At 69.1% G+C, this 164457-nt stretch carries 151 protein-coding genes and 1 tRNA gene; 72 read left to right on the top strand and 80 right to left on the bottom strand.

The window, feature by feature from the left end:
- Both BLQ14_RS06765 and BLQ14_RS06760 read left to right on the top strand, forming a co-directional pair.
- A partial coding sequence (locus BLQ14_RS06765) for an IS5 family transposase (RefSeq protein ID WP_143004466.1) occupies positions 1 to 404 on the top strand: 404 nt, incomplete at its 5' end.
- A gap of 196 nt (positions 405 to 600) precedes the next feature.
- Positions 601 to 1767 (top strand): M20 aminoacylase family protein, encoded by a 1167-nt coding sequence (locus BLQ14_RS06760; RefSeq protein ID WP_092499417.1) that lies wholly within the window; start codon positions 601 to 603, stop codon positions 1765 to 1767.
- A 133-nt stretch (positions 1768 to 1900) separates the two neighbouring features.
- On the opposite strand, the gene eno is transcribed toward BLQ14_RS06760, so the two are convergent.
- The 12 genes from eno to BLQ14_RS06700 all read right to left on the bottom strand — a co-directional run bounded on the left by eno (position 1901) and on the right by BLQ14_RS06700 (position 13656).
- Positions 1901 to 3178 carry a phosphopyruvate hydratase gene (eno, locus tag BLQ14_RS06755; protein WP_092499415.1) on the bottom strand — a complete coding sequence of 426 codons (1278 nt, stop codon included), beginning with the start codon at positions 3176 to 3178 and terminating at the stop codon, positions 1901 to 1903.
- Entirely contained in the window at positions 3175 to 3603 is a 429-nt protein-coding gene (locus BLQ14_RS06750) for a Fur family transcriptional regulator (RefSeq protein ID WP_092499413.1), read from the bottom strand. The genes eno and BLQ14_RS06750 overlap by 4 nt, the downstream gene beginning before the upstream one ends.
- A 126-nt stretch (positions 3604 to 3729) precedes the next feature.
- Positions 3730 to 5181, bottom strand: coding sequence for a protein adenylyltransferase SelO (locus tag BLQ14_RS06745; protein ID WP_092499411.1), 1452 nt, complete (start codon positions 5179 to 5181; stop codon positions 3730 to 3732).
- 51 nt (positions 5182 to 5232) lie between these two features.
- The gene (locus BLQ14_RS06740; RefSeq protein WP_092499409.1) at positions 5233 to 6168 is read right to left on the bottom strand and encodes a nucleoside hydrolase; all 936 of its coding nucleotides are present in this window, start codon (positions 6166 to 6168) and stop codon (positions 5233 to 5235) included.
- 121 nt (positions 6169 to 6289) lie between these two features.
- The gene (locus BLQ14_RS06735) at positions 6290 to 6514 is read right to left on the bottom strand and encodes a hypothetical protein (RefSeq protein ID WP_092499407.1); all 225 of its coding nucleotides are present in this window, start codon (positions 6512 to 6514) and stop codon (positions 6290 to 6292) included.
- A gap of 56 nt (positions 6515 to 6570) precedes the next feature.
- Positions 6571 to 7239 carry an SMC-Scp complex subunit ScpB gene (scpB, locus tag BLQ14_RS06730; protein WP_092499405.1) on the bottom strand — a complete coding sequence of 223 codons (669 nt, stop codon included), beginning with the start codon at positions 7237 to 7239 and terminating at the stop codon, positions 6571 to 6573.
- Entirely contained in the window at positions 7236 to 8033 is a 798-nt protein-coding gene (locus BLQ14_RS06725; RefSeq protein ID WP_245656968.1) for a segregation and condensation protein A, read from the bottom strand. Before BLQ14_RS06725 ends, scpB begins: the two co-directional genes overlap by 4 nt.
- A complete protein-coding gene (locus BLQ14_RS06720) occupies positions 8030 to 9037 on the bottom strand; it encodes a glycoside hydrolase family 3 N-terminal domain-containing protein (RefSeq protein WP_092499403.1) in 1008 nt (335 codons plus the stop codon). Before BLQ14_RS06720 ends, BLQ14_RS06725 begins: the two co-directional genes overlap by 4 nt.
- Before the next feature lies 1 nt (position 9038).
- Positions 9039 to 10082: an SPOR domain-containing protein gene (locus BLQ14_RS06715; RefSeq protein WP_092499401.1), complete on the bottom strand. Its 1044-nt coding sequence runs from the start codon at positions 10080 to 10082 to the stop codon at positions 9039 to 9041.
- Positions 10082 to 10468 carry a hypothetical protein gene (locus BLQ14_RS06710; RefSeq protein ID WP_143004465.1) on the bottom strand — a complete coding sequence of 129 codons (387 nt, stop codon included), beginning with the start codon at positions 10466 to 10468 and terminating at the stop codon, positions 10082 to 10084. Before BLQ14_RS06710 ends, BLQ14_RS06715 begins: the two co-directional genes overlap by 1 nt.
- Positions 10469 to 10671: 203 nt before the next feature.
- Complete coding sequence (gene argS / locus BLQ14_RS06705) at positions 10672 to 12396, bottom strand: arginine--tRNA ligase (RefSeq protein WP_092499397.1); 1725 nt, start codon at positions 12394 to 12396, stop codon at positions 10672 to 10674.
- A gap of 81 nt (positions 12397 to 12477) precedes the next feature.
- Positions 12478 to 13656: a deoxyguanosinetriphosphate triphosphohydrolase gene (locus tag BLQ14_RS06700; RefSeq protein ID WP_092499394.1), complete on the bottom strand. Its 1179-nt coding sequence runs from the start codon at positions 13654 to 13656 to the stop codon at positions 12478 to 12480.
- A gap of 108 nt (positions 13657 to 13764) precedes the next feature.
- Between BLQ14_RS06700 and BLQ14_RS06695 the strand changes: the two genes are divergently transcribed.
- The 4 genes from BLQ14_RS06695 to BLQ14_RS06680 all read left to right on the top strand — a co-directional run bounded on the left by BLQ14_RS06695 (position 13765) and on the right by BLQ14_RS06680 (position 18461).
- Positions 13765 to 14091 carry a HesB/IscA family protein gene (locus BLQ14_RS06695; protein ID WP_092499518.1) on the top strand — a complete coding sequence of 109 codons (327 nt, stop codon included), beginning with the start codon at positions 13765 to 13767 and terminating at the stop codon, positions 14089 to 14091.
- A gap of 177 nt (positions 14092 to 14268) precedes the next feature.
- Entirely contained in the window at positions 14269 to 15561 is a 1293-nt protein-coding gene (serS, locus tag BLQ14_RS06690) for a serine--tRNA ligase (RefSeq protein WP_092499392.1), read from the top strand.
- 124 nt (positions 15562 to 15685) lie between these two features.
- Positions 15686 to 17485, top strand: a complete 1800-nt coding sequence (locus tag BLQ14_RS06685) for an FkbM family methyltransferase (protein WP_170068398.1) — start codon at positions 15686 to 15688, stop codon at positions 17483 to 17485.
- An 82-nt stretch (positions 17486 to 17567) separates the two neighbouring features.
- Complete coding sequence (locus tag BLQ14_RS06680; protein WP_092499388.1) at positions 17568 to 18461, top strand: FkbM family methyltransferase; 894 nt, start codon at positions 17568 to 17570, stop codon at positions 18459 to 18461.
- A gap of 74 nt (positions 18462 to 18535) precedes the next feature.
- On the opposite strand, the gene BLQ14_RS06675 is transcribed toward BLQ14_RS06680, so the two are convergent.
- The 11 genes from BLQ14_RS06675 to BLQ14_RS06625 form a co-directional block, all read right to left on the bottom strand.
- The gene (locus BLQ14_RS06675) at positions 18536 to 19891 is read right to left on the bottom strand and encodes a cytochrome P450 (protein WP_092499386.1); all 1356 of its coding nucleotides are present in this window, start codon (positions 19889 to 19891) and stop codon (positions 18536 to 18538) included.
- Positions 19888 to 21129 carry a hypothetical protein gene (locus tag BLQ14_RS06670; protein ID WP_092499384.1) on the bottom strand — a complete coding sequence of 414 codons (1242 nt, stop codon included), beginning with the start codon at positions 21127 to 21129 and terminating at the stop codon, positions 19888 to 19890. Before BLQ14_RS06670 ends, BLQ14_RS06675 begins: the two co-directional genes overlap by 4 nt.
- 71 nt (positions 21130 to 21200) lie before the next feature.
- Positions 21201 to 21956, bottom strand: coding sequence for a cytochrome c biogenesis CcdA family protein (locus BLQ14_RS06665; RefSeq protein WP_092499383.1), 756 nt, complete (start codon positions 21954 to 21956; stop codon positions 21201 to 21203).
- A 108-nt stretch (positions 21957 to 22064) separates the two neighbouring features.
- A complete protein-coding gene (locus tag BLQ14_RS06660) occupies positions 22065 to 24863 on the bottom strand; it encodes an Rne/Rng family ribonuclease (protein WP_092499381.1) in 2799 nt (932 codons plus the stop codon).
- A 423-nt stretch (positions 24864 to 25286) separates the two neighbouring features.
- Complete coding sequence (locus BLQ14_RS06655; protein WP_092499379.1) at positions 25287 to 26612, bottom strand: cytochrome-c peroxidase; 1326 nt, start codon at positions 26610 to 26612, stop codon at positions 25287 to 25289.
- A complete protein-coding gene (gene mgrA, locus BLQ14_RS06650) occupies positions 26609 to 27658 on the bottom strand; it encodes an L-glyceraldehyde 3-phosphate reductase (protein ID WP_092499377.1) in 1050 nt (349 codons plus the stop codon). The genes BLQ14_RS06655 and mgrA overlap by 4 nt, the downstream gene beginning before the upstream one ends.
- 13 nt (positions 27659 to 27671) lie before the next feature.
- Positions 27672 to 28361, bottom strand: coding sequence for a D-lyxose/D-mannose family sugar isomerase (locus BLQ14_RS06645; protein ID WP_092499375.1), 690 nt, complete (start codon positions 28359 to 28361; stop codon positions 27672 to 27674).
- A 148-nt stretch (positions 28362 to 28509) separates the two neighbouring features.
- Positions 28510 to 29277 carry an SDR family NAD(P)-dependent oxidoreductase gene (locus tag BLQ14_RS06640; protein ID WP_092499373.1) on the bottom strand — a complete coding sequence of 256 codons (768 nt, stop codon included), beginning with the start codon at positions 29275 to 29277 and terminating at the stop codon, positions 28510 to 28512.
- A 33-nt stretch (positions 29278 to 29310) separates the two neighbouring features.
- On the bottom strand, positions 29311 to 30183 hold the full coding sequence (locus BLQ14_RS06635; protein WP_092499371.1) for a dimethyl sulfoxide reductase anchor subunit family protein: 873 nt from the start codon (positions 30181 to 30183) through the stop codon (positions 29311 to 29313).
- Positions 30183 to 30929 (bottom strand): 4Fe-4S dicluster domain-containing protein, encoded by a 747-nt coding sequence (locus tag BLQ14_RS06630; protein WP_092499368.1) that lies wholly within the window; start codon positions 30927 to 30929, stop codon positions 30183 to 30185. The genes BLQ14_RS06635 and BLQ14_RS06630 overlap by 1 nt, the downstream gene beginning before the upstream one ends.
- The gene (locus tag BLQ14_RS06625) at positions 30926 to 33748 is read right to left on the bottom strand and encodes a molybdopterin-dependent oxidoreductase (protein ID WP_092499366.1); all 2823 of its coding nucleotides are present in this window, start codon (positions 33746 to 33748) and stop codon (positions 30926 to 30928) included. Before BLQ14_RS06625 ends, BLQ14_RS06630 begins: the two co-directional genes overlap by 4 nt.
- Positions 33749 to 33996: 248 nt before the next feature.
- On the opposite strand from BLQ14_RS06625, the gene BLQ14_RS06620 reads away from it, so the two are divergent.
- Positions 33997 to 35604: an alpha-amylase family glycosyl hydrolase gene (locus tag BLQ14_RS06620; RefSeq protein ID WP_092499364.1), complete on the top strand. Its 1608-nt coding sequence runs from the start codon at positions 33997 to 33999 to the stop codon at positions 35602 to 35604.
- 41 nt (positions 35605 to 35645) lie between these two features.
- Here BLQ14_RS06620 and BLQ14_RS06615 read toward each other — a convergent pair whose 3' ends face one another.
- The 5 genes from BLQ14_RS06615 to BLQ14_RS06595 all read right to left on the bottom strand — a co-directional run bounded on the left by BLQ14_RS06615 (position 35646) and on the right by BLQ14_RS06595 (position 41581).
- The gene (locus BLQ14_RS06615; RefSeq protein ID WP_170068399.1) at positions 35646 to 36527 is read right to left on the bottom strand and encodes a FliM/FliN family flagellar motor C-terminal domain-containing protein; all 882 of its coding nucleotides are present in this window, start codon (positions 36525 to 36527) and stop codon (positions 35646 to 35648) included.
- A gap of 178 nt (positions 36528 to 36705) precedes the next feature.
- Positions 36706 to 39396 (bottom strand): ATP-binding protein, encoded by a 2691-nt coding sequence (locus tag BLQ14_RS06610; protein WP_092499360.1) that lies wholly within the window; start codon positions 39394 to 39396, stop codon positions 36706 to 36708.
- A complete protein-coding gene (locus BLQ14_RS06605; RefSeq protein WP_092499358.1) occupies positions 39393 to 39695 on the bottom strand; it encodes a hypothetical protein in 303 nt (100 codons plus the stop codon). The genes BLQ14_RS06610 and BLQ14_RS06605 overlap by 4 nt, the downstream gene beginning before the upstream one ends.
- On the bottom strand, positions 39692 to 40060 hold the full coding sequence (locus tag BLQ14_RS06600) for a response regulator transcription factor (protein WP_092499356.1): 369 nt from the start codon (positions 40058 to 40060) through the stop codon (positions 39692 to 39694). Before BLQ14_RS06600 ends, BLQ14_RS06605 begins: the two co-directional genes overlap by 4 nt.
- Positions 40061 to 40201: 141 nt before the next feature.
- A complete protein-coding gene (locus BLQ14_RS06595; protein WP_092499354.1) occupies positions 40202 to 41581 on the bottom strand; it encodes a helix-turn-helix domain-containing protein in 1380 nt (459 codons plus the stop codon).
- A 230-nt stretch (positions 41582 to 41811) separates the two neighbouring features.
- Between BLQ14_RS06595 and BLQ14_RS06590 the strand changes: the two genes are divergently transcribed.
- The 6 genes from BLQ14_RS06590 to acs all read left to right on the top strand — a co-directional run bounded on the left by BLQ14_RS06590 (position 41812) and on the right by acs (position 49140).
- Complete coding sequence (locus tag BLQ14_RS06590; protein ID WP_092499352.1) at positions 41812 to 43155, top strand: substrate-binding protein; 1344 nt, start codon at positions 41812 to 41814, stop codon at positions 43153 to 43155.
- A 131-nt stretch (positions 43156 to 43286) separates the two neighbouring features.
- On the top strand, positions 43287 to 44318 hold the full coding sequence (locus BLQ14_RS06585) for a branched-chain amino acid ABC transporter permease (RefSeq protein WP_092499350.1): 1032 nt from the start codon (positions 43287 to 43289) through the stop codon (positions 44316 to 44318).
- 5 nt (positions 44319 to 44323) lie between these two features.
- Complete coding sequence (locus BLQ14_RS06580; RefSeq protein WP_092499348.1) at positions 44324 to 45562, top strand: branched-chain amino acid ABC transporter permease; 1239 nt, start codon at positions 44324 to 44326, stop codon at positions 45560 to 45562.
- Between the two features lie 15 nt (positions 45563 to 45577).
- Positions 45578 to 46333 carry an ABC transporter ATP-binding protein gene (locus BLQ14_RS06575; protein WP_092499346.1) on the top strand — a complete coding sequence of 252 codons (756 nt, stop codon included), beginning with the start codon at positions 45578 to 45580 and terminating at the stop codon, positions 46331 to 46333.
- A gap of 5 nt (positions 46334 to 46338) precedes the next feature.
- Positions 46339 to 47118 carry an ABC transporter ATP-binding protein gene (locus BLQ14_RS06570; protein WP_092499516.1) on the top strand — a complete coding sequence of 260 codons (780 nt, stop codon included), beginning with the start codon at positions 46339 to 46341 and terminating at the stop codon, positions 47116 to 47118.
- 66 nt (positions 47119 to 47184) lie between these two features.
- Positions 47185 to 49140 (top strand): acetate--CoA ligase, encoded by a 1956-nt coding sequence (gene acs, locus BLQ14_RS06565; protein WP_176759530.1) that lies wholly within the window; start codon positions 47185 to 47187, stop codon positions 49138 to 49140.
- Between the two features lie 1023 nt (positions 49141 to 50163).
- Here the strand turns inward: acs and BLQ14_RS06560 are convergent.
- Complete coding sequence (locus BLQ14_RS06560) at positions 50164 to 51363, bottom strand: ROK family transcriptional regulator (protein WP_092499512.1); 1200 nt, start codon at positions 51361 to 51363, stop codon at positions 50164 to 50166.
- Positions 51364 to 51564: 201 nt separating this feature from the next.
- On the opposite strand from BLQ14_RS06560, the gene BLQ14_RS06555 reads away from it, so the two are divergent.
- From BLQ14_RS06555 to BLQ14_RS06545, 3 genes are all read left to right on the top strand, one after another.
- Positions 51565 to 52578: a sugar ABC transporter substrate-binding protein gene (locus tag BLQ14_RS06555; protein ID WP_092499344.1), complete on the top strand. Its 1014-nt coding sequence runs from the start codon at positions 51565 to 51567 to the stop codon at positions 52576 to 52578.
- A 127-nt stretch (positions 52579 to 52705) separates the two neighbouring features.
- Positions 52706 to 53788 carry an ABC transporter permease gene (locus BLQ14_RS06550; RefSeq protein WP_092499342.1) on the top strand — a complete coding sequence of 361 codons (1083 nt, stop codon included), beginning with the start codon at positions 52706 to 52708 and terminating at the stop codon, positions 53786 to 53788.
- Positions 53785 to 54570, top strand: coding sequence for an ATP-binding cassette domain-containing protein (locus BLQ14_RS06545; protein ID WP_092499340.1), 786 nt, complete (start codon positions 53785 to 53787; stop codon positions 54568 to 54570). Before BLQ14_RS06550 ends, BLQ14_RS06545 begins: the two co-directional genes overlap by 4 nt.
- 42 nt (positions 54571 to 54612) lie before the next feature.
- Here BLQ14_RS06545 and BLQ14_RS06540 read toward each other — a convergent pair whose 3' ends face one another.
- The 3 genes from BLQ14_RS06540 to BLQ14_RS06530 are packed head-to-tail and all read right to left on the bottom strand — an operon-like array spanning position 54613 to position 57698.
- Entirely contained in the window at positions 54613 to 54969 is a 357-nt protein-coding gene (locus BLQ14_RS06540; protein ID WP_092499338.1) for a hypothetical protein, read from the bottom strand.
- 17 nt (positions 54970 to 54986) lie between these two features.
- Positions 54987 to 57227, bottom strand: coding sequence for a xanthine dehydrogenase family protein molybdopterin-binding subunit (locus BLQ14_RS06535; protein ID WP_092499336.1), 2241 nt, complete (start codon positions 57225 to 57227; stop codon positions 54987 to 54989).
- Positions 57228 to 57230: 3 nt separating this feature from the next.
- The gene (locus tag BLQ14_RS06530; protein ID WP_092499334.1) at positions 57231 to 57698 is read right to left on the bottom strand and encodes a (2Fe-2S)-binding protein; all 468 of its coding nucleotides are present in this window, start codon (positions 57696 to 57698) and stop codon (positions 57231 to 57233) included.
- A gap of 186 nt (positions 57699 to 57884) precedes the next feature.
- Here BLQ14_RS06530 and BLQ14_RS06525 point away from each other — a divergent pair, with 186 nt between their 5' ends.
- Both BLQ14_RS06525 and BLQ14_RS06520 read left to right on the top strand, forming a co-directional pair.
- Positions 57885 to 58844 (top strand): aminotransferase class IV, encoded by a 960-nt coding sequence (locus tag BLQ14_RS06525; protein WP_092499332.1) that lies wholly within the window; start codon positions 57885 to 57887, stop codon positions 58842 to 58844.
- A 127-nt stretch (positions 58845 to 58971) separates the two neighbouring features.
- A complete protein-coding gene (locus tag BLQ14_RS06520) occupies positions 58972 to 59229 on the top strand; it encodes a DUF6455 family protein (protein WP_092499330.1) in 258 nt (85 codons plus the stop codon).
- Positions 59230 to 59330: 101 nt separating this feature from the next.
- Here BLQ14_RS06520 and parE read toward each other — a convergent pair whose 3' ends face one another.
- The 5 genes from parE to BLQ14_RS06495 form a co-directional block, all read right to left on the bottom strand.
- Complete coding sequence (parE, locus tag BLQ14_RS06515) at positions 59331 to 61295, bottom strand: DNA topoisomerase IV subunit B (RefSeq protein WP_092499328.1); 1965 nt, start codon at positions 61293 to 61295, stop codon at positions 59331 to 59333.
- Positions 61296 to 61434: 139 nt separating this feature from the next.
- Positions 61435 to 61881, bottom strand: a complete 447-nt coding sequence (locus BLQ14_RS06510) for a c-type cytochrome (protein ID WP_092499327.1) — start codon at positions 61879 to 61881, stop codon at positions 61435 to 61437.
- A 66-nt stretch (positions 61882 to 61947) separates the two neighbouring features.
- Positions 61948 to 62634 carry an ABC transporter ATP-binding protein gene (locus BLQ14_RS06505; protein WP_092499325.1) on the bottom strand — a complete coding sequence of 229 codons (687 nt, stop codon included), beginning with the start codon at positions 62632 to 62634 and terminating at the stop codon, positions 61948 to 61950.
- On the bottom strand, positions 62627 to 63877 hold the full coding sequence (locus tag BLQ14_RS06500; protein ID WP_170068419.1) for a lipoprotein-releasing ABC transporter permease subunit: 1251 nt from the start codon (positions 63875 to 63877) through the stop codon (positions 62627 to 62629). Before BLQ14_RS06500 ends, BLQ14_RS06505 begins: the two co-directional genes overlap by 8 nt.
- Before the next feature lie 98 nt (positions 63878 to 63975).
- The gene (locus BLQ14_RS06495) at positions 63976 to 64926 is read right to left on the bottom strand and encodes a Hint domain-containing protein (protein WP_092499321.1); all 951 of its coding nucleotides are present in this window, start codon (positions 64924 to 64926) and stop codon (positions 63976 to 63978) included.
- A gap of 199 nt (positions 64927 to 65125) precedes the next feature.
- Here BLQ14_RS06495 and BLQ14_RS06490 point away from each other — a divergent pair, with 199 nt between their 5' ends.
- Complete coding sequence (locus BLQ14_RS06490; protein ID WP_092499319.1) at positions 65126 to 65491, top strand: diacylglycerol kinase; 366 nt, start codon at positions 65126 to 65128, stop codon at positions 65489 to 65491.
- A 2-nt stretch (positions 65492 to 65493) separates the two neighbouring features.
- On the opposite strand, the gene proS is transcribed toward BLQ14_RS06490, so the two are convergent.
- Entirely contained in the window at positions 65494 to 66861 is a 1368-nt protein-coding gene (gene proS / locus BLQ14_RS06485; RefSeq protein ID WP_092499317.1) for a proline--tRNA ligase, read from the bottom strand.
- A gap of 158 nt (positions 66862 to 67019) precedes the next feature.
- Between proS and BLQ14_RS06480 the strand changes: the two genes are divergently transcribed.
- From BLQ14_RS06480 to BLQ14_RS06465, 4 genes are all read left to right on the top strand, one after another.
- Positions 67020 to 68087, top strand: a complete 1068-nt coding sequence (locus BLQ14_RS06480; RefSeq protein WP_092499315.1) for an AI-2E family transporter — start codon at positions 67020 to 67022, stop codon at positions 68085 to 68087.
- A 75-nt stretch (positions 68088 to 68162) separates the two neighbouring features.
- A complete protein-coding gene (locus BLQ14_RS06475; protein WP_092499313.1) occupies positions 68163 to 68852 on the top strand; it encodes a P-loop NTPase family protein in 690 nt (229 codons plus the stop codon).
- A complete protein-coding gene (locus BLQ14_RS06470) occupies positions 68849 to 71083 on the top strand; it encodes an RNA degradosome polyphosphate kinase (RefSeq protein ID WP_092499311.1) in 2235 nt (744 codons plus the stop codon). Before BLQ14_RS06475 ends, BLQ14_RS06470 begins: the two co-directional genes overlap by 4 nt.
- Before the next feature lie 96 nt (positions 71084 to 71179).
- Positions 71180 to 72745 carry a Ppx/GppA family phosphatase gene (locus BLQ14_RS06465; protein ID WP_092499309.1) on the top strand — a complete coding sequence of 522 codons (1566 nt, stop codon included), beginning with the start codon at positions 71180 to 71182 and terminating at the stop codon, positions 72743 to 72745.
- Positions 72746 to 72800: 55 nt separating this feature from the next.
- Here the strand turns inward: BLQ14_RS06465 and BLQ14_RS06460 are convergent, their stop codons facing one another.
- The 3 genes from BLQ14_RS06460 to BLQ14_RS06450 form a co-directional block, all read right to left on the bottom strand.
- Entirely contained in the window at positions 72801 to 73106 is a 306-nt protein-coding gene (locus BLQ14_RS06460) for a hypothetical protein (RefSeq protein WP_092499307.1), read from the bottom strand.
- A gap of 66 nt (positions 73107 to 73172) precedes the next feature.
- Complete coding sequence (locus BLQ14_RS06455) at positions 73173 to 74840, bottom strand: ABC transporter permease (RefSeq protein WP_092499305.1); 1668 nt, start codon at positions 74838 to 74840, stop codon at positions 73173 to 73175.
- Between the two features lie 137 nt (positions 74841 to 74977).
- Positions 74978 to 75253: a DUF2312 domain-containing protein gene (locus tag BLQ14_RS06450; RefSeq protein WP_092499303.1), complete on the bottom strand. Its 276-nt coding sequence runs from the start codon at positions 75251 to 75253 to the stop codon at positions 74978 to 74980.
- Between the two features lie 202 nt (positions 75254 to 75455).
- On the opposite strand from BLQ14_RS06450, the gene BLQ14_RS06445 reads away from it, so the two are divergent.
- Positions 75456 to 75671, top strand: coding sequence for a hypothetical protein (locus tag BLQ14_RS06445; RefSeq protein WP_092499301.1), 216 nt, complete (start codon positions 75456 to 75458; stop codon positions 75669 to 75671).
- Between the two features lie 6 nt (positions 75672 to 75677).
- On the opposite strand, the gene BLQ14_RS06440 is transcribed toward BLQ14_RS06445, so the two are convergent.
- The 3 genes from BLQ14_RS06440 to BLQ14_RS06430 form a co-directional block, all read right to left on the bottom strand.
- Entirely contained in the window at positions 75678 to 77744 is a 2067-nt protein-coding gene (locus tag BLQ14_RS06440) for an enoyl-CoA hydratase/isomerase family protein (protein WP_143004464.1), read from the bottom strand.
- Positions 77745 to 77870: 126 nt separating this feature from the next.
- Positions 77871 to 78083 carry a hypothetical protein gene (locus tag BLQ14_RS06435; RefSeq protein WP_092499297.1) on the bottom strand — a complete coding sequence of 71 codons (213 nt, stop codon included), beginning with the start codon at positions 78081 to 78083 and terminating at the stop codon, positions 77871 to 77873.
- A gap of 49 nt (positions 78084 to 78132) precedes the next feature.
- Positions 78133 to 78468: a TraR/DksA family transcriptional regulator gene (locus tag BLQ14_RS06430; protein ID WP_092499295.1), complete on the bottom strand. Its 336-nt coding sequence runs from the start codon at positions 78466 to 78468 to the stop codon at positions 78133 to 78135.
- A gap of 263 nt (positions 78469 to 78731) precedes the next feature.
- Here BLQ14_RS06430 and xth point away from each other — a divergent pair, with 263 nt between their 5' ends.
- Positions 78732 to 79511, top strand: a complete 780-nt coding sequence (gene xth, locus BLQ14_RS06425) for an exodeoxyribonuclease III (RefSeq protein WP_092499293.1) — start codon at positions 78732 to 78734, stop codon at positions 79509 to 79511.
- A gap of 7 nt (positions 79512 to 79518) precedes the next feature.
- Here the strand turns inward: xth and BLQ14_RS06420 are convergent, their stop codons facing one another.
- A complete protein-coding gene (locus BLQ14_RS06420) occupies positions 79519 to 79977 on the bottom strand; it encodes a DNA polymerase III subunit chi (RefSeq protein WP_092499291.1) in 459 nt (152 codons plus the stop codon).
- Between the two features lie 12 nt (positions 79978 to 79989).
- Positions 79990 to 81459, bottom strand: coding sequence for a leucyl aminopeptidase (locus BLQ14_RS06415; RefSeq protein WP_092499510.1), 1470 nt, complete (start codon positions 81457 to 81459; stop codon positions 79990 to 79992).
- Positions 81460 to 81644: 185 nt separating this feature from the next.
- Here BLQ14_RS06415 and BLQ14_RS06410 point away from each other — a divergent pair, with 185 nt between their 5' ends.
- From BLQ14_RS06410 to rsmA, 4 genes are all read left to right on the top strand, one after another.
- Positions 81645 to 83777: an LPS-assembly protein LptD gene (locus BLQ14_RS06410; protein WP_092499289.1), complete on the top strand. Its 2133-nt coding sequence runs from the start codon at positions 81645 to 81647 to the stop codon at positions 83775 to 83777.
- A gap of 58 nt (positions 83778 to 83835) precedes the next feature.
- A complete protein-coding gene (locus BLQ14_RS06405; protein WP_092499287.1) occupies positions 83836 to 85122 on the top strand; it encodes a peptidylprolyl isomerase in 1287 nt (428 codons plus the stop codon).
- 5 nt (positions 85123 to 85127) lie between these two features.
- Complete coding sequence (gene pdxA / locus BLQ14_RS06400) at positions 85128 to 86120, top strand: 4-hydroxythreonine-4-phosphate dehydrogenase PdxA (RefSeq protein WP_092499508.1); 993 nt, start codon at positions 85128 to 85130, stop codon at positions 86118 to 86120.
- Positions 86121 to 86238: 118 nt separating this feature from the next.
- Entirely contained in the window at positions 86239 to 87084 is an 846-nt protein-coding gene (gene rsmA / locus BLQ14_RS06395) for a 16S rRNA (adenine(1518)-N(6)/adenine(1519)-N(6))-dimethyltransferase RsmA (protein WP_092499285.1), read from the top strand.
- A 7-nt stretch (positions 87085 to 87091) separates the two neighbouring features.
- On the opposite strand, the gene BLQ14_RS06390 is transcribed toward rsmA, so the two are convergent.
- From BLQ14_RS06390 to prfA, 3 genes are all read right to left on the bottom strand, one after another.
- Positions 87092 to 87781 (bottom strand): DUF4167 domain-containing protein, encoded by a 690-nt coding sequence (locus BLQ14_RS06390; protein WP_092499283.1) that lies wholly within the window; start codon positions 87779 to 87781, stop codon positions 87092 to 87094.
- A 258-nt stretch (positions 87782 to 88039) separates the two neighbouring features.
- The gene (gene prmC, locus BLQ14_RS06385; protein ID WP_092499506.1) at positions 88040 to 88873 is read right to left on the bottom strand and encodes a peptide chain release factor N(5)-glutamine methyltransferase; all 834 of its coding nucleotides are present in this window, start codon (positions 88871 to 88873) and stop codon (positions 88040 to 88042) included.
- Positions 88874 to 88878: 5 nt separating this feature from the next.
- Positions 88879 to 89940, bottom strand: a complete 1062-nt coding sequence (prfA, locus tag BLQ14_RS06380; protein WP_092499504.1) for a peptide chain release factor 1 — start codon at positions 89938 to 89940, stop codon at positions 88879 to 88881.
- Positions 89941 to 90028: 88 nt separating this feature from the next.
- Between prfA and BLQ14_RS06375 the strand changes: the two genes are divergently transcribed.
- On the top strand, positions 90029 to 90331 hold the full coding sequence (locus tag BLQ14_RS06375) for a hypothetical protein (RefSeq protein ID WP_143004463.1): 303 nt from the start codon (positions 90029 to 90031) through the stop codon (positions 90329 to 90331).
- Between the two features lie 59 nt (positions 90332 to 90390).
- Here BLQ14_RS06375 and BLQ14_RS06370 read toward each other — a convergent pair whose 3' ends face one another.
- From BLQ14_RS06370 to lpxA, 3 genes are read right to left on the bottom strand one after another with little or no spacing between them, the layout of a single operon-like run.
- Positions 90391 to 91347, bottom strand: coding sequence for an NAD-dependent epimerase/dehydratase family protein (locus BLQ14_RS06370; protein WP_170068400.1), 957 nt, complete (start codon positions 91345 to 91347; stop codon positions 90391 to 90393).
- A gap of 13 nt (positions 91348 to 91360) precedes the next feature.
- Positions 91361 to 92395 carry a UDP-3-O-(3-hydroxymyristoyl)glucosamine N-acyltransferase gene (gene lpxD, locus BLQ14_RS06365; RefSeq protein ID WP_092499278.1) on the bottom strand — a complete coding sequence of 345 codons (1035 nt, stop codon included), beginning with the start codon at positions 92393 to 92395 and terminating at the stop codon, positions 91361 to 91363.
- 5 nt (positions 92396 to 92400) lie between these two features.
- Complete coding sequence (gene lpxA, locus BLQ14_RS06360; RefSeq protein ID WP_092499276.1) at positions 92401 to 93225, bottom strand: acyl-ACP--UDP-N-acetylglucosamine O-acyltransferase; 825 nt, start codon at positions 93223 to 93225, stop codon at positions 92401 to 92403.
- A gap of 360 nt (positions 93226 to 93585) precedes the next feature.
- On the opposite strand from lpxA, the gene BLQ14_RS06355 reads away from it, so the two are divergent.
- Both BLQ14_RS06355 and BLQ14_RS06350 read left to right on the top strand, forming a co-directional pair.
- Positions 93586 to 94977 (top strand): aminotransferase family protein, encoded by a 1392-nt coding sequence (locus BLQ14_RS06355; RefSeq protein WP_092499502.1) that lies wholly within the window; start codon positions 93586 to 93588, stop codon positions 94975 to 94977.
- 156 nt (positions 94978 to 95133) lie between these two features.
- Positions 95134 to 96360, top strand: coding sequence for an MFS transporter (locus BLQ14_RS06350; protein ID WP_092499274.1), 1227 nt, complete (start codon positions 95134 to 95136; stop codon positions 96358 to 96360).
- Between the two features lie 5 nt (positions 96361 to 96365).
- On the opposite strand, the gene BLQ14_RS06345 is transcribed toward BLQ14_RS06350, so the two are convergent.
- Positions 96366 to 97130, bottom strand: coding sequence for a squalene/phytoene synthase family protein (locus BLQ14_RS06345; RefSeq protein ID WP_092499272.1), 765 nt, complete (start codon positions 97128 to 97130; stop codon positions 96366 to 96368).
- A gap of 97 nt (positions 97131 to 97227) precedes the next feature.
- On the bottom strand, positions 97228 to 98406 hold the full coding sequence (locus tag BLQ14_RS06340; protein WP_092499270.1) for a pyridoxal phosphate-dependent aminotransferase: 1179 nt from the start codon (positions 98404 to 98406) through the stop codon (positions 97228 to 97230).
- 234 nt (positions 98407 to 98640) lie between these two features.
- Between BLQ14_RS06340 and cysS the strand changes: the two genes are divergently transcribed.
- The 3 genes from cysS to BLQ14_RS06325 all read left to right on the top strand — a co-directional run bounded on the left by cysS (position 98641) and on the right by BLQ14_RS06325 (position 103125).
- The gene (cysS, locus tag BLQ14_RS06335) at positions 98641 to 100029 is read left to right on the top strand and encodes a cysteine--tRNA ligase (RefSeq protein WP_092499268.1); all 1389 of its coding nucleotides are present in this window, start codon (positions 98641 to 98643) and stop codon (positions 100027 to 100029) included.
- On the top strand, positions 100026 to 101657 hold the full coding sequence (gene cimA, locus BLQ14_RS06330) for a citramalate synthase (protein WP_092499266.1): 1632 nt from the start codon (positions 100026 to 100028) through the stop codon (positions 101655 to 101657). Before cysS ends, cimA begins: the two co-directional genes overlap by 4 nt.
- Before the next feature lie 82 nt (positions 101658 to 101739).
- Entirely contained in the window at positions 101740 to 103125 is a 1386-nt protein-coding gene (locus BLQ14_RS06325) for a pyridoxal phosphate-dependent decarboxylase family protein (RefSeq protein WP_092499264.1), read from the top strand.
- Positions 103126 to 103128: 3 nt separating this feature from the next.
- Here the strand turns inward: BLQ14_RS06325 and BLQ14_RS06320 are convergent, their stop codons facing one another.
- Both BLQ14_RS06320 and BLQ14_RS06315 read right to left on the bottom strand, forming a co-directional pair.
- Positions 103129 to 104964, bottom strand: a complete 1836-nt coding sequence (locus BLQ14_RS06320) for an ABC-F family ATP-binding cassette domain-containing protein (RefSeq protein ID WP_092499262.1) — start codon at positions 104962 to 104964, stop codon at positions 103129 to 103131.
- A 32-nt stretch (positions 104965 to 104996) separates the two neighbouring features.
- Positions 104997 to 105746, bottom strand: a complete 750-nt coding sequence (locus BLQ14_RS06315; RefSeq protein ID WP_092499260.1) for a GNAT family N-acetyltransferase — start codon at positions 105744 to 105746, stop codon at positions 104997 to 104999.
- Positions 105747 to 105926: 180 nt separating this feature from the next.
- Here BLQ14_RS06315 and msrB point away from each other — a divergent pair, with 180 nt between their 5' ends.
- Positions 105927 to 106331 (top strand): peptide-methionine (R)-S-oxide reductase MsrB, encoded by a 405-nt coding sequence (msrB, locus tag BLQ14_RS06310; protein ID WP_092499258.1) that lies wholly within the window; start codon positions 105927 to 105929, stop codon positions 106329 to 106331.
- A 10-nt stretch (positions 106332 to 106341) separates the two neighbouring features.
- On the opposite strand, the gene BLQ14_RS06305 is transcribed toward msrB, so the two are convergent.
- Positions 106342 to 106827 carry an outer membrane protein assembly factor BamE gene (locus BLQ14_RS06305; protein ID WP_092499256.1) on the bottom strand — a complete coding sequence of 162 codons (486 nt, stop codon included), beginning with the start codon at positions 106825 to 106827 and terminating at the stop codon, positions 106342 to 106344.
- 79 nt (positions 106828 to 106906) lie between these two features.
- Here BLQ14_RS06305 and BLQ14_RS06300 point away from each other — a divergent pair, with 79 nt between their 5' ends.
- From BLQ14_RS06300 to tpiA, 9 genes are all read left to right on the top strand, one after another.
- Positions 106907 to 107482, top strand: coding sequence for a YceD family protein (locus tag BLQ14_RS06300; protein ID WP_092499254.1), 576 nt, complete (start codon positions 106907 to 106909; stop codon positions 107480 to 107482).
- Between the two features lie 202 nt (positions 107483 to 107684).
- Positions 107685 to 107894 (top strand): 50S ribosomal protein L32, encoded by a 210-nt coding sequence (gene rpmF, locus BLQ14_RS06295; RefSeq protein WP_092499252.1) that lies wholly within the window; start codon positions 107685 to 107687, stop codon positions 107892 to 107894.
- Between the two features lie 25 nt (positions 107895 to 107919).
- The gene (gene plsX, locus BLQ14_RS06290; protein ID WP_092499250.1) at positions 107920 to 109026 is read left to right on the top strand and encodes a phosphate acyltransferase PlsX; all 1107 of its coding nucleotides are present in this window, start codon (positions 107920 to 107922) and stop codon (positions 109024 to 109026) included.
- On the top strand, positions 109023 to 109994 hold the full coding sequence (locus tag BLQ14_RS06285) for a beta-ketoacyl-ACP synthase III (protein WP_092499248.1): 972 nt from the start codon (positions 109023 to 109025) through the stop codon (positions 109992 to 109994). The genes plsX and BLQ14_RS06285 overlap by 4 nt, the downstream gene beginning before the upstream one ends.
- Positions 109995 to 110123: 129 nt before the next feature.
- Positions 110124 to 110429 carry an integration host factor subunit alpha gene (ihfA, locus tag BLQ14_RS06280; RefSeq protein WP_092499246.1) on the top strand — a complete coding sequence of 102 codons (306 nt, stop codon included), beginning with the start codon at positions 110124 to 110126 and terminating at the stop codon, positions 110427 to 110429.
- A gap of 9 nt (positions 110430 to 110438) precedes the next feature.
- Positions 110439 to 111467 (top strand): MerR family transcriptional regulator, encoded by a 1029-nt coding sequence (locus tag BLQ14_RS15510; RefSeq protein WP_245656964.1) that lies wholly within the window; start codon positions 110439 to 110441, stop codon positions 111465 to 111467.
- Between the two features lie 72 nt (positions 111468 to 111539).
- Positions 111540 to 111617, top strand: a tRNA-Pro gene (locus BLQ14_RS06270).
- 22 nt (positions 111618 to 111639) lie between these two features.
- Entirely contained in the window at positions 111640 to 112728 is a 1089-nt protein-coding gene (locus tag BLQ14_RS06265; RefSeq protein WP_092499244.1) for a 2'-deoxycytidine 5'-triphosphate deaminase, read from the top strand.
- A gap of 80 nt (positions 112729 to 112808) precedes the next feature.
- Complete coding sequence (tpiA, locus tag BLQ14_RS06260) at positions 112809 to 113561, top strand: triose-phosphate isomerase (protein WP_092499242.1); 753 nt, start codon at positions 112809 to 112811, stop codon at positions 113559 to 113561.
- A gap of 4 nt (positions 113562 to 113565) precedes the next feature.
- Here the strand turns inward: tpiA and BLQ14_RS06255 are convergent, their stop codons facing one another.
- Complete coding sequence (locus BLQ14_RS06255; protein ID WP_092499240.1) at positions 113566 to 114768, bottom strand: FAD-dependent monooxygenase; 1203 nt, start codon at positions 114766 to 114768, stop codon at positions 113566 to 113568.
- Positions 114769 to 114836: 68 nt separating this feature from the next.
- The gene (gene dksA, locus BLQ14_RS06250; protein ID WP_092499500.1) at positions 114837 to 115259 is read right to left on the bottom strand and encodes an RNA polymerase-binding protein DksA; all 423 of its coding nucleotides are present in this window, start codon (positions 115257 to 115259) and stop codon (positions 114837 to 114839) included.
- A 185-nt stretch (positions 115260 to 115444) separates the two neighbouring features.
- On the opposite strand from dksA, the gene BLQ14_RS06245 reads away from it, so the two are divergent.
- The 7 genes from BLQ14_RS06245 to BLQ14_RS06220 all read left to right on the top strand — a co-directional run bounded on the left by BLQ14_RS06245 (position 115445) and on the right by BLQ14_RS06220 (position 120679).
- Positions 115445 to 116284: an AAA family ATPase gene (locus BLQ14_RS06245; protein ID WP_092499237.1), complete on the top strand. Its 840-nt coding sequence runs from the start codon at positions 115445 to 115447 to the stop codon at positions 116282 to 116284.
- A 329-nt stretch (positions 116285 to 116613) separates the two neighbouring features.
- The gene (locus tag BLQ14_RS06240; protein WP_092499235.1) at positions 116614 to 117990 is read left to right on the top strand and encodes a DUF2927 domain-containing protein; all 1377 of its coding nucleotides are present in this window, start codon (positions 116614 to 116616) and stop codon (positions 117988 to 117990) included.
- Positions 117987 to 118154: a hypothetical protein gene (locus BLQ14_RS15370; protein ID WP_170068401.1), complete on the top strand. Its 168-nt coding sequence runs from the start codon at positions 117987 to 117989 to the stop codon at positions 118152 to 118154. Before BLQ14_RS06240 ends, BLQ14_RS15370 begins: the two co-directional genes overlap by 4 nt.
- Before the next feature lie 31 nt (positions 118155 to 118185).
- Entirely contained in the window at positions 118186 to 119373 is a 1188-nt protein-coding gene (locus BLQ14_RS06235) for a vWA domain-containing protein (RefSeq protein ID WP_092499234.1), read from the top strand.
- A 4-nt stretch (positions 119374 to 119377) separates the two neighbouring features.
- Positions 119378 to 119752, top strand: a complete 375-nt coding sequence (locus BLQ14_RS06230) for a hypothetical protein (RefSeq protein ID WP_143004462.1) — start codon at positions 119378 to 119380, stop codon at positions 119750 to 119752.
- Complete coding sequence (locus BLQ14_RS06225; RefSeq protein ID WP_092499230.1) at positions 119749 to 120360, top strand: DedA family protein; 612 nt, start codon at positions 119749 to 119751, stop codon at positions 120358 to 120360. The genes BLQ14_RS06230 and BLQ14_RS06225 overlap by 4 nt, the downstream gene beginning before the upstream one ends.
- 136 nt (positions 120361 to 120496) lie before the next feature.
- A complete protein-coding gene (locus BLQ14_RS06220; protein ID WP_092499228.1) occupies positions 120497 to 120679 on the top strand; it encodes a hypothetical protein in 183 nt (60 codons plus the stop codon).
- Here BLQ14_RS06220 and BLQ14_RS06215 read toward each other — a convergent pair.
- Positions 120669 to 121544, bottom strand: a complete 876-nt coding sequence (locus tag BLQ14_RS06215) for a LysR family transcriptional regulator (protein ID WP_092499226.1) — start codon at positions 121542 to 121544, stop codon at positions 120669 to 120671. The two genes, BLQ14_RS06220 and BLQ14_RS06215, sit on opposite strands and share 11 nt — an antisense overlap.
- A 145-nt stretch (positions 121545 to 121689) precedes the next feature.
- On the opposite strand from BLQ14_RS06215, the gene BLQ14_RS06210 reads away from it, so the two are divergent.
- Positions 121690 to 122160, top strand: coding sequence for a c-type cytochrome (locus BLQ14_RS06210; protein ID WP_092499225.1), 471 nt, complete (start codon positions 121690 to 121692; stop codon positions 122158 to 122160).
- A 76-nt stretch (positions 122161 to 122236) separates the two neighbouring features.
- Positions 122237 to 123139 carry a cytochrome c gene (locus BLQ14_RS06205; protein ID WP_092499224.1) on the top strand — a complete coding sequence of 301 codons (903 nt, stop codon included), beginning with the start codon at positions 122237 to 122239 and terminating at the stop codon, positions 123137 to 123139.
- Positions 123140 to 123161: 22 nt separating this feature from the next.
- Here BLQ14_RS06205 and lipA read toward each other — a convergent pair whose 3' ends face one another.
- Both lipA and BLQ14_RS06195 read right to left on the bottom strand, forming a co-directional pair.
- Positions 123162 to 124112: a lipoyl synthase gene (lipA, locus tag BLQ14_RS06200; RefSeq protein WP_092499222.1), complete on the bottom strand. Its 951-nt coding sequence runs from the start codon at positions 124110 to 124112 to the stop codon at positions 123162 to 123164.
- A complete protein-coding gene (locus tag BLQ14_RS06195) occupies positions 124105 to 125163 on the bottom strand; it encodes a hydrogen peroxide-inducible genes activator (RefSeq protein WP_092499221.1) in 1059 nt (352 codons plus the stop codon). The genes lipA and BLQ14_RS06195 overlap by 8 nt, the downstream gene beginning before the upstream one ends.
- A gap of 165 nt (positions 125164 to 125328) precedes the next feature.
- Here BLQ14_RS06195 and katG point away from each other — a divergent pair, with 165 nt between their 5' ends.
- A complete protein-coding gene (gene katG, locus BLQ14_RS06190; protein ID WP_092499219.1) occupies positions 125329 to 127530 on the top strand; it encodes a catalase/peroxidase HPI in 2202 nt (733 codons plus the stop codon).
- 67 nt (positions 127531 to 127597) lie between these two features.
- Here katG and BLQ14_RS06185 read toward each other — a convergent pair whose 3' ends face one another.
- The gene (locus BLQ14_RS06185) at positions 127598 to 128434 is read right to left on the bottom strand and encodes a metallophosphoesterase family protein (RefSeq protein ID WP_092499217.1); all 837 of its coding nucleotides are present in this window, start codon (positions 128432 to 128434) and stop codon (positions 127598 to 127600) included.
- Positions 128435 to 128507: 73 nt separating this feature from the next.
- Between BLQ14_RS06185 and BLQ14_RS06180 the strand changes: the two genes are divergently transcribed.
- The 6 genes from BLQ14_RS06180 (at position 128508) to BLQ14_RS06155 (ending at position 134088) form a co-directional block, all read left to right on the top strand.
- Positions 128508 to 129824 (top strand): HlyC/CorC family transporter, encoded by a 1317-nt coding sequence (locus BLQ14_RS06180; RefSeq protein WP_425412085.1) that lies wholly within the window; start codon positions 128508 to 128510, stop codon positions 129822 to 129824.
- A 96-nt stretch (positions 129825 to 129920) separates the two neighbouring features.
- On the top strand, positions 129921 to 130586 hold the full coding sequence (locus BLQ14_RS06175) for an HAD-IA family hydrolase (RefSeq protein ID WP_092499215.1): 666 nt from the start codon (positions 129921 to 129923) through the stop codon (positions 130584 to 130586).
- Positions 130583 to 131935 (top strand): aminotransferase class III-fold pyridoxal phosphate-dependent enzyme, encoded by a 1353-nt coding sequence (locus BLQ14_RS06170; RefSeq protein WP_092499214.1) that lies wholly within the window; start codon positions 130583 to 130585, stop codon positions 131933 to 131935. Before BLQ14_RS06175 ends, BLQ14_RS06170 begins: the two co-directional genes overlap by 4 nt.
- A gap of 87 nt (positions 131936 to 132022) precedes the next feature.
- The gene (locus tag BLQ14_RS06165) at positions 132023 to 132220 is read left to right on the top strand and encodes a heavy-metal-associated domain-containing protein (protein ID WP_092499213.1); all 198 of its coding nucleotides are present in this window, start codon (positions 132023 to 132025) and stop codon (positions 132218 to 132220) included.
- A 28-nt stretch (positions 132221 to 132248) separates the two neighbouring features.
- The gene (locus BLQ14_RS06160) at positions 132249 to 132698 is read left to right on the top strand and encodes a c-type cytochrome (RefSeq protein ID WP_092499209.1); all 450 of its coding nucleotides are present in this window, start codon (positions 132249 to 132251) and stop codon (positions 132696 to 132698) included.
- Positions 132685 to 134088 carry a multicopper oxidase family protein gene (locus BLQ14_RS06155; RefSeq protein WP_092499207.1) on the top strand — a complete coding sequence of 468 codons (1404 nt, stop codon included), beginning with the start codon at positions 132685 to 132687 and terminating at the stop codon, positions 134086 to 134088. The genes BLQ14_RS06160 and BLQ14_RS06155 overlap by 14 nt, the downstream gene beginning before the upstream one ends.
- A gap of 3 nt (positions 134089 to 134091) precedes the next feature.
- On the opposite strand, the gene BLQ14_RS06150 is transcribed toward BLQ14_RS06155, so the two are convergent.
- Together BLQ14_RS06150 and BLQ14_RS06145 are read right to left on the bottom strand one after the other, a co-directional pair.
- The gene (locus BLQ14_RS06150; protein WP_092499206.1) at positions 134092 to 135894 is read right to left on the bottom strand and encodes a gamma-glutamyltransferase family protein; all 1803 of its coding nucleotides are present in this window, start codon (positions 135892 to 135894) and stop codon (positions 134092 to 134094) included.
- A 22-nt stretch (positions 135895 to 135916) separates the two neighbouring features.
- Positions 135917 to 137542: a 5-guanidino-2-oxopentanoate decarboxylase gene (locus BLQ14_RS06145; protein WP_092499205.1), complete on the bottom strand. Its 1626-nt coding sequence runs from the start codon at positions 137540 to 137542 to the stop codon at positions 135917 to 135919.
- 222 nt (positions 137543 to 137764) lie between these two features.
- On the opposite strand from BLQ14_RS06145, the gene BLQ14_RS06140 reads away from it, so the two are divergent.
- The gene (locus tag BLQ14_RS06140; protein WP_092499203.1) at positions 137765 to 138901 is read left to right on the top strand and encodes a hypothetical protein; all 1137 of its coding nucleotides are present in this window, start codon (positions 137765 to 137767) and stop codon (positions 138899 to 138901) included.
- A gap of 87 nt (positions 138902 to 138988) precedes the next feature.
- Positions 138989 to 139906 (top strand): hypothetical protein, encoded by a 918-nt coding sequence (locus BLQ14_RS06135; protein WP_092499202.1) that lies wholly within the window; start codon positions 138989 to 138991, stop codon positions 139904 to 139906.
- Positions 139907 to 139933: 27 nt separating this feature from the next.
- On the opposite strand, the gene BLQ14_RS06130 is transcribed toward BLQ14_RS06135, so the two are convergent.
- Positions 139934 to 140722 (bottom strand): heme-dependent oxidative N-demethylase family protein, encoded by a 789-nt coding sequence (locus BLQ14_RS06130; protein ID WP_092499201.1) that lies wholly within the window; start codon positions 140720 to 140722, stop codon positions 139934 to 139936.
- An 89-nt stretch (positions 140723 to 140811) separates the two neighbouring features.
- The gene (locus BLQ14_RS06125) at positions 140812 to 141375 is read right to left on the bottom strand and encodes a L,D-transpeptidase (RefSeq protein ID WP_092499200.1); all 564 of its coding nucleotides are present in this window, start codon (positions 141373 to 141375) and stop codon (positions 140812 to 140814) included.
- A 391-nt stretch (positions 141376 to 141766) separates the two neighbouring features.
- Between BLQ14_RS06125 and BLQ14_RS06120 the strand changes: the two genes are divergently transcribed.
- Together BLQ14_RS06120 and iolB are read left to right on the top strand one after the other, a co-directional pair.
- Positions 141767 to 142000 (top strand): hypothetical protein, encoded by a 234-nt coding sequence (locus tag BLQ14_RS06120; protein ID WP_092499199.1) that lies wholly within the window; start codon positions 141767 to 141769, stop codon positions 141998 to 142000.
- Positions 141997 to 142806 carry a 5-deoxy-glucuronate isomerase gene (gene iolB, locus BLQ14_RS06115; RefSeq protein ID WP_092499193.1) on the top strand — a complete coding sequence of 270 codons (810 nt, stop codon included), beginning with the start codon at positions 141997 to 141999 and terminating at the stop codon, positions 142804 to 142806. The genes BLQ14_RS06120 and iolB overlap by 4 nt, the downstream gene beginning before the upstream one ends.
- An 85-nt stretch (positions 142807 to 142891) precedes the next feature.
- Here the strand turns inward: iolB and murC are convergent, their stop codons facing one another.
- The 3 genes from murC to BLQ14_RS06100 are packed head-to-tail and all read right to left on the bottom strand — an operon-like array spanning position 142892 to position 146643.
- Positions 142892 to 144313 (bottom strand): UDP-N-acetylmuramate--L-alanine ligase, encoded by a 1422-nt coding sequence (gene murC / locus BLQ14_RS06110; protein ID WP_092499498.1) that lies wholly within the window; start codon positions 144311 to 144313, stop codon positions 142892 to 142894.
- A gap of 28 nt (positions 144314 to 144341) precedes the next feature.
- The gene (murG, locus tag BLQ14_RS06105) at positions 144342 to 145472 is read right to left on the bottom strand and encodes an undecaprenyldiphospho-muramoylpentapeptide beta-N-acetylglucosaminyltransferase (RefSeq protein WP_245656962.1); all 1131 of its coding nucleotides are present in this window, start codon (positions 145470 to 145472) and stop codon (positions 144342 to 144344) included.
- Between the two features lie 4 nt (positions 145473 to 145476).
- On the bottom strand, positions 145477 to 146643 hold the full coding sequence (locus BLQ14_RS06100) for a peptidoglycan glycosyltransferase FtsW (protein ID WP_092499188.1): 1167 nt from the start codon (positions 146641 to 146643) through the stop codon (positions 145477 to 145479).
- 248 nt (positions 146644 to 146891) lie between these two features.
- On the opposite strand from BLQ14_RS06100, the gene BLQ14_RS06095 reads away from it, so the two are divergent.
- From BLQ14_RS06095 to BLQ14_RS06075, 5 genes are read left to right on the top strand one after another with little or no spacing between them, the layout of a single operon-like run.
- Positions 146892 to 147416, top strand: a complete 525-nt coding sequence (locus BLQ14_RS06095) for a fasciclin domain-containing protein (RefSeq protein WP_425412087.1) — start codon at positions 146892 to 146894, stop codon at positions 147414 to 147416.
- Between the two features lie 17 nt (positions 147417 to 147433).
- The gene (locus tag BLQ14_RS06090) at positions 147434 to 148960 is read left to right on the top strand and encodes an FAD-binding domain-containing protein (RefSeq protein WP_245656961.1); all 1527 of its coding nucleotides are present in this window, start codon (positions 147434 to 147436) and stop codon (positions 148958 to 148960) included.
- A gap of 2 nt (positions 148961 to 148962) precedes the next feature.
- Positions 148963 to 149115, top strand: a complete 153-nt coding sequence (locus BLQ14_RS06085; RefSeq protein ID WP_425412084.1) for a DUF2256 domain-containing protein — start codon at positions 148963 to 148965, stop codon at positions 149113 to 149115.
- Entirely contained in the window at positions 149112 to 149777 is a 666-nt protein-coding gene (locus BLQ14_RS06080) for an SDR family NAD(P)-dependent oxidoreductase (RefSeq protein WP_092499185.1), read from the top strand. Before BLQ14_RS06085 ends, BLQ14_RS06080 begins: the two co-directional genes overlap by 4 nt.
- A complete protein-coding gene (locus tag BLQ14_RS06075; RefSeq protein ID WP_092499184.1) occupies positions 149771 to 151303 on the top strand; it encodes a cryptochrome/photolyase family protein in 1533 nt (510 codons plus the stop codon). The genes BLQ14_RS06080 and BLQ14_RS06075 overlap by 7 nt, the downstream gene beginning before the upstream one ends.
- A gap of 3 nt (positions 151304 to 151306) precedes the next feature.
- Here BLQ14_RS06075 and BLQ14_RS06070 read toward each other — a convergent pair whose 3' ends face one another.
- A complete protein-coding gene (locus tag BLQ14_RS06070) occupies positions 151307 to 151732 on the bottom strand; it encodes a DUF3429 domain-containing protein (protein WP_092499182.1) in 426 nt (141 codons plus the stop codon).
- Positions 151729 to 152280, bottom strand: a complete 552-nt coding sequence (locus tag BLQ14_RS06065) for a glutathione peroxidase (protein WP_211295349.1) — start codon at positions 152278 to 152280, stop codon at positions 151729 to 151731. Before BLQ14_RS06065 ends, BLQ14_RS06070 begins: the two co-directional genes overlap by 4 nt.
- Before the next feature lie 318 nt (positions 152281 to 152598).
- Between BLQ14_RS06065 and BLQ14_RS06060 the strand changes: the two genes are divergently transcribed.
- Positions 152599 to 153702 (top strand): Hint domain-containing protein, encoded by a 1104-nt coding sequence (locus BLQ14_RS06060; protein WP_170068402.1) that lies wholly within the window; start codon positions 152599 to 152601, stop codon positions 153700 to 153702.
- Between the two features lie 154 nt (positions 153703 to 153856).
- Here BLQ14_RS06060 and murD read toward each other — a convergent pair whose 3' ends face one another.
- The 8 genes from murD to mraZ form a co-directional block, all read right to left on the bottom strand.
- Entirely contained in the window at positions 153857 to 155284 is a 1428-nt protein-coding gene (murD, locus tag BLQ14_RS06055) for a UDP-N-acetylmuramoyl-L-alanine--D-glutamate ligase (RefSeq protein WP_092499179.1), read from the bottom strand.
- 4 nt (positions 155285 to 155288) lie between these two features.
- Positions 155289 to 156374 carry a phospho-N-acetylmuramoyl-pentapeptide-transferase gene (mraY, locus tag BLQ14_RS06050; RefSeq protein ID WP_092499177.1) on the bottom strand — a complete coding sequence of 362 codons (1086 nt, stop codon included), beginning with the start codon at positions 156372 to 156374 and terminating at the stop codon, positions 155289 to 155291.
- On the bottom strand, positions 156374 to 157864 hold the full coding sequence (locus BLQ14_RS06045) for a UDP-N-acetylmuramoyl-tripeptide--D-alanyl-D-alanine ligase (protein ID WP_245656960.1): 1491 nt from the start codon (positions 157862 to 157864) through the stop codon (positions 156374 to 156376). The genes mraY and BLQ14_RS06045 overlap by 1 nt, the downstream gene beginning before the upstream one ends.
- The gene (locus BLQ14_RS06040; RefSeq protein ID WP_092499488.1) at positions 157861 to 159363 is read right to left on the bottom strand and encodes a UDP-N-acetylmuramoyl-L-alanyl-D-glutamate--2,6-diaminopimelate ligase; all 1503 of its coding nucleotides are present in this window, start codon (positions 159361 to 159363) and stop codon (positions 157861 to 157863) included. Before BLQ14_RS06040 ends, BLQ14_RS06045 begins: the two co-directional genes overlap by 4 nt.
- Positions 159364 to 159528: 165 nt before the next feature.
- Positions 159529 to 161340 (bottom strand): peptidoglycan D,D-transpeptidase FtsI family protein, encoded by a 1812-nt coding sequence (locus tag BLQ14_RS06035; RefSeq protein ID WP_092499176.1) that lies wholly within the window; start codon positions 161338 to 161340, stop codon positions 159529 to 159531.
- Positions 161341 to 161353: 13 nt separating this feature from the next.
- Entirely contained in the window at positions 161354 to 161704 is a 351-nt protein-coding gene (gene ftsL / locus BLQ14_RS06030) for a cell division protein FtsL (RefSeq protein WP_092499175.1), read from the bottom strand.
- Complete coding sequence (gene rsmH / locus BLQ14_RS06025) at positions 161704 to 162750, bottom strand: 16S rRNA (cytosine(1402)-N(4))-methyltransferase RsmH (RefSeq protein ID WP_092499174.1); 1047 nt, start codon at positions 162748 to 162750, stop codon at positions 161704 to 161706. Before rsmH ends, ftsL begins: the two co-directional genes overlap by 1 nt.
- Positions 162751 to 162754: 4 nt before the next feature.
- Positions 162755 to 163282, bottom strand: coding sequence for a division/cell wall cluster transcriptional repressor MraZ (mraZ, locus tag BLQ14_RS06020; protein ID WP_092499168.1), 528 nt, complete (start codon positions 163280 to 163282; stop codon positions 162755 to 162757).
- 858 nt (positions 163283 to 164140) lie between these two features.
- Here mraZ and BLQ14_RS06015 point away from each other — a divergent pair.
- Positions 164141 to 164368, top strand: a complete 228-nt coding sequence (locus BLQ14_RS06015; protein ID WP_092499166.1) for a DUF1127 domain-containing protein — start codon at positions 164141 to 164143, stop codon at positions 164366 to 164368.
- Positions 164369 to 164457 lie beyond the last annotated feature (89 nt).

Raw genomic sequence — 164457 nt, 5'->3', positions numbered from 1 at the left:
CGACAAAGATCCACGCCGTCGTGAACGGGAGCGGCCTGCCAGTGAGACTCCTGCTCACGCCCGGACAGGCCTCCGACAAGACCACCGCGCCCGAGCTTGTCGGCCCCCTTGGCCTCACCGGAGATGTCGTCGGCGACAGGGGCTACTTCGGACAGGCCGTGATCGCGGCCATCGAGGCGTCGGGCGCCACCGCCCACATCCCCAGCCAGTCCAACGTCCGCGTGGTCAGGACCGTCGACCGAGACCTCTACCGCGAACGCAACAAGGTCGAACGGTTCTTCAATCGTCTCAAGCACTTCCGCGGCATCGCAACGCGATACTTCAAAACCGCAACAAACTTCCTCGCCGCACTTCACCTCGCTTGCTCAAGGCTCTGGATCAGACATTATGAGTCCACGACCTAGGGGCGACGGGGATTGCGCAGGCGCCACGGCGGCGCCCGCCGCGCTGAACGCACCGGCGCCGGCCGCAAGCCCACCCGTGAGCGTGCCCGTGAAAGTGCCCGTCGGTGTGCCCTTGAGCATGTTCCTGTTGCCCGCTTGCGCTCGGTGCGGGTTTCGCACAGGCTGCGCGCGAAGAACGATGCCGAGGAGGCCCCCGATGCCAATCAAGAACCGTTTTGCAGAGCTGCTCCCCGAGATCACCGAATGGCGCCATGACATCCACGCCCATCCCGAGCTTCTCTTCGACACGCACCGCACCGCCGCACTGGTGGCTGAGAAACTGAGGGAATTCGGCTGCGACGAGGTGGTGACCGGAATCGCCAAGAACGGCGTTGTGGGCGTGATCCGCGGGCGGACGAACCGCTCGGGCCGGACCATCGGGCTCAGGGCCGACATGGACGCGCTGCCGATCAATGAGGAGACAGGGGTGGAATATGCCTCGCAGACACCCGGCGTGATGCATGCCTGCGGCCATGACGGGCATACGGCGATGCTCCTTGGGGCGGCGAAGTATCTGGCCGAGACGCGCAATTTCGACGGCACCGCGGTGGTCATCTTCCAGCCCGCCGAGGAAGGCGGCGGCGGCGGCAAGGTGATGTGCGACGAGGGGCTGATGGAGCGCTTCGGCATCGACGAGGTCTATGGCATGCACAACTGGCCCGGCCGGCCGGTGGGCAGCTTCGCCATCCGCCCCGGCCCCTTCTTCGCCGCCGCCGACCAGTTCGAGATCGAGATCGAGGGCAAGGGCGGCCATGCCGCCAAGCCGCACGAGGCGGTGGATTCCACCGTGGTCGCCGCGCATGTGGTGATCGCGCTGCAGACGATCGCGAGCCGCAATGTGGACCCGGTGAAGCAGGTTGTGGTGTCGGTGACGAGTTTCGAGACCTCTTCGACCACGCACAACGTCATCCCGCAGAAGGTGCTCCTGAAGGGCACGGTGCGCACGCTCGATGCGGAGGTGCGCGATCTGGCCGAGGCGCGGCTGAAGGCGCTGGCGGAGGGCACGGCCGCCGCCTTCGGAGCGGTGGCGCGGGTCAACTACATGCGCGGCTATCCGGTGATGGTGAACTCGGAAGCCGAGACGGCGTTTGCCGCCGAGGTGGCGCGCAAGGTTTCGGGCGACTGCGAGGAGGCGCCGCTGGTGATGGGCGGCGAGGATTTCGCCTACATGCTCGAGAAGCGGCCGGGCGCCTACATCCTCGTCGGCAATGGCGACACCGCGTCGGTGCACCATCCCAGGTACAACTTCAATGACGAGGTGATCCCGGCGGGCTGCTCGTGGTTCGCCGAGATCGTGGAGTCGCGTCTGCCGGTCTCGGGCTGAGGCCCGCGGGGAGGTGCGGCCGGGGCATCGAGCCCCGCCCGCCCCTGCCTCCGGCAGGGGTATTTGAACCAGGATGATGTGGAACGGGCCGGGCACACGCCTGTCGCGGAGCCCGGCCCCGGCCGCAGATGGCTCAGCCGCGCAGGATCGAGCGGCCAGCGTATTCGGCGGTCTCGCCCAGCGCTTCCTCGATGCGCAGGAGCTGGTTGTACTTCGCCAGCCGGTCGGAGCGGGCCATGGAACCGGTCTTGATCTGCCCGCAGTTGGTGGCCACGGCGAGATCGGCGATGGTGGCATCCTCGGTCTCGCCCGAGCGGTGACTCATCACCGAAGTGTAGCGCGCGCGATGGGCCATCTCGACCGCGCGCAGCGTCTCGGAGAGCGTGCCGATCTGGTTGACCTTGACCAGCAGCGAATTGGCGCAGCCCGCCTCGATGCCGCGCTTCAGGCGCTCGGGATTGGTGACGAAGAGGTCGTCGCCCACGAGCTGGACGCGCGCGCCGAGCGTCCGGGTCAGGGCCTTCCAGCCCTCCCAGTCATCCTCGGCCATGCCGTCCTCGATGGAGATGATGGGATAGTCCGAGACGAGCGCCTCGAGATAGGCGACCATTTCGTCGGCGCTCAGCTCGCGCCCCTCGCCCGCCAGCACGTAGCGCCCGTCGCGGTAGAACTCGGTCGCGGCGCAATCGAGCGCGAGGAAGATGTCTTCACCGGCGCGGTAGCCGGCGCGCTCGATGGCGCGCAGGATGAAGTCGAGTGCCGCGCGGGTGGAGGCGAGATTGGGGGCGAAGCCGCCCTCGTCGCCGATGCCGGTGGAGAGCCCCTCGGCGGCGAGCTCCTTCTTGAGCGTGTGGAACACCTCCGCGCCCATGCGCACGGCCTCCGCCAGCGAGGGCGCGGCCACCGGCATGATCATGAATTCCTGAAAGTCGATGGGGTTGTCGGCGTGTTCGCCGCCGTTGATGATGTTCATCATCGGCACCGGCAGCACGCGCGCGGCGGTGCCGCCGACATAACGGTAAAGCGGCTGGCCGCAGAACTCGGCCGCCGCCTTGGCGCAGGCGAGCGAGACGCCGAGAATCGCGTTCGCGCCGAGCCGGGCCTTGTTGGGCGTGCCGTCGAGCTCGATCAGCGCGGCGTCAATCTCCTCCTGTTCGGTGACGTCGGTGCCGACGAGCGCCTCGGCAATCTCGCCATTGACGGCCGCCACCGCCTCAAGCACGCCCTTTCCGCCGTAGCGCGCGGGGTCGCCATCGCGCTTTTCCACCGCCTCATGGGCGCCCGTCGAGGCCCCGGAGGGCACCGCCGCACGCCCCATGGTGCCGTCTTCAAGAGTGACTTCCACCTCCACGGTGGGGTTGCCGCGGCTGTCGAGGATCTCGCGTCCGTGGATGTCGATGATCGTGCTCATTGTTCCTCGTCCCTTTCCTGGTCGATGGGCACGCCATAGAGCTCCAACCGATGGCCCTTGAGCCGGTAGCCGAGCTTTCTGGCGATGCGTTCCTGCAGTTTCTCGATCTCGGGATCGACGAATTCGATCACCTTGCCGGTGGTCAGATCGATCAGGTGATCGTGGTGTTCGCGCTCGGCATCCTCGTAGCGCGCCCGCCCGTCGCCGAACTCGTGCTTCTCCAGAATGCCCTGTTCCTCGAAGAGCTTGACAGTGCGGTACACGGTGGCAAGCGAGATGCGCGGATCGACGGCCGTGACCCGGGCGTAAAGCTCCTCGACATCCGGGTGATCGTGCGCCTCCTCCAGCACCCGGGCGATCACCCGGCGCTGTTCGGTCAGGCGAAGCCCGCGGGCCTCGCAACGGGCAAGGATGCCGTCGGACATGGGGCGCGTCTTCCCGCTTCGATCTCGGGCCGCCTTCTAGCGCGGTTGCCGCAGCGCGGAAACCGCAAATTTGGCCAACTGCGGGTGCCGCGCCGGCGGCTGCGGCCGCGCGTGGCGGCTCCCCGGTCAGGTGCCGCAGAAGGTCTGGCGCACTTCCTCCCCGGGCGCGGGCGCGCGGCGCAGATCGTCGAATTCGGGCGCGGGGTCGGACGGCGCCCGCAGCGCCCGGGCAAGCCGCTCGAAGGGGGCGAGATCGCCGCCAAGTGCAGCCTGAATGACCTCTTCCACACGATGGTTGCGCGGGATGATGGCCGGGCTCGCCGCCCGCATCCGCGCCCGCGCCGCCGCTTCGTCAACGCCCTCCGCCGCAAGACGCGCGCGCCATCGCGCCTGCCAGTCGGCAAGACCCTCGATGTGGCCGAGCTCCACCGCCTCCCGCCCCTCGGCAAGGGCGCGAAAGGCGTTGGTGAAGTCAGCCTGCGCCCGCGCCATGAGCCCAAGCAGCTCCTCGACCAGCGCGGCGTCCTCCTCGCGCGCCTCGATCCCCAGCTTTGCCCCGAAGCGCCTGAGCCAGGCCGCGCGCCACAGCGGGCCGAACCGGTGCACCACCTCCGTCGCCTCGGCAATGGCGCGGTCGATGTCTCCGCCCGTCTCCTCTTCGGCGATGAGCGGCAGAAGGCAAGAGGCGAGCTGCGCGAGGTTCCAGGCCGCAATGCCGGGCTGGCGGTCGTAGGCGTAGCGCCCGAAGCTGTCGATGGAAGAGAAGACCTTGCCCGGATCATAGCCGTCCATGAAGGCACAGGGGCCATAGTCGATGGTCTCCCCGGCCACGCTCATGTTGTCGGTGTTCATCACCCCGTGGATGAAACCCACGCTCATCCATGCCGCGACAAGCTCGGCCTGACGCGCCACCACCTCGGTCAGAAGCCCGATCGCACCGGAGGCCTCAGGGTAATGGCGCGCGATGACGTGGCCGGTGAGAAGCCTCAGCGCCTCGATGTCGCCGCGGGCGGCGAAATACTGGAAGGTGCCGACGCGCACATGGCTCGAGGCGACCCGCACCAGCACCGCGCCGGGAAACGCCGTCTCGCGCCAGACGGTCTCGCCGGTGGCCACCGCCGCAAGCGCGCGCGTGGTCGGAATGCCCATCGCCGCCATGGCCTCGGAGACGAGGTATTCGCGCAGCACCGGCCCGAGCCAGGCGCGCCCGTCCCCGCCCCGCGAGAACGGTGTGCGGCCTGCGCCCTTGAGCTGGATGTCTCGGCGCCGCCGATGCGAGTCGATCACCTCGCCGAGAAGAATCGCCCGCCCGTCGCCAAGCTGCGGCACCCAGCCGCCAAACTGATGCCCCGCATAGGCCTGGGCCAGCGGCTCGGCGCCCTCGGGCACGCGGTTGCCGGCCAGAACCTCCACCCCTTCGGGACGCGCAAGCGCCGCCGGGTCGAGCCCCAGCTCGCGTGCAAGCGCCTCGTTGAGCGCCAGAAGCCGCGGCGCGCGCACCGGCGTCGGATCGAGCCGGGCGAAGAAGCGCTCCGGCAGCCGGGCATAGGAATTGTCGAAGGCAAACCGCAGTGTCATGGCGCGCTCCCTGCCCGACAATCTGGGGCGCCGCCGCCCCCGCGGCAAGGCTCAGAGCCGCGCCAGACGCTCGGTGAGCAGGCCAAAGAAGCCGTCGGCGTCGATGTCGCCCATGAAGGTGGCGTTGGGTGCCCGATCCGTCACCCCCCACCAGTCGGCCACGGTCATGCCGCGAGTGAGATCGGAAAGAGTCTCGATCTCGACGTTCACGAACCGCCCCGAGAAGAGCTCGGGCCGCAAAAGCCAGGCGATCACCGTCGGGTCATGCAGGGGCGCCCCTTCCCAGCCGTATTTGGAAAGGTCATAGCGCTCGAAGAAGTCGGTCCAGCCGGCAACCGCCTCCCCCACCCGCGTGCCGAGCGCCCGAAAGGCATCAAGCCGGGCGCGCGTGACCAGCGCCTTGTGGGTAACATCGAGCGGCATCACCGTAAGCCTGACACCCGCTCCAAAGACGATCTTCGCCGCCTCCGGGTCGACGTAGATGTTGAACTCGGCCGCGGGGGTCACGTTGCCGACCTGAAAATATGCCCCACCCATCAGCACGACCTCGCCGACGCGCTCCACGATGTCGGGGGCACGCTCGAAGGCGGTGGCGAGATTGGTCAGCGGCCCGAGGGCGCAGAGCGTGACCGTCCCCGCCGGCTCACGCCGGAGCGTGTCGATGATGAAGTCGACCGCGTGACGGGCGCGCAGCGGCATCCGCGGCTCGGGCAGGGGATGGCCGTCAAGCCCGGTCTTGCCGTGCACATATTCCGCCGTCACGAGGCTTCGGGCCATCGGCCGGTCGCAGCCGGCGAATACCGCGATGTCGGGCCTGCCGGCCAGCTCGCAGACGATGCGCGCATTGCGCGCCGTCAGCTCAAGCGGCACGTTTCCCGCCACCGCGGTGATCCCCAGAACCTCGAGCTCGGGGCTTGCCAGCGCCAGCAGGATCGCAACCGCATCGTCCTGCCCCGGATCGGTATCGATGATGATCTTGCGTGTCATTGCTGCCCCCATGCTCCGTCACCGCGTGCGGCGGACGGTCCTGTGCCCTTTCCGTCTCCATCATCCTGGTGCAAATACCCCCGCCGGAGGCACCGCGCGCAAGCGCGGCCCGGTCCCGGGCTCAGAAACGGCCGATCCGGCGGACAAGCCGCATCGCCTGCCTCGCCCGGCGCGCTGTCTCACGCCCGGCTTTCGCCTGCTCGGCCTCGCCCGCGCCTGACGAACGCGCAGCGCCCTTTGCGCGGCTGCGGCGCGCGGCAATATCGACGCCTGCCGCCACACCTCTTGAAACAAGGCGCCGCAGCAGCGACCGGACCACCATGTTGACGATGGAATTGAGATTCATTGCGCGCCCTCCGGATGTGGCCTCACAGCTTCTGCGGGGAATATGGCAGATTTGCGTCAGTCGTCGAACATCTCGCCCTGCCCCGGTGCCGCGCCATCCTCTTCCTCCTCCGCCTGACCGCCGGGCAGGGGGCGGCTGTCGAGCAGCCCTGCGGCGCGCAGCTCCTTCAGGCCGGGCAGATCCCGCGTGCTCTCCAGACCGAAATGGTCAAGAAACGCCTCGGTGACCACGAAGGTCACCGGCCGGCCGGGTGTCATCCGCCGCCGGCCCAGCCGGATCCATTCAAGCTCGAGAAGCTGGTCGATCGTGCCCCGGCTCACCGAGACGCCGCGGATCTCCTCGATCTCGGCGCGGGTGACCGGCTGGTGATAGGCGATGATCGCCAGCGTCTCGATGGCGGCGCGCGAAAGCTTGCGCGTCTCCACCACCTCGTGGCTCATCAGAAACCCCAGATCGGGCGCGGTGCGAAAGGCCCAGCGCTCGCCGACACGCACCAGCCGCACCCCGCGCCCCTCGTAGCGCCGGCGCAGATGCTGCAAGGCCTCGGCCGCGTCCGAGCCCATCGGCATGCGCGCCTCGAGCTCGGCCACCGACAGCGGCTCGGCCGAGGCGAAGAGCATCGCCTCCACCATGCGCTCCTGCTCGGCCATGGGCGGCGCCTGAAAAAGCCCCGGTTCGCCGGCGCCCGCCCGCCCCTTCTCGCGGTCGTTCCTCTCCTCGCTCATTGCCTCTCGCCCCTGCGGCGGATCTCGATCGGCGCGAAGGTCTCCTCCTGTCGCAGCTCCACCGCGCCCTGACGCGCAAGCTCGAGCGCTGCGGCGAAGGTTGCCGCCGTGGCCGAACGCCGGCGTACCGGATCACCGCGCCATTCGGGCGGCAGGAAGCTCGAGAGCCGCCGCCAGTCGCCGGCATAGCCGATCAGCGGGCGCAGTGCCTCGAGCGCCTCCTGCATGGTCAGGACATCCTCCCGCTCCATCGCATAGGGACGAAACTCGTCCCTGGTGCGCACGCGGGCATAGGCCTGCATCAGATCCAGAAGCGTGGCGGTGTAGCGCACGCGGCGCTTCATCGTCACCTCTTCGGGCACGCCGCGGGCGAAGAAGTCGCGCCCGAGCCTGTCCCGCCCCATCAGCCGCGCCGCCGCATCGCGCATCGCCTGCAACCGCTCGAGCTGAAAGGCCAGATGCGCCGCCAGCTCCTCCCCCGTCGGCCCCTCCTCGGTCGGGTCCGGGGGCAAGAGCAGCCGCGACTTCAGGAATGCCAGCCACGCCGCCATGACGAGGTAGTCGGCGGCAAGCTCGATCCTGAGCGCTCGCGCCCGCTCCACGAAGGCAAGATACTGCTCGGCGAGCTGCAGCACCGAGATGCGGCGCAGGTCCACCTTCTGGGTGCGCGAAAGCGTGAGCAGCACGTCAAGCGGGCCCTCATAGCCGTCCACATCGACGATGAGGGCCTCGGCCGCACGGCGGGCGGCAACCGCATCCTCCCCTTCCGGCATCGTGACCGGCTCGTCGCTCATCGCTCCTCCTCCAGCGCGGCCAGCGCCGCCCGCGCTTCGGCCACCGCCTCCGGCGGCAGCGGCGAGGGGCGCGCGGCAAGCGCCGCATCGGCACGATCGAGCGCCGCGCCTTCGAGCGCGCCGGCCGCGGCGGCGACCGCTTCCATCTCGGCCATCTCGCCGTTGCAGTGCAGAACCAGATCGCAGCCTGCCGCCCGCGCGGCGGCCGCACGCGCGCCCACCCCGCCCGTCAGCGCCTGCATCGAGATGTCATCGCTCATCAGCAGCCCGCGAAACCCGATCTCCCCGCGGATCGCACCGATTACCCGTTCCGACAGCGTGGCCGGACGCGCCGCGTCGAGCGCAGTGTAGACGACATGGGCGGTCATGCCCAAGGGCAGCGCGGCAAGACGGGCAAAAGGCAGGAAGTCGCTCGCCCGCAGCTCGGCCAGCGGCGCCGTGACCACCGGCGGCTCGAGGTGGCTGTCCACCCGCGCCCTGCCATGGCCGGGGACATGCTTGACCACCGGAAGCGCCCCGCCGGCCAAGGTCCCCTCGGCGACGGCGCGGGCACGTTCGGCCACCGCCTCCGCCGTCTCGCCATAGCAGCGGTTGCGCAACACGGGGTGCGTGTCGGACAGCGCAACATCTGCCAGGGGCACGCAATTGACGTCGATGCCGCAGGCCCTGATCTCCGCGGCGATGAGAAGCGCCCTGAGCCCCAGCCCCCGCGCCGCACGATCGGGCCCGAGCCGGGCGGCGTGATCGAGCGCAGGCGGCCACTCCCGCCAGTGCGGCGCGCCGAGCCGCGCCACCCGACCGCCTTCCTGATCGATCAGAACCGGCGCCTCGCGCCCCACCGCTGCGCGCAGCTCCGCCGTCAGCGCGCGGATCTGATCGGGCGTCTCGAGATTGCGGGAGAACAGGATGAAGCCCCACGGCTGGCTCTCGGCGAAGAAGGCGCGCTCGGAGGCTGTCAGGCGCGGGCCCGCGCAACCGCAGATGAAGGCGCCCGGCCCCGCCATCTCAGCGCAGAACCACCGGGATGCAGTTTGCTCCCTGAGCCACCAGCACCGCACAGAACCGACGCGCGTCGGAGAGATCCTCGAACCCCTCCGCGCGCAGACGCCAGAACCGCTTTCCACCCGATTCCGCCTCCTGCACCACGCGCCGCTTCACGGCAAAGAAGTCGGCAAAGCGCGCGGCCAGCGCCCGCCATTCCTGCCGCGCCGTCTCGGCACTGGCAAAGGCGCCAAGCTGCACGAGCGCGGTGCCCGGCGCCAGATCGGCGAGCGGAACCTCGATGTCATCGACACCCGCCAGCTGCCGGGCGATGGCCTCGGCAAGCGCGTCGGCCGCAAGCTCGGGCTCCGGTCGGGGCAGCGGACGGAGCGACCGGCGCAGCCCCCGACCCGTTGCCGCAACCTCGCCCGGATCCGCCCCCTCGAATTGCGAACGCGCCTCTCCATCGGCCGACACAAGCGCCGCCACGCGCGCCTCTCCCGGCCCGGCCTGCCCGTCTCCGGCCTCATCGGCGGAACCGGGCGCGGATGTCTCCACCTGCATCTCCTCTCCGCGCGCCGGAGGCAGCCCCCTATCAGCCGATCCATCGAATGGCTCCACAGGCGAGGCGACCTCAGCACTCTCCACGCCCTTCCCCGGCGGCAACGCGAACATGGTCGAGCTTTCCGGCATGTCGCGGGCACGCTCGCGCAGGGCGATCACCCGGCGCAGCTGCGCCCCCGGCAGATCCTCCGCTGCGAGGGTGATCGGCGGCGGTGCCAGCACCAGGCGGTCGGCCGGGCGCGCCACCGTGCCCTCTGCGGCCACCGCGTTCACGGCGAGGCCCAGAAAATCGGCCCGGCGCCCGCCCGGATCCGCGGGACTGATCCGCATGGGCCCTTCAGGCGCGCGGATCACCGGCACGCCTGACACATCCCGCATGACGATCTGATACCCCCAGCCGGCCATGCCGAAGAGAAGGCTCAACGAGACGAGCCCACCGAGCCAGGTGAGCACGCCACCCCCCGAACTTCTCCCCGCCTGCCGCCTCGGAGCGCCCGCATCCATCAGGCCGCGCGCTCCCCTGCCAGCAACAGGCGCAACCCTGTCCAGTCTTCGCCGAGCGCGCTCAGCGGGCGCGGAGCCGGCCGCGGCGAGCGGCTTACCGCTCCGCGCTCACGCGCCGGGGGCTCGGCAAGACGCGGGCCGGCCTCGCGCGCCCCCGGCAGCGGTGACGCGCCTGCCGCCGTGCCCACCGCCGCCGGCAAGGCCTGCGTCACCGGAGCGCGCTCGGGCGCGCTGCGCGCCACAGGAGCGGTCTCCTTCTTGACGGGAGCCGCTCCGGCTCCGACCAGCGCGATCACCACCGGGACACGCGAGATGTCCCGCGTGAGGGTCTCGGCCACGAAGCGGACCGGTACGCTAACGAAGGCAATGAGGAGACCGACGGCCACGATTGCCTCAACGCCCGCCCGCACGCGGGCGCGCAACGAGGGCTGCGCTGACTGCCGATGTTCTTCCGTCTGCCGCCGGACTGCCGCCGGCTTCGCACTGCTCGCTGCCATCTCCGCCTCGCCGCCGCCCCCTCGCGCGCCGGTCGCTGCGGTGCGCCACGGGCGGCCTGGTCTGCCTCACCGCCCGCATGCCGGCGCCTTGGTCAGCGCATCTCTTCCACGGGCGTCACGCCAAGAATACCAAGACCGGTGGAAATAACAACGCCAACGGCGCGGGCGAGCGGAATCTTCGCCGCCGAGGCCGCCGCGTCATCTTCCTGCACAAAGCGCAGCTCCGGCCGGTCATTGCCGCGGTTCCACAGCGCATGGAAGGCCGAGGCCAGATCGTAGAGATAGAAGGCGATCCGGTGCGGCTCATGCCCGCGCGCGGCGATCTCCACGAGCCGCGGCCATTCGGCGATCTTGCGCGCCACGGCAAACTCGGCCTCGTCCTCGAGCGCCGGCGCGCCGTTCACGTCGATCCCCAGCGCCTCGGCCTTGCGCATCACCGAGCGCACCCGGGCATGAGCATATTGCACATAGAACACCGGGTTGTCGCGCGACTGCTCCAGCACCTTGTCGAAGTCGAAATCGAGCGGCGCGTCGTTCTTGCGCGTGAGCATCACGAAGCGGGTGACATCGGGACCCACCTGATCGACCACATCGCGCAGGGTGACGAAATTGCCCGCGCGCTTCGACATCTTGTAGGGCGCGCCGCCCTTGAACAGCCGCACGAGCTGGATGAGCTTGATGTCAAGCGGCACCTTGCCGTCGGAAAGCGCCGCCACCGCCGCCTTCATGCGCTTGACATAACCGCCGTGATCGGCGCCCCAGACATCGATCAGCGCGTCGAAGCCGCGCTCGATCTTGTCGAGGTGATAGGCGATGTCGGGGGCGAAATAGGTCCAGCTGCCGTCGGACTTCTGGATCGGCCGGTCAACATCGTCGCCAAAGGCGGTGGAGCGGAACAGAAGCTGCTCGCGCGGCTCCCAGTCCTCGGGCATCTTGCCCTTGGGCGGCTCCAGCACGCCTCGGTAAATCAGCCCCTTCTCCTCGAGACGCGCGATCGCCGCCTCGATCCTGCCCGAGCCGTAAAGCGAGCGCTCGGAAAAATAGACATCCATCCGCACCCCGAGGGCGGCGAGATCGGCGCGGATCATCTCCATCATCCGCTCGGTGGCGAACGCGCGCACCTCCTCGAGCCACTCGGACTCGGGCCGGTCGAGAAGGCTCTCGCCGTACTTTTCCTTCAGCGCCTGCCCCACCGGCACCAGATAGTCGCCGGGATAGAGCCCCTCGGCGATCTCGGGCTCGAGCCCGCAAGCCTCGCGGTAGCGCTCATAGGCCGAGCGCGCCAGAACATCGACCTGCGCGCCGCCGTCGTTGATGTAATACTCCCGTGTCACCTCATGGCCGGAGAAGTCCAGAAGGCTCGCCAGCGCATCGCCGAACACCGCCCCGCGCGTGTGCCCCACATGCAAGGGCCCGGTCGGGTTGGCGGAGACATACTCGACGTTCACGCGCACGCCCCGGCCCATCTCGGAGCGGCCAAAGTCATTGCCCCGCGCAATCGCCGCCGCAACCACCTCGGCCCAGACCGAGGGGGCAAGCCGCAGGTTCAGAAAGCCCGGCCCCGCCACCTCGGCCGAGGCGATGCGGGGATCATCGCCAAGGCGCTCGGCAAGCGCGGCGGCAATCTCGCGCGGCTTGCGCCCGGCGGGCTTGGCCAGCACCATCGCCGCGTTGGTGGCCATGTCGCCATGGGCCGGGTCACGGGGCGGCTCCACGGCAACATTCGAAAAGTCGAGCCCCGCGGGCAGTTCGCCCTCCGCAACCAGCCGCTCGAGCCGGTCGAGAACAAGCGCGTGAATGTCGGAAAACAGGTTCATGCCAGTGCCTCCGGGTGGGAGCCGCGTCATATCACTTCGCGCGCGACGGTCAACGGCGGCGGGGTCGCGGCAAGATGCAAATCACCTTGGCGAAAATACCCCCGCCGGAGGCGACACGCCGCCCGACACGAGCCGGGCGTGTTCCTGAAGAGCGAAACGGTCGGTCATGCCGGCGATGTAGTCGCAGACGATGCGCGCAAGCCGCAGCTCGTCTCCCCCCGCGGCGGCCACATCCTTGCGCCATTGCTTCGGCAGATGCTCGGGATGGGCGAGATAGAGCGCAAAGAGCTCCTCCACCACGCGCGTCACATGCGCGCGCATCTCCACCACCCCGGGCGCGCGGTACATCCGGTGGAACAGAAACTCACGGATCACGGAAATGTCGGCAGCAAGAGCGGGGGAGAACCCCACGATGGGCCGGCCGGCATGGCGGATGTCCTCAACGCTCACCGGGGCAAGCTCGGCAAGCGCGCGCCGCGCCTCGCCGATCACATCCTCGACGAGGATGCCGAAGAAGCGCCGCAGCGCCTCATGGCGGCGCCGGTAGTAGTTGAGGCCGGGCCAGAGCCGGTCAACCTCGGCGAAACAGTCGCACAGGATGGGAAGCTCGGCGAGTTCGTCGGTGGAGAAGAGCTCGGCTCTCAGCCCGTCGTGCAGGTCGTGGCTGTTGTAGGCGATGTCATCGGAGATCGCCGCCACCTGCGCCTCGGCGCTCGCATGGGTGTGAAGCTCGAGATCGTGGACGGCGTTGTATTCGGCCAGCGCCCAGGGGATCTCGCCGGTGACGGGGCCGTTGTGCTTGGCGATGCCCTCGAGTGTCTCCCAGGTCAGGTTGAGCCCGTCGAAGGCGGCATAGTGGCGCTCGAGATGGGTGACGATGCGGATCGCCTGGGCGTTGTGATCAAAACCGCCATAGGGCGCCATGAGCCGCTGCAGCGCCTCCTCGCCGGTGTGGCCGAAAGGCGGGTGACCAAGGTCATGGGCGAGCGCCACCGCCTCGGTCAGATCCTGGTCGAGCTCGAGCACCCGGGCGATGGTGCGCGCCACCTGCGCCACCTCAAGCGTGTGCGTCAGGCGGGTGCGGTAATAGTCGCCCTCATGCTCGATGAAGACCTGGGTCTTGTGCTTGAGCCGGCGGAAGGCGGAGGAATGGATGATCCGGTCGCGGTCGCGCTGGAAGGCGGTGCGGAAGCTGCTCTCGGGCTCGGGGTGAAGCCGCCCGCGGCTTCTGGCCGGGTCGCAGGCATAGGGTGCTCGCATCGGCCGCCGCCTCCTGTCACTGCCTTGTCGCCGTGTTCGGGGCTTCATATATTCCGGCCCGCGCCAATGCGAAATGGCTAGCTTGCAATGCCGGAGTGAGAGATGGAGCTGACCCTGCCTCCCAAGGTGACCGAGCGCGCCTTCGCACGGCTGGCCGAGATCGGTGCCGCGGCCCAGGGAAAGGCCCTGCGCGTGGCAGTCGAAGGCGGTGGCTGCTCGGGGTTTCAGTATCTCATCGAGCTCGACGAGCCGGCAGAGGATGACCTCGTGCTCGAAGGGGCGGGCGGCGAGCGGGTGGTGGTTGACCCGGTGTCGCTGCCGTTTCTGGCCGACGCCACCATCGACTTTGCCGACGAGCTCATCGGCGCGCGTTTCGTCATCGACAATCCCAACGCCACCGCAAGCTGCGGCTGCGGGACGTCGTTCTCGATCTGACGCGGACAGGCGGGCTCGGGTGGGGTGACGGCGCGCCCCCGGGGCGCGCCGTGCCTTCGGCAAGGGTATTTGACCCAGGGTGATGGATGGGAGCACGCGCCCTCTGCCGCGCGTTGACGCCTTGCCTGCCTTCTGGCACATCCGCGCGGAACAATATTGTTTCGTGAGGCGCGCCCCATGCATGACATCCGCTTCATCCGCGAGCACCCTGAGGAGTTCGACGCCGCGCTCGCCCGCCGCGGGCTGCCGCCGCAGTCGCCGGCGATCCTGGCGCTCGACGCGGAGCGGCGGGCGAAGATCACGGAGGCCGAGAGGCTCCTCGCCGAGCGCAACGCCGCCTCCAAGGAGATCGGTGCCGCCAAGGCGCGTGGCGATGAGGCGGAGTTCGAGCGGCTGCGCGCGCTTGTCGCCGCCCGCAAGGAGGAGATCGCGCAGCTCGAGGAGGAGGCCAAGGCGCTCGACCAGCGGCTGCGCGACATGCTCGCCGAGCTGCCGAACCTGCCGGCGCCGGATGTGCCGGACGGGGCCGACGAGAACGACAATGTCGAGATCCGCCGCTGGGGCGAGCCGCGCGCCTTCGACTTCGAGCCGAAGGAGCATTTCGAGATTCCGGCCGCGCAGCAGGGGCTCGACTTCGAGACCGCGGCCAAGCTCTCGGGCGCGCGCTTTGTGGTGATGTCGGGGGCGATCGCCCGCGTGCACCGCGCGCTCGCGCAGTTCATGCTGGAGACGCACATCGCCGAGCATGGCCTCACCGAGACATGGACGCCGGTTCTGGTGCGCGAGGAGATGATGTTCGGCACCGGGCAGCTGCCCAAGTTCGGCGAGGACAGCTACCAGACGCGCGACGGCTGGTGGCTCATCCCCACCGCCGAGGTGACGCTGACCAACATCGTCAACGGCTGCATCGTCGAGGAAGGCTATCTGCCGCGCCGCTATGTCGCCCATACCCAGTGCTTCCGCTCCGAGGCGGGCTCGGCGGGCAAGGACGTGCGCGGCATGTTGCGCCAGCACCAGTTCGAGAAGGTGGAGATGGTCTCGATCACCCACCCCGAGGAAAGCGACGCCGAGCACCAGCGCATGACCCGCTGCGCGGAGGTCGTTCTCGAAAAGCTCGGCCTGCCCTATCGCACGGTGATCCTGTGCACCGGCGACATGGGCTTTTCCGCCCGCCGCACCCATGACATCGAGGTCTGGCTGCCCGGCCAGGGCAAATACCGCGAGATCAGCTCGGTCTCCACCTGCGGCGACTTCCAGGCGCGGCGGATGAACGCGCGCTTCCGCCCCGCGGGCGGCGGCAAGCCCGAATATGTGCACACGCTCAATGGCTCGGGCCTTGCCGTGGGGCGCACGCTGATCGCGGTGCTGGAGAACGGCCAGGAAGCCGACGGCTCGGTCACCCTGCCCGAGGCGCTCGCACCCTTCTTGGGCGGCGCGCGGCGCATCACGTCCGAGGGCGAGCTCGCCTGAGCCGCGTTGCGCGAATACGCCATCGCGCACGGTTCGCCGCAGCCGGGTGTTGACCGGGGCCGCGCGGGTGCGGATAGTCTGCCCGGCAAGGGGAGAGAAGAACATGGCCCCGTCATCGAGCAGTATGCCCAGAGAGGCACCGGCCACGCCGCAAGCGGCCTGCCCCCCCTATGAGGAGGTCATCAGCTGCCGCGGCATCGACATCCCGTTCGTGCCCTCGATCATCACCCCGAAGATCGAGCGGCCGATGCGCAAGGGCCGCTACGAGTCGGGCGAATGCGCGCTTCTTGAGGACATCCTGCGCGAGGACGACCGCGTACTCGATCTTGGCGCGGGCGTCGGGCTTGCCAGCGCAATTGCCGCGCGTACGGCATCCGCCGGCCACGTTACCGCGGTCGAAGCGAATCCCGGGCTCATCGGCCTCATCGGCGAGACCTGGGCGCTCAATGGCGTGACCAACGCCACGCTCCTCAACGCCGTGGTGAGCGGCGGAAAAAGGAAGAGCAAGGCGAAATTCTACCTGCGCCGCGATTTCTGGGCCTCCTCGATGGAGCCCGACTCGCGCCCCTACGAAGACGTGGCCGAGGTCGGGACCATCCCCATCACGCGGCTGATGAAGGAGGCCCGGCCCACAGTCATCTGCTGCGACATCGAGGGCGGCGAGCTCGGCCTGTTTGACGAGGTCGATCTCTCCGGCGTGCGGCAGGTGGTGATGGAGCTCCACCCGAAGGTCTATGGCGAGGAGGGCGCGGCGCGCGTGCGGGCGGCTCTCGAGAAGGCCGGGCTGAAGGCAGTGCCGCAGAAGAAACCCTCCTCGGTGGTCGTCTTTGCGCGCGAGGGCGCCGAAGCTTGGGCGCTCGCCCCGTCCGCGACGCCGCCCTCACCCCCGCACAGGCCTGCCAGGCCCGCCCTGCGGAGGGCAGCAACTGAGCCCTGGCCGCCGCGCAATCCGCGCATCCTTCTGGCCACCTGCATGAAGGACGAGGGCCCCTTCATCCTCGAATGGCTCGCCTGGCACAAGGCGATCGGGGTGACGGATGTGGTCGTCTACACCAACGATTGCAGCGACGGCACCGACCGCATCCTCGACCGGCTGCAGGAGATGGGCGAACTCACTCACCTGCCCAACCCGGCCCTTGCCACGGGTGCGACCAACTTCCAGCCGGTGGCGCTGGCTTACACGGAGCATCTGCGCGCCTTCCGCGAGGCGGATTTCTTCATCTCCTCGGACGTGGATGAGTTCTTCAACATCCGCGTGGGCGAAGGCCGCTTTGCCGATCTCTTTGCGGCCGTCGACCGCTTCGACGTGATGTCAGTGAGCGAGATCAACCACGGCTGCAACCGGCGGGAGCATTTCGAGCCCGGCTGGGTCACCGAGCAGTTTCCCGGGCATGCCTCCGAGATGCCGGGCCGTCGTCGCGCGCACGTCGGCGTGAAGTCGATCGTGCGCCTGTCGCCCGCGGTCAGGAAGATTCGCAATCATCGCCCCGACCTTGACCCCGACTGGCCCGATCCGGTCTGGCTCGACGGCTCGGGCAGGCCCATCCGCGACTTTCTGGAAGACCCCGAAAAAAACGGCTGCGACTGCCGGGGCCGCTACGGCCTCGTCTCGCTCGAGCACTTCGCGCTGCGCTCGCTTGACAGCTATCTCATCAAGATGTTCCGCGGCGATGTGGTGGTGAAGGGCAAGCGGGTGGGCCAGCGCTACTGGCGCCAGCGCAACTGGAATGCCGAAACCACCTCCGACCTCTCGCGCGGCATCCGCCTTGCGCGCGATTATCACCGCCGCTTCGAGGAAGACCACGAGCTGATGGCATTGCACCGCGCCGCCTGCGACGCGCACCTTGCCCGTGCCGAGGCCCTGATGGAATTGCCGGAGTTCCGCGAGCGCCGCGCGTGGGCGCTGCGCGAAGCCTGGCGCTGAAGGCCGCCCCGGGCAACGGAATTTGCCACGACGCCCGGCTTTCGCTAGGCTGGAACAAAACGACAAAGAGGCAGGCAGCAAGATGCGCGATACGTCCATTGCGGGGCTCGAGCCCCGCGCCTATGACATTCTCCTCGAGGAATTTTCGCTTTCACACCCCACGCGCATCGTCGATGTGGGCGCAAATCCCCTGAGCCCGCCCCCCTATGCCGAGCTGCTCGCGCGCGGGGCCTGCCATGTCTACGGCTTCGAACCGCAGCCGGCGGCGCTGGAGGAGTTGCAATCCACCGCTTCGGCCTTCGAGACCTACTTCCCCCATGCCGTCGGCCGCGGAGGGTACGCCCAGCTCAACATCTGCGCCGACAGCGGGCTGACCTCCCTCTACGAGCCCGACACCGCCGCCATCCGCTTTCTTGGCCGCTCGAAGCGCAACATCCGGGTGGTCGAGCGCGTGCGGCTCAAGACCGTCACCCTCGACGAGATTGACGAGATCGAGGGCTTCGAGCTCCTCAAGATCGACATCCAGGGCGGCGAGGTGGACGTGTTCCGCGGCGCGCGCCGCAAGCTCTGCCGCTCCTTGGCAGTGATCCCCGAGGTTCGCTTCTTCCCACTCTACCGGGGCGAGCCCATGCTCGGCGGGGTCGATGAGGAGCTGCGCCTGCAGGGCTTCGTCCTGCACAAGTTTCTCTTCACCAAGCAGAAGGTCATCCCCTCCTCGCAGATCGGCCGGCTGAGGCGCTCCGTCCACCGCAACCAGCTCATCGACGGAGACGCCGTTTACATCCGCAACCTCGGCGCGCCCGAAAGCTTCGGCTCCGAGGAGTTGATGCACCTCGCCATCCTCGCGGCGGCGGTGTTCGAGAGCCACGATCTGGTGCTCTACCTCCTTGACGAGCTTGTCCGCCGCAAGGAGGTGCCCGAAGACCTGCCCGCGGCCTATGTCGACCGCCTCCCTCCCGAGCTCCGGCGCGACTGAAACGCGCACCCAAGCCCCCATCACCCTGGTGCAAATACCCTCGCCGAAGGCACGCCGCGCAAGCGGCGTCCGGCTCAACGCCGCTCAAGCCTCAGACGGATGCCGTCGCGGGCGCGCACGGTGAGATAGGCCACCGGCACCGGCTCCTCACCTTCCACCGTCTCGAAGCGGAAGGCGCGCGCGAGCATCGCCAGCATGAGCGGCCCCTCGATCATGGCAAAACCCGCACCCGTGCACACGCGCGGGCCCGCCGAGAATGGCATGTAGGCCTGGCGCAGGCAGGCCCGGCCGTTCTCGCCGGCAAAGCGGTCGGGGTCGAATTCGTCAGGCCGCTCCCACAGCCGCTCGTGCCGGTGCAGATGCCACGGGCTCAACACCACCTGCGCGCCGGGGGGCACGTCGCGGCCCCGGAAATCCTCGGGGCAGGTTGTCTCGCGCACCATCATCGGCACCGGCGGGTAGAGCCTCAGCGTCTCGCGAAAGACGTCGCGGGCAAATTTCAGGCCGGCGATGTCCGACATTACGGGCCGCTCGGGAAGCGCCGCCGCCTCTTCGGCCAGCCGCTCCTGCACCTTGGGAAAGAGCGCCAGCATGTAAAGAGCCCAGGCGAGCGCCGAGGCCGAGGTCTCGTGCCCGGCCAGAAAGAAGATCGCCACCTGATCGACCATCTCGGCGGGGCTGAAGGTCTCGCCCGTCTCGGGGTCGGCGGTGGTCATGATCTTGGTGGCCAGATCATCGGGCGCGCGGCCGGCGGCGATCTCTGCGGCGCGCTCTTCCGTCAGCCGGGTGATCAGCGCCCGGATCGCGCGCGCGGTGGCGCGGGTGCGGCGCCGGTGCCCGCGTGGAAACCAGCGCGGCAGAGGCAGGAAGGCGGCGAGATTCAGGATCGGCTGGCTGCGCTGATAGGCGCGGAACTGATGGAAGACCTCGCGCGCGATCTCGTGCTCGATGGGGATGGAGAACAGCGTGCGGAAGATCACATCCGCCGCCGCGTGGCTCATCTCCTCCTCCACCTCGACCACCCCGCCCGCGCGCGCGCCGAGCCGCGCCACCGCCGCCTCGGCCGCGGCCAGCATCGCCGGGAAGGTATCCTTCAGCCGCCCGCCCTCGAAGGCGGGATCGATGATGCGCCGCTGGCGCTGCCACTCCGCGCCGTTGGTCAGGAACACCGAATTGCCCAGAAGCGGGCGCAGCCCCTCGCTCACGCGTCCCGATTTGGGAAAGTCCATCGGCCGCTCGCGCAGCACGAGGCGCAGGAGCGCGGGGTCATTGACGAGATAGGAGCGGAAGAAGGGCGTGCGGAACTCGGCCATCCAGGCGCGGTACAGCCGGGCGGGCTGGGCCGAGAGGATGTCGGCGCGGAAAAGGCGGAGGTATTTCAGGAGCGAGACGCGCTCCTCGGCGCGCGGGGCGGGCTTTGGCGGGATCATGCGGCCATCGAGGTGTAGCGGGAGACGGCTCGGGTGATGCGGCTTCGTGACGGCTGGCGGCCGGCAAAGCGCGCGGCAAGGGTGAGCGGGCCCGCGGTGATGCGGAAATAGTCGTAGTCGCCCGGCCGGTCGAAGGCGCAGAGATACTGGAAGTGCAGCCGGAAGAAGCGCCAGCGCAGGCGCTTCCACGTCTCGGGCCTGAGCGTCTTCGTGAAGGCCGCCGAGATGACCAGCGGCCAGCGCTGGTCGGCCGGCGCCACGCCCGAGACGGCGACCGGGTCACAGAGCGCGAAAGTGCAGCCATCGCCGGGCGCGCTGACATCGACCCAAGCGATCTCCTCGCGCCGGGAGAGGAAGTTGAGATCGCGCCTGAGCCGCTCGGCCTTCGGCAGGAAGGACATCATCGGCACCACCTGCCCCAGTGTTAGAAGGCTGAGCGCCGGGCCACCCACAGGCACGCGGCCCGATCGGATCAGATCGGCCACCAGAGAGATCGCCAGATGCGCCCCCGAGGAATGCCCCACCACCAGCACCTCGTCGGTCTCCGGGTCGGCGAGCGCCTCGGCCACCGCATCGGCAAATTCGGCAAGCCGCGCCTCGAGCGCGGGCGGGTTCGCCCCGCCCCAGCGCGCGGCGAAGGCGTAGTCGTGCATCAGGTAATAGGCGTAAAGCCTGTTGTCGTGGCGGCGGAACCAGACGAGCACCGCCCAGATCACCGCCAGCGCGGCCAGCGCGCCGAGGAGCGGGTGGACGAGCACGGCCACGGTCCAGCCGATGCCTGCCCCGAGGCCCAGCGCCAGCAGAAGCTGCGCGAGCAGCATCGCCACGGGGTAGAAGGCGGCGATCACCGGCCCCTTCCTCAGCCGCACGAGGCGCGAGAGGGCGCCCGAGGCGATGTAGGTCCAGGCGGTGCGGGCAAGCTGGGCATAGGTGCCGGGAATGCCCGCTTCCATCGACTCGCGCACGATGTCGGCCCAGTAGAGCACCTCGACATCGGCCGTGACATGCGCGCCCTCGATCGCGGCTTCCACATGCCAGCCGTAGCGCCCCCCGCCCTGCCGGGCACTCAGCGCGATCTCGTAGCCCGAGATTGCCGCCTGCCTTCTGGCTTCCTTGCGGTAGAGCTCGCGGTATCGGCGCGGATGGATCGGGTCAAAGCCCGGCACATAGAACACCCGCCGCCGCGCCACCTGCGCGCGCGGGGCTTTGCTCACGGCTCTTCGTGCGGCAACGCCCATGCCCTCGCCGTCTCTCGCCTGCCTCGCCTCTCGGCCAGACTAGCAGGCAATTCCGGCGAAACTTTGCCCGCTCAGCCGATCGCCGACAAGGCCGGGAAGGTCTCGAGAAGCCAGAAGGAGAAGGCCGAGAACTGCCCCGTCAGCATCATCAGCCCGACCGTCCAGAGCAGAAGCCCCATGATCTTCTCGATCCGGTCCATGTGCCGCTTCATCCACGCCATGAGCCCCGTGAGGCGCGGAAAGAAGGCCGCGACGAGCAGGAAGGGCACGCCGAGCCCCAGCGCATAGGTGCCGAGCAGCACCGTGCCCCGCGAGAGGCTCGCCTCCGTGGCGGCAAGCGAGAGGATCGCGCCAAGCTGCGGGCCGATGCAGGGCGTCCAGCCGAAGGCGAAGGCAAGGCCGAGAAGATAGGCGCCGATGGCCGAGCCGCCGCGATCGCCCGCTTCCATCCTGAGCTCGCGGTCGAGGAGCGAGATGCGGAAGACGCCGATGAAATGCGCGCCGAAGACCATCACCACGAGGCCGGCGGCGATGTTGAACCACTCCTGGTTTTGCAGAAAGAAACGGCCGAAGGCCGACGCCGTGAAGCCGAGGAAGAGGAACACCGTCGAGAGGCCGAGCACGAAGAAGAGCGCCGACAGGAGCACCCGGTTGCGCGCGCCGCGCCCCCCACCCTGCATCTGGGAGATGCTGATGCCGCTCATGTAGGCCAGATAGGGCGGCACGATGGGAAGGACGCACGGGCTGATGAAGGACAGAAAGCCCGCCACCAGCGCCACCAGCATCGCCGGGATCAGCGCCGCATCGACGATCTCGATTCCGAACATGAAATGTCTTCTCCGCCCTGCCCTCGGCCCCGACGCCCGACCTATCTAGGCATAAAACGACCGCCCGTCACGGCGACGGGCGGTCACATGTCTGTGGGGCCGGCAGACTCAGCGCCCCCCGAGCGACCACCACCCCCGCCGGCGCGGCCGCTTCTCGGCCTCGGGGGCCGAAGGCGGAGCCTCTTCAGCCACATCCCCGGCTGCAACCGGCTGGACGGTCGCGGGCTCGGCCGTGGGCGCCTCGGATTCGGCCCTTTCCGCTACGGCTTCGACGCGGTCTTGGGCTTTCTCTGCCGCAGCTGCAGCGGCGGCGGGCGCGGCGGGCTCAGGCGCCTCAGTCGCGACTGCGGCCACCTGCGCTTCGGCATCGGCTGGCGCCGGTGCGGCGGCTTCCTCGACGGGCTGGGAGGACTCTGATTCCTCCTCAGGCGCCGCAGATGCCTCGACCGGCTCGGCAGTCTCCGCCGCTTCCGCCTTGCTCTTGCGGCTGCGTGCGCGCCTGCGCTTGGGTTTCTCCGCAGCCGGCACCTCCGGCGCGTCTGCCGCGGGGGCCTCGCCCTTCGCTTCCGCTTCCGTCTCGGCCGCGGCCACCTCGGCGACGGCCTCGGTCGCAACCGCCTCGGAGGCCGGCTCCACAGCCTCGCCCGTTTCCGGCTGCTCAAGCTCTGCCTTCTTCCTGCGGCTGCGCGTGCGCTTGCGCTTGGGCTTTTCCTCGGCCTCTTCGGCCGGGGCCTGCGCCTCTGCCTCCGGGGCCGCCGCGATCACCGCCTCCTCTGCAGGCTTTTCCGCCTCGCCCTGGGCGGCCTCGGCAACCTCCGCCTCCGCAGCCTCGTCCTTACCGGCTTCGGACTCCTGGGCTTCGGTCACCTGCGCCTCGGCGGCCTGCGCCTCGCCCCCGCCGCCGCGCTTGCGGCGCCGACGACGGCGCTTCTTCTTGCCGCCCTGCTGCGCCTGCTGCGCGTCCTGTCCGGCCTCGCTGTCGACCGTCTCGGCCTCCTCGAGCTCGGGCATCAGCGATGCATCGACCGAGACCACCGGCTTTTGCGGCTCCGGCAGCGCGCGGGTGGAGGTCTTGAACTTCTCCATCGAGAACTCGGGCGGGATCAGGAAGGGGTCGGCCTCGATCCTGACCGCAAGCCCATAGCGCTCCTCGATGCGGGCGATGTGCTCGCGCTTGTTGTTGACGAGATAGTTCACGATCGCCACCGGCGCCTTGATCAGCACCTCCGCCGAGCGGCGGCGCACACCCTCCTCCTCGATCTGACGCAGGATCGAGAGCGCAAGGCTGTCGTCGGAGCGGATGAGCCCCGTGCCATGGCAGGCCGGGCAGGGCTGGGTGGAGGCCTCGAGCATGCCCGGACGGAGCCGTTGGCGGCTCATCTCCAGAAGCCCGAAGGCCGAGATCCGGCCCACCTGGATGCGTGCGCGATCGGTCTTGAGCTTTTCCTTGAAGCGCTTCTCGACGGCGGCGTTGTTCTTGCGCTCCTCCATGTCGATGAAGTCGATCACGATGAGCCCGGCCAGGTCGCGCAACCTGAGCTGGCGGGCGATTTCTTCCGCCGCCTCGAGGTTGGTCTGAAGCGCCGTCTCCTCGATCGAGCCCTTCTTCGTGGCGCGGCCCGAGTTGACGTCGATGGCCACCAGTGCCTCGGTCACCCCGATGACGATGTAGCCCCCCGAGGGAAGCTGCACGACCGGGTTGAACATCGAGGCGAGGTAGCTCTCGACCCCGTAGCGGGCGAAGAGCGGCATCGGGTCGTCGTAGAGCTTCACGTTCTTGGCGTGGGACGGCATGATCATCTTCATGAAGTCCTTGGCCGTCCGGTAGCCCTTCTCGCCCTCGACGAGCACCTCCTCGATCTCCCGGCTGTAGAGATCGCGGATCGCCCGCTTGATGAGATCGCCCTCTTCGTAGATCTTCGCCGGAGCCCGCGACTTCAGGGTGAGCTCGCGGATCTGCTCCCACAGCCGCTTGAGATACTCGTAGTCGCGCTTGATCTCCGCCTTGGTGCGCTTGGCGCCGGCAGTGCGGATGATCAGCCCCGCACCCTTCGGCACATCAAGTTCCGCCGCTATCTGCTTGAGTCTCTTGCGATCCGCTGCGTTGGTGATCTTGCGGCTGATGCCGCCGCCGCGGGCGGTATTGGGCATGAGCACGCAGTAGCGCCCCGGCAGGCTGAGATAGGTGGTCAGTGCCGCGCCCTTGTTGCCGCGCTCCTCCTTGACCACCTGCACCAGCATGATCTGCCGGACCTTGATGACCTCCTGGATCTTGTAGCGGCGGGGCCGCACCCGGCGCGGCTGGCGGATCTCCTCCTGAACGTCCTCCTCGGCGACCGATTCGACCTCGGGGTCGGTCTCGGCCGCGTGTTCGGCGGCCACATACGGCTTCGCCTCGCCTTCCTCAGCCAGGCCGTCATCGGGCTGCGGCGCGTCCGCCTCGCCTTCCTCTTCGGTGTCGAGCACCTCCATGCCCGGAATCTCGGCGCTGGCAAGCTCGGCGGTCTCGACGGCGTCCTGACCGGCCTCGACCTTCTTTGCGCGGCTGCGCGAACGGCTGCGCGAGCGGGACCGGCGGGCGCGCGGCTTTTCCTCGGCCTCGTCCTCTTCGGCCTCGGCCAGCCGTTCCTCCTCTTCCAGAAGCGCTTTCCGGTCGGCCACCGGGATCTGGTAGTAGTCCGGGTGGATCTCCGAGAAAGCCAGGAAGCCATGGCGGTTGCCGCCATAGTCGACGAAAGCCGCCTGCAACGAGGGCTCGACCCGCGTTACCTTGGCGAGATAGATGTTGCCGGCGATCTGCCGGCGGTTTTCCGACTCGAAGTCGAATTCCTCGACCCTGTTTCCGTCCACCACCACGACGCGAGTTTCCTCCGCGTGGGTGGCGTCAATGAGCATCTTCTTGGCCATGCTGTCTCTCGCCATCCATGACGGCGCCGCTGCCCCGGCAGGGCAAGGCGCGATGGATGGAGTCCGTCCTGGGCAATTCGGGGCGCGCGCGTGCCAGCGGGAGCCGGTCCCGGCCCGAAGCTGACAATCCTGCGCGTCGCACGCCTCATCGCATCTCTACCTTGGCACAGCGCTCGGGCGCTGCACCCCTCTCACCCGGCCGCGATTGAAATGCGCTCCGGGACTGTCACCGGCCCCTTTGGGCCGCTTTCCGTCCTGTTCCGATGTTTCCGGCCGTTGTCGGCCGTGGGGACACCAAAACAGCGAAATTCCCATGGACACGCACGCATTTCGCGATATGCGCGCCCTTGCGCCACAACATAAGGGCGTTCACGCGGCGATTACAATGGGCAAAATGCGCATGCCCCGCACCGCTTTGCCCGCTCAACGCTCCACCGGCAGCCCGCTCGGAACACCGGCGGGAATGCCGAGCCTGCCTCCAAGCACCACCGGATCCTCAAGCGCCGCGAGGAAGGCGAGCAAGTCGTCAACGGCCGCCGGGGAAAGCCGCACGGCAGGCTGGCGCGACGCGGCGGCGCTGATGCGGGCCAGCTCGGCGGGATCGTCGAGAGCGCGCCAATCCTGCGCGCCGGGCAGTTCAGGCAAAACCGCCTGAGCGCGGTCATAGCGCGCGGGAGCATTCGCCGGGTCAAGGTGCGCCTTGAGAAAGGCGCGCAGATCGCGATAGGCGCCATCATGGCCGTAGGGACCGGTCCGCGTGGCGTTGCGCAGGCTCGGGGTGCGGAAGGCATAGGCATCTTCGGGCCGGCCCGTCACCCTCAGCCGGCCCTCGTCGCGGGCGTGGGTCTCGAAGCGCGCGGCCTTGCCGGGGCCGATCTGCGGCACGCCCATGGCGTGAAACTCGTGATCGGTCTGGAACTTGCCGGAGTGACAGCGCGCGCAACCCGCCTCCCCGTAGAACAGCTCCATGCCCCGCCGCGCGGCGGGCGCAAGCTCCCCTTCCCCGCGCAGGAAGGCGTCAAAGGGGCTGTCATCGGAGCGCCACTCGAAGGCGATGAAGGCGGCGATGGCATTGGCGATGTCGGTGAAGGCGATGCCGCGCGCAGCGGTCTCGGGCATGGCGGCGGCGAACATCTCGCGATAGGCCGGGATCGCCGCCACCCGCCCCGCGATCCTCTCCCACGCGCCGCCGGGGCCGGTGATGCGCCCCTGGCGCACCAGCTTCGAGACATCGTTCTCGCCATAGTGGCCGGCCATCTCGTCCTGGCTGAGGACGGGGAACATCGTCTGCGCCGCAAGGACGCCGGAGAAGCCCAGCGTCATGTCCTCGTCGAGCGGCGTGCGGATCCCGCCCGGCCGGGCCGCGTCGGCCTCGATGCGGCCGTCGTGAAAGAGGCGGGTGAATTCGCGCGCGCCGAGATTGAAGAGCGCGGTGGAGTTGCGGGGGATGCGCTGCTCGGGGAGGTTCGCGGGGTCAGGCCTGCGCGCGGGCCCAAGCCCGATGCCGCCCTCCCCGATGCCGAGTGACAGCCCGTCGGAGGTGGCAAAGCGCGGGTGGTGGCAGGTGGCGCAGGAGATGTTGCGGTTGCCCGAAAGGATCGGGTCGTAGAAGAGGAGCTGGCCGAGCCGCGCCTCATCCATGTTCACGGACAGGTAGTCGGCGTCGGTCACCGGGGCGGGCAGCTCCCCTGCCCCGGCGATGGGCGCGAGCACGAGCAGCGCGGCAAGAATCGCGGCAAGGCGCTTCATCGGATCCGTTCGGGCCCTTCCAGTTCTGCCGAGCGGGCCCAGATGTTGATCGACTCATCGGTGGCGAGGGCATCGATCTCGGCAAGCTCCTCGGCGCTGAAGTCGAGGTTGGCGATGGCGCCGGCGCAGTCGATCACCTGTTCGGGCCGCGAGGCACCGATGAGCGCGCTTGTCACCCGCCCGTCACGCAGCGCCCAGGCAATGGCCATCTGGGCAAGCGTCTGCCCCCGGCGGCGGGCGATGGCGTCAAGCGCGCGGATCTTCTCGAGGGCGCGATCAGTGAGCCATTCGGGCCTGAGCGCGCCGCCGCGGGCCGCGCGGCTGTCCTCGGGGATGCCGGAGAGATACTTCGAGGTCAGCATGCCCTGGGCAAGCGGGCTGAAGACGATGCAACCCATGCCAAGCTCCTCGAGCGTGTCGAGAAGGCCGTCGCGCTCGATCCAGCGGTTGAGCATCGAATAGCTCGGCTGATGGATGAGGCAGGGCGTGCCAAGCTCCTTCAAAATCGCCACCGCCTCGCGGGTGCGCCGCGAGTTGTAGCTGGAGATGCCCACATAGAGCGCACGGCCCGAGCGCACGATATGGTCGAGCGCGCCCATGGTCTCTTCGAGCGGCGTGGCGGGGTCGAAGCGGTGGGAATAGAAGATGTCCACGTAATCGAGCCCCATGCGCCTCAGCGAGGCGTCGCAGGAGGCGATCAGATACTTGCGGCTTCCCCACTCGCCGTAAGGGCCCGGCCACATCCGGTAGCCTGCTTTCGAGGAGATGACGAGCTCGTCGCGCAGGCCGCGGAAGTCGGTGCGCAGGATCTCTCCAAACGCTTCCTCGGCCGAGCCCGGCGGCGGGCCGTAGTTGTTGGCGAGATCGAAGTGGGTGATGCCGTGATCGAAGGCGGTGCGACAGATGACGCGCTTGGTCTCATGCGGCGTTGTCTCGCCGAAATTGTGCCACAGCCCCAGCGAGATCACCGGCAGATCGAGCCCCGAGCGGCCGGTGCGGCGGTATTTCATGGCGTCGTAGCGGTCGGAGGCCGGCTGGTAGCTCATCGGTGTCCTCGTGTCACCCAAGCCAGCGGTCATAGTCGCTGACCAGAAGATGGATGGGCGGCTCGTCCTCCTCGATCTCGGAGAAGCGGCCGATCGGGTCGCGGAAGATGTTGTCGGTGAGATCGTCGTTGACGTTGGAGACCTCGCCGATCAGCACCGGCCCGCCCTCCCCCCAGAAGGCATGCCACGTGTCGGGCTCGAGGGTGACGCTCTCGCCGGGCGAAAGCGCCAGATGCTCGCCGCCCTTCAGCACCCGCTCGCTGCCGTCGCAGAAGACGCGCACCGGCGCGGTCTCGTCGATCGAGCCGTCCTCGGCGCGGTGGAAAAGTTCGAGCACCAGCGTCGCGCCGCCGCGGTTGATGATGTCCTCGGTCTTGAGCACGTGCCGGTGCATGGGGCTGATCTGGTGCTCGCGCGAGATCATGATCTTCTCGGCATAGAGCATGCCCATGCCGCGGGCGATGTTCGCCTTTACCCCGTTGCGGACGGTGAAGAGGGTGAGGCCAAGCTCGGCGAAGCGGCCCTGCCCGTAATCGGTGATGTCCCAGCCGAGGCGGTGGTCGCGGATGCGCGCGCTATCGCGGCCCGCGCGGGCGGCGAGCTCGTCGGGGCTCCAGAAGGCGAAGGGAGGCAGAAGGAAGCCATGGGCGCGGATGAAATCCGCGGCCTCGCGGATGATCTCGTTGACTTCGGAGCGTTTCATGAAACGTGCCCTTCAGGGGAAAGCGGGTTTTCCGGCCCAGACTATCGGCCGGCGCGCAGGCCGCAAGGGGTGGCAGGGGGCGCTGCCCCCTCTGCCGCTCCGCGGCATTCACCCCCGGGGTATTGCCACCCAGGGTGAGAGAGGGGCGCTATCTGGGTGCCATGCGGATGGCGCCATCGAGCCGGATGACGGAGCCGTTCAGCATCGGGTTGCGGACGATCTCGAGCGCGAGCTCGGCGAATTCAGCGGGGTCGCCGAGACGGCGGGGGAAGGGCACCTGCTGGCCGAGGCTCACCTGCACCTCCTGCGGCAGACCGGCGAGAAGCGGCGTGAGGAAGATGCCGGGCGCGATGGTCATCACCCGGATGCCCTTGTCGGCAAGGTCGCGCGCCATCGGCAGCGTCATGCCGACGATGCCGCTCTTGGAGGTGGCATAGGCCACCTGGCCGATCTGCCCCTCGAAGGCGGCGACCGAGGCGGTGTGAACGATGACGCCGCGCTCGCCATCCTCGTTCAGGGGATCGAGCGCGCTCATCAGCGCCGCAGACTGGCTTGCCGCCCAGAAGCTGCCGAGAAGGTTGACGCGGATCACCTTCTCGAAAAGCGCCGGATCATGCGGCGCGCCGCGCGAGACGGTCTTGGCCGCAGGCCCGATGCCGGCGCAGTTGACGTGGATGCGGGGGGCGCCATTGGCCTCGGCGGCGGCGGAAAGTGCCGCGGCGATGCTTTCGGGGTCAGTGACATCGGTGCGGATGAAGCGCGCGCCGATGGCCTCGGCGGTGGCCTCGCCGGTCTCCGCGTCGAGATCGAGAATGGTGACGGGCGCGCCCGCCCGCGCCAGCGCCGCCGCGGTGGCCTTGCCAAGCCCGCTTGCGCCTCCCGTGACCACCGCGGGCGTGTCCTTGCCGATCTGCATCGCTTGCCTCTCCCTCTTGCCTGCGGGCGCGGCTCAGCGCCCGTAATAGAGCCCGACCACGTGCCGCGCCTCGGCGAAGAACAGCCAGCGCGAGGCCAGCGTGCCGAGAAGATGCACGGCCGCGGCCAGCGCCGTCGCCGCCGGGGCCGCCCCGAAGGCAAGGAGAATTGCCAAAGGCAGCGCCACGGCGCCGAGGAAGGCGAGCACGCGCAGCTTCATGGCATGGCGGCGGCCGATACGGAAGACCATCTCGTGCAGAAGGTAGTTGCCGCCCGAATGCGGCGGCTCGAGAAGCCGCACCCGGCCGATGCGGCCGAGCCCCGTTGCCGTGCCCATGTCGTGGCCGGCGGCGGCGAAGCGGCTGTCGCCGAGCATCCAGTGCGCGAGCTGGATGAGGCCAAGGGCGAGGAGAAGCCAGATCGCGGCCTCGGACTGGCCGGCGAGGATCGCGCCGCCCGTCACGGCGTAGGCAAGAAACAGAAGCGGCGTCAGCGGCGTGTTCCAGCGCGGCACGGTCCTGAGCTGGGTGTAGATCATCGCGGTAGAGAAGACGGTGAGAATGGAGAGGATGCTGCCCGCGAGACCAAGCGCTGCCCAGTTCTCGCCATAGAAGATGCGACCGATGGCATAAGGGGCGATGACGAGGAGCGTTGCCACCGAAAGCACCGCCTCGCGCGAGAGCCAGCTCGAGCGCCACTGGCTGAACGCCTTGATCGCGTTCTTCGGGTTGGCGAGGTGGAAGGCGGAAGCGAAAAGCCCTGTAACCGCAAGGCCGTAGCCCATGAAGTAGAACCAGAAGGCGGGCCAACCGGTCACCGGCGGCCGGCCGGTGCCAAGCCAGGCGAAGAGGCCGAAGCCCGCCCCCGAGAGCGTGGTGAAGAGGATGACGGAAACGGCGGGATGCATCAGAGCGCCTCCAGTGCCCGGTCAAGCCAGCCGAGAAAGCCCGAGGGGCGGGCGCTGTCTTCGGCGGCGTTCTCGAGACTGCCTTTCACCGCCCGGTCGCGCGGGCGCGGCGGCAGATAGCGGTTGACGGGCCGCGTGCCGCATTCGGGCATCAGCTCCATGCCGCCGCGTTCGGCCACCAGCCGCGAGACGGCGCTGTCGGGGTCGCCAAGGTCGCCGAAATGGCGCGCGCCGGCGGGGCAGGAGCGCACGCAGGCGGGCACGCGGTCTTCCTCGGGCAGGTTCTCGTTGTAGATGCGGTCGATGCAGAGCGTGCATTTCTTCATCACGCCCGCGGCGAGGTCGAGCTCGCGCGCGCCATAGGGGCAGGCCCAGGCGCACAGGCCGCAGCCCATGCAGTCATCCTCGTTGACGAGCACGATGCCGTCCTCGGCGCGCTTGAAGCTTGCGCCGGTGGGGCAGACGGTGACGCAGGGGGCATCCTCGCAGTGCAGGCAGGAGCGGGGAAAATGCACCACCTGCGCCGCGCCTCCCTCCTCGGGCGTGACTTCGTAGCTGTGCACGCGGTTGAGGAAGGTGCCCTGCGGATCGGGGCCGTAGGCGTCGAAGTCCGACAAGGGCGCGTTGTCGGCCGAGACGGTGTTCCAGCCCTTGCAGGAGATCACGCAGGCATGGCAGCCGACGCAGGTGTCGAGATCGATCACGAGGCCGAGCTTCCTTTCGGTGCTGCGCGGCAGGTCGGTCATTTGAACGCCTCCCCGAAACGGACGATACCCGGCCCCCGGCCAACCGGCGAGGCGATTTCGGGGAAGACGGGCTCGGCCTCCTCGCCCCGCGGCGCCTTTTCGATCGCCACGCGCAGGTCGAACCAGGCCGCCTGCCCGGTGACCGGATCGGAATTGGCCCAGCGCATGCCGTCCCCGCGCGGAGGCAGAAGTTCGCCGATCAAATGGTTGATAATAAATCCCTTTACAGCTTCGGGCGCATCGGGGTGAAGCGCCCAGGTGCCGCGGCGCTTGCCGATGGCGTTCCAGGTCCACATGGTCTTGCCGTTGAGCGCATCCATCCGCCCCACCGGCACCTTGATGCGCCCGTGCGCGGAGGTGACCCAGGCCCAGTCGCCCTCCTCGAAGCCCTTTTCCTCCCAGATCTCGGCGGGCAGGTAGAGCTTGTGGGCATTGGTGATCTGCCTCAGCCAGGCATTCTGGCTGCCCCAGCTGTGATACATGTGCATCGGCCGCTGGGTGAGCGCGTGGTAGGGGAAGGCCTCCTCGTCCACGAGCTCCTCTTCGAAGGGCGGATACCAGTCGGGGATCGGCGTGAAGGCGGTGCGGATGCGCGCGCGCAGATGCTCGGGCGGCTGGATCGGCCCGTGGCCCTCGGCGGCGCGCTGGAAGCGGCGCAGGGGTTCGGAATAGAGGTTGAAGACGTAAGGCTGGGCGCTGTCATAGAGCCCGATCTTCACCGCCCATTCCTGATAGGCGGCGTTCCAGGGCTTGTAGAAGCGCGCCTCCTCGGGGATGTGCGCGATCCAGAAGCCGCCGTTCTCGATGTAGCGCTCGAGCTGATCGGGGTTGGGCGCGCCCCTGCCCTGCCCCGAGCCGTCGGGGTTGCGCCAGCCCGCCAAGGGGCCGACGCCGGGGCGGCGTTCGTGGTTGACGATGTAATCGGCATAGTCGCGGTATTTCGGACTGCCATCGGCGTTGACGAAACCGGGCAGGCCCAGCCGTGCGCCAAGCTCGACGAGCACGGTCTGGAAGCCCTTCACGTTCCGGTCCGGCTCCACCACTGGCCAGCGGATCGCATCGGCGGCGGCATCGGCCTCGCAGATCGGCCGGTCGAGAAGCGAGATGCAGTCGTGGCGCTCCAGATAGGTCGTGTCGGGCAGCACGAGGTCGGCATAGGCGACCATCTCGGAGGAATAGGCGTCGGAATAGATGATGCGCGGGATGACATATTCGCCATCATCGCCGCGGTCGGTGAGCATGGCGATGGTCTCGGCGGTGTTCATCGACGAGTTCCACGCCATGTTGGCCATGTAGAGAAACAGCGTGTCGATCGGGTAGGGATCGCCCGCATGGGCATTGGCGATGACCATGTGCATCAGCCCGTGCACCGAGAGCGGGTGCTCCCAGGTGAAAGCCTTGTCGATCCTGAGCGGGCGGCCGTCCTCGCCGACAAGCAGATGCTCAGGCCCCAGCGGATAGCCCAGATGCGGCCCGTCAAGCGGTTTGCCGGGCGCGGCGTGGCCGTGCGGGCGCGGATGCGCCTCCGGCGGCTTGGGGTATGGCGGCTTGAAGCGGAAGCCCCCCGGCACCTCGACCGAGCCCAGGAGGATCTGCAGGATGTGCAAGGCGCGGGCCGTCTGGAAGCCGTTGGAATGGGCCGAGATGCCGCGCATGGCGTGAAAGCTCACCGGCCGGCCGATCATCTTCTCGTGCCGCTCGCCCTTCCAGTCCGTCCAGGGCCGGTCGAGCGCGATCTCTTCCTCGAAGGCCACGCGGGCGAGCTCGGCGGCGAGGGCGCGGATGCGCGCGGCGTCAATTCCGCAGCGCTCGGCCACTGCCGCGGGGCTGTACTTGTCTGAGAGGTAGCGCTCGGCCAGAAGCGTCAGCGCAGCCCGGTGCCGCGCGCCATCGTGGGTGAGGTCGGCCGCGAGGTCGGGCCGGATGCCGCGCGTGTCGTAGGGTACCAGCCTTCCCGTCCGCCGGTCGCGCACCAGAGCGTGCCCGTCTTCGCCGCGCAGAAACAACCCCTCGGCCTCATGGCCCGACTCGACATTCACGAGGAAGGGCGCGTTGGTGTAGCGGGCGAGATAGTCGAGATCGATCCTGCCGGCGCGCAGGAGCTCGTGGATGAGCGCGCCGATGAAGAGCCCGTCCGTGCCCGGCGTGATGCCGAACCATTCGTCAGCCACGGCATTGTAGCCCGAGCGGATGGGGTTGACCCCGATCACCTTGGCGCCGCGCGCCTTGAGCTGGCCGATGCCGATCTTGATCGGGTTCGAGTCATGGTCCTCGGCGACGCCGAACAGCACGAGGAGCTTGGTGCGCTCCCAGTCCGGCTGACCGAATTCCCAGAACGCCCCGCCCAGCGTGTAGATGCCGGCCGCGGCCATGTTGACCGAGCAGAAGCCGCCATGGGCGGCGTAGTTGGGCGTGCCGAAAGCCTGCGCCCAGTAGCCGGTGAAGGACTGGGACTGGTCGCGGCCGGTGAAGAAGGCGAGCTTCTCGGGCGCGTTCTCGCGCAGCGGCTTCAGCCAGCCCGTGGCGATTTCATAGGCCTCGTCCCAGGAGATCTCCTCGAACTCCCCCGAGCCGCGGGGGCCCACCCGCTTGAGCGGCGCGCGCAGCCGCGCCGGCGAGAGATGCTGCATGATCCCCGCCGAGCCCTTGGCGCAGAGGACGCCGCGGTTGACCGGGTGGTCGCGGTTGCCTTCGATGTATTTGACCTGCCCGTTCTGCATATGCACGTTGATCCCGCAGCGGCAGGCGCACATGTAGCAGGTGGTGCGCCGCACCTCGTCAGAGACTGGCGGCGATGGCCGCGGTTCCGGTCGTGCCATGTTGTGCTGTTCTCCCTCGCCCTCCCGATGTGGGATATGTCCCCTTCCTCCGGCCAATGCCAAGGATTTTTTTCCGCTCCTCAGGGACCGGCCGCCGGGGGCGCCGCCCCCGGACCCCCGGGGTATTTGTGCCAGGATGATGATGCCATGCGTGGCACCGGGCCGGGCGCATGCGCCCTTGTTCGGCGGTGCCGGCGCGTCCTAGATGGGTGCAGCGCCACCTGGCGCGCGATCGGGAGGGACGGGCGATGGCCGAATGGTGGCGCGGCGCGGTGATCTACCAGATCTACCCGCGCAGCTTTCAGGACGATTCCGGGGACGGCGTGGGCGATCTGCGCGGAATCACGCGCCGGCTTGTCCATGTCTCAAGACTCGGAGCGGACGCGATCTGGCTCTCGCCGGTGTTCCGCTCGCCGATGAAGGACATGGGCTATGACGTGTCCGACTACCTCGACATCGACCCGGTCTTTGGCACGCTTGCCGATTTCGACGCGCTCGTGGCACGCGCCCATGAGCTGGGGCTCAAGGTGATCATCGATCAGGTGCTCTCCCATTCCTCGGACGAGCACCCCTGGTTCGCCGAAAGCCGCAAGTCGCGCACCGGCCCCAAGGCCGACTGGTACGTCTGGGCCGATCCGCGCCCCGACGGCGGCGCGCCCAACAACTGGTTGTCGGTCTTCGGCGGGCCCGCCTGGGAGTGGGAGCCGATGCGGCGGCAGTACTATCTGCACAATTTTCTCGCCGCGCAGCCGGACCTGAACTTTCACAACCCGGACGTGCGCGCCGCGCTCCTTGACACCGTGCGCTTCTGGCTTGAGCGCGGAGTCGACGGATTTCGCCTCGATACCGTGAATTACTACTTTCATGACAAGGAGTTGCGGGACAATCCTCCATTGCCGTGCAAGGAGCGGCTGCCGCCGGTCAACCCCTATGCCATGCAGGATCATCTCTACGACAAGTCACGACCGGAGACCCTTGCCTTCCTGAGCGAGCTTCGCGCGCTGACCGACCGCTACGGGGCGCGCGCGATGGTGGGCGAGGTTGGCGACGAAACGCGCGCGCTCGAACTCATGGCCGCCTATACGGCCGGTCGCGCGCGGCTGCACATGGCCTATTCCTTCGAGATGCTTGGCGATGACTTCTCGCCTGCGCATTTCCGGCGAACGATCGAGGGCTTCTTCGCCGCCGCCCCCGACGGCTGGCCGTCGTGGAGCTTCTCCAACCACGACGTGGCCCGCCATGTCGGCCGCTGGGCGCGGCACGGGGCCGATCAGGACCGGCTGGCGAAGCTTTCCATCGCGCTTCTGGCGAGCTTTCCCGGCACGATCGGCATCTACCAGGGCGAGGAGCTGGGGCTCGCCGACACCGAGCTTTCCTATGACGAGCTGACCGACCCTGTGGGCCTTCGGTTCTGGCCCGAGAACAAGGGCCGCGACGGTTGCCGCACGCCGATGCCATGGGAGGCGCGGGCGCCGAATGCCGGCTTCTCCCATGCCACGCCCTGGCTGCCCGTCAAGCCGCCGCAGGCAGCGCGCGCGGTCGACGTGCAGGAGGCCGATCCAAACTCGGTGCTCCACGCCTACCGGCAGATTCTGGCCTTCAGGCGCCGGCACCCGGCCCTGCGCAGCGGCGGATTCGACTTTCTCGATCTCCCCGATCCGCTTCTGGGCCTGACCCGCAGGACGCAGGACGACGTGGTGACAGGGGTCTTCAACCTCTCACCCGCGCCGCACCGCCTGCCCCTCCCCCGCGCCCTGCGCGAGTCGGAGCGGATCGGCCCGGCGCAGGCGGCGCGGCTCGATGGCGGGGCAATCGAGCTCGGCCCGAACGGCTTCGTGTTCCTGCGACACGGCTGAAGCGGCTCCCGCCGCGTCGGCGCCGCCGGGAGGGAGGGCGCTCACGCCCCGCTCTCGCCCTTATCGGATCCGGGCAGCCGGGCCGACGCGCCCGCGGCCGACCAGCCGCCACGGGCGCCGGCGGGGTCGCCGGGCGCGGCGGGGAGCAGGCGCACCGCCTTGCGCTCCCCGACCCGGCCGAGCCGAACCGCCGCGACCGGCGCGCCATCGGCCCCGACCAGTTCCACCGCATCGAGGCGGGCCCCGTCGAGCGGCAGCACCTCGCCCTCGGTCAGCGCCTCGACGCGGGCGAGCGGCAGCGACAGGCGCGCCAGCACCGCCTCGAGGCGCACGGTGCCGTCGCACACCGCGCGCTCGAAGGCGGGGCGCCAGTCCCGCTCCTCGCAGGGGCGCCCCTCGGCCGGCGGATCAGGTGGCGGCAGCACCAGAACGATGCGGCCGGCGCGCGCTCCGCGGCCGGCGTCGAGGGACAGGTCGTGCAGGTGGTGGGCGCGTTCGCGCAGGCAGAGGCTGGCGCTGCGCGCATCTGCCCTCAGCGCGCCCATGGACAGGCCGGCGAACTCCGAGGCCTCCGCGAGCCCCTCGCCGAGCACGGCCGTCAGCTGAAGGGCGCCGTTCACGAGACCGGACGCCATCGCCGCATCGGTGGTCGTGGCACGGCGTTCGGGTGCTTCGCCCGGCTGCACCGCGCCCACGGTCGCCGCCTCGACCACCGCGGCAAGCAGCTGGGGGCAGAACGCCACCAGCCCTCGGCGGCCGTCCGCCGCCTCGAGCATGGCGATCAGTCCTGCCGATGGCAGGCGCTCGACAAGCGCCTCGGGCAGCAGGCGTGCGCTGCCAAGGCCGGTGACGGCAAGTTCAATACCGAACTCGCGCAGCGCAGCCTGGGCAAAGGCAAGTTCGAGCGCGCGCAGAAGGCTCATGCCTCCCGCCCTGGCACGGGTCGCGCCCTGCCCTCCCGCGGCGCGGAGCTTCCGCCGCAGGACCGATGCCGTCTCCCCGGCTGCTTGCGTTGCCGCGCCTGCATCCTCCATGGGCGCAGCCTGCCACCCAGAGGTTACGGCTTTCTTGCCGCCGGATCGTCTCGCCCGCCCAAGGCCGTCATGCCGCTTCCGCCACCGGCAGGCGCGGGAGGCGCACCCTGAAGGCGGCCCCGCCCTGCCCCGGCAGGTAGGCCACCGAGCCGCCGAGACGGGCCATGATCTCGCGGCAGATGGCAAGCCCCAGCCCCGCGCCACCCGCCCGCGCATTGTCCGACAGGCGGGAGAACTTCTCGAAGATCACCGCCTGATCGGCCTCGGCAATGCCGCGGCCATTGTCGATGAAGTCCACCACCACCTCGCCGCCGCGCAAGGAAACCTCGATGCGCAGCTCCGGCTCATCGGCTTCGCAGTATTTCCGTGCATTGGAGATGATGTTGATGAACACCTGCGCCAGGCGGTCGGGGTCGCTTTCGACCTCCACCGCCTCGGTGGCGTGGTCGCGCCGGATGGCGAGCCGCTTCGCCCCGCCCTCGGTGCCGGCCAGCACCGCCCTGTCGAGCACCTCGCGCAGGGTGAAGCGCTGGCGGCTCAGCGTCACCCGCCCCGCCTCGAGCACGCTGAGGTCAAGAAGATCGTCGAGAAGGCGGGTGAGGCGGATCGTCTCCTCGTGGATGATGGAGGAGAAATGGCGCACCTCCTCGGGGCTCAGATCCTCGCCACCCATCAGGATTTCCGAAAAGGCGCGAATCGAGGTCATCGGCGTTCTCAGCTCGTGGCTGATCTGGCTGAGGAAGGCATCCTTCTGAATCGACAGCTGGGTGAGCTTGGCGTTGGCCTCGCGCAGCTGACGGGCGGTGCGCTCGAGCTCGGCCGATTTGGCTTCGAGCTGGGAGGAATACTCCATCATCTGCGCCGTCTCGTCGGCGACCGCCATCAGATCCTGCACCGAGACCGCCGCACCGCCCACGATCTGCGCCACCATTGCATGCGCCGTGGCCGCGCCCACCGAGCCTGCAAGCTCGCGCTCGAGCCGCTCGACGAAGGCGGGCGTGACATCGGGCAGAAAACCCGCCTTTCCCTGCTCGCGCGCCACGGACTGGAAGAGCTCCTGCGCCTCGGCCGCACCGAGGATGCGCTGGGCCATGATCATCAGATCCTCCGCCTGCGCCGCCGAGCGGCTCCAGCCCTGGGCGGAGGCCGAATGCTCGAAGACGTTGACGAACTGCGCGCCCTGCAGCCGCTCGAGCGGCGAGGGAAAGCTCGCCAGCGACACCGCGACGAAGGCGGCTGTGTTGAGCGCCATCGACCACAGCACCGCATGCACCAGCGGATCGAGCCCCTCGAGCCCGAAGAGCGCGCGCGGACGCAGCCAGCCAAGCCCCCAGGGGCCTTCGGCAAACACCCGCGCCGAGAGCACCGCGCCCTCGCCGAAGCTCGGCAGGAACATCGTCCAGCCCCAGACGGAAAAGCCCACGACGAGCCCCACAAGCGCGCCCTTGCGCGTGGCACCGCGCCAGAACAGCCCGCCGATCAGCGCCGGCAGCACCTGCGCCACGCCGGTGAAGGAGATCAGCCCGATCGCCGCGAGCGCCGCGCCGGAGCCCGAGAAGTGATAGTAGAGATAGCCAAAGCCCAGAACGGCGGCGATGGAGATGCGGCGCGCGCTCAGCACCACCTGCCGCACATCGCCCGACATCGAGGCCCCGCCCTCCCTCAGCCACAGCCAGATCGGCATGACGATGTGGTTGGAGACCATGGTGGAGAGCGCAATCGCCGCGACAATCACCATCGAAGTGGCGGAGGAGAAACCGCCGAGGAAGGAGAGCATGGCGAGGTTTTCCTCCCCGAGCGCAAGCGGGATGGTCAGCACATAGAGGTCGGGGTTGCCGCCGGCCTCGGGCATGGCGAGGCCGACCACCGCGATGGGCAGCACGAAAAGGCTCATCGCCGCCAGATAGAGCGGAAAGGCCCATGAGGCGGTGGCGACGTGGCGCTCGTCCACATTTTCCACGACCATCACCTGGAACATCCGCGGCAGGGTCAGGAAGGCCGCGGCGGCAAGAAAGATCAGCGTCGCCCAGCGGCCGCCCTCGATCTGCCAGGCGGAGACGGGCGAGGCCTCGATGCGCGCCATGATCTCGGCCGGCCCGCCGGCCACGCCCCAGACGACGAAGACGCCCACCGCGAGAAGCGCCACGAGCTTCACCACCGCCTCGAGCGCGATCGCGGTGACGATACCATAGTGACGTTCGTTGACGTCGAGCGAGCGGGTGCCGAAGAGGATGGTGAAGGCGGCCAGCCCAATGGCGACATAGAGCGCGGTGGTATCAAGGCTCACATCGCTGAGCGCACCCGGCCGGTCGGCGGCGAAGACGGCAAAGCTGTCGGAGACGGACTGCAGCTGCAGCGCGATGTAGGGCGTGGTGCCGACCACGGCCATCAGCGTGACCACCCCGCCAAGCGCGGCGGATTTTCCATAGCGGGAGGAGATGAGGTCGGCGATGGAGGTGATGCGCTGGCTGCGGCCGATGCGCACGAGCTTGCGCACGATCCACCACCAGCCGACCATCACGAGCGTGGGGCCGAGATAGATGGTGACGAACTCGAGCCCGGAGCGCGCGGCATAACCAACGGCGCCGTAGAAGGTCCATGCGGTGCAGTAGATCGACAGCGACAGCGTGTAGATCACCGGCGCGCGCAGCCAGCCGAGCCGTCCCGCGTCGGCCCGGCGCTGGGCAATGAAGGCCACGCCGAAGAGCAGGATCACGTAGGCAAGGCAGACAGCGACGAGCAGGTTGAAGGAGATCATGCGCCATCCTCCCCCGCATCCCGCGCCGCCGGGTCCTCGGCAGAGGCCTCGCCGCGGCCCTCCTCCAGCTGGAGCACGCGCGACAGCGGGCGTGACATGGCCCAGGCAAGGGCGATGAGCACGCCCCAGGCACTGAAGAGATAGATCATCCCTTTCGCGGTGGAGCTCCCCTCCCGCCAGATCAACGGCAGCAGGAACAGGAAAACCCCCAGAAACGGCAGGACGCGCGCGGCATCGGTGAGACGTCGCCGCCGGTAGCTGCCCCGCTCGAGAAACAACGGTGCGCGCGGCGGTTTCATGCTCCGACGAGCTCCCTGACGGCTGCCAGCACCTCGGCGTTCGAGAAGGGCTTGGTCATGAAACGCGTCACTCCCAGCCGCTCGGCCAGCTCCCGGTCGCGCTCCTGGCCGCGGGCCGTGAGCATCAGCACCGGCAAGCCAACGTTGGCCGGGTCGGCGCGCAACGCGCGCAGGATGTCGAAACCGGAAAGCCCCGGCAGCATCACATCGAGAATGACGAGGTCAGGCGCGCTGTCGGCGATCGCCCGTAGCGCGGTGGCGCCGTCCGAATGCGTCCGCACCTCCCATCCGTCGCGTGACAGGATGAAGCTGACCGCCTGGATGATGTTCGGCTCATCCTCGATCAACAGAACCCGTCTGCCCATCGGCAGTCTCCTCCCTGCTGCCGTGCCTTTCGCCCGTGCCCGCCCGCGCAGCCCGCGCCGCCGTGGCTTGCGTTGGCATCGCGCGCTCCAAGGCCTCCCGCATCCCGGGCGCGGGCAGGCTAGCGCGCGCGTCAACTCCCGTCAAAGCGGCGCATCCCTGGCGGGCCCCAGCAGTGAAGGCTCGCGGCGCGCCGGACAGCCTTCGCGCGGACAGATCCGGCAACTCGTGCCGACCGGCCGCAATGGCAGGGCCTCGGACCCGGCCCCGGCCTCGCGCGAGGCGCGCTCGGGCAGCACCAGCATCGTGCTTTCGAACAGCGGCGGCAGATCGAGGCGCGGCGGCGCGACGGGCTGGCTGATTGCCCAGACCGCGAAGCGCGGTCCCGGCGCGCCGGGAAACTCGAGCCGCGCATGCACCGGGCTCATCGGGCGGCTGAGTGCCTCGAACAGCGGCCAGAGCGGACAGGCGGCCCCGAACCGGGGCGGGGTGAAGCCCTCGACCGCGCGCGCCTGCAGGAGCGTGCCAGAGGCATCGGCAACCGCCAGCCCGACCGGCCCGAGTCGGCCGCCCGGAACCTCCGTGTCCTCGGGCAGTGTGGCCAGACGGCGCATGACCAGGGCGGGATCAGCCTCAAGCCGGGCGGTCAGTGCCGGCAGGTCAGGTCCGATCTCGGCCAGCGAGGAAGCAAGGCGCGGCAACGGAAGCGCCTCGGCATCGCGGCGGTACCGCTCGAGATGGGCGCGCGCGAGCGCCCGAGCCGATGGCGACAGCTCCGAGCCGTCAAGCAACGCCTCGGCCAGCGCCCCGGCCTCGTCGGCCGCCGCCCCCTCGATCTCGGGAAGATGATGGCCGCGCGCCTCCAGCCAGGCGCCAAGCTCGTCCTGGGGCGAGGCGCCCGCGCGCCCCGAGGTGCCGCCCGCGCGGTCAAGCCAGTCGGCAAGCCCGCGCGCCGCTTCGGCAAGGCGCGCGCTGTCTTCGACCAGATTGCGCTGGAAGCGCTCCCGCCACTCCGGCTCGATATCGGGCGTCTCGGCAAGAATCTGCGCCGTTGCCCGCAGCGCCGAGGCGGTGTCGAGAACGTCGTGCATCGCCGTCGACAGAAACGGGTCGTGGTTGAGCCGGTCGGAGAGCAGCTCGACGGTGCGTTCGAGCTCGTCCAGCCGCCGCGCCTGATGGGCGATGAGCTCCGCCCAGCCCCGGAAGCGTCCTGCGAATTCCTCCACCCTGCCGGTTTCGGCCGCGGTTTCGGGAGGGCTCGCGCTCCGCGCCGCCGCATCAGCCGCCGCAAGCAGCGACTCGACCAGCGCCGGGCCGGCGGCCTCGGTGAGCGCGGCGGGCTCGACCCCGAGCGCCGCGGCGATGTCGATCAGCAGCTTGCCGCCGATTCTGCGCCGATTGTGTTCAATGAGGTTGAGATAGGACGCCGAAATCCCGACCCGCCGGGCAAGCTCTGCCTGGCGCAGGCCAAGGTCACTGCGCCGCGCGCGAATGCGGCTGCCGGTCAGCGCCTCCCCATGCATGCCGAAACTCCTTTGCCGCCAATGACTTCCGTTGCGTCAGCTCGTGATTCTGAAAAGGCATTTACAAACGAACGCTCCTGTTTGTGCATTTCTTGACAAAAAAATTGTTTCTTTCAAGCACCTTCTTGCGCCATTTTCCTATCCGCGAGAATAATTCTCGCACCCTGTAAAGGGACCGTGGCGTCATTGGAGGAGCCGGCGCCACGGATGTTCACTCGGGAGGAAAACGAATGTCCAACTCCAAGTTCACCCGGCGCGGCGTGCTGCGCACCGGTGCGGCCACCGGCGCGGGCCTGGCGCTGCCGACGATCTTCACTTCGTCCGCCGCGGCCTTCACCAACGAGCCCAAGGGGCCGAATGTGGTCTTCGGCTTCAACGTGCCCCAGACCGGCCCCTATGCCGAGGAAGGGCTTGACGAGCTGCGCGCCCAGCAGCTCGCGGTGGAGCACATCAACGGCGAAGGCGACGGCGGCGCGCTCAACACCTTCAGCTCCAAGGCGCTGCAGGGCAACGGGCTTCTGGGCAAGAAGGTGACCTACGTCACCGGCGACACCCAGACCAAGTCGGACGCCGCCCGCGCCTCCGCGAAGTCGATGATCGAGAAGGACGGCGCCATCATGATCAACGGCGGCTCGTCCTCGGGCGTTGCCGTGGCCGTGCAGGCGCTCTGCCAGGAGGCGGGCGTGATCTTCATGGCCGGCCTGACCCATGCCAACGACACCACCGGCAAGGACAAGCGGCGCCACGGCTTCCGTCACTTCTTCAACGCCTACATGTCGGGTGCCGCGCTCGCGCCGGTGCTGGCCAAGGCCTATGGCACCGACCGCCGCGCCTACCATCTGACCGCCGACTACAACTGGGGCTGGACGCAGGAGGCCTCGATCAAGGCCGCGACCGAGGCGCTCGGCTGGGAGACGGTGGCCACCGTGCGCACGCCGCTGACGGCCACGGACTTCTCGTCCTACCTCGCCCCGGTTCTGAACTCGGGCGCCGACGTGCTGGTGCTCAACCACTACGGCGGCAACATGGTCAACTCGCTGACCCAGGCCGTGCAGTTCGGCATGCGCGACAAGATCGTGAACGGCAAGCAGTTCGAGATCGTCGTGCCGCTCTACTCGGAGCTGATGGCCGAAGGTGCGGGCTCGGCCGTGCAGGGCGTCTACGGCTCGATGAACTGGAACTGGCAGCTTTCGGACGAGGGCACCAAGGCCTTCGTCAAGTCCTTCGGCGAGAAGTACGGCCGGCCGCCGTCGAACTCGGCGCAGACCTGCTATGCACAGGTCATCCTCTATGCCGACGCCGTGGCGCGCGCGGGTTCCTTCCACCCCTGCGCCGTGATCGAGGCGCTGGAGGGCTTCGAGTTCGACGGGCTCGGCAACGGCCCGACGCTCTACCGTGCCGACGATCACCAGTGCTTCAAGGACGTGCTCGTGGTGAAGGGCAAGGAAAACCCGAAGAACCAGTACGACATCCTCGAGATCGTGGAGAAGACCCCGGTCGAGCAGGTGTGGTACGAGCCCGATCACCCGATGTTCGCGGGAGGGGAGCTTGGCCCCTGCAACCCGGGCGAGTAACACGCACGTGACACCGGGCGGGCAGTCACGTCGGCTGCCCGCCCCTTTTCGCCGCCGCAAGCGGCAGCCTCGCAGACGGCGGATGTCAGCCACGCGGCTCGGTTCTGCCGATCACTGCAAGGGTGGGGACCATGGACGCAATCATCCTGCAAACCCTCAACGGGCTCGACAAGGGCTCGGCCTATGCGCTGATCGCGCTGGGTCTGACGATCATCTTCGGCACGCTCGGGGTGGTGAACTTCGCCCACGGCGCGCTGTTCATGCTGGGCGCCTTCTGCGCGGTGGTCTTCAACCGCCTTCTGTCGCTGAGCTACATCACCATTGACCCGACCCAGACCGACTTTCTCGGCAATCCGCTGAAGGTCGAGACGCCCTATGTGATCGGCTGGTTCGGCCCCGAGGCCGGACAGGCGATCATCGACTGGTCGGTGCCTCTGTCGATCCTCCTGGTGATCCCGGTGATGGGCCTCCTGGGTCTGGCGATGGAGCGCGGGCTGATCCGCTACTTCTACCGCCGGCCGCACGCCGACCAGATCCTCGTGACCTTCGGCCTTGCGATCGTGCTGCAGGAGATCGTCAAGTATTTCTTCGGCGCCAACCCCATTCCCACCCCCGCCCCGCCAGCGATGGCCGGCGGCGCCGATGTGGGCATGCTGCTCGGCTTTCCCGAAAACGCCATCGTCTATCCGGTCTGGCGGCTGTTCTACACCTTCTTCGCCGCGGTGGTGATCGCGGCCGTCTTCGGCTTTTTGCAGTTCACCACCTTCGGCATGGTGGTGCGCGCGGGCATGGCCGACCGCGAGACGGTGCAGCTTCTGGGCATCGACATCAACCGCCGCTTCGCGGTCATGTTCGCCATCGCCGCCATCGTGGCGGGGCTCGCGGGCGCGATGTATGCCCCCATCAACTCGCCCAACTACCACATGGGCATGGATTTTCTGGTGCTGAGCTTCGTGGTCGTCGTGGTCGGCGGCATGGGCAGCCTGCCCGGCGCGGTGGCTGCGGGTTTCCTGCTCGGCATTCTCGAGGCCTATGCCTCGCTTGACGCGGTCAAGCAGATCCTGCCCTCGATCGACCAGATCATCATCTACATTGTCGCCATCGTCATCCTGCTCACGCGTCCGCGCGGGCTGATGGGCCGCAAGGGCGTCATGGAGGAGTGAGGCCCATGCTGGGACTTAACAGACAGGACACGGCGCTTCTGATCATCGTTGCGGTGCTGACGCTCTTGGCGCCGTTCATCCTCAACCCCTTCCCCGAGGGCTCGGGGCTGGCGACGCTGAACGCCGGATACCCGGACCTGATGCAGCGCTTCGTCATCTACGGGATCTTCGCCATCGGCTTCAACATCCTCTTCGGGCTGACGGGCTATCTCAGCTTCGGGCACGCCGCCTTCCTCGGCGTCGGTTCCTACGCCGCGGTGTGGATGTTCAAGCTCATCGGCATGCAGGTGATCCCGGCGGTGCTGTTTTCGATGGCGATCTCGGCGATCCTGGCGCTCGGCATCGGCTATGTCTCGCTGCGCCGGTCGGGCATCTACTTCTCGATCCTGACGCTCGCCTTCGCGCAGATGTGCTACAACCTCGCCTATTCGGTGCTGGGCAACCCCAACTCGCGCTTCAACCTCACGAACGGCGAGACCGGCCTGCAGCTCACGCTCGACGACCCGCGCATCCTCGGCGTGCAGCGCACGCCCGACGGCGGCATCCCGGTGCCCAACTTCTTCGGCATCGAGATGCGCGACAGCTATGACCTGCATCTGGGCGACTGGGTGTTCACCTTCTCCGGCGGCTACTACTTTGCCGCGGCGGTGATGCTGATTGCCTTCTACATCGCCATCCGCATCTTCCGCTCGCCCTTCGGGCTGATGCTGCGCGGGGTGAAGTCGAACCAGACGCGCCTTTACTACACCGGCATCAACGCGCGCCCCTACACGCTGGCGGCCTTCGTGATCTCGGGCACCTATGCCGGGCTTGCCGGCGGGCTTCTGGCCTGCATGGATCCGCTCGCGGGCGCCGAACGGATGCAGTGGACGGCGTCGGGCGAGGTGGTGCTGATGACCATTCTCGGCGGTGCCGGGACGCTGATCGGCCCGGTGCTCGGCGCGGGCTTCATCAAGTACTTCGAGAACATCTTCTCGAAAATCAACGACAACGTGCTGCACGGCTGGTTCGCCTTCCTGCCCGACGGCCTGGAAGACTTCATGGTCACGCTCGTCCATCCCTTCGTCGGGAAGGGCTGGCACCTGACGCTCGGCATCCTGTTCATGCTGGTGGTGATCTTCCTGCCCGGCGGGCTGGTGGAGGGCGGCCAGCGCATCCTCGGGCTGTTCCGCCGCCGCAAGGCGCCGCCGCCGGGGCCGGACCCCGAGCATCACCCCAAGCCCACGCCGCATGTGGCCGAGTGAGGAAGGAGACGGACAATGGGCATTCTCGAAGTCAAGAACGTCTCCAAGAGCTTCGGCGGTCTGAAGGCGCTGCGCGATGTCAACCTCTCGGTCGCCGAGCACAGCGTGCATGCCATCATCGGGCCAAACGGGGCGGGCAAGTCGACGCTTCTCAACGTGCTCGTCGGCAAGCTCGTGCCCGACACGGGCTCGGTGATGTTCGATGGCCAGTCGCTCTTGGGGCGCAAGCCCTATGAGATCAACCAGATGGGGATTTCCCGGGTGTTCCAGACACCCGAGATCTTCGGCGATCTCACCGTCATCGAGAACGTCATGATCCCCTGCTTCGCCAAGCGCGATGGCGTCTTCCGCATGCACGCCTTCGAGACGGTGGAGAACGAGGCGGAGATTGTCGCGCAGGCCGAAGCGGCGCTGGCCGATGTCGGCATGCTCGAGAGGCGCGACATGCATGCCGCGGCGCTCAGCCGCGGCGACAAGCGGCGGCTCGAGCTTGCCATGTGTCTGGTGCAGGAGCCGCGCCTGCTGCTTCTCGACGAGCCGACTGCCGGCATGGCGCGGGCCGACACCAACCGGACCATCGAGCTCCTGCGCCAGATCCACGCCAAGCGCGACATCACCATGGTGATCATCGAGCACGACATGCATGTGGTGTTCAGCCTCGCCCAGCGCATCACCGTTCTGGCGCAGGGCGCGCCGCTCGTCGAGGACACGCCCGAAAACATCAAGGGCCATCCGAAGGTCCGTGAAGCCTATCTTGGGGAGGCCGCCTGATGACGATGATCGAGGAAACCCGCTCGGGCAAGTTCCAGCGGCCGGATTTCTCCAGGCACGCCAACATGGCCGAAACCGCGCCGGCGTTTCTCAGCGTGTGGGATGTGCATGCCTACTACGGCGAGAGCTACATCGTGCAGGGCGTGAGCTTCAACGTGCACGAGGGCGAAATCCTCGCCCTTCTGGGGCGCAACGGGGCAGGCAAGACCTCCACGTTGCGCGCCATCGCCCGCACTGGCAGCCCGCAGGTGACCCATGGCGAGATCTGGCTCGATCACCAGCCGCTGCACCGCATGTCCGCCCATGAGGCTGCGCGGGCCGGACTGCAGCTCGTGCCCGAGGACCGGCGCATCATTCCCGGCCTGACGGTCGAGGAGAACATCCAGCTGGCGCAGATAGCCCCGCCCATCGGCTGGTCGCTGGAGCGCATCTACGAGCTGTTCCCCCGTCTCGGAGAGCGGCGCAAGCAGGAGGGCGTGACGCTCTCTGGCGGCGAGCAGCAGATGCTGGCGATTGCCCGGGCGCTGGCGCGCGACATCAAGGTGCTTCTGCTCGACGAGCCCTACGAGGGGCTTGCGCCGGTGATCGTGGACGAGATCGAGCGCACGCTGAAGGTCATCAAGGAACAGGGCATCACCACGGTGATCGTGGAGCAAAACGCCATCCGCGCCTTGATGCTTGCCGACCGCGCCGTGATCCTCGACACCGGCAACGTGGTGTTCGACGGGTCCGCGCAGGAGGTTCTGGACAACGAGGCGCTTCGCGCCGAATACCTCGCCATCTGAAGTCGCATCGCGGCGCCCGGCTTGCCCAGTCACGCCGGCGCCGCCGGGACAGGAGGACATTGCGACATGATCGAGCACATGGATGAAATCTACCCCCCCTCGCCCGAGTTCGTGGCCCAGGCGAAGGTGGACGCGAAGAAATACGAGGAATGGTATGCCGCTTCTGTCGCCGACCCCGAGGCGTTCTGGGGCGAGCATGGCAAACGGCTCGACTGGATCAAGCCCTACACCAAGGTGAAGAACACCACCTTCGCCTATCCCGACGTCTCGATCAAATGGTTCGAGGACGGGGTGCTGAACGCCGCGGCCAACTGCATCGACCGGCATCTCGAGAAGCGCGGCGATCAGACCGCGATCATCTGGGAGCCTGACGACCCGAACGCCGAGGCCCGTCACATCACCTATCGCGAGCTGCACGAAGAGGTGTGCAAGTTCGCCAATGTGCTCAAGGGGCTCGGCATCGGCAAGGGCGACCGGGTGGTCATCTACCTGCCGATGATCCCCGAGGCGGCCTACGCGATGCTGGCCTGCGCGCGCATCGGCGCGATCCATTCGGTGGTCTTTGCCGGCTTCAGCCCCGAGGCGCTCGGCAGCCGCATCGACGATTGCGGCGCCAAGCTCGTCATCACCGCCGACGAGGCCCCGCGCGGCGGGCGCATCACGCCGCTCAAGGCCAACGCGGACGAGGCGCGCAAGCATCACGGCGATCATGTGAAGTGCCTCGTCGTCGAGCGCACCGGCGCCGATGTGCCGATGGTCGAGGGGCAGGACTTTTCCTATTCGAAGCTGAGGGCAGAGGCTTCGGCCGAGTGCCCGCCGGAGCCGATGGGGGCGGAGGATCCGCTCTTCATCCTCTACACCTCGGGCTCCACGGGCAAGCCGAAGGGCGTGCTGCACACCACGGGCGGCTATCTCGTCTATGCCTCGATGACCCACGAGTACACCTTCGACTATCACGACGGTGACATCTTCTGGTGCACCGCCGATGTCGGCTGGGTGACGGGTCACAGCTACATCGTCTATGGCCCGCTTGCGAACGGCGCCACGACGCTGATGTTCGAGGGCGTGCCCACCTACCCCGACGCCGGCCGCTTCTGGGCGGTGATCGACAAGCACAAGGTCAACCAGTTCTACACCGCGCCCACCGCCATTCGCGCGCTGATGGGCAAGGGGCTGGAATATGTCGAGCCTTATGACCTCTCGTCTCTGAAGGTGCTGGGCACGGTGGGCGAGCCGATCAACCCCGAGGCCTGGATCTGGTATCACAAGCATATCGGCAAGGAGCGCTGCCCGATTGTCGACACCTGGTGGCAGACCGAAACCGGTGGGCACATGATCACCCCGCTGCCGGGCGCCATCCCGACGAAGCCCGGCTCGGCGACAAAACCCTTCTTCGGCGTCCAGCCGGTGGTGCTGGATCCGCAGACGGGTGAGGAGATCACCTCCATCGAGGCCGAGGGCGTGCTGTGCATCAAGGACAGCTGGCCGGGGCAGATGCGCACCGTCTTCGGCGACCACAAGCGCTTCGTCGAGACCTATTTCTCGCAGTACAAAGGCTACTACTTCTCCGGTGACGGCTGCCGGCGCGATGCCGACGGCTACTACTGGATCACCGGCCGCGTGGACGACGTGCTGAACGTCTCCGGCCACCGCATGGGCACCGCCGAGATCGAATCAGCGCTCGTGGCCCATCCGAAGGTTGCCGAGGCGGCGGTGGTGGGCTTCCCGCACCCCGTCAAGGGCCAGGGCATCTACTGCTACGTCACGCTCATGGCGGGCGAGGAATACACCGACGAGCTGCGCGAGGAGCTCAGGCAGTGGGTGCGCAAGGAAATCGGGCCCATCGCCACGCCGGACTACATCCAGTGGGCGCCGGGGCTGCCCAAGACGCGCTCGGGCAAGATCATGCGCCGCATCCTGCGCAAGATCGCCGAGAACGACTTCTCCAACCTCGGCGACACCTCGACGCTGGCCGACCCTTCGGTGGTCGAGGAGCTCATCCAGAACCGCATGAACCGCTGATGCGGCACCGCGCCCGCCCCGCGACAGGCCGGGGCGGGCGCCACGCCCGCCGCAGTCTCCGCCTTCTCCGCCTTTTTCTAAAATCGCGCAGGTTTCGCCGCGCGCCTTAACCCTGTCGCAATCTCCGGGCGTCAGTCTGGACGCGAGCTCGCGCGGGAGCCATTCGTGATGGCTCCAGGCCGCAGCCTCAACCGATGTGTCCAGAATGGAGACGGCTCATGCATTGCACGCGCCCCGCAAGCGTCCACCCGCCTCTGCAATCGCCCTGCCGCGGCGCCGGCTCGAGGGACGTGCCGCATCCCGCGACTCGCTGAAAGCGCACGAAAGGCGAGGCCTGGTGCCCCGGCGCACTGCTCTTCGCACAGACCACCGTCACGTGTCGCCCGGATGCCCTGCCCCCCGCCCGGAAAATCCGCCAGGACCATCGCACCGGCGCAGCGAGGTGCAAGAACGTGCCGCTTCGATCAAGACCGCATGAAGGCTGGCGCTGCGGGCCGCCCCCCCCTGGCAGAACGCAAGTCGGGCCCTCGATGATCCGGCGAGGTTTCTTCGCTCGTCTGAACGACAGACGGAACGTCCCCAAAGGCCATCCACGCAAGCCGTTGAACGGAGACGGCGCGCACGCCGCCGGAAGGCGGACCCGGGGGCATGGCGGCCGGCAAAAGCCGGGACGGCGGCAAAGCCGCCCGCCGCCGCGGGGCGTTTCGGGGTCGGGGCCACGCCGTGCGCCGCTGAGTTGCGGGCGACAGGCTGAGAAACGCGCGGCCTGGCTACCGGGAGGGGCAGGAATGCGCCACATCGCCAACTGGCGCGCGGGCGCTTCCGGGCGCTTAGCTGCCCCCGGCGCAGAGCCGCGGATTGCCACCGGGCCGCGGCGCCGGAATTCCAGCCGCTCGGACCGGAGAAACGCTCGAGCCGGGCTTGGTGACGAACGGCCTGCGCCACGGTTTCCCATGACGCGAACTGCCCGAAGCGCTTCGAGACACCCGCGCCATTCCGGTTGGGCATGCGCCCGGCAGCGCCTCAGCGAAAGGCGAATGCCGCGTTGGTGTCCAGCAGAAACTGCCGCAGCACCGGCGCAGCCGCCGCACCGATCCCGCGCGCATTCTCGCCCACCGCTCCCGCCTCGATGCGTGGCGCGATAAGCCCGCGCATGTCCTGATGCACGATGTAGCGCCGCACCCGGGCCACCAGCTCCTCGCGCACGTCCTCCGGAAAGGCTCCGTCGATGAGCACCGCCTCGAAGTCGATCACCGAGCATACCGACAGCGCCGCCTTGGCCAGTTCCTGCGCCGTCTGGCCGATCCACGGCTCGACATGCCGCGTGATCGCGCTCCAGTCCTGCGGCTTGTGCCAGAGGATCGCCGGATCGATTCCAACCTCGATCAGCCGCCGCTCGAGCACGTGCAGCGAGGCGACATCGATGAGCTGCTGGCTCTCGCCCTGCGGGCCGGTGGTGCGCAACGCGCCGAGTGCCCCCGCATTGCCGCGGTTTCCTTCGTAGACCGAGCCGTTGAGCACCACCCCTCCCCCGGTGAAGGAGCCGATGAAGAAGTAGGCATAGTCCCGGAACTCGGCACCGCGGCCGAACAAATGCTCGGCGTGGGCGGCGGCGGTTGCGTCGTTGACCATGAACACCGGCAGATCGGTGAATGCCCGCACCTCGGCAGGAAAGTCGATGTCCTTCCAGGACCGGAACTCGCGGGCGCTGTCGCCGGAGAGCTGGTTCCAGCGCCACATCTCGAAGGGGATCCCTACACCGATTCCCGCGATCCTCGCCTGCCCGCCAGCCGGAACCTCCCGGCGCATCGCCTCAAGTCCGTCACGCAGGAAGGCGAAAACCGTTCTGGGCAGCGAGACCGCGTAGGTCGTCTGGATCTGCCAGCGCACATGACCGCGAAAGTCGAGCAGCAGCAGATCCGCCGAGCGCCGCCCCACCCTGAGCCCCAGCGACATCACCCCGTCGGGATTGAGTTGCATCGGGATCGAGGGCTTGCCGACCTTGCCGCGCACCGGCTCGCCCCGCGAGACGAGCCCGTCGCGCTCAAGCTCGCGCAGGATGATCGAGACGGTCTGCGGGCTCAGGCCGGTCAGGCGGGCGATGTCGCTGCCGGGCCGCGCGCCCTTGCGCAGCAGCAGGGACAGGATCAGCCGTTCGTTATGGTCGCGAATGCGACTCTGGTTCGCGCCGCCGGCGGGTATCCTGCCTTCGTCCCCATCCATGATCCGCACCATAGGCGCCTCCTCCGCCTGCCGCAAACATGGCAGGCTCAATAAATAAATCAAGTTGATTTAAATATTGACAGGGAGCCACGAATCGGGCCTTTTCAGCGTGACCTGCAGCAGAGGAGGCGGCAGGTACGGCGGGCCGAAGGCTGCCCGCCGTGTGCGGACAGCAAAGCGCATCACTCAAGGGAGGACGCAATGAAAGGACTTCTCGCCACCACCGCGCTGGTTCTCGCGGGAACCGCGACCATGGCCATGGCCGAAACCAAGGCCTGCCTGATCACCAAGACCGACACCAACCCCTTTTTCGTCAAGATGAAGGAGGGCGCCACCGCCAAGGCGCAGGAGCTCGGCATCGAGCTGATGACCTTCGCCGGCAAGATCGACGGTGACGTCGAAAGCCAGGTCGCCGCGGTCGAATCCTGCATCGCCGCGGGCGCGAAGGGCATTCTCATCACCCCCTCCGACAGCCGCGCGCTGGCGCCGGTGGTCACCGAGGCGCGTGAGAACGGGCTTCTGGTCATCGCCCTCGACACGCCCTTCGAGCCCGCCGACGTGGCCGATGCCACCTTCGCCACCGACAATTTCCGCGCCGGCGAGCTGATCGGCATGTGGGCGCGCGCCAAGCTCGGCGACGAGGCGGCAAACGCGCGCATCGCGCTGCTTGATCTCAACCCCTCGGAGGTGTCGGTGGACTATCTGCGTGACGGTGGCTTCCTGCACGGCTTCGGCATCGACATCAAGGATCCGACCGACATCGGCGACGAGGACGATCCGCGCATCGTCGGCCACGACGTGACCAACGGCAACGAAGAGGGCGGCCGCAAGGCGATGGAGAACCTCCTGCAGATCGACCCCAACATCAACGTCGTCTATACCATCAACGAGCCCGCCGCCGCCGGCGCCTGGGAGGCGCTCAAGGCCGCCGGCAAGAGCGCCGATGACGTGATCATCGTCTCGGTCGACGGCGGCTGCCCGGGCGTGCGCAACGTCGCCGAGGGCATCATCGACGCCACCGCCCAGCAGTACCCGCTGCGCATGGCCGCGCTGGGCGTCGAAGCCATCGCCAGGTGGGCCGAGGACGGCAGCAAGCCCGCCCCCACCCCGGGCAAGGACTTCTTCGACACCGGCGTGGCGCTCGTGACCGATCAGCCGGTGGAGGGCGTGCCCTCGATCTCGAGCGAGGAAGGCCTCAAGCTCTGCTGGGGCTGACAGGCCGGCAGCAGCACGGCAGCGGGGCGCCCGGCGGGGCGCCCCGCGCGCCGGAAAATCCATCCCGACACCGCGTCCTTGACCCGGTCCGACCTCCCGGCCAACCTTGCCGGTAAAGGAGAGCCGCATGAACGACGTCGCCGATCGCTCCCCCGGCGCCACCGAGGCCGAGGCAGGCCTCGCCGGAGCCGCGAGCGCGGTTGCCGAATTTCAGCCACGGCGCCGCACGCTTCTCGACCATATCCAGCACGTCTTGCACAACAACCCCACGCTTGTGCCGGTGATCGTGCTGGCGCTGAGCCTCGTCGCCTTCGGCATCATCGCCGGCGAGAGGTTCTTCTCGCCCTTCAACCTCAGCCTCATCATGCAGCAGGTGTCGATCATCGGCATGCTGGCCGCGGCCCAGAGCCTGATCATCCTTACCGCCGGCATCGATCTTTCGGTGGCGGCGATCATGGTGCTGATGTCGGTCGTCATGGGCAATCTCGCGGTCAACATGGGCGTGCCGACGCCCATCGCCATCGTTGCCGGTTTTGCCGGCGGGGCTGCGGCGGGGCTCCTGAACGGCGTGCTCATCACCCGCGTCAAGCTGCCGCCCTTCATCACCACGCTCGGCACCTGGAACGTGTTCTTCGCGCTCAACCTCTGGCTTTCCGGCGCGCAGTCGATCCGCAGCCAGGACATCGACGAGAAGGCACCGCTCTTGAAGTTCTTCGGCGAGTCGATCCAGCTCGGGGGCGCCAAGATCACCTTCGGCGTGATCCTGATGGTGCTTATGTTCCTGGCGCTGTGGTACATGCTCAACCACACCGCATGGGGCCGGCATGTCTATGCCGTGGGCGACGATCCGGAGGCGGCGGAGCTTTCGGGCATCCGCACCGAACGCGTGCTGCTGTCGGTCTATACCCTCGCGGGGTTCCTCTGTGCCCTGGCCGGCTGGGCCGCGATCGGCCGGGTCGGCTCGATCTCGCCGCAGTCTTTCTATGAAGGGAACCTGCAGTCGATCACGGCCGTGGTCATTGGCGGCATCTCGCTTTTCGGCGGGCGCGGCTCGATTCTCGGAGCGCTCTTCGGGGCCTTGATCGTGGGCGTGTTCCAGTCGGGCCTCAGGATCGCCGGCGTGGATGTGCTCTGGCAGGTCTTCGCCATCGGCTGGCTCATCATCATCGCGGTCGCCATCGACCAGTGGATCCGGAGGGTTTCGGCATGAGCACGAAAGACGTCCCCCTCGTTCAGGCCCGGGGCCTTGTGAAGCGCTTCGGCCACGTGGTCGCCATCGACCACTCCGACTTCGAACTGCGCCACGGCGAGATCCTCGCCGTCATCGGCGACAACGGCGCGGGCAAGTCCTCGATCGTCAAGGCGATCTGCGGAGCGCTGCAGCCCGACGAGGGCGAGATCCTGATCGAGGGCAAACCGGTGCATTTCTCCTCGCCGATCGAGGCGCGCGAGATGGGCATCGAGATCGTCTATCAGACGCTGGCGCTCTCGCCCGCGCTCTCGATCGCCGACAACATGTTCACCGGCCGCGAGCTCCGTCGTCCCGGCTTTCTGGGTAAGTGGCTGCGCATGCTGGACAAACCGGCGATGGAGCGGTTCGCGCGCGAGAAGCTCAACGAGCTCGGGCTGATGACCGTGCAATCGATCCGCCAGCCCGTCGAGACGCTCTCGGGCGGCCAGCGCCAGGGCGTGGCCGTGGCCCGCGCGGCCGCCTTCGCCACCAAGTTCATCATCATGGACGAACCGACGGCGGCGCTCGGGGTGAAGGAAAGCCGACGGGTGCTGGAGCTGATCAAGGACGTGCGCGCGCGGGGCATTGCCATCGTGCTGATCAGCCACAACATGCCGCATGTCTTCGAAGTGGCCGACCGGATCCACATCCATCGTCTCGGCCGGCGGCTCTGCACCATCGACCCCAAGGACTACACCATGTCCGATGCGGTGGCGTTCATGACCGGCGCCAAGACGCCCGAGGTGGCGGACGCCGCCTGACGCGCCGTACTGCGGCGCCCCGCCGCCGGCCCGCCGCGCGCGTCAGCCCCTGCGGCGGGCGCGCGGCGGGGGATCGCGCCAAAGCGTGACGAAGAGCACCGCCAGCGCCAGCCCCTCGAGCACGAGGACCGCCCTTGCAAGGCTCGCAATGAGCCCGCTGCCGCCCCCGGCCCACGCGGCTGCCACGACGATGGCGCCAAGAAGCGTCAGGAAGGAGACCCAGGCAACGAGGCGGCGCCCGCCCATCAGCGCCCAGCCGAGGGCCAGAAGCACAAGCCCCCAAAGAGCGGCCGGCACGCCAAGGCGCTCGAAGGCGAGCACGATGAGGGGCAGATGCAGCGCGGCGGCCAGGAACATCAGCACAGCGGCGGCCTGAAGGCGGCGGCGGGATCGGGTCATGGTCGGCGTCTCCCCGGTCAGACGAACGTCACGTGCCGGCCCAGCGGCAATTCGCGGATGCGCTTGCCCGTGGCCGCGAAGATGGCATTGGCCAGCGCAGGCGCGGCCGGGGGCACCGGCGGCTCGCCGATGCCGCGGACCCTGCCCTGCCCCTCGAGCACGCGCACGAAGATCTCCGGGCACTGGTTCAGCCGCATGGCTTCATGATCGTGGTAGTTCCGCTGCTCGGCCATGCCGTCGGAATAGGTGATCTCCGCGTTCATGGCGTGGCCGAGGCCGAAGACAACCCCGCCCTGGATGAGGTTCTCGATATTGCCGGGATCAACCACGCGGCCTACATCGGCCGCCACCCAGACGCGACTGATGCGGATGCCGTCGGGGGTATCCTTGACCTCGACGACCTCGGCCACCGGCACGCCGAAACTCTCCACGAAGGCCACGCCGCGGCCAACCCCGGGTGAGAGGCTCTCTCCCCAGTTCGACAGCTGGGCCACCGCCTCGAGCACCTTCCGGGCCGGGCCGGGCCGCATCAGGCGGATGCGCTCGGCCATCGGGTCGGCACCGGCGGCGTGGATGAGCTCGTCAAGAAAGCAGTCGAAGAAGAAGCCCGCCCCGGCCGCGCCCACGGACCGCCAGGAGGAAACCGGCGCAAGCTCGGGCGCGCGATAGCCGCGCACACGGAAGTTGGGAATGTCATACGGGTTGTTCCAGGCTCCGGCGACGATCTGCGCGTCGGGGCCGGGCACCGCAAGGCCGGCCCGCCCCATCTGCGAGGCGGTCACCGAAGGCGCGGCGATGGCGAGGTCGAGCGCCTCCACGCGTCCCTCGCGCACCACACCCCTCCCCCGCCCCATGGCGATGTGGCGCGGAAAGTCCTGGGCGAAATCCTCCTCGCGCGAATAGGTGAGCTTGATCGGCGTGCCCGGTTTGCGCGCCGCAATCATCGCCGCCTGGCGCACGAATTCGAATTCGAGCCGGTGCCCGAAACTGCCGCCGATGAACTGGTTGTGCAGGATCACCTGTTCGGGCCCGTGCCCGGTGATCGCCGCCACGTGCCGCTGCAGCATCCGCGGAATCTGGTGCCCGGTCCACACCTCCACGGCCTCTTCCGTCACGAGGACGGTCGCGTTCAGGGGCTCGAGCGGGGCGTGCGCGACGTAAGGCGAACGGTACTCGGCCGAAATCACCGCGCCATCCGCAAGCGCCGCCTCCACCTCGCCCTCATCGCGCCAGACCCGGTCCAGGCGGTCTTCGGTGAAGGAGCCCGCCAGCACCTCCCAATGGCCCGCCTGCTCGGGCGGATAGGGCGCCGCGCCCCATTCGCAGATCACCGCCTCCGCCGCGCGCATCGCCGTCCAGGTGTCGGTGGCGAGCGCGGCAATGCCGCCCGGCAGCTCGATGACATCCGACACGCCCGGCATGGCCAGGGCCGGCGCGGGGTCGAAGCCCTTCAGCGCCCCGCCCTTGCGCGGGTTCATGCGCACCGCCGCATGGATCATGCCGGGCAGGCTCACGTCGATCCCGTAGCGCTGGGTTCCGGTGCATTTGGCGACCATGTCGAGACGGGGCTGCGGCTTTCCGATCAGCCGCCACTGCGCGGGCGGGCGCAGGGGGACATCCGTCACCGGCGTGATCTTCGCCGCATCGGCGGCAAGCGCGGTGTAGGGCACGCGCGCGCCGTCGGGCAGGATGACCGCGCCCGCGCCGGTGCGCAGATCGTCCGGGTGCACGCCGTGGCGTGCCGCCGCGGCCCGCTTGAGCGTCTCGCGCGCCACGGCCCCGGCGCGGCGAAGCTTGTCGAAACTGTCGGGTACGGCCGTCGAGCCGCCGGTGATCTGCAGCCCCATCAGCTTGGCCGCCGCGCCCATCAGCGCGCGCATCGCCTCCGCCGGAAGGCTCTCGTCGGTGGACATGAACGGCACGCCCTCCTCGGCCAGCGCGGTATTCCAGTAGGCCTTCGCTGGCTGCCCGAAATCGATGCTGAACTGGCCCGGCTCGAGATCCATCTCTTCGGCGATCAGCATCGCCTGCATCTGCGCCGCCCCCTGCCCGAAATCCGCGTGCGGGGTGATGAGCCGAATCTCGTCGGGCGTCACCAGAACCCACGGGTTGAAGGCGGCCCCATCCGCACCGGCGAACTCCTCGAGCGGATTTTCGGCAGGCCTGCTTACCGCCCAGCTTCCGAAGGCGACGCCGCCACCGACGGCGAGCGAGCCGATGAGGACGGAGCGGCGGGTCAGCCGGCGCAGCGTTCCCATCGTTCAGCCCTCCCGCATGGCCTGCGCCGCCCTGCGCACTGCGGCGCGGATGCGCGGATAGGTGCCGCAGCGGCAGAGATTGCCGGCGAGCGCGGCGTCGATCTCGGCATCGCTCGGGGCGGGATTTTCGGCCAGCAGCGCGGCGGCCTGCATGATCTGCCCCGACTGGCAATAGCCGCATTGCGCCACCTGCGCCGCGATCCATGCCGCCTGGACCGGATGCGGCGCCTCGGGCGTGCCGAGCCCTTCGATGGTGACGACCTCCGCCCCCTCGAGTGCGTCCGCCGTGACCTGGCAGGAGCGCACCGCCGCGCCATCAAGATGCACGGTGCAGGCCCCGCAGGCGGCGACACCGCAGCCATACTTGGTGCCCGTGAGCCCGAGATGATCCCGCAGGATCCACAGAAGTGGCATGTCCGGGGCGGTCTCCACCTCGCGCACGGCGCCATTGACCGAGAATCTGACCTTCATCGCGACATCCTGAACAGGCTGCTGGCAGCTTAGCCCACTTCGGCCAGGGAAAAAGCGCGGGATCGATGCCGCGCGGGCAAACGTCGCGTCACATGGCCCGGGCCGGCCCGGGCGGGCCCATGCGCCGCGCCCCCTTGCCAACCGGGGGCGCAGGCGGCCAGATGGCGCCGTGCGAGAGGAGACGCCATGACCGACACCCACCGCCCCACCACCCATGACGCGGAGCACGACCCGCGCAACGACCATATCCTCATTCACGTCAACGGCCGCCTCGTGCCCAAGGATAAGGCCGTGGTGTCGGTCTATGATTCCGGCTTCATGCTGGGCGACGGCATGTGGGAGGGGATGCGGCTGCATGATGGCGTCTGGGTGTTCTTCGACGAGCACATGGACCGGCTCTTTGACGCCTGCCGTGCGGTCTCCATCGACATCGGCAAGACCCGCGAGGAACTTCGCGCGATCCTCGACGAGACAGCCGCGGCCAACGGCATGGTCACCGACGCCCACGCACGGCTGATGATCACGAGGGGGCGCAAGGCCAAGCCCTTTCAGCACCCCTCGCTCTCGCGCTGGGGGCCGACCATCGTGGCGATCGTCGAGCACTCGCGCCCCTCGGCGGCGGTCAAGGCGCGCGGGGTGCGGCTGGCGACGGTGCCCCAAGTGCGAGGGTTGCCGAATTCGCAGGATCCCAAGCTCAACAGCCACTCCAAGCTCAACTGCGTCATCGCCTGCCTGCAGGCCGAGGCCGCGGGCGCCGACGAGGCGCTGATGCTTGACCCGCACGGTTTCGTGAACACCACCAACGCCTGCAACTTCTTCATCGTCCGGCGGGGCGAACTGTGGACCTCGACCGGCGACTACTGCATGAACGGCATCACCCGCGCCAAGGTGATCGAACTGGCGCGGAAAAACGGCATTCCCGTGTTCCAGAAGAACTTCTCGCTCTACGAGACCTACGGCGCCGAAGAGGCTTTTCTGACCGGCAGTTTCGGCGGCATCACCCCCGTTGCCGCCATTGACGGCAAGCCGATCGGCAAGGGCGAGGGCGCCGGGCCCCTTACAAGCCGCCTTGCGCGCCTTTACGAGGAGCTCGTCGCGGCCCACGTCGCCGCGCGGAAAGCCGTGCACGGGCCTGGGAGCCGATAAACCGGGCCGAAGACGGCCTGCGCCGGTGCGCCGTGCGCCCCAAGCGCAATCGCCACGCCATTTGACATGGATCAAGCAAATCCGGCCCGATTTCGGGTTTCATTGCAAATGCAATGGAGGGTTTGCCATGTCACTGATGTCAATTCTCGACCGTCACGCCGGGCTTTCGATGCGCATGGCCGAGACGGTGGGCGCCGATGTGGTTCAGGCCGCAGTTGAAGGGCGCATCCCCGAGACGGCGATCCGCACCATGGTGCTGACCTGCAGCCGCTGCCGGGCCGTGGGCAGCTGCATGGACTGGCTGGACGAACATGCCGCCGGCGCGGAAGAGGCGCCCGACTACTGCCTCAACCGCACATTCCTGGAGCGTGCCAGGGACTCCTGAACGCGCGGCTCCGGCGCCGCCGCGCGTAATGGTGCCAAGCATCGGCCCGGTTGCAGGGCCCGGCGCCGGTCGGACGTCTCGCCTGCAGTCGGCGGTGCGGGCTAGACGTCCAGCTCCTCCACGAAACGCGCGTTCTCCTGGATGTACTGGAAGCGCAGCTCGGGCTTCTTGCCCATGAGCCGCTCGACAAGGTCGCTCGTCTCGCCCGGCGCGTCCTCGTCGATGGTCACGCGGATCAGCCGGCGGCTGGACGGGTCCATCGTCGTCTCCTTGAGATCCTTGGCGTCCATCTCGCCAAGCCCCTTGAAGCGCGAGACCTCGATCTTGCCCTTGCCGCCGAGCCCCCTGGCAAGCCAGGCATCGCGCTCGGCCTCGTCGAGCGCGTAGACGCGCTTGGCCCCCTGGGTGAGCCGGAAGAGCGGCGGGCAGGCGAGGTAGAGGTGGCCGCGGTCGATGAGCGGGCGCATCTGGGTGAAGAAGAAGGTCATCAGAAGCGAGGCGATGTGCGCCCCGTCCACATCGGCGTCGGTCATGATGATGACCTTCTCGTAGCGCAGATCGTCGATGTTGAACTTCGTGCCCATGCCCACGCCAAGCGCCTGGCAAAGATCGGCAATCTCCTGGTTCTGGCCAAGCTTCGAGGAAGCCGCGCCGAGAACGTTGAGGATCTTGCCCCTCAGCGGCAACAGCGCCTGGGTGCGCCGGTCGCGCGCCATCTTCGCCGACCCGCCCGCCGAATCGCCCTCGACGATGAAGATCTCGGTGCCCTCGCGCGAGTTTGCCGTGCAGTCCACCAGCTTGCCCGGCAGGCGCAGCTTGCGCGTGGCCGACTTGCGCGCCGTCTCCTTCTCGGCGCGGCGGCGCATCCGCTCCTCGGCGCGCAGCACCAGAAAGTCGAGAATGGCGCCGGCCGATTTCGGGTCCGCCGTCAGCCAGTGGTCGAAATGGTCGCGCACCGCGCCTTCCACGAGCTTCGCCGCCTCGGCCGTGGCCAGCCGGTCCTTGGTCTGGCCCACGAATTCCGGCTCGCGGATGAAGCAGGAGACAAGCGCGCAGCCGCCCGAGACGAGATCTTCGCGGGTGATCTGCGCCGCCTTGCGGTTGCCGGCAAGCTCGCCGTAGGCGCGGATGCCCTTCAGGATCGCCGCCCAGAAGCCCTGCTCATGGGTGCCGCCTTCAGGGGTGGGAATGGTGTTGCAGTAGGAGTGGATGAAGCCATCGCGCGAGGGCGTCCAGTTGATCGCCCATTCCACGCGGCCCGGCGTGCCGAAACGCTCCTCGAAATCGACCCGGCCGGCGAAGGGGCGCTCGGAATAGGTGGAGGCGCCGTCGAGCTGCTCGGCCAGATAGTCGGCAAGCCCGCCGGGGAAGTGAAAGCGCGCCTCAAGCGGTGTCTGGCCGTCATCGATCTCCGAGCGCCAGCGAATCTCCACGCCCGAGAAGAGATAGGCCTTGGAGCGCGCCATGCGGAAGAGCCGCGCGGGCTTCAGCCGGTGGTGGCCGAAGATCTCCGCATCGGGGTGGAAGGTAACGGTGGTGCCGCGTCGGTTGGGCACGGGGCCGAGCGCCTGCACAGGCCCCAAGGGCAGGCCGCGCGAGAATTCCTGCGCGAAAAGCTCGCGGCCCCGCGCCACCTCCACGCGCAGCCGGTCGGAGAGCGCGTTGACCACGCTCACCCCCACCCCGTGCAGGCCGCCCGAGGTCTGATAGGCCTTGCCCGAGAACTTGCCGCCCGCGTGCAGCGTGCACAGGATCACCTCGAGCGCCGACTTGTCGGGAAACTTCGGGTGCGGGTCCACCGGGATGCCCCGGCCGTTGTCGCGCACGGTGACGGACCCGTCGGCGTGCAGCTCCACCTCGATGCGGCTGGCATGGCCGGCCACCGCCTCGTCCATCGCGTTGTCAAGTACCTCGGCCACAAGGTGGTGCAGCGCTCGCTCGTCGGTGCCGCCGATATACATGCCCGGGCGCTTGCGCACAGGCTCAAGCCCCTCGAGCACCTCGATGGCGGAGGCGTCGTAGGCGTCGGCGCCGGGATTGGAGGAAAGAAGATCGTCTGCGGGCATGGTCTGCTCGGTGCCTCATCTGCTTGGGGGCATTTCACCACATCAGGCGCTGCGCGCGCAAGCAAGGCCGTCGGCCATGCCCGGCCCGCCCGCCAGACACCGCCTCAGCGCCGGCCGCGTCGCGCCCCGGGGTAGGCCGTCACTCACGCTCCTGGATCGATTTCAGCCACAGGGCGATGTCAAGGATATCACCGCGGGTCTGCAAAACGCCGTCCTCCGGCGTGTCGAGAACCGCGCTCCCCCCGCCCAGGATCTGTCCGTAGACGAGCATCGGCCCGCCATGCCCGCGCAGCTCGGCGCGCCCGTCGATGATGCGGACCACCTCGACCAGCGGAAACTCACCACCGCGCCGCGCGGCGATGCGCGTCAGGTCGGCCACGGGGACGTTGAGAAGCGGCGCAAGCGGGCCGTCGCCGCGCGCGCTCTCGCCGTGGCAGGCGGCGCAATGGTTGAGGAAGAGCGCGTGCCCCCGCTCAAGCCGCGCGGCCTCATCCTCCGCGCCGCGCGCGGCCTGCGGCTGCGCCAGCGTCGCCACCCAGAGCGCCGCGGCAGCTCCTGCCGCCAGAATCCTCGCCAGATCGGGCATTGCCTTCTCCTGACAGCTCGCCTGTCTCCATCATTACCGCCACAACGACGGGCGCGTTGACCGAGATCAAGCCGCCTCCACCACCCGGCCGTGATCGAGGCGCACGGTGCGGTCCATCCGCGCGGCGAGATCAAGGTTGTGGGTGGCGATGAGCGCGGCAAGCCCCGTCTCGCGCACGAGCTCCATCAGCACGGCAAAGACCCGCTCGGAGGTGTCGGGGTCGAGGTTGCCGGTGGGCTCGTCGGCGAGAAGCAGCCGCGGCGCGTTGGCGAGCGCCCGGCAGAAGGCCACCCGCTGCTGCTCGCCGCCCGAAAGCGCCGCCGGTCGGTGATCGGCGCGCGCGGCGAGCCCCACCCGGGCGAGAAGCGCGCGCGCCCGCTCGCCCGCCGCCTTCGGCGCCACGCCATTGGCGAGCTGCGGCAGCACGATGTTCTCGAGCGCAGTGAACTCGGGCAGGAGGTGGTGGAACTGGTATATGAACCCCACCTCGCGGCGGCGCGCGATGGTGCGCCGGCGGTCGGAGCGGCTCTGCATCGCCTCGCCGCCGATCACCACCTCGCCCGCATCCGGCGTGTCGAGAAGCCCGGCGATGTGCAGAAGCGTGGACTTGCCCGCCCCCGATGGGGCGACCAGCGCCACCGCCTCGCCCGGCGCCACCTCCAGATCGGCGCCGCGCAGCACGATCACCTCGCCCGGCGTGCCGCGCAGGTAACCCTTCTCGATGCCCGAGAGCCTCAGCGCCGCCTCACTCATAGCGCAGCGCCTCGACAGGGTTCATTCGCGCCGCCCGGCGGGCGGGAAAGATGGTGACGATGAAGCTCAGCCCCAGCGACAGTGCCACCGCCGAGATCACGTCCCCCAGCTGGAGCTTCGCCGGCAGGTTGTAGATGCCGCGAATGGACGGATCCCACACCCCGCCGCCGGCGAGATAGTTCACCGCCGAGAAGATCGGGTCGATGTAGATGGCGAAGAGACAGCCGAGGATCACGCCCGCAATGGTGCCGACCACACCAACGAGCGCGCCGCACAGGAAGAAGACCCGCAGCACGGAGCCCTCGGTGAGCCCGATGGTACGCAGGATGCCGATGTCCCGGCCCTTGTTCTTCACCAGCATGATCAGGCCGGAGATGATGTTCATCGCCGCGATCAGCACGAGGACGGACATGATGACGAACATCACGTTGTCCTCCACATCGAGCGCGCGCAGAAAGGCACCGGCGCTGTCGCGCCATGTCCAGATCAGATAGCCGGGACCGGCGGCGGCGGCGAGCGCGCGGGTGTAGTCGTCAACCCGCTCGGGCTCGGCCAGCATCACCTCGATCTCGTCGGCCGCCCCCTCCTTGTTGAAGAAGCTCTGCGCCTCGGCAAAGGGCATGTAGACGCGGGTGCGGTCGATGTCATAGCGCCCGGCGGTGAAGATGTAGACCACCTCATAGGCCTTCACCCGCGGGCTGGTGCCCAGGGGCGTGCGCACGCCGTTGGGCGAGATCAGGCGGATGCGGTCCCCCACCCTTGCGCCAAGCTCGCGCGCCACGCCAGAGCCGATGGCGATGCCCTCCTCGAAGCGGGCGAGATCGCCCTCGGCCTGCGCCTCCGCGCCGGCCACGCGCGGGATGCCGCGCAGGTCATCGAGGCGGATGCCGAACACTTCGACCCCGGCGTTGCGCGAGCGCAGGTTCGCCATCACCTGCCCGCGGATGAGCGGCGCGGTGCGGGTGACGCCCTCCACTTCGGCCAGACGCGCGGCAAGGGCGTCATACTCCTCGATGGTTCGGGTGGTGCGGCCGCCCTCCGCCACCCTCAGTTCGGAGTAGACGGTGACATGGGCGTTGGCGCCAAGGATCGTGTCGACGAACTCGGCGCGAAAGCCCGCCCGCACCGACAGCGTGGCAATCAGCGCAAACACCGCGAGCGTGATGCCGATGAGGCTGATCCACGTCATCACGCTGACGCCCCCTTCGGCGCGCCGCGCGCGCAGGTAGCGCCAGGCGATCATCCACTCATAGGGCGCGAAGGGGGTGGTGCGGGTCTGCTCGGCCACGGCTTTCCTGCCTTCCGGATCAGGCCGGAAAGTGGGGCCAAGGGCGGGCGAGGTCAAGCCGCGGCGCGCGCCGCCCCCTCGGCCAGAACCACCGCCTCGCGCACCGTCAGGATCCTCCGCGCCGGCATCCACACGCCGTGAACGCCGCCGCGGCGCCGGAACAGCTCGGGAAAGAGCACCGCCAGCTCGCCGGCGATGGCGCGGTCATGGCTCAGCGTGAACTCGCCGGGGTAGAAGCTTTCGCTCGGCACCCCTTCGGCGAAGATGATCTCGTGGCGGTCGAAGAGAAGATGCACATACTCCACCTCTTCGCAGGGCGCGACATGGACGCGGTCGCCATCGACAAGCCCGCGCGCGGGCGCCAGCACCTCCGCCTCGCCGAAATGGAGCTCCGCCCGCCAGCCCGTCACCAGCATCCGGTGCTGGGGCGAGACGCGCAGCTCACGCGCGTTGCCGATGGCACCGGGGGCAAAACGGATCGGCGCGAGGTCACCGCGCCCGGCTACCTTGCGCCGCCCGATCCAGCGAACCGGCTGCGGCCCGTGATCGAGGGTGACCACCAGGTCGCCCACCTCAAGCTCCTCCACCGGCCGTTCGCCGCCCGGCACGGCGATGCGCGTGCCGGCGGTGAAGCAGATGACGAGCTCCATCTGCTGGTTTTGGACAGGCTGGCTCGTCGTCACATAGGTCGAGGAGACGAAGGTGGCATCTTTGAGCGTGGAGCCGTCGGTGGGAGAAAACAGCCTTCGCCCGTCATTCAGGTAGAAGGTGACGCCGGTAATCGTGTCCTGCGTACCGTCGGGGTACTCGACGGTGACCGTGTCGCCAACCCAGGCATGGGAAAAACGGACCCCATCGATAGTGTCTCTCGAGCCGGGATCCAGCTCGCCATCGCCGTTGCGGTCGCGAGCGACAAGGTCGATTGCCTCAAGCGGCGTCCCCGGATCCGGCGGATAGGCCGGATCAATCTCATAGAAATTGTCTACCCAGCTGTAAGCGGGCATGGCGCTGCTCGTTCTCTGCCTCTGTCGCCGGGGTCTTGGCGCCCACGGTCGCTCAATTTGCAATCGTAACGCAAAATCCCGTCATCAGAAAGCATTCTCTGCCGAAAAGGCTGACGAACTGCACTGGCCGCGCCGTCTTGCGCCGAGAGTGGCACCGCGGCAGGCTTGGCCACGGAGCCGGGCGGCGGGAGAGGGAAGGATGATCAACGGGTTCTTCAGGCGCCTGAAATGGCGCGTGCTCTGGAGCCTCGCGGGCTGGCGCGATGCCTGGGCCAATGAGCACTCCTTCCGCAGCTGGGTCTGGGCCAATGGCGTCTCGGCGCTCGCGGCCTTCATCCTGCCGCTGACGATGGGCGAGCGCGCGCTCATCCTCTCCCTCGGCGTCGTGGTGCTTGCGGTGGAACTCATCAACACCGCCATCGAGCGCGCGGTGGACCGCATCTCGACAGAGGAGCACGACCTCGCCCGCCGCGCCAAGGATGCAGGCTCCGCCGGCGTCGCGGTGGCCGCGCTCGCCGCGGGGGTTGCCTGGGTGGTGGTGCTCTGGCGGCTGGGGCTCGGCTGAGCTCAGAGCCAGGCCGCGTCGGGCTCGGCGCGGCGCGGGCCGAAGCGCGCGGTGAGGCGGGCGACCGCCTCTTGCGGTTTCAGCTCCTCGCTCGCGCCCGTGCGCCGCTCGGTCAGCTCCACCACCCCGGCCTTGAGCCCGCGCGGGCCGACCGTCAGCCGCCAGGGCAGACCGATCAGATCCATCGTGGCGAACTTGGCGCCGGCGCGCTCGTCGGTGTCGTCATAGAGCACCTCGACCCCGGCGGCCTGCAACTGGGCGTAAAGCTGCTCGCAGGCCGCGTCGGTGCCCGCATCCCCCTGGCGCAGGTTGACCAGCCCGACCTGGAACGGCGCCACCTCCTCGGGCCAGAGGATGCCGCGCTCGTCATGGAAGGCTTCGATGATCGCTCCCGCCAGCCGCGAGACGCCGATGCCATGCGAGCCCATGTGCAGATGGACGCGCTCGCCCTTCTCGTTGACGACCGTCGCCCCCATCGGCTCGGAATACTTGGTGCCGAAATAGAAGATCTGCCCCACCTCGATGCCGCGCGACTGCCGGCGGCGCTCGGGCGGCACCTCGGCCTCGAAGACGGCCGGGTCGTGCGTCTCGTCGGTGCGGGCGTAGGGGGTGGTGAACTCGGCGCAGATCGCCGCCACCTGCTCGCGGTCGTTGTAGTCCACCTCGCGGTTGCCAAGGCGCAGGTCGGTGATGGCCGCGTCGTAGAACACCTCCGACTCGCCCGTGTCGGCCAGCACCAGGAACTCGTGCGTGTTGTCGCCGCCGATGGGGCCGGAGGCCGCGCGCATCGGGATCGCCTGCAGCCCCATCCGCTCATAGGTGCGGATGTAGCTGACCATGTGGCGGTTGTAGGCGTGCAGCGCGTCCTCGCGGGTGAGGTCGAAGTTGTAGCCGTCCTTCATGTAGAACTCGCGGCCCCGCATCACCCCGAAGCGCGGCCGGATCTCGTCGCGGAACTTCCACTGGATGTGGTAGAGCGTCAGCGGCAGATCGCGGTAGCTCGTCACATGGGCGCGCACGATGTCGGTGATGAGCTCCTCGTTGGTGGGGCCATAGAGCATCTCGCGCCCGTGGCGGTCCTTGATGCGCAGCATTTCCTCGCCGTAGTCGTCGTAGCGGCCCGACTCGCGCCACAGATCGGCCGATTGCAGCGTCGGCATCAGCATCGGGATGTGACCGGCGCGGATCTGCTCCTCGTGCACGATGCGCTCGATCTTCTTGAGCACCCTGAAGCCCAGCGGCAGCCAGGAATAGATGCCCGCCGAGGCCTGGCGGATCATGCCCGCGCGCAGCATCAGCCGGTGGCTGGCAATCTGCGCATCGGCAGGGGTTTCCTTCAGCACCGGCAGGAAGTAGCGGGACAGGCGCATTGCAGGCTCTCCGGCGAATGGGATTGACGTGTCAGCGGGTCGGCTGCCCCTCTACCCCGTCCGCCCCCGCCTTCGCAAGGTGCCGGCGCACGCGCGCGCCCTTGCAACGGGCGGGCGGCTGGGCGACACCTGAAGCGCGCGAGCAGCGAGGAACGGACATGGCAATGCCGGTGGAAAAGCAGCTGAAGTACTGGGGTATCGCAGCGGCGGTGGCCGGCTTTCTTCTGTGGTACCTCGGCGACGTGATCCTGCCTTTCGTGCTGGGCGGCGCCATCGCCTACTGCCTCGATCCGATCGCCGACGCGCTCGAGCGGCTGGGCTTCTCTCGCGCGCTCGCCACCGCGACGATCACGCTCTTTGCGGTGCTGATCTTCGTGCTGCTCGCGCTTCTGGTCATCCCCACCCTCATCAACCAGGCCACCGCACTTGCCCAGTCGGCACCGGATCTCTTTCGAAATCTTCAGGCCTTCCTGAGCGACCGTTTTCCGCAGCTCTTCGACGAGAGCTCGACCGTGCGCCAGTCGCTCATCGCCGTGGGCGACACGGTCAAGGCCAAGGGGGGCGATCTCCTGAATACGGTGCTGAGCTCGGCGCTCAGCGTCATCAACGTGATCCTGCTGATCTTCATCGTGCCGGTCGTGGCCTTCTACCTGCTCCTCGACTGGGACAGGATGGTCGCCGAGATCGACGAGCTGTTGCCGCGCGACCATGCCCCGGTGATCCGGCGCCTCGCGCGCGAGATCGATGCCACGCTCGCCTCCTTCATCCGCGGCCAGGGCACCGTGATGCTCGTCCTCGGGGCCTTCTATGCCACGGCGCTGATGATCGCCGGGCTGCGCTTCGGTCTGGTGATCGGGGTGACGGCGGGGCTGTTGTCCTTCATCCCCTATGTCGGTGCGATCGTCGGCGGCGGGCTTGCCATCGGGCTCGCCCTCTACCAGTTCTGGGGTGACTGGATGATGATCGCGGTGGTCGCCGGTATCTTTTTCGCCGGCCAGATGCTCGAGGGCAATGTTCTCACCCCCAAGCTCGTCGGCGGCAGCGTGGGGCTGCACCCGGTGTGGCTCTTGCTGGCTCTGTCGGTCTTCGGCTCGCTCTTCGGCTTTGTCGGCATGCTGGTGGCGGTGCCCGTCTCGGCCGCGCTCGGCGTGCTCGCGCGATTTGCAGTGGAGAAATACAAGGAAGGACCGCTCTATCGCAGCTCCGGCGCGGCCGAAAAGAAATGACCGTGACCCGCTTTCATGCCTGCACCGTTTCACCGCGCCGCCCTCGCTCGATCTCTCGAGGACACCGCTGACAAGATGACCCGCCAGTTGCCCCTTCCGCTTCCAAGCAGGACCTCGCTCGGCCGCGGCGACTTCTTCGTCTCGGCGGCCAATGCCGAGGCGCTCGCAGCGCTGGACGGCTGGCGCGACTGGCCCGATGCGCGTCTCGCGCTTGTCGGCCCCGAGGGCGCGGGCAAGTCGCACCTCGTGGCGGTCTGGGCGCAGGAGACGGGCGCGCGGGTGCTCGCATGGGAGGCGCTCGACACGGCCGCCATCGCCGGCGAGATCGGCGAAAGCCGGCCGATCGCGCTCGAGGATGCCGACCGCCTCGCCGGTGACGCCGAAGGCGAGAGGGCCCTTTTTCACCTGCTCAACCTCTGCCGCGAGGCGCGCCGGCCGCTTCTTCTCACCGCCCGGCGCGCGCCGGCACACTGGCCCGCCACCCTGCCCGATCTGGCCAGCCGCCTGCAGGCGATGAGTGTTGCCCGCCTGGCCCCGCCCGATGACGCGCTTCTCGCCGCCGTACTTGTCAAGCTCTTCGCCGATCGCCAGATCAGGGTCGGCCCCGAGCTTGTCACCTGGCTCGCCCGGCGCATCGACCGCTCCTTCGCCGCCGCCCAGGCGGCGGTTGCCGCGCTTGATGCCGTCGCGCTGGCCGAAAAGCGGCCGGTGACGCGGGCGCTTGCCGCGCGGGTTCTGCAGACAAACGGACAGGAGAGCGCATGAGCATCACCGCATCCGCCGAAGCCGGCTGCCCGCAGCCCGCGCCGACGACCGACGGCACATGGCTCGCCGATTTCCTGCGTTGCCCGTTCCCCGAGCCGGTGGAACTGCCCCCCGAGGAGATCGCCGGGCCCAAGCGCTTCTTCAACCGCGAGCTCAGCTGGCTCGGCTTCAACTGGCGGGTGCTGGAGGAGGCCGAAAACCCGCGCGTGCCGCTTCTCGAGCGGGTGCGGTTTCTCTCCATCTCCGCCTCCAACCTCGATGAGTTCTACACCGTGCGCGTGGCCGGCCTGCGCGAGCTTGCCCATTCGGGCAACACCACCCCCTCGATCGACGGTCTGACGCCTGCCGAGCAGCTGCGCCTTGTCGGCGCCGAGGCGCGGCGACTGATGAACGCCCAGCAGGACACACTGCGCGCGCTCAAGGCGGAGATGGAGACGAAAGGAATCCACATCCTCACCCGCGAGGGCTTGACCGACGAGGACCGCGCTCGGCTCGACAGCTATTTTCTCGACAACGTCTTTCCGGTGCTCTCGCCGCTCGCCATCGATCCCGCCCATCCCTTCCCCTTCATCCCCAACGGCGGCTTCTCGCTGGCGCTCGAGCTCGAGCGGCGCGCGGGCGGGCGCGAGCTGAAGGCGCTTCTGCCCATCCCCCAGCAGATCGCCCGCTTCGTGCGTCTGCCGGCCCCGCCTGGCGAGGCGCGCTTTCTGCCGCTCGAGGAGCTGGTGCTGTTGAAGATCTCGAGCCTCTTTCCGGGCTACCGCCTGATCGGTCATTGCGCGTTCCGGGTTCTGCGCGACTCCGACCTCGAGGTCGAGGAGGAGGCCGAGGATCTGGTGCGCGAGTTCGAGGTGGCGCTGAAGCGGCGCCGGCGCGGCGAGGTGATCCGCCTGAAGCTCTCGGCGGGCGCGCCGCCGGCGCTGCGGACGCTCATCATGCGCGAGCTTCACGTCACCGAGGAGGAGGTGGTGGAGATCGACGGGCTGATCGGCATCGCCGATCTCAAGGAGCTGGTGCTCGACGAGCGGCCCGATCTTCTCTGGCCCTCCTTCACCCCGCGCATCCCCGAGCGCGTGCAGGACCATGACGGCGACATGTTCGCCGCCATCCGCCAGAAGGACATGCTGCTGCATCACCCCTATGAGAGCTTCGAGATGGTGGTGCGCTTTCTCGAGCAGGCGGCGCGCGACCCGGACGTGGTGGCGATCAAGCAGACGCTCTACCGCACGTCCCGGGACAGCCCGATCGTCAAGGCGCTCTGCGATGCGGCCGAGGAAGGCAAGTCGGTGACCGCCGTAATCGAGCTCAAGGCGCGCTTCGACGAGGCCGCGAACATCCGCCAGTCACGCCGGCTCGAACGCGCGGGCGCGCATGTGGTCTACGGCTTCATCCAGTACAAGACCCACGCCAAGATCTCCGCGGTGGTGCGGCGCGAGGGCGACCGGCTCGTCACCTACTCCCATTTCGGCACCGGCAACTACCACCCGATCACCGCGCGCATCTACACCGATCTGAGCCTGTTCACCTGCGACCCCGCGCTCGGGCGCGATGCCACGCGGGTGTTCAACTACGTCTCCGGCTACGCCCAGCCCGAGTACCTCGAAAACCTCGCCATCTCGCCGATCAACCTCAAATCCACCCTGCTCGAGCGCATCCGTCAGGAGGCCGAGCACGCCGAGGCCGGCCGCCCGGCGGCCATCTGGGCGAAGATGAACGCGCTCATCGAGGCCGATGTGATCGACGCGCTCTATGACGCGAGCCAGAGAGGGGTGAAGATCAGCCTCGTGGTGCGCGGCATCTGCGGGCTGAGGCCCGGCATCAAGGGGCTGAGCGAGAACATCCGGGTGAAATCGATCGTCGGCCGCTTCCTCGAGCACTCGCGCATCGTCTGCTTCGGCAACGGCTACGGGCTGCCGGCGAAGAAGGCGCGCGTCTACATCTCCTCGGCCGACTGGATGGACCGCAACCTCAACCGCCGGGTGGAGACGCTGGTTGAGTGCACGAACGACACGGTGAAGGCGCAGATCATGCGCCAGATCATGGCTGCCAACCTTGCCGATGTGGCGCAAAGCTGGGTGATGGCGCCTGACGGCCGCTTTCACCGCGCCAAGGTGGCGCCGGGCACGCGCCCCTTCTCCTGCCACCGCTTCTTCATGGAAAACCCCTCGCTTTCGGGCCGGGGCAGCGCCGGGGCGGGGGACGTGCCCGAACTGACGCATTCGGACGACTGACAGGCGTGACAGCGGCGCCGCGGCATACCGCGCGATTGACGCAGGCGCGCCACTGCGGCAAGGCTTGAGAACGACCGCGCCCAACGGGACAGGCACATGGACGGAAGCGACTCCTCGCCCTCGGCAGCCCAGAGTGCGCAGGGCTTCTTCGAGCGGCCGATCTTCGCCGATCCCGAGGCGCGCAAGCTGCGCCGGGTGGGCGTGGTCGATGTCGGCTCGAACTCGGTGCGGCTCGTCGTCTTTGACGGTGCCGCGCGCTCGCCGGCCTATTTCTTCAACGAAAAGGTCATGGCCGGGCTTGGCGCGGGGCTGAAGGAGACCGGCCGGCTCAACCCCGATGGCCGCCGCCGCGCTCTCTCCGCGCTCCTGCGCTTCCAGCGCATCGGCGAAGGCCTCGGGATCACGCCGCTCACCGCCGTGGCCACGGCGGCGGTGCGCGAGGCGGCCGACGGGCCCGAGTTCGTGGAGGAGGTCAGGGCCAGAACGGGCATGGAGGTGCATGTCATCGACGGGCAGGAAGAGGCGCGCTTCTCCGCCCAGGGCGTGCTGCTGGGCTGGCCCGACGCCGAAGGGCTGGTGTGCGATCTCGGGGGCTCATCGATGGAACTGGCCGAAGTCGGCGCCGGCCGGGTGGGCCGGCGTGTCTCCACCGACCTCGGACCGCTCACGCTCAAGGGGCTCAAGGGCGGGCGCAAGGCGCGGCGGCAGATGATCAGGGGCACGCTGAAGGAACTTGCCGCGGCGTTCGGCACCGGGCACAAGCGCATTTTCCTTGTCGGCGGTTCATGGCGGGCGATCGCCCGCATCGACATGGAGCGTCGCGGCTATCCGCTCAAGGTGCTCCACGAATACCGGATGAAGCGCAAGTCGGCGCGCGCCACCATCCACTTCATCGCCGATCACAGCGTCGACGAGCTCAGAGCCATGACCGGCATCGGCGAGGCGCGCATGTCGCTGGTGCCGATCGCGGCCGAGGTGCTCTCGGGCATCGTGGAGGTGCTGGGTCCGAAGGACATCGCCATCTCGAGCTACGGCATCCGCGAGGGGCTTCTCTATGAGCAGATGCCCGAGCGCATCCGCCGGCGCGACCCGCTGATCGAGGCCGCGCGTTTCGCCGAATACAAGGACGCGCGCCAACCCGGCTTCGGCCGTGCCCTGCACCGCTTCATCCTGCCCATCTTCCGCGCCGCCCGGCCCGAGCGCGCCCGGCTCATCCGCGCCGCCTGTCACCTCCATGACGTTACGTGGCGGGCGCACCCAGACTACCGCCACGAAGCCTGCTTCGACTATGTCACCCGCGCCAATCTCGCCGCGCTCGACCATCGCGAGCGGGTGTTTCTGGGACTGGCGCTTCTGCACCGCTACAAGAACAGCCGCGCCGAGTCGCGGCTGACGCCGCTTCTGAAGCTTCTCGACGAGGACGAGATTCGCGAGGCCGAGGTGCTGGGCAAGGCCATGCGCTTCGGCGCCATGCTGGCGGTCGACAACCCCGACAAGATGGGCAGCCTTGCCTGGTATCCGAAGAAGAGGCTGCTGGAGTTGCGCCTCACGCCCCATGCCACCGACCTGTTCGGCGAGGTGGCCCAGGCGCGCTTCGCCTCGCTCGCAGCATCGCTGAAGGCCCGCACCGAGGTCAGGGTGCAGGCCGGCAAGTCCGCCTGACACGCGCGCCCGCCGGGCCTCGCCCGGCCTCTCGCCCGACTTCAGGCCCCGGCACTCAGAGCTCGATTTCCTCGCCGTCCGGCGCGACCTCCGCTGGCGGCTCGGGCGGGCGCTTGCGGCGAATGATGATGTCGCCGTTCGGCAGGATCTCGGGCGCCTCATATGCATCGAGATTCTGAAGGATCTGCTCGAGCTCCCTGAGCTTGGGCTCCATTTCCTCCATCAGCCCGCGCAGGATGAGCCGCGTCGCCTCTCGCAGAAGGCTGAAGCCTTCCTCCAGTTCCTCCGCGCCCTCGCCCGCCCGTGCAGGAGAAGCCGCAAGCCCCGCGGCGAGCACCGCGGTGATCACCATGTGTCTCATGCCGCCCAATCTAGAGCGCGGAGCGTTCGCAGGAAAGGCAGCGCTCCTGTCCCGTCGTTGTCGGCCCTACCGCCCCCGCGCCATGAGCATCACCGCGAGAAGACCCACGGCAATGACGAGCAGCGCCGCCGGGGCCGCCTGACCGATCTGCTCGAGCGATGCCTTCTCATGCACACGGGTGGCAAGGGTGTTGTAGTTGAAGGGCCGCAAGAGCAGCGTGGCGGGCAGCTCCTTGACGCAGTCCACGAAGACCAGAAGCAGCGCCGTTGCCACCGAACCGCGGATGAGCGGCACATGGATCTCCCGAAGCGCCCCTCCGGCCGTGCGCCCGAGCGAGCGCGCCGCCAGTGGCAGGTTCGGCGCGACACGTTCCAGCGCCGCATCGGTCGCGCCCTCGGCGATGGCGAAGAAGCGCACGACATAGGCGAGCACGATCGCGAAGGCCGAGCCGGTCAGAATCAGGCCGACGTCGTGCCCGGTGACGGAGAGGATCACGTCCGCGAGCCAGTTGTCGAACCGCGCGAGGGGAATGAGGATGCCCACCCCGAGCACCGCGCCCGGAGCCGCATAGCCGAGCGTGGTGAGCGGCAGAAGGAGCCTTGGCAGGCGGCGGCCGGACTGGCGCACGCCATAGACCATGAACAGCGCCGCCAGAACGCAGATCACCGCCGCCGCGCCCCCCGTGATCAGGGTATGGGCGAACGCCCGCGCAAGCCCGGGATCCACCCAGTAGCCGGGATTGTTGAGGGCATGCCAAAGGATGACGCCACCCGGCAGCACGAAGCCGAGCAGGAAAGGAAAGGCGCAGGCCGCCGTCGCCAGCCATGCCGCCCCTCCCGCGAGCGGTATCGGCGAAATGGGCCGGGCGTTGCGCGATATCTCGTGAAAGCGGCTGCGGCGGCGGCTGAACTTCTCGAGCGCCATCAGAACGAGGATGATCCCGAGCATCACCGAGGCAATCTGGGCCGCCCCGCCCGCATTCCCCGACTGCAGCCAGACGGAGAAGATGCCCGTGGTCAGCGTCTGGACGGCGAAATAGTCGACAGTGCCGAAGTCGGCGACCGTCTCCATCATCACGATCGCCACCCCCGCCGCGACCGCCGGCCGCGCGAGCGGCAACCCCACGCGCAGAAACCGGCGCCACGGTCCGGCGCCAAGGGCGCGCGCCACCTCATGCGCCCCGCCCGACTGCTCCTGAAAGGCGGCCCGGGCGAGAAGGAAGACGTAAGGGAACAGCGCCGCGGAGAGCACCACGATCGCGCCCAGCCGCGAGCGGATTTCCGGAAACCAGTACTCGCGCGCGCTCTGCCAGCCGAAGAGCGCGCGCATCCCCGTCTGGACGGGCCCGGCATACTCGAGGAAGTCGACGAGCGCATAGGCGCCGACATAGGCCGGAATTGCCAGCGGGAAGAGCAGCGCACGGGCAAGGAATCCGCGGCACGGGAAATCGTACATGGTCACGAGCCACGCCGTGCCGGTACCCACCGCCGCGGTGATTGCCCCCACCGCACCCGCGAGGATGACCGTGTTCGAAAAATACCGCGGCAGCGTGGTGGAAACGAGATGCGGCCAGATGTTCTCGGTCGGGTTGAACGCCAGCCAGACCACCGAGACGATGGGCATCAGCACCACCGCCGCAATCAGCAGCGCCCCGAGCGACCAGGGATCGACCCGAAACCTGCCAGCGCGCGCGGGGCGCGGGGCGCCGCTATCCTGAGCGAAATTCTCGGCCATGGCTCAGCGCTATCGCCTTGAGCGCCGGCTGTCCAGTGCTGGCGGACACAGCCGGCGCGCAAGGGGGGCAGGGGGGCAGAGCCGTGGCAGGCCGCGCGTCGGCGTCGCACGCGCAGGTGCGCATCGCGCGTAGCCGGTCACATGCCCAGCGCCTGCTTGTACATCTCGAGCACCGCCTCCTCTTCGGCGATCTCGTCGCGGTCGCGCTTTCTGAGCGCGATGACCTTGCGCATGATCTTGGTGTCATACCCGCGCGCCTTGGCCTCGGCCATCACTTCCTTCTGCGCGTCGGCGATGTCCTTCTTCTCCGCCTCGAGACGCTCGTAGCGTTCGATGAAGGCGCGCAGCTCGTCCGCGGCGACGCGATAGCTCGACGGGGTGTCAGGGGTATCGTCCCTTGGAGTGTCGGTCATGTCTGGCCTGCTCGATGGATGCTTCGTACCACCCCGCGTAGCTAGCCGAGTGACCGGCCGCCGGCAAGCACACACGCGCCCGCAGGCGGTGGCGGCCGGCCCGGTTGCGGCGGGGCGCCATCCGCGCTAGGGGCGGAGAGGCGCTGCCGGGATCCGCCTCCGGTCAGCACTGCCACCGGCCACCGCAAGGGAGGGCGCGCTCATGGAGAGTCTCATCTGGATCGGCACCGCGGTCACGCTGGCAGGGGTGGTGGCGCTGATCGCCTGTGTCGTCACGGTGGCGCGCGCGAAGGCCCGCAGACTGGACGACGCCGCACTGAAGGCGGCGCTCCAGCGCATCATCCCCCTCAATCTCGGGGCGCTGCTGCTCTCGGCCGTCGGCCTGATGCTTGTCGTGCTGGGAATACTGCTCGGCTGAACCGGTCTATTCCGGCAGGTCGGACGAGACGAGCTCCCGATCGGTCACCTCAGCCGGGTGCAGGCCGCGCTTGAAGAGCTCGAGCCACAGCGGTGCGGGATCCCAGATTTCGGGGTCGTCGCCGGCGTAGGTCACGAGGCGCTTGCGTGCCGTCACAACGCCCATGAGCTCCGCCGTCATCATCGGCCCACCGCGCCAGCGGGGATAACCCAGGGCATGGACGGCGACGAGGTCGATGTCGGCGGCGGCGCGGGCCACGCCGCCGGCGATGAGCCGGGCGCCGCAGTTGGCCATGGCAAGCTCCACCCGCATCAGCGCGTCGTCAGGCCGGATGTGAGGCACCAGTTCACCCCGCTCGGCGCGCAGCCCACGCAGAAGCTCGCTCAGGCGCGCATCCTCCGACACCCCGCCGTCGGGCGCATGCAGATAGAAGCCCCGCCCGCTTTCCCGTCCCTTTCGCCCGACGTCGCGCAGGCGACGGACAAGGGGCAGCGGCGGGCGACCGGGCGCCGCCCGCGTCAACCTGCGCGCGGCGCGATCGAGGCCTTCGGCATCCATTGCCTCGAAAGGACCCTGCGCAAACCCCGCCTCGCGCAAGGCCCGGTCAACCTCGGCCGGGCCAAGCCCGGCCTCCACCAGCCAGCCCGCCGCCCGCTCCATCGCCACCCGCAATGCCTCGGAAATCGCCCCGCCGCGCGCGATCACGGGCATGAGCGCAAGAGCACGCATCGCGGCGGCCGCTTCCGCACCGCCATCCGCGCCGGCATCCGCGGGCGTGACGAGCTCGGCGAGCCTCCCGCGCCGGCCAAGCCTCAGACCGGTGACCCCGCCCGCAACAGGCCCCGCCGCCGCGCGGAGCGCGTCAAGCTCGTCTCCCTCGGAGACCAGCGCCAGAACCGGAACCGACGAGGGCACACGCGGCGCGAGCGCGCCGAGCCGGGCGCCGCGGGCCGCCGCATCGCCCGTGCCCGCCTCGATGACCGCGTCGGTCAGTGCAAGCGCGCCAGGATCGAGCGTGAAGGACAGCGTGCCCGAAGCCGTGCGTCCCCTGCCCTCCGCCTCGATCCGTTCCCGGATTTCGGCGGCACGTGCCCCGTCAGCCGCAGCGACCGTCACCATCAGCCCGCGCTCGAGCGCCCGCAGGGCGAGCCACCGGCCACGCGCGCCGCAGTCGCAGAAGCCGAGCGACCGCACCGCCCGGGCGGCCCGCGCGGCCTCGGCGCCGGGCACATCGGCGGCAAGCTCGGCGCGCATCACGTGGCGCAACGCGCGGCTCTCGGCGCTGGCTGCGCAATCGTCGAAGGCGGCGCTCTCGAAGGCCAGCGCCGCTTCCCAGGGCAGCAGCCCTGCCGCCTCCACACAATCCACGATCCGCCCCGGCGCCATGAGCCGGCTGCCCTCGACCGCGCGCCGCGCGATGGCCACCTCCGAGAGCAGCGCCGCGCCATCGGCGATGCCGGTGGTCACCTCGCTCGCCCTTCTGCGGGGGCGCCCGCCCGAAGCCAGCGCAAGCGCAACTTCAAGCGCCTCCGGCAGCGGGTCGGCGCCCTCCGCCACCTGATCGACGAGCCCGATGGCGGCAGCGCGCGCGGCAGGAACCGGCGCGCCCTCCAGCAATATCTCGAGCGCCGCCGCGGGGCCGGCAAGCCGCACGAGACGCTGGCTGCCACCCGCGCGCGGCGTCAGCCCAAGCGTCACTTCAGGAAAGCCAAGCCGAGCCGTCGGCGCCGCGACCCGCGCCGCAGCAGCCAGCGCAATCTCGAGCCCCGGCCCGAGACACATGCCGGAAACCGCGGCCACGACCGGCAGCGGAAACGCCTCGATGCGCGCGCACAGCACCGCGAGTGGCGGTGCCGCCTCGGGTGGTTCCGTGGGCTCCAGGGGAGGCCCGGCGGCGAAATGGCGGCCTGCACCGACGAGCACGACCGCGCGCGCATTCTCCTTCGCGCCGATCTCCTCCAGCGCCTTCGTCAGCGCGTCCCTCAACGACGCATCGATCGTGTTGAGCGGAGGGTTCGCAAACCGCACCACCGCCACCTCTCCCGCCATGCGGGTTGAAACGGCGGCGCTCACGGCTCCCCGCCCCTTGCGCTCCGGACGCAATTCTCTCTCATGGGCCGGAGCTTAACCGCCATGCAGGCCAATGCAACGCTTGGCAAGCCCGCGAGCGGCGGTATGCGAAAGTCTGGGGCGGGCTTTTCACACCGGCAGGTTGTCGAAAAGATCGCCCGCGTCGTCTTCGGAAAGCTTGGCCATGAACTTCACGTAATCCTCGGGCACCGGCAGGCCCAGCGCCTCGAGCTCGGCGATCTTCTCGCGCAGCTCTTCCTGCAGAACATGCCTGTCTTCGGGTTTCTCGGCGATCTCGGCCATCAGCGCGTCGATCGCCGCCTTCAGATCCTCGAATGCCATTTCCGCATCCTCCCCATTTCAATGCGCCCTGCCCGCGACGGACAGGTTTTCAGTGGTGAGACGACACCTCGGCCGCGCAGGTCGCACAGAACGGCGTGTAGGGGACAAGATCGAGCCGCTCCTCGGCAATTTCGGCGCCACACCGCACGCAATAGCCGTATTCCCCCTCGTCCATGCGCTTCAGTGCCGCCTGAATGGCGCGAATCTCCTCGCGCGCGTTGACAATCATGTCTTCCAGCACCTCGTCGTTCTCGCGCTCCTGGGCGAGATCTTCCCAGTCCTTGGTGTCATGGCCCTCAAGCTCCTGCTCCGCCTCGCGAATGCGTTCCTCGAGTTCCTTCAGACGCGCCTCCAGCGTTGCACGGCGCTGCGCGAGATCGGTCATGTGCTGTTCTCCTGCAAGTATTCTCAAGGCTGCAACGGCCGCCGCCGCCCTGCATTGACGCAAGTCAAGCGCGCAAGGCGCGTGCGTCACGCCGGCACGGTGCCACTTGCCCCGAAGGTGGCGGCAGCAAGGCGGCTTTGCAAGGGGCGGACGCTGCCGAAGGCACACTGTCCGCCGCGAGACAGGGGGCCGGGCCGGCGCCACGGTGGACAAGCTCCCAAAGCGCTGGAATAGTCGCGCGCGGGACCGGCAGGGGAGAAGCGATGCGCATCGCGAGCTTCAACATCAACGGCATACGCGCGCGGCTCGAGACGGTGACGGGCTGGCTGGAGCGGCAGGCGCCCGATGTCGCCGTGCTGCAGGAGATCAAGATCACCGACGAGGCCTTCCCCCGCGAGCCGTTCGAGGATCTCGGCTACAATGTCGAGGTGCACGGCCAGAAGTCCTTCAACGGCGTGGCGATCCTGTCCAAATCGCCGCTCGAGGATGTCTCGCGCGGGCTCGCCGGCGACGAGACGGACGAGCAGGCGCGCTGGATCGAGGCGCTGGTAGGCGGTGCGCGCCCGGTGCGCATCTGCGGACTCTATCTGCCCAACGGCAACCCCGCGCCGGGGCCGAAGTTCGACTACAAGCTTGCCTGGATGGAGCGGCTGAAGGCCCGCGCCGAGCGGCTTCTGGAGCTCGAGGAGGCCGCGGTGATGATCGGCGACTGGAATGTCATCCCCCAGCCCGAGGATGCCGAGCACCCCGAGAACTGGGTGGAGGATGCGCTCTACCGCCCCGAATCGCGCGCGGCCTTCCGGCGCATCCTGCATCTGGGCTTCACCGATGCCTTCCGCGCCCGCCACCGTGGCAAGGGGCATTACACGTTCTGGGATTACCAGCGCGCGGCGCATGAGCGCAACGACGGCATCCGTATCGACCACGCGCTTCTGACCCCGCAGGCCGCCGACCGGCTCAATGAGTGCTGGATCGAGGCGGAGATGCGCGCCGGGCCCAAGCCCTCCGACCACGTGCCGCTGTGGGTGGAGCTCGAGGACTGAGGCCGGCTCAGCTCTCGGCCTTCATCTGCCAGCGGCCCGATTCCTCGGACCAGTAGCGCGCCTTGCAGCCGGCAGCGGTGAGCGCGCGCCACTGGGCGCGCGCGCGGGCGAGTGCGGCCTCCTCGCCGGCATCGAAGAGAACGCACACCCGCTCAAGACGCTTCACCTCCTCGGCCGTCACCTCGGCGCCATCCACCGCCATCAGGCAGGCGGCGGCGTTGGGCAGGGCGGCATCGACGGTCAGCAGCACCGGCTGGGCGGCGTCATGGGCGCCGCCCGCGAGCCCGTGCGGCAGAAAGCCTTCCTCGGGGCCGAGCCAGAGGCGTTCGTCAAGCCAGGCCATGCGCGCAGGATCGGTGCCGCGCACGGCCACGCGCCAGCCCTGCGCCAGCGCCTTCTCGAGGAGCATCGGCAGCACCGCCTCGAGCGGCGAGCGGGTGAGGTGGTAGAAATAGGCCTCGCCCATCGGCGCGGGTCCTCACCCCTCGTAACGCTCGGCGATGAGCCGGTTGAGCGAAAGCACCCCCCAGCCCGAAGCGCCCTTGGGCCAGTGCGCGCCATCCTTCTGGGTGCGGGCCACGCCGGCGATGTCGAGATGCGCCCAGGGCATCCCCTCCTTGATGAAGCGCTGCAGGAACTGCGCCGCGGTGATCGCCCCGGCAGGCCGGCCGCCGACATTCTTGAAATCGGCGATGTCGGACTTGAGCTGCTCGTCATAGGCGGGTGCCAGCGGCATGCGCCAGGCGCCCTCGCCCTCGGCCTCGGCCGCCTTCAGGAAGGCCCCGGCGAGCGCATCGTCATTGGCGAACACACCGGCCTTCTCGTGGCCCAGCGCGATGATGATGGCGCCGGTGAGGGTCGCCAGATCGATGACACCCGCGGGATTGAAGCGCTCCTGCGCATACCACAGCACATCGCAGAGCACGAGCCGGCCCTCGGCGTCGGTGTTGATCACCTCCACCGTGTCGCCCTTCATCGTCTTCACCACATCGCCCGGACGCTGGGCGGTGCCCGAAGGCATGTTCTCGACAAGCCCGACCAGCCCCACGACATTGGCCCGGGCCTTGCGCAGCGCGAGCGTCTTCATCACGCCCGCGACGACGCCCGCGCCGCCCATGTCCATGGTCATCTCCTCCATGCCCTGCGCGGGCTTTATCGAGATGCCGCCGGTGTCGAAGACAACGCCCTTGCCCACCAGCGCAAGCGGCGCGGCCTCCGCCGCCCCGCCCTCCCAGCGCATCACCACCACCTTGGAGGGGCTGGCAGACCCCTGCCCCACCGCAAGCAGCGCGCGCATGCCGAGCTTCTCGAGCTCATCCTCCTCGAGCACCTCGACCTTCACACCAAGCGCCTCGAGCTCCTTGAGGCGATTGGCGAATTCGGTGGTGGTCAGCACATTGGCCGGCGCATTGACGAGGTCGCGGGTGAAGAACACGCCCTCGGCAAGTGCCCGGAGCGCCGGCAACGCCTCCGCGAGCGCCTCGGGGCGATTGGCCATCACACGGATTGCGCCTTCGGGCTCGGCAGGCTTGGTCTTCATTTCCTGATAGGCATAGGCGCGCAGCGCGACGCCGAGCGCAATCTCCTCCAGATGCCTGCGGTTGCCGCCCGCTACGAGGAGGGCCTTGCCCTTCTTCGCCGCGCCCAGGTTCACCCCCGCCTTGCGCGCGGTGGCGGCATCGGCACGCGGCGCGAGGCGGGTGACGAGCACCGCGTCGGCCGCCATGCCGCAGGGGAAGGCGAGCTCGAGGACATCGGCGGCCTTCGCCTCCTGAAACGCCTTCGAGGCCACCAGCCGCTCGAGCGCGCCGCGCGTGAGGCGGTTCACCCGGCGGGCGGCCGGATCAAGACGGCCATCCTCGCCGACGAACACGGCAACCCGGCCTTCGGCCTGAGCGAGCGCGTCCAGATCGGTTTCCATGACGGTGATCTCTGCGGGGGTGGTCATCTGCGACTCCTCGTTTCCGTTTGCGGTGCCGGCGCCGGGCACGAGGTGCCTTGCACCGGGCACGGCGGTTTCGGCGCTTGGCACATGTGGTAGTGCGAGGCACCGCCGATTGCCAGATATGAGTTTCACGTGCCAGCGTGATGGTCTAGTCTCGAGGAAGCGAGGCGAGGCGAACGAGGCGTCTGGTGAGCGGCAGGACGCATGGCAAGGGGGCCAAGGGGGCGCGGCGGGCAGGCCGAAGAGCGTGGCTTCTCGCGCTCGCTCTCGTTATTCTTGCCGCCGCAGTCCCGGCGCGCGCGCAGAACGCGCCGCCGACGGTGCTGGCCTCCGACAGGCTCTGGTTGCTTGAGGACGGGCGGCTCGTCGCCGAAGGCAATATCCTTGTCGAGCGCGGCGATGCGCGGCTGACCGCGCGGCGCATCGTCTATGACCCCGCCGCCGACACCATCGTCGTCGACGGCCCGATCTACTACTCGGAGGGAGATCAGCGGCTGCTTCTGGGCAGCATCGCCGAGCTCGACGCCGACTTCCGCAACGGCATTCTCTACGGCGCGCGCGAACTCATTCAGGAGCAGATGCAGATTGCCGCCGCCGAGGCCGAACTCGTGGAAGGCCGCTACACGGTGATGCGCAAGGCCGTGGGCTCGGCCTGCCGCATCTGCAACGGCGGGCCGCCGATATGGCAGGTGCGCGCCGAGAAGGTCATCCACGACAGCGTGGAAGGCCGGCTCTATTTCCGCAATGCGCGCTTCGAGATGATCGGCGTGCCCGTGCTCTGGACGCCGCGCCTTGTGATGCCGGACAGCTCCACCCGGCGGGCGACCGGGTTTCTCAGGCCCGAATTCAGAGGCACCGACAAGCTCGGTTCCGGGGTCAAGCTGCCCTATTTCATCACGCTCGGCGACCACGCCGACCTCACGCTCACTCCCTACCTGGCGGAGCACACCCGCACGCTCGAGTTCCGTTACCGGCGCGCCTTCCGCGCCGCCCGGCTCACCTTTCAGGGCGCCGTTTCCTCCGATGACGTGATGCCGGGGAGCCTGCGCTACTACCTGGACGCCTCGGCCTCGATCTCGCTGCCGCGCGATTTCACGTTAAGCTTCGGGGCCGAGATCGCCTCCGATTCGACCTACGCAAGCGAGTACGACTATTCGGGCTCCGACCGGCTGCACAACGAGGCGACGCTGTCGCGCACGCGGCGGATGGAATACATCAGGCTGACCGCCTCGAGCGACGTTCCGCTGGCGGGGTCCACCAGCACGAGAACCCTGTTTCAGAGCCGCGGGATCTACGAGCGGCGCTTCGTGCCCTTCGCTCTCGGCGGGCAGGGCAAGCTCGGCTTCGACCTGCACGCGCCGGGCGAGGGCTACGGCAGCGACGAATACCATGCGACCGTGGCGCTCGACTGGTCGCGCACGAGCACGCTTGCCGGGGGGCTGCGCGGAACGCTTGCCGCGCGCGCCCTGGCGGAAGGCTTCCAGTTCCGCCCCGGCTCGACGCCAAGCGGCCAGCTGTGGCGCACGACCGGCGCGGTCTCGGCCGAGCTGCGCTGGCCCCTTGCGCGCGCAGGTCGCGACGGCGCGAGGGATTTTCTCGAACCGGTCGCGCAGATCGCCTGGACCGGCACGAACAACACCAGCGTGCCCAACGAGGATGGCCTCATGCCCGAATTCGACGAGGGCAACCTGATCTCGCTGGGCCGCTTTCCCGGCAAGGATGCCGTGGAGCGCGGGCTGAGCGCGGCGGTAGGCGTGAACTATGCGCGCGAGACGGCAGGCGGCGCGCGGCTCGGTCTCACCCTCGGACGGGTGTTCCACGCCGAGGACACGGGGCTTTTCTCGGCGGCCAGCGGGCTTGACGGCAACGCCTCGGACTGGCTCCTCGCCGGCCATCTGTCCCTGGGCGAGCTGCATCTGGCCAGCCGCACCCTGATCGACGACAGCCTGAGAGTCACCAAGGCCGAGACGCGGGCAGGCTGGCGCATCGGCAACCTCGGTCTTGGCGCCGGCCATCTGTGGATGCTCGCCGACCCGGCGGAGGGCCGCGCCACGCCTGCCTCCGAGGTCTGGCTGGGCGCCGAGCTGGGGCTCGGGCGGCACTGGACGACCAGTGTGAACTATCGCTATGACTTCACCGCCGGGCAGAGCTCGCAGGCCGGCGCCGGCGTGGTCTATCGCAACGAGTGCATCGAGGTCGGGCTGCACTGGAAGCGGGAGCTGCAGTCCGCGGGCACTCAGGAGAGCACCATAAGCCTCACCCTCGGGCTGAACGGGGTGGGAAATGACGGAAGGCCCTACGCGCGCCGCTGCGCAGGCTGACCGGGCGCGCGCCGCCGCCCCGGGGACGGCGGAGAGCGGCAAAAGGAAAGGTGGTTCGATGGTGGCAATGCTGGGCAGGCTTTTCGTGCGGGTTCGCCGGCGTCTTCTCGGGCTGGTCCGGCCTCTGGCCGTGTCTCTGGCGACCGTGGCGGCGGGATCCGGCACGCTCCCGGCGGCGGCGCAGGGCCTGTTCGCCCCGGCGATCCGCGTGAATGATGCGGTGGTGACCGGCTTCGAGCTCCGGCAACGGGCGCTCTTTTACCAGATACTGAACGCGCCCGGAGATCTTCTTGCTCAGGCCGAGAAGGCGCTCATTGACGAGCGGTTGCAGCTTCAGGCGGCCAAGGCGATGGGCATCACCGTGAATGCGGAGCAGATCGCACAGGGCATCGAGGAATTCGCCGGACGCGCCAACATGACGGGTGCGGCGTTTCTCGCCGCCATGACCGGGGCCGGCGTGGCGCGCGAGACCGTGGAGGATTTCGTGCGCGCGGGCATCGCGTGGCGGGAGGTCGTCAGCCAGCGCATTGCGCCGCGCGTGCAGGTCAGCGAGGCCGAGATCGACCGGGCGATCGCATTGTCCGCCTCGCGGGACAGCGTGCGCGTGCTCATCTCGGAAATCGTTCTTCCCGCGCAGACGCCTGAACAGGCGGCACAGGCGCGCGCCCTCGCCGAGGAGCTGGCGAAGATCGACAGCCTCGCCGCCTTCGCCGACGCCGCGCGCCGCTACTCGGCCGCTCCGAGCGCCGCGCGGGGCGGGCGGCTTGACTGGATGCCGCTGTCGAACCTGCCACCGGCCATTGCCGGACAGATTCTCACCCTTGCCCCTGGAAAGGTGGCCGGGCCAATTCCGATTCCGGGCGGCATCGTGCTCTTCCAGATGCGGGCACTCGAGGAAACCGGGATGCCCGCGGAGCGGGTCGCGGCGATCGACTTCGCGCGCTTCACCATCCCCGAAGGACGCACCGAGGCGGCGTTGAAGGAGGCCGCACGCATCGATGGCGCCACCGACGACTGCGACGATCTCTATGGCATCGGGAAGAAGAAGCCCGCGGGCTGGCTGACGCGACAGACACTCCCGGTCGAGGAAATCCCGGCCGAGGTCGCCCTCGAGCTTGCGCGGCTTGACCGCGGCGAGATTTCCACCGCCCTCGTCCAGCGTGACGCGGAAGGCCGCGAGGCGCTGGTGGTGCTGATGCTCTGCGGGCGCACGCTTGAGGTGAACGAGGATGTGAGCCGCGAGGAGTTTGCCCGCATCCTGCGCAACCAGCGCATCGCGTCCCGCGCCGAGGCCTATCTTGCCGAGCTGCGCGCCGATGCGGTGATCACCTACCCCGGCAGGTGAGCGCCGTGCATTCCGAGCGCGCCCTGCCTGTGGCGCTGACCGAGGGCGAGCCCGCGGGCATCGGCCCCGAGCTTGCCGCCAAGGCATGGCAGACGCTTGGTGCCTCCCTGCCCTTTTTCTGGATCGGTGACCCGCGGCATTTGCCCAACGGCTGCCCGGTGGTCGAGATCGCCTCGCCCGCGCAAGCGTCACAAGCCGCATCGCGCGGCTTGCCGGTCCTGGTGCATGAGTTCCCCCGCCCCGCGACGCCCGGCCGGCCCGCGCCCGAGAACGCCCCGCATGTGATCGCGGTGATCCGCCAGGCGGTGGAACTCGTCCAGGCCGGGCAGGCCGCGGCGGTGACGACGCTGCCCATCTCCAAGGCGGCGCTCATCGAGGGAGCGGGCTTTGCCTACCCCGGCCATACCGAATATCTCGCCGCGCTCGCCGAGGTCGAGCGGGTGGTGATGATGCTGGCAAGCCCCATGCTGCGGGTGGTGCCGGCGACGATCCACATTCCCCTGCGCACGGTGGCGCAGGCGCTGACGGAGGAGCTTCTGGAGGGGGTCCTGCGCGTGACCCATGCCGCGCTTCGCGCCGATTTCGGCGTGGAGCGCCCGCGCATCGCCGTGGCCGGGCTCAACCCACATGCCGGCGAGGGCGGGATGATGGGAGACGAGGAGGCGCGCCTGATCGCGCCGGTGCTCGAGCGGCTGCGGGGCGAGGGAATGTCGATTGCCGGCCCCTTGCCGGCGGACACGATGTTTCATGCCCGTGCGCGGGCGGGGTATGACGCGGCGGTGGCGATGTATCACGATCAGGCGCTGATCCCGCTCAAGACGCTCGATTTCGAGGGCGGGGTGAATGTGACGCTCGGTCTGCCCTTCGTGCGCACCTCGCCCGATCACGGCACCGCCTTCGACATCGCCGGCCAAGGGCTGGCGGATGTGACGAGCACCGTCAACGCCTTGCGGCTTGCGGCCGAGATGGCAGCACGCCGGCGGCGGGCGGGGTGGTGAGCGCGGTGCCGTCCCAGCGGCCGCGCCTGCGGCGCGAAGACCGCTCAAAACGCTTCCCTGCGGGAAGCGCCTTGCCTCCGGCGGGGGTATTTTCCCCCAGGGTGATGGAACAGGCGCCATGAGCGGGCTCGACGATCTGCCGCCCCTGCGCGAGGTGATTGCCCGCCATGGGCTCAGCGCGAGGAAGTCGCTGGGGCAGAATTTTCTTCTCGATCTCAATCTGACAGCGAAGATCGCGCGGGTTGCGGGCGATCTGACCGAGGCGGATGTGCTCGAGGTGGGGCCGGGGCCGGGCGGGCTGACACGCGCGCTGCTCGCTGCGGGCGCGCGGCGGGTGGTGGCGGTCGAGAAGGATCCGCGCTGCATCCCGGCGCTCGAAGAGATCGCCACGGTGGCCGGGGGGCGGCTCGAGATCGTGCAGGGGGACGCGATGGAATTCGATGCTTCCCGTCTTGTGCCTCCGGTGAAGGTGGTTGCCAATCTGCCCTACAATGTGGGCACGGCGCTGCTCGTCCATTGGCTGACGCCGCCCGATTGGCCGCCGTTCTGGGAGTCGCTCACGCTGATGTTCCAGCGCGAGGTCGCGGAGCGGATCGTCGCCCGGCCCGGCAGCAAGGCCTACGGGCGACTGGCGATTCTCGCGCAGTGGCGGACGGAGGCGCGGATTGCCATGGAGCTGCCGCCGAGGGCCTTCACCCCACCGCCGAAGGTGCATTCGTCAGTTGTGCATATGAAGGCGCGGCCCGAGCCGCTCGCGCCAGCGGACCCGAAGCTTCTCGAGCGGGTGGTGGCGTCGGGCTTCGGCCAGAGGCGCAAGATGCTCCGGGCCGCGCTCAAGGGGCTGGCACCCGATATCGAGGAGCGGTTGCGCGCGGCCGGGATAGCGCCGACCGCGCGTGCCGAGGAAGTCCCGATCGAGGCCTGGTGCGCTCTGGCGCGCAGCCTCGAGACAACGGAAAGATGACCCTGGCCTATTCCGCCGCCGGCTTGTTCTCGATCCTTTCGGAGGCGCCGGCAGGCGTATCGGCGCCCGTCTCGGAGCTTGTCTCTGCGCCCTTGTCAGCGCCCGTATCAGCGCCCGTCTCGGCCGGCGTGGCAGTTGCTGCCGCACTCGCTGCCTTGGACGTGCGCGACTGACGGGTGCTGCGGCGGCGACGGGCCGGTTTCTGGGGGGGGTCCTCCGGCTTGCCGTGCTGTGCCTCCGCGTCTTCCGCAGCGGGTTCCTGGCCTGCGGGAGGCGGCTCGGACACAGCCGCTTCGGGCGTTTCGACGAGGCCGCTCGTTTCCTCGTCGTCCATGTCGATGACGTCGGGGATGCCGCCCGCGCCTTCATCCGCCGGCGCCGCGTTGCGCGCCTCGCGCGCCTCCCGTCGTTCGCGCGCCTGCGCCTCCTGGGCCTCGCGGCGGGCCTCCTGCTCGCGCAGAGCCTCGTTCAGAAGCCGCATGTAGTGCTCGGCGTGCTGCTGGAAGTTTTCCATCGCCACGCGGTCATTGGCAAGCTGCGCATCGCGGGCGAGCTGGTTGTATTTCTCGATGATCTGCTGCGGCGTGCCGCGCACCTTGCCCTCGGGGCCGGAGCTTTCGAAGACCCGATTGACGATGTTGCCCATCGAGCGGTTGCGGTTCGACTTCGACCGCGAGCGTGACTTGGAAGATCTCATGCGTCTTTCGTGATCCGATCCGGGTTGCCTGGCGCCTGCGGGTCTTGCTTCGTGTCCGAGGCCGCGGCGGTCGGTGCCGCGGGTTCCAGCAGGCGATGTTCGGCTTGATCGCAGCGGCGGGCGTTGGCCCCGTTCCATCGCGATTGAGTGCCAATAAACACGCGCTCACGTCAATTACAAGGGTCATGGCGCGAAAATTGATGCAAAAGCCGGCGATCTGCGGCAGTGCGGCAACGCCGACGGTTCCCGCCCGCGTTTTCATGCGACCGACCGTACTTCGACCACCCGTCCGCGCCCGTCGAGATCCTTCACGATGCGAGCGCGCATGAGTCCCGCGCCGGCAAGGATTCCGGCCACCGCCTCGGCCTGGCCTGCGCCCGTTTCGACGATGAGCCGGCCGCCGGGGGCGAGATGCGCCGGCGCGCCGGCGGCGATGACGCGATAGGCCGCGAGCGCGTCCGCACCCGGCGTCAGCGCCTGCCGCGGCTCCCAGTCGCGGGTTTCGGGCGCCAACCGGGCGACCTCCTCGGCGGCGATGTAGGGCGGGTTGGAAACGATGAGGTCGAACCGCCCCTCCACCCCTTCCCACCAGTCGGCGCGACGGAAGGCGGCGCGCTGCGCGAGCCCGAGCACCTCCGCGTTCTCCCGCGCCACGGCAAGCGCGGCGTCCGAGATGTCGATGCCGAGGCCCGTGGCGCCGGGGCGCTCGGCGAGGAGCGCCAGCAGGATCGCGCCGGAGCCGGTGCCGAGATCGAGCACGCGGCCGAAGGGCGCGGCGAGAGCGACTTCAACGAGCGTCTCGGTCTCGGGGCGGGGGTCGAGGACATCGGGCGTCACCTTCAGGCGCAGCCCCCGAAAGAGCCGCTGGCCGGTGATCTGCGCGACCGGCTGACGGGCTGCCCGCGCGCTGACCGCTGCCTCGAAACGCTCCAGAGCCTCGGCCGGAAGCGGCGCGGGCAGCGCCAGGAGAAGCCGCCCGCGATCGACCCCGAGCGCATGGGCGAGAAGGATGCGCGCATCCCGCTCCGGTCCCTCGACACCGGCGGCGGCAAGGCGGCGGGTGGCACGGGCGAGCGCCTCGGTGCCCGTCATCTCGCTCATGCGCCCGACTCCGCCTCCATCTCGGCGAGCTGGGCGGCCTGGTCATGCGCGATCAGCGCGTCGATGATCTCGTCGAGATCGCCGGCCATCACCTGATCGAGCTTGTAGAGGGTGAGGTTGATGCGGTGGTCCGTGACCCGGCCCTGCGGGAAATTGTAGGTGCGGATGCGCTCGGAGCGGTCGCCCGAGCCGACCTGCGCGCGCCGCGCCTCGGCGCGCTCGGCGGCCTTTCGCCGGCGCTCGAGGTCGTAGAGGCGCGCGCGGAGCACCGCCATGGCGATCGCCCGGTTCTGGTGCTGGGACTTCTCCGCGCTCGTCACCACGATGCCGGTGGGAATGTGGGTGATGCGCACCGCCGAGTCGGTGGTGTTCACGTGCTGGCCGCCGGCGCCCGAGGCGCGCATGGTGTCGATGCGGATGTCGGCGGGGTCGATCCTGACATCCACCTCCTCGGCCTCGGGCAGCACGGCGACGGTGGCCGCCGATGTGTGGATGCGCCCGCCCGACTCCGTGACCGGCACACGCTGGACGCGGTGCACGCCGGATTCGTATTTCAGACGCGCGAAGACGCCCTCTCCCTGCACCGAGATCACCGCCTCGCGCACGCCGCCCAGCTCGGTCAGCGACAGCGAGACCACCTCCCAGCGCCAGCCCCTGGCCTCGGCATGGCGCTGATACATGCGCATCAGATCCGCGGCAAACAGCGCGGCCTCCTCGCCGCCGGTGCCGGGGCGGATCTCGAGTATGGCCGGGCGCGCATCTGCGGCGTCCTTCGGCAGGAGCGCGCGCTTGAGTGCCTCCTCGAGCGCCGGCAGCTCGGCCCTGAGGCGGGCAAGCTCCTCCTCGGCGAGCGCGCGCATCTCCGCATCCTCGAGCATTGCCTCGGCTTCAGCGATCTGCGCGAGTGTGTCGCGGTAGGCGGCGATCTGCTCGGCGACGGGTCTGAGCTCGGCGTATTCGCGGCCGAGCGCAACCGGATCGCCGTCGCCTTCGGCGAGACGCGCGGATACATATTCGAAGCGTTCGGTTATGCGTGCGAGCTTGTCGAGAGGAACCATGGGCGGGGTGTTGCCGATCATTGCGGCCGGGTCAAGCGGCGGCGCGTGCGCAGGTGACGGCCGCCGCTCCATGGGCTAGATATGGGACATGTGGCGCTGGATACCAGCCTTGCTGGTCGCGCCGGCCGGCGTCCTCGCCGGCGAGCCGGCCAGCCCCCCGCCCCACGCGGTGACGGCAACCGCGGCGCCCGAGGTGCGGCCGCTGCCGCCGCCCGACTATCCGATATACGAGGGTCTCGACTACTCCTGCACCGATGCCGAGGGCAATCGCGTGCCACTTGGCACCGTGGCCTGTTTCACCGCTTCCTGCCAGACATGGACGGCGCGCTGCGAGCTGTCGCTGACCAATGTCATCTGGCGCAAGCTGCAGGACGGCTGCCCCGGCGTCTAGCCCATGCCTGGCGCGCCTGCCGCCCCCGTCGGGAGGATTCCGGTCCTCGGCGACGTGTCCTACCGCGCGGGCCCGAGCCCGATGGAGCGCAGCCCCTCGGAAAGGCGTTCCATGTGCACCGGCAAACCGAAATCGGCGGGATTGACGGCGCGGGGGTGGGACTGATCGGGGTGGCGGGCGCAGTAACGGTCCCAGTCCGACAGGGTCAGCGGCGTGATGCGCTCTAGCGTGGTCATCATGCCGGGCTTCAGCTTCAGAAGTTTCCAGTGTCTCCGCCCCGACAGCGCCAGAACCTCCGCGAGCACCTCCTCCACCTCCACCGGCGGGTTGCCGAGGACGAGCCGCGCGGGGTTCTGGAGCCCCTCGCCGCCGGTCTCCACGAGATGGCGGACGATCGTGGCGATGTCGGCGGCATGGATGACGTTGAACCGCCCTTCGGCGGTGAAGAAGCGCACGAGCCTGAGCCAAGGCCAGACCTCGCGCGCGAGATTGGCCAGATGCGAGAACCGGATCGCCGGCGCCTCGCGCCGCCCGCCGAAGACGAGAGTCGGAAACAGGCCGGTGATGCGCGCCCGCGCCACGCGCGCCTCCATCTCCTCGACCAGCGCGTATTTGGCCTTGATGTAGTCCGAGCCAAATTCGGCCGCGGCGGGCAGAAGCGCGCCGGACTGGTCAAGTACGCTCGCGGTGGCGAAATAGAGGATGTGCCGGCAGCCTCGGGCGATCAGCGCATCGGCAAGCGCGACATTGGCGCCCACGGTCACCGCCCGGGTGTCATCACCCCCCCAGGCGGTGGCCAGCAGCACCGCCGCGTCGATGCCCTCGGTCGCCGCGGGCAGACCCGCAAGCGCGCGCAGATCGGCCTCGATTACCTCGACGCCCTCAGCCTGCCGCAGCGCCTCGGGCAGAAGCGCTGCATCGCGCACAGCGAGGACCAGCTCATGGTGCGAGGCCATCAGCGCCTCGGTCACGTAGCGTCCAACGCAGCCCGAAGCACCGGTGATCAGAATGCGCATGATGCCCGGTCTCTCACTTTCCGCTGTCGCGCCGCTTGCCAAGCGCAAGCCGGCGCAGCGCCGCATTGGCGCGATGCCACTCGCCGATGGGGCGCGCGGGAAAGCCGGCATAGGTGGCGCCCGGCGGAACCGTGCCCGTTACTCCCGAGCCCGCGGCAAGCCGCGCGCCCGCCCCGATCTTCACGTGATCGGCCGCGCCCACCTTGCCGCCGAGCTGAACGAAATCGCCCACCTCGACGCTGCCCGAAAGCCCCACCTGCGCAACGATCACGCAATGCCGGCCGATCCGGCAATTGTGGCCAATCTGCACCTGGTTGTCGATCTTGGTGCCATCGCCGATCACCGTGTCGTCGCCCGCGCCGCGGTCGATGGTGGTGCAGGCGCCGATCTCCACGTCATCGCCGATGATCACCCGGCCCATCTGCGGAATGCGCTCAAGCCCCGCCGCGCCCGGAATGAAGCCGAACCCCTCCTCCCCGATCACCGCGCCCGCGAGCACCCTCAGCCGCGCGCCGGCAAGGGTGTGGCTGATCACCGCATTGGCGCCGATCCGCGCGCGCTCGCCCAGCACCACGCCCGGGCCGATCACCGCCCCCGGTCCGATGAGGCTTGCCGGGCCGATCTCGGCCCCCGCCCCGATCACCGCCCCGGCCTCGACCCGGCAGCCATCACCGAGCCGCGCCGCCGGATCCACATGAGCCGCGGGCGAGATACCCGGCCGGGGATCACGCTCGGGAAAGAAACGACGCAGGAGCGTCACGTAGCCGCGCTGTGGATCGGGATGGAGAAGCGCCGCCATGCGGGGCGGAACGCGGGGGGCGAGCTCAGGAGTGGCGAGACAGGCCCCGGCACGCGACTCTCCAAGGGCATCGAGAAACGCCGCCCGCGTGAGAAAGGTCACATCGCCGGGCCCGGCGGCAGCAAGCGGCGCGGCGCCCGTCACCAGGGCGTCCGGGTCTGCGCCCTCCCCCAGCTCCGCCCCGGCAATACGGGCCGCCTCGGCAAGGGTGAGCGGTTCGGGGATGGGGTGGAAGCGCGGATCCGGCATTGCCCCTAGCGCGCGCCGAGAACCGGGCGGTCGGCATCGGCGCGGATGAAATCGACGATCATCATCACCTCGGGGCAGTGCCCGTAGCACTCGGCCACCTTGGCCACCCGGTCCTTGAAGCTCAAGGCGTCATCATTGAAGAGATCGCGATATGCCGAGCGGATCTCGTTGATCGTCGCGCGGGAGAAACCGGCGCGCTTCATCCCGACAAGGTTGAGCCCGCCGAGCTTGGCGCGGTTGCCCACGGCCGAGCCGAAGGGGATGACATCGATGTTCACCGCCGCCGCCCCGCCGACGAAGGCATAGGCGCCGATGCGGCAGAACTGGTGCACCCCGGCCAGACCGCCGAGAAAGACGTGATCGCCCACCGTCACATGCCCGCCGAGGGTGCAGTTCGAGGCCACGATCACATGCTCGCCGATCTTGCAGTCATGGGCGATGTGGGAGGCCGCCATGACCATGGTGTGGGCGCCGATCACGGTTTCGCCGCCCCCGATCTCGGTTCCCTTGTGGATCGAGACCTGCTCGCGGATCACGCAGTTCGGCCCGATGATCAGGCGGGTGTCCTCGCCCTCGTAGCGCAGGTGCTGCGGCGCCGTGCCAAGCGTGGTGAAGGGCCAAACCTCGGTGCCCGCGCCAATGCGCGTGCGCCCCTCCACCACGACATGACTCCTCAGCGTCACGCCGTCCTCAAGCTCCGCGCCCGAGCCGACAATGCAATAGGGGCCCACCGTGACCGCGCGCCCAAGTCTGGCCCCCGGCTCGACGATGGCCGTGGGATGGATCACCGGATCAGCCTGGCTCCGGCCCTTGTCAGTGGAAGCGTCCATTCCGAGTCTGTTCTGTCCCCGCCGCCTTCGCCTACAGAGAGTAGGGGTCGGGCCTGCATCAATCCCCAACGGCCCGCGTCACGCGACGCAGGGCCCATCGCATGGCTCTTAATCCCTCGTCGGCAACAGCCGCAAGTGCTTTCTCCCGCCACACCCCCGCGTCACCGCCCGAAGGCGCCTTGCGCGCCCGATCCGCCATGCGATCGGCCTCTTTGGACTCATATCAAGACCAGGCTGGACCTATCACCGCACCGCCTTTTCGGGCTGACTGAAGGGATGACCACCGGTGCGCGGCCATCGGCTCTGCCTTGCCGTTCCGCGACCGATGGATGTTGCGCCATTTCAGCGAGGTCAGCGATGATGGACGGCACGCTCAGCGAAAACGATCTCTCCGGCGTGGTCGCCGCCGACAAGGCCCATGTCTGGCACCACCTCACCCAGCACAAGCCCTTCGAAACCACCGACCCCCGCATCATCGTCGAGGGCCGCGGCATGAAGGTGTGGGACCAGAACGGCAAGGAATACCTCGACGCGGTGTCGGGCGGGGTCTGGACGGTGAATGTCGGCTACGGGCGCGAGCGCATCGCCGATGCGGTGCGCGACCAGCTCGTGAAGCTCAACTACTTCGCCGGCGCCGCCGGCTCCGTCCCCGGGGCGCGCTTTGCCGAGCGGCTGATCGAGAAGATGCCCGGCATGAGCCGCGTCTACTACTGCAACTCCGGATCGGAGGCCAACGAGAAGGCCTTCAAGATGATCCGCCAGATCGCCCACAAGCGCCATGGTGGCAAGAAGCACAAGATCCTCTATCGCGACCGCGACTATCACGGCACCACCATCACCTGCCTCTCGGCCGGGGGGCAGGACGAGCGCAACGCCCAGTACGGCCCCTTCACGCCGGGCTTCGTGCGCGTGCCCCACTGCCTCGAATACCGCGCCCAGCCCCAGTGGGATCCGAAGAAGGAGCCCTACGGCGTCTGGGCGGCGAACCAGATCGAGGAGGTGATCCTGCGCGAAGGCCCCGACACGGTGGGCGGTCTCTGCCTCGAGCCGGTCACCGCCGGCGGCGGCGTGATCACCCCGCCCGAGGGCTACTGGGAGCGGGTGCAGGAGATCTGCCGCAAATACGACATCCTTCTGCACATCGACGAGGTCGTCTGCGGGGTGGGGCGCACCGGCACATGGTTCGGCTACCAGAACTACGGCATCGAGCCCGACATGGTGACCATGGCCAAGGGCGTGGCCTCGGGCTATGCCGCCATCGCCTGCCTTGTGACCACCGAGCGCGTCTTCGAGCTCTTCAAGTCGAACCCCGACGACCCGCTCGACTATTTCCGCGACATCTCCACCTTCGGCGGCTGCACCGCCGGGCCCGCCGCCGCGCTCGAGAACATGGCGATCATCGAGGAGGAGGGGCTTCTGGAGAACACCCGCGCCATGGGCGCGCGGCTGATGGACAACCTGCGCGCGCTCCAGGACAAGCACGCCGTGATCGGCGACGTGCGCGGCAAGGGCCTCTTCTGCGGCGCCGAGCTGGTGATGGACCGGGAGACGAAGGAGCCCGCGCCCGAGAAGATGGTCCAGCAGGTGGTCGCCGAATGCGGGCGCGAAGGCGTCATCATCGGCGCCACCAACCGCTCGCTGCCGGGGCTCAACAACACGCTGTGCTTCAGCCCGGCGCTGATCGCGACCCCGGCCGACATCGACCGCATCACCGAAACGGTCGACATCGCGCTCACCCGCGTTTTCGGCTGACACCAGGGGGCGCGGCGCTCCGGCACCCGGGCGCCGCCCCTGCCCCCATCACCCTGGTGCAAATACCCATTGCCGACGCCAGTGCCGGGCACGCCCTTTCATGAAGGGGGCGGCGCCCCCTTCCCTTCGCCGGCGCGCGGATTTATGGCAGACGGCATGACCGATCTCGCCCGGACCCCGGCCGCGGACGACAGCCGCGCGCGCCGCAACGTCGCCATCCTCGTCATCGCACAGGCCTTTCTCGGCGCGCAGATGCCGATGATCTTCACCATCGGCGGCCTCGCCGGCCAGTCGCTGGCCGCAAACCCCTGCTTCGCCACCCTGCCAATCTCGCTGATCGTTCTTGGCTCGATGCTGGCGGCCAACCCGCTCTCGGCACTCATGCAACGCTTCGGCCGGCGCGCGGGCTTCTTCACCGGCGCCCTTGCCGGCGCGCTCGGCGCCGCCATCGGCGCCTGGGGGCTCTTCGAACAGAACTTTGCCGTTTTCCTCGCCGGCTCGCTTCTGACCGGCGTCTATGTCTCCGCCCAGGGCTTCTACCGCTTCGCCGCCGCCGACACCGCCTCGCAGGCCTTCCGCCCCAAGGCGATCTCCTACGTCATGGCCGGCGGGCTCGCCTCGGCCATCATCGGCCCGCAGCTCGTCAAGGTGACGGCCGAGGCGATGGTGATCCCGTTTCTCGGCAGCTATCTGGCGGTGATCGCCATCAACCTTTTGGGCTCGCTCCTCTTTCTCGGCCTCGACATCCCCCCGCCGCCAAAGCCCGCCGAGGGGGCGCCGCGCGGGCGCACGCGGCGCGAGCTCTTGGCCACGCCCGAGATTGCCGTTGCGATGATCTGCGCCATGGTCTCCTATTCGCTGATGACGCTGGTCATGACCTCGACCCCTCTGGCGGTGGTCGGCTGCGGCTTCGAGCAGAACCGCGCGGCCGACATCGTCTCGGCGCATGTGCTGGCCATGTTCGCCCCGAGCTTCTTCACCGGCCACATCATCGCCCGCTTCGGCGCGCACAAGGTCGTGGCCACGGGGCTTGCCATCCTCGCAGGCGCCGGGCTCGTCGCGCTCGAAGGGGTGGAGCTCGAGAACTTCTTCATCGCCCTGATCCTCCTCGGCCTCGGCTGGAACTTCGGCTTCATCGGCGCCACGGCGATGCTCACCGCCGTCCACACCCCCGAGGAGCGCGGCCGCGTGCAGGGGATGAACGACATGATCGTCTTCGGTGGGGTGACGCTGGCCTCGCTGGCCTCGGGCGGGCTGATGAACTGCTCGGGCGGCTCGGCGCAGGAAGGCTGGACAGCGGTCAATCTCGCCATGATCCCCTTCCTGACGCTCGCGGGCGGCGCGCTGATCTGGCTGACGCTGCGCCCCGCCGCGAGGCGCTGAACGGCTCAGACCCCGAAGAGGCTTGCCAGAAGCAGACTGCCGCGGCGGCGGAACTCGGACTGGGCAAGCCGCCCCTCGGCTACGGCCGCGGGGTCGCGCGCAACGCGGGCGAGGATGGCCGGTGCGCGCCATGCCGCAAGCGCCGCGGGGCGGGCGGCACGGGGCAGCGCCTTGCGCGCGGCGCGAAACGCGGCGAGCCGCTCCACGGCAAGGGCGGCGAGCGCCTCCTCACCCTCGGGCGGCAGCGGCGCGCGGCCGCGCGCGCGAAGCTCGGGAACCGCAAGGCACCAGTTGGCGAGCGCCGAGGCGCTCCCCAGCGCCGCCAGCGCCGCATCGGCCTCGCCCGCGCCAAGAAGGCGGCCTGCCACCTGCATCAGCCGCCCCCCCGTCGCCTCGAGATAGCGGCCTAGCGCGGCGACATCGGCGAAGGGCGCGCGTTCCAGATCGGCCCAGCGGGCGACGACAAGATCGTCAAGGAGCCGCGCGCCTTCGGCATCGAGCACCTCTGCAAGCGGCAGCGTCACCTCGTGGCGCCGCACCGGCCGGCCCTCGGCGATTTCCCCGAGCGCCTCGCGCCACCACTCAAGCCGGATCGCCCCGATCGTCGGCTCCGCCGAAACCCAGGGCGCGCGCGCGACCTCGAGATTGAAGGCATAGAGCGGCAGGAGCACACGGCGCGCCGGTGGCGGCGCCGCCATCAGCGCGAGAAAGCGGTCGGGATCGCCCCGGCGCAGGTTCTCGGCACAGGCTGCAAGCGCCTCCTCGAACATCAGCGCCCCCTTCCCCCGGCTTCCGCCCGGCCCCGGCGGCGAGAAGAGACTTCATGCCTCCGGCGGGGGTATTTCCACCCAGGGTGATGAGGAGACATCATCCCGCCAGCCGTTCGGCGAGCGCGAGGAGGCGCGCGAGAGCGTCGGCAAGCTCCTCGTCCGGCCGGGTCAGGGCCACGCGCAGATGCCCGGCCGCCGCCGCGCCGAAGCTCTCGCCCGGCATCACCGCGATGCGCTCCTCATCGAGCAGCCGCTCGGCAAAGTCGCGGCCCGAAATGCCGGTGGCGCGGATGTCGAGCATCACATACATCGCGCCCGCCGCCGGAACCATGCGCACCGTGCTCTGCCCGGCGACAAGGCGCGCGGCGAGATCGCGGCGGCGGCGGAAGGGGGCGGCGATCTTCTCTTCGAACGCCTCGCCCTGCCGCAGCGCGAAGACGGCGGCATCCTGGATGTATCCCGGCACGCCGTAGGTGGTGTGGGTAGAGAGATTCGCGAGATGCGCGATCGCCTCGGCGGGGCCCACCAGCCAGCCGATGCGCGAGCCGGTCATGGCGTGGCTTTTCGACATCGAGCCCACGACCAGCGTGCGCGCCGCCATGTCCGGCAGCGCGCGCGGGCTGATGTGCGCGCCCTCCCAGACCTGGGTGTCATAGACCTCATCGGAGATCAGCCACATGTCATGGGCGCGGGCGACCTCGGCGATGCCTTCGAGCGTCTGGCGGCTGTAGACCACGCCGGTGGGGTTGTTCGGGGTGTTGATGAGGAGCGAGCGCGCGCCGTGGCGGCGGGCAGCGGCGGCGATCTCCTCGGGCCGAGGCTGGAAGCCGTCCTCGGCATGGGCTGCGACGGGCACCGCACGCGCCCCGGCGCCGCGGATGGTACCGGGATAGGTTGTGTAGTAGGGGTCGATGAAGAGCGCGGCCTCGCCGGGATCGGCCACCGCAATATGGGCGGCAAAGAGCGCGGCCTGCCCGCCGGTGGTGATCAGCACGTTCTCGCGCGCGGTCTTCACGCCGGTGCGGGCGGTGAGGCGCTCGGCCACCGCATCGCGCAGCTCGGGCGTTCCGGGCACGGCGGCATAGCCGGTGTGGCCTGCGCGCGCCGCCGCGCACATCGCATCGAGAATCGCGGGGTCGGTGCCGATGTCATGCTCGCCGATGGTCAGCTCGATGACCGGCTCGCCCGCCGCCACCATCGCGCGGGCGCGATAGAACACTTCCCAGCCGTCCGAGCCGCCGGGGGTGATGTTGCGGATGCGCTGCGAGAGCTCCATGCCCCTGCCTCCTGCCTGCTCCGCGCGAGGGGTCGTCCCCGGCGCGCGAATTGTCAAGTGACGGCCGCTCTTGGCAGGCGCGGCAGCGGGCGCTATGTCTTGGCCCATGACCGCAATCGCCCGCATCATCGCCATTTGCATTACCCGCTGACACAGCGCGCGGGCCCGGTCTTCTTTTCCTCCTCACACGAAGTTGCTAAGCCCGCCGCGGCCCCACCCGTGGAAGGATGATCCATGACCGAGATCTGGCTGACCAACACGCGAACCCGGAAGAAGGAGCGCTTCGAGCCGATCGATCCGGCCAATGTGCGCATGTATGTCTGCGGGCCCACCGTCTATGACCGCGCGCATCTGGGCAATGCCCGCCCGGCCGTGGTCTTCGATGTGCTCTACCGGCTGCTGCGCCACGTCTACGGGGCCGAGCACGTCACCTATGTGCGCAACATCACCGATGTCGATGACAAGATCATCGCGCGCGCGAAGGAGCGCGGCATCTCCATCGAGGAGCTCACCCGCACCACCACCGAATGGTACCACGAGGACATGGCTGCGCTCGGGGTGGACTACCGGGGGGACCCGCACTTCCACGAGCCGCATGCCACCGAATACATCCCGCAGATGATCGCCATGATCGAGCGGCTGATCGCGCGCGGCTGCGCCTATGTCGCCGAGGGCCATGTGCTGTTCTCGGTCGAGAGCTACCCGGCTTACGGCCAGCTTTCGGGCCGCTCGGTGGATGACATGATCGCGGGTGCCCGGGTGGAGGTGGCGCCATACAAGCGCAACCCGATGGATTTCGTGCTATGGAAGCCGTCGGCCCCCGACCAGCCCGGCTGGGAAAGCCCCTGGGGGCGCGGCCGGCCCGGCTGGCACATCGAGTGCTCGGCCATGGCCGAGGCGCTGCTCGGCCCCGAGTTCGACATCCACGGTGGCGGCAATGACCTGATGTTCCCCCACCACGAGAACGAGATCGCGCAAAGCTGCTGCGCCCACCCCGAAAGCCATTTCGCCCGCTACTGGCTGCACAACGAGATGCTGCAGGTGGAGGGCAAGAAGATGTCCAAATCCCTGGGCAACTTCTTCACCGTGCGCGATCTTCTGGATCAGGGCGTGCCGGGGGAGGTGATCCGCTTCGTCTTTCTGCAGACCCATTACCGCAAGCCGATGGACTGGACGGCGAAGAAGGCGGCCGAGGCGGCAGGCGTGCTGAGGCGCTGGCACGCGCTGTGCGCCGATGCGGAAGCGGGGGAGGTGCCGGCCGCGGTGATTGACGCGCTGGCCGACGACCTCAACACGCCTGCCGCCATCGCCGCGCTGCACCGTCTGGCAGGCGAGGGTGACGCGGCCGGCCTTCTGGCCGGCGCGCGCGCGCTCGGGCTCATGACCCCGGCACTTGGCGCCTGGGCGGCGGCGCCGGAGGTCACACCGGAGATCACCGCGCTGATCGAGCGCCTCATCGAAGCCCGCGCCGAGGCGCGGCGGGCGCGCGACTTCGCCCGGGCCGATGCCCTGCGCGACGGCATCGCCGCCGCCGGCGTCAAGGTGAAGGACACGCCACAGGGAGCGGTCTGGGAGCTCACCCCCGATTTCGACCCCGCAAAGCTGGAGGCCCTGGCGCAATGAGCCGCGAACGCCTCTACCTCTACGACACCACGCTGCGCGACGGCCAGCAGACGCAGGGCGTGCAGTTCTCGCTCGCCGAAAAGCGCCGCATCTCCGAGACGCTCGATGCGCTCGGGGTCGACTACATCGAGGGCGGCTGGCCCGGCGCCAACCCCACCGATTCGGCCTTCTTCGCCGCCCGGCCCGAGACCCGCGCCACCTTCACCGCCTTTGGCATGACCAAGCGCGCAGGGCTCTCGGCCGAGAATGACGACGTGCTTGCCGCCGTTCTCAATGCCGGCACGCCGGCCGTCTGCCTCGTGGGCAAGACCCATGACTTTCACGTCACCACCGCGCTCGGCGTGAGCCTCAAGGAGAACATCGACAACATCGCCCGCTCCATAGCCCATTGCGTGGCCGAGGGGCGGGAGGCGCTCTTCGACGCCGAGCATTTCTTCGACGGCTACAAGGCCAACCCCGCTTACGCGCTCGACTGCCTCGCCGCCGCGTTGGAGGCGGGCGCGCGCTGGATCGTGCTGTGTGACACCAATGGCGGCACGCTTCCGGCAGAAGTGGGCGAGATCACCGCCGAGGTCATCGCCGCGGGCATCCCCGGGGCGCGGCTCGGCATCCACACCCATGACGACACCGGCAATGCGGTGGCGGCCACGCTTGCGGCGGTCGATGCCGGGGCGCGCCAGATACAGGGCACGCTCAACGGCCTTGGCGAGCGCTGCGGCAACGCCAACCTCACCACGCTGATCCCCACGCTCCTCCTCAAGGAGCCCTACGCCAGCCGTTTCGAGACGGGCGTGACGGCCGAGGCGCTTGCCGGGCTCACCCACGCCTCGCGGCTTCTCGACGACATCCTCAACCGCGTGCCGAACAAGGCCGCACCCTACGTCGGCGCCTCGGCCTTCGCCCACAAGGCGGGGCTGCATGCGAGCGCGATCCTGAAGGACCCCGCGACTTACGAGCACATCGACCCCGCCGCCGTCGGCAACACCCGCATCATCCCGATGTCCAACCAGGCCGGCCAGTCGAACCTGCGCGAGCGGCTGCGAGAGATGGGCATCGAGGTTGAAAAGGGCGACCCCGCCCTTGCCCGCATCCTCGCCCGCGTCAAGGAGCGCGAGGATCAGGGCTATTCCTACGACACCGCGCAGGCGAGCTTCGAGCTCCTGGCGCGCGAGGAGCTGGGGCTCCTGCCCCGCTTCTTCGAGGTCAAGCGCTACCGGGTGACGGTGGAGCGGCGCAAGAACAAGTACAACCGGATGGTCACCCTCTCCGAGGCGGTGGTGGTGGTGAAGATCGGCAACGAGAAGATGCTGTCGGTCTCCGAAAGCCTTGACGAGACCGGCTCCGACCGCGGCCCGGTCAATGCGCTCGCCAAGGCGCTGGCCAAGGATCTCGGGCCCTACCAGGCGGCGATCGACGACATGCGGCTTGTCGACTTCAAGGTGCGCATCACGCAAGGAGGCACCGAGGCGGTGACCCGCGTCATCATCGACAGCGAGGACGGGCAGGGCCGGCGCTGGTCCACAGTCGGGCTCTCGGCCAATATCGTGGATGCAAGCTTCGAGGCGCTGCTTGACGCCATCATCTGGAAGCTCATCCGCGACGGCGTCACGCCCGTGAACGGCGCATGAGCTGCGCCCTGCCCCCTCACCCTGGGTCGAAATACCCCCGCCGGAGGCATGAAATCTCCGGCCCCGCCACAGGAGCCAGGCGATGAACCACGACGATCTGCGCCACTGGTCGAAACGCGCCGCCGACTGGGCGCATGACTACCACAGCACCTTGCGCGAGCGCCCGGTGCGCGCCCGCACCCGCCCCGGCGAGGTGCGCGCCTGGCTGCCGGCCCACCCGCCCGAGGCCCCCGAGCCGATGGAGCGCATCTTCGCCGATTTCGAGGCGATCGTGCCGGACAACATGACCCATTGGCAGCATCCACGCTTCTTCGCCTATTTTCCGGCCAATGCTGCCCCGGCCTCGATGCTGGCCGAGCAGCTCGTCAACGCCATGGCCGCCAATGCGCTTCTGTGGCAGACTGCGCCCGCGGCCACCGAGATCGAACAGGTGATGATCGGCTGGCTGCGCGAGGCGCTGGGCCTTGCCCCGCACTTCACCGGCACCATCCATGACAGCGCCACCACCGCCACCCTCTCGGCGGTGCTGACCATGCGCGAGCGCGCGCTCGGCTGGGCGGGGCTGCGAGAGGGTCTCTCAGGCGCGCCGGTGCTGACCATCTACGCCTCCGATCAGAACCACTCCTCGATCGACAAGGCGGCGCGGATCGCCGGCATCGGCCAGGACAATACCATCAAGATTGCAACCGATGAGAGCCTGTCCATGCGCCCGGACGTGCTCGACGAGACGATTCGCTTGCACAAATCGAACAATCGCCTGCCCGCCGGGCTGATCCTCTGCGCCGGCGGCACCTCGGTGGGCGCCTTCGACCGGATCGCCGAGTGCGTCGCCGTGGCCAAGGCCCATGACCTTTATGTGCATGTCGATGCCGCCTGGGCCGGTTCGGCAATGATCTGCCCGGAGTTCCGCCCGCTCTGGGAGGGTGTGAACCGCGCCGATTCCATCGTCTTCAACCCGCACAAATGGCTCGGCGCGCAGTTCGACTGCTCGGTGCAGTTCCTCGCCGACCCCGCACCGCAGATCCGCACCCTCGGCCTCAGGCCCGAATATCTGGAAACGCCGGGCGCCGACGAGATCACCAACTTCAACGAATGGACGGTGCCGCTCGGCCGCCGCTTCCGCGCGTTGAAGCTGTGGTTCGTGCTGCGCGCCTACGGGCTGGAAGGGCTGAGGGAGCGCATCCGCAACCATGTCGCCTGGGCGCGGGAGCTTGCCGGCGAGATCGCCGCGATCCCCGGCTTCCAGATCGTCACCCAGCCCTCGCTTTCGCTCTTCACCTTCCGCTACCGCGACAGCGACGCCGAGACCGAGGCGCTTCTCGAGCGGATCAACGACGACGGGCGCATCTTCCTCACCCAGACCCGGCACGTGGGCAAATACGTCATCCGCGTGCAGGTGGGCCAGTTCGACTGCACGCGCGAGGATGTGATGTGCGTCGCGGAAGTGCTGCGCGAGCTCGCGGGCTAGGTCTCAGTCCTCCCCGGCCGCCTCCGCCTTCTCGGCGAGCGCGAGCCATTCCTCCTCGGCCGCGCTCAATGCCTTCTGCCGCGCCGCCAGCGCCTCGGAGGCGCGGGCAAATTTCTGCGGATCGCGGGAATAGAGCTCGGGGTCGGAGAGAAGCTCCGAAAGCTTGCTGATCTCCGCCTCGAGACGCGCGATTTCCTCGGGCAGCTTCTCAAGCCGGTGGCGCTCGGTGAAGCTCAGGCCTCGCCCGGCCCTTGCGGGCCGACTCTCGGCGGATGCGGCTTTCGGCTTCGCGGCTTTCTGCTTCGGCTTCTCCTGCCGCCCGCCCCGCTCACCGCGCTGGGCGATGTAGTCCGACCAGCCGCCGGCATAGATCGTCGCGCGCCCGTCGCCCTCCATCGCCACCGTGGTCGTGGCCACGCGGTCGATGAAGTCGCGGTCATGGCTGACCAGCAGCACGGTGCCGTCGAAATCGGCGACAAGCTCCTGCAGAAGATCGAGCGTCTCGAGGTCGAGGTCGTTCGTGGGCTCGTCGAGCACCAGAAGATTGGCCGGCTGCGCCATGATCCGGGCGAGCAGAAGCCGCGCCTTTTCCCCTCCCGAGAGCGCCCGCACCGGCTGGCGCGCCTGTTCCTCGGTGAAGAGGAAATCCTTGAGGTAGCTCACCACATGCCGGGGCTGGGTGCGGACCATCACCTGATCGGACCGGCCCGACACGCGCATGGCCTTGTCGCCCGTCAGGCTCTCCCACAACGTGGCATCGGGGTCGAGCGATGCGCGGTTCTGGTCGAAGATGGCCATCTGCAACCCCTCGCCGAGGATCACCTCGCCCGTGTCGGGGGGCTCCTTGCCGATGAGCATTCTGACAAGCGTCGTCTTGCCCACGCCGTTGGGCCCGACGAAAGCCACCCGCTCACCCCGCATGATACGGATCGAGAAGGGCTCACCCAAGATCACCTTCTCGCCGTAACGCTTTGTAATCTCGCGCGCCTCTATCACCCGGCGCCCCGAGCGCGGCCCCGCCTCGAAGTCCATGGCCGCCGTGCCCTGGCGGCGGATGCGGGCGGCGCGCTCGGCTCGCATCTCCTGAAGCCGCCTGAGCCGCCCCTGATTGCGCCGCCGCCGCGCCGAGATGCCCTCGACCGCCCAGCGCGCCTCCGCCTTGATGCGGCGGTCGAGCTTGTGCGCGGCGGCGTCTTCTTCGGCCCAGAGCCTGTCGCGCCATTCCTCGAAGGCGGCGAAGCCCTGGTCGAGCCGGCGCAGCGTGCCGCGGTCAAGCCAGAGCACCGCGCGGCTGAGATGATTGAGGATGGCCCGGTCATGCGAGATCATCACCCACGCCGCGCGAGTGGTTGAAAGACGATCCTCAAGCCATTGTATTGCTTCGATATCAAGGTGGTTTGTCGGCTCGTCGAGCAGCATGAGCTCGGGCTCGCCCGCCAGAAGCCTGGCCAGCGCCGCCCGTCGTCGCTCGCCCCCCGAGGCCGAGGCGCAGGGTGTGGCAGGGTCGAACTTCAGCCCCCCGGCCGCGGCCTCCAGCCGCCAGCGCTCCGATGGCTCGAGCCCGGCTGCTGCCCACTCACCCAGCGTGGCAAAGCCGGTCAGATCGGGATCCTGCTCCATGTAGCCCACGCGCACGCCCGGCGCGACGCTGCGGCTGCCCGAATCGGGCTCGATGAGTCCCGCGATCACCTTCAGAAGCGTCGACTTGCCCGAGCCGTTGCGCCCCACGAGCGCAAGCCGGTCGCCCGGCTGGATGACAAGATCGACATGGGCAAAGAGCGGCCTCCCGCCGAAGCCGAGGGACACGTCGGAGAGCTGCAGAAGCGGTGCGCTGGCCATGGGCTGCGGGCTAGCCGGGCGTCAGGCCGGCGTCAACCGGCAGCGGCCGCGCGCAGCACCCGCTTGCGCGCCGGCGGAATCGAAGCGACCTCGACGGCGGTGAAGACGTGAAGCGTGCCGAGCTCCTCGTCCACCACCGCATGGTCGGAGACCCGGCCGCCCATGCCCAGATAACTGCGCAGGAGCGGCGGCATGGCTCTGAGCGCGCGGGCGCGATCGGGCTCGAGCGTGAGGCAGCGGGCGAAGGGAAAGATGCGCGGCGCCTTGACGCCGGGCCGCCAGGCGGGCGGCGCGAGGTGGGCACGCAGAAGCGCGAAGGTATCGCGGTAACGGCCGGCATCCGTGCCCCTGAAGGACGTGCAGCCGAAGATCATCTCCACGCCATGCGCATCGACGATCCGGGTGAGCGCGCAGAGGAGCGCGCGGACGGCATCAGCCTCGCCAAGCCCCGGCGCGGCGCACAGCCGGCCGATTTCCATCATCCGGCCCGGAAATGCCGAAAGTCTCGAAAGATCATAATGTTCCGATGAGTAGCTCAAGCCGATCTCGGCGCCGCTCTCCATCAACATCAGGCGCACGCAACCGAGAATCCCGCCCGCCACCCGATCCTCGACCAGAAGGTGCGCGCAGAGATCGTCGAAACGGTCGACATCGCCGGGCGCGCCGCTCTCGGCGCGGAAGCGCCTCGCCCGCAACGCCTGGGCCTCGGCCACCTCTTCACGCGAGCGGGCGAGGCGCGCCACGAGGCGGCCTTTCTCCAGTGTGGGGAGCGTGGGTGGCATAGGCATGGCTCGCGGCTTGGCGTTGACGCGGGGGCGGCTAGATATTCACCAGCGCCAGCGGCGCACACAAGATGCCCGACGCGGCGATTCCGGCGCCATGCCCCGCACGACAAGGCGGGGGCCATGGCGGCGTTCGGCGCAAGGGCGCGGAATTTGCCGAGCGGACACGGAGGATCAGCCATGGACAAGATCGTCAAGACCGATGAGGAGTGGCGCGCGCAGCTGTCCGACCTCGCCTACCGGGTGACGCGCAGGCGCGCCACGGAGCGGCCCTTCACCCACGACGACTTTCCGAAGACGCCCGGCGCCTTTCATTGCGTCTGCTGCGGGGCGGCGCTTTTCGATCAGGCGCACAAGTTCGACTCGGGCACCGGCTGGCCCTCCTTCTTTCAGCCGATCAACCCCGAGGCCGTGGGCGAGGCGGAGGACCGGAGCTGGTTCATGCGCCGCACGGAAGTGCATTGCGCGCGCTGCGACGCGCATCTCGGTCACGTTTTTCCCGACGGGCCGCCGCCCACCGGGCTGCGCTACTGCATCAATGGCGTGGCGCTGGAGTTCCGCCCCGCGCCGCAAGCTCAGGGCTGAGCCGCCCGGCTCAGTCGCCAACCAGCTGATCGGCGGTCACGCGGCCGATGTTGCCCATGAGCTGCTGCAGGAAGCCGATGCCCTTGACGTTGGAGTCGGTCACCCGGCGCGACAGGACCACCACCCTGCCCCGCTCGAGCCCGAAGCGCTCGATATTGGTCACCACGCCGCTGTCATCGAAGCTGATCGCCACCACCTGGCGGTCGACTTCCCTGGGTTCGCGCCAGCCGCGGGTTTCGAACCGGCTTTCGACGTAGTACCACCCGCTGTCGGAAAGGATGCCCGCTGCCGAGGGTCGCCCCACCGCCGAGGCAACGCTCTCGCGGGTATCGACGCCGACCACGATGTCCTGCAGATCCTCGTCGGTGGGCACATAGCCGTGGCGCGTCACGATCGGTGCGCAGGCGGCGACCAGCGCGATCAGCGCGCCGATGACCGCGGCGCGCGCCGCACGGGCACGGAACCGTCCACCCTCCATGTCGGTGATGCGCTCCATGCCGGCCCCTTGCCATCCGCTGCCCCTGTCTCTATCCGCTTAACGAAGGACTGGCCCCTGTTCAAGAATGGAACCGCCAATGGCCGCCTCTTCCGGGAAATCCCGCAACCCTTCCCCGCGCCTTCCCGCGCGCTTCCGCCCCGCCACGCTGTCGCGGCAGACGGCGCATGACTTCGAGCTGCGACCGGATGCCGAGACCCGGGCGCGGCTGATGCAGGCGCTTGGCCTGACGGGGCTGCGCAAACTGCGACTCGCCGGCCGCCTCATCCCCGAAGGCGCGGCCGACTGGCGCCTCGAGGCCGTGCTGGGTGCCACCGTCGTCCAGCCCTGTGTCGTGAGCCTTGAGCCGGTGACAACACGCATCGACGAGCCGGTCACCCGCCTCTACAGGGCCGAGCCCGCCCCCGAGCCTGCAGCTGCCGAAATCGAGATGCCCGCCGAAACCGACGAAGAGGCCATGTCGGAGATGCTCGATCTTGAAGCGATTCTGGCCGAGGCGCTGGCTCTGGCGCTGCCCGACTTCCCGCGCGCGCCGGGCGCGGAGCTCGGCCAGGCGGCCTTCGGGGCGCCGGAAGGCACCCCCGAGCAGCCCGCCAGGATCCATCCTTTCGCCGCCCTTGCGGCGCTGAAGGGAAAGCTTGACGGCAAGTCGTGAAATGCTCTCTGGCCGATGTAACAATTCCGTGTCGGTGGCGCCAGAAAGGGCTTGCAGAGCAGCAAAATCAAAGTATGTTCCCGGCTTCATTTCCAGGCGGGTCCGAACGCGGCGCCCGGGATGGCGTCAGACCAGGCGTCCCGGGCCCTTCTGCCCGACAACGCAAACCGGGGCCGAGCCCCCGCGAAACCGAGGTTGAGACATGGCCGTTCAACAGAACAAGGTCACCCGCTCGCGCCGCAACATGCGCCGCAGCCACGACGCGCTGGTTCCGGGCAACCCCGCCGAGTGCCCCGAATGCGGCGAGCTGAAGCGTCCTCACCACGTCTGCGCCGCCTGTGGTCACTATGACGGCCGCGAGGTGGTGGCCGTGGCGGGCGACATCGACGAGGAAGAGGTCGACGCCGCCTGACGATCTGACGGCGGGTTCCGGGCCAATGGCAGCTCCGACACCCAATGCAGGCGAACGCCCGGATGCGGCCGTGATCTCGGTCGATGCCATGGGCGGGGACCGGGGTCCTTCGGCCGTGGTCGCCGGGCTCGCGCGTTCGGCAGCGCAGAACCCGCGCATCCGCTTCATCCTGCACGGACCGGAGGATGAACTCCGCCGTCTCGTCTCGAGCCGCAAGAGCCTTGCCGGGCGGGTGGAGATCCGCCACGCCCCCGGTGTGGTGACGATGTCCGACAAGCCGAGCCAGGCGATGCGCCATGGCAAGGACACCTCCATGTGGTCGGCGATCGAATCGGTGCGCACGGGCGAAGCCGAGGTCTGTGTCTCCTGCGGCAACACCGGGGCGCTCATGGCCATTGCGATGCTGCGCCTCAAGCGGCTCGAGGGTGTGAACCGCCCGGCCATCGCGATCTTCTGGCCGTCACGCGGGCCGGCCGGCTTCACGGTGATGCTCGATGTCGGTGCCGACGTGCGGGCCGACGAGCGCGACCTGATGCAATACGCCCTCATGGGCGCCTCCTACGCCCGCAACGCCCTCGGCATAGAGCGCCCGCGCGTGGGCCTCATGAATGTCGGCACCGAGGAGAACAAGGGCAAGCCCGAACTCAAGCTTGCCCATGAGCTCATTGCCGGGGTCGCCGACGAGGCGCGTTTCGAATTCATCGGCTTCGTCGAGGGCGGCGACATTCCCTCCGGCCGGGTGGACGTGATCGTGACCGACGGATTTACCGGCAATGTCGCGCTGAAGACCGCCGAAGGCACCGCGAAGCTGATCCGCGATTTTCTGCGCGAGGCCTTCCGCGCCACGCCGCTTTCGCGTCTTGCCGCGCTGATGGCCTACACCTCGCTGCGCCGGCTGCAAAAGCGCATCGATCCCCGTCAGGTCAACGGCGGGGTGTTTCTCGGCCTCAACGGCACGGTGGTGAAAAGCCACGGCGCGGCCGATGCAACGGCCGTGGCGGCGGCGATCAAGCTGGCCGCGCGCCTTGCCGAATCGGGCTTCACCCGCCGCCTCGCGGCGCGCGTGGCCTCGGTCGGGGAACTCGGCGCCGCCGTCCAGGTCGGCTCTGCCGGCATGGAGCAGACGTCATGACCCGGCGCGCCGTCATTCGGGGCGCGGGCCACTACCTGCCCGAGCGGGTGGTCGAGAACGCCGAATTCGAAAAGACGCTCGACACGAGCGACGAGTGGATCCGTGCCCGCACCGGCATCGAGCGCCGCCATTTCGCCGCCGAGGGGCAGACCACGTCGGAACTGGCCGCGCGCGCCGCGCGCGCGGCACTGGCCGATGCCGGCATGGCCGCATCGGAGATCGATGCGGTGATCGTCGCCACCTCCACCGCCGACCTCACCTTTCCTTCCGTGGCGACAATGGTCCAGGACAAGCTGGGCATGACCACGGGCTTTGCCTATGACGTGCAGGCGGTTTGCGCAGGGTTCGTCTATGCACTGGCCAACGCCAATGCCCAGATTCTCTCGGGGCAGGCCGACCGGGTGCTGGTGATCGGGGCGGAGACGTTCTCGCGCATTCTCGACTTTTCCGACCGCACCACCTGCGTGCTGTTCGGCGACGGTGCCGGCGCGGTGGTGCTTGAGGCGGCGGAGGGGGCGGGCGACAGCGACGATCGGGGCATTCTCGCCGTCGATCTGCACTCGGACGGGCGCTACCGCGATCTTCTCTATGTCGACGGTGGCGTTTCCACCGGAACAACCGGCCATCTCAGAATGCAGGGGCGGGAGGTGTTCCGCCATGCGGTGGAAAAGCTCGCCGCGACCGCCCATGCCGCGCTCGACAAGGCTGGCCTCACCGGAGCGGATGTCGACTGGATCGTGCCGCATCAGGCCAATCTGAGGATCATCAAGGCCACGGCCCAGCGGATGCAGGTGCCGATGGAACGGGTGGTGGTGACGGTGCAGGACCACGGCAACACCTCGGCCGCCTCGATTCCGCTGGCGCTCTCAGTGGCGCGTGAGCGCGGCCAGATCCGGACCGGCGATCTGATCGTCACCGAGGCGATCGGCGGCGGTCTGGCTTGGGGCGCCGTGGTGCTGCGCTGGTAGGGCATCGCCGGGCCCGGCGCCGCGATTCTCCCCTCCCGCAACCACGCCTCGGGCGCCATATCCCAAGTGCTTGATATTGACTCGCAATTCAACCGCGCCCATGCTCCCGCGGACAGCAGGGGGAAAGACATGGGCAATTCGACGCTGACGCGGCAGGATCTCGCCGAGGCCGTCTTCCGCGAGGTCGGGCTTTCGCGCAACGAATCCGCTCAACTGGTGGAGAGCGTTCTTCAGCACATCTCCGACGCGCTCGTGCGCGGCGAGACGGTGAAGATCTCGTCCTTCGGCACCTTCACCGTGCGCCAGAAGGGCCAGCGCATCGGCCGCAACCCGAAAACCGGGGTGGAGGTGCCGATCTCGCCGCGGCGTGTGCTGTCGTTTCGGCCGTCGCATCTGATGAAGGAGCGCGTGGCCGAGGGCAACCGCGGGCGCTAGGGCCGCACGATGGAAAGGAAATCCCCGGAGGCCTTCCGCACCATCAGCGAGGTGGCCGAGTGGCTCGGCACGCCCACCCATGTGCTGCGCTTCTGGGAAAGCCGGTTCGCGCAGGTCAAGCCGGTCAAGCGCGCGGGCGGGCGGCGCTATTACCGGCCTTCCGACATGATGCTTCTGGGGGGCATCAAGAGGCTTCTGCATGAAGAGGGCATGACCATCCGCGGGGTGCAGAAGCTTCTGCGCGAGAAGGGGGTGAAGCATGTCGCAAGCCTTTCCCCGCCGCTCGAGCCGGATCTCGTGCTGACCATCGAGGCAACCACGCGCGGGGGAGAGGACGCGCGCGAGGCGCCGTTCGCGGAGGTCGAGGAGCAGATCGCGGAACGCCCGCCCGCAACCGTGGTCGACATCGAGACCGCGCGCGGCGGCCGCGACGCGGGCGAACGCGGCGAGGACCGGGGTGACGGCAGTGACGAGGAGGAGGCCCCCGCGAGCGCCCCCTACCCCTTTGCCCGCCCGCGCGCGCCATTTGCCAAGCCTCCGGCACTGCAGGACGAGGCCCGCTCGCAACCCGAAACCGCCGCCCCTCCGCAGGGCGAACCGGCCGGGGCGACGCCGCCGCAACCGGAGGAGAGCGAAACCTTGCCAGACACCGCGGCACCCGCCGGCGAGGAGCAGGGCGGCGAGCAGCCCCCCTCTACCCCGGAGTCTTCTGCTCCGGAGCCTTCTGCCCCAGAGCCGTTTTCACCAGAACCTGCCGCCTCTGAGGCTGCCGCCGCTGAACCGGCCGGCGGCGAGGAATCGCCGGGCGCGCGCGAAACCGCTCAAGCCCCCATGCGGCGGGATGAGCCCGCGCGCCGCCCCGCAGCCGCGCGGCCGGCGCTGGCCGATCCGATGGCCTTTGACGCGGTGATGGATGCGCTCCGCGAGGGCGCCCGCCCGGACCCGGCGGCCATCGCGCCGATCCTGTCCCGGCTCGAGGCGCTGAGGGCCTCCTTCGAGGCCTCATCCGCGCCTGCCGCCAAGGGGCCGGAAAGCTGAGCCCTGCCGCTCAGGAAGCGGCGCAGATAGGTGCTTGCCCCTCCCCGGAAAATGGTTATGTAGGGCATCCGTCGGGCTATGGCGCAGTCTGGTTAGCGCGTCCGTCTGGGGGACGGAAGGTCGCAGGTTCAAATCCTGCTAGCCCGACCAGAAACCGAATGAATTGCCGCGCATGACAACCCAGGGCCTGCTTCCGGATACCGAGATCGCGGCCCTCGCCGAGGCCGGTGCAATTGCCGCCCGGGACCCGATCGAGGACGATCAGCTTCAGCCGGCCTCGCTTGACCTGCGCCTCGGCAAGACCGCCTGGCGCGTGCGCGCCTCCTTCCTCGCCGGCCACGGAGTGCCCGTCGCCGAACGGCTGAAGCTCTTCGAGATGCACCAGATCGACCTCACGCCGGGCGCGGTGCTCGAGAAAGGCTGCGTCTATCTCGTCGAGCTTCAGGAACGGCTGGCGCTTCCCGAGGACGTCTCGGCGGTTGCCAATGCCAAATCCTCCACCGGCAGGCTCGATCTTCTGACCCGGGCCATCACCGACGGAGGCGCTGAATTCGACCGGATCGCGCCGGGCTACACGGGCCCGCTCTATGCCGAGATCTGCCCGCGCAGCTTCTCGGTGCTGGTGCGGCCGGGGATGCGGCTCAACCAGATCCGCTTCCGCCGCGGCCGCGCGGCGCTGTCGGATGAGGAGCTTGCCGCGCTCCACGCCCGCGAAAGGCTCGTGGATGGCGAGGCGGTGATCGCCGAGGGCCTGGGCTTCTCGGTCGATCTGCGCCCCACCGAGGGCACGCTGGCGGGCTACCGCGCCCGCCCCCATGCAGGGCTCATCGACCTCGACCGCATCGGCCACTACGAGATCGCCGATTTCTGGGAGGAGGTGCACGCCCGCGACGGGCGCATCGTGCTCGATCCGGGCGCCTTCTACATCCTCGTCAGCCGCGAGGCAGTGCATATCCCGCCCGATTACGCCGCCGAGATGGCGCCCTATCTCGCCATGGTCGGCGAGTTCCGGGTGCATTACGCGGGCTTCTTCGACCCCGGCTTTGGACATGCCGCCGCCGGCGGGGCGGGCGCGCGCGGCGTCCTGGAGGTGCGCTGCCACGAGGCGCCCTTCGTGCTTGAACACGGCCAGATCGTGGGCAGGCTCATCTACGAGCGCATGGCCGGGCGCCCGAAAAGGCTCTATGGGGCGGGGCTTGCCTCCAACTATCAGGGTCAGGGGCTGAAGCTGTCGAAGCACTTCCGCATGCCTCCCGCCTGAGGCACGGGACATTCCGCCGCTTTCGTGCGCCGGCGAAAACCGCTAACCGCTGTCCCGAACCGACAGACGAGGGAGAGCCCATGACCGACCGCCGCAAGCTTGCCGCCGGAAACTGGAAGATGAACGGCACCTCCGCCGCGCTCGCCGAGATCGACGCGCTCGCGGAGGCCCACCCTGCGCCGGGCTGCGAGGTGCTCATCTGCCCGCCGGCCACGCTCATCCACCGCGCCGCCCAGCGCGCCCAGGGCACCGCCATCGCCATTGGCGGGCAGGACTGCCACCATGAGCCCGCCGGCGCGCATACCGGCGACATCTCGGCCGGCATGCTGACCGACGCGGGCGCAACCCATGTCATCCTCGGCCATTCCGAGCGCCGCGCCGACCATGGCGAGACCGATGCGCTGGTGCGCGCCAAATGCGAGGCGGCGCTTGGCGCGGGGCTCGTGGCCATCGTCTGCGTTGGCGAGACGCTGGCCGAGCGCGAGGCGGGGCGCACGCTTGATGTGGTGGGCTCACAGGTGACGGGCTCCCTGCCCGACGGCGCCACCGCCGCGCGCGTCGTGGTGGCCTATGAGCCGGTCTGGGCGATCGGCACCGGCCATGTGCCGACGGTGGAACAGATCGGCGAGGTGCACGGCCATATCCGCAAGCTCCTCCTGGAGCGCTTCGGCGCGGAGGGCGCGGGCATGCGCATCCTCTACGGCGGCTCGGTGAAGCCCTCGAACGCGGCCGAGATCTTCGCGGTGGCCGACGTCGATGGCGCCCTCGTGGGCGGCGCCTCGCTGAAGGCGGCGGATTTCTCGGGCATCATCGCCGCGCTCGAGGCGGCGTGATGCCTCACGGCCGGCTTGGGCGTCGGGCCGGCTTCCCCTCGCCCGCCGTCACGTCATGGCCGTAGAGCCATTCGAAACGTGACAGGGCGGCGTGGGGAAACAGCGCCCCGCCCAGTCTGAGCACCCCATGCGCGAGCCCGCGCAGAAGCGGGTTTGCCAGATGGTAGTTGCGCGCATTGGCATTGGCCGCCTCGATGGCCCTGACCACCCGCGCCCGCCGCGCCGCCTGGTATGCCGCCAGCGCGCGCGAAGGCTCCTCCTCGTCAAGGCAGCGGGCCAGCACCCACGCATCCTCGAGCGCCATGTTCGCCCCCTGCGCCAGAAACGGAAGCGTGGGGTGCGCCGCATCGCCGAGGATCGCCAGCCGCTCCGAATGCCAGCGCCGTGCCACGGGGTGACGGAACAGCCCCCACAGGAACACCTCTTCAACCCGCTCCAGAAGCCGCCCCACCTCCGGCGCAAAGCCCGCGAAGGCCGCGCGCAGACGGGCGGGCTCGTCGCGCTGATGCCAGCCTTCCGCCGCCCATTCGCGCCGCTCCTCCACCGCCACGATGTTGACGAGCGCGCCGCCGCGCAGCGGATAGCGCACGAGATGCCGCCCCGGCCCCATGAACACGCTCACCTCCGGCGGCTCGGCTCCCGTCGCCGGCACCAGCGCGCGCCAGGCCGCCTGCCCGGTGAAGAAGGGCGCCGCCGCGCCGTTGAGGATGGGGCGCAGCCGGGAGTGAATGCCATCGGCCCCGATCGCAAGCTCCGCCTCCCGCGCCTCGCCGCCCGCGAGGACCAGGCGGACAGCTTCGCCCTCCTCCTTCACCGCTGCAACCTCGGCGCCGGTCTCGATCTCGACCCCGGCCGCGCGCGCGCCCGCTGCAAGGGACGCCACCAGATCGGCGCGGTGGACGAAGAGAAACCGCCGCTCGGGGTGCCGTCCCGCGAGATCCAGCCTAAGCACGTCGCGCCCCGAAAGACCGTCGCGCAACCGCACCACGCGCCCGCGCACCGCGCGCGCCTCGACCGCCTCGGCCACCCCCAGCGCCCGTAGCACCGCATGGCCATTGGGGCTGATCTGCAGCCCCGCGCCGACCTCCTCGATGCGCGCCGCCCGCTCCATCACCCGCACCCGGGCGCCCCTGAGCGCAAGGGCCAGCGCCAGCGACAGCCCGGCAATGCCGCCACCGACAACCGCGATCTCCCTGCCCCGCAGCATCTGCCCTCCAAACGAAAAGGGGACGGAAGCCGTGCTCCGTCCCCTCCTCCACGATCCCTGACGCGCGATCAGTCGTCGCGATGAACCTTTTCGCGGCGCTCGTGGCGCTCCTGCGCCTCGAGCGTCATGGTGGCGATGGGGCGTGCATCGAGCCGCTTGAGCGAGATCGGCTCGCCGGTGACCACGCAATAGCCGTACTCGCCCGTCTCGATCCGCCGAAGCGCCGCATCGATCTTCGCTATGAGCTTGCGCTGACGGTCACGTGTCCTGAGCTCAATGGCCCGGTCGGTCTCCTCGCTGGCTCGGTCGGCCATGTCGGGGACGGCACGCGCGCTCTGCTGAAGTTCCTCGAGGGTGTGCTTGCTTTCCTCCAGTATCTCCGCCTTCCAGGCAAGGAGCTTGCGCCGGAAATACTCAAGCTGGCGCTCGTTCATGAAAGGCTCGTCCTCGGCCGGACGATAGTCTTCTGGAAGGAAGACCTCAGGCTTCATGCAAGACTCCTCCAACTCGCCGGATGCGGCGTCCCAATGCTCGGTCATGGTCATCCGGCACCCTCCATGCCGCCCATGTAGCTCATGGCCCCGCCCTTGTCACTAGCCGAAACGCCCGCTGTTGCGGGCCGCCGCGCCTGTGCTAGGTTCCCGTGAACAGTTTGTTGCAGGGCGCTGAAAATCACATGAAATTCACCGGCTCCGATTCCTACGTCGCGACAGAAGACCTGATGATTGCCGTCAATGCGGCGGTCACGCTCGAGCGGCCGCTCCTGGTCAAGGGCGAGCCCGGCACCGGCAAGACTGAGCTCGCCCGGCAGGTGGCCGCGGCTCTCGGCCTGCCGATCATCGAGTGGCACATCAAGTCGACCACCAAGGCCCAGCAGGGGCTTTACGAATACGACGCCGTCAGCCGTCTGCGCGACAGCCAGCTCGGCGAGGAGCGGGTGCGCGACGTGCGCAACTACATCAAGCCCGGCAAGCTGTGGGAAGCCTTCGCCGCCGACAGCAAGGTGGTGCTGCTGATCGACGAGATCGACAAGGCCGACATCGAGTTTCCCAACGACCTTCTGCAGGAGCTCGACCGGATGGAGTTCTTCGTCTACGAGACCGGAGAGACCATCCGCGCGCGCCACCGTCCCATCGTCATCATCACCTCCAACAACGAAAAGGAGCTGCCTGACGCCTTCCTGCGGCGCTGCTTCTTTCATTACATCCGCTTTCCGGACATGGACACGATGAAGCGTATCGTCGAGGTGCATTTTCCCGGCATCAAGGAGGCGCTGCTGACCGCCGCGCTCACCCGTTTCTACGAGATCCGCGAGACGCCGGGGCTCAAGAAGAAACCCTCGACCTCAGAGGTGCTCGACTGGCTGAAACTTCTCCTCGCCGAGGATCTGAGCCCCGAGGATCTGCGCCGCGACGGGACAAGCGCGCTGCCGAAGCTCCACGGCGCGCTGCTGAAGAACGAGCAGGACGTGCATCTGTTCGAGCGGCTGGCCTTCATGGCCCGCGCGCAGCGCTGAGGGTCGGCCATCGGTCCCGTCGGCGCATCATGCGCGCGGGCTCCACGATCACGCCTTGCCGACAGAATTGTCGCCGAACATCCGACATTGCGGACCGAAACCGGGCCAGCCGGCGAATTCAGGTTCTCCGAATCGCAGCCGGGCGATAATGTGGCGAGGTGGGGGCGCGAAATTGGTGAAATCTCACGGTGCTGGACTCCGTCTTTGATCGACCCGCGCTCCGCTCGAGCCTCCGTTGCGTCACTGCTCACCGCCGACGCGGCTTGTCATGCCTGACATCCTTGCGCATTGCTCCGGCCCTGCGGCGGGGAGTGCTGAGGCGCGTCATCATGCCGGCCGCGGCGCTTTCGCTGCTTGTCTCCTGCGCCGCCGCGCCGCCGGACGGACTCGCCAGCCGGGTCGCCCGCACGCCCACCGATCCCTTGCCACCGATGAAGTTCTTCGGCAGCGAAGCACGCAGCCTGCCGCCGCTGCGCAGCAACGCCGAGATGGCGCAGGATTTTCTCGACCTTTCCTTCCGGCTGGAGTCCGGGCGGGAGCTCGAGGTCATGAGCCGATTCGAGGGGCCGATCAGCCTCCGTCTCGTGGGCGCGGAGGCCGTGCCGAGTCTCGGCCCTGATCTGGCGCGCCTGCTGAGCCGGCTGCGGCGCGAGGCGGGCATCAGCATCGCGCGCGTGCCGGCCGATGACGCCTCGGCTTCGATCACCGTCGAGGTCCTGCCGCGCCGCCTCCTGCGCCGCCACGCGCCGAGCGCGGCATGCTTCGTTGTCCCGCGCGTCTCAAGCTGGGAGGAGTTTGTCCGCAACCGCAACAGCGAACGCATCGACTGGGCGACGCTCCGGGTGCGCGAGCGCCTCGCCATCTTCCTCCCCGGTGACGTGAGCCCGCAGGAAGCGCGCGACTGCCTGCACGAAGAGCTCGCGCAGGCACTCGGGCCGCTCAATGACCTCTACCGCCTGCCCGACAGCGTCTTCAACGACGACAACTTCCACACCGTGCTCACCGGCTTCGACATGCTGATGCTGCGCGCCTATTACGATCCCGCGCTCGCCTCGGGCATGACGCGCGACGAGGCCGCGCGCCGCATCCGCAGCATTCTCGCGCGCCTCAACCCTCAGGGCGAGCGCGTGCCGGCGCGCCCCGTGCGTCCCACGCCCCCCGAGTGGACCCGGGCGATGGAAGAGGCTCTCGGCCAGCGAAGCCCGCAGGCACGGCGCGAAGCCGCCGCCCGCCGCGCGGTGCAGATCGCCGAAGCTGCCGGAATTGACGACACGCGCCTTGGCTTTTCGCTCTATGCTCTCGGTCGCCTGTCGCTCGCACGATCGGCGGAAACCGCGCTGGCGGCCTTCCTCAATGCCCGACAGATCTACGCCTCGCGCCCCGAAACCGCGGTTCAGGCGGCACATGTCTCGATGCAGATTGCGGCCTTTTCGCTTTCCGCCGGGCAGACGGACACGGCGCTTGAACTTGTCGAAGAAGCGCTGCCCGCCGCAGCACAGGCCGAAAACGCCGCTCTGCTGGCCACGCTTCTGATGATCAAGGCGGAAGCGCTGGAGCAGCTGGGACGCTCGCGCGAGGCGCGGGCAGTTCGGCTCGACAGTCTGGGCTGGGCGCGCTACGGTTTCGGCTCCGACAGCGATGTGCGCGCGCGCGTGGCCGAGATTGCCGCACTCGCGCCGCAGGTGGGCAGGGCCTTGAGGCGATGATCGTTCTGATAGCGGCGGTTCTTGGCGTGGTGGTGGGGCTGAGCCGGGCCAGGGCGCGCGGGGGCAACCGGCTCGACATGGCGCAATACGCGGCCGTGCACGGCATCATCTTCGCCCTGATCGGTCTGTTCGTGACGCTTGCCATCCACCGCGCCGCGCTCTGAGCGGGGCGCGGGCCAGCGGGAGCGCGGGGCGATGTTCCTGAAGTTCTTTGAAAACCTTCGCGCAGAAGGCGTGCCCGTATCCTTGCGCGAGTTCCTCGCCTTTCTCGAAGCGGTTCACGCGGGGCTCGTCATCTACGACGTCGAGGCTTTCTACTACCTCGCCCGCGCCGCAATGGTGAAGGACGAGCGCCACATCGACCGTTTCGACCGCGCCTTCGCGAAAAGCTTCGAGGGGGTGGAGGAGATCTCGCTCGCAGATGTGCTGGAAGCGATCGATCTGCCCCCCGAATGGCTGGAGAAACTCGCCGAGAAGCATCTGAGCGAGGAGGAGCGGCGCCAGATCGAGGCGCTCGGCGGCTTCGAGAAGCTGATGGAGACGCTGCGCGAGCGTCTGCGCGAGCAGCACGGGCGCCACCAGGGCGGCTCGAAATGGATCGGCACCGCCGGCACCTCGCCCTTCGGCGCCTATGGTTACAATCCCGAGGGCGTGCGCATCGGCCAGAAGGAGGGCCGGCACGGCCGCGCCGTCAAGGTCTGGGACCGGCGCGAGTTCCGCGACTTCGACGACACGGTCGAGATCGGCACCCGCAACATCAAGGTGGCGCTCAAGCGCCTGCGCCGCTGGGCCCGCGAGGGCGCGGAGGAGGAGCTTGACCTCGACGGCACCATCCGCGCCACGGCCGAGCACGGCTATCTTGACGTGATCACGCGTCCCGAGCGGCGCAATGCGGTGAAGGTGCTGCTGTTTCTCGACGTGGGCGGGTCGATGGACCCGCATGTGAAGCTTGTCGAGGAGCTGTTCTCGGCCGCGCGGGCGGAGTTCAAGCATCTCGAGCACTACTATTTCCACAACTGCCTCTATGAGGGCGTCTGGCGCGACAACCGCCGGCGCTGGTCGGAACAGACGCCGACCTGGGAGGTGCTGCGCACCTACGGGCGCGACTGGAAATGCATCTTCGTGGGCGATGCCTCGATGAGCCCTTACGAAATCGCCTATCCGGGCGGGGCGAACGAGCACTGGAACGAGGAGGCGGGCGAAGTCTGGCTGACCCGCGCGCGAGACCAGTGGCCCGACAATCTGTGGATCAATCCCGTACCCGAGAAATACTGGGACTACACGCCCTCGATCTCGATGATCCGCGAGATATTCGGCCCGGAGCGCATGGTGCCGCTCACCCTGGAGGGTATCGAGCGCGGCATGCGCGTGCTGGGGCGCTAGAACATTGGCGGGCCTGCTCCGGCGCATGTGGAAGGCGGCGCCGCTGGCCACGCTGTTGCTGGCGCTGGGTCTTGCAGCGGCGGGCTTTTTCACCGTGCGCACCGTCGCCTTCTGGATCTACTGGTCCGACCCCGCCCATCGCGACCAGCGGATCGAGGGCTGGATGACTCCGGGCTATGTCGCCCATTCCTGGCGCGTACCGCGCGAGGTGGTTTTCGACGCGATCGGCCTCGCCCCAGGCCCTGGGGGGCATCGCCCGATCGAGGAGATCGCGGCGAGCCAAGGGCGCAGCACCGGGGAGCTCATTGCCGCGCTGGAAGCCGGCATCGCCGCCTGGCGCGCGGCGAATCCGTCGGCCGGGGATGCGCTGCGCCCATGACCGACACGCTTTTCGCCCTCATCGCCGATTACGGCGCGTTTGCGGTGATGGTCTCCGCCTTTCTCTCCTGCCTTGCGCTTCCGATTCCGACCTCGCTGATGATGCTGGCGGGCGGGGCGCTTTCCGCCTCGGGCGATCTGGCGCTCATGGACGTGGCGCTTCTGGCCTATCTTGGCGCCGTGGTGGGGGATCAGGCGGGCTATGCGATCGGGCGGATCGGCGGGGCGCCGCTTCTGGAGCGGCTTGCTCGCAAGCCCGCGCGCGCTGCGGTGCTCGCACGTGCCCGGCGCCTTGTCGACCGCCATGGCGGCGTGGGCGTCTTTTTCTCCACATGGGCGGTGGCGCCCTTTGGGCCGTGGGTGAATTTTGCCGCCGGCGCCACCGGTCTCGCCTGGCGGCGATTTGCCATCTGGGACGCGCTGGGCGAGGTGATCTGGGTGGCGCTCTACGTGGGCCTTGGCTTTGCCTTTGCCAGCCACATCGAGTTTCTGGCGAGCCTCATGGGCAACCTCTCGGGGCTGCTCGCCGCGCTCGTGCTGGCCGCGGGAGCGGCCCTGTGGATCCGTGCCGCGATGCGTGCCCGCGCCGGGCGCAAGCCGGACCCCTGATCAACGCGCGTTTTGTCACCTGCCCGATCAACGGGCCTGATGTCCTGCCGGCGCCGCGCTTGCCCCCCACGCCCCGGCCGGGCTATGCCCGAAGCGGTGCAACTGCGCGGTGGCCAACTGGAAAGGACAGTCCCGCATGTGGCTTCGTGCCCTTCTTCGCATGGCTCTCTGGGCCCGCAACCCGCCCTCCGAGTCACGCGTGAAGTTCGTGCTTGCCGTCATCGCCGTATGCCTTGCCCTCTTCGCGCTCGAGCGCTTCTTCGGATGGCCCGACTGGCTCACTCCCGAGTTCACGCCGAACGGCCGGATCAGGCCCTGACCCCGCAGGCCAGATATGCCGCCCTGCGCGCGAGCCCGCGCAGGATGCGCCGGCGCAGCGTTGCAAGCCGGGGCACATCGGCAAGCTCGGCGTGACAGGCCACCCAGATCGGCACGCGCAGTTCCGGCTGAGGCGCTGCCAGCCGGACGAGCCGCGCGTCACTCTCGCCGAGCGGACAGGGCAGAACCGCCCGCCCAAGCCCCGCCGCGGCCATGCCCGCAAGCACGACGAAACTGTCGGCCCCGCCGGCGATGCGCTCCGGCTCGGCCTGTCCGGCCAGCCAGTCGGCCAGAGGGGTTCGCGCCAGCGTGCCGCCAAGGCCGAGCCACTGTCTGCAACGCTCGCCCTGCACGCGCTGCGCATAGACCGCGAAGCCCAGCTCGGCACCGATTTCGCCCGACAGATCGTCAGGCAGCGACATCGCCGGCCGCACGGCTATCTCGGCGGACAGCCGCGCGAGATCCAGCCGCTCATTGGCTGCGACGAGATCAAGCCTCAGCTCCGGCATCTCGGACGAGATCTCGGCGAGGATCTCGGGCAGCACCGCCACGCAGAGGCTGTCGGTCGAGGTCACGCGCACACGGCCCGCAGGCGCGGCGCCGGCGCCGCGCAGCGTTCGGGACACCGCATCGACCGCGGCCGCCACCTCGCGCGCGGCCTCGATCACCTTCAGCCGCTCGGGCGGAATGCGGTAGCCCGCCGGGCTGCGCTCGAAAAGTGTCAGGCCGTGGCTCTGCTCGAAGGCGGCAATGCGGCGCAGCACCGTGGCATGGTTCACCCCCAGCGCCCGCGCCGCCGCCGCGAGCGACCCGTGCTCGGCCACCGCGAGCACGAAACGCAGATCATCCCAGTTGTCCCTGTGCATGATTTCACAGGGAAGGTGCGAAATTTGCCCCTGTCAAGGCAGGAAGACACAGCTACACTCTCGGTCACATCCGCGAAACGTGACGCGGGTCAGCGGGTGCAACCCGACTGCAACAGGCAACTGCATCGAACAGGGAGCAAGGCCCATGAGTCTCAAGCGCAGCATTCTGACGGGCGTGACCATTGCCGCCCTTGCCGCGGGTGGCGTCTGGGCGGCAAGCCATGGCGGCCCGCCGCCTGCTGTAAAGGCGCGCCAGGCGCACATGCAGCTCTATGCGTTCAATCTCGGCATACTGGGAGCCATGGCCAAGGGCGAGGCGGAATTCGACGCCGAGAAGGCGCAGCGTGCCGCCAACAACCTGGCTGCGCTCGTGTCTCTCGACCAGACCGATTACTGGGTTCCGGGCACGAGCTCGGCGGAGGTGATGGAAAGCCGCCTCAAGCCGGAGATGTTCGAGAACGTCGCCGACGCCATGGCCAAGGGCAAGGCCCTTCAGGAAGCGGTCATGGCACTGCAGGGCGCGGCCGGCACGCTCGACGGGCTGCGCGCGTCCATCGGCCCGGTGGGCGGGGCCTGCGGCGCCTGCCACAAGGCCTACCGCGAGCCGCAGCAGTAGGCGAAGCCAGACGAACCGGGGCGGCGGCCGGCAATGCCGGGCGCCGCCTGCGTGCTGATCAGCCGGGGGTCATCCGATGCGCCGCCTTGCCCGCGCCCTTGCCATTCTTGCGGTGACCGGCGTTGCCGCCTTCTGGTATCTGACCGCGCCGCGAAGCGAGCCCGTCGAGAACCTGACCGGGCTTGCGGGTGATGCCGGCCGTGGCGCGCTGGTCTTTGCCGCCGGCGGCTGCGCCTCCTGCCACGCGGCGCCGGGCGCGGAGGGCGCGGCGCGGCTGGAGCTTGGCGGCGGGCGGCGCTTTGCCTCGCCCTTCGGCACCTTCGTCGCCCCCAACATCTCCCCCGACCCGGAGCACGGCATCGGCGGCTGGAGCGTGGCCGATCTCGTCAACGCGATGCACCACGGCACCTCGCCGGAGGGCGCGCATTACTACCCGGCCTTTCCCTACACCTCCTATGCGCGGGTGAGCCTGCAGGACATCGCCGACCTGCATGCCTATCTGCTCACGCTGCCGCCCGTCGCACGCCCCAGCGCGCCGCATGAGGTCGGCTTTCCCTTCAACATCCGCCGGCTTCTGGGCGGCTGGAAGCTCCTGTTTGCCCGCCACGACGGCCCGGTGGTGAAGGATGTGCCCCCCGAGGCCGAGCGCGGGCGCTATCTGGTCGAGGGGCTGGGGCATTGCGGCGAGTGCCACACGCCGCGCAATGCACTCGGCGGGCTCGACTATTCCCGCTGGCTTGGCGGCGCGCCGAACCCCACGGGCAAGGGGCGCATCCCCAACATCACCCCTGCCGCTCTCGACTGGTCGGAGGCCGACATCGCCTATTACCTCGAGACGGGCTTCACCCCCGACTTCGACTCCGCGGGCGGCGAGATGGCCGAGGTGGTCAAGAACACCGCCCAGCTCAGCCCCGAGGACCGCGCCTCGATCGCCGCGTATCTCAAGGCGGTGCCGCCGGTGAGGGACGCCGCGCAGTAGCGGGCTAGGCCCGCCCCTTGTGTCAGGCGCGCCCGAGCCTTGCCTCGCGCGCCGCCCGCAGCCGGGCGAAATCCTCGCCCGCGTGATAACTCGAGCGCGTCAGCGGGCTGGCCGAGACCATCAGAAACCCCTTGCCCCAGGCCGCCTTCTCGTAGGAGGCGAATTCCTCGGGGGTCACGAAACGGTCCACCCGATGATGCTTGGGCGTTGGCTGGAGATACTGGCCAATGGTGAGAAAATCGACATCGGCCGAGCGCATGTCGTCCATCACCTGCAGCACTTCCTCACGCCGCTCGCCGAGCCCCACCATGAGCCCGGACTTGGTGAACATCGAGGGGTCGAGCTCCTTGACCCGCTGCAGAAGCCGCAGGCTGTGGAAGTAGCGCGCGCCGGGGCGCACTTGCGGATAAAGCCCCGGCACCGTCTCGAGATTGTGGTTGAAGACATCGGGCCGTGCCGCCACCACCGTCTCCAGCGCCTCGGGGCCGCACTTGAGAAAATCCGGGGTCAGCACCTCGATCGTCGTCTCCGGGGCGGCATGGCGAACGGCGCGGATGGTGCGGGCGAAATGCTCCGCCCCGCCGTCGGGAAGGTCGTCGCGATCCACCGAGGTGATGACCACGTGCTTGAGGCCGAGCTTGCGCACCGCATCTGCCACGCGCGCGGGCTCGAAGATGTCGAGCGCCTCGGGCCTGCCGGTGGCGACATTGCAGAAGGTGCAGCCGCGGGTGCAGATCTCGCCCATGATCATCATGGTCGCGTGGCCCTGGCTCCAGCACTCGCCGACATTGGGGCAGCCGGCCTCCTCGCAGACGGTCACCAGCTTGTGCTCGCGCATGATGTTGCGTGTGGCGATGTAGCCGGGGCTGCCCGGTGCCTTGACCCGGATCCAGGCGGGCTTCTTCGGCTGGGCATTGTCGGGGCGGTGCGCCTTCTCAGGGTGGCGCTGGCCGGGGTCGCTCAGATCACGCATGCCTCTCTCCCACGTCTTGCCCGTCTTCTAGCGCATCGCCGCGCGCTCCGCCATCCGCTGCCGCGCACGCCGGATTTGCGGCAAGCGCATGGCGCGCCTCGGCCACGGCCGCGCGGCCGGCGCGCGCGAAGAGGTGGGCAAGCTCGTCAAACCAGTCGTCCTGCCAACCGGCACCCTGCGGGCGGCGGCCATCTGCACCATCAATCCGCGAGGCGCGCGCGCGGCGCACAAGCCCGATGCGACGCACCGGCTCGGGCGCGGCAAAGCGCATCACCGCAAGCCCGGGCGCGGCTGCCGTCTCCGCCGCCACCGCGATCTCGGGCAGCAGCGTAAGCCCGAAGCCTTCCGCCGCCAGCCGCGTCAATGTCGAGAGCGAGGCTGCGCCGAGGTCGGTGCCGAGGCTCGCGCGATCGATCCCGCAGACCTCAAGCGCCTGGTCGGCCAGGCAATGCCCTTCTTCCAGCAACAACAGCCGGTCGGGATCAAGCCCGCGCGGCGAAGGCATGCGGCCCTCGGCCAGCCGGGCAAGCTCGCCCCGCGTGCCGGCCAGAAGGAATCGCTCCTCGAACAGCGGCGCTTCCTCCAACCCAGGCCGGCCCGCAGGCAGCGCCATGACCGCGGCGTCAAGCCTTCCCTCCAGGAGTCCCTCGACGAGCTCGCCAGTGCGCGCCTCGCGCACACGCAAGTCGAGCGACGGCCGCCCTGCGCGCAGCAACGGGATGGCGTGGGGCAGCAGATATGGCGCCACGGTGGGGATCACCCCGAGCCGCAAGCGCCCGTCGAGACCCACCCGCCGGGTGACCGCCTGCTCGATGCGCTCGAGTTCGCGCCGGATGGAGCGCGCGGCGGCGAGCACCTCCTCGCCCACGGGCGTGAGCCTGACTTCCCGCCCGCCGCGTTCGATCAGCGTGGCGCCAAGGCGCGCCTCGAGTTCGCGGATCTGCGTCGACAAGGCAGGCTGAGTGACATGGCAGGCCTCCGCCGCGCGGCCGAAATGCCGCGTCTGGGCAAGGGCCATCAGGTAGTCGAGCTGACGCAGCGTGATATTCATAACGGCAAATTATCAAAACAGGAAAAAAACGCAATTTCCATTTATGCTCTCCCGAGCATAGCATGCGCCCCGCACGGACGAGGTGCGGGTCCTGCCCCGCGCCCCCGAAAGCCGCCCATCCCCGACCGATGGGCGCAAGAGCCAATGATGAGGAGAGAACAGAACATGGACGGAAACGCATCTGCCATCGCGTCCGGCTGCCCGGTCCATTCGGCCGCCGAAATGGGTGTTCGCACCATCCGTGACTGGTGGCCCAACCAGATCAACCTTGCCATCCTGCACCAGCGCCATCCGGCGTCCGATCCGTACGGGCCGGATTTCAACTACCGCGAGGAGTTCAAGAAACTCGACCTCGAGGCGGTCAAGGCCGACCTGCGCGCGCTGATGACCGAAAGCCAGGACTGGTGGCCGGCCGACTACGGCCATTACGGCGGTCTGATGATCCGCATGGCCTGGCACTCGGCCGGCACCTACCGTACCGGCGACGGCCGCGGCGGCGGCAACACCGGCAATGAACGCTTTGCGCCGCTCAACTCCTGGCCCGACAACGCCAACCTCGACAAGGCGCGCCGGCTTCTGTGGCCGATCAAGAAGAAGTACGGCCGCGCCCTGAGCTGGGCCGACCTGTTCATCCTCGCCGGCAACGTGGCGCTCGAATCGATGGGGCTGAAGCCCATCGGCTTTGGCGGCGGGCGCGAGGACATCTGGGCGCCCGAGGAAGACATCTACTGGGGCAACGAGGCCGAGTGGCTCGGCGACCAGCGCTATGCCGGCAATCACGAGGTTCTCGAGATGCCCCTCGCGGCGGTGCAGATGGGGCTGATCTACGTCAACCCCGAGGGGCCGAACGGCAACCCCGACCCGGTGGCGGCCGGTCGCGACGTGCGCGAGACCTTCCGCCGCATGGGCATGAATGACGAGGAGACGGTGGCGCTGACGGCAGGCGGCCACACCTTCGGCAAGTGCCACGGCGCGGGCGATCCGTCGCTCGTCGGTCCCGAGCCCGAGGCTGCGCCGCTCCACCAGATGGGGCTTGGCTGGAAGTCCTCCTACGGCAAGGGCATGGGCCGCGACACCATCACCAGCGGGCTCGAAGGGTCATGGACGCCCACGCCGACGCAGTGGGACAACAGCTATTTCGACGTGCTGTTCGGCTATGAGTGGGAGCTCGTGAAGAGCCCCGCCGGCGCCTGGCAGTGGACGCCGAAGAACCCGCGCCCCGAGCACATGGCGCCCGACCCGGAGGATCCCTCCAGGAAGGTGCCGATCATGATGACCACGGCGGACATGTCGCTGCGCTTCGACCCCGAGTTCGAGAAGATCGCGCGCCGCTTCCACCAGAACCCCGACGAGTTCCGCGATGCCTTCGCGCGGGCCTGGTTCAAGCTCACCCACCGCGACATGGGGCCGAAGGCGCGCTACCTCGGCCCGGACGTGCCGGAAGAAGACTTCATCTGGCAGGATCCGCTGCCCAAGCGCGACTACGAGCTGATCGACGCGGGCGACATCGCCGCGCTGAAGCAGAAGATCCTGGCCACGGGGCTCTCCGTCTCCGACCTGGTGTTCACCGCCTGGGCGTCGGCCTCGACCTTCCGCGGCTCGGACTTCCGCGGGGGCGCGAACGGCGCGCGGATCCGTCTGGCGCCGCAGAAGGACTGGCCGGTGAACGAGCCCGAGCGTATCGCGCGGGTGATCTCCGCGCTCGAGGGCGTCAAGGCCGAGTTCGACGCCTCCGCGACCGGCGGCAAGAAGGTTTCGCTGGCCGATCTGATCGTGCTCGGCGGGGCCGCGGCGATCGAGGCGGCGGCGAAGGCGGGCGGCCACGACATCGAGGTGCCGTTTACGCCGGGTCGTGTCGATGCCGGGCCCGAGCACGTCGATGAAGATGGCATGGCGGCGCTCGAGCCCTTCGCCGACGGTTTCCGCAACTGGCAGAAGGCACGCTGCCCGGTGCCGCCCGAGGCGCTGCTCGTCGACCGCGCGCAGCTTCTTGGCCTCTCGGCGCCGCAGATGACGGTGCTCGTGGGCGGCCTGCGGGTGCTCGGGGCCAACACCGGCGGCTCGACCCATGGCGTGCTCACCGAGCGGCCCGGCGTGCTGTCGAACGACTTCTTCGTCAACATCACCGACATGGGCCTCGACTGGGCCCCGGTGGACGAGGACGAGCAGGAGTTCGAGGCCCGCGACCGCAAGACCGGCACGGTGAAGTGGACCGGCACGCGCGTCGACCTCGTCTTCGGCGCCAACTCGCAGCTGCGGGCGCTGTCGGAGGTCTACGCATCCGACGATGCGGCCGAGAAGTTCGTGAACGACTTCGTCGCCGCCTGGAACAAGGTGATGATGGCCGACCGCTTCGACCTCGAGTGAGCCGGTCCGACAACCACACCGCAAGGGCGCCCCGCGGGGCGCCCTTGTTGCTTGCGGCGCCGCGCGCTCAGGGCCGGTGCCGCAACTCGCCCGGAAGAACCTCTTCGCTGGGCCACAGCCCCGAACGCAAGGTCTCGGCATAGCCGCCGCCGAGTCCTGCCTTCTCCATCGCCCGCGCCGCCGCTTCGTGCGCATAGGCAAGGCGCTCGAAGACGACGCCGTCCGAGCCGTCAAGCACGGCGTAGCGCGTCAGCGGGCGCCCGTCGTGCGGCGGCAGGCCCACGACGCCCGGGTTTATCCAGTCGACCCCGCCGACGCGGCGGTGAAACGCGAGCCCGCAGTGACCCGCGATGACCCGGTCAACCGGCCCGGCGGCAGCGGTGATCAGCGAAATCTCTTCGGCAAACTCCGCCTCCGGGCTCGACGGCCAGAGAAAGCGCGAGATGTCCGAGACGCCCCCATGGATCACCGCGCAGCGCCGCCCCGCATGGGTGAAGATCACGATGTCAGGCAGCGCCGCGAATGCCGCGAGAAGCGCTTCCTGCCCGGACAGGGCCGCGCGGGCATGCGCATACCAGCCGCGCGAGAGCGCCGCGCAGGCGCTGCCCTCGTCAAAGCCGCAGCCGCAGTCCGGGGCCCCGGCGGCAAGCTGGCGCTCGCAGTTGCCCGCCACCACCGCCGCCGTGGCGCCCATCACCGCCTCGGCGGTGGCGCGCGGATCGGCGCAATAGCCAATCATGTCGCCCGTGCAGATGCGCCGCGCGGGCGGCAACCCCATTTCCTCGGCCAGCGCAAGAATGGCCCGCGTCGCCTGAAAATTGGAATAAGGCCCACCGAAGACGAGAACCGGCCCTTCCAGAACGCCGAGGTCCAGCACCACCGGTCCCGCTGCCGCATTCGACATTGCTGCCCCCTTCCCCCTTGATCGCCATCGCGGCGCCACCCATAACCGGCGCAACCCCGCAAAGGCCATGCCCATGGATATCCAGTCACAGACCCCCGTTTTCGACAACGCCTTCTGGGCAAGCGTCATCGCCATCCTCGCGCTTCTGGTGCTCTCGGCCTTTTTCTCGGGCTCGGAGACGGCGCTGACGGCCGCCTCCCGCGCCAAGCTCAGGGCGCAGGCCGACAAGGGCTCGCGGGCTGCGGCGCTGGCGCTGAAGCTCACCCGCGACAGCGAGCGGCTGATCGGCTCGGTGCTTCTGGGCAACAACCTCGTCAACATCCTCGCAGCCTCGCTCGCCACCTCGCTCTTCACGCGCCTGTTCGGCGAATCGGGTGTGGCGCTGGCCACGCTGGTGATGACCCTGCTCGTGCTGATCTTTGCCGAGGTGCTGCCCAAGACCTACGCCATCACCGACCCCGAGACGGCGGCGCAGCGCGTGTCCCCGCTGATCGCGCCGGTCATCGTGGTGCTCTCGCCCGTGGTCTCGGCGGTGCGGGCCCTGGTGCGGGGGCTTCTGTTTCTCTTCGGCGTGCGTACCGATCCCGAGCGCAACATCCTCGCCGTGCGCGAGGAGATCGTGGGGGCGATCACCCTCGGCCACTCCGAAGGGGCAGTGGAGAAGGAGGACCGCGACCGGCTTCTCGGCGCGCTGCATCTGGGCGAGCGCACCGTTGACGAGATCATGCGCCACCGCTCCGAGATCGAGATGATCGACGCCGATCTGCCGCCGAGGGAGATTCTCGAGCAGATCCTTGCCTCCTCGCACACGCGCCTTCCTCTCTACCGGGGCGACCGCGACAACATCATCGGGGTGATCCACGCCAAGGATGTGCTGCGCGCGCTCTATGCGCGCATGCTCAAGGCCGCTGAAGGGGAGGATCCGTTCAAGGATTTCGACATCACCGAGGTGGCGATGGAGCCCTATTTCGTGCCCGACACCACCACTCTTGACGACCAGATGCGCGAGTTCCTGCGCCGGCGCACCCATTTCGCGCTGGTGGTGGATGAATACGGCTCTCTCGAGGGGCTGATCACGCTCGAGGACATCCTGGAGGAGATCGTCGGCGAGATCTCCGACGAGTTCGATACCGATGCCGACCAGCCCATACGCCGCGCCGAGGATGGCGACTGGCTGGTGGACGGCGCGATGACCATTCGCGACCTCAACCGCATGATGGACTGGAACCTGCCCGACGACGAGGCCAACACCGTGGCGGGCCTCGTCATCCACGAGGCGCAGACGATTCCCGAGGTGGGCCAGGTGTTCGCCTTTCACGGCTTCCGCTTCGAGGTGGTCGGCCGGAAGGAAAACCGCATCACGCGGCTGAAGATCCGCCCGCTGCAATAGACCGGGCGCCAGCCCCCGCTCGTTTGACGCCGGGCGGCGGCGCGCCTATCAGAATGGCAAGAGCGGGCCGGCGCGGCCCGAGGCCAAGGGGGGTGCATGGGCAAGCGGTGCGCGTTGGTTCTTGATCTCGGCGGCGTTCTCACCCCCACGCTCTTCGAGCTTCACGACGAGACCGAGCGCGCGCTGCGGCTTGCGCCCGGCACGTTGACCTGGCGCGGCCCCTTCGCGCCGGAGACGGACGGGCTGTGGCAGGCGCTGCGCGCAGGCGAGATCGACGAGCGGGACTACTGGCGCGAGCGCGCGCGCGAGGTCGGCGCGCTTCTGGGCGAGGTCTGGGAGGACGGCGCCGAGCTCTTTGCCCGCGCCCTTGGCGCGCTGCCCCATGCGGTGCTGCGGCCTCAGGCGCGAGAGGCGCTCCAGGCCGCGCGCGGGCTCGGCGCAGCCCTTGCGCTTCTGCCGAGCTCCTTTGACGCGCTGGGGCGCCTGCCCCTGCCGCGCGACTTTCTCGCCCGTTTCGATGCGATCCTCGACGGCCCGAACGGTGGCGGGCACAAGCCCGATCCGGCCGCCTTCGGCGCGGCGGCGCAGGCGCTGGGCCTTGCGCCGGAGCACTGCCTGTGCGTCGATGACGCGCAGCGCAATGTCGCCGGTGCGCGTGCCGCGGGAATGCGCGCGCTTCATTTTGACGTGGCCCGGCCGGCTGCGTCGTTTCGTGCCGCGCTGCGGCGGCTGACCGAGCCCGACGAGGAGACGAGGGAATGAAGGACTCCAACTTCCTGAAGGAGATGAACGCCCGCCACGTGTGGCACCCGATGGCGCATCCGGGCGACATGCGGGCGCATCCGCCCACCATCATCACCGAGGCGCGCGGCGTGCGCATCACCGACATCGACGGCCATGAGGTGGTCGATGGTGTCGGCGGGCTCTGGTGCGTCAACCTTGGCTTCTCCTGCGAGCCGGTCAAGCAGGCCATCGCCGCCCAGCTCGACCGGCTGCCCTACTATTCGGCCTTCCGCGGCACCACCAATGACGTGGTGATCGAGCTCTCCACCGTGCTGGCCGACTTCTTCGCCCCCGACGGGCTCTCGCGCGCCTTCTTCACGTCGGGGGGCTCCGACAGCGTGGAGACCGCGCTGCGCCTTGCCCGCCAGTATCACAAGATCCGCGGCGAGGCCGGGCGGGTGAAGTTCCTCAGCCTCAAGAAGGGCTACCACGGCACCCATTTCGCCGCCGCCTCCGTGAACGGCAACCCGCTGTTCCGCAACGCCTACGAGCCGCTCCTGCCCGGCTGCTTCCACATCCCCGCCCCCTACACCTACCGCAACCCCTTCAACGAGGAGGATCCCGAGCGTCTGGCGCAGCTCTGCCTTGCCGCCCTCGAGGCCGAGATCGAGTTTCAGGGGGCCAACACCATCGCCGCGATGATCGTCGAGCCGGTCCTCGGCGCGGGCGGGGTGATCGTGCCGCATGAGTCCTTCATGCCCGGCGTGCGCGAGATCACCGCGCGCCACGGCATCCTGCTCATCGCCGACGAGGTCATCACCGGCTTCGGCCGCACCGGCGACTGGACCGGATCGCGCCACTGGGGCGTGCAGCCCGACATGGCCACCACCGCGAAGGCCATTACCAACGCCTATTTCCCCTTCGGCGCGGTGATGCTCTCGGAGGCCGTGGCCGAGGTGTTCGAGCGCGACGAGACCGGCGCGGCGCTCATTGGCCACGGCTATACCTATTCCTGCCACCCGGTGGGCGCGGCTGCCGCGCTTGCCTCCATCGCCGAGATGCAGCGGCTCGAGGTGCACCGCAACGCCGCCGCCCGCGGCCGGCAGCTCTACGAGGGCTTCCAGCGCCTCAAGGAGCGCCACGAGATCATCGGCGACGTACGCGGCGGGCATGGCATGATGACGGCGATGGAGCTTGTCTCCGACCGCGCCAGCAAGACGCCGATCGCGCCCGAGGTGATCGCCCGCGTCCATGAGGCGACCTATCGCGCCGGGGCGATGGTGCGCATGTCGGGGGCGAATCTCATCTGCTCGCCGCCGCTGATCATGACCGAAGACGAGGCGCAGGTGATCCTCGACGCGCTCGACAAGGGGCTCGCTGCGGCCTGAGGCGCGCTGCCGCAGGCGGCGACCCTTGACCTTCCAGCTGCTGGAAGCCCCATCTCTGGCGCGAATGCCACGGATGGGGCGACAGCAATGAAGTTCTCGATTCCCGACATGACCTGCGGCCATTGCAAGGCAGCGGTGGAAAAGGCGGTTGCCTCGGTCGATCCTGCCGCGCGGGTGACGGTCGATCTCGACTCTCACACCGCCGAGGTGGAAAGCGCGGACCCTGTCGAGGCGTTTGTCGAAGCGCTGCGGCAGGCGGGGTATGAGGCACGGCCGAGCGCGTGACGGCCGGCCCGCAGAAAGGGAGCGCAACATGAAACGCATGATCCCCATGGCGCTGGCGGCGCTTTTGCTGGGCGGAGCGTCGATCTTCTTCCTCCGGCCCGAGACGGACGGTGCGCCGGTGGCGGTCTCAGGGGCGGCCGCGCAGGCTTCGCAGGCCGCGCCCCTTGTCGAGGTGGCCCTTCCCGAGCGGCTGTCGCCGGAAGCGCAGATGGGCAAACGTGCCTTCGACGCGTTCTGCGCCCGCTGCCACGGCCAGAACGCCGCGGGGCAGGAGGGCGTGGCGCCGCCCTTGGTGCATCGCATCTACGAGCCCGGCCATCATGGGGACATGGCCTTCATGCTCGCCGCCCGCAACGGGGTGCGCGCGCATCACTGGCGCTTCGGCGACATGCCCCCCGTCGAAGGCATCACCGACGCCGAGATCAGGGCGATCATCACCTATGTGCGGGAGCTCCAGCGGGCCAATGGCATTTTCTGAGGGGCATCCGAGCCGCCGCGCGGTTCTGGCAGGGGGCGCGGCCGGGCTCGCGCTTGGCCTTGCGCCACGCGGTCTGCGCGCCCTCGAGGCGGCCGAGGTCATCGAGGCGCGCGCGGCGCAGGTGCGGCTCCTGCCGGGCGGGGCTCCGGCCACGCAGGTCTGGAGCTACGGCGGCAGCGTGCCGGCGCCGGAGATCCGCCTGCCGCAGGGCGCGCGGCTCACCCGGCGGCTCGTCAACCGGCTGCCGGTGGAGACCTCCATCCACTGGCACGGGCTGCGTCTGCCCAACGCGATGGATGGCGTGCCCGGCCTGACGCAGGAGCCGGTGGCGCCGGGCGGCGATTTTCTCTACGACTTCGCGCTGCGCGATGCCGGTACCTTCTGGTTTCACAGCCATGCCCGCAGCTTCGAGCAGGTCGAGCGCGGGCTGCATGGCGCGCTCGTGGTCGAGGAGGCCGAGGCGCCCGGCGTCGACCGCGACATGGTGCTGGTGATCGACGACTGGCGGCTCGACCCCGAGAGCCTGCAGATCAGCGAGGATTTCGGCAACCTCCACGACCTCAGCCATGGCGGGCGGCTCGGCAACATCGCCACCACTAACGGCGCCGCCGATTTCGCGCTGGAGGTGTCGCGCGGCGAGCGGCTGCGGCTGCGCCTTCTCAACGCCGCCACGGCGCGGCTCTTCGAACTCGGGCTGAAGGGGCTTGAGGGCTGGATCATGGCGCTTGACGGCCAGCCGCTCGAGGCACCCGAGCCCGTTGGCGAGACGTTCATCCTGGCACCCGGTCAGCGCGCCGATCTCATCGTGGATGTCACGGCCGAGGCGGGCGAGGAGGCATTCCTCATCCACCATCTGCGCGGCACCGGCTATGCGCAGGCCCGCTTTCCGGTGAGGACCGGCACCGCAGCGCGCCGCCCCGCGCCGACGCTTCTGCCGCCGAACCCGATGCCCGCGCCCCAGCCTGCCGCCGCGCGCCCGGCCCGGCTTGTCATGGAGGGCGGGGCGATGCGCGGCATGGCCGGAGCGATGTTCGAGGGGCGGCGGATGGGCATGCGCGAGCTTGCCAGCCGCGGCATGTTCTGGGCGCTGAACGGTGTCGCAGGCCTGGGCGAGGCACCGCTGCTGTCGGCCGCGAGCGGCGAGACGGTGCGCATCACCATGGAGAATCGCACGGCATTTCCTCACGGGATGCACCTGCACGGCCATCACATGCGCGAGATTCTTCCCGGCGGCCGGCTCGGGCCGTGGCGGGACACGGTGCTTCTGTGGCCTGACGAGACGCGCGAGTATGTGTTCACCGCCGAAGGCCCCGGCAAATGGGCCTTCCACTGCCACATGCTCGGCCACGCCGAGGCCGGAATGATGGGCTGGGCCGAGGTGACCGCCTGAGGCTCAGCGCCCCACCGCATAGGCCTGCATGAGCCGCGGCGTGGCCGCGGCGCGCAAGCCCCCGCCCGCATCCCGCGCCGCCGCCGTGAGGCGGCCCACGCTCCAGGGGCCTGCCACCTCCAGCGCGTGGCCGCGCGCGGCCAGCGCCTTGAGCACCTCCTCGCCCGCGCGCTCCTCGATCATCATCCAGCCCGGCCGCGCCCGCCGCGGCCAGAAGGAGGAGACGAAGTGCATGGAGTGGAAGAGCGGCGCATCGATCACCGCCTGCATGTCGGGCTCGTGATGGAGGTGGCGCAGAAGGAAGATGAGCTGCCACTGATCCTGCTGGTCGCCGCCGGGGGTGCCGAAGGCAAGCCGCTGCCCCTCCGGCCCGAGCGCGAGCGACGGGGTGAGCGTGGTGCGCGGGCGCGCGCCCGGGCGCAGCGACGAGGGCAACCCTTCCTCGAGCCAGAACATCTGCGCCCGGCTGTTGAGCGCAAAGCCGAGCCCCGGGATGACCGGGGAGGACTGCAGCCAGCCGCCCGATGGCGTGGCCGAGACCATGTTGCCCGCGGCATCGATCACATCGAGATGCACCGTGTCGCCCTCGCGCGGGGCGAGATGGGCCATGGTCGGCTCCCCTGCCCCGGCGCCGCCGGTGTTCGCCACTGCCGCCTGACGCGCCGCCCGCGCCACCGCCGCTTCGGCCAGATGCTCAAGCCCCGCGACGCGGCCGGGCCGCTCCTCGCGCGAGGCGGCCGCGCCGATGAGCGCGGCACGCTCGCGCAGGTAGTCCTCCGACAGAAGCGTCTCCACCGGCACGTCGAAGAAGTCCGGGTCGCCGTAATAGGCCTCGCGGTCGGCCATGGCGAGCTTGATCGCCTCGATCACCGTGTGGATGAAGTCCGGCCCCTGCGGGTCCATCTCCGCCACGCCCGTGTGCGCGAGCATCCCCAAGGCCTGCAGAAGCGCCGGCCCCTGCCCCCAGGGCCCGGTCTTCATCACCCGCCAGCCGGCGTGGTCGAGCCAAAGCGGCGCCTCCCACCGCGCCTGCCAGCGGGCCATGTCCTCGCCCCTCAGCACGCCCTTGCGCGGCGCACCCGAGACATCCCACACCTCCGCCTCGCGCAGGTAGCGGTCGATCGCCTCGGCAACGAAGCCGCGGTAAAAGGCGTCGCGCGCCCGCTCGATCTGCGCCTCGCGCCCCGAAACCGCCTCGGCCTCGGCCAGGAGCCTCTCCCATGTGTCGGCAAGCACGGGGTTGGCAAAATTCGCGTGCGGTGCGGGCACCTCGCCGCGGATGAGCCAGGTCTCGGCCGATGTTGGCCAGTGCTCGCGGAAGAGATCGGCCACACCGGCGATGGTCTCGGCCGCGCGCGGCAGAAGCGGGTGGCCGTGGCGGGCGTAGTGGATCGCCGGCGCCATCACCTCGCGCAGGGGCATGGTGCCGAGATCGCGCAGCATCAGCATCCATGCATCAAAGGCACCGGGAATGACCGTGGCCAGAAGCCCCGAGCCGGGGATGAGCTCAAGCCCCTCGGCGCGGTAGTGCTCGATGGTCGCGCCCGCCGGCGCGCTGCCCTGCCCGCACAGCACCCGCGCCCGCGCCGCCCCCGCCTCCCAGACGATTGCCGGCACCTCGCCGCCCGGCCCGTTCAGATGCGGCTCGACCACCTGCAGCGTGAACCCCGCCGCCACTGCCGCGTCAAAGGCGTTGCCGCCGCGCTCGAGAATGCCGAAGCCCACCGCCGAGGCAATCCAGTGAGTGGAGGCGACCACGCCGAAGCTGCCGCGAATCTCGGGGCGGGTGGTGAATGTCCCGGTCATCGGTAGCGTCCTCTTCTCGGCGTCAGGCGAGCCAGCCCGCGCCTTCGGTGACATGGATGAGCGTCGGCCTGTCGGCGGCGAGCGCGGCGGTGACAGCGGCCCTGAAGCCGACCTCGTCGTCGGGCGCGGCGGCGTGGCAGTGGCAGGCGCGGGCGAGAGCGGTGAAATCGGGGTTGAGCGGGTCAACGCCCACCGGCTGCACGCCGATGGCAGCGAGGTCGTCGCGGATCTGCTTCAGCCCGCGGTTGTCCCACAGGATCACGGGCAGAGCGAGGCCAAGCTGGGCGGCGGTGAGGAGCTCGGGCATGGTGAACATGAAGCCGCCATCGCCAACGAGCGCGACGACCGGCGTCTCGGGCTCGGCGAGCTTTGCGCCGATGGCCTGCGGCAGCGCCGCGCCAAGCGTGCAGAAGCCGGCAGGAAAGAAGAAGCGCCGCGGCCGGCGCGCGGGCCAGGCGAAGGCGGCCGTATAGACCGGCTGACAGGCGTCGCCCGAGAGGATCGCCTCATCGGGCAGCACTTCGCGCAGTGCGGAGAGAAGGCGCAGGTGCCGCGCCTCCGAGTCGGTCTGCGGGGCGAGCGTTTCGGCGCGCGCGGCGCTCACCTCCGCCTGTCGCGCGGCGGCGGCATCAGGCGCGGGGCGGTGCGCCGCGAGCCGGTCCGCCAGCGCCTCGGCCGCGGCTGCCGCGTCGCCCACGAGACCGAGCTGCGCGGGGTAGAGATCGTTGAGCTTGGCCGGGTCGATGTCGACCCGGATGATCTCGCCCGGAATGTCGAGGCGGGGCACGAAGCTGTCGGTCTCCGAAAGCTCGGTGCCGAGCGCCAGCACCACATCGGCGCGGGCCAGAAGCTCCCGGCCGGCCGCGCGGCTGAGCCCACCGCCAAGCGCAAGCGGCCCGTCGCAGGGCACGATGCCCTTGCCCGCCGTGGTGGTGATGACCGGCGCGGCAAGCCGCTCGGAAAGATCCGCAATGCCCTTGCCTGCCTCCACGGCCCCGCCGCCGGCGACAATCACCGGCCGGCGAGCCGCCGCCAGCCGCTCCGCCGCCTCGGCCAGCACGCGCGCCTCGGGCACCGGCCGGGCCGGGAGCGTCACCGCCTCCCACTCCTCATCAACCGGCATCGCCTGCACATCGGTCGGGATCGAGATGTGGACCGGCCGCGGGCGGGCGCTGGAAAACAGGGTGAAGGCGCGGGCCAGAAGCCCGGGCACATCCTCGGGCCGGTGCGCGGTGGCGGAAAAGGCGGTGAGCGGCGCGGTCACGGCGCGCTGCTCGGTGATCTCGTGCAGAACCCCCCAGCCCTTGCCGAGCGAGTCAGAAGGCGGCTCGGCCGAGATCAGCAGCATCGGCAGGCTCGCGCACCAGGCATCTCCGAGCCCGGTTGCGGCATTGGTCACGCCGGGGCCTGAGATGACCAGTGCGACGCCCGGCTCGCCCGTGGCGCGCGCCCAGCCCTCGGCGGCATAGGCCGCGCCCTCCTCGTTGCGGGTCTGGATGTGAAGAAGCCGGCCGTCATCCTTGGTGCCGGGGTCGCGCAGGCCGCGGCAGAATTCCAGCGTATGCACGCCCGGCACGCCGAACACGGCCCTCACGCCATAGCGTGCCAGAAGCCGCATCGTCGCCTCGCCGCAGCTCATCCGTGCCATCCGGGTGCCTCCCTTTTTCCCACCTGTTCAACCCACGGCGCAAATGACGGAATGTCAATCCATCGCCCCCGCGCCGCTGCAGCGGCAACGCAATCGGCGCAATGCCCGGCTCTACCGCACCAATAAACTTCGTCACAAGGAATTGTTTCTTTTGCCCAAATGTCGCCGATTTCATCACCTCATGGTTGCCGGGACCAGAGAGGTTTCCTGGAGAAGGCAATCATGACCTATCCCGAGATCGAGGCGGTAGTGCTTTTCGATCGCGTGCCACGGCTCGAGCACGACGCCTGTCTCGAGCAGATCAATGCCGCGCTTGCGGATCTCGCGATTTCCTTCTCCCTCAGGGAGCGGGAGGGCGAAACATCCCTGCTGCTGCGCTCAACGACGATGGAGCTGCGCATTGAAGCCTGTCTCGTGCCGATGCCGCCCGCGGTCTTCGCGCAGGGGCTTTCGGCCGCACGGATGCGGGCCGCCAGTGAAGCCCGCCTTCGGGACGCGGTGCAGCGGCATCGCGCAACGCTCTCGCTGCGCCTGGAGCGCGCCGGCGCGCGACGGGTCGCACCCGACCTGGCGGCCATGGTGCTCGCGCGGGTGCTGCGTGTCGCCTGCGCCATGAGCGAGCCCGCCGCCGTGTACTGGGCCCAATCGGGCATGTTGTTTACACCCCACGAGATTGCCGCGATGGACGCGCGCCGGTTTCCGGCCCGGCTTGTCTTCCGGCCCGAAGCCGTGGAGCCCGGCTCCGACGATACCGCGCCTGGGCTGCGCGCTGTGCACTCGGAGCTTTACTGCGGGCGTCAGCTGGTGATTCCGCCGGGCCGGATGGGCACGGCCGCGGCGCTTGCCGCGCTTGAGCGAATCATCGAAGCGCATGTGACGCGCGCGACAGCCCTTGCCCATGGGGTAACGCTGCCGCATTCGGACAAGGTCCAGTTCCGTGTCATTCTCGATGACGACTGGTGCACATGCCCCACGGGGTGTTTCGTTCTCGAACCCGAGGCGGCTGGAACGCGGCGCAAAACTTCGGACTCGGGCAGCGATCTCCGGGTGCCGGGGCACGGCGCACCCGGCAATCGCCGGCCGGCATCCGCCCCTTCCGCCGCCGAGCAGCGCTCCGGCGCGCTGCGCACCTGGGCGCTCTGCGCGGCGCTCGCCACCATCTCGCCGCTCGCGGCCGCCGCGCTCTTTCTCTGGAATCTCCTGCGCGGGCCCAATCTCGCGGTCTCGGTGGTGGCGTCAGCTTTGATTCTCGCCACCTTTACCGGCCTCTTGCTCGTCGAGCTTCTCGGGTTCGGCAACAGCGAGATTGCCTCGGGCGCGCTCCGGGCGATGGGCTCGCCCTTCCACCCCCGAGGCTGAAGACAAACCGACAATTTGAACCAAGAGTTGCAAACTTTCGCCAGATTCCCGGCGCCTGATGATCCGAGGGACCAAAGGGGTGAAGCCATGAAGGACACCGCCACCATTTCCATCGAAGCCAACCTGCTGTTCACCCGAGCGGTGGGTGACGCGCTCCTCGGCGAGACCGGCGAGATCCTCGCCACCCTTGAGATGCTCGGCTTCCGCGTCACCGGAACCCGGGTGGAAGATGGCAGGCATCTCCTCATAAGTTGCGATCGTGTCCAGGTGCTGGCCGCCTATTGCCCGGTTCCTTTCGAAGTGAGCGAGTTTTCCGGCACGCAGCGGCCAGGCCATGACCCGCTCGCCGACCGCCTGGTGTTTGAGACGCTCGAGGCCCACCGCGCCAGCGTCAAGCTGCTCGTCACCGATCGGCCCGATGCGATGATGGGCGCCTCGCATGACGAGAAGCGCCACCTTTGCTGGGAGCTGGCCGACCTCCTGCTGGAGGATCTCGGCGCCCAGCTGGTGTACTGGAACGAGACCGACATGCTGTTTTCGGCCGGGGAATTCGCCCGCAGCGCCCCGCCGGTGCAACATGCGCCGCTGGTGATCGACCCCGCCGATACGCGCGAACCCGTTTCGCTCGCGGCCGGGGCCGAGGCGCCGAAGCTGCACCCGGGCGCGCACATCTTCGCCCTCTCTCCCGAGGAGGAGCTCGAGGAGCTCGAGCGTGACCGGCTGAAGGCCGCCACGGCGGAAGACTGGGCCCGCGTCTCGCGCGGGATCGCGCCCGAGGAGGGTGAACGCGAACTGATCGACGAGGAAACGGCGCGGGCGGGAACCAATTACGGACTCCTGATCCTGCTGATGGCGCTGAGCTTCCCGGTTGCCATGGCGGTGCTGTTCTATCAGCTGATTCGCGGACCAAACGCCCGGCTGGCGGCGAAGGCCGTGTGCGTGACGGCGCTTGGCGTGGCGCTCGATCAGTCGGGAATGGCCGCGGAGGTGTTGTCGCTGCTCTGACGTCGGCGCAGAGGCGGCCGCGCGCACTCAGCCGGCGGCGAGCCGCTTCAGCGCATCGAGATCCGTGGCCGTCGCGTCCACACGGCGGATGACATGGGTATGGATCGAGAACACCACCGCCCCCGTGCGGGGAAGTTTGACCAGACACTGTCGCTCGGAGCGAAGGTAGGCCGGCCGGGGCGACGCTTGCCGCCGGGGTGCATGCTCCGAACGCGGCTGGAACAGGGCGGGATCGTCATACTCGAGCAGATTGGCCCGCCAAAGCGGGCGCTCGGGCCGCAGGCCATCGAACAGCCGCTGCACGCGGCGGGCAAGCTCGTCGGTATAGGGGGCAACCGGCGCGTGGATCGCCGTGAGCGGCCGTCCGAGCTTCTCATCGAGCCGCCAGCTTGCCGGAAAACACAGAACCGCCGCCACCAGCACATGCTCCCGGCCGCGCTTCTCGAGAATGCAGAAATCCTCCTGGCACAGGCGGCCGAGCGTCGCGAGCGGCCGGGCGCTCTCAAGCACCACGCGACGACCGTCGGGGCGCCTCACCTCGCCTGAGCCGATGCGATAGCCCGCCAACGCGGAAAGCGCCTCGAGGACCCGCTCGAGCGTCTCCCGCACAGCCGGCGTTGCGCCCGGAAGCTCGGCGATCACCTCGCGGGGGCGGGTGGCGATCAGCTGATCGCGCAGCCGCATCTGCGCGGCGAAGGCCTCGTCAACCCGCAGCCAGTCTCCCGCCGCCACGGGCTGGATGCCGGGCAGCCGGCCGAGGCGCGGATCGTCCCACAGTCCGGCGGGAAATGCCCGGTGAAGTATCTCGTCTTGCATGGCCCATGCTTGCGCGGAGCGCCGGGCCGATGTCCAGCCCTAGTGCCGCCGGCGCCCGCCAACCGCGCCGCGTGCCCGACTGCCCCGCGTCAGAGCACGATCACCTTGGTGCCGACCGGCACCATCTCGTAGAGCTCCTCGACATGCGCGTTGATCATGCGGAAACACCCGTTCGAGACCGACTGGCCGATCGTCCATGGCTCCGTCGTCCCATGGATGCGATAGTAGGTGTCCCGCCCGTCGCGGTAGAGATAGAGCGCGCGGCTGCCCAGCGGGTTGCCGGGCCCGCCCGGCATGCCATTCTTCCAGCGCGCATAGCGCGGATCGCGCCGGATCATCGAGGCGGTCGGCTTCCACGAGGGCCATCGGGCCTTGCGCGCTATCTCGAGCTCGCCGCGGATCCCGAGCCCTGCGCGCCCGATGCCCACCCCGTAGCGCCGCGCCCGCCCCGGCGCGGTGACAAGGAACAGAAAGCGCTGGCGCGGCGAGATCACGATGGTTCCGGGCGCGATCTTGCCGCGTACGGGCACGTCCTGCGGCAGGAACCTCTCGTCGAGCTCGAAGTCTCGGCGGCTGTGCGCGAGCGCGGGCGCCCCGAGACACGAAAGCCCCGCCCCTCCGGCCAGTGCGAGAACTCCGCGTCTGCTCTGCATCGCTCCCTCCCGGTTCCGTCACACGGCCTGCAAGGCCTGCCGTCAACCTTGGCCGTCAGCCCGCCCACCGCGGGAATGCGCGGCGCGCCCCGACCGACCCCGCTACCCAGCCTGTCTTCGCGATGCTAGCAGCGCAAGGGAGGGAAAATCATCAACCGACCAAGGCGCACGTGAGAATCGCCTCGCGATGCTGGCAGGCCGATCACACCTTCAAGGGTTGCGCATACGCGCGCCGAAGTGGACATTGGCGCACGCGCGGCCATGCGCTACCCCGGCCATCCTGCGGAAGGGGCGGCCGGACTTGGCACAAAAGGTGGCAAGCGATGACGGCAGAAAGGCGCACGAGAGCCGCGCGGACCCTGACGGCGCCATGGCTCGGAACGGGGGTGCGATGAGGGAGTTCCTTGATCTCGATGTTCCGTTCTTTCTGCCGCTCTGGCGGCGTGTCGCGGTCGTGGTCATCTGTCTTGGATGGGCGGGGTGGGAGTTCTCCTCCGGCGCGCCGGGCTGGGGGCTTCTCTTTGCTGCTGCCGGGCTCTATTGCGGCTGGGCCCTGCTGGTGGCCTTCGACGCCGGGAAGGCGCGTGCGCGCCAAGTGGAAAAGCGGAAGGAAGGCGGGAAATGAGTGTGCTCTTGCGCAAGCCGGTCGCCGTGACCGGAAAGATTCACGACATCACACCGAACAAGGCGGCGTGGGAGCGCCTCGGCCTCGGCATCTATCGTCTCGAGCCCGGCGAGCTGGTGGCGGAACCCACGGGAGAGAACGAGGTCATTCTCGTGCTGATCGAGGGCCGGGCCGAGATCGGCGTGGAAGACCGCGACTTCGGCGAGCTCGGCAACAGGATGGACGTCTTCGACAAGTCCGCACCACATGCGGTCTACATACCGAACGGCTCGGACTGGTCGGCACGCGCCACCACGCCGGCAACGCTCGCCGTCTGCGCCGCCCCCGGCCATCATGGCCATCCAGCCCAGATCATCGGGCCTGCGGGCATCCACCTGGAAGAGCGCGGGACTGGCACTGCCACGCGCTTCGTCCACAACATCGCGATGGACAATCGTGACGTCGCCGACAGCCTTCTCGTGCGAGAGGTCTTCACGCCGGCCGGGCATTGGTCCGCCTACCCGCCATACCGTCACGACGAAGACGACCACCCCCGCATCAGCCGCCTTGAGGCGGCCTGTTATCACCGGCTGAACCCGCACACGGGCTTCGGTGTGCAGCGGGTCTTCACCGAGGATGGCGAGCTCGACGAGTGCATGGCCTTCGCCGACCATGACGTCGTGCTTGTCCCGCGCGGCTATCATCCCTGCGCGGCGCCGCACGGGGTGGAGATGTACTCGCTCATCGCCATGGCCGGACCGCAGCGGAAATGGCGCTTCGAGGTGCACCCGGATTTCAGGTGGCTCGTCGAGCGCGACGCGGTGTGAGAGAAACGCCGCTTGCGCGGCGTGCCTCCGGCGGGGGTATTGGGGCCAGGATGATGGGGCTCAGGGGTGCTCGCGCGGCGCCCTGTCAGCCCTTTGCCACAGGGCGGGCCGGCGCCTCCAGCAGCCGCGGCAGCTCATGTGCCCAGGCCGAGATCGTGCCTGCGCCGAGGCAGACCACCATGTCTCCCGGCCGGGCCTCGGCGGCCACGAGGCGGGCGAGATCCTCGGCGCTGTCGATGGCGAGCGCATGGCGGTGGCCGTGGCGGCGCAACCCCTCGACCAGCGCCTCGCGGCTCGCACCCTCGATCGGCTCCTCGCCGGCGGCATAGACCTCGGCGATGGCGACCACATCGGCATCGTTGAAGGCGGTGCAGAACTCCTCGAAGAGCGCCGAGAGGCGGGTATAGCGATGCGGCTGATGGGCCGCGATCACCCGGCCGGTGCAGGCCTGTCGGGCCGCGCGCAGCACCGCGGCGATTTCCACCGGGTGGTGGCCGTAGTCGTCGATGATCGTCACCCCGCCGACCTCGCCCACGCGGGTGAAGCGGCGGTTGACGCCCTTGAAGCCGGCAAGCGCGGTGCGGATGGTCTCGGCCGGGATGCCGAGATGGCGCGCGACCGCGACCGCCGCCAGCGCGTTGGAGACGTTGTGATCGCCCGGCATCGGCAGCCGGCAGCCCTCGATCACGCGCCCCTCGGCCTGCAGGGCGATGTCGAAATGCGCCGTGCCGTTCTCGTAGGCGAGGTTGATGGCGCGCACATCGGCCTGGGTGTTGAAGCCGAAGGTGACGATGCGGCGGTCGGTGATGCGGGCGACGAGCGCCTGCACTTCAGGGTGATCGGTGCAGCAGACCGCAAGGCCGTAGAAGGGGATGTTGGAGACGAAGCGGTGGAACCCCTCGCGCAGCGCATCGAAGCTTCCCCAATGCTCGAGATGCTCGGGGTCGATGTTGGTGACGATGGCGATGGTCGCGGGCAGCCGGTTGAAGGAGCCATCGGATTCGTCGGCCTCGACCACCATCCACTCGCCCTGCCCCATGCGCGCGTTCGAGCCATAGGCGTGGATGATGCCCCCGTTGATGACCGTGGGGTCAAGCCCGCCGGCATCGAGCAGGGTGGCCACGAGTGTTGTGGTCGTCGTCTTGCCATGGGTGCCGGCCACCGCGACGTTGGACTTCAGCCGCATGAGCTCGGCGAGCATCTCGGCGCGCCGCACCACCGGCAGGCCGCGGGCGCGGGCGGCCTCAAGCTCGGGGTTGCCGGGCTTGATCGCCGTGGAGATCACCACCACCTCCGCGCCTTCGAGGTTTTCGGGGCGCTGGCCGATGAAGATGCGCGCGCCCATCGCCGCGAGCCGCTCGGTGATGGGAGAGGGCTTGAGGTCCGATCCCTGCACGCTGTAGCCGTGCTCGATCAGCACCTCGGCGATGCCCGACATGCCGATGCCGCCGATGCCGGTGAAGTGGATCGGCCCCATCTGGGCGGGAAGCTTGGTGGCAGCGTTCATCGCGGTCTCGCGGAATCGGTGGCGGGCTTCATGCTTCATGCCGGGTTTGCCCCTTCTCCGCCAGTGCTTCCACCATGTCGGCGAGCCTGTCAGCGGCATCCGGCCGGCCGCAGGAGAGCGCGGCATGGGCCATCTTCACCGCCGCCTCGGGGTTTTCCAGCACCGCCGTCACCTGTTCGGCCAAGACCGCCGGCGTGAGGCGCGACTGGGGAATGAGGATGGCGCCGCCCGCCTCCACCAGCGGCCGGGCGTTGGCGGTCTGGTGATCGGCGGTGGCGTGCGGATAGGGGATGAGGATGGCCGGCCGGCCGATCACCGCGATCTCGGCCACCGAGGAGGCGCCGGCGCGGCTGATGACGAGCTGCGCCTCGGCGATGCGGCGGGGGGTGTCGGAGAAGAACGGCTCGACCTCGGCGGCGATGCCGTGTTCGGCATAGAAGACGGCGACGCGCGTGGCATCCTCTGCGCGGGCCTGATGGGCGATGCGCAGCCGCGCGCGCAGGGTCTCGGGAAGGGCGGCGATGGCGGCTGGCACCGCATCGGCAAGCGCCGTCGCCCCCTGGCTGCCGCCGATCACCAGGATCGACATCGGATAGTCACCCGGCGGGATGTAGGGCGCCCCCGCGCGCGCCAGCACCGCCGCGCGCACCGGATTGCCGGTGTGCACCGCCTCCACCCCTTCGGGCAGGCCTTGCGTTGGCCATGTGCCGCAGGCGATGGCATCCACGCGCGGGGCGAAGAGCCGGTTGACGCGGCCGAGCACGCCGTTCTGCTCGTGGATCATGCGCGGCGTGCGCCGCGCCCAGGCAGCGGCAAGGGCGGGGATGCTCGGATAGCCGCCGAAACCGACGACCACAGCGGGCTTCAGCCGGCGCTGAGCCAGAAGCTCGGCGGCCACGCCCTGGGCGATGCGCACGGGCACCGCGGCCTTCGCCAGCGCGCCCCCGCGGGCGAATGTCGCCGAGGCGACCTCGCGCACCGCCACCACATGGGGAAAGCCGCCCGTATAGCGCGCGCCGCGTGCGTCAGTGGTGAGCGTCACCCGCCAGCCGCGGCGGATCATGGTCTCCGCCAGCGCCTGGGCGGGAAACATGTGCCCGCCCGTGCCGCCGGCGGCGATGACGAGTTGGCGCCCTGCCCCGGACATTGCTTCCGACATTGCCTCACCCCCGCCGCCGGATCAGGATGTCGCCGATCTCGCCCTGCGGGCGGGAGCGGGTGAAGGCCAGCAGCATGCCCATGGCGATGCCGGTGGCGATCACCGAGGAGCCGCCGTAGCTGACGAAGGGCAGCGTCATGCCCTTCGCCGGCAACAGCCGCACCGCCACGCCCATGTTGATGATCGCCTGGATCCCGAAGACGCAGGCAAGCCCCGTGCCGGCAAGGCGAATGAAGGTGTCGCGCTCACGCGTGAGCCGCATCAGCGAACGCAGCACCACGAGCGCGTAGAGCGCGATGATCACGAGCACCAGCATCAGCCCGTATTCCTCCGCCGCCACGGCGATGATGAAATCGGTGTGCGCATCGGGCAGCGAGACCTTCACCTGCCCCTCCCCCACGCCGACGCCGAAGAAGCCGCCCTCGATTATGGCGTTGGTGGCATAGCCGAGCTGGGTGGTCGGGTCGAGCTCGCTGGAGAGAAAGCCGTCGATGCGGCGGGCGAAATGCTCGGAGTTCTGATAGGCGAAGGTGCCGGCGACGATCACCCCCGCCGCCATGGTGGCAAGCAGCGCAAAGGGTGCTCCGGCCACGAACCAGATCACCCCCCAGATGAACAGGATCAGGCTCGCCTGCCCGAAATCGGGCTGCGCGGCCAGAAAGCCGACTATGACAAGCGCCAGCACAAGCGAGATCGAGCGGCCGGGGGGGCCGTGAATTTCCTGGCTCGCCGCCATCAGCCAGGCCGCGACCACGACGAAGCCGGGCTTCAGGAACTCCGAGGGCTGCAGGCTGGCAAAGCCGAGGCTTATCCAGCGCACCGCGCCCTTGCCGTAGTCGGTGCCGATGAAGGGCAGCGCGGCGAGAAGCGCGAAGGCGGCGATGAAGCCCAGCACACCGAGCCGGCGCACGCTGCGCGGGGTCATCATGCTGATGACCACCATCGCCGTCAGGCTTGCAAGCCCGAACACCGCCTGACGTTCGACGTAATAGAAGGGCGGCTTGCCGTTATCCATCGCAAGCGGCGGCGAGGCAGCAAGGCCGAGCAGGATTCCGATGCCGAACAAGGCGAGAACACAGCCCAGCGTGACCTTGTCGATGGTGCGCCACCAGCGCGGAAGAACCGGCTCGCCGACCCTGATGGGCACGGTGCCGTGGACCATTTCTGTCATTGGCTGACGCCTCGGCCCTGCCTGAACACTGCCTCACGCCCTTTTCGGGCTTGTTTCGATCACTCTAGCCGCAATCACCGCCGCACGCCAGCCCTTCTCCTGCCTCGACTGCGAAACCAGCGGGTGCGCGCAGCCGCCCGTTCACGGCTGCGTGAGGCGGCCGTCGCGCGCCCGCGCCGTGTGATCCGCCCTGCACGCCATCGCGTAGCACGGATACATGCAACATGGAGGTACTCCCGATGTTTCGAATGCCGCTTCTCTCGATGACCGCCGCCTGGTCGATGGCTGCCGCCGCAGCCGCCTTTGCCACCGCCGCCACCCTGGCGGCCGTCCCTGCCCCCGCGATCGCCGGGGCGCACATGAAAAAGGACATCGTCGACACCGCAGTGGAGGTGGGAAGCTTCAACACCCTGGTCGCCGCAGTGCAGGCCGCCGGTCTTGTCGACGTGCTGAAGGGCGAAGGCCCCTTCACCGTCTTCGCGCCCACCGATGACGCCTTCGCCAAGCTGCCCGCCGGCACGGTGGAAGAACTTCTCAAGCCCGAGAACAAGGACAGGCTCGTGGCGATCCTGACCTACCACGTGGTGCCCGGCAAGGTGATGTCGTCCGACCTCTCGGAGGGGCTCAAGGCCAAGACGGTGCAGGGTCAGGAAGTGACGATCTCGCTTGCCGGTGGCCCGAAGGTCGACGGCGCCAACATCGTCCAGCCCGACATCGAGACGTCGAATGGCGTGATCCATGTGATCGACGCCGTGATCCTCCCTGCCGAGTAAGGCGGGAGCGGCGAGGCGTGCCACCGCGGCGGCCCCTGCTGCAGGTCGTGTGGTTCAAGCGCGACCTGCGCGTGTGCGCTCACTCCCCCCTTGCTCGTGCCGCCGCGGCCGGCCCGGTGCTGCCGCTCTACATCGCCGAGCCCGGCCACTGGCGGTCCGAGGATGCCTCGGGCCGCCATTTTGACTTTCTCGCCGAATGCCTCGCGGAGCTTCGCGAAGAGCTCGCCGCGCTTGGCCAGCCGCTGGTGATCCGCATCGGCGACGCCGTCGACGTGCTGTCGGAAATCCATCGCGCGCAGGGTATCGCCGCGCTCTGGTCGCATGAGGAAACGGGCAACCTTTGGAGTTACGCCCGTGACCGGCGGGTTGCCGGCTGGGCGCGCGCCAGAGGCATCCCGTGGCACGAGCTGCCGCAAGCCGGGGTGGTGCGCCGCCTGCCCTCGCGCGACGGCTGGGCCGACTGCTGGGAGGCCGAGATGTCGTCCCCGCTGGTGCCCCCGCCGCGCGCGCTGGCGCCGATCTGCGCGATCGCGCCCGGTTCATTGCCCGCCCCTGTCGAGCTCGGGCTTGCGCCCGACCCCTGCCCCGGCCGCCAGCGCGGGGGGCGTCGCGCCGCTGAAGCCGCGCTCGCGGCGTTCCTGACCGACCGCGCGGGCCGCTACCGCCGCGGCATGCCCAGCCCGCTGACGGCGCCCGACGCCTGCTCGCGGCTCTCGCCGCACCTGGCACTCGGCCCGCTGTCGCTGAGGGAGGTCGTGCAGGCCACCCGCGCTGACCGGGCGCGCGCCGAGTCGGAAGGGCCGCAAGGCTGGCGGGCGGGGCTCGCGGCCTTCGAGGAGCGGCTGCACTGGCGCAGCCATTTCATGCAGAAGCTCGAGGATGCGCCCGATCTCGAAGCGCGCGCCATGCACCCCGCGCTCGACGATCTGCGCCCGCGCACGCCGGATGCGACCCGCCTGGCAGCCTGGGCGCGGGGCGAGACGGGCATTCCCTTTCTTGACGCCTGCATGCGCAGCCTGATCGCCACGGGCTGGATCAACTTCCGCATGCGCGCAATGCTGATGGCGGTGGCGAGCTATCACCTGTGGCTCGACTGGCGGGCGACGGGACTGCATCTTGCCCGCCTCTTCACCGATTACGAGCCGGGCATCCACTGGCCGCAGGTGCAGATGCAGTCGGGCGTGACCGGTATCAACGCGCTGCGCATCTACAACCCCGTCAAGCAGGGGCGCGACCACGACCCCGAGGGGCGCTTCATCCGCCGCTGGCTGCCCGAGCTTGCACCCATTCCCGATGCCTTCCTGCATGAGCCCTGGCTTTGGCCTGAAGCGCGAAGCGTGCTGGAGCGCAGCTACCCCGCGCCCATCGTCGATCTCGCGGCGGCGGCGCGCGCGGCGAAGGAACGGATGGCCGAGGCGCGCCGCGCCAAGGGCTTTCGGGAGGCAAAGGCCGAGGTGCTCGCCCGTCACGGCAGCCGGCGGCGCGCGCGACGGGGCCGCGCGCGGCGCAGTGGCGACCGGCGGCAGCTGGCGCTGGATCTGTGACGATGAGGATGCGCCGCAAATCCGACCTGCCGGTGAAGATCTGCGCCCGCTGCGGGCGCCCCTTCGCCTGGCGGCGGAAATGGGCGCGCGACTGGGAGGCGGTGCGCTATTGCTCGGCCGCCTGCCGACGCCAACGCAAGGAGACGTCCAGATGACCGAACATGCACTTGTGATCGGCGCCTCGGGCGGCATCGGTGCCGCGCTGGCGGATGAGTTCGCGCGGCGGGGCCTTGCCGTCACCGGCCTCTCGCGGCGGGGTGACGGGCTTGATGTCACCGATCCCGCCTCGGTCAATCGGGTGCTGGGCCGCCTCGGCGGGCCGTTCGCGCGGGTGGTGGTCGCGACGGGCATTCTCGCGCCACCCGGCAGGCGGCCCGAGAAGAGCCTCGGCGAGATCGACGCTGCCGCCATGGTCGAGGTGATGGCCGTCAACGCGATCGGCCCGGCGCTGATCCTGCGGCATCTGCCGCGCCTTCTGCCGCGCGATGCGCCCGCGGTGGCGGCGGTTCTGACCGCGCGGGTGGGGTCCATCGGCGACAACCGCCTGGGCGGGTGGTATTCCTACCGCGCCTCGAAGGCGGCGGCGAACCAGATCGTGCACACCGCCGCCATCGAGCTTGCGCGCACGCACCGTCAGGCGGCTCTGGTGGCCTTGCACCCCGGCACCGTGGACACCCCCTTCACCGCCGCCTATCGCGGGCATGAAAAGCTCGCCCCGGCCGAGGCCGCGCGGCGTCTGGCCGATGTGATGGAGGGTCTCGGCCCCGCGCAATCGGGCAGCTTCTACGATCACCGCGGCGAGGCGGTGCCGTGGTAGCGCCGCGCCTCATCCTCGTGCTCGGCGACCAGCTGAGCGAGACCGGCGCCTCCCTTCGCGCCGCCGACCCGGGCCGCGACGTGGTGGTGATGGCCGAGGTGATGTCCGAGGCAACTTATGTGCGCCATCATCCGCAGAAGATCGCACTGGTCTTTGCCGCGATGCGCAAGTTTGCCGCGCGGCTGGCGGCAGGTGGCTGGCGCGTGGCCTATGCCCGGCTCGATGACCCGGAAAACGCAGGCTCCATACCGGCCGAGCTTCTGCGCCGCGCCGATGCGACCGGCGCGCGCGAGGTCATCGCCACCCGCCCCGGCGACTGGCGGCTGATGGCCGCGCTCGAGGAGACGCCGCTGAGGATGCGCCTTCTGGACGACGACCGCTTCATCTGCCGGCCGCGCGACTTCGCGGCCTGGGCGAAGGGGCGCAAGAACCTGCGCATGGAGTGGTTCTATCGCGAGATGCGGCGGAGGACGGGGCTGTTGATGGAGGGCGACAGCCCCGCGGGCGGGCGCTGGAACTTCGATGCCGAGAACCGAAAGCCGCCCAAGGCGGGCTTGAGCTTTCCCCAGCCGCCCGCCTTTGCGCCCGATGCGACGGTGCGCGCGGTGCTTGATCTCGTGGCCCAACGGTTCGGCGCGCATTTCGGCGAGCTTGAGCCCTTCACCTGGCCCACCGATCGCGATCAGGCGCTCGCGCTTCTCCACCATTTCCTGCGCCACGCCCTGCCGCGCTTCGGCGACTACCAGGATGCGATGGTGGCGGGCCAGCCCGTGATGTTCCATTCGCTGCTGTCGCCCGCGCTCAACCTCGGGCTTCTCTCGCCGCTCGAGGTGGCTCGCGCGGCCGAGGCCGAATGGCGGGCGGGGCGCGCACCGCTCAACGCGGTCGAGGGATTCATCCGTCAGATCATCGGCTGGCGCGAGTTCATCCGCGGTGTGTGGTCGCTCGGGGGGCCGGGCTATCTGCGCCGCAACGCGCTCGGCCACCGCCGCAAGCTGCCGGCCTTCTACTGGGGAGCGCCGACGCGGATGCGCTGCCTCGCCGAGGTGGTTGGCCAGACGCGCAGGCGCGCCTACGCCCATCACATCCAGCGGCTGATGGTGGCGGGCAATTTCGCGCTTCTGGCCGGGGTCGATCCGGCCGAGGTGCATGAATGGTATCTCTCGGTCTATGCCGATGCCTTCGAATGGGTCGAGGCGCCCAACACGCTGGGCATGAGCCAGTTCGCCGATGGCGGCGTGGTGGCGTCGAAGCCTTATGTCTCCTCGGGCGCCTATATCGACCGGGTGTCGGACTATTGCCGCGGCTGCGGCTATGACGTGAAGGCGAAGACCGGCCCGACCGCCTGTCCCTTCAACCTTCTTTACTGGTATTTTCTCGACCGCCACCGCGAGCGCTTTGCGGCGAACCCGCGCATGGGGCCGATCTACCGCGGCTGGGACCGGCGCGAGGAGGCCACCCGTGCGCGCATCCTCGGCGAGGCGGAGGCGTTCCTGGCGCGCATGGAGGCGGGCGAGGAGGTCTGAGACTCAGACGGCCAGCGCAGCAAGGGCCATCGCGCCCAGAACCCCCACAGTCAGCGCGATGCGCAGGCGCGGATACCACACCGGCGCCTCGGCCCGGGCGCGCGGGCCAAGCTCGGCGACAAGCAGCGCCAGAAAGGCGAGCGCGAGCACCCCGAGCGCGGGCAGCGGTGTCAGAAAGGGGGCTGCCAGCGCCGGCAGGCTGACGAGCGCAAAGCCCGCGAGCCGCAGCGGGTTGCCGCCAGCCATCAGGATCATAGCCCAGCGCGACCCGGCCATGAAGGAAAGGATCACCGCGCCCCAGATCGCCTCGGCCTGAAGCGCGGTCATGGCAAGGCCGATGGATGGAGCAAAATGGGCTGCAAGGGCCAAACCCCAGAACGGGATGAGCCCAGCGGCGCCAAGAAGCGTGGCGGCGCGGGCGGAGCTCATGCCTCCGGTGCGGCCAGCGCGGCTTCGATCGCGGCGCGGGCCTTGCGCGTGGTCGGCTTCAGGCTGCTCGGCATCCAGGTGAGGATGCGCCCGTCGCGGCCCACCAGATACTTGTCGAAATTCCAGCGCACGCGCTGTCCGGTCTCGGCCGCGGCCCATTTGAAGAAGGGATGCGCGTCCGGCCCCACCACATGCACCGGTGCCGTCATCGGGAAATCGACGCCATAGGTCAGCTCGCAGAAGTCCCTGATCTTGCCGGCCTCGTCGTATTCCTGCCGGAAGTCCGTGGACGGCGCGCCGATCACCACGAGGCCACGGTCGCGGTAGTCCTGCCAGACCTCGACGAGGTCTGCATATTGCGGGGTAAAGCCGCAGAAGGAGGCGGTATTGACGACGAGCAGCACCTTGCCGCGCCACTGCGACAGCGGCATCAAGCCGCCCTCGAGCGCCTCGAAGGTGAACTCCCATGCGGTCTCGGCCCGCGCGGCAGCCGGCAGTGTCATCGCCGCCGCAGCCGCCAGAAGTGCCCCGAAATCACGTCTGTTCATCGCTTGCGTCCCTGTTCTATCACCGGATTACGCGCGAGGGAGCCGCGCGGATCACGCCAGAGGCAGGCGAACGGCCGCGCCGCACGCCGCGGGGAACACCGAACGCAAACGGTGCGGGCATCGCCGGCGAACGCTTCGCAGCCGCGCTTGGAAAAGCCCGCACGGACCCCGAGGAGGCAAGATGCGATCTCGCGGCAGATGTCATCACTTCGCCGCAATTCCAACCTAGTGTTCCGCCCCGGCATCGGTTGCCCGCGCAAGCCAGCATCGGTTGCCCGCGCAAGGACGCGCGAGCCAGAGACCAGAGGATCCGCAGCAGTGGCCACGTATGACCTTTGGATTCTCGGTGAGTCCAACATCTCCATATCGGGCGGCAAGACGCTTGACGGGATCACCCAGGGCGATGGCTCGCACCTTGTGGGCGAGACCATAACCCTCGATGCCCCGGCGTGGGAAAAGGTCGAGATCGACGATGACGACGCGGTGTTCGCCGACAATGACGGCAGCCAGCGGCTGGCCGGCGGTCAGACGATCGACGGGGTCAGCTATGCCGGCGGAACGCGGGTGGAGGCCGAATACAAGCTGGTTCTCGAGGATCCGGCCACCGGCAGGACCTACACGGTTGTTGCCTTCAACGTGAACAACTCCAACCCCGCCTATGGCACCGTCGAGGGGCTGGCCTTCATCGGCCCTCCGAAGGACTGGCCACCGGTCGGCACGCCGCTGAGGGTTGTCTCCGCAAGCGAGGGGCCGCGTCAGAACGACCCGAATTTCGAGTATCAGGATCACGTCGCGCCATGCTTCACCCCCGGCACGCGCATTGCCACGCCGCTCGGGCCGCAGCCGGTAGAGAGCCTTCGGGCGGGCGATCTCGTCCTGACGCAGGACAGCGGCGCCCGCCCCATCCGGCTGGCGCTGCGCACCCACATATCAACGGCTCGGCTGCGCGTCGCGCCACAGCTCGCGCCAGTACGCATCCCGCGCGGCAGCATGGGAGAGGGCCTGCCCGAGCGTGATCTTCTCGTCTCGCCCCAGCACCGGATGCTCCTGCGCGATCCCCTCTGCGAGCTGCTGTTCGGCGAGACCGAGATGCTGGCGGCGGCGAGCCACCTGCCCTGGGCCCGGCCGGTTTCGCCTGCGCAGCTGCCCGGCGGCGTGGAATACGTCCACCTGCTGCTCGAGCGTCACGAAATCCTTTTCGCCGAGGGCGCGCCAACCGAGAGCCTGCTGCTGGCGCCAATGATCTGCGACCGGGCCCCGCCCGGGATCCTGCATCAGTTGCGCGCGGCTATTCCCGATCTGGGCCAGCCGGGCGGCACCGGGTGGCAGCGGGCCGCGCGCCCGCTCCTGACGCAGCGGGATGTGGCGGTCCTGACCGGGACTGCCCTGCCTCGTGGCGCGGCGCGGCGGCTTTCGGCCTGAAGCGGACCCGCGAAGCATCGCCGCGCAAGCCGCCGGGGCCCTCTTCCCGCCAGCACTTCAGGAAACACCCTCGCCCCGCCCATGGCGAAGGAAGCTGCTGCCCCGTCAAGAGACCCCGCGCCAGTCGCGCCCGCCCGGCGCCCTTTCGACCTGATCAGTCGCGATCGGCCGTGCCTTCCCGTCGGGCCAGGGTCTGCTTCACGCAGGCAATGAAATCCTCTCCGCGTCTCTCGAAGTCTCGGTACTGATCGAAGCTCGCCGCCGCGGGCGCGAGCAGCACCGTGTCGCCGGGCTCGGCTTCCTCGGCGGCCCGGGCCACGGCGCGTGCCATGGTCTCGCAGATCTCGTAGGGCGTGGAGCCGAGCTGAAGCGCGAAATCCCGCGCCGAATGGCCGATGAGATAGGCCTTCACGACATTGCCAAGATGCGGGCCGAGCGCGGCAATGCCACCTTCCTTGCCGAGACCGCCGGCGATCCAGCGGATGCGGGGAAAGGCGCGCAGAGCCTGCGCCGCGCTGTCGACATTGGTCGCCTTCGAGTCGTTGACAAAGGCGACGCCGCCCGCCTCGGCCACGAGCTGGCTGCGGTGGGGCAGCCCCGTGAAGGAGCGGAAGGCCCGCTCGATGTCGCGCGGGCCGACCCCCAGCGCGCGCAGGGCACCGTAGGCGGCACAGGCATTCTGGTGATTGTGCGCGCCGGGAAGCCCGCGCATTTCGCGCAGGTCGATCGCGGCAAGCTGCCGGCCCTTGCGCCACTCGGTGAGAAATCCCTTTCGGGCGAAAACGTTCCACCCGGGTCCGGAAAGCTTCCGCCCCGAGGAGATGCGGATCACCCGGTCGTCGGCCGCGCCCATGGCGATCTGGTTGGCGAGGAAGCGCCCCTCCACCTCGTCAACCCCGATCACGGCGCGGTCCGGCCCGCCCTCGGCGAAGAGCCGCCGCTTGGCCGCGAAATAGCCACCCAGGCCGCCGTGCCGGTCGAGATGATCGGGCGAGAGATTGGTGAAGACGGCGATGTCGGGGGTGAGCGCGCGGGCCAGCTCGGTCTGATACGAGGAGAGCTCCAGCACGATCACCTCGCCGTCCTCGGGCGGATCCAGGTCAAACACCCCGCGCCCGATGTTGCCGGCAAGCTGCACCGGACGGCCGAGTTCGGCAAGCACATGCCGGATCAGCGCCACGGTGGTGGACTTGCCGTTGGAGCCGGTCACCGCCACCACCCGCGGCGGGCTGTCATGGCGCGACCAGTCGGCATGGCCGAGCGAGCGGAAGAACAGGCCGATGTCATTGTCTACCGGCACCCCCGCCTCCCAGGCCGCGGCGATCACCGGGTGCGGCGCCGGGTAGAGATGCGGGATGCCGGGCGAGACGATCAGGAGATCCACGCCTTCGAGGGCGCCCGGCCGCGAGATGTCGGTGAGGGCAAGCCCCGCCTGCTCGGCCATCGCCCGCGCCTCGGCCGAGTCGTCCCAGGCCTGCACCTCCGCGCCGCCTGACATGAGCGCCCGCGCCACCGACAGCCCCGAGCGCCCCAGCCCCAGCACCGCGACGCGGCGGTTCTGGTATCCGCGCACCTCGATCACCGCCTCACCTCAGCTTCAGCGTCGCCAGGCCGATCAGCGCGAGGATGAGCGAGATGATCCAGAAGCGGATCACGATCTGCGGCTCGGCCCAGCCCTTCTTCTCGAAATGGTGGTGAATGGGCGCCATCAGGAACACCCGCTTGCCGGTGCGCTTGAAGTAGAGCACCTGAATGATCACCGACAGCGCCTCGAGCACGAAGAGCCCGCCGACGATGGCGAGCACGATCTCGTGCTTGGTCGCCACCGCGATGGCGCCAAGGGCACCGCCGAGTGCAAGGCTGCCCGTATCGCCCATGAACACCGCCGCGGGCGGCGCGTTGTACCACAGAAAGCCGAGGCCCCCGCCGATGAGCCCGGCCACGAAGATCACGAGCTCTCCTGTCCCCGGCACATAGTGCAGGCCGAGGTATTCCGAATAGTCGAAGCGGCCGACGAAATAGGAGATGATCCCCAGCGCTGCTGCCGCGATCATCACGGGCATGATCGCGAGCCCGTCGAGCCCGTCGGTCAGGTTCACCGCATTGGCCGCGCCGACGATGACGATGATGGCAAAGGGGATGAAGAACAGGCCAAGGTCCAGCAGCGCGTCCTTGAAGACGGGAAAGGCCAGCTTGTAGGCAAGCGCATCGGGATGCAGGGCCGCAGCCCAGGCGCTCGCCCCGGCGGCGATGAGAACGCCGAGGGCCATGCGCACCCGGCCCGGCACACCCCGCGAGTTGTTGCGGCTGACCTTGGCGTAGTCGTCGGCGAAACCGATCAGCCCGAAGCCTGCCGTCACCGCCAGCACCATCCAGACATACCCGTTGTCGAGCCGCGCCCAGAGCAGGGTCGCCGTCATCAGCGCGCCGAGGATCAGCACCCCTCCCATCGTCGGCGTGCCGGCCTTGGTCGCGAGGTGCCCCTCCGGCCCGTCGGCACGGATCGGCTGGCCGTTCTTCTGGCGCCGGCGCAGAAGCTCGATCAGCGGCCGGCCGAAGACGAAGCCGAAGACAAGCGCCGTGAAGAAGGCACCGCCTGCCCTGAAAGTGATGTAGCGGAACAGGTTGAAGATGTCGCCACCATCGGAAAAGGCGGTCAGCCAGTAAAGCATCAGTCGGTTCCCTGCCCTTGGTCCGGCGCCCGATGGCCCAATTTGCGGAGCGCGTCAACGATTTCGGACACGCGGCTGCCAAGCGACCCCTTCACGAGCAGAATGTCGCCGGCATCGACAAGCCGGTGCGCCACGCGGGCCAGTTCGGCTGCCGTCTCCACCCGCTGGCCGCGCCGCGCCGGGGGCAGTGCCGCGTGAAGCGCGGCCATGCGCGGGCCGACGCAATGGACGAGGTCGATCGCCGCCATCGCCGGCAGTTCGGCAAGCCCGGCGTGAAGCCGCGTCTCGTTGCCCTCGCCAAGCTCCAGCATGTCGCCCAGAATGGCGATGCGCCGGCCCGCGCCGATGCGCCCCACCCCGTGCTCGGGCTCACAGGCCGCCAGCACCTCGAGCGCAGCCGCCATCGACAACGGATTGGCGTTGTAGGCATCGTCAATGAGCTCGAAGGCAAGCCCCTCGACCGGATCGAGCAGGATCACCTCCCGCGCCCCCCGCCCGGCCGGCGGCTGCCAGCGGCCAAGGTCATTGGCGGTGATCGCCGGATCGGCGCCAGCGGCCCGCGCCGCGGCGAGCGCACCGATGCCATTGAGGGCGAAATGCGCCGCGACACTGTTGAGGCGAAACATCACCGGCGTTCGCCACAGCCGCCCCCGCACCACGGTAACCTTGCCGGTAACGCGCGCCTCGATGAGGCGGGAGTGATTGGCGGGGCGCCTCCCGAAGCTCACCGACCTGGCAGCATGGCGCCGCGCGGCCTCGGCCAGAATCGGCGAGACCTCGAGATCGCCGTTGAAGACAGCCACGCCGCCGGGCTCAAGCCCCTCGAAGATCGAGGCCTTTTCCGCCGCGATGCCCTCGACCGCGCCGAAGGCTCCCAGATGCGCGGCGCCCACGGTGGTGACCAGCGCCACGTGCGGGCGGGCGAGGCGCGCAAGAGGGGCGATCTCGCCGGGGCGGTTCATGCCGATCTCGATCACCGCGAAATCGGCGTCGCGCGGCAGGCGCGCCAGCGTCAGCGGCACGCCCCAGTGGTTGTTGAAGCTTTTTTCGGCGGCGTGCACCCGCCCCTGCCCGGCAAGCGCGGCGCGCAGCATCTCCTTGGTCGACGTCTTCCCCGCCGAGCCGGTCACGGCGATCACCCGCGCTCTGCTGCGCGCGCGCCCGGCCCGCCCGAGCGCCACCAGCGCCTCGAGGACATCGCCGACCAGAACCAGCGGCGCGTCGTCTGCCACGCCCTCGGGGCGGCGCGAGACCAGCGCTCCGGCCGCGCCGCGGGCCAGCGCGTCGGCAACGAAGTCATGCCCGTCGCGCCGGTCCCGCAGAGCCACGAAGAGATCGCCGGGGGCGATGCTGCGGCTGTCGATCGAGACGCCGCCTGCCGCAAAGGGCGCGGTGAGCACACCGCCGGTTGCCTCGGCGATCTCCGCGCCGGTCCAGAGCGCTCTGCCCGCCTCGGTCATGTCGGCCGCCGTCATCTCAGCCGCCGTCATGTCAGCCGCCCGTCGAGCGCGGCCACGGCCACCGAGGCCTGCTCGACATCATCGAAGGGGAAAACCTGTTCGCCGATGATCTGCCCCGTCTCATGCCCCTTTCCGCAGATCAGCAGCGCGTCTCCCGGCTCGAGCGCATCGACCCCGCGCAGGATCGCCTCTGCCCGGTCCCCGACCTCGAGCGCCGACGGGCAGCCTTCCATCACCATGGCACGGATGGCGGCGGGCGGTTCGCTGCGCGGGTTGTCGTCGGTGACGATGACAAGATCGGCGTGCTCGGCCGCCGCCCGCCCCATGAGCGCCCGCTTGCCCCGGTCACGGTCGCCGCCGGCACCGATCACCGCCACGATGCGCCCCAGAACATGGGGCCTGAGGGCCTGCAGCGCGGTCGCAATCGCATCGGGCGTGTGCGCGTAATCGACGAACACCGCCGCCCCGTTCTCGCGCCGGGCGGCAAGCTGCATGCGCCCGCGCACGCCCCTCAGCTCGGCGAGCGCGGCGAACACCTGCGCCGGCTCGCACCCCGAGGCAATCGCGAGCCCCGCCGCAACCAGCGCGTTTTCAGCCTGGAATCCGCCAATGAGTTCAAGGCGCAGCTGCCGGCGCTGGCCGCCGAAGGAAAAGCGCAGATCCTGCCCGGTGGCATCGAAGCGCTGCGCCTCGATGCGCAGATCCGCCTCCGCGCCCCGCCCCACCGTGATCACATCCTGCCCCCGCGCTGCGGCGATTGCCGCCATCCGGTCGCCGCCGGCGCCGTCGGTGTTGATCACCGCCACCCCGTCTTCGGGCAGAACGCGTTCGAACAGCCCGGCCTTGGCGGCGAAGTACTCCTCGAAATCGGCGTGATAGTCGAGATGATCCTGGCTGATGTTGGTGAAGGCGGCCGCGGTCAGGCGCACCCCGTCAAGCCGGCGCTGCGCGAGTCCGTGCGAGGAAGCTTCCATCGCCGCATGCTGGATGTCCTCGGCCTCGATCTCGGCCAGAATTCGGTGCAGGGTCACGGGCTCGGGCGTGGTGTGGGCCAAGGGCGCCGAGAAGGCGCCCTCCACGCCGGTGGTCCCGATGTTGACGGCCGGCAGGCCCAGATGTTCCCAGATCTGGCGCGTGAAGCTGGCCACCGAGGTCTTGCCGTTGGTGCCGGTGACGGCAACCACGCAGTCGGGCTGGGCGGCAAACCAGAGCGCAGCGGCATAGGCGAGCGCCTGGCGCGGATCCTCGACGACAACGAGGGCGAAGTCGCGCTCCGAAGGCGCCTCGCCCGCGGCCATCGCATCCTCCAGCCGGCGCGCGCCCTCGCGGTCGGTCAGGATGGCCGACGCTCCCATGCGCAGCGCGTAGGGCGCGAACAACGCGCCATGCGTGCGCGTGCCGGGCAGCGCGGCGAAAAGATAGCCCGGCCGCACCTCGCGGCTGTCCACCGCGATGCCGGTGACGCGGGCCTCGCGGCCGTCTCGCGCGGTCAGCCCCAGTTCCGCCAGAGATCTCGTCCTGTCTGCCATGCCCATGCCCTGCCGCCTGCCCGGAAATCGCCCTGCCGCCTGCCCGGAAATCGCCCCGCCACCTGCCTCGGGCCCCTCCCGCTCGCGTCCCACGCGCCGCCGGACGCCCGCCCGCCCTTGCCTTCCCCGGCACTTAGTGCGGGCCGCCGCGTTCTTCGAGACCTGTCAGTTCGAGGTCAGTGTTAGCCGATCGGTCGGGCGGGGTTCAATCACGGGCGGCACGCCGAGCAGCGGCGCTGCGCGACGGATGATTTCGGCGGCAACCGGCACCGCCGTCCAGCCGGCGGTGCGCCGCGGCTCGGGGCCGGTGGTGTCGACCGGTTCATCGAGAACGACGACGATCACATAGGCCGGATCATGGGCGGGGAAGACTCCGGCGAAGGTGGTTATCGTCTTGTCCTCCGCATAGCCGCGCTCGCTGGGCTTGTCGGCCGTTCCCGTCTTGCCTGCCACCGCATAGCCCGGCACCTCGGCCAGCTGCGCGGTGCCGCGCACCACCACATCGCGCAGCATCGCCCGCGCCGCCGCCGAGACCTCCTCCGAGACGATCCGCGGCCCCGGTTCGGGGGGCGTGTCGCGGTGCAGGAGCGTCGGCGTGACCCGCCGACCGCCGTTCAGGAGCGAGGCATAGGCGGCGGCAAGGTGCAGCGGACTCGCCGCCAGCCCATGCCCGTATGACACGGTGATCGTGGTGATTTCCGACCAGCGCTCGGGCACCAGCGGCCTCGCGCCGGGCGCCTCGACCAGCTCCACCGGGGTTGACTCGAGCAGGCCCAGCCGCTCGAGAAACACCCGCTGACGGTCGGCGCCGATCTCCATCGCCAGTCGCGCCGTGCCGACGTTCGAGGACTTCACGATCACATCCGCAAGCGGGATCTTGCCGTAATTGTGATTGCGGAACTCGCCGATGGTGAACTTGCCCCATTTCAGCGGGGCGGTCGCATCGATGATGGTGTCGGGACGGGCAAGCCCGAGTTCCATCGCCTGGGCGGCGGTGAAGAGCTTGAAGGTTGAGCCGAGCTCATAGACGCCCTGCACGGCGCGGTTGAAGAGCGGGCTGTCGGCGGGCGAGCCGGACACCGGCGGCGCCGGTCGCGCGTTGGGGTCGAAATCGGGCAGGCTCGCCATGGCGACGATCTCGCCCGTCTTCGCCTCCATCAGCACCGCCGCGGCGCCCTTTGCCTTCATCAACCGCATGCCCCCCTCGAGCACGCGCTCCACCACCGACTGGATGGGAAGATCGATCGACAGTCGCAGCGGCGCGCCGCCGTTGGCCGGATCGCGCAGATAGTCGTCAAACGCCTTTTCCACCCCGGCCACGCCGACGACCTCGGCCGAGCTCACATCCTCCCGGCCGAAGCCGGCGCCGCCGAGCACATGCGCCGCGAGCCGGCCGTTGGGGTAGAGGCGCATCTCGCGGGGACCGAAAAGAAGACCCGGATCGCCGATGTCATGAACGGCCTGCATCTGCTCGGGGGAGATCTTGCGGCGGATCCACAGGAATTTTGCGCGCCCGGTGAACCGGCGAAGCAGCCGCTCCTCGTCGAGATCGGGGAAGATGCGCGCCAGCTCCCGCGCCGCGCGCTCGGGGTCGGTCATCAGCGGCGGCTGGGCATAGAGCGAATGGGTGACGAGATTGGTGGCCAGCACCCGGCCATGACGGTCGACGATGTCGGCTCGGCGGGCCGTGATCGGCGCGAGGCGGTCCGAGACCTCGGGCTCATGCGGATCGGATGCGGCAAGGATGGTCATGCGCCCGCCCACCGCCATGAAGGCAAGGGTGAAGAAGATCGCCAGGACCATCAGCCGGCCCTCGGCGCGCTGACGGGCACGGTCGCGCATGGCCTCGTGGCGCAGGCGTATGTTCTCCCGCTCGATGGCATCGGGATTCTCGCCGCGCTCGCGGGCGCGCAGGATCCGCGCAAGCGGGCGCAGCGGTGTGCGGATGGTGCCTTGCGTGACGTCCCCTGCCTTCATGCTGCTGTCTTCCTCACGGGCGCACCCCCGAAATGGTGCCCGTCACCTCCACCGAATTGACGATCGGCCCCAGCGGCGCGACCGGGAAAACCACCTCGTCGACGCGGCCGAAATGCTCGGCCGACATGGGCAGAAGGCCCAGCCGGTCGAAATTGATGTCGGCGAGGTCGCGCAGCCGTTCGGGGCGGTTGAGATAGGCCCATTCGTCGTTGAGCACCTCGAGCTCGGCGGAAAGCCGTGCGATGTCGCGCCGCAGCTGCTCCACTTCGCGCAGCGCTTCCTTGGTGCGGTAATTCTCGTGGTAGGCCCAGAATGCCAGCCCCATGACCGCCAGAACCGACACCATGTAGACCAGCGCGCGCATCAGACGGCCCTCCCCCTCGTTCGTTCACCGACGCCGGTCACGATGGGCGGCAGCCCGAGCGCCGCCCGATCGGCGGCGCGCGCCGGGGCACCGGTACGCCTGCCCACGCGCAGCCGGGCCGAGCGGGCCCGGGGATTCGCGGCGACCTCGGCCGGATCGGGTGAGACTGCCCGACGGGTGACCAGCTCCCAGCGCGCGGCCTCGGCCGGCGCCGCGGGCGCGTGACGGCTCGCCCCCGCCGCCTTGCCCGCGCCCTGAGCCAGAAAGCGTTTCACGATGCGATCCTCGAGCGAGTGGAAGGTGACCACCGCAAGCAGGCCGCCCGGCGCAAGCGCGCGCTCGGCCGCCTCCAACCCGGCCACGAGCTCGCCCAGCTCGTCGTTGATCGCGATGCGCAGCGCCTGAAAGCTGCGCGTGGCCGGATGCGCCTGGCCGGGCCTTGCCCGCGGCAGACAGCGTTCGATGATGGCGGCAAGCTCGGACGTCGTGCGGATCGGCCCGGCGGCGCGGGCCTTCACGATCGCCCGGGCGATGCGGCGGGCGGCGCGCTCCTCACCATAGTGATGGAGTATGTCGGCCAGCTCCGCCTCGGAGGCTTCGGCGACGAGATCGGCGGCACTGGTGCCCCGTGTTTCCATGCGCATGTCGAGCGGCCCCTCGCGCAGGAAGGAGAAGCCGCGCTCGGGCTGATCGAGCTGCATGGAGGACACGCCGAGGTCAAGCACAACGCCTGCGAGCGGCCCGCCCGCATGTTCGGCCGCGATCCGGTCGAGCTCGGAGAAGCGCCCCTCAACCAGCACAAGCCGCTCGCCCCAGTCCGGCGCCCAGTCGCGCGCCAGATCGAAGACGGTGGGGTCGCGGTCCACCCCGATGACGCGTGCTGCCCCCGCCTCGAGCAGGCCGCGTGCATAGCCGCCGGCACCAAAGGTGCCGTCAAGCCACACGCCTCGCACCGGGGCCACGCGCTCGAGAAGCGGGCCGAGGAGAACAGGCACATGCGGGGCGTCGGCCTTGTGGTGGGACTGGCGGGCGGCAGCGGCGGCCATCGCCTCAAGCGCCCCCTTCGCCGTCGTCGCCCGCCAGCTCGTCCAGAAGCTGGAGGGGATCGAAATCCTCGGGGAACTGGTTGAGCCATTCCTCGGTCCGGGCGCGCTGCTCGCGGTCAAACGTCTCCGGCTTCCAGATCTGGAAGGTATCGCCCGTGCCAATGAAATAGGCGCGCTCGTTCGGACCGATCCCGATCTTTTCGCGCAGCCTCTGCGGCAGGACGATGCGGCCGTCCGCATCGACCGATGTCTCCAGCGACTGACCGTTGAACAGAAGCTCCATTGCCTGCCGCTGCGGCGAGCGGCGCGGAAGCCGCGCGATCTTGGCGTCAACCTCCTCGATGGCCTTGATGGTGTAGCACTCGAGAAACTTGCGGCGATGATCGCCGTAGACGATGACGAACTCGGGCTGCTTGCCCTTGTCCCAGTCCGGGTCGCCCTCTTCGATGACGCGGCGGAACTGGGCCGGGATCGAGACCCTGCCCTTGGCATCGACCTTCTGGTCGAATTCGCCTCTGAACCTGCGCGCCACGCCCTCGCGGCTCCCTCGTTCCTTCGCCCCCTGCGGCCCTTATCCGTTCCTGCCCCCTTGCGCGGGCCCGGAACGCAAGCGGCGGATTGAGCTGCTGCCAATGCTCAATCCGCCGCCCACGTGCCCCTTGAAGGGCTGTCCGGTCGCGCGTGCCACCTGGGGGGATGTCTGCTCGCCCGCGCGCCGGACCTTTCCGTGTCGATGAAAGCGGGTGCCTGTATGAAACCTGAACCTTAGGAGGAGTTGGGGTTCTTTTGCTGCCCCTTTGTCCCGTCCCTCATCGCAAGGCCATTCATCTCATGGGAATTCATGGAAGTCAAAGGAAATTTGCGCCATTCAGCGCCGTGTCACGCCATGTTACCGGCTTCGCGACAGGGCCAGAGAGCGCGGAGAAACCTTTGTGAAACCACATTTTGTGGCAGTGATTTCGGTTAGACCCATATCCTGACGCCGTCACCGCAGACGCAATTCCCACCAATTCCCGGCGATTTGACAGACAGCAGCCGCCATTACAGCCCCGTTGCGGCGCTCGGCGCCCCCGCAGGAGCCAATGTTTCACATCAATCGAGGCCGATTCCAGACCAGGTGATTCGCGTGATTGCGCGGATTCCAGAAATTCCCATGCCCTGTCGCGGCCCCGTCGGAGCACGCGCCGTCAATACAGCCCGCGCTCACGAAGCAGGCAGACAGGTGCCGCCTCGCCTCATATTTAGGTCAGCATCACATATGCATTTGCTGCATAGCGGCATTGAGCAGACGTTCCTTGTGCACCCGCAGCATGCGGCTATCTTGGCTCACGAAACGAGTTGACGCCCGCGCCGCCCAGATCGGCCGGGCCCCGAAAGAGAGAGCCAAGACATGGCCAGCATGACGGAACACATGCAGACGCAGGGGATCATCCCCTCCCGTCTGAAATCGCTGACTTCGCTCCTTCGCGAGCTGCGCGCATGGCAAGCTCGCCGGGCGATTGCACGGCGGACCTATCGGGAACTGGCGAGCCTGACCGATCGCGAACTGGCCGACATCGGCCTGAGCCGCTGGCAGATCGCCGAAGTTGCCCGTCGTAGCGCGGAAGCCGTGCGCTGAGGGTTTCGCGGGCGCCCTTTCCTCCTCCCGGGGCGTCCAGCGCAAGAGCGGCGGCACCTGACCTCCTCCCCGGGTGCCGCCGCACGAGA

Origin of the sequence: Meinhardsimonia xiamenensis, assembly GCF_900102905.1 — a bacterium.
GTDB classification, from domain to species: Bacteria; Pseudomonadota; Alphaproteobacteria; order Rhodobacterales; family Rhodobacteraceae; genus Meinhardsimonia; species Meinhardsimonia xiamenensis.
The sequence above is the reverse complement of the archived record's forward strand: the minus strand, read 5'-3'. Positions and strand labels throughout refer to the sequence as shown.

What these genes read in the sequence shown, in the direction of transcription:
- BLQ14_RS06760 (WP_092499417.1), top strand. Translation starts at nt 601, where the DNA reads ATGCCAATCAAGAACCGTTTTGCAGAGCTGCTCCCCGAGATCACCGAA.
- eno (WP_092499415.1), bottom strand. Translation starts at nt 3,178, where the DNA reads ATGAGCACGATCATCGACATCCACGGACGCGAGATCCTCGACAGCCGC.
- BLQ14_RS06750 (WP_092499413.1), bottom strand. Translation starts at nt 3,603, where the DNA reads ATGTCCGACGGCATCCTTGCCCGTTGCGAGGCCCGCGGGCTTCGCCTG.
- BLQ14_RS06745 (WP_092499411.1), bottom strand. Translation starts at nt 5,181, where the DNA reads ATGACACTGCGGTTTGCCTTCGACAATTCCTATGCCCGGCTGCCGGAG.
- BLQ14_RS06740 (WP_092499409.1), bottom strand. Translation starts at nt 6,168, where the DNA reads ATGACACGCAAGATCATCATCGATACCGATCCGGGGCAGGACGATGCG.
- BLQ14_RS06735 (WP_092499407.1), bottom strand. Translation starts at nt 6,514, where the DNA reads ATGAATCTCAATTCCATCGTCAACATGGTGGTCCGGTCGCTGCTGCGG.
- scpB (WP_092499405.1), bottom strand. Translation starts at nt 7,239, where the DNA reads ATGAGCGAGGAGAGGAACGACCGCGAGAAGGGGCGGGCGGGCGCCGGC.
- BLQ14_RS06725 (WP_245656968.1), bottom strand. Translation starts at nt 8,033, where the DNA reads ATGAGCGACGAGCCGGTCACGATGCCGGAAGGGGAGGATGCGGTTGCC.
- BLQ14_RS06720 (WP_092499403.1), bottom strand. Translation starts at nt 9,037, where the DNA reads ATGGCGGGGCCGGGCGCCTTCATCTGCGGTTGCGCGGGCCCGCGCCTG.
- BLQ14_RS06715 (WP_092499401.1), bottom strand. Translation starts at nt 10,082, where the DNA reads ATGGATGCGGGCGCTCCGAGGCGGCAGGCGGGGAGAAGTTCGGGGGGT.
- argS (WP_092499397.1), bottom strand. Translation starts at nt 12,396, where the DNA reads ATGAACCTGTTTTCCGACATTCACGCGCTTGTTCTCGACCGGCTCGAG.
- BLQ14_RS06700 (WP_092499394.1), bottom strand. Translation starts at nt 13,656, where the DNA reads ATGCGAGCACCCTATGCCTGCGACCCGGCCAGAAGCCGCGGGCGGCTT.
- serS (WP_092499392.1), top strand. Translation starts at nt 14,269, where the DNA reads ATGCATGACATCCGCTTCATCCGCGAGCACCCTGAGGAGTTCGACGCC.
- BLQ14_RS06685 (WP_170068398.1), top strand. Translation starts at nt 15,686, where the DNA reads ATGCCCAGAGAGGCACCGGCCACGCCGCAAGCGGCCTGCCCCCCCTAT.
- BLQ14_RS06680 (WP_092499388.1), top strand. Translation starts at nt 17,568, where the DNA reads ATGCGCGATACGTCCATTGCGGGGCTCGAGCCCCGCGCCTATGACATT.
- BLQ14_RS06675 (WP_092499386.1), bottom strand. Translation starts at nt 19,891, where the DNA reads ATGATCCCGCCAAAGCCCGCCCCGCGCGCCGAGGAGCGCGTCTCGCTC.
- BLQ14_RS06670 (WP_092499384.1), bottom strand. Translation starts at nt 21,129, where the DNA reads ATGGGCGTTGCCGCACGAAGAGCCGTGAGCAAAGCCCCGCGCGCGCAG.
- BLQ14_RS06665 (WP_092499383.1), bottom strand. Translation starts at nt 21,956, where the DNA reads ATGTTCGGAATCGAGATCGTCGATGCGGCGCTGATCCCGGCGATGCTG.
- BLQ14_RS06660 (WP_092499381.1), bottom strand. Translation starts at nt 24,863, where the DNA reads ATGGCCAAGAAGATGCTCATTGACGCCACCCACGCGGAGGAAACTCGC.
- BLQ14_RS06655 (WP_092499379.1), bottom strand. Translation starts at nt 26,612, where the DNA reads ATGAAGCGCCTTGCCGCGATTCTTGCCGCGCTGCTCGTGCTCGCGCCC.
- mgrA (WP_092499377.1), bottom strand. Translation starts at nt 27,658, where the DNA reads ATGAGCTACCAGCCGGCCTCCGACCGCTACGACGCCATGAAATACCGC.
- BLQ14_RS06645 (WP_092499375.1), bottom strand. Translation starts at nt 28,361, where the DNA reads ATGAAACGCTCCGAAGTCAACGAGATCATCCGCGAGGCCGCGGATTTC.
- BLQ14_RS06640 (WP_092499373.1), bottom strand. Translation starts at nt 29,277, where the DNA reads ATGCAGATCGGCAAGGACACGCCCGCGGTGGTCACGGGAGGCGCAAGC.
- BLQ14_RS06635 (WP_092499371.1), bottom strand. Translation starts at nt 30,183, where the DNA reads ATGCATCCCGCCGTTTCCGTCATCCTCTTCACCACGCTCTCGGGGGCG.
- BLQ14_RS06630 (WP_092499368.1), bottom strand. Translation starts at nt 30,929, where the DNA reads ATGACCGACCTGCCGCGCAGCACCGAAAGGAAGCTCGGCCTCGTGATC.
- BLQ14_RS06625 (WP_092499366.1), bottom strand. Translation starts at nt 33,748, where the DNA reads ATGGCACGACCGGAACCGCGGCCATCGCCGCCAGTCTCTGACGAGGTG.
- BLQ14_RS06620 (WP_092499364.1), top strand. Translation starts at nt 33,997, where the DNA reads ATGGCCGAATGGTGGCGCGGCGCGGTGATCTACCAGATCTACCCGCGC.
- BLQ14_RS06615 (WP_170068399.1), bottom strand. Translation starts at nt 36,527, where the DNA reads ATGAGCCTTCTGCGCGCGCTCGAACTTGCCTTTGCCCAGGCTGCGCTG.
- BLQ14_RS06610 (WP_092499360.1), bottom strand. Translation starts at nt 39,396, where the DNA reads ATGATCTCCTTCAACCTGCTCGTCGCTGTCTGCCTTGCCTACGTGATC.
- BLQ14_RS06605 (WP_092499358.1), bottom strand. Translation starts at nt 39,695, where the DNA reads ATGAAACCGCCGCGCGCACCGTTGTTTCTCGAGCGGGGCAGCTACCGG.
- BLQ14_RS06600 (WP_092499356.1), bottom strand. Translation starts at nt 40,060, where the DNA reads ATGGGCAGACGGGTTCTGTTGATCGAGGATGAGCCGAACATCATCCAG.
- BLQ14_RS06595 (WP_092499354.1), bottom strand. Translation starts at nt 41,581, where the DNA reads ATGCATGGGGAGGCGCTGACCGGCAGCCGCATTCGCGCGCGGCGCAGT.
- BLQ14_RS06590 (WP_092499352.1), top strand. Translation starts at nt 41,812, where the DNA reads ATGTCCAACTCCAAGTTCACCCGGCGCGGCGTGCTGCGCACCGGTGCG.
- BLQ14_RS06585 (WP_092499350.1), top strand. Translation starts at nt 43,287, where the DNA reads ATGGACGCAATCATCCTGCAAACCCTCAACGGGCTCGACAAGGGCTCG.
- BLQ14_RS06580 (WP_092499348.1), top strand. Translation starts at nt 44,324, where the DNA reads ATGCTGGGACTTAACAGACAGGACACGGCGCTTCTGATCATCGTTGCG.
- BLQ14_RS06575 (WP_092499346.1), top strand. Translation starts at nt 45,578, where the DNA reads ATGGGCATTCTCGAAGTCAAGAACGTCTCCAAGAGCTTCGGCGGTCTG.
- BLQ14_RS06570 (WP_092499516.1), top strand. Translation starts at nt 46,339, where the DNA reads ATGATCGAGGAAACCCGCTCGGGCAAGTTCCAGCGGCCGGATTTCTCC.
- acs (WP_176759530.1), top strand. Translation starts at nt 47,185, where the DNA reads ATGATCGAGCACATGGATGAAATCTACCCCCCCTCGCCCGAGTTCGTG.
- BLQ14_RS06560 (WP_092499512.1), bottom strand. Translation starts at nt 51,363, where the DNA reads ATGGATGGGGACGAAGGCAGGATACCCGCCGGCGGCGCGAACCAGAGT.
- BLQ14_RS06555 (WP_092499344.1), top strand. Translation starts at nt 51,565, where the DNA reads ATGAAAGGACTTCTCGCCACCACCGCGCTGGTTCTCGCGGGAACCGCG.
- BLQ14_RS06550 (WP_092499342.1), top strand. Translation starts at nt 52,706, where the DNA reads ATGAACGACGTCGCCGATCGCTCCCCCGGCGCCACCGAGGCCGAGGCA.
- BLQ14_RS06545 (WP_092499340.1), top strand. Translation starts at nt 53,785, where the DNA reads ATGAGCACGAAAGACGTCCCCCTCGTTCAGGCCCGGGGCCTTGTGAAG.
- BLQ14_RS06540 (WP_092499338.1), bottom strand. Translation starts at nt 54,969, where the DNA reads ATGACCCGATCCCGCCGCCGCCTTCAGGCCGCCGCTGTGCTGATGTTC.
- BLQ14_RS06535 (WP_092499336.1), bottom strand. Translation starts at nt 57,227, where the DNA reads ATGGGAACGCTGCGCCGGCTGACCCGCCGCTCCGTCCTCATCGGCTCG.
- BLQ14_RS06530 (WP_092499334.1), bottom strand. Translation starts at nt 57,698, where the DNA reads ATGAAGGTCAGATTCTCGGTCAATGGCGCCGTGCGCGAGGTGGAGACC.
- BLQ14_RS06525 (WP_092499332.1), top strand. Translation starts at nt 57,885, where the DNA reads ATGACCGACACCCACCGCCCCACCACCCATGACGCGGAGCACGACCCG.
- BLQ14_RS06520 (WP_092499330.1), top strand. Translation starts at nt 58,972, where the DNA reads ATGTCACTGATGTCAATTCTCGACCGTCACGCCGGGCTTTCGATGCGC.
- parE (WP_092499328.1), bottom strand. Translation starts at nt 61,295, where the DNA reads ATGCCCGCAGACGATCTTCTTTCCTCCAATCCCGGCGCCGACGCCTAC.
- BLQ14_RS06510 (WP_092499327.1), bottom strand. Translation starts at nt 61,881, where the DNA reads ATGCCCGATCTGGCGAGGATTCTGGCGGCAGGAGCTGCCGCGGCGCTC.
- BLQ14_RS06505 (WP_092499325.1), bottom strand. Translation starts at nt 62,634, where the DNA reads ATGAGTGAGGCGGCGCTGAGGCTCTCGGGCATCGAGAAGGGTTACCTG.
- BLQ14_RS06500 (WP_170068419.1), bottom strand. Translation starts at nt 63,877, where the DNA reads ATGATCGCCTGGCGCTACCTGCGCGCGCGGCGCGCCGAAGGGGGCGTC.
- BLQ14_RS06495 (WP_092499321.1), bottom strand. Translation starts at nt 64,926, where the DNA reads ATGCCCGCTTACAGCTGGGTAGACAATTTCTATGAGATTGATCCGGCC.
- BLQ14_RS06490 (WP_092499319.1), top strand. Translation starts at nt 65,126, where the DNA reads ATGATCAACGGGTTCTTCAGGCGCCTGAAATGGCGCGTGCTCTGGAGC.
- proS (WP_092499317.1), bottom strand. Translation starts at nt 66,861, where the DNA reads ATGCGCCTGTCCCGCTACTTCCTGCCGGTGCTGAAGGAAACCCCTGCC.
- BLQ14_RS06480 (WP_092499315.1), top strand. Translation starts at nt 67,020, where the DNA reads ATGGCAATGCCGGTGGAAAAGCAGCTGAAGTACTGGGGTATCGCAGCG.
- BLQ14_RS06475 (WP_092499313.1), top strand. Translation starts at nt 68,163, where the DNA reads ATGACCCGCCAGTTGCCCCTTCCGCTTCCAAGCAGGACCTCGCTCGGC.
- BLQ14_RS06470 (WP_092499311.1), top strand. Translation starts at nt 68,849, where the DNA reads ATGAGCATCACCGCATCCGCCGAAGCCGGCTGCCCGCAGCCCGCGCCG.
- BLQ14_RS06465 (WP_092499309.1), top strand. Translation starts at nt 71,180, where the DNA reads ATGGACGGAAGCGACTCCTCGCCCTCGGCAGCCCAGAGTGCGCAGGGC.
- BLQ14_RS06460 (WP_092499307.1), bottom strand. Translation starts at nt 73,106, where the DNA reads ATGAGACACATGGTGATCACCGCGGTGCTCGCCGCGGGGCTTGCGGCT.
- BLQ14_RS06455 (WP_092499305.1), bottom strand. Translation starts at nt 74,840, where the DNA reads ATGGCCGAGAATTTCGCTCAGGATAGCGGCGCCCCGCGCCCCGCGCGC.
- BLQ14_RS06450 (WP_092499303.1), bottom strand. Translation starts at nt 75,253, where the DNA reads ATGACCGACACTCCAAGGGACGATACCCCTGACACCCCGTCGAGCTAT.
- BLQ14_RS06445 (WP_092499301.1), top strand. Translation starts at nt 75,456, where the DNA reads ATGGAGAGTCTCATCTGGATCGGCACCGCGGTCACGCTGGCAGGGGTG.
- BLQ14_RS06435 (WP_092499297.1), bottom strand. Translation starts at nt 78,083, where the DNA reads ATGGCATTCGAGGATCTGAAGGCGGCGATCGACGCGCTGATGGCCGAG.
- BLQ14_RS06430 (WP_092499295.1), bottom strand. Translation starts at nt 78,468, where the DNA reads ATGACCGATCTCGCGCAGCGCCGTGCAACGCTGGAGGCGCGTCTGAAG.
- xth (WP_092499293.1), top strand. Translation starts at nt 78,732, where the DNA reads ATGCGCATCGCGAGCTTCAACATCAACGGCATACGCGCGCGGCTCGAG.
- BLQ14_RS06420 (WP_092499291.1), bottom strand. Translation starts at nt 79,977, where the DNA reads ATGGGCGAGGCCTATTTCTACCACCTCACCCGCTCGCCGCTCGAGGCG.
- BLQ14_RS06415 (WP_092499510.1), bottom strand. Translation starts at nt 81,459, where the DNA reads ATGACCACCCCCGCAGAGATCACCGTCATGGAAACCGATCTGGACGCG.
- BLQ14_RS06405 (WP_092499287.1), top strand. Translation starts at nt 83,836, where the DNA reads ATGGTGGCAATGCTGGGCAGGCTTTTCGTGCGGGTTCGCCGGCGTCTT.
- rsmA (WP_092499285.1), top strand. Translation starts at nt 86,239, where the DNA reads ATGAGCGGGCTCGACGATCTGCCGCCCCTGCGCGAGGTGATTGCCCGC.
- BLQ14_RS06390 (WP_092499283.1), bottom strand. Translation starts at nt 87,781, where the DNA reads ATGAGATCTTCCAAGTCACGCTCGCGGTCGAAGTCGAACCGCAACCGC.
- prmC (WP_092499506.1), bottom strand. Translation starts at nt 88,873, where the DNA reads ATGACGGGCACCGAGGCGCTCGCCCGTGCCACCCGCCGCCTTGCCGCC.
- prfA (WP_092499504.1), bottom strand. Translation starts at nt 89,940, where the DNA reads ATGGTTCCTCTCGACAAGCTCGCACGCATAACCGAACGCTTCGAATAT.
- BLQ14_RS06375 (WP_143004463.1), top strand. Translation starts at nt 90,029, where the DNA reads ATGTGGCGCTGGATACCAGCCTTGCTGGTCGCGCCGGCCGGCGTCCTC.
- BLQ14_RS06370 (WP_170068400.1), bottom strand. Translation starts at nt 91,347, where the DNA reads ATGCGCATTCTGATCACCGGTGCTTCGGGCTGCGTTGGACGCTACGTG.
- lpxD (WP_092499278.1), bottom strand. Translation starts at nt 92,395, where the DNA reads ATGCCGGATCCGCGCTTCCACCCCATCCCCGAACCGCTCACCCTTGCC.
- lpxA (WP_092499276.1), bottom strand. Translation starts at nt 93,225, where the DNA reads ATGGACGCTTCCACTGACAAGGGCCGGAGCCAGGCTGATCCGGTGATC.
- BLQ14_RS06355 (WP_092499502.1), top strand. Translation starts at nt 93,586, where the DNA reads ATGGACGGCACGCTCAGCGAAAACGATCTCTCCGGCGTGGTCGCCGCC.
- BLQ14_RS06350 (WP_092499274.1), top strand. Translation starts at nt 95,134, where the DNA reads ATGACCGATCTCGCCCGGACCCCGGCCGCGGACGACAGCCGCGCGCGC.
- BLQ14_RS06345 (WP_092499272.1), bottom strand. Translation starts at nt 97,130, where the DNA reads ATGTTCGAGGAGGCGCTTGCAGCCTGTGCCGAGAACCTGCGCCGGGGC.
- BLQ14_RS06340 (WP_092499270.1), bottom strand. Translation starts at nt 98,406, where the DNA reads ATGGAGCTCTCGCAGCGCATCCGCAACATCACCCCCGGCGGCTCGGAC.
- cysS (WP_092499268.1), top strand. Translation starts at nt 98,641, where the DNA reads ATGACCGAGATCTGGCTGACCAACACGCGAACCCGGAAGAAGGAGCGC.
- cimA (WP_092499266.1), top strand. Translation starts at nt 100,026, where the DNA reads ATGAGCCGCGAACGCCTCTACCTCTACGACACCACGCTGCGCGACGGC.
- BLQ14_RS06325 (WP_092499264.1), top strand. Translation starts at nt 101,740, where the DNA reads ATGAACCACGACGATCTGCGCCACTGGTCGAAACGCGCCGCCGACTGG.
- BLQ14_RS06320 (WP_092499262.1), bottom strand. Translation starts at nt 104,964, where the DNA reads ATGGCCAGCGCACCGCTTCTGCAGCTCTCCGACGTGTCCCTCGGCTTC.
- BLQ14_RS06315 (WP_092499260.1), bottom strand. Translation starts at nt 105,746, where the DNA reads ATGCCACCCACGCTCCCCACACTGGAGAAAGGCCGCCTCGTGGCGCGC.
- msrB (WP_092499258.1), top strand. Translation starts at nt 105,927, where the DNA reads ATGGACAAGATCGTCAAGACCGATGAGGAGTGGCGCGCGCAGCTGTCC.
- BLQ14_RS06305 (WP_092499256.1), bottom strand. Translation starts at nt 106,827, where the DNA reads ATGGAGCGCATCACCGACATGGAGGGTGGACGGTTCCGTGCCCGTGCG.
- BLQ14_RS06300 (WP_092499254.1), top strand. Translation starts at nt 106,907, where the DNA reads ATGGCCGCCTCTTCCGGGAAATCCCGCAACCCTTCCCCGCGCCTTCCC.
- rpmF (WP_092499252.1), top strand. Translation starts at nt 107,685, where the DNA reads ATGGCCGTTCAACAGAACAAGGTCACCCGCTCGCGCCGCAACATGCGC.
- plsX (WP_092499250.1), top strand. Translation starts at nt 107,920, where the DNA reads ATGGCAGCTCCGACACCCAATGCAGGCGAACGCCCGGATGCGGCCGTG.
- BLQ14_RS06285 (WP_092499248.1), top strand. Translation starts at nt 109,023, where the DNA reads ATGACCCGGCGCGCCGTCATTCGGGGCGCGGGCCACTACCTGCCCGAG.
- ihfA (WP_092499246.1), top strand. Translation starts at nt 110,124, where the DNA reads ATGGGCAATTCGACGCTGACGCGGCAGGATCTCGCCGAGGCCGTCTTC.
- BLQ14_RS15510 (WP_245656964.1), top strand. Translation starts at nt 110,439, where the DNA reads ATGGAAAGGAAATCCCCGGAGGCCTTCCGCACCATCAGCGAGGTGGCC.
- BLQ14_RS06265 (WP_092499244.1), top strand. Translation starts at nt 111,640, where the DNA reads ATGACAACCCAGGGCCTGCTTCCGGATACCGAGATCGCGGCCCTCGCC.
- tpiA (WP_092499242.1), top strand. Translation starts at nt 112,809, where the DNA reads ATGACCGACCGCCGCAAGCTTGCCGCCGGAAACTGGAAGATGAACGGC.
- BLQ14_RS06255 (WP_092499240.1), bottom strand. Translation starts at nt 114,768, where the DNA reads ATGCTGCGGGGCAGGGAGATCGCGGTTGTCGGTGGCGGCATTGCCGGG.
- dksA (WP_092499500.1), bottom strand. Translation starts at nt 115,259, where the DNA reads ATGAAGCCTGAGGTCTTCCTTCCAGAAGACTATCGTCCGGCCGAGGAC.
- BLQ14_RS06245 (WP_092499237.1), top strand. Translation starts at nt 115,445, where the DNA reads ATGAAATTCACCGGCTCCGATTCCTACGTCGCGACAGAAGACCTGATG.
- BLQ14_RS06240 (WP_092499235.1), top strand. Translation starts at nt 116,614, where the DNA reads ATGCCGGCCGCGGCGCTTTCGCTGCTTGTCTCCTGCGCCGCCGCGCCG.
- BLQ14_RS15370 (WP_170068401.1), top strand. Translation starts at nt 117,987, where the DNA reads ATGATCGTTCTGATAGCGGCGGTTCTTGGCGTGGTGGTGGGGCTGAGC.
- BLQ14_RS06235 (WP_092499234.1), top strand. Translation starts at nt 118,186, where the DNA reads ATGTTCCTGAAGTTCTTTGAAAACCTTCGCGCAGAAGGCGTGCCCGTA.
- BLQ14_RS06225 (WP_092499230.1), top strand. Translation starts at nt 119,749, where the DNA reads ATGACCGACACGCTTTTCGCCCTCATCGCCGATTACGGCGCGTTTGCG.
- BLQ14_RS06220 (WP_092499228.1), top strand. Translation starts at nt 120,497, where the DNA reads ATGTGGCTTCGTGCCCTTCTTCGCATGGCTCTCTGGGCCCGCAACCCG.
- BLQ14_RS06215 (WP_092499226.1), bottom strand. Translation starts at nt 121,544, where the DNA reads ATGCACAGGGACAACTGGGATGATCTGCGTTTCGTGCTCGCGGTGGCC.
- BLQ14_RS06210 (WP_092499225.1), top strand. Translation starts at nt 121,690, where the DNA reads ATGAGTCTCAAGCGCAGCATTCTGACGGGCGTGACCATTGCCGCCCTT.
- BLQ14_RS06205 (WP_092499224.1), top strand. Translation starts at nt 122,237, where the DNA reads ATGCGCCGCCTTGCCCGCGCCCTTGCCATTCTTGCGGTGACCGGCGTT.
- lipA (WP_092499222.1), bottom strand. Translation starts at nt 124,112, where the DNA reads ATGCGTGATCTGAGCGACCCCGGCCAGCGCCACCCTGAGAAGGCGCAC.
- BLQ14_RS06195 (WP_092499221.1), bottom strand. Translation starts at nt 125,163, where the DNA reads ATGAATATCACGCTGCGTCAGCTCGACTACCTGATGGCCCTTGCCCAG.
- katG (WP_092499219.1), top strand. Translation starts at nt 125,329, where the DNA reads ATGGACGGAAACGCATCTGCCATCGCGTCCGGCTGCCCGGTCCATTCG.
- BLQ14_RS06185 (WP_092499217.1), bottom strand. Translation starts at nt 128,434, where the DNA reads ATGTCGAATGCGGCAGCGGGACCGGTGGTGCTGGACCTCGGCGTTCTG.
- BLQ14_RS06180 (WP_425412085.1), top strand. Translation starts at nt 128,508, where the DNA reads ATGGATATCCAGTCACAGACCCCCGTTTTCGACAACGCCTTCTGGGCA.
- BLQ14_RS06175 (WP_092499215.1), top strand. Translation starts at nt 129,921, where the DNA reads ATGGGCAAGCGGTGCGCGTTGGTTCTTGATCTCGGCGGCGTTCTCACC.
- BLQ14_RS06170 (WP_092499214.1), top strand. Translation starts at nt 130,583, where the DNA reads ATGAAGGACTCCAACTTCCTGAAGGAGATGAACGCCCGCCACGTGTGG.
- BLQ14_RS06165 (WP_092499213.1), top strand. Translation starts at nt 132,023, where the DNA reads ATGAAGTTCTCGATTCCCGACATGACCTGCGGCCATTGCAAGGCAGCG.
- BLQ14_RS06160 (WP_092499209.1), top strand. Translation starts at nt 132,249, where the DNA reads ATGAAACGCATGATCCCCATGGCGCTGGCGGCGCTTTTGCTGGGCGGA.
- BLQ14_RS06155 (WP_092499207.1), top strand. Translation starts at nt 132,685, where the DNA reads ATGGCATTTTCTGAGGGGCATCCGAGCCGCCGCGCGGTTCTGGCAGGG.
- BLQ14_RS06150 (WP_092499206.1), bottom strand. Translation starts at nt 135,894, where the DNA reads ATGACCGGGACATTCACCACCCGCCCCGAGATTCGCGGCAGCTTCGGC.
- BLQ14_RS06145 (WP_092499205.1), bottom strand. Translation starts at nt 137,542, where the DNA reads ATGGCACGGATGAGCTGCGGCGAGGCGACGATGCGGCTTCTGGCACGC.
- BLQ14_RS06140 (WP_092499203.1), top strand. Translation starts at nt 137,765, where the DNA reads ATGACCTATCCCGAGATCGAGGCGGTAGTGCTTTTCGATCGCGTGCCA.
- BLQ14_RS06135 (WP_092499202.1), top strand. Translation starts at nt 138,989, where the DNA reads ATGAAGGACACCGCCACCATTTCCATCGAAGCCAACCTGCTGTTCACC.
- BLQ14_RS06130 (WP_092499201.1), bottom strand. Translation starts at nt 140,722, where the DNA reads ATGCAAGACGAGATACTTCACCGGGCATTTCCCGCCGGACTGTGGGAC.
- BLQ14_RS06125 (WP_092499200.1), bottom strand. Translation starts at nt 141,375, where the DNA reads ATGCAGAGCAGACGCGGAGTTCTCGCACTGGCCGGAGGGGCGGGGCTT.
- BLQ14_RS06120 (WP_092499199.1), top strand. Translation starts at nt 141,767, where the DNA reads ATGAGGGAGTTCCTTGATCTCGATGTTCCGTTCTTTCTGCCGCTCTGG.
- iolB (WP_092499193.1), top strand. Translation starts at nt 141,997, where the DNA reads ATGAGTGTGCTCTTGCGCAAGCCGGTCGCCGTGACCGGAAAGATTCAC.
- murC (WP_092499498.1), bottom strand. Translation starts at nt 144,313, where the DNA reads ATGAACGCTGCCACCAAGCTTCCCGCCCAGATGGGGCCGATCCACTTC.
- murG (WP_245656962.1), bottom strand. Translation starts at nt 145,472, where the DNA reads ATGTCGGAAGCAATGTCCGGGGCAGGGCGCCAACTCGTCATCGCCGCC.
- BLQ14_RS06100 (WP_092499188.1), bottom strand. Translation starts at nt 146,643, where the DNA reads ATGACAGAAATGGTCCACGGCACCGTGCCCATCAGGGTCGGCGAGCCG.
- BLQ14_RS06095 (WP_425412087.1), top strand. Translation starts at nt 146,892, where the DNA reads ATGCCGCTTCTCTCGATGACCGCCGCCTGGTCGATGGCTGCCGCCGCA.
- BLQ14_RS06085 (WP_425412084.1), top strand. Translation starts at nt 148,963, where the DNA reads ATGAGGATGCGCCGCAAATCCGACCTGCCGGTGAAGATCTGCGCCCGC.
- BLQ14_RS06080 (WP_092499185.1), top strand. Translation starts at nt 149,112, where the DNA reads ATGACCGAACATGCACTTGTGATCGGCGCCTCGGGCGGCATCGGTGCC.
- BLQ14_RS06070 (WP_092499182.1), bottom strand. Translation starts at nt 151,732, where the DNA reads ATGAGCTCCGCCCGCGCCGCCACGCTTCTTGGCGCCGCTGGGCTCATC.
- BLQ14_RS06065 (WP_211295349.1), bottom strand. Translation starts at nt 152,280, where the DNA reads ATGAACAGACGTGATTTCGGGGCACTTCTGGCGGCTGCGGCGGCGATG.
- mraY (WP_092499177.1), bottom strand. Translation starts at nt 156,374, where the DNA reads ATGCTTTACTGGCTGACCGCCTTTTCCGATGGTGGCGACATCTTCAAC.
- BLQ14_RS06045 (WP_245656960.1), bottom strand. Translation starts at nt 157,864, where the DNA reads ATGACGGCGGCTGAGATGACGGCGGCCGACATGACCGAGGCGGGCAGA.
- BLQ14_RS06040 (WP_092499488.1), bottom strand. Translation starts at nt 159,363, where the DNA reads ATGGCAGACAGGACGAGATCTCTGGCGGAACTGGGGCTGACCGCGCGA.
- BLQ14_RS06035 (WP_092499176.1), bottom strand. Translation starts at nt 161,340, where the DNA reads ATGAAGGCAGGGGACGTCACGCAAGGCACCATCCGCACACCGCTGCGC.
- ftsL (WP_092499175.1), bottom strand. Translation starts at nt 161,704, where the DNA reads ATGCGCGCGCTGGTCTACATGGTGTCGGTTCTGGCGGTCATGGGGCTG.
- rsmH (WP_092499174.1), bottom strand. Translation starts at nt 162,750, where the DNA reads ATGGCCGCCGCTGCCGCCCGCCAGTCCCACCACAAGGCCGACGCCCCG.
- BLQ14_RS06015 (WP_092499166.1), top strand. Translation starts at nt 164,141, where the DNA reads ATGGCCAGCATGACGGAACACATGCAGACGCAGGGGATCATCCCCTCC.